Origin of the sequence: Curtobacterium sp. NPDC087082 (assembly GCF_044745045.1) — a bacterium.
GTDB lineage: Bacteria > Actinomycetota > Actinomycetes > Actinomycetales > Microbacteriaceae > Curtobacterium.
Genome location: NZ_JBIUZN010000002.1, coordinates 576631 through 753899, shown reverse-complemented (window position 1 = coordinate 753899; position 177269 = coordinate 576631). Strand labels below are relative to the sequence as shown.

The window sequence follows — 177269 nt, the reverse complement described above, 5'->3', positions numbered from 1 at the left end:
CGAGCCCAGCCCCGCGAGCCCGGTCCGCCCGGGGGGCCCCCCCCCGCGGGCGGGGGCGCCCCCCCCCGCCCCCGCCGCCCGCGGGGGGGGGGGGGGGGGGGGGGCCCCGGGGCCCCCGCGCCTCCCGTCCGTCGTCGGCTCGCGACCACCGCACGGCGCAACCCGCCTGTTCGGCATCCCCCCACGAAATGCCGACCTGACGAACGGGCACGCGCCTGGCAGAGTGGGTGTCGCTGGCCGACGCGCTGGTTCAGTTTTACCATGTCTGAGACAGATGTACAGGGCGGGGAGACATGATCGAGTACACCGACGACGACGCACACCGACGCGAGCTCTCACGCAAGCTCCAGCTCCTGATGGACGTCGTCGAGGCCAATTCCGGGCAGCGCCCCTCCTACAAGGAGATCGTGGCGGAGATCGAGGCGCAGGGTGCCTCGATGAGCCGACCGCGGTGGGGCTACATGCTCGGGGGCAACGGGCCGGCCGTCCGTGACCAGCGCCTGCTCGTCGCGCTTGCCGGCTACTTCGGTGTGCCGTCCGAGTACCTCACCGACGCCGCGGGCAACACGGACGTCCCGGAGCGGGTGCAGGCGCAGCTCGAACTCGTCCTCGAGCTCCGCAAGCGCGAGGTCGTGGCGTTCGCCACCCGGCGACTCGGGGAGTTCGCCTCCGCGGCCGAGATCCGCGACTTCACCGAGCACGTCCGGCGGCTCGACGACTCCGGATCGACGCCGTGAGCGCGTTCGCCGACCGGATCGGCGCCCGCCGCCAGCAGGCCGAGGCCCGGCGCAGCGTGCAGCGACTCGGACTCCCCCGGCGACTGACGCTGCCGGAGCTGCTCGTCCGCGCCGAGTCCGCCCTCGGCAAGCCGATCCGGCTCCGCACGACCGCACTGCCCGGTGACCTCTCCGCCCGGCTCATCCAGCGCGCCGACCACGCCCTGCTCGAGACGCGCCCCGACCTGTCCGAGCGCTCCCGGGTGGCCTGCGTGCTGCACGAGCTCGCGCACGTGTTCCTCGCCGACCCCGGCTGCGACCACGAGGCGTACACGGGGCTGCTCACCGGACGGACGGCGTTCACCCGGTCGCTCGACACCCCGCACGAGCAGGCGGTGGAGCTCGTCGCCGACCAGCTCGCCCTGCGGATCGGGCTGCTCGACCCCGACACCGCGCCGCGCGGGATCTTCCGGTGACGCTGCACGTCTGGGGATCGCTCCCGGTCTGGCTGATCCTGGCCGTCCTCGTCGTCCGGCTCTGGCTCGTCCGGACCCAGTCGGCGAGCGTCACCTGGCTCATGGTCTGCTGCGCGTTCGTCGCCGTCGGGCTGAGCATCAACCAGCCCGACGTCGTGACGTTCCTCGGCGGGCTGACCCGCACGCCGAACGTCGCCGACCTGCTCGGCCGCTGCCTGATGGTGTGCGGCCTGTTCGCCCTCGCGCAGTCGGTCGAGGCGGCCGCCCGGTCCGCGCGACTGCTGCGACCGAGTCGGCTCGTCGGCGTCGCACTGATCCTCGTCGCCCTCGTCGTGCTGTTCGTGCTGATCGACGCCCCCGAGCCCACCTCGCAGTTCATGGTCGAGTACGGTGACCAGCTGCCGACCGCGCTCTACTCCGCGGTGGAGATGACGTACATCGCCGTCGTGATCACCCGGTCCGCACTGGCGGTCCTCCGCGGCTTCCGCGAGGGCGACGGCCTCGGGCGCATGTACTGGCTGTTCGTCGTCGGTGCCGCGGCGATGGTCCTGCTCGCGGCCATCGCGGTCGCGCTCGACGCCGTGCACGTGCTCGGCCTGGACGCTGCGGTCCGGGTGCTCGGCACCGTCTACGCACCGGTCTTCCTCACCTCGATGGCCCTGCTCGCCGTGGGTGCCGCCGGCGGGGTGCTGCCCGACGCCGCCCGCGAGTTCCGCGACTGGCGGGCCGCCCGGGTCCGCTTCCGGACGCTGGAGCCCGAGCTGCGGCGACTCGAGGGCGCGTCCGGCAACCGGGGGCTGTACTTCACGATCGCCTGGCAGCGTCGCCAGTGGCGGAGTCGACTGCACCGGCTGTCCGTCGAGATCGAGGACCGTGCGCGCGAGGCCGGGCAGGACGTCCCGGCCGCCGCGACGCACACCACCGCACGACTGGAGGAGACCACATGACCGGTGGACGCATCGCCGCACTCGGGACCGCAGCGGGTGCCGTCGGGACGCTCGGGCTGGGCGCGTTCGTCGCACGCCGGCTGCTCTTCCCCACGCCGTACTCGGCGACCGCCACCGTGCGCGCCGCCACCCCGACCGAGGCCGAGTTCGTGGCCACCCGCGACACCCGTCTGCCCGGGACGTACAGGATCACCCGCGACGGCCAGGACGTCCGCGTGCAGGACGTGCTCGACATCGACGGGGACACGCTCCGGCGGCACACGGACGGCCCGGCAGCCGTCGGCGAGTGGGGCTGGGACGCGCTGCTGTACGACGACCTCGCGGACGTCCCCGGCAACGAACCGACCGACGTCCTCGGTGACGAGCCGACCGACGTCCCCGGCGACGGGCCCACCCACGTCGTCCACGTGCACGGGCAGTCGCTCGGGCCGCGGCAGGTCCTCCGGGGCATCCCGGTCTGGCGTGCCCTCGGCGCGACGTCCGAGGTCGTCGACACGACCGACCTCCCGCTCCGCTCGCTCGACCCCGGCGCGGTCGACCGCATCGTGACGGCGGTCCGGGCAGCCCGGGGCCGAGGGGCCACCCGGGTCGTGCTGCAGGGCTGGTCGGCGGGGGCGCTCGCGTGCTCGGTCGCCGCCTCCCGGGTCGAGGTCGACGGCCTCGTCGGGATCTCGCCGCTGCTCAGCGTGTCCTCGGCGCTCCGCGGTGCGGTGTCGGGCGCGCACCTCCCCGCGTTCGTCGGCACGGTCGCGGCACGGATCGCGACCACCGGCGTGCTGTCACGGCTGGCCGGCGCCGCTGCTCCCGTCCAGACGACCGCGTGGCAGGCGTCGGCGACCCCGACCCTGCTCGTGCACTCGGCGGCCGACGCCCTCGTCGCCGAGGCCGACGTCGCCGCGCAGACCGCGCGTCCGGGGACCCGGGCGGTCGCGTTCCGGACCGCGCCGCACACGCTCGAGTGGAACGAGGACCCGGAGCGCTGGGAGCGAGCCGTCCGGGACTTCGCGGCCACCCTCTGACGCGCGACGCGAGACGCAAGACGCTGGACGCAAGACGCGCGACGCGCGACGCGGGCCGAGCGCCCCGGCGACGTGCAACGGCCCCGGTCTGCGAACAGACCGGGGCCGGCGCGTCTCGACCTGTTGGGGGGAACCGGTCGAGCGCTGCGTGCGAGGTGTTGGGGGGAACCCCTCGCGCGCAGTCACCACCGTACCCCCGGACGGGGGCCCGTGGTACCGCGACGCGCGAACCGTCCCGGGTCTGGGTCGGGCGACATCGCGCCGCGCGTAGCGTCCGGCGCATGGACGATCAACCCGAACCCGAAGCCCACGAGCGTCACCGCTCCGTGGCAGACCTCAACGACGAGTCACTCGGACGCCCCTTCGACCAGACCAACGGCCTGGCGGACGGACTGAGCGGCGACTCGGACGGCACGGCCGAGAGCGAGCAGCCCGGCGTGCACAAGCGACACGAGAAGCGCGAGAAGCACCGCGGGCGCGACCACCAGGGGTGACCGCACCCACGACGTGACGGGAGGCGCGGTGCCAGCTGGCACCGCGCCTCCCACCATGTCCGTGACCGGGTCCTAGGACTCGATCTCGCCCTGCGGCGTGTCCGTCGCCTCGACGGCGGCCGCGCCGGCGAGGACCTCTTCGCGACCAGGCTGACGCCCGGTCTCGAACTGGAACTCGCCACCGGTGAAGTCGACCTTCACGTGGTCGCCGGCCGTGAGCTCACCCTGCAGGATGTGCTCGGACAGCTGGTCCTCGACCTCGTGCTGCATCGCGCGGCGGAGCGGGCGGGCACCGAGTGCCGGGTCGAACCCGACCTTGATGAGCTGCTCCTTGGCGGCGAGCGTGAGCTCCACCGTCATGTCGCGGTCGAGCAGACGGTCCGCCAGGCGCTTCACGAAGAGGTCCACGATCTGCAGCAGCTCGGGCTGCGAGAGCTGCGGGAACACGATCGTGTCGTCGACGCGGTTGAGGAACTCGGGCTTGAAGTGCTTCTTGAGCTCCTCGTTCACCTTCGAGCGCATGCGGTCGTAGCCGACACCGGAGTCACCCTCGACCTGGAAGCCCACCGGGCCACCGGCGATGCCCTGCGAACCGAGGTTCGTGGTCATGATGATGACGGTGTTCTTGAAGTCGACCACGCGGCCCTGACCATCGGTCAGACGACCCTCTTCGAGGACCTGCAGCAGCGAGTTGAAGATGTCCGGGTGGGCCTTCTCGATCTCGTCGAAGAGGACCACGGAGAACGGCTTGCGGCGCACCTTCTCGGTGAGCTGGCCGCCCTCCTCGAACCCGACGAACCCGGGAGGGGCACCGAAGAGTCGCGAGACGGTGTGCTTCTCGCCGAACTCCGACATGTCGAGGGAGATCAGTGCACCCTCGTCGTCGAAGAGGAACTCGGCGAGGGCCTTGGCGAGCTCGGTCTTCCCGACGCCCGTGGGGCCGGCGAAGATGAACGAGCCGGAGGGACGGTTCGGGTCCTTCAGGCCGGCGCGGGTGCGGCGGATGGTCTTGGAGAGGGCCGAGATGGCCTCTTCCTGACCGATGACGCGCTCGTGCAGTGCCTTCTCCATGAAGACGAGCCGCGAGGTCTCCTCTTCGGTGAGCTTGAACACCGGGATGCCCGTGGCCTGCGCCAGGACCTCGGCGATGATGCCCTCGTCGACGGTGCCGGACGCGGCGACGTCACCCGCACGCCACTGCTTCTCGAGGCGGAGACGCTCGCCGAGGAGCTTCTTCTCCTCGTCACGGAGCGAAGCGGCCTTTTCGAAGTCCTGCTCCTCGATCGCGGCTTCCTTCTGCCCGCGGACCGCCGAGATCTTCTCGTCGAACTCGCGGAGCTCCGGCGGCGCCGACAGGATCGACAGGCGGAGGCGTGCACCGGCCTCGTCGATCAGGTCGATCGCCTTGTCCGGCAGGAAGCGGTCCTGCACGTAGCGGTCCGCGAGGTTCGCCGCGGCGACGATCGCGCCGTCGGTGATGGACACCTTGTGGAACGCCTCGTACTTGTCGCGGAGACCCTTGAGGATGTTGATCGCGTGGGGCAGCGACGGCTCGTTGACCTGCACCGGCTGGAAGCGACGCTCGAGTGCGGCGTCCTTCTCGAAGTGCTTGCGGTACTCGTCGAGCGTGGTGGCACCGATGGTCTGGAGCTCACCGCGCGCGAGCAGCGGCTTGAGGATGGAAGCGGCATCGATCGCGCCCTCGGCAGCACCGGCACCCACGAGGGTGTGGATCTCGTCGATGAAGACGATGATGTCGCCGCGGGTGCGGATCTCCTTCGTGACCTTCTTGAGGCGCTCCTCGAAGTCACCGCGGTAGCGGGACCCGGCGATGAGCGAACCGAGGTCGAGCGAGTAGAGCTGCTTGTCCTTCAGCGTCTCGGGCACGTCGCCCTTGACGATCGCCTGGGCGAGGCCCTCGACGACGGCGGTCTTGCCGACGCCGGGCTCACCGATCAGGACGGGGTTGTTCTTGGAGCGGCGGGAGAGGATCTGCATGACCCGCTCCATCTCCTTCTCGCGGCCGATGACCGGGTCGAGCTTGCCGTCACGCGCCGCCTGGGTGAGGTTCCGACCGAACTGGTCGAGGACCTGCGAACCCTGCTGGGCGTTCTGCTGCTGCTCGCCGCCGACGGCGACCGCTTCCTTGCCCTGGTAGCCGGACAGGAGCTGGATGACCTGCTGACGGACGCGGTTGAGGTCCGCGCCGAGCTTGACGAGCACCTGGGCGGCGACGCCCTCGCCCTCGCGGATGAGGCCGAGGAGGATGTGCTCGGTGCCGATGTAGTTGTGGCCGAGCTGCAGCGCCTCGCGCAGGGACAGCTCGAGCACCTTCTTGGCGCGCGGCGTGAACGGGATGTGCCCGGTCGGCTGCTGCTGGCCCTGCCCGATGATGTCCTGGACCTGCTCGCGGACGGCATCGAGCGAGATGCCGAGCGACTCCAGCGCCTTGGCGGCGACGCCCTCGCCCTCGTGGATGAGGCCGAGGAGGATGTGCTCGGTGCCGATGTAGTTGTGGTTGAGCATCTTCGCTTCTTCTTGAGCGAGGACGACAACACGACGGGCTCGGTCGGTGAATCTCTCGAACATGTGCTCTCCCTTGCCGGGCTCGTGGAAGTCCGGTGACGTACATCGAGAGTAACCAGCGCACCCCGGGTGGTCTGCCCCTGTTCGCCGTGGGCGTGACCTCGTTGCGTCCGGTGAACAGGGGACGGTCGGGAGGCGCGGTGCGGGTCCGCCCCGGAGCCTGCGCCCGGTGGTGCTCACGGGGGTCGCGCGGCGGGTCGCGCCGGGTGTCGGGTCGGCGCGAGCCGCGGGTCGTCGCGGGGCGGGCGCGGAGCGCGGGGCGGGCGCGTCAGGCGCGTCAGGCGCGTCGCGCGGCGCGACGCAGGGCGCGGCGGAAGCGGCGCGGGTCGACACCGAGACCGTCGAGGACGTCGTGCGCGGCCCCCGTGAACGGATCGTCGATGCCGTCGAGCACCGCGAGCAGCACGTGGTGCGGTCGGACGCGTTCCGCCGGGCCGGCGAGCTGTGCGGCACGTGCCAGCACCCGCGCCGCGGCCGGTGTGCACGTGACCCGGTCGGGCGAGACCGGTCCGGGTGCCCCGGCACCGACGAAGGCACTGCTGGCGGTGCGGACGCGGTCGGGCGTGACGCCGTGCGCGTCGAGGACGTCGAGGAAGCGGGGCATCCCGCTGCAGAGCGTGACCGCGGCGACGAGGAGGTGTTCGGCGTCGAGGAAGCCGAACCCGGTCTCCAGTGACTCCTGTTCCGCGAGGAGCACGATCTCGCGTCCGTGCCGGAGTGTGGGCAGGGCGACGGAGAGCGTGGCGATCTGCATACATGCAGAATATCTCATGTGTGAGCAGTCCACCAGAGGAGATCCCGGGCGCGATCGGTACGATCGCGACCATGGAGCAGCCCGTCGTCGGACTCGTCGTCCACCCGACCAAGAACGTGCAGGAGTCCGTCGCGACCCTGCAGCGCTGGAACGCCTCCGGCCGCGGACGCCTCGTCGCCCGCCGCGCCGACGTCCAGCGCATCGGCGGCGGGGTCGACGTGATCGGGGACGAAGACTTCACGGAGGAGGTCGACCTCGTCGTCGCACTCGGCGGGGACGGCACGATGCTCGGGGCCATGCGGCTCGTGGCGAAGCGTCCGGTGCCGGTGCTCGGGGTCAACTACGGCAACGTGGGCTTCCTCGTCGAGATCGAGCCGCCCGAGCTCGAGGTCGCGCTCGAGCGGCTGTCCGCCGGCGACTACCAGCTCGAACCGCACCACGCACTCGAGGCCCGGCTGTTCTGGAGCGGAGCCCGCACCGACTACCTCGCGTTCAACGACCTCACGATCGTGCGACGTCCCGGCGCCGGGCAGGTGTCCGCTGACCTCAGCGTCGGCGGGCTCGGGTACGGGTACTACCGGGCGGACGCCATCGTCGCCGCGACTCCGGCCGGGTCCACCGCGTACAACTACGCCGCCGGTGGCCCCGTCCTCTCCCCCGCACTGTCCGGCTCCGTCGTGACCCCGGTCGCGCCGATGGCCGGGATCGACCGTGCCGTGGTCCTCGCCGCTCGCGAGCGCTACCGGTTCGACATCGCCGAGGGCACCCGCAGCGCAGCGCTCGAGGTCGACGGACTCGTCGTCGGCGAGGTCGCCACCGGTGCGCAGATCGACGTGCGGCTGCGGAAGGACGCCGGCAGCGTGGTCCGCCTCGACGCCGAGCGCCACGGGCGGACCGGACGCGTGAAGCTCAGCCTGCTCGACCTGCCCGTGCGACCGGACCAGCTCATCGAGCTCATCCCGCAGGACCTCCGCCAGAAGCTCGGGCGCGAGGTCGAGGAGTAGCGGACCGCGCCCTGCCCGACCCCGGGAACGTGAATGGCCCGCTCACGCCGAAGCGCGAGCGGGCCGTCCCATCACCCCACCGGATCGTCTTCCCACAGAACGACCCGGTTCCCCGTGCCGGCACTCACGCGCCGGCCGAAGTCCACTGACCTAGTCGGTCAGGTACAGCTGCATGTCCTGCGAGACCGCCTTGGCGAAGAGCCGCAGCTTGGCGCGGGACTCCACACGGCTGACCGCCTGGCGGGTCGTGTGGACGATCTTCGAGATCTCGTCGAGCGTCATCGGCTTGTCGTCGTCGAGGCCGTAGCGCATGCGGATCACGTTCGCCTCGTCGCTCGGCAGTTCGGCGACGATCGAGCGGATGTCGCGGTGGAGCAGCGTCGTCTCGGTCAGCTCGTTCGGGGACGCGGCGTCCTCGTCCTCGATGAAGTCGCCGAGCTCGCTGTCGTCCGAGTCGCCGACCACGGTGTGGATCGACACCGGTTCGTGCGAGCGCCCCTTGAGGTCGACGAGCTCGTCGACGCTCATGCTCAGCTCGGCCGCGACCTCGTCCGGCACCGGCGCGCGGCCGAGGTCGACGGTGAGGTCGCGCTCGGTGCGGGAGATCTTGTTGATCAGCTCCACCGTGTGGACCGGGATGCGGATCGTGCGGGCCTTGTCGGCGAGACCGCGGGAGATCGCCTGACGGATCCACCAGGTGGCGTACGTCGAGAACTTGTAGCCCTGCGTGAAGTCGAACTTCTCGACCGCGCGGACCAGGCCGAGGTTGCCTTCCTGGATGACGTCCATGAAGGGCAGGCCGCGCTGCGAGTAGCGCTTGGCGATGCTCACGACGAGGCGGAGGTTCGAGGTGATCATGCGCTCCTTGGCGCGCTCACCGTCACGGACGAGCCAGCGCAGTTCACGCTGCAGGGTCTTCGCGAGGCCCTTCTCGGTGGCGAGCTTCTCCCCGGCGAAGAGGCCGACCTCGATGCGGCGGGCGATCTCGGCTTCTTCCTCGGCGGTGAGGAGCGAGAGCCGGCCGATGTGGCGGAGGTAGTCGCCCACCTGGTCGACCGAGGCGCCGCGGACACCCGCGAGCTGCTCGTCGGCCTCGACCTCGGTGTCGAGCGTGGTGGTCTCGACCGCGGTGACCGGAGCCTTCGCTGCGGTGGTCTTCTTGGTGCGACGTGCGGTCGTGCCGGTGGTCGTCGTCTTGGGTGCTGCGGTTGCGATCGTCATGATGACTCCCTGCGTTCGACGGGTGATGACCTCGTTGGGGGTGTCACGAGTAAAGCGTTCCGGAGGTGTACCCCACAAACCGATCGGATCGATTCTCAGGCTTCTCCGTGCTTCACCATGGATACCGCCCCCCGAGGGGTACAGCCTGTCGTCAGTCTGGTCCCCCGCATGGTCGAGAATCAAGGGGATGTCGCCGTGTTTCCGGCTTTGCATCGGTGTTTCTTGCTCGTTTCCGATCCTGTACCCCGGGCCGCCGCGTCCAGTGGACACGAAAAAGGGGTACGGCGGTCCGGATCGTGGCGATCCGGTCGTCGTACCCCGAAAACCGAACGGGCGGGGGTCACCAGGAGGGCTCGAGCCACCCCCCGCGACGCTTCGAGACCTCGAGGTCGGCGTCTCGGTCGAACTCGTCGTACTCGCTCTCGATGTCGCCGACGAGGCTGCGGCCGGTGAAGACGCCACCGCGGTTCGCGAGGACACCACCGGAGATGATCTGCGTGATGGACATGCGGACGATGCTCACCCCGGCAGACGACGTCGGGGTGAACGGCTGGTGACGGTGTCCGGACGCTCAGACGTCGATGTCGTCGTCGCCCTCACCGTCGGGCCACACGCTGTCGTCGCGAGCGGGATCCGCGACCGCCGGGTGCCCGAAGGCGTCATCGGGATCGAGGTCGGCGAGGTCGGGGTCGGGCTCGGGCTTCGTGCCGTCCGGGGTCGCGCGCATGCACGCCAGGGTCGCACCGCGCGGTGAACACCGGGTGACGTCGACCGCGGGCGGCCGCGGATCGGGAGTGGGCTACTCCGCGGAGGCGGGCGCCGGTGCCGGCACGCCGTGCTCCCGCTCGAAGCGGGCACGCTCCTCGGCCTCGACCTTGGCGTACGCGGCACGCTCGGTACGGTCGGCCCGCATGATGGCGCGCATCACGAACCAGAAGATGAGGCCGACCACGACGGTCGGCGTCAGGGCGAAGATGATCCCGGTCACGACTCCATGCGGCACCCGAGCATCCTAACCCCCGGAACGGAGCCGTCAGCTGGGTTCTACTTCACCAACGGGAACAGGATCGTCTCGCGGATGCCCAGGCCCGTGATGGCCATGAGGAGCCGGTCGATGCCCATGCCCATGCCGCCCGACGGCGGCATCGCGTGCTCGAGTGCCCGCAGGAACTCCTCGTCGACGCGCATGGCCTCGAGGTCGCCGCCCGCAGCGAGCTTCGCCTGCTCGACGAATCGCTCCCGCTGCACGACCGGGTCGACGAGCTCGGAGTACGCCGTCGCCAGCTCGAAGCCACGGACGTAGAGGTCCCACTTCTCGACGATGCCCGGGCGGCTGCGGTGCTCGCGGGTCAGCGGCGAGGTGTCGACCGGGAAGTTCATCACGAACGTCGGACGGTCGAGCGAGTCGATGACGAAGTGCTCCCAGAGCTCCTCGACGTACTTGCCGTGCGTGGCGTGCGCGACCTCGACCCCCTCGGCATCGGCGAGCGCCCGCAGCTCGGACAGCGGCGTCTCCGGGGTGATCTCGCGACCGGCGGCCTCGGACAGCGACCCGTACATGTCGATGCGCGGCCACTCGCCGCCGAGGTCGTACGTCGTGCCGTCCGCCCAGGTGACCTCGAGCGAGCCGCCCGTCACCGCACGCGCGGCGTTCTGCACGAGCTCCTGCGTCAGGTCGGCCATCTGCTCGTAGTCGCCGTACGCCTGGTAGGCCTCGAGCATCGCGAACTCGGGCGAGTGCGTCGAGTCGGCGCCCTCGTTGCGGAAGTTCCGGTTCACCTCGAACACCCGGTCGATGCCGCCGACGACGGCGCGCTTGAGGAAGAGCTCCGGCGCGATGCGGAGGTACAGCTCGGTGTCGAACGCGTTCGAGTGCGTGACGAAGGGCCGCGCCGAGGCACCGCCGTGCTGGGTCTGCAGCATCGGGGTCTCGACCTCGAGGTAGTCGTGACCGGCGAAGGTCTGCCGGAGCGACGACATCACGGCGGCACGCGCGCGGACGGTGGCCCGGGCCTCCTCGCGCACGATGAGGTCGAGGTAGCGCTGGCGGACCCGCGTCTCCTCGTTGAGTTCGTTGTGCAGGTTCGGCAGCGGCAGGATCGCCTTGGCCGCGATCTGCCAGTCGTCGACCATGATCGACAGCTCGCCCCGCCGCGAGGAGATCACCCGGCCGTGCACGAACACGTGGTCGCCGAGGTCGACGAACTCCTTCCAGCGCGCGAGCGACTCCTCGCCCACCTCGGCGAGGGACACCATCGCCTGGATGCGGGAGCCGTCACCGGACTGCAGGGACGCGAAGCAGAGCTTGCCGGTGTTGCGCGAGAACACGATGCGGCCGGCGATGCCGACGACGTCCTGGGTCTCCTCGCCGGTCTCGAGGTGCGCGTACTGTGCACGGACCGCGGGGATGGTGGTGGTGACCGGCAGGCCGGCCGGGTACGCCTCGATCCCCGACTCGAGGAGCTTCGCCCGCTTGTCGAGCCGGACCTGTCGCTGCTCGCTGGTCTCCGCCGCGGCGATCTCGGCGGCGGAGGGCTCGGTGGCGGGTGCGGTCTCGTCGGTCATGCTGGTGCGGCTCCGATGGTCGTGGGGGTCCCCGAAATCGTACAGCGCGGCCGGACTAGAGCGTCGCCTGCCCGTCGGCCGCCGCGAGCGCGTTGTCGACGGCCGTGCGGACCAGCGCTCCGAGGACCCGGCCCGGGTACTCGACCCCGATGCCGGACAGCGTGCCGGCGGACTGGTCGACGATCGCGGTCGAGAAGCTCACCGCGGCGCGGACGGCGTCGGCGTAGGCGGGCCGGTCCTGCTCGGTGACGACGAACGGCTCCGCACCCATCTCGACGACGAGCGCCTGCGCGATGGGGAGCACGGGCGACGGTGCGGTCACGGCGCAGTACGCGTCGCGGAGCCGGACGAGGTCGACGCTGGTTCCGGTGAACGCCATCGCGGGGTGGATCGCGAGCGGGATCGCCCCCGCGGCCATCGCCGGTGCGAGGATGCCCACGCCGTGGTCCGGGCTGGTGTGCACGACGAGCTGCCCCGGCTGCCAGATCCCGGCGTCCGCGAGTCCCTGCACGAGGTCGGCCAGCTGGTCGTCCGGCACGGCGAGGAGCACGAGTTCGCTGCGCTCGACGAGGTCGGGGGTCTCGAGGACGGGTGCGCCGGGGAGCATCGCCTCGGCGCGGTCGCGTCCGGCCTCGGACACGGCCGTCACGCCGACGACGGCGTGCTCGGCGTTCGCGAGCGCTGCTCCGAGGACCGGTCCGACCCGTCCGGCACCGAGGACGCCGACTCCCAGCCGCCCCGCCCTCACCGCGCGGCTCCCGGCGGCGGGGTGTCGCCCCAGGGCGATCCAGGAGGCACGGTGCCGGTCGGCCGCACCGGCTCGGCGCCGCCGGGTGCACGCTCTGGCGACGGTGACCACTCCGGGGCCGCGGCCGGCGCGACGGGGGCGAGCCGCGCCTCCCGTTCGCGCCACCGGTGGGAGGTGTCGGCCGCAGCCGCCTCGACCGCGCGGGCCGAGGTGTCCGACCATAGCTGCTGCGCGTCCCGCGCGTCCAGCGCACCGATGCTCGCGGAGACCGGGCCCTGCACGGTCTGCACGTGCACCGACGCGAGCCGCAGCGCACGCTCGAGCGGACCCTGCGAGACCTTGACGCTCTGCACGCGCGGCAGCGGCACGATGACCAGCGAGCGCCAGACGGCACCGAGCCGGAGCAGGACGGCACCCGGGACGAAGCGGTAGCCGTTGCGGCGGAACGCGAACGGGCGGAGCCAGGCGCCCCGGCGCGGGGAGTGCACGAACCCGCCGCGGTCGCCCGTGGTGGTGAGGCTGTCGTCGACGACGTCCACGGCCTCGGCCGAGCCCTCGCGGAGCTGCTCCTGCGAGGCGGCGGGACCGGCGACGGCGGTGCCGACGAGGCCGGGGAGGATGATGTCGAGGACCTCGCGGACGTCGCGCGCGGTGCCGACCGGCAGGACGATCGACGAGACCTGCTGGTTGTTCGAGGCCCCGTTGCCGGCGTTCGTCGCACGGTTGATCCGGACGTCCCACCAGCCGAACGGCCGCCAGAGCAGCGGCTGCGCGACGCTCACGGCGTGGATGCGGCCGGGCGGCAGGGTCTCGTTCGAGGTGGACACGAGCCCGAAGCCGATCCGGATGCCGTCGCGGGTCTCGGCGATCGTGTATTGGAGCGAGCGGGAGAACTTCCGGACGTAGTACCCGCCGGCGCCGATCACCGCGGGGAACAGGCCGAAGAGGATCCCGTACTCGCCGGTGAGCGCCACGCTGACGATCATCGCGGCGACCGCGGCGAGGATGAACACCGTCGTGCCGGAGAGCAGCATCGACGCGATGAGCCGGCCGGGGTGCACCTTCACGATGCGCGTCGCGCGGACCGCGGCGGGGTCGAGTTCCGGCGAGAAGATCTCGTCGACACGGTCCTGCAGCACACCGTTCGACGCCCGGGCCGGGTCGTGCTGCCGCTCGTCGTCCTTCGCCCCGGAGGCGAGCACGAGGATGCGCTGCCGCAGGTCGTCCGCAGCCTTGACCCCGAGGTAGGCGAGCTGCACGTTCGCGTCGTTGCCGGCCTGGGCGATCTCGAGCTTGGCGGTGCCGAAGATCCGCGGGATGAGCGGCCGCGAGATGTTGATGCCCTGGATGCGGTCCAGCCGGGCCTTGCGGTTCGTCCGGAAGAGCACGCCCGAGCGGACCTCGACGATCTCGCCGGTCACCCGGAACTCGTGCATGCGCCAGGAGAGGTAGAACAGCCCGATCAGCACGACGAGCACCACCACGATGCCGAGCAGCACCCAGCCGACGACGCCGTGCTCGTAGACGTACCGCACGGGGTCGCCGTCGTCCTGCGGGCCACCGCCGGGGATGAAGAACTCGACGAGCTGGTCCCGCAGGCTGTTCAGCACGTAGCCGAGGATCACGATGAGGAAGATGCCGCCCTTGAGCAGCGGCGTCAGCGGGTGCATGCGGTGCCACTCGCCGTCGGTCAGCGGCGCGGCAGCGGCGGCGTTGCCCCGGTGCGGCGGAGCGGGCGGAGGCGGGCCGGGTCGGAAGGTCATGCGGCCCTCCTAGAGTCCGGCGCGGCGGGACTCGGCGAGCTCGACGAGTCGGTCGCGCAGCTCGTCGGCATCGGCGAAGGGGATGCCGGGGATCCGGACGTTGGTCGACGCGGCCGCCGTGACGAACTTCAGCTCGCTCATGCCGAGCACCCGGTCGAGCGGTCCGCGGTTGACGTCGACGAGCTGCATGCGGCCGTACGGGACGGCGGTGAACCGCTGCCACATCAGGCCGCGCCGGAGGACGAGGTCGTCGTCACGGAGGGCGTACCCGATCGCCCGCACGCGTCGCGGCGTCAGGATGGCCGTCACGAGGGTGACGATCGCGACCGCGATGCCGATCAGCGTCCAGACGGTGCCGGCCGTGCCGGAGAACCCGCCGCTGACGACGCCGATGATGACGCAGCCGGCGGTCACCACGAGCCCGATCACGATCGTCGTGACGAGCTCGGTCCAGACGAGCTTGGGCGACACCCGGGTCCAGGTGGTGCCGGTCAGTCCCAGACCGGGCTCGTCGAGTCGTTCACGCGGCATCGCGGGCCTCCTGCGGTCGGGTCGTGCTGGGCGGTGCGCCGGGTCGTGCCGCCCGGTGTCAGTGCGCCTGCGTCGTGCCGCCCCGGGGGAGGTCGTCGTCGTCATCGTCCCCAGGAGGAGCGATGCACATGCGTTCGGCGACGAGTGCGCACACCGTCAACACGAGTCCACCCCCGACCGCCACGGCGTTCGGCAGGACCGAGCCTAGCGAAGGGAAGGCCGAGCGGGTCAGGAGGTACACGAGCAGGCCCGCGCCGAACCCGCCGAACAGCGAGCCCGCGATGCTCGACGCCTTCGCGAGCACCACGACGCGGATCGCGTAGAGCGGGTCGACGGGGTGGGACCGGGACGCGCCGTCGCGAGCGTGCCGGCGGACCGGCCGGGCCATCAGGACCACGGCGATGCCGATGAACGCGAGGGTGACGCCGAGGGGTGTCGCGAGGAACAGCGTCGGCGCCTGCCGCGATGCCAGGACGGCGTCGAGGGCGAAGCCGGCGACCGCCGCGACGACGGCGACGCTGAGCAGGGTGGAGGCGCGGGTGGGCTTCACGAATCGCCCGTCTCTGGCCTGGAGGCGCGGGTCGGCTCGTCGAAGAGGCGCGGCTCGTCGACGCGCTCCGTGTCGTCCCCCACCCGCTCGAGCAGGTCGGCGACCGGCCCGACACCCGGCAGGACGGCGTCCGGGTCGGCGTCGTGCCACGGCGCGAGCACGAACGCCCGCTCGCCGGCGCGCGGGTGCGGCACGGTCAGGGTCACGGTGTCGAGGGACAGGTCGTCGTACGCCACGAGGTCGAGGTCGAGCGTCCGGTCGCCCCAGCGGACCTCGCGCGTGCGGCCGTGGGTGTCCTCGATGCTGTGCAGGGCGTCGAGGAGCTCCTGCGGCTCGAGGTCGGTGTCGACGACCACGACGGCGTTCCGGTACCGGGGCTTCGTCGTGTCCGGGCCGTCGAGCGTGACGGCGACCGACTCGACCTCGCGGCTGGAGGCCACCGGACGCACCCCGGGGAGGGCGACGATCGCGGCGGCGGCGGCGCGCAGGGTGCTCCCCCGGTCGCCGAGGTTGGCGCCGAGGGCGACGACCGCCCGGCTCACTCTTCTTCCTCGACGTCGGACCCGGCGGCACGGACGCCGCCACGGGTCCGGCGGATCGTGATCGACACGTCGGTGAACGGCACCGTGATGGGCGCCTGCGGCTTGTGCACCGTGACCTCGGTCGCCAGGGCCGCACGGTGCGTCAGCACGGCGGCGGCGATGCGCTCGGCGAGGGTCTCGATGAGGTCGACCGGGTCGCGCTCGATCTCGGCGACGACCTGCTCGGCGAGCACGCCGTAGTGCACGGTCTCGTCGAGGTCGTCGGAGCCGGACGCGGCGCGGGCATCGACCTCGACGGCGACGTCGACCACGAAGTCCTGGCCGTCGGTGCGCTCGTGGTCGAAGACCCCGTGGTGCCCGCGCGCGCGGACCCCGGTCAGTCGGATGGTGTCCCTCACGATCGAGCTGCCCTCCAGGCGTCCCAGACGTCGAGCACGGCACGGGTCGGTGCCGGGTCGTGCACGCGCACACCCCACGCCCCGCGTTCGGCGGAGAGCAGGCTGATGGCGGCGGTGGCGAGGTCGCGCTCCTTCGGGGCGGCACCGGCAGCGCTGCCGACCCCGTCGAGGAAGCGCTTGCGCGAGGCCGCGACGAGCACCGGCAGGCCGATCGACGCGAACCGCTCGTAGCCCGCCAGGATCTCCCAGTTCTGCACGCCCTGCTTGGCGAAGCCGAGGCCCGGGTCGATGACGACCTGTTCCTGGCGCACCCCGAGGACGATGAGCTCGGCGACGCGGAGTTCGACCTCGCGCCGGACCTCGTCGACGGCGTGCACGTACTCGGCGTTGCGGTACATCCGGTCGCTGTGCCCGCGCCAGTGCATGACGACGAACCCGGCACCCGTGTCACGGACGACTCGCGCCATGTCGTCGTCGGCCAGCCCACCGGAGACGTCGTTCACGATGGCGGCGCCGAGGTCCACCGAACGCTCGGCGGTCGAGGCGTTCATCGTGTCGACGCTCACCGTGATCCCCTCGGCCACGAGCTGCTGCACGACCGGGAGCACCCGCTGCTGCTCGACCTCGACGGGGACGCGCTCCGACCCCGGCCGGGTCGATTCCCCGCCGACGTCGACGATGTCGGCCCCGGCGGCGACGAGTTCACGGGCGTGCTGCACCGCGGCGTCGTACGCCTGGTGCAGCCCGCCGTCGCTGAAGGAGTCCGGCGTGACGTTGAGGATCCCCATCACTCGGGTCCGGTCGTCGGTCGGCGCACCGCGGTCGCGGTCGCGCCGCCCACCGGTCACGATCTCCGGCACCGGTGCTGGTGCCCGGAGGTCGATCGCGACCGTCGGCGGCTCGGCTGCTGCGGCCCGCGCCTGGCTCACCTCGGCGAGCCGACGCGAGCGCCTCGTCGGCAGGTCCGTCATGCCGGCCTACGCGGGGGCGATACCCGGGTTGCCGAAGGGACGGCGACGGGGCTTCGACGACTCGTGGTCGGACTGCTCGGACGCGGTCGAGGCGGCCTTGCCCGGCACCTCGATGGCGGGCAGGTTGCTCACCGGACGCTTGTCGCTGGACAGCCACTGCGGGCGCTCCGGCAGCTTGCGGACGTCCTTGAAGATCTCCACCAGCTCCGGGGCGTCGAGGGTCTCCTTCTCGAGGAGCTCGCCGGCCAGACGGTCGAGGATGTCGCGGTTGTCGTTGAGCACCTGGTAGGCCTCGTCGTGCGCGGCCTCGAGCAGGGCACGGGTCTCGGCGTCGACCGTCTCGGCGATGTTCTCCGAGTAGTCGCGGCTGGTCCCGCCGCTCATGTCGCGGCCGACGAACGGCTCGCTCGACCCGGAGCCGAGCTTGACGGACCCGACGGCACGGCTCATGCCGTACTCGGTGACCATCTTGCGCGCGGTACCGGTGGCCTTCTCGATGTCGTTCGACGCACCCGTGGTCGGGTCGTGGAAGACGATCTCCTCGGCGACGCGACCACCCATGGCGTAGGTGAGCTGGTCGAGCAGTTCGTTGCGGGTGACGGAGTACTTGTCCTCGAGCGGGAGCACCATCGTGTAGCCGAGGGCACGGCCGCGCGGGAGGATCGTGATCTTCGTCACCGGGTCGGTGTGGCGCATGGCAGCGGCCGCGAGGGCGTGACCGCCCTCGTGGTAGGCCGTGATGAGGCGTTCCTGGTCGGACATGATGCGCGTGCGGCGCTGCGGTCCGGCCATGACGCGGTCGACGGCTTCGTCGAGGGCGCGGTTGTCGATGAGCTGCGCGTTCGAGCGGGCCGTCAGGAGCGCGGCCTCGTTCAGGACGTTCGCCAGGTCGGCGCCGGTGAAGCCCGGCGTCTTGCGGGCGAGCAGCTCGAGGTCGACGCTCGCGGCGAGCGGCTTGCCCTTCGCGTGCACCTCGAGGATCTGCTGGCGGCCGGCGAGGCCCGGGGCGTCGACGCCGATCTGGCGGTCGAAGCGACCGGGGCGGAGGAGCGCCGGGTCGAGGACGTCGGGACGGTTCGTCGCCGCGATGAGGATCACGTTGGTCTTGCCGTCGAAGCCGTCCATCTCGACGAGGAGCTGGTTCAGCGTCTGCTCGCGCTCGTCGTTGCCGCCGCCGATGCCGGCGCCACGGTGACGACCCACGGCGTCGATCTCGTCGATGAAGACGATGGCGGGCGAGTTCTGCTTCGCCTGCTCGAAGAGGTCGCGGACACGGCTCGCACCGACACCGACGAACATCTCGACGAAGTCCGAACCGGAGATCGAGTAGAACGGCACGCCCGCCTCACCGGCGACGGCTCGGGCGAGCAGCGTCTTGCCGGTACCGGGAGGGCCGTACAGCAGCACGCCCTTCGGGATCTTGGCGCCGACGGCCTGGAACTTCGCCGGCTCCTTGAGGAACTCCTTGATCTCCTGGAGCTCCTCGATCGCCTCGTCGGCGCCCGCGACGTCGGCGAAGCTGACCTGCGGGTTCTCCTTGTTGTTCATCTTCGCCCGGGACTTGCCGAACTGCATGACCTTCGAGCCGCCGCCCTGGGCGTTGGCGAGGAGGAACCAGAACAGGGCACCGATGATGAGGAACGGCAGGAGGATGCCGAGCAGCGAGAGGAACCAGTTCGACTGCTGGACGGTGTCGTTGTAGCCCTTCGGCAGGTTCGCGTCGTTGACGGCCTGGATGACCTCTTCACCGCGCGGCGTCGAGTAGTAGAACTGCTCGTGCGCGTTGCCGTCCTTCAGGGTGAGGTCGACGCGCTGCTCGGTGGAGTTCACCACCACGGAGGAGACCTTGCCGTCGGAGAGCTGCTGGAGGCCCTTCTGCGTGTCGATCTGCTGCGTGCCGGACTGGCTGATGACAGCCCATCCGATCCAGATCCCCACGATCGCGATCAGCACGTAGATGTACGGCCCGCGAAGGATGCGCTTGAAGTCCATGTGATCCGGGCAGAGCGCCCGACACCTTTCTCTGCCGAAGTTGCGTGCTGATCAGCATACGGCTGCGATTCTGTGGCGAGAATGGGTGTCCTCTGCGGGCGAACTCCACCCGCCGCCAGGATCAGCTGTAGACGTGCGGTGCGAGCACCCCGACCCCGCGCAGGTTGCGGTAGCGCTCGTCGTAGTCCAGCCCGTAGCCGACCACGAACGCGTCCGGGATGTCGAAGCCGACGTACTTCACGTCGACCTCGACCTTGGCCGCCTCGGGCTTGCGCAGCAGTGCGACGATCTCGACGCTCGCCGCACCGCGGGACTCGAGGTTCTGCTTGAGCCACGACAGCGTCAGACCGGAGTCGATGATGTCCTCGACGATGAGGACGTCCCGCCCGTGCAGGTCGGTGTCGAGGTCCTTGAGGATGCGGACCACGCCGGAGGACTTCGTGCCGGAGCCGTACGACGACACCGCCATCCAGTCCATGCGCGCCTGCATCTTGAGGTGGCGCGAGAAGTCCGCCATCACCATGACGGCACCCTTGAGGACACCGACGAGCAGTGGGTCGCGCCCCGCGTAGTCGGCGTCGACCACCGCGGCGAGCTCGGCGAGCTTGTCGTCGATCTGCTCGGGGGTGAAGAGGACTTCGGACAGGTCTGCCTGGACGTCGGAGAGTTCCACCACCCCAGCCTAACCGGCGGTGAAGGCCAGACGGTCGCCCGATCGCGACGCCTGCACGCCCGGCAGGTCGATCGGCCCCTGCCCGCTCCAGTCGGTGACGAGTCGGCACACCTCGAGCGTCTGCACGCGGGACAGCGTCACGCCGAACTCGCTCTCCACCGCCAGCCGCACGAGCCGCTGCCGGAGGGCCGGCGGGTTGGCCGCGAGCTCCCGCACAGACAGCGAGATGCCGGCCTCGGAGTGCTCGGCGAGGTCCTCGGCCATCTCCTCGGCGAAGTGGTCGAGCGCGGCCGAGTCCTCGCGGAGCTGGTCGGCGGTGCGGGCGAGGGCCTCGGGCACGCCGGCACCGAGCTCGCGTTCGAGCGTGGGCAGGAGCACGTTCCGGACGCGGACGCGCGCGAAGGCGGGGTCCGCGTTCTGCGGGTCGTCCCACGGGGCGAGTCCGGCGGCGGCGCACGCCTGCCGCGTCGTGTGTCGACGGACGCCGAGGAGCGGCCGCCCGTAGGCCGGCCCCGCCTGGCGCCGCGTCAACGGCGCCATGCCGGACAGCGAGTCCGGCCCGCTCCCGCGGGCGAGGCCGAGCAGCACGGACTCGGCCTGGTCGTCCAGCGTGTGTCCGAACAGCACGAGGGGTGACCCGACGTCGGACGCGACGAGCGCGATCGACGCGTGCCGCGCCTCCCGAGCCGCCGCTTCGGGACCGCCCGTGGAACCGACGGCGACACGACGGACGGTCACCGGTGCGAGTCCCAGCTCGGACGCCTGCCTGGAGGCGCGGCTCGCCACCGCCTCGGACCCCGCCTGGAGTGCGTGGTCGACGACCACCGCCCCTGCTCGCAGGTCCTGCTTGGGCGCCTCGAACGCGGTGGCCGCGGCGAGCGCGAGCGAGTCCGGTCCGCCGCTCAGCGCGACGAGCACGAGGTCTCCGGGGCGCACCGTGCCCTCGTCGAGCGCCTGCGCGAGCAAGGAGCGCACCGCGCGACGGGTGTCGGCGACCGCAGGGTCGAGCCGGGGACGCGGAGTGTTCACCCGGTAACGTTAGCCGCGCTTTCTTCCCGCAAAGAGACCAGGAGCGCAACATGGCCGCGTACGACGTCGTCGTCGAGATCCCCAAGGGCAGCCGCAACAAGTACGAGGTGGACCACGAGACCGGTCGCGTGTACCTCGACCGCGTGCTGTTCACCTCGTTCGTGTACCCGACCGACTACGGGTTCTTCGAGAAGACCCTTGCCGACGACGGTGACCCCGTGGACGCGCTGCTGCTCCTCGAGTACCCGACGTTCCCCGGTGTGGGCGTCAAGGTCCGCCCGGTCGGCGTCTTCAAGATGAGCGACGAGGCCGGCAACGACGCGAAGGTCCTCGTGGTCCCCGCGAAGGACCCGCGCTGGGCGCACATCCAGGACATCTCGGACGTCGACGAGCAGACGAAGGCCGAGATCGCGCACTTCTTCGAGCGCTACAAGGACCTCGAGCCGAACAAGTGGGTCAAGGCCGAGGGCTGGGGCGACGCCGCCGAGGCCGAGGCGATCGTCACGGCCGGCCAGGCCGCGTACGTGCCCGCCGGTCACTGACGCTCCCGGTCCCGTTCCGGCTCGACCGGGACTGCACCGCCTGACGACGAGTGCGCACGATCCCTCGTGCGCACTCGTCGTCTCTGCGTGCGGCTAGAGCGAACCGCTCGGCCGTGCGACGTAGGGCAGCAGCTGGCCCGGGGTCCAGATCGCCCGCTCGAGCACGCCGCGCTGCGGGTTCGCCGCCTCGACCATCATGCCGTTGCCGGTGTAGATCGAGTCGTGGTACGCCTCGTTGACGGTGCCGTTGTACGAGTAGAAGAGGATGTCGCCGGGCTGCCGCTGCGACATCGGCACGAGGCGCCCGATCGACTTGAAGTAGTTGTACTGCCAGACGACGTTGTGGCCACCGGTGGCGATACCTTGCGAGCTGTAGGCCATCATCACGAGGCCGGAGCAGTCCCACGTGTTCGGGCCCGCACCGCCGAACTGGTACGCGTCGCCGATCTGTGCTCGGGCGTAGGCGATCGCGCCGGCTGCCTTCGAGGGGGTGCTCGGTGCGGTCGGGGTCGTCGGGGTGGTGGGCGTGCTCGGCTTCGACGGGGTGGTCGGAGTGGTCGGGGTGCTCGGCTTCGACGGTGTGGTCGGGGTGCTGGGCTTCGACGGTGTGGTCGGGGTGCTGGGCTTGGTGCCGCCGGTGGTGCCGCCGCCGGTGCTCGGCTGGGTGCTCGTGCCGCCGCCCGTGCTCGGCGTACTGCTCGCGGCACCCCCACCCGAGCCGGTGCCGGTGCCTGCGGCCGCGGTCGCCCCGGAGCCACCGGTGGTCGACGCGAGCTGCGCCTCCGCCCGCTTCGCCTGCTGCGCGGTCCAGTAGGCGGCCTCGGTGGCGACGCTCGTGCCCTTGAGGTACGCGAGCTGCTGCAGCACCTCGTCCTGCTGGTCCTGCTCCCGCTGCACGCGTGCCTGCGCCGACGCCGCGGTGTCGTTCGCCTCGGCGAGGGCGGCCTTCGTCGTGTCCGTCGCCTTCGCGAGGGCCTTCGTCGCGGCGGACTGCTGCGCGGCGATCGCGTCGACGGTGTTCTGGTCCGCCTGGGCCTGGGCGAGGACGGTCGCGGACCGCTCGGACAGGTGCGACATCGTGCCGACCCGGTAGAGCAGGTCCTTCGAGTCCCGCGAGTCGATGAGCATCGCCGCGGACAGGTCCCCGCCGCCGGTGCGCGACAGCTCGACCACGAGGCCGGCGACCTGCTGCGCGGAGGCGTCCGCCGTCCGCTCCGCCCGCTTCGACTGCGCGGTGAGGTCGTCCAGGGTGGCCTGCGCGTCCTGCTGCTGCGACGACGCGAGGGCGTACGTCTGACCGGCCTGGAGCTCGGCGACCTGTGCGCTGTCGGCAGCGTCCTGCAGGGTCTGCAGCCGGGCGCTCAGCTCGTCGACGGTGGACTGGGCCTCGGCGGTGTCCGCCTTCGCCGCTCGCACGTCGTCCCAGCTCGGGGCGGACGGTGCCGCCTGGGCCGGGCCGGCGACCACGACGGAGAGACCGATCCCGAGGACGGCCACCACCGCGATCCCACAGGACAGGGTGCGAGCGGAGTGCTTCACGGCGTTCAGGGCCTTTCGGGCGCGCACACGGTCATACCGAGATCCCCCGCGCTGCCATGAAGGGGACCGGGTCGACGGCGGAACCGTTCACCCGGGTCTCGAAGTGGAGGTGGCAACCCGTCGACCACCCGGTCGAACCGACCTTGGCGATCTGCTGCCCGGCGGTGACGTGCTGGCCGACCGACACGAGCGTGCCGCCGTCGACGATGTGCCCGTACGCGGTCGAGATGCCGCCGCCGTTGTCGAGCACGACCTCGTTGCCGTAGCCGCCGCCGTTCGCCGCGAAGGTCACCGTGCCGGACGCCGCCGCGTAGATCGGGGCGTAGCAGGCGGGAGCGAGGTCGACGCCGGCGTGCAGGGCGTAGTTCTTCGTGTACGGGTCGAGTCGGTAGCCGAACGGGCTCGTCTGGTACCCGCCGGTCGGGCGGACCCAGCCGGACGAGTTCGGCGAACCGCCGCCGGTCCCGCCCTGGCTCGTCGCCGCGGCCTTCGCTGCCGCTGCCGCGATGCGGGCCAGCCGGGCCTTCTCCACCTGGACGCCCTTGTTGTAGCGCGCCTCGACGTTCTGCTCGCTCGTGGTGAGCAGGGTGAGCTGCGCCTCGAGTCGCTCCTTGTTGTCCGCCTGGGCGTCCACGGAGGACTGCGCCTGGTCGGCGGCGGTCTGTGCGGCCTGCATCTTCTGCTGTGCCTGGTCGGCGAGGTCGCCGAGGGCCTCCTTGGCGCGGTCCGCCTTGTCGGCGAGGCCCTGGGCCACGCCGCGGTCCTGCGACGCCTGCGCGTAGATGCCGTCGGCCTGCTCGCTGAGCTTGGACATCGCACCGAGCTCGTACAGCAGGTCACCCGACTTCGTGGGGTGCGTGAGGATGTCGGTCGTCACGTCGTTCGCGCTCGCCCGCCCGAGCTGCGCCGCGAGCTGACCGGCCTGCGCCTCGGACGCGGTCGCGGTCTTCTCGGCGTCGTCCGCCTGGGACTGCAGCTTCTTCTGGGTCAGCGTCGCGTCGTCGTACTTCGTCTGCGCGGTCTGGTAGGCCGTGCCGGCGGCCTCGGCGGACTTCTGCGCCGCGGAGGCCTTCGCCGTGAGGTCGGCGATGAGCCCCTTGATCTGGGTCACCTTCGCCTGCTGGGCCGACTTCGACGCCTTGGCCTTCTCGACGTCCGACCAGCTCGGGTACGACGCCGCACTGGCCGAGGTCACCGGGGCGAGGGCCGCGAGGGTGCCGGCGGTGAGCGCGACGGCGACCGCGGCGGCGAGGAAGCGGCGGCGGGGACGGGGGCGGAGTGAGAGCGATGGTGAGGTCGACATACATCTCGATTTCGTAACAGCGCGGCAAGGCTCACGCACGTAACACTGTTAACAAGCGCAACAGTAACAACAGGTGTCGCACCCGCACACCCCCTCGCACGAGGGGCACGGGACCGACGACGATGGTCGCATCGGAACATCGACAGCACGAATCGGGGCCTGGTGCCCCAGGGTGAGTGAAGCCCTGCGCCCGGGCGGCGACACCGCGACACGCCGGGGATTCCGCGGTGGAGCGGCTCGATTTGTGAATCCCGGGAGGCATCCGTATGCTTGTCCATCGGTAGCGCGAAGCACCGCTTGCGGCCCTATCGTTTAGTGGCCTAGGACACCGCCCTTTCACGGCGGCAGCACGGGTTCGAATCCCGTTGGGGTCACTCCTCGCAGAGTGAGCAAGCAAGCAGAGCGAAACCAAAGCAAGACAGTAATTCAACATGGCCCTGTAGCGCAGTTGGTTAGCGTGCCGCCCTGTCACGGCGGAGGTCGCGGGTTCAAGTCCCGTCAGGGTCGCCACGGCTGGATAGCTCAGTTGGTAGAGCGTTCGACTGAAAATCGAAAGGTCCACGGATCGATGCCGTGTCCAGCCACGGTGAAAGGCCCCCTACTCCGGTAGGGGGCCTTTTTGCGTTGGTCGTGACGCGACCACGTCCAGGAGGCGGGGGGGGGGGGGGGGGCCCCCCCCCCCCCCCCCGGGGGGGCCCCCCCCGGGGGGGGGCCCCCCCCCCGGGCCCCCCCCCCCGCGGCCCCCCGGGGGGCCCCCCCCCCCCCCCCCGCCGCCCCCCCCCCCCCCCCCCCCCCCCCGCCCCGCCGGGGGGGGGGGGCGCGCGCCCCCCCCCCCCCCCGGCGGGGCGGGCGCCCCCCCCCCCCCCCCCCCGCCTCCTGGGCCCGAGACGGTCGCGTCGACAGCCGACGGCCGGTCCGCGCGGATCAGCCCGTGTTCTGCAGGCCGGCCGCGATGCCGTTCACGGTCAGGAGGAGCAGCCGGTGGTCACCGTCCGTCGGGTCCGTGCTGCCCGAGGTGCGGATCGCGCGGAGCGCCCGGAGCTGCAGGTGCGAGAGCGCGTCGACGTACGGGCTGCGGAGCCGGACGGCGCGTGCGAGGACGGGACGGTCCTCGAGGACGTCGCTCCCGCCCGAGACGCGCAGCACCCACTCGCGCGTGCGGAGCATCTCGTCGAGGACCTTCGCGGCGAGGTCGTCGCGGTCCGCGAGCTCGAGGTACCGGCGGGCGATGTGCTCGTCGGTCTTCGCGAGCGACATCTCGACGTTCTTGATCATCGCGCCGAAGAGGGGCCACTCGGCGTACGCGGTGCGGAGGAGCTCCACGTCGCCGACGGCCTCGAGCGCGGAACCGAGGCCGTACCACCCGGCGAGGTTGATGCGCGCCTGCGTCCACGAGAACACCCACGGGATCGCCCGGAGGTCCTCGAGCGACTCGACGCTCAGACCACGGCGGGCCGGACGGGAGCCGAGCGGGAGCAGACCGATCTCCTCCATCGGGGTCACGCGCGCGAACCACGGCGCGAAGCCGTCCGCCTTCACGAGGCCGTAGAACGCCTCGCGCGAGACGTCGTCGAGCTGCTGCGCGAGGTCGGCGAAGCGCGTGGCGGCGACGGCCGTGCGGTCCTCGTTCGACGGCGAGGACGCGAACAGCGTGGCCGAGGCCATCTGCTCGAGGTGCCGCGCGGCGATGTCCTTGTCGCCGTACTGGGCGAAGATGACCTCGCCCTGCTCGGTGAGCTTGAGGCGTCCGTCGATGGAACCGCGGGGCTGCGCCAGGACGGCCTCGTTCGCCGGGCCACCACCGCGGCCGAGCGAGCCGCCGCGGCCGTGGAACAGCGTGAGCTCGACGTCGTGCTGCTTCGCCCAGTCGGCGATCCGGGCCTGTGCGTCGTAGAGCGCGAGGTTCGCCGACACCGGACCGACGTCCTTGGAGGAGTCGGAATAGCCGAGCATGACCTCGAGGCGACGACCGGTCGCTGCGAGGCGACGCTGGAACGGCTCGGTACGGACGGCCTCGTCGAGGATGTCGACACTGGCGTGCAGGTCCGCGAAGGTCTCGAACAGCGGGATGACGTCGAGCACCGGGGCGGCCTCGGGCGACCCGAGTGCGGCGACCGCGAGCTCGTGGACGTTCGCGAGGTCGGCTGCCGACTGCGTGAACGACACGATGTAGCGGCTGGCGGCGCGGACGCCGTAGCGGGCCTGCAGCGCGGCGATCGTGCGGAACACGGCGAGGACCTCTTCCGTGGTCTCGCTCAGCTCCCCACCGGCGCGGATCTCGGCGAGGGCGTTCCGGTGCACCTGCGAGTGCTGCCGGACCTCGAGCTCGGCGAGGTGGAACCCGAAGGTCTCGACCTGCCAGACGAGGTTCTGCAGCTCGCCGTTCGCGGGACGGGTGGCCCCGGCGGCGACGAGCGACGTCTGGATGGTGCGGAGGTCGGCCAGGAGCGCGTCCGGCCCGGGGTAGGCGAGCTCGGCCTCGCCCCGGCGCGTGGCGTCGATGCGGGCGGCGACGAACAGGAGCGCCCGACGGTGCGTCTCGTTCGGTGCACGGACCCCGATGCGCTCGGCGATCCCGGCATCGAGGGACTCCTGCGCGGCGACGAGCGCGGTGAGACCGGCGTCCGCCGGGGTCTCGCTCGCGTCGAGCGTCAGGGTGCTGCCGATGCGGGTGGCGGCACGGGAGAGCCCGAGCAGGATGTGCTCGGCCGCGATCTCCGCCGCCTGGCGGGTGACGTCCGCCGTGACGTGCGGGTTGCCGTCGCGGTCGCCGCCGATCCAGGTGCCGAAGCGCACGAACGCCGGTGCGGTGACCGGCACGCGGCCGGCGTCGTCACCGAGCAGCCGGTCGTCGAGCAGGCGGTAGACCTGCGGGACGATCTCGAACAGCGTCTGGTCGAACACGCTCATCGCCGTGCGGACCTCGTCGAGCGGGGTCGGGCGGGTCGTGCGGAGCGGCGAGGTGCGCAGGAGGGTCGTGATCTCCTCGAGCAGCCGGCGCTCGTTCTCGGCGAGGGCCGTGGCGTTCGTCGTCCGGTCGCGCTCGTCGATGAGGTCGGTGATGCGCCGCACGGCCGTGGTCACCGCGCGTCGGCGGGCCTCGGTCGGGTGCGCCGTGAGGACCGGGTGGAACCGGAGTTCGCGCAGCCGGGCCGCAGCGGCCTCGTCGCCGACCTGCTCGACGAGCGAGGCGTACGTCGCCGGGAAGGAGTCCCCCGCGAGTCCGCCGTCGTCACCGCGGTGCCGGAGCACGCGGACGCGGTGGTGCTCCTCGGCGAGGTTCGTGAGGTGGAAGTACGTGGTGAACGCCTGGGCCACGGCTTCGGCCCGCTCGGCGGACAGATCCGCGACGATGGACTCGGCACGCGCGGCGCCCTCGGCCTCGCCGCCCTCGTACGCGTCGATGACCGCGGCACGGAGGCTCTCCACGTCGTGCAGGAGGTCCTCGCCGCCGGTCTCCCGCAGGACGCGTCCGAGCAGCTTGCCGAGGTACCGCACGTCGGAGCGCAGGTCGCTGTCGACCGCGCCACTGACGTCGTCCCGCGCGCGTCCGTGGCGCGTCTGACCGTCGATCGTCATGTGGTCCTCTCCGGGTCTCGGCCGGGAAGGTCGTCCCGGTATCCCAGCAGCGTATCGGCCCGTCGGGACCGGTGACGACAACCGTCCGGACGGACCGCGGCGGGCGGGTACGCGGCCTCGCCCGTTCCCATCGCACCCGGACGGACCACGGCGAGCGTTCGTAGAATACGGCCAGGGATGCTCAGCATCCGTGGGTGGAGGGACGCCATGGACGAGACGGCCGAGCCGGCAGACCGCGAACCCGCCACGGGGCGGACGCAGGACGACGTGGGGACGGGATCCGCGCCTCCTGGCCCGCCGGCCGACACTGCGGTCCGGAAGCCGCCCGTCGAGCGCTGGGTCTTCTGGCCGGCCGCGGGGATCGTGCTCGCGTTCGTCGCCGTCGCCCTCGCCGCGCCGCGTGCCACCGAGGACGTCTTCTCGGCCGTCCAGGGGTGGATCGTGCGGGACTTCGGCTGGTACTACGTGATCGCCGCGGCCGCGTTCGTCGTCTTCGCGATCTGGATCGGGTTCAGCCGGTTCGGCGACATCGTGCTCGGCCAGGACGACGAGGCGCCCGAGTTCTCGACGCTCTCGTGGCTCTCGCTGCTGTTCGCCGCGGGCATGGGCATCGGGCTCGTGTTCTACGGCGTCGCCGAGCCGCTCAGTCACTTCGCCTCACCACGGCCCGGGGTGACGGGCGACGACGACGCCCTCGCACAGCAGGCACTCACGCAGACGTTCCTGCACTGGGGCCTGCACGCGTGGGCGATCTACGTCGTGGTCGGGCTCGCCCTGGCGTACGCGATCCACCGGCGGTCGCGACCGGTGTCGATCCGCTGGGCGCTCGAGCCGCTGCTGGGCAAGCGCGTGGTGGGCGGGTGGGGCAACCTCATCGACGTCCTCGCGCTGATCGGCACGCTGTTCGGCGTCGCGACGTCGCTCGGGCTCGGCGTGCTGCAGATCGGGTCGGGGCTCGAGTACACCGGGGTGGCGGAGAACACCCGGGGCCTGCAGATCGGGTTGATCGTCGTCGTCACGCTGATCGCCGTCGGGTCGCTGCTGAGCGGTGTGGGCAAGGGCATGAAGATCCTGTCGAACATCAACCTCGTGCTGGCGGCCGTGCTGCTCGTCTTCGTCCTGTTCGTCGGGCAGACGCAGTTCCTGCTCGGCGAGTTCGTGCAGTCGATCGGGCAGTACGTGCAGGGCTTCGTCGGTCTGGCGTTCGACACGAGCGCCTTCGCGGGTCAGGCAGGGCAGGAGTGGCAGGGCGCGTGGACGACGTTCTACTGGGGCTGGTGGATGTCGTGGGCGCCGTTCGTCGGCATCTTCATCGCGCGGATCTCCCGCGGACGGACCGTCCGGCAGTTCGTGCTCGGCGTGCTGTTCGTCCCGACGCTGCTGACCTTCCTCTGGTTCGCGATCATGGGCGGCACCGCGCTGTACGACCAGCTGCACGGCACCGGCGACCTCGTCGGGGCGGACGGCAGCGTGTCCGTCGAGCAGGTCCTGTTCCAGCTGCTCGGCGGGATGCCCGCCGGATCGGTGCTCGTGATCGGGGCGATCATCCTGATCGGGGTGTTCTTCGTGACCTCGGCGGACTCGGGTGCGCTCGTGATGGGCATGATCGCGACCGGCGGGCAGATCGAGCCGAAGAACTGGATCCGGGTGTTCTTCGCCGGGGTCACGGCCCTCGTCGCGGTGGCGCTCCTGCTCGCGGGCGGGCTGGACGCGCTGAAGACCGCGGCGATCACGACGGCGCTCCCGTTCAGCGTCGTGATGGTGCTGATGTGCTGGTCGACGGTGATCGCCTTCACGCGGGAGCGTCGGGCGTACGCGCGGGCGGAGCGTCGGGCGTTGATGGCGGACCTCGCGGACTTCTACCAGCAGGAGGTCGTCGAACCCGCGGAGCGCGCGCCGAAGACGGGCCCGATCCAGAAGCTCGCGCGCCGCATGCGGCACTGAGGCGGGGGCGGGGGCGCGGGGGCGGGCGGCGGGCGCGCTTCGTGAACAGAAATGGTCGCCTGGGCTGCCCGCACCCGACAGTTTCTGCTCACCAAGCGCCCGCGGCACGCGCGGCGCCGGCGAGGGAGCGCCGGGATCGCGGCGCGTGGCGGAAGCACCCCTGCGAAGCGACGCGCTCCGCGATCCCGGCGGGTCTGGTGGGCGGCGCGTGGCCGCTCGGGTCAACTCGGCTCGGTCACGCGATCACGGCCACGTCGTCGCCCGCGCCGTGCGGCCCGTCGTCGTCGGACCACGCCCCGGGGCGTCCGAGCACCGGCCCCCGTGTCGCGTCGAGCCCCGCGAGCAGCCCGCTGTCGAGCCGGTGCGCCAGCTCGACCTCGGCGATCACCCGTTCGCGTTCCTCGGCCGACCACGGAGCCGCGTCGAGCTGCGCCCGGTAGGTCTGCTCGAACGCGCTCGGGTCGGCGACCTGGTCGAAGATGTAGAACAGGACGCCGTTCGTCTCGAAGCCGAACTGCTCCGCGAGCAGCCGCCCGATGAGCCGCCCCCCGGACAGGTCGCCGAGGGACCGCGTGTAGTGGTGGGCGACGAACCCGCCCGGCCACGTCGCCGCGACCTCGTTCAGTCGTCGGACGTACGCGGTGGTCTCGGGCAGCGGGCACACGAGCTCGGACCAGTCCGGACCGATGAGGTACTCGAGGTCCGCCCGGATCGCCGGCATCCGCGTCAACTGCGACGTGACAAAGGGGGCAGCCACGGGGTGGTCCGCCATCCGCTCGGCCGCGCGCTCGAGGGCGTCGTACACGAACGCGTACTGTCCGAGCAGGGCCGCGTACTCGCCGACGTCGCACCGCCCGGCGAGCAGGTCCTGCATGAACCCGTCGCCACCCGACGACCCCTGCGAGCGACGCGTGCGCCGGCGCAGCAGCTCGGAGAACGGGATGACGGTGTCCATGGAGGTAAGGCTAACCTTACTGAGCGGTACGTCAAGCACAGCGCACCCAGAAGTCGAGAGAGGAAGCTCGCACCGATGAGCTCGAAACCCAAACGCCCCCAGCACGTCTTCGTCGTCGACCGCACGGAGCGTCTCTCGCCGCACATGGTCCGCGTCCACCTCGGCGGTCCCGCCTTCGACGAGTTCGTCGCGGCAGCGGACCCGGAGCGGCTCGCCACCACGGACAAGTACGTCAAGCTCCTGCTCGCGAAGCCGTCGCTCGGGCTCACGCCGCCGTACGACCTCGAGTCGCTGCGCGAGTCGCTCCCGAAGCACGACCGGCCGGCGCGCCGTACCTACACCGTGCGCGCCGTCGACCACGAGGCGAAGACCATCGCCGTCGACTTCGTCGTGCACGGCGATGACGGCCTCGCGGGTCCCTGGGCCGCCTCGGCGCAGCCCGGCGACCTCCTCGCGCTCTCCGGTCCCGGCGGCGGGTTCACCCCGTCCACCGACCCCGCCGTCACCCACGTGCTGCTCGGCGACGACAGTGCGCTCCCCGCGATCTCCGCCGCCCTCGAGGGCATGGCCGACACCGCCACGGGCGTCGCCCTCGTCGAGGTGGCGGGTCCGGCCGACGAGCAGGACGTCGCGCACCCGGCCGGGGTCGACCTGCGGTGGCTGCACCGCGACGCCACCGGCGCCGAGCCGGGCACGCTGCTGCTGGAGGCGGCTCGCTCGCTGGAGCGCGCCTCCAGGCCGGTGCAGGTGTTCGCGCACGGCGAGCGGACCGCGATGAAGGCGATCCGCCGACTGCTGCAGGACGACTGGGGACTCGAGAAGTCCGAGATGTCGCTGTCCGCGTACTGGGCGCTCGGGCGCGCCGAGGACCGGTTCCAGGAGGAGAAGCGCGAACCGATCGGCGTCATCTTCACCGAGTAGCGCTCGGGCCTGGAGGCGCGGCTGGCGTCGGTGGGTCGGGCTAGCGTTCCCGGCATGGTCGCCCACTCGTGCTGCGCGCCCGGTTGCGACGCCGGTGCGGTCGCGGGGTCGGCGGTGCCCGCGGTGCCGCTGTGCGCCGGACACGTCGCCCTCGTGGTCGACGCCGCCGCCGAGCACGTCGGCGTCGAGGACGTGCTGCCCGGCCCGTGCCCGGTGTGCGGGTCGCGGGTCGGGGTGCGCTTCCCGTCGGGTGCGGTGTGTGCGGCGTGCGAGTGGCGCTGGGGCGACGTGCCGGACGGGGACCTCGCTCCCCCGCGCGTCGACGTCGTGTACTACCTGCGGATGCGGGACGACTTCGGCGACCGGGTCAAGATCGGGACGACGGCGAACCCGCGGCAGCGGCTCGCGGCGATCCCGCACCAGGACCTCCTCGGGTTCGAGCGCGGCGACCGGGCCCTCGAGCGGCGGCGGCACGCGCAGTTCGCCGGGTCGCGGTACCCCGGCACGGAGTGGTTCCGGGTGACGCCGGAGTTGCTCGAGCACGTCGCGGTCGTCGTCGCGGGCGTGAGCGACCCGTGGGAGCTGCACGCCCGGTGGCGGAGCGAGGCGCTGGCGCTGCGCGGGTGAGGCGCGGCGGGGGTGAGGCGCGGCGGTGGCGCGGTGCGGCCGGCGGGAGCTGCGCACAACGCAAGGCACGCCGAACCGCGGGGAACCGCGGTTCCGGCGCACTGTGGTTGCGCGGCGGGTGAGCGCACGCCGCCAGCGGGCGCCCGCGCGCGTCGAACCACGAAAACGACGTCGCACCAGCCGTCGCACGCGGTTCGACGTCGTTTCCGTGGTTCGACGCGGCGCCGCCGGCGGCCAGCGGCCGCTGCGCACAACGCAAGGCACGTCGAGCCGCGGGGAACCGCGGTTCCGGCGCACTCCGGTTGCGCGGCGGGCGAGCGCACGCCGTCAGCGGGCGCCCGCGCGCGTCGAACCACGAAAGCGACGTCGCACCAGCCGTCGCACGCGGTTCCATGTCGCTTCCGTGGTTCGACGCGCCGCCGCCGGCGGGCGGTGGGTGCTGCGCACAACGCAAGGCACGCCGAACCGCGGGAAACCGCGGTTCCGGCGCACTGTGGTTGTGCGGCGGGCGAGCGCACGCCGTCAGCGGGCGCCCGCGCGCGTCGAAGCACGAAAGCGACGTCGCACCAGCCGTCGCACGCGGTTCGACGTCGTTTCCGTGGTTCGACGCGGCGCGGCCGGCGGGCGGTGGGTGCTGCGCACAACGCAAGGCACGCCGAGCCGCGGGGAACCGCGGTTCGGGCGCACTGTGGTTGTGCGGCGGGTGAGCGCACGCCGCCAGCGGGCGCCCGCGCGCGTCGAACCACGAAAGCGACGTCGCACCAGCCATCGCGGCCGGTTCCATGTCGCTTCCATGGTTCGACACGGCGCCGCCGGCGGCCGGCGGGTGCTGCGCACAACGCAAAGCACGTCGAACCGCGGGGAACCGCGGTTCCGGCGCACTGTGGTTGTGCGGCGTCGACGCCCGGCCGCCAGCGCGTCAGCGCTCGTAGGCGTCGACGAAGAGGGCGCCGCGGACCTCGCGCAGCGTGTCGGCCAGGCGCGCGATCGTCCGGCCGGAGATCCCGGAGACCTCGAGGTCGTACGGCCCCAGCGCCTGCAGCCGCCCGGTCCGGATGCGGACGACCTCCCACCCGACACCGCGCACGGCACGGTCCTTCCGGCGGTCCGTCTCCTGCCGGGGTCCGACGTGCTCGAGGCCGTGGCGTCCGGTGGAGTCGTACTCGATCGCGACGCGGAGCTCCGGCAGGATGATGTCCGGCCAGACCTCGACGTGGTCGAAGAACGGTCGATCGAGGCGGATCGCGGAGTGGTCGAACGTGAAGGCGAACCGCTCGGCGAGGGCGGCACGGAGCTCGGCCTCGACCGCGGAGGCCGTCGCCGGGGCGCACACGCTCGTGAACGACTCACCCGAGGGCAGCCGCGGCGTCTTCGGGCAGATCGACCGCGGGACGGCCGGGGGCCGGGGCCGGCTGGGTGCACCGGGTTCCGGGCGACGAGGGCGGGACCGCGTCGACGCCACAGCACCGGCCGGTGTTCCTCGAGCCGGAGCCGCGGGCAGGGTCTGCCGACCGGTGACCCGCACGACCCGCTGCGGCACCGGCACCGCGGTCGGCCAGTCGGAGGGCAGCACGGGCCAGCGCTGCGGCTGGGCCTGGACGGCGCACTCGGGGCACCAGACCGACCGGCGTCGTTCACGACCCGGACGGGAGCGCTGCTCACCCGGGGTCGCGACGAACACGTGCCCGACGTCGCACTCCCACGTCAGCAGGACCTCGGCAGCTGGTGGCACCTGGCTGAGGACGACGCCGTGGTTCCACTCCGGGTGGTACTGCCGGACGAGCACCGGGTACGAGGACCACTCGGCACGGAACTCCCCCACGGCGTACGGCACCGCCACGCCGCGCGACCACTGTCGGCGGCGCCACCACGCGTCGACGGGTCCGGCCACACTGCCACGCTAGGCAGCACCACCGACAACCGCCACGGCGACGGGGATCAGTCGGCGAGGGCGTTCCGCACGTAGCCGACGAGGGCGTTCGCGTGCCCGTGTCCCATGCCGTGCTCGGTCTTGAGCCAGGCGACGACCTCCATGTGCTTCTGGCCGTCCAGCCGGTCCGCGACGAGGTCGAGCCACTCCTGCACCGGGCGCCCGTAGGTCTTCTCGATGCTCGGGAAGTACGACGCCGGCCCCTTCGGCTTGCTGCCGTCGGCCGGGGGCTCCGGTGCGGTCACGCGGTGTGCGGTCATGGGGGTCACGATAGCCGCCGTCCCGCGTCACAGAGCGTCATCCGATCCCCGCGTGTGACGCCGGGTTCCCTCCCGTGCCGATGTGTTTCGCGCGGCGTTGTCGCGCCTCGGCGCACCTCCTACGGTCGCGACATGACCCAGACCACCGACACGGAGCGGGATGCCGTGACCCGCCCCGACGGCGCGAGGAGCGTGGCGGACGCACACCGCGCCTCCAGTCCGACCGGAAGCCCCGCCGGAAGCACGACCGACGCGACCATCGACGCCGCCGGCCGCGCCGCGCTCGACCGCCCCGTCGTCCCGCTGCGCCACCCGCTGCGGTGGATCGCCGCGGCGGTCGTCCTCGTGGTCCTCCTGAACTTCGTCGAGACGCTCTTCACCAACGAGCAGTGGGGCTGGCCGGCGGTCGGCAAGTGGCTGTTCAGCCCGGCGATCCTGACCGGCCTGCAGCTCACCCTCGTCGCGACGGCACTGAGCGCGGTGATCAGCTTCGCCGGCGGCATCGTCGTGGCGATCGGCCGGCTCTCGCGCAACCCGGTGCTGTCCGGGCTCGCCTGGGGCTACGTGTGGCTGTTCCGTTCGGTGCCGCTCATCCTGGTGCTCGTCTTCCTCTACAACCTCGGGTCGCTGTACCCGACCATCGGCATCGGCGTCCCGTTCGGACCGCAGTTCGAGGTCCCGACCGCGAACGTCCTCGGCGACCTGGCGATCGGCGTCATCGGGCTGAGCCTCAGCGAGATCGCCTACGCGTCGGAGATCGTCCGCGCCGGTGTGCTCGCCGTCGACCACGGCCAGCACGAGGCCGCGCAGGCCCTCGGGCTCCCCCGCCGCCGCCAGTTCGTGCGGGTCATCCTGCCGCAGGCGCTCCGCTCGATCGTGCCGGCCTTCGTGAACCAGATCGTCGGCCTGCTCAAGGCGTCCTCGCTGCTGTTCTACGTGTCGCTCCTCGACCTGTTCGGCGTGGTGCAGAACCTGTCGAGCACCTACCCGACGGACATCATCCCGCTGCTCGTCGTGGCGACGATCTGGTACCTCGCGCTCACGAGTGCGGTGTCGATCGTCCAGTACTACGTCGAGCGATGGACGGCGCGCGGCTCGGTCCGCGCGCTCCCGCCGACGCCGTTCCAGCGGCTCCGGTCGGCGGTGCGCCGCGGTTCCGGGCGCGGCCGGGGAGGCCCAGGAGGCGCGGATCGCCCCTCCTCGTCGGCACGCGCTGCACAGGTGGTCGCCGCCGACCGCGTGGTCGCGTCCGGCAAGAACGACGGGAAGGCCATCTGATGAGCGCCACCATCGGCATCCACGGCGCCGTGAAGGCCTTCGGCGACAACGTCGTCATCGACGGCGTCGACCTGTCGCTGCCGTCCGGGAGCGTCACCGTGATCCTCGGCCCGTCCGGGTCCGGCAAGTCCACGCTGCTGCGGGCGATCAACCACCTCGAACCCCTCGACCGCGGTGTCGTCACCGTCGGTGGCGAGACCATCGGCGTCCGGGTGCGGACCGGCCGCGACGGGGTCCCGCGCTACAAGGAGCTGCCCGAGCGCCTGATCCTGCGGCAGCGCTCCCGGATCGGGTTCGTGTTCCAGCACTTCAACCTGTTCCCGCACCTCACCGCGCTCGAGAACGTGGCCGAGGGACCGATCGCCTCCGGGGTCCCCGCCGCCACCGCGAGGGCCCGAGCCCAGACGCTGCTCGAACGCGTCGGCCTCGGCGACCGCGGTGCAACGCGCCCGCGCCAGCTCTCCGGCGGGCAGCAGCAGCGCGTGGCGATCGCCCGGGCGCTGGCGCTCGAGCCCTCGGTGGTCCTGCTGGACGAACCGACCTCGGCCCTCGACCCGGAACTGGTCGGCGAGGTGCTCGGCGTGATCGCGGACCTCGCCGAGTCCGGCACGACGCTCGTCATCGTCACGCACGAGGTCGCCTTCGCTCGCGAGGTCGCCGACCACGTCGTCTTCCTCGACCACGGCCGCATCGTCGAGCAGGGCCCGCCCGCGCAGCTCATCGACGACCCGCAGCACCCCCGCACGCGCGACTTCCTGTCCCGCGTCCGCTGAACTCCCCACCCGATCCGACCCGACCCGACCCGACCCCTGGAGAACCATGTCCCCGATCACCCCCTCCCGCTGGCGGCACCGCGCCGGCGCCCTCGTCCTCGCCGCCGGCGTCGTCGTCGCCCTCGCCGGCTGCGCCGCGAACGCCAGCGCCGGCACCGGCTCGGACGACGGCACCGTCACGATCGGCGCCGCCTCGAACGGCGCCGCGACCGAGACGAAGGTCTCCGTGCAGGAGGACTCGAAGCTCCACGACGAGCTCCCCGCCGACGTCAAGCAGTCCGGCAAGCTCGTCATCGGCATCGGGGCCCTGCCGTCCGGGTACCCGCCCCTCGCCTTCACCGGCTACGACCAGAAGACGCTGACCGGTTCCGAGCCCGACCTCGGCCGTCTCGTCGCGGCGAAGCTCGGCCTCGAGCCCCAGGTGAAGAACGCCACGTGGGACAACCTGTTCGTCGGCATCGACGGCGGATCGGTCGACGTCGGCCTGTCGAACATCACCGTGACGGAGCAGCGCAAGGAGAAGTACGACTTCGCCTCGTACCGCCAGGACAACCTCGCGCTGCAGGTGAAGGAGGGCAGCTCCCTGCGGTTCGACGGAGACCCGTCCGTGCTCGCCGGCAAGACGATCGCCACCGACTCCGGCACGAACCAGGAGAAGATCCTGCTCGGGTGGAAGGCCGACCTCGCGAAGCAGGGCAAGACCATCACGGTGAAGTACTACCCGGACGCGAACGCGAAGCTCCTCGCCGTGCAGTCCGGCAAGGTCGACGGCTACCTCGGCCCGAACCCGACGATCGCCTACCAGAACAAGCAGAACGCGGGGACGGCGAAGGCGACGACGACCGCGGGCACGTACTCGGGTGCCGGCGCCGACCTGCAGGGGCTCATCGCGGCGACGACGAAGAAGGGCGACGGGCTCGCGAAGCCGGTCCAGGAGGCCATCGACGAGCTCATCGACGACGGCACGTACGCCAAGTGGCTCACGGCCTACAACCTGTCGAACGAGGCCGTGAAGCAGTCCGAGCTCAACCCGGAGGGCCTGCCGCTCGACGCCAGCTGACGCGCACGCGCTGTCCGACACCCCCGTGGCCGATCTGGCCGCGGGGGTGTCGTCGCGCGTGCCCTCGGGGCGCGGTGCGGTGCGGTGCCGTGCCGTGCGACAAGGTCGACGTCCTACGACAGCAGTCACGTCGCTCGTTGCGCACGCGGGCATCCGCGGACGCACGACAGCGACACGGTCGACGTCGTACGACAACGACGATGTCGCGTCGAGTCGGCAACCGACCAGCCGTGCGCGGGACGCGCGCGCACGACGGACGGGAGGCGCGGTGCCAGCTGGCACCGCGCCTCCCGTCCGTCGGCCGGCCACGTCTCAGACCGCGGCCGGCACCGCCTGCTCGGCACGCCGCGCCCACTCGGCCGCGAGCAGCTCGTAGGAGCGCACCCGCGCGTCGTGGTCGTGCGTGATCGTCGTGACGAGGAGCTCGTCCGCCCCGGTGGCGCGGCGCAGCGTCTCGAGCCGGTCCGCGACCGTGCCGGCATCGCCGACGAACCGCGTGGCGATGCGGTCCGCGACCGATGCCGCCGCAGCGTCGTCCAACGGGTGCTCCCGGGCCCACTCGGGTGTCGGGTACTCGATCGCCCCGACGCCGGAGCGGATGGAGTGCACCCACTGGCCGTAGCCGAGGGCGAGTCCGGACGCCTCGTGGGTGTCCCGGCCGACGACGACGTCCGCCGACACGATGACGTGCGGCGTGTCGAGCACGCCGGGGCGGAACGCGTCGCGGTACGCCTCGACCGACGCCAGGACCGTGCCCGGCGACGTGTGGTAGTTCGCGCCGTAGGGCAGGCCGAGCGCGCCGGCCGCCCGTGCGCTCGCACCCCCGGTGGAGCCGTGGATCCAGAGTTCGACGGGGGTGCCGGCGGCGGGCGGCGCCTCGACGACCGCGCCGTCGTGCGACCAGGTCCCGTCGAACAGCGCCCGGATCAGGTCGAGTTCGCCCTCGAACCGGTCGACGTCGCCCGGCACGCGACCGAGCAGCTCGCCCTGCAGCGCGAACCGGCTGCGCGGGGCGATCCGGAAGTCGAACGGTGCCGGGATGAGCAGCCCGTCGACGACCTCGTCCTCGCGCGGGGCGAGCGACGGCGGCTTCGGGGCACCGGGTGCGGGGGCACCGGACCGGCCGAGACCGAGGTCGATCCGCGGCCCGTACACCGCGGCGAGCGTGCCGAAGGCCTCGGCGATCTGCAGTCCGCGGACGTTGCCGACCAGCGTCGCCGCGCTGCCGACGCGGATCGTCGAGGTCGCGGCGGCCACGGCCCCGATCACGATGTTCGGTGCGCTGCCGGCGACACCCGGGTTGAGGTGGTGCTCGGCGAGCCAGTACCGGGCGTACCCGGCACGCTCGGCGTGCTGCGCGAGGTCGATCGTGCGGTGCAGCGCCTGCGCGGCGGTGGACCCGGCGCTGACCGGGACGAGGTCGAGGACGGACAGGGGGACGGCGGTCATGCTGCGTCCGTCCAGGCGCCGGTGAGCTGGTCGAGGCGGGTGTCCGCGCCGAACGCGATGCCGTGCACGTCCTTCGTGGTGGCGATGATGCTGGTGAGTTCGTGCACGGGGACGAAGTCCACCTGCGACGCGATCCGTTCCTGGATCGCCGCGAACGTGGCCGCACGCTCGGTGGCGGACGACTGCGAGAGCTCCTTCGTGAACAGGGCGTCGAGCGTGCCGTCGGCGGCGCCGATCGACTGGGCGCCGTCGCTCGAGAACTTCGAGCGGAGGACGTCACCGTCGGCGCGGGAGCTGTTGTCCCACGCGAGGTCCCAGTCCCCGCTCGTGGTGTTGGCGAGGTACTGCGGGACGGTGCCGCTCTCGAGGGTCAGGCCGACGCCGACCTTCCGCAGCTCCTGCTGGATGAGTTCGAGCGAGGTCTGGTTCGGTCCGAAGTTCGTGATCCAGATGAGCTTGAGCTGCAGCTTCCGGCCGTCCTTCGCGCGGATGCCGTCGGAGCCGGTCTTCCACCCGGCCTCGTCGAGCGCCTGCTCGGCCGCGGCTGGGTCGTACGAGATCGCCGAGGAGGTGTCGGTGTACCCGGGGGTGGTCGAGCCGAGCACCGACGTCGCGACCTCGAACAGGTCGTTCAGGGAGGTGTCCCGGACGGTCTTCGGGTCGACGGCCTGCGCGATCGCCCTGCGGACGACGAGGTCGGACACGAGCGGGCGCTTCTGGTTGAACGTGAGCCCGAACACCTGCCCGGGGTTGGCGCGGGTCACGAGCTCGTACTGCGACTTGAGCGTGTCGACGTCGCTCGGCTGCACGCTGCTGATCGCGTCGAGCTGGCCGGACTGCAGGCTGCCGGTGCGGACGCTCGCCTCCGGGACGACCTGGAACGTCACCTTCGACAGGTGCGCCGCGCCGGTGTTCGACCGCGCGGCCGGGCCCCAGTCGTAGTCCTTGCGCTTCGTCAGGACGGTGGAGGTGTTCTTCGTGTACGACGACAGCGTGAACGGGCCCGTCCCGATGACGGCCGTGCCGTCGGCCCGGTCGTCGAACGGCGTCTCGGTGGTCTTCGGCGCGACGATGCCGAGCGCGACCGACGCGGTGGCGTTCGGGAACGCGGCGTTCGGCGTCGTGAAGTCGACCTCGACGGTGTCGTCGTCGATGACCTTCGTCTCCTGGTACCCCGAGAAGTACGCGGCGGCGGTGCTGGACGCCCCGGCCTTCGCGATGTCGTCGAAGGTGTCCTTCACGGCGGTGGCGTCGAAGGCCGACCCGTCGGAGAACGTCACACCGGAGCGCAGGTCGAACGTGAACGCGGTCGCGTCGGCGTTCGCCGAGTACTTCGTCGCCAGCCAGGGCTTCAGCGAACCGTCCGACGGGTCCTGCCAGAGCAGCGAGTCGACGAGCTGCCGGGTGATGGCGAGGGTGTCGTTGCCGGCGCCGGTCCCGGTCGGGTTGAGCGTGATCGGGTCGTTGGCGATCGCGTAGGTCAGCGAGCCGCCGTCGACGGGCTTCGACGAGGACGACGACGCGGTGCCGCCCGACGAGCAGCCGGCCATCACCAGGGCCGCCGCGGTGCCGGCCGCGATCGCGACCACCAGACGGATCGGGGTGCGGTGGATGGTCATGAGACTCCTTCGGAGGGGGTGAGGGGTGCGACACGCCGGGATCGACCGGGGATCGCGTCGAGCAGGGCACGGGTGTACTCGTGCTGCGGGTGGTGGAGGACCTCGGCGACAGCGCCGTGCTCGACCACGCGCCCGCCCCGGAGGACGGACACCTCGTGGGCGATGCGGCGGACGACGGCGAGGTCGTGCGAGATGAACAGGTACGAGACGCCGAGCGTCTCCTGCAGCGACGCGAGCAGGTCGAGGATCTGCGCCTGGACGGACACGTCGAGCGCCGAGACCGGTTCGTCCAGGACGACGAACGACGGGTCGAGCGCGAGCGCCCGGGCGATGGCGACGCGCTGCCGCTGACCGCCCGACAGCTCCGACGGTCGCCGACCCGCCGTCGATGCCGGCAGGGCCACGAGGTCGAGCAGCTCCGCCGCACGGGCCGCACGCGACCGCCGGGTGCCGATCCCGAACGCCGCGAGCGGGTCGGCGATGATCGACCCGACCGACAGCCGCGGGTGCAGGGCCGCGTACGGGTTCTGCTGCACGATCTGCGCGCGGCGCCGGTACGCCCGCAGCGCCGCACCGCGGGCAGCGGTCACGTCGTCGCCGTCGAACCGGACGGTGCCCGCGTCGGCGCGCTCGAGACCGAGCACGAGGCGCGCCGTGGTCGACTTCCCGGACCCGGACTCCCCCACCAGCGCGAGGGTGCGGCCGCGCGGGACGGTCACGTCGACGCCGTCGACGGCGGCCACGCGGGCGAAGGACTTCCGCAGGCCCGTCGCGACGACGAGCGGGTCGTCACTGCCGGACGGGAGGCGCGGGTCGGCCCCCACGGACACGGTCACGTCGTCGAGACTGGGCGCCGCGGCGATGAGCGAGCGGGTGTACGCCTCGCGGGGAGCGCCGAGCACCTCGGCGGGGGTGCCCTGCTCGACGATCCGTCCCTCGGACATCACGACGATCCGGTCCGCCCGGTCCGCGGCGACCCCGAGGTCGTGCGTGATGAAGAGGACGCTCGTCCCCCGCTCGGCGACGAGTCGGTCGAGGTGGTCGAGGATCGTCCGCTGCACGGTGACGTCGAGGGCGCTCGTGGGCTCGTCGGCGACGAGGAGCTCCGGGTCGCCGATCAGTGCGATGGCGATGAGCACCCGCTGCCGCATGCCGCCGGAGAGTTCGTGCGGGTACTGCTGGGCGCGCAGTTCCGGACGGTCGATCCCGGCGCGACGGAGCTCCTCCACGGCGCGCTGGCGGGCGTCGGCCCCGGTCGCGATCCCGTGAACCTCGAGCACCTCGGCGACCTGCCGACCGATGCGCGTGACGGGGTTGAGCGAGACGGTCGGGTCCTGCGGCACGAATCCGATCCGGACGCCGCGGACACGACGGACCTCGGCGTCGGACGCGGTGACCAGGTCGAGGTCCGCGGAACCGGCGGCGGTCCCGGAGAGCCGCACCGTGCCTCCCGTCAGCTCGGCCGCTGCGGGCAGGAGCCGCAGGACCGCGTGCGCCGTCGTCGACTTGCCCGAACCGGACTCGCCGACGATCGCGACGCGCTCGCCGCGACCGACGTCGAGGGAGACGCCGTGCAGCGCCGTCCGCGCGTGCCGGCCGTGGCCGTACGCGACCGTGAGGTCGCGGATGCTGAGGAGGCTCATCGGACGGCCCGCCGTTCGGTGTCGAGTGCCCGGGCGACGCGGTTGCCGGCGAGGACCGTGACCGCGATGACGAGACCGGGGATGGTCGTCAGCCACCACGAGGTGGCGATGAAGTCGCGGCCGGTCGAGACGAGCGAGCCCCACTCCGGTGCCGGCGGCTGGGCGCCGTAGCCGAGGAAGCTCAGGCTGGAGACGGCGAGGATCGCGGTGCCGAACTCGAGCGCGGCGAGGACGAGCACCGGTCCGGCCGCGTTCGGCAGCACGTGCACGAGCAGCACCCGCCACCAGCGGTTCCCGTTCGCCGTGGCCGCCTCGACGTACTGGGCGGTGCGGACCCGGACGACCTCGGAGCGCATGATCCGGGCGATGGTGGCGATGCTCGCGACGCCGACCGCCACCGCGACGTTCACGGTGCCGAAGCCCAGGACGGTGACGATCGTCAGCGACAGCAGCAGGCTCGGGATGGCGAGCAGGACGTCCGCGACGCGCATGAGCACGGTGTCGACCACCCCGCCGACGAACCCGGCGAGGAGCCCGACCACCGAGCCGCCGACGAGCCCGATGAGGATCGCGAGGATCGCCGCCTGCAGGGTGAGCGCCGTGCCGTGCACGACGCGGGCGTACAGGTCGCGGCCGAGCTGGTCGGTGCCGAACCAGTGTGCGGCGTCGGGCGCGGTGAGCTTCACGGCGGGTTCCGCGGCGAGCGGGTCGAGGTGGGTCAGGGCGCCGGGGAGCAGCGCGGCGAGGACGACCAGGGCGAGCCAGAGCACGGCGAGCGTGAGGGTCGGGCGGGCGACGACGCCCCGGAGTGCGGTCGCGCCGCCGGGGACGCGGTCGGAGACGAGCGACGCGGGACGGCCGATCGCGAGCTGCGTGGTCTCGGTCATGCGGGGACTCCCTGGGGTGTCGGGGCGGTGGTGCCCGTGGTGGCACCCGCGGCGTCGCCCGTGCCGCCGCCCGGTGTCGGGCCGTCCTGCTCCCGGAGCTTCCGGCGGCTCCCGGCCAGGACGACACGCGGGTCGAGGAGCGGGTACACGAGGTCGACGACGAGGTTCGCGACGACGAAGATCGCCGCGGCGACGAGCACGATGCCCTGGACCACGGGGATGTCCTGCCCCTGCACGGCGGTCGCGGTGACACGGCCGAGGCCCGGGCGGGAGAACACCGTCTCGGTCACGACGGTGCCGGAGAACAACTGTCCGACGATGAGGCCGGTCACGGTGAGGGCCGGCAGCGCGGCGTTCTTCAGCGCGTGCCGGAGCTGCACCCGCCAGCGTCCGGCGCCCTTGGCGTACGCGGTGTCGACGTACGGCTCACGGAGCGTCGCGACCAGGGACTTCGACAGCAGCTGGGCGATCGTCGCGCCGGTCGGCAGCGCCAGGGTGATCGCGGGGAGGACGACCGACGACGGTCCCTCGCCGCCGAACGCCGGGAACACGTGCAGGCCGAACGAGAACCACTGCACGAGCAGCAGGGCGAACCAGAAGCCCGGGACGGCGACACCGACCGGCGGCAGCTGCAGCAGGAACTGCCCGAGGGCGCGGTTCCGGGTCCACGTGGCGAGGACCGCGAGCCCGCCGCCGAACACGATCGCGAGCAGCAGGCCGACGACGGCGATCTGCGCGGTGGGACCGACGGCCTCGCCGATGACCTCGGTGACGGGTCGTCCGACACCGATCGAGCGGCCGAGGTCGCCTGTAAGCAGCGAACCGAGGTGCTGGAAGTACTGCACGAGCACGGGCTGGTCGAGTCCGTACTGGTGGCGGAGCGCGTCGAGCTGCGCCTGCGTCACGTCGGTGGCGTCCGGACCGAGCATGATCCGGGCGGGGTCGCTCGGCAGGACGTAGAGGACGAAGAAGGAGATCGTCCACGCCGCCCAGAGCACGAGCACCGCTTGCCCGATGCGCGAGAGCACGTACCGGGTCACGCCGCCACCACCGTCCGCGCTGGTGCCCACCCGAGGGCCGGCGCGACCCTCGACACGACGTCCGAGACGATCTGCTCGTACTCGTCGCCGGCGAACTCGTACGGCAGCTCGATGCGGAACTCGTCGACCTCGGCGAGCGTGGCGTCCCGGACGAGCTGCTCGACGATCTGCTCGGCCGGTCCCACGAGGTCCGCCGAGAACAGGGTGCGCCGGGGACCCTGCGGTGCCCTCTGCCGGTCGAGACGCGACTCGTACCAGGTCCGGTAGCGCTCACGCGAGACGCGGTCGGCCGAGTCCGTCGGGACGACGCATCGTCCCCAGGCGACGCGGGGTGTCCGGCCGGACGGCAGCGCGGCGCGGTAGGCGGCGAGCTGGTTCCGCTGGGCGGTGCCGTAGTCGTCCGTGTCCTCGCCCGAGGTGAGGTTGCCGATGAGCAGGTTGAGCCCGGCGCTGCCCGCGAAGGCGGCCGACCGGAGCGATCCCCCGCCGTACCAGACCCGGTCGACGAGCCCCGGTGCGTACGGCTGCAGCCGCGGGCGCTGGACGTTGCCCGGGCTCTGGATGACGGTGTCGTCGCCGCCGAGGAAGTCCCCGCGCAGGTTGTCGACGAAGCGGGTGACCCGCTCGTAGCCGCGGTCGAAGGAGCGCCAGTCGCCGTCGAACACCAGGTCGCCGAGGATGTCCTCGTGCGGGGCGCTCGTCGACAGCCCGACCTGGACCCGCCCGTGCGACAGGACGTCGGCGAGCGAGAAGTCCTCTGCGAGGCGGAACGGGCTCTCCCACCCGATCGGCACGACGGCGACCCCGAGCTCGATCGCGCTCGTGCGCTGCGAGGCCGCGGCGAGGAACACCGCCGCCGACCCGATGCCGTGCTCGAGGTGACGGTGCCGGACCCAGGCGCCGTCGACGCCGAGCCGCTCCGCCGTGGCGAAGAGGTCGAGCGTGGCCTCGAGGCCGTCGACGGGTGCGTCGTCCGCGAAGTTCCCCGGCACGAGGATCGACAGGCTGCGCACCGTCACGCGAGCACCCCCCGGCGGTCCCGGATGGTCCCGGGCAGACCGAGCGTCTCGCGGAGCGTCGCGCCCTCGGTGTAGGACTCCCGGTAGACGCCGCGCTCCTGCAGCAGCGGGACGACCGTGTCGACGAACTCGTCGAGGCCGTACGGGTTGGTGTGCGGGACCACGACGAAGCCGTCCGTCGCACGTTCCTGGACGTACCGGTCGATCTCGGCGGCGATGTGCGAGGGCGTCCCGACGAACCCGCCGCGCGTCGACACCGCGATGACGAGCTCGCGGATGGACAGGTGCTCGGCCTCGGCGCGGTCGCGCCACGACCGCACGAGCGCCGGCACGTCGCGGGTGTGCCGTGCGCGGCCGCGGGTGATCGCGGCGCCCTCGAGGTCCGGCTCGACGTCGGGCAGCGGGCCGTCCACGTCGTACCCGGACAGGTCGCGGTTCCACACCTGCTCGAGGAACGCGATCGCCGTGGCCGGGCTGACCTGGGCACGCTGGATCGCCCGGGCCCGCTCGGCGGCGTCCGCGGCGGTGTCTCCGAGGACGAAGGTCGACGCGGGCAGGATGTGCAGCTCGTCCTTCGAGCGGCCGACGCGCTCGAGGCGCGCCGTGACGTCGTCGTAGTAGGACTTCGCGTCGTCGAACTCGGTGTGCAGCGAGAAGATCACCTCGGCGTGCGCCGCGGCGAGGTCGCGCCCCTCGTCGGAGTCGCCGGCCTGCACGACCACCGGGTGCCCCTGCGGGCTCCGGGGCACCGGGAACGTCCCGGTCACGTCGAACTGCGGCCCGTGGTGGTCGACGTCGCGGATCCGGGAGCGGTCGGCGAACACGCCCGAGGCCACGACGGCGTCGGACTCCCACGAGTCCCAGAGCTCGCGGGACAGCTCGATGAACTCCGCCGCCCGCGTGTACCGGTCGGCGTGGTCCAGGAACCCGCCACGACGGAAGTTCGCGCCGTGGAACGCGTCCGAGCTGGTCACGACGTTCCAGCCGGCGCGTCCGTCGGTGAGGTGGTCGAGCGTCGCGAGCTGCTTCGCGAGTTCGAGCGGCTCGTTGAACGTGGTCTGCAGCGTGCCGACGAGCCCGATGTGCTCGGTGACCCCGGCGAGGGCGGCGAGGACCGCGAGCGTGTTCGGGCGCCCGACGACGTCGAGGTCGTGGATGCGCCCCTTCTGCTCGCGGAGCCGCAGGCCCTCGGCGAGGAACAGGTAGTCGAACAGCCCGCGCTCGGCGTTCCGGGCGAAGTGCTCGAACGACGAGAACGCGATCTGGCTCTCGGCCCGGTCGTCGCTCCAGATCGTGGTGTTGTTGACGCCCGGGAAGTGGGCGGCGAGGTGGACCTGACGCTTGGCGCTCATGCTGAGACCTCCACGGGGGCGGATGCGGACGCGTACCGGCTGACCGCCGGGGCGATGCCGAGCCGCGTGCGCAGGTCGGCGGTGGGACGCGAGGCCACGTCGGCACGGAGGCCGGCCGTGACGAGCGCGGGGACGAGCTCGCGGGCGATCGCCGTGGAGTCGAGCGGGATGCGCAGCGGGCGGAGTCGGACACCGGCGAACCCGAGGTCCCGCAGGTCCCCGATGAGCGTCACGAGCTCGGGCACGGTCGTCGCCAGCACGGACGTGTCGGACGTCGACGCGTACGGGGCACCGGCAGCCGTGTCGAGCGAGGCCAGCGCGTCGGCGGCGGCGGCCGACGACGACCCGATGAGCACCGCGAGGTCGGCGAGGACCGGACGACGGACGTCCGAGCCGGCCACCTGCTCGAGGTGACGGATCTCCGACAGCAGGTCCCGCGCCTCCCGTCCGTCGTACCCGGGCGTGACCAGCACGACGTCCGCAGCGTCCACCGCGAACGCGGCCGCGTCGGCGCGGTGCGCCAGCGAGAAGACCGGCGGACGGCCCTGCGGCGACCGCGGCACGATCGACGCGCCGTGGACCGAGACGAAGGACCCCGCGAACTCGGCGTTGTGGATGCGGTCGCGGTCGATGAACCGGCCGGTGGTCACGTCGCGGATGATCGCGTCGTCGTCCCAGCTGTCCCAGAGTCGCGACACGACCTCGGCGACCTCTCGCGCCTCGTCGAAGAGGACGGACGCCTCGTCGCCGCCGGGACGGCGCCCGAAGAGCGCTGCTTCGCGGGGCGTCGGGCTCACCTGGATCCGCCACCCGGCTCGCCCCTGCGAGACGTGGTCGAGGGTCTGGAGGCCCGTGGCGACGTGGAACGGTTCGGTGTGCGTCACCGAGACGGTCGGGACCAGACCGAGCGCGCGCGTCGCGGGGGCGACCGCGTTCGCGACGAGGAGGGCGTCGAGGCGGCCGACGACCGTGCTCGTGTCGAGGTCGCCCGCCGCGTCCACCGGACCGGCGGTGAAGGAGTCCTCGATCGTGACGGCGTCGACGCCGAGGCGGTCCTGCTCCACGACGACGTCGCGCCAGTGCCGGAGGCTGGTGAGGCGCTGCGCCGCGGGGCCGGCGGTGCGCCAGGCGGCGGGGTGCCAGCCGGCGCCCTGCAGGGCGGTGACGAGGGTGATGCGGTCGGGCATGGGGTGCGCTTCCGTCGGGTGTGGTCGGTGGTCAGAGCTGGTGCGACGCGGAGGTCGCGGAGTCGGAGGGAGCCGCGGCGTCGGCGCCGAACTTGAAGCCGAGGCGGCCGTGGGCGAACCCGCCGCCGGCGCGGATGGCGGTGGCGACCCAGGCGGCCTCGGCGAGCTCGGCCTCGTTCGCGCCGGCCGTGACCGCGCGCTGGCTGTGGCCGTCGATGCAGTAGACGCACTGCGTGGTGATGCCGACCGCCAGTGCGATGAGCTCCCGGTACTTCAGCGGGATCTCGCGACCCTCGGCCCGGAACACCGACTCGTCGAACTGCACGAAGGCCGAGAGGATGTCCGGGGTCTGCTGCTTGTAGACCTTCGTGAAGGTCTTGTCGTGCTCGCGGTCGAGGTAGTCGGTCATGGTGGCGACGCTATGACCGACCGGGCCCGGGCACGACGGGTGTTGCGGAGCGTGACCGGGCGTTGCCCCGTGTGACGCGGCGGGCCTGGTCGCCACGTCACACGGCGTCACGCGGCGGGCGCCCTACAGCCCGCGCGCCCGCGCCCCGAGCCGCCCGCGCAACGTGACGTCCTCGTACTCGCGGTGGAACACACCGCGCCGCTGCAGGATCGGGACGAGCTCGTCGACCACGGTCTCGAGGCCGCGCGGGAACTCGTCGATCATGAGGTTGAAGCCGTCGGCGGCCCCGGTCCGGTACCACTCCTCGATGGTGTCGGCGGCCTGCTCCGGGGTGCCGACGACGATCCGGGCGCCGTACCCGCCGAAGCCGCGCAGGACCTCCCGGAGGGACGTGTTGTGCGCACGGACCCAGCGCACGACGGTCTCGTGGTACCCGAGCGAGGGGCCGTAGGTGACGGGGTCCACCTCGCGGTCGAGGATCGCCGCGGGGACCGGCGCGTCCGGGTCGAGGTCGGTGAGGTCGGCGTCGAGGTGCGTCCCGAGCGCCCGCAGTGAGTAGCCGTCCGGGGCGAGGGCCTCGAGCTCGTCGAACCGCTGCTGCGCCTCGGCCTCGGTGCTGCCGAGCACGAGCGACAGCCCCGGGACGATCGCCACGTCCGCCGCCCGCCGGCCGTACGTCCGGGCCGCCTGCTTGACGGTGCGGTAGTGCTCCCGGGCGGGCTCGGGCGTCAGCTCGACGGCGAACACGCCCTCGGCGACGCGCGCGGCGAGGTCCCGTCCGTGCGGCGATCCCCCGGCCTGGAACACCACCGGGTGTCCCTGCGCCGACGGCGGGACGGTGATCGTCCCCGCGAACTCGGTGAACTCGCCGTGGTGGTCGACGGGCACCCCGGTGGCGGCGGACCGCCAGAGCGCCTGCACGAGGTCGACGACCTCGCCGGCACGGGCGTACCGCTCGGGTCGCTCCGGGTTCGTCGCGACGCCGAAGTTCGCCGACACCGACCGGTCGTAGGTCGTCACGGCGTTCCACGCCACGCGGCCGCCGGAGACCGTGTCGAGGGACAGGAGCCGCTCGGCGAGGTCGACCGGGTCGTTGTAGGTCGTCGACGCCGTCCCGACGAGTCCGAGGTGCGTGGTCGCGTCGGCGATCGCCCCGAGCGCCACGAACGGCTCGAGCAGCCCGTAGGCGCGGACGTTGGGGTCGCCGAGCGCGGGGTGGTCCGCGAAGAACACCATGTCCAGCAGCCCGCGTTCGGCGGTCCGGCCGAGGTCCTCCCAGAACCCGGCGGTGAGCAGGTCGGTCGGCTCGACGTCCTGGGTCCGCCAGGCCGCCGGTCGCTGGCCGAAGCCCTGCAGGTTGACGCCGAGGACGAGCCCGGCGTCGGCGTCGGCGCTCATGCGCCGACCGGCGCGGGGACCGGCAGACCGAGCAGGTCACGCAGCGTCCGCCGGTGGGCACCGGGGCCGGTCGGGGTCCGGCAGGCACCGCTCGGCTCGGACGCACCGGCCCCGCCCGCCAACGGGACGAGCGGGCGCGCGGCTCCGCCGAGCACCAGGTCGGCACCCTCGTGTGCGACGTCGTGCCAGACCGCGAGGACGGGTTCGCTCTGCCGGCTCGACGGCGTCGTCAACGGCCCCCGGACCCGGTACCCGTCCGGCCCGCCGTCGTGGTCGAGCGGGAGGATCCGGGTCGTGTCGGCGAACCGGCCGGCCGCGCGGTCGCCGACGATGCTGTCGAGCGGCCACGTCCGCCAGAGGCCGCGCACCACCTCGGCGAACTCGGCCGGGTCGTGCTGCTCCCCCGTCGCCGGCAGGCCGTGGTCCCGCGCTCCGACGACGAGTCCGACCCGGGCGTCCAGGACGTGGTCGAGGGACAGCACCCGGCGGGCGACGTTGTACGGGTGCTCCCGGGTCGGGGCCGCGGCGACGAGCAGCCCGTGCGTGGGCAGGGCACGGCCGAGGGCGAGCGCCGCGGTGGTCGGGTCGAGCCGGTGGCCACGACCGCGTTCGGCGTCGAAGCGGTCGGTGCCGATCGCGACGACCGCGGCGCCCGAGGCCCGGATCCGGTCGGCGAGCCGGGCGATCCCACCGGGTCGGGCGACGGCGGCGGCGAGGTCGCCGTCCGGCACGGCGACGATGGTCGGTGCGGGTGTCTCGGTCACGGTGGTCCCTCCGTACGCGTGCAGAGCGGCCCGCCACCGTCGCCTCCCCAGCGTCCGTGGCGGGCCGTTGCCGACGACCGTACGGGGCAGCGCGGTCCCGGCGGGTGCAGGTGTCGTCCGGTTGCGCCTCGTGACGGCGGGTTACACGCGGTCGAGCGGGCTGGCGCCGTTCACGAGCAGGTCCCCGACGATGCGCCGCTTGTGCACGCGCGGGTTGTGCGACGCCAGGGTCCGGGCGTTCCGCCAGTGCCGGTCGAGCCCCAGGGAGCGGAACGTGCCGCTCGACCCGAGGGCGTCGAACACGAGCGTCGTCGCGTCGAGCACGGCGTCGCTGACCACCGTCTGCGCCTGGGCGACCGCGATCCAGCTCCGCTCGAGCGCGGCGCGCAGCACCGGGTCCGTCGAGGGGTCCGCGCCGGCCGCCCGGAGTCCGGCGTGGCGGTCGACGGCGGCGTCCACCGGTCCGAGGCTCGCGGTGAACGCGGCGTCGGCGGCGTACACCCGGGCCGCGACGGTGCCGATCGTGCTGAGCAGCTCGGGGTCGGCGGTCGGGTCCGTGGTCGTGCCGTTGTGGTGCCCGCGCTGCCGGGAGCGCAGCGCCTCGATCCCCTCGCGGAGCGCCGCACGCCCGATGCCGACGAGGATCGCGTGCATCACCGTCTGGTAGTACTGCTCCTGGTACGGGTAGCGCGTCGCGTACGGCAGGACCCGCTCGTCGGGCACGTGCACGTCGGTGTACGTCACGCTCCCGCTGCCGGTGATCCGCTGGCCGAACCCGTCCCAGTCGTCGCCGATCCGCACGCCCGGGTCGCGGGCGTCCACGAGGGCGACGAACCGTGCTCCGGCGTCGTCGAGCGCCAGCACCGTGATCCACCGGGCGTAGATGCTCCCCGTCGAGTAGAACTTCCGGCCGGTGACGCGCCAGCCGCCGTCCGGGTCCGGGGTGAGCCGCGTGCTGATGTCCGCTCCGGCCGGGTTCGGCGTCTCGCTCCACCCACCGCCGACGAACTCCCCACCACCGAGGCGTTCGACGATCGTCCGGTCGGAGGCACTCCCCTCGGCGTGCACCCGGTCCTCGATGAACGAGAAGTGGTTCCGCCACACGTGCGCGAGGTTCGGGTCGACCTCGGCGATCTCGGCGACCGCCCGGAACACGTCCGACAGCCGGGCCCCGACCCCGCCCCACGCGACCGGGGTGCGCCAGCGCGCGAACCCGGCGTCGACGAGCCACCCGAGCTGGTCGGTGGCGAGCCGTTCCTCGCGTTCCCGCTGCCGGGCGTCGAGGGCGATCCGCTCGATCACCGGTCGCAGCGGCGCGATCAGTTCCTCGTAGCGGGCGTCGGCAGGGATCTCACTCGGGCACATGGCGGCACGCTACCGGCGGTCGGGCGTCGTACCCGTGCCCGCTGCAACCCGGCGTCACACCCGCACGGGGACGGCCCTGGATCACCACGTGATGCGGGCGAACTCCTCGTGCAGGCGCCGTGCGCGTCCGGGGTGGACCTGCTCGACCCACCCGATCCGCCCGAGCAGGTGCGCCCGGAAGTCGGGGTGCCCAGCACGGTTCTGCGACGCCGGACCGTGCTCGGCGGCGTTGTGCAGGATCGCGTGCAGCCGGTCGACCTCGCGCCGACCGGGCGACGTCCGGTCGTTGACGACGACCCCGGTGACCGACTGCCGTGTGCCCCGTCGCCGCACCCGGGTCTTCGACGGGTTCAGCCGGAGTCCCTGCTCCGTGACGATCCGGTCGACCCCGCGGAGGAACGCGTCCGGTCGTGCCGCGAGCCGCTCGTCGCCGCTGAACGTCAGGTCGTCGGCGTACCGGGTGTAGACCGCGCCGACCGAGGCCGCCCACCCCGCGAGCCGCGCGTCCAGGTGCCGGAGTGCGGTGTTCGCCAGCGCCGGTGAGGTCGGCGCGCCCTGCGGCAGGTGGGCTTCGCGGAGCATCGCGCGCAGCGCCTGCCGTTCCTCGGGGCTGCCGCCGTCCGGCATCGCGCTGAGGACGTGCACCGGCACCCGGTGCGTGCACACGCCGGTGAGGACGTGTGCGAGCGGCTCCGCGAAGCCCGCCGCGCGGAAGACCCCGTACACGGTGGGCGCGGTGACGCTCGCGAAGAAGGACGTCAGGTCTGCCGTGACGACGATCTGCCGCCCGGTGTGCGCCGCGGCTCCGGTCACGACGCTCCGACCGCCGACGAAGCCGTGCGCCGCGTCGTGCACCGGCAGCGCGGTGAGGAGCTCGTCGAGGATGGTCCGCTGCGTCCGGCGGAGCATGTCCATCGGCTTCTCGAGCAGCCGCGGCGTGCGTCCGGGTCGACGGATCCACTCGCAGCGGTGGTGGTGGAGTGGGCTCGACGGCCCCGGTCGCCGGTTCCACGAACGGGTGTCGGCGAGCCAGAGCAGCCGCCCGACGGTGAGGTCGAGCTCGCGCGCGAGCTCGGGCAGCGTGTCGACCAGCAGTCGGCTCGCGGTCTCCGGACGCGCCCGGACCGCGGTCGCCCGGCGCGCGACGACCCGGACCGGTCGGCGCGCCTCGCGTGCGCGGTGCAGCTCGGCGAGGCGCGGCGACGCCTCGAGCACCGCCGCGAGCTGTCGCGGTGCGTCGACCGGTGGTCGCGGGTGTGCCGCGAGGGCCGCCGCGACCGCGAGCCCGACGTAGGCGCGCTCGACGCCGACCACCGCCCAGCCGGCGGCGGTCAGGTCGTCCGGACCCCAGTGCTCCGCGGTCAGGAACGCGTCGGCGAGGGCACCGGCGACGACGGTCAGTGGCGTGGGGTTCCCGGGGGACCCGTCGGTGCCTCCGTGCGGCGTCGCGCGCGGAGCGCGCCGTCCCGCTCGGGGCGTGTCGTCCTGCTGGTCCTGCGTGCCCCGGGGTGACCCCGGAGAGGTCGACGCGTCACGCGCGTCGGCCGCCTCCCCCGGGAACTCCACGCGCTCACCCTACGGCGACCCGCTGACGGACGGGAGGCGCGGGTCGGGCCCGCACCGCGCCTCCCGTCCGCCGAGTGCCGGCGTATCGTCGGTCGGCGTGACGATCCAACAGCTCACGGAGCCCCTCGCCGGACAGGGGTGGGTCCAGATCGGCGAGGTCCTGCTCGCGTTCGCCCTCGCGTCGCTCATCGGCCTCGAGCGGCAGCTCCGGTCGAAGAGCGCCGGCATCCGCACGCAGGCGATCGTCGGGACCGCGTCGGCCCTCATGCTGCTCGTGAGCAAGTACGGGTTCAGCGACGTCCTCGTGCCGGACCACGTCGTGCTCGACCCCTCGCGCGTCGCGGCGCAGATCGTCTCCGGGGTCGGGTTCCTCGGCGCCGGGCTGATCCTCACCCGGCGCGGAGCCGTCCGGGGCCTCACCACGGCCGCCGCGGTGTGGGAGACCGCGGCGATCGGCATGGCCGCGGGCGCCGGCCTCTGGCTGCTCGCGCTCGTCGTCACCGCCCTGCACTTCGTCGTCGTGTTCGGCTACACCGCGATCGTCCGCGCGCTGTCCCGCTCCGCCGAGCAGTCGATGACGCTCGACGTGGTCTACGACGCCGGCCGCGGGGTGCTGCCGGACGTGCTCGCCCTCGCGACCGCCGGCGGGTGGCGGGTCGCCCGGCTCGTGCGGCAGGACACCGACCGGGTCGACGCCACCGCGGTCCGGATCGACGTCGCCGGCCGTGCCGAGGGGTCCCTGCTCATCGCCCGGATCGGCGAGGTCGACGGTGTGCGCGTCGTCGACCCGTCGGCCGCCGACGACCTGGAGTGACGCCGTGCCCTCGTTCTTCCTGACCCACGCCGAGGTGGTCGTCGACCCCACGCGGCCGATCGAGTCGTGGGGGCTCTCCCCCGACGGGCGTGCCCGCGCTGCCGGAGCCGCGGCCGTCGCCTGGGGCCCCGGGGTCCAGCGGATCGTGTCGAGCACCGAGCAGAAGGCGGTCGACACGGCGGCGATCCTCGCGGAGGCCGTGGGGCTCGTGCCCTCGACGGACCCCGCGCTCGGCGAGATCGACCGGAGCGCGACGGGCTACCTGCCGCCCGCGGAGTTCGACGGGGTCGTCGACGCGTTCTTCGCCGCGCCGGAGGACTCGGTGCGCGGGTGGGAGCGCGCCGTCGACGCCCAGGACCGCATCGCCCGTGCCGTGCGGGCGTTGACCGACGCCGGCGACGTCACGATCGTGTCGCACGGTGCGGTCGGGGCGCTGCTGCTCGCCGATCTGCGGGGCGTGCCGGTCACCCGGGCGCTCGACCAGCCGGGGATGGGCAGCGTGTTCTCGTTCGACCCGGGCGCGTGGCGGGCGACGAGTGGTTGGGCCCGCGTCGAGGTGCCCTGAGCCGGGCGTCGCCCGCGGGTGCGTGTGCATGCTGCGACATCGCACCCGTCGATCACCTGGTGGAGTGTCGGACGATGCCCGCGCATCCGATGCACGTGCATGGTGCGACGTTCCGCGCGTCGATCCGGTGGTGCGGTGTCGAACACCGCGCGCCTTGCACCCCGCGCCGCGCCGCCGCGCCGCCCGCGCGCCTCACGCCGGCAGCTGCTCCCCCGCCTCCACCGCGACGTCGAGCCGGTTCTCCGCCGGCGGCAACGGGCACGTCGCGTGCGGCGTGTACGCGCACGGCAGGTTCGTCGCCCGGTTGAAGTCGATCGTCGTCGCGCCCGACGCGTCCGGCGCCGGGACGTCCAGGCTCCGGTTGGCCGCGTACGTCGTCACGCCGCTCGTCCGGTCGGTGAACAGCACCAGCAACCCGTCGCCGTACCCGTTGAACGCCAGGAGCGACCGCGGCCCGTCGAGGTCGAACGTCAGCACGCCGGGCGCCTCGTACACGTGCTGCAGCCCGTCGACGACCGACCCGACGGTCACCGAGCGGGGCGTGTCGAACGGCTCGAAGTGCGCCGCGACCGCGAACGACGGGTCCGGCGAGTACGACGGCGTCTCGGTGTACCCGGTCCGCGTCGGGTTCGAGGGGTGCCGCGGTCGGAGGACGTCACTGCCGCCACGCCGGGCGACCTCGATGAGGACCCGCTCGTCGCCGTCCTGCCACGCGATGGTCGTGCTCGACCGCTCGGGCAGCGAACCGAACCGGTGCGTGCCCGTCACCGCGATGCCGTCGACCTCGATCGACTCGCCGTCGTCGAGGGTGACGACCGGTCCCGCCTCCGAGGTCGACCACGCCCCGGGCGCGTCCTCGAAGCGCTCCGGCGTGCCCGTCAGCCACCGGATGCTCGTGATCGCGAGGAAGCCGTGCGCACTCGCCCGGGCCGCCTCGTGGGCGTCGTGCCACGCGGCCCACTCGGAGCGGAAGTCGGCTGCGGTCGGCGTCGTCGTGGTCATGCCACGACGGTACGTCGTGTCACGGCCGGGTGGCGACGCACGTCGTCTCCGGACGTCACGCGGTGTGCGCCACCGGTTCGGGAGGCGGGGGGGGGGGGGGGCCCCGCCCCCCCCCCCCCCCCCCCCGGGGGGGGGGGCCCCCCCCCCGCGGGCCCCCCGCCGCCCCCCCCCGCCGGGCCCCCCCCCCCCGCCGGCGCCCCCCCCCCCCCCCCCCCGCCCCCCCCCCCCCCGGGGGGGGGGGGGTGTTTTGGGGGGGGGGCCCCCCCCCCCCGCCCCGGGCGGGGGGGGGGGCGGCCCCCCCCCCCCCCCGCCTCCTGGGACGGGCACCTACGCCTCGCGCGTCTTCGGGCTGCTCTCCTCGGTCTTCGCCGGGTCGCGTTCGACCACCGAGCCGAGGGCATCATCGATGCGGGACAGCAGCTCCGCGGGGATCGTCACCCCGGCAGCGCCGGCGTTGTCGTGCACCTGCTCCGGACGCGAGGCGCCGATGATCGCGGACGCCACGTTCTGGTTCTGCAGCACCCAGGCGACCGCGAGCTGCGCCATCGACAGGTCCAGCTCGTCGGCGATCGGCTTGAGCTCCTGCACGGCGGACAGCACCTCGTCGCGCATGAACCGCTCGATCATCTTCGCGCCGCCCTTGTCGTCGGTGGCGCGGGAGCCCTCGGGGAGCGGCTGACCGGGCTGGTACTTCCCCGTCAGCACACCCTGCGCGATCGGGGACCAGACGATCTGCGAGATGCCGAGTTCCTCGGACGTCGGGACGACCTCGCCCTCGATGACCCGCCAGAGCGCCGAGTACTGCGGCTGGTTCGAGATGAGCTGGACGCCGAGGTCGTCGGCGATCTCGTGTCCCGCGCGGAGCTGCTCCGCCGTCCACTCGCTCACGCCGATGTAGAGCGCCTTGCCCTGCCGGACGACGTCGGCGAACGCCATCATCGTCTCCTCGAGCGGCGTCTCGTAGTCGAACCGGTGTGCCTGGTAGAGGTCGACGTAGTCGGTCTGCAGCCGCTCGAGCGAGCCGTTGATCGACTCGAGGATGTGCTTGCGGCTCAGGCCGGTGTCGTTGTGCCCCTTGGGTCCGGTCGGCCCGAACACCTTCGTGGCGATCTCGAGCGACTGGCGTCGCTCCCCCTTCAGTGCCTCGCCGAGGACGGTCTCGGCACCGGTGTTGGCGTAGACGTCGGCGGTGTCGAACGTCGAGATGCCGACGTCGAGCGCTGCCCGGACGCAGGCGATCGCCGCGTCGTTCTCGACCTGGGAGGCGTGGGTGAGCCAGTTGCCGTAGGTGATCTCGGAGACCTTGAGGCCCGAGTTGCCGAGGTAGCGGTACTCCATGTGCGTGTCACTCCTGTCGTGGCCGCGTCGGTGCGGCTCCGTCGGCGACGGTAGTCCTCGGGACCTCCGTACGAGCAGGTGACTGTACGCTGATGTTTCAGGAGTGGCGGGGAAAGACGAAACCCCGGCGATGTGGCCTGGGCCAGGGATCGTTCCGGGGTCTTCGTGGACAACGGTAGCAGACAGGGGTGTGATGCAGGAAGACGAGCTCGAGCGCTTGATCACGCCCGATCGGCTCCGTTCGTACACCGAGCGGACGGGGTCCTCGACCGGCGCGTTGCGGCTGTACGAGTGGAACATGCGCGCCGCGGCGTCGGTCATGGAAATCACGGGCGTCGTCGAGGTGGTCGCGCGCAACGCACTCGACCGCGAACTCAGCGATTGGGCGGCGGGTCGCACCGGGGGCCCGTGGTTCGACGTCGCTCCGCTCGACGGCCGCGGCAGTGCAGACCTGGCGAAGGCTCGAGCACGTGCGAGTCGGAACGGACGTCTCGACGAAGTCCACGGCCGGGTCATCGCCGAGCTCACCTTCGGGTTCTGGCGGTACCTCGTCGAATCGCGGTACCACACGTCGCTCTGGGTGCCGGATCTGCACAGGGCCTTCCCGCACGGGCCGGACAACCTCCGCGTGCGGCGGAGCGAGGTGACGCGGCGACTGCAGCAGCTGCACTTCGTGCGGAACCGGGCGGCGCACCACGAACCGATCCACGCACGTGACCTGCAGCGGGACCACGACTACGCGCTCGAGCTGCTCGGCTGGATCAGCCCGCACGCGGCGCTGTGGGCGGCGGACACCACCTCGCTCCGAGCCGTGCTCCGCGCCCGTCCCGACGGGTAGGTGCAGGATCGGAAGAGTTGCGGTGCAGTGGTGCACCGCCGGGAGCGAAGGAGCGTCCATGTCGGGAACCAGCGTGCTGTTCATCGGCGGCAGCGGGGTGATCAGCGCCTCCTGTGTCCGCGAAGCCGTCGAGCAGGGGTTCGACGTCACTGTGCTCAACCGGGGGACCACCGGGGGCAGGCCGATCCCGGAGGGTGTGACGCGCCTCCAGGCCGACGTGTCGGACCGGAGCGCCCTGGCGGAGGTGGTCGGCGACCGCCACTGGGACGTCGTCGTGAACTGGATCGCCTTCACGCCGGACCAGGTGCAGGCCGACGTCGACTTCTTCGCCGGGCGGACCAGGCAGTACGTGTTCATCAGCTCGGCCTCGGCGTACCAGACCCCGGCGACGCACCTGCCGATCACGGAGTCGACGCCACTGAAGAACCCGTACTGGCAGTACTCCCGGGACAAGATCGCGTGCGAGGAGTTGCTGATGGCGGCGTACCGGGAGCAGGACTTCCCGGTGACGATCATCCGGCCGTCGCACACCTACGACGAGACGAAGCTCCCGCTGACGGGCGGCTGGACCGCGGTCGCGCGGATGCGGGCCGGCAAGCCGATCATCATCACGGGCGACGGCAGCTCGCTGTGGACGATCACGCACAGCCGGGACTTCGCGGTCGGGTTCACGGGGCTGCTCGACCGGGCCGAGGCGATCGGCGAGGCCTTCACGATCACGAGCGACGAGGCGCCGACCTGGAACCAGATCGCGCACGAGATCGCAGCGGCAGCAGGCGTCGAAGACCTGCGGATCGTGCACGTGCCAGCGGATGCGATCAACGCCGTGGACCCGGAGTGGGGTGCGGCGCTCCTCGGCGACAAGGCGAACAGTTCGGTGTTCGACAACAGCAAGGTGCGGTCGCTCGTGCCGTGGTACCGGCCGCGGACGCTGTACCGGCAGGGCGTGCGCGAGGTCATCGCCTGGTACGAGGCGAACCCCGACGCGCAGGTCGTCGACGAGCGGCTCGACGCCCTGATGGACGAGCTGGCGGCGCGCTGGGCGGTGTGACGCGCGGGGCGTTGCGGCATTTGGTGAGCAGAAATGGTCGGGTCGCCCGAGGGCACCCGACCAATTCTGCTCACGAAGCGAGCGCGGAGCTCAGGCTCGCGCGCGCAACACCTCGGCGAGGGCGCCGATCGCCAGGCGCACCTCGTCGTCGGTGACGACGAGCGGCGGCGCGAAGCGGATCGTCGACCCGTGCGTGTCCTTCACGAGCACCCCGCGGTCGGCGAGGTCCTGCGCGATCTGCTTGCCCGTGCCGAGCGCGGGGTCGATGTCGATGCCCGCCCAGAGTCCGGCGACCCGGTGCGAGACGACCCCGGAGCCGACCAGGTCGTCGAGCAGCCCGCGCAGCAGCGGTTCGCCCTCGAGCGCCCGCTGCTGGAACGTGCCCTCGTCGAGCATCGCCACGACCTCGGAGCCGACGGCGGCCGCGAGCGGGTTCCCGCCGAAGGTCGACCCGTGCTCGCCCGGACGCAGGACGCCCAGCACGTCACGCCGACCGACCACGGCGGACACGGGGACGATCCCGCCGCCGAGCGCCTTGCCGAGCGTGATGAGGTCCGGGCGGACCCCGACGCGCTGCACGGCGAGGGTGTGGCCGGTGCGACCGAGCCCGGACTGGATCTCGTCGGCGACGAACAGCGCGCCGAACTCGTCGCAGATCGCCCGGACGTCCGGCAGGTAGGACGGCGGCGGGATGACGACCCCGCCCTCGCCCTGGATCGGCTCGAGCAGCACGGCGACGACGGTCTCGTCCATCGCCTCGCGCAGGGCAGCGGCATCGCCGTACGGCACGGTGCGGAAACCGGGCGTGAACGGCCCGAAGTCGTCGTGCGCCGACGGGTCGTCCGAGAACGAGATGATCGTCGTGGTGCGACCGTGGAAGTTCCCCGAGGCGACGATGATCGTGGCGCGCTCGGCGGGGACGCCCTTGACGCGGTAGCCCCAGGCGCGGGAGACCTTGATCGCGGACTCCACCGCCTCGGCACCGGTGTTCATCGGCAGGACCATGTCGGTCTCGGTCAACGCGGCGAGCGCCGAGGCGAACGGCCCGAGCTGGTCGTTCACGAACGCGCGCGAGGTCAGCGTGACCCGGTCGAGCTGCGCCCGCGCGGCGTCGAGCAGCCGGGGGTTGCCGTGACCGAAGTTCACGGCGGAGTAGGCGGCGAGGCCGTCCAGGTAGCGCTTGCCGTCGACGTCCGTGACCCACGCGCCGTCGCCCGACGCGATGACGACGGGCAGCGGGCTGTAGTTGTGGGCGAGGGAGCGTTCCTCGACGGCGAGCGCCGCAGCGGTCCGCGAACCGAGCGACGAGGCCGTCATCGCGCGACCGAGGTGCCGGTGCCGACGGGGTGCAGGTCGAGCGTGCAGCACTTCACGCCGCCGCCGCCGAGCAGCAGCTCGGACAGGTCGACGCCGATCGGGTTGTAGCCCTTCTCGCGGAGCTGCGACGCGAACGTGGTCGCGCGCGAGGCGATCACGACGTTGTACCCGTCGGAGTAGGAGTTCAGGCCGAGGATGGCGGCGTCCTCCTCCGTTGCGATGATCGCGTCGGGGAAGCGCTCGCGCAGGATCGCCAGCGACGGCTCGTCGAAGGCGCTCTCGAGGTAGGCGATGTTCGACGTGCCGTCCGCGGCGGGCTCCGGGTCGAGGACCGCGATCGCCGTGTCGAGGTGGTAGAAGTTCGGGTTGATGAGCTTCAGGGTGACGACCTCGCGGCCGTAGATCCGAGCAAGCTCCTCGTGCGAGGTACTGTCCGAGCGGAAGCCGGTGCCGGCGAAGATGGTGTTCCCGATGAGCAGGAAGTCGCCCTCGCCCTCGTTCGTCTCCTCGGGCTCGGCCACCGTCAGGCCCGCGCTGCGGAACCAGTCCATGTACGCCGGACCCTCGGGCTGACGCTCGGGGTACTGGAACTTCGCGCCGTACGCGACGCCGTCGAGCACGAACCCGCCGTTGGCCGCGTAGACCATGTCCGGCAGGCCCTCGATCGGCTCGATGTACGAGATGTCGAAGCCGAGCTGCTCGTAGACGTCCACGAGGGACTGCCACTGCTCGACGGCCTTCGACGTGTCGGTCGGGTCCTCGGGGTGCATCCACGGGTTGATCCGGTAGCTGACCGTGTAGTGCGTCGGCTTGCACATCAGGATCGTCCGCTTGGTGGCGGTACGGGCCGGTGCATCGGTGGTCGAGGGTGCGGTGTTCGACATCAGTCCTCCTGAGAAGGGACCGGGGCCCGAGCCTGCCAGGAACCGAAACGGAACGAAGGAGATGTGCTCCGGCGAGATGCAGGCTCACTCGCCGTAGCGGACCAGGTCGACGCCACGTCGATCCTGACACAGACCGTCCGGCAAGTGCAGTACCGGGAGCGAAGCGCCGTGGCACCCGTTCGGGTGACGCACGTTTCGTGCGCCGAACCCACCGGGTGTGCAAGAAGTCCGCGTACCATGGGTGCAATGGATTCGCTCGACCACCGCATCCTGGATCAACTCCGGGAGAACGCCCGCGCCGGCTACGGCGACATCGGGTCGGTGGTCGGACTCTCGGCCTCCGCCGTGAAACGTCGCGTCGACCGGCTGGTGGGCGACGGCGTGATCCAGGGCTTCACGATCAAGGTCGACCCCGCCGTCGAGGACCGCGGCACCGAGGCCTGGGTGGAGCTCTACTGCCGCGGCACGGTCTCCCCCGACGAGCTCCGCACCCTGCTCGACAGCGTGCCGGAGGTCATCGACGCCGGCACCGTCACGGGCAGCGCCGACGCCGTCGTGCACATGCGCTCGAAGGACCTCTCCGCGCTCGAGGAAGCCCTCGACAAGGTCCGCCTCGCACCCCAGGTGGACCACACGCGGTCCGCGATCGTGCTCTCCAAGCTGGTCAGTCGCGAGACCGCGTAACGTCCCGCACATGCGACGGATGTGGGCCGGGAGGCACGGATCGCCTCCCACGGGTTCGCGCACGGCCCGCCGGCTGGTCACCGCTGCGAGCGTCGCCTACGTCGCGAACTGCGCCTGGGGCACCGCCGTCGCCGTGCGGCTCATCCGGACGAGGAAGCTGCGCGTCGTCCACCACGGCCTGTTCGTCGTGACCGCCACGCTGACCGGGGTCGCGGCGACCACTCCGGTCTGGACGCGAGGCCGATCGGCGCTCTTCCTGCTCCCGGCGCTCGTGCCGCTCGCGGTCGCACCACGCACGAACCCGCGCTCCGGAGCACACTGGCAAGTCGCGGTCGCCGCGGCGCCGTCCTACCTGGGGGCGTTGCTCGCGGGCCGCCGAGCAGAGAGGTGAGCAGTGGAGCTCTTCGAGGCGATCAGACGCCGGCGGACCACCAACGGACCGTTCCTCCCCGACCCCGTGTCGCCCGAGCACCAGCGGGTGCTCATGGAGCTGGCCGGCCGGGCTCCGTCGCAGCTCAACAGCCAGCCGTGGCGGTTCGTCCTCGTCGAGGAGCGCGACACGATCGACCGCGTCGCCGAGATCAGCGGCTCGTCGATGACCCGGACCATGGCCGAGGGGACGTTCTTCGAGCGGTACAAGCCGTACTTCCGGTTCTCCCAGGCCGAGATGGATGAGCGGCGCGACGGCATGCTGTTCGACAAGCTCCCCGGACCGCTCAAGCCCTTCACGAAGCAGGTGTTCACGAAGCGTGGGCAGCTGCTCATGAACACACTGCGGGTGCCGCACACCCTCGGTGAGGAGAACCGGAAGCTCGTCGCCGGGTCGCCGCTGCTGCTCGGCGTGCTGCTCGACCGGTACGAGTACCGGAAGGAGGAGCTCTCGGGCTTCTACTCGGTGTTCAGCATGGGTGCGGCGATGGAGAACATCTGGCTCGCCACCACCGAGCTCGGCCTCGGCATCCAGTTCGTGTCCTTCCCGATGGAGACCCCCGGGGCGTGGGAGGAGATCGAGGGACTGCTCCACGTCCCCGAGTCGCTCGAGCTGATGGCCGTCTACCGGATCGGGTACCTGCCGCCCGAGCGCCGGCGTCCCGCGATCGACTGGACGTCGAGCGAGCGGAAGCGGCCATCGCAGTACGTCTTCCGGGGGACCTGCGACACCCCGCAGCTGGGGTGGGACGACGCGCCCGTGGCGGGGCACATCGCCCCTGAGGCGACCACCTCGTGACCGCGGCCGTGCCCGCCGGGGGCGAACCGCGCCTCCAGGCCGTCGCACCCGGACTGACCGGACGCCCCTGGATCTCGCAGGACTGGCTCGACGTCGTCTTCGTGCACTGGCGCGTCGACGTCTCGGCGGTGGCGCCGCTGCTCCCCGCCGGCACCCGGCCGGACACCCTCACTGCGGACGGCACCGACGACGGGGAGACCACGTGGGTCGGCCTCATCGCGTTCCGGTTCGAGGACACCCGGTTCCCGCCGATCTCGACGGGGCGGATCGGGGACTTCGTCGAGGTGAACGTCCGCGTCTACACGATCGACGACGAAGGGCGGCACGGTGTGGTGTTCCTGTCGCTCGACGCCGGCAAGCTCCTGCCGACGATCGGCGCGCGCGTCGCGACCGGTCTGCCGTACTGGTGGGCCGATGCCGAGACGCGGAACGACGACGGCCGCGTCGGGTACGCGATGCGACGACACGGGACGCACCTGCGGTCCCTCGTCGAAGTGCGGGTCGGTGCGGAGGTGACCGAGCCGACGGCCCTCGAGACCTTCCTGACCGCGCGGTGGGGCATGCACGTGCACCGAGCCGGCCGGACCCGGTTCTGGCCGAACGAGCACGAGCCGTGGCCGCTCCACCGGGCCTCGGTCGTGTCGCTCCGGGACGACCTGATCGGTGCGGCCGGACTCCCGTTCGGCCTGGCCTCGCTCGAACCGGACTCGGTGCTCTACTCGCCGGGGGTCACGACGCGGTTCGGTCTGGGGCGCTGACGCCGGACCACGGCGGGTCCGGCGTCGCCCGGGCCGCGGCGCGGAACTGGTGGACGGCCAGTGCCGACCAGACGAGGACGAAGACGCCGCTCGCGATCCAGGACGCGCTCTGGGCCCTCGACAGGCCGTCGACCGTGAGGGCGACCGCGGCGAGGACCGCGCCGCACGTCCCCACGACGACGAAGGCCCACGCAACGGCGAGGTGGTCGACGCGGGGTACGGCGCGCGCCGTGGCGTACCGCATCGGGAGTCCCACCGCTGCGAGGAAGAGGCCGAACGGGATCCCGACGAGCACGGTCGCGATCGTGACGACGGCGGCGACCGTCACCGCGACGACGACCCGCGTGACGTGGCAGCGCCAGGAGGCCTCGACGGTCTGCTCGTCGTACGCACGCCGGTTCGCCACGAACAATGCCACGGCACCGACCGTCGTGACGACCGCGGCCGACACCCCGACGACGAGGGCGAACAGCCCGCCGAACGCGATGCCGAAGAAGACGTGCGCGCCGGCGAGGACCAGCGTCAGGGCCGGGAAGGTCCAGACCTCGCTCGGCCGGACGGGCGTGCTGAGGACCCAGCCGGGCGGTGCGTCCTCCGCTGGGGCGTCTCCGGTGTCCACACCGCCATCATGGCCGGTCGGTGCGGCCCTCGTCGCTCCGGGGGACAGCGGCTGAGTGGTGCACGGTCGACCGCAGGTACAAGGGAGCCATGACTCGAGTGGCAGTGGTGACCGGTGGTTCCGCAGGACTGGGACGGGCGACGGTGCGGGAGCTCGCCGCGCGGGGGTGGGACGTCGCCGTGCTCGCGCGGGGGCGGGACGGGGTCGAGGCCGCGGTCGCCGAGGTCGAGGCGGCCGGACGACGAGGGCTGGCACTGGTCGCGGACGTGTCCGACCGGGAGGCCGTCGAGGCAGCCGCGGACCGTGTCGAACAGGAGCTCGGGCCGATCGACCTCTGGGTCAACGGCGTGATGGTCGGCGTGTTCGGGCGTTTCATGGACACCGCACCCGAGGACTTCGAGCGCGCACTGCACGTGACTTACCTCGGCTTCGTGAACGGCACCCGGGCAGCGCTGTCCCGGATGGTCCCCCGCGACCGCGGGCAGGTCGTCCAGGTCGGTTCGGCCCTCGGTTTCCGGGGCATCCCGCTGCAGGCCGCGTACTGCGGGGCGAAGCACGCGATCGTCGGGTTCACCGAGTCGGTCGTCTCCGAGCTCCTCGAGCAGGGCAGCAAGGTGCAGGTCTCCCGCGTCGACATGCCCGCGCTCAACACCATCCAGTTCCAGTGGGTGAAGTCGAAGCTGCCACACCAGCCCCAGCCGGTCGCACCGATCTACCAGCCGGAGGTCGGCGCACGGGCGATCGCCGCCGTGGCCGAGCGGCCCCGTCGCCGCACCTGGGTCGGTGAGTCGACGGTCTACACGATCCTCGGCAACCGCATCAGCGGGCGGTTCGCGGACTGGTACGCCGCGAAGACGCTGGTGTCCGGGCAGCAGGACCCCGAGAAGGACGGCTCGGCGATCGGCGTGAACCTCTACGAACCGGTTCCAGGGGACCACGGGGCGCACGGGGTGTTCGACGACACCGCGCACGCCTGGTCGCCGCAGACCTGGTGGGTGGAACACCGCCGGCTCGGGAACGGGATCGTCGGCGCGGTGCTGGCCGGTGCGGCGGGAGCCGTGGCGCTGGCGGCGGGACGACGACGATGACGTCGGGCTCCGGTGTCGAGGCCTTCCGGGCCGCCGTGGGGATCGGGCACGCGGTCCGGGCCGCACGGGGCGGTGGGCAGCCGGTGCTGGACGTCGTGCTCGCGGCGCGGCAGCTCGCCCAGGCGGGGCTGGTCGGTCGCGCCGGGACTCCCGACGCACACACGCTCAGCGCGGTCGTGGACACCCTCCACGGCCTGACGATGGTGCCGCTGGCCGTCGCGGACCGGCGGCGGCGCCAGTTCGCCCTCGGCCAGCTCGGGATCTCCCTCGTGCTGGTGATCGCCGAGTGCGCGGCCGTCGGCAGCGGACGACGTGCTGTCGGAGGTGCTCGGTAGCGTCCCGGGCATGAGCACGACCTACTCCGTCGCGTCCTCGCTGGACGGGTTCGTCGCCGCGCCCGGCGACGACCTTGACTGGCTGCTGCAGTTCGGCTTCGAGCCGTTCCAGGAACACCACGACCGCTTCTTCGCGGGCGTCGGCGCCCTCGTGATGGGGTCGACCACGTACGAGTGGCTGCTCGCCCACGACGACACCTGGGCGTACCCGGACCTGCCGACCTGGGTGTTCACCACGCGCGAGCTGCCCGTACCGGACGGCGCCGAGGTGCACTTCGTCTCGGGATCGGTCGCGGACCACCAGTCGGTCCTCGAGCGAGCGGCGGGCGAACGCGACGTGTGGGTCGTGGGCGGTGGCCTGCTCGCGGCGCAGTACCAGCAGGCCGGGCTGCTCGACGAGCTCCGGGTCACGGTGATGCCGATCGCGCTCGGCGCCGGTGCGCCCCTGCTGCCGGTGGCCGCCCCCACGCCGGTGTTCGAACTGGTCGGCACGACGCCGTTCGTGGGCGGCGCGGTCGAACTGCACTACCGGTCGACACCGGCGGCCGGTGACACGGACCCGCACTCCGTCGGCCAGGATGCGCGCACCGACGCCTGACGCCCACCAGCCGCGGCGTAGCGTCCGTGCCATGAGCGACAACGAACAGACCGAGCCCGTCATGGACGGCGCCACCGAGGCGACGAACCACGAGAAGCTGCACGGCCTCATCGAGCAGGTCGACCACGACCACGCCGGCGAGGGCGCCGGAGCGATGGCCGATCACCTCCGTGACCGGATGGACGAGACCGGCGTCGTGGACGAGGAAGCCGGCGACACCGAGGACTGAGCCCCGCCGGACGCCACCGCGCGCGTCCGCGGACGGTGCCCGTCGGTCAGGCGACGTCCGCGCGGAAGGTGCGCAGCGCCTCCAGGTCGTCCGCGTCGAGACCGGCACGCTCGACGAACCGGTCCACGTCGAACGCGGCGAGGGCCGCGCGGAACGCCCCCTCGACCGTGGTGCCGTGCTCGGCGCACAGCGCCTCGATCTTCGCCTCGTTCGAGGGGACACCGATCGAGGCGAGCAGAGCCGGGGCGTTGTCGACCGTGACGAGGTGGTCGGCGACGATCGCCTCGGGTTCGACGCCGGCGAGGGACAGCAGGACGAGCGCGATGATCCCGGTGCGGTCGCGTCCGCCCGCGCAGTGGAAGAGGACACCGCCCGGTTCGGCTCGGGCGATCGCACGCAGGACGGAGCCGGTGCGCTCCGGCAGCTCGGCGAGGTGCGGGCCGTAGTACAGCGGTGTACCGACGAGCCCGGTCTCCCAGTACGCCTGCCAGAACGCGGGAGCCGCGTCGAGTCCGTCGTGGTCGATCACGACGGTCGTCACCCAGTCCGGCCGGGTACCGGTGTCCTTCTCGGTCTCCCACGGCGCGCGCAGGTCGACGACCGTGCGGACCCCCGCGTCGCGCAGCGCCTGCCAGCCGTCGGGGCTCACGCGGTCGACGTTCTCGGACCGGAAGACCTGCCCGGACGGGGTCGCCCCGCCGTCCTGCAGCGGGAGCCCGCCCAGGTCGCGGGCGTTGAACAGCCCCTCGGCGTGCAGGGTGCGATCGACGTCAGACATGCAGCTCCGCGAGGTCGGGGTCGGGGTCACCGAAGCGGTGCGCCGTGATCGACACCGTCTGTTCGCGCAGGAAGGGCAGCATCTCGATGATCCCGGACTCGACCACGGGGGCGTCGTGGATGGCCACGTCGACGCTGGCGCCGAGGGCTTCCTCGAGTGCGAGCGGGTCACCGCCCACGAGTCGGATCCGGGCGCCGGGTCCGCCGAACGCCGTGTGCGCCGGGCGGTCCTGCCCCTGGGCGAGCACGGCGTCGAGCGCATCCTGCTCGACCTCGTCGCCGGAGGACCAGTCCGGCCGGAACAGGTCACCGGAGGCGGCACGGCGGAGGAACTCGTCGTCCGACTCGACCAGGTGGTCGACGACGTGCAGCGGCGATCGGCTCGACGCGAGCAGCTGCGTGAGCGGTCCGGGGAGTGGCCGAGCCGTGCTCACGAGCAGGTCGGCCCGGGCGGCGGTCGCGGCGGCGAGCACGCGCACGAGGTCGCCGGACGAGGCGCCCTCGGCCTGCCGGACGATGACGGACTGCGGTCGCCAGCGCAGCACGTTCCGCTCGACGACGAGCCCGGCCGGATCGTGCGCTACACCGAACTCGGACTCACGTGCGCGGACGTCGCTCAGTGCACCGGCGCGCACCTGGTCGAACTCCTCGAACGACAGGCCGCTGCGGGCCGCCTCGATCACGGCGGTGACCCGCGGCGGCAGGCCGTGCAGCTGGATGCTCTTGTGCACGGTCCGGGGCGTGGGCTCCCACCGGCCGAGCGTCGCGACGGACATCGAGCCGCCGGGTTTCGTCCCGGTGCCGACCGACGAGCGCTTCCACCCGCCGAACGGCTGCCGGTGGACGATCGCGCCCGTGGTGCCGCGGTTGACGGACAGGTTGCCCGCGCGGACCCCGGCGATCCAGTCCGCGACCTCGTCGGTGTCGAGGGAGTGGAGGCCGGCGGCGAGCCCGTGGTCGGTGCCGTTCTGGATCGCGATCGCCTGGTCGAGGGTGTCGGCACGCATGATCCCGAGGACCGGCGCGAGGTACTCGGTCTGGTGGAAGTCGCTGCCGGGCCGGACACCGTCGCGGATCCCCGGCGACCACAGCCGGCCGGAGTCGTCGAGCGGGACCGGCTGCACCAGCCAGGACTCCCCCGGGCCGAGCTCGGTCAGCCCGGCGCGTACCGTGCCCTCGGGCTCGGCGATGAGCGGCCCCATCTGCGCCGTCGGATCGTCCGGCCAGGCGACACGCAGGGTGCGGGTGGCGTCGACGAGCTGTCGGCGGAAGCGCTCGCTCTCGCCGACCGCCCCCACGAGGATCACCAGCGAGGCCGCGGAGCACTGCTGCCCGGCGCGACCGAACGCCGACCGGACGATGTCCTGCACGGCGAGGTCGAGATCCGCACTGGGAGTGACGACGATCGCGTTCTTGCCGCTCGTCGCGCCGGTGAGCGGCAGACCTGCCCGCCACCAGCGGAAGGAGCGTGCGGTGTCGGCCGAGCCCGTGAGGACGATCCGGTCGACGGCGGGGTGCGCGATGAGGTCGCGGCCGAGCTGGTCCTCGTCGAGGTCGACGAGCTGGAGCAGGGAGTGCGGGACCCCGGCGTCCCAGAGCACGTCGGCGAGCACCGCCCCGGAGCGCTTCGCCTGGGGCGCGGGCTTCAGGACGACCCCGCTGCCCGCGGCGAGTGCGGCGAACACTCCCTCGGCCGGGTTCGCGACAGGCGACGTCCACGTCGGCGCCACGACCGTGAGGCGCGGCGGCACGTACCGGGTACCGTCGCCGTCGAGCACGGCCAGCCGCCGGGCGCTGTCGGCGGCATGGTGGGCGGAGTCGATCGCGGCACTCACGTCGGAGTCGGCCTCGCTGAAGGTCGCGCCCGTCTCCGCCGCCGACACCTCGATGAGGTCGGCACGCCGCGTCTCGAGCTCGTGCGCGATGAGGTCGAGGAGCTCGGCACGGTCGGACGGGTCCTGCCGTCCCCAGTTCACCCCGGCCTGCGCCGTCCGGGCGACGATGCGCTCGAGCTTCGACCGGTCGGCGACCTTCGACCCGCGGATCGTCTGCGCACCGAGCTGCGAGCGCGGCACCCGCCGGAGCACGTCGATCGCCCACTCGCGGTTCGCGGCGGTCGACGGGTCGGTGTCGGGTGCGTTCGTGAAGGCGTCGCGGTGCACGGGGTCGCCGATCGGGGCACGGCGGTCCTGCGTCCGGTTCGTGGCCGGCACCGGACCGGGAGCGTCGAGGGCCGCGACCGCCGCGAGCCACCGGCCGCGTTCACGCTCGAAGACGCTCTCGTCCTGACCGATGTCGCCCGCCGCGGCGACGAAGCCGTCCGGACTGGCGCTCTCCTGCAGCCGCCGGGCGAGGTACGGGATCGCGGCGTCGAACTGGTCGGGGTGCACGACCGGGGTGGAGACGACCACCCGTCCGACGTCGGCACGGACGGCGTCGGCGGACGCGGACGCCATCCCGAGCAGCACCGCGACGTGCACGCCGTCGGTGACGCCGCGGCGCTGGGCGAGGGTCCACGCCGTCGCGAGGGTGAAGAGGTTGTGGCTCGCGACCCCGATCCGGACCGCGTCGATGCGCTCCGGCGTCAGGGCGGCCTCGAGCAGCCGGAGGTGGGCGGTGTCGGTCTCCTGCTTCGACCCCCACGTGGCGAGGGGCCACCCGTGCAGGATCGCGTCGACCCGTTCCGTCGCGAGCGAGGCGCCCTTGACGAGTCGGACGGTGATCGGCGCACCGCCGCGGGCGCGCCGCTGCTGCGCCCAGGCGGTCAGGGAATCGAGTGCGCCGGCGGCGTCGGGCAGGTACGCCTGCAGCACCACGCCGGCGTCCAGCCCGAGGAACTCGTCGCGGTCGAGGAGCGTCCGGAACGCAGCGAGCGTGACGTCGAGGTCGCGGTGGTCCCCGGCGTCGAGCGTGACGGACTTCGCGGTCGGGGACGACGCGGCGAGCCGGTACAGGGGGACGAGCCGGTCCACCACCCGTTCGACGGTCTGGTCGAACGCCCACGCGGACATCTGCGGCACGACCGAACGCACACCGATCGACACGTGGTCGACGTCGTCACGCGCCAGCAGGTCCATCGTCGCCTGCAACCGTCGGTCGCTCTCCGCGCTGCCGAGCACGGCTTCGCCGAGCAGGTTCACGTCGACGACCACACCCGGGCCGCCGACCTTCGCGAGGGCGGGCCCGAGCTTCGCGTCGGTGGCGTCGACCACCAGGTGCCCGGTCATCCGCCGCAGGATCTTCCGCGCCGTGGGCACCACGGCCCACGGCGCCATGGTCGCGAACCCGCCGCCGAGCGTCACCGCGCCGCGCAGGGACCAGGACAGGAAGTCCGGGACGTCGCGGCTGACCTGCTCGAGGTTGCGGGCCACGACGCGCGGGTCCTCGGGGCGGATCACCTTGTCGACGAGACCGCGCGTGAAGTCCAGCCCCCGGTCGTCCCGCAGGGCCTCGGCCAGACGGACCGCCCCCGCGTCGGGCTTCGTCCCCGCGGACGCCGCCAGCCACCGCCGCACGAGGGCGACGGCGTCGTCGGTGCAGTCCTGCAGTCGGGCGCTCGGCATGCACCGATCGTATGCTGCGCCACCGACCGCACCTCGGAGCGAGCCGTGCGCCACCGGCGAGTCATCCGAGCGGATGATCATGCCGTCGAAGCGTCCGGAGGTCGATACGCTGACGCCATGTCGAACGAGGGCGCCGAGGGCCACGACTGGGCGACGTGGGACGCCTACCACGACGTCTGGCGACGTCTCGACCGAGCGCTCGACCAGGCCGTGCAACACGGCGCAGGCATCTCGATCCCCGAGTTCGAGATCCTCATCGGACTGCACCGCGAGCCGGACCACCGGTTGCGGGTCCGCGACATCGCGGCCGGGATCGGCTGGGAGAAGTCACGCGTCAGCCACCAGGTCACGCGCATGGTGGCGCGGGGCCTCGTCGAGCGCGCGGACTGCCCCACCGACGGACGGGGCAGCTGGGTGGAGATGACCCCGGACGGTCGCCGCGCGGTGCTCGCCGGCATCCGTGCGCACACCGGTGCGCTCGAGGACCTGTTCTGGAGGCCCGTGGGGACCGACGCGGACACGCTGCGGTCCGTCAGTGCTCGCGTCGACGCCGCGATCGGCCCCGACGAATCGGATCCGGACAGCGCCGACTGAGACGACGAGCACTGAGACGACGAGCACTGAGACGACGACACCCCCGCCCCGGGACGGCCGGGACGGGGGTGCGACGTGCGGGGGGTGTTACTTGATCTTGGCGGTGATGGTGGCGGTGCCGACGAGGAGGCCGGACTTCACGGCGTCGGTCTTGAAGGTGCTGTTGAGCAGCTTCGCGGCGTCACCCGAGACGTGCACCGTGGTGCCGGTCAGGATCGCGTTGTCACCCTCGAGCTGCAGCGGCTTGAGCGTGCCACCGTGCAGCGAGAACAGGTACGCGTTGTTCACCGCGACCTTGCCGTTGACCAGCACGTCACCGTAGAGCTTGGACGAGCCCGGGTTCACGACGAAGTTCTCCAGCGTGACCGTCGTCTCACCGGCGGTGAGGGTCAGACCCGAGTCGTCGTGGTTCAGCAGACCCTGCACGTACGGACGGTAGTCACCGTCCGGCGACCAGTACGTGACCGAACCGGACGTGATCGGGAACGACACGGACCCGTCGGCGAGCTTGGCGTCACCGGAGACACCCGGGGTCAGCTTCAGCGCGGTCAGGGCGTCGGTGAAGCCGGAGTCGAGCTTCACTGCGGTGTCGCCACCGAGGACCTCGGGCACCGACGCGACGGGGCCGGGGATCTTCGACGAGGACGACGACACGGTGTGCACCGACGGGGTCGAGGCCTGCGCCGAGGTGATGCCGAACGCGGCACCACCCAGCACGAGCGCACCCGTCGTGGCGAGCGTGATGGAGGTCTTGAGGCTCTTGCGCATGGTGATCAGTCCTTTGCTGTTGTCGCGCTCGGCGCGGCTGCTGTGTGCGCGCCGAACACACCCTGGTGCAGGGTGGAGAACCAGCGATGTGCGGCTGGTGAGCGCTTCCGGGGTGTTCCCCGGTCGATGTCAGTGATTCGGCACCCTCGCCCAGCCGGATTGGTCCGGATCGGGATCCGTCAGAGATCGACGTCCGCGAGCACCCGGTCGTCGCCGCGGAGCCGTACCTGCACGCTGGCGATGTCGTCGCGCTGCACGTCGGTCGAGGCGGACAGTCCCCGGGCGTCCTCGCCCGCGGCCGACCACGACGCCACGGTCTGCACGGACCCGTCGTCGCGCACGACCACGAGGTCGTACATCACGGACCCGTCGGCGGCCCAGGACTTCCCGCCGTAGGAGCAGCCCCAGTCGAAGCGGGTGCCCCACGGTTCGCCGCTGACGGACAGGTCGACGTCGAGGCCGCGCTCCCCCACGAGCGCGTACCGGTCGGCCGACGCCGTGGCGGGGCCGGCCTGGACGGACGGGTCCACCCGTGCGGTGCCGACCGCGAGTCCGCCGAGGACCGCGGCGACCACCGCGGCGGCGGCCGTGGCCGCGACCCAGATCCGGCGGCGACGGCGACGGTGTCGAACGCGGTGCGCGACGGAGGCGAGGGTGCTCTCGGAGCCGGTGTCGCGCCTCCCGTCCGGGTCTGCGATCTCGACCGCCTGGTCGGCCGGCAGCTTGGACAGCAGGCCCGGGAGACCGACCAGCTCCGCGACGGCGGCCGCACAGCGGTCGCACGTCTCGAGGTGCCGCTCGTACTCGAGCCGCTCGTCCGGCGGCAGGGAACCGAGCACGTAGGCGGCGTCCCACTCGGCGTAGCGGTCGTCGCTCATCGCGTCACTCCTCGTTCCTGCAGTGCGAGCCGGAGGGCCCGCAGCCCGTAGTGCAGCCTCGACTTCGCGGTGCCCTCGGGGATGTCGTGTCGCCGGGCGATCTCGGGGACCGTGTGTCCGAGCCAGTACGCGTCCACCACCACCCGACGGTGGTCGGGGCTGAGCGAGGCGAGGGCGTCCGCGACGACGATGCGGTCGAGGACGGCGTCGGTGCGGTCCGCCTCGACCCGGTCGACGGGGGACTCGGTGCCGTGCTCACGGCGGTTCCGCGCGGACCGGGCATCGTCGACGACGAGGTTCCGGGCGACGGTGAAGAGCCACGCCCGAGCGCTGTCCGGAGCGCGTTCGAGCACGGCCGGGCGCTGCCACGCGCGGACCATCGTCTCCTGCACGACGTCCTCGACCGTGTGGCCGTCCCGCGTCAGGTGCCGGACGTACCGGGTGAGCGCATCGCCGTGCTCCCGGTAGAGCGTCGCGAGCAGCTCGTCGGCGGACCGGCCCGTGGCCATCACTTCGCCAGGTCGAGGGAGAACTCGACGGACCCCTTCGGGTCCACCGTGACGAAGCCGAGGGACGGTGCTTCGACGCCGTAGTCCTCGAAGGTGATCGGGATGCTGCCGGCGACCTGCACGGTGCCGTCCTTCGCGACGGCGACCTGGGCGTCGGCGGTGACGGGCTGCTCGACGCCGTGCAGGTCCATCGTGCCGGTGAGCGTGACGTCCTGCGTCGAGCCGTCGAGCGCGCCGGACACGTCGACGGGCTTCGTCAGCGTGAACGTCGCCGAGGGGTGCTGGTCCGTCTGGAGCGCGGTGTCGCGGAAGTAGGCGTCGCGGGCGGACTCGGGCGTGCTGATCTTCGCGACCTCGACCGTGACCGTCGCCTTCGTGAGGGAGCCGCCGCTGACCTCGGCGCTGCCCTCGACGTCCTTCGTGCGTCCGACCACGTTCACATCCTGCCCCTGGAGCTTCTCGTGCACGCGGTAGCCCGCGAACGAGTCGCCGGTGCTTGTCCAGCTGCCGTCGGCCTCGGCGGCGGTGAGGGTGCCGGAGCCGCCGGACGGCGCGGCGCTGACGGAGGGGGCCGCGGCGGCCTGCCCGTTCACGGTGTTCGCGTAGATGACCGGTCCGGCGATGGCTGCGGCCGCGCCGACGACCACGACGCCGGAGGCGATGCCGATGATGACCTTGGTTCGTGTGCGGAGTCCCATGCCCTGACGACGAGACAGCGGGCCGGATCGTTCACCGGCGTTCGGCATGAGCGGCGGATCGTCCACCGGTTCGGCATGAGCGGCGGATCGTCCACCGGCGTTCGGCATGATGGGGCGGTGGACATCGTCATCGCCGGCTGCGGCGACCTCGGGATCGAGACCGGCCTGCGCTTCGCCGCCGCCGGACACCGCGTGGTCGGACTCCGGCGGCGGGGCGAGCTGGTCCCGGCCCCGCTCACCGGGCGGAGCGTCGACCTGCGCCGGTCGGTCCCGGAGATCCCTGCGAGCACGGCGGTGGTGGTCGTGGCCGTCGCCGCGGGGAGCCGCGACGTGGACGAGTACCGCGCGACGTACGTCGACGGGCTGCGGAACGTCCTGGACGGCATCGACGCGTCCGGAGCGAGCCCGCGCCTGGTCGTCGTGTCCTCGACCGCGGTCTACGACGTCGACGACGGCGGCACGGTCACCGAGGACACCCCCGCGGACGGCGGTTCCCCCACCGCGGACGTCCTGCTGGAGGCCGAGGCCCTCCTCCGCGAACGAGCCCCGGGGGCGGTGCTCGCTCGGCTGTCCGGTGTGTACGGTCCCGGGCGGGAGCGCCTCATCGACCAGGTCCGGCGCGGAGGCGCGCGGTCGGCTCCGGCCGACGGGTCGTCCCCGCACACGAACCGGATCCACCGGGACGACGCGGCCGCGGCCCTGGTGCACCTCGCGACGCTGGACGACCCCGCACCGACGTACCTCGTGACCGACGACGAACCGGCTCGGCTCGACGACGTGTACGCGTTCCTCGCCGCCGAGCTCGGGGTCGCGGTGCCGCCGAGGGCCGAGGCCGGCGCCGGCGCTGCCGGTCGGCAGGGTGCCGGTGACAAGCGTCTGTCGAACGCCCTGCTCCGCTCGATGGGCTGGGCACCGCGGTACCCGACGTTCCGCGAGGGCTACCGCGCCGTGCTCGCCGGCGTCGGCACCCGGCACCCCTGAGCCGCCGCGCTCGGTACGATCCGGACGTGCACGAACTCGCCGTCCGGCCCCACGCCACCCCCACGCTCGTCGTCGCCGTGGCGATCCTGTCCATGTCCGGGACGGCGTTGGCGTTGCTCTGGTCGGTCATGTGGGTGCCGGTGCTCGTCACGGGGACGGGGGCGTCGCTCTTCCTGTGGCCCCTCGTGCTGGCGTTGTCGCTCCTCCCGTGGGGCGGGGTCGTCGTGGCGCTGGTGCTCGGTGTCGTCGCGCGCCGGCGTGCGGAGACCCGCGGGTCGACCGCCGTGGTCGTCGCGAGCGCTGTGCTGTCGGGGCTCGCGCCGATCGCGCTGTGGTTCGGCGGACCGTTCTCGGCGGTGGCCTGACCCGCGGCGAGCGGCCGGGCGCCGGCGCGGCGCGCGCGGCGGCGCGGCGCTCGGCGCTCCGCACAACCAAAGGCACGTTGCGCCACGCGGATGCATGGCTCGGGCGCACTTCGGTTGTGCGAACGCCTCCGGCGCCAGGCGGCGCGCGGCGGAGTGCGGCCGCGGCGGCGGCCGCGGCCGCCCCCGCGGCTCAGTGGTACCGGTGGTCCTGGATCGTCAGGCGCGGCCCGAACGACGGCTTCCGGAAGCCCGACCCGCCGATGAGCCGCACGACCCGCTCCCGGTGCCCCCGCCACGGCTCCAGCAGCTCGAGCATCCCGTCGTCGTCCACCGGTCCCCCGGTCAACGCCCACCCGACGAGCGCCGGCACGTGGAAGTCCCCCACGCTCGGGGAGTCCGGATCGCCGTGGGCGCGCTGCGCGGTCTCCGCCGCCGTCCACTTCCCGATGCCGGGGACCGACTGCAGCCGTGCGGACACGAGGGCCCCGCCGCGGCCGAGCGTCAGCGTCCGTTCGAGCGCCGGAGCCACCCGGACCGCCCGCATCACCGTCGCCGAACGACCGGGCTCGATGCCGGCGCGGTGCCACTCCCAGCTCGGGATCGCACCCCACCCGGCAGCGGTCGGCGGGACGAACATGTCCGCCGGGGCCGGTCCGGGCGCCGGCGTCCCGTACCGCCGCAGCAGGTACCGCCAGGCACGCCAGGCCTGTCGCGAGGTGACCTTCTGCTCCATGATCGCCGGCACCAGGGCCGCCATCACGGTGTTGGTGCGGAGCAGGCGGAGGCCCGGTTGCCGGTGCCGGGCGTCGACGAGGAACGGGTGCCGGGACACGTCGAGGTCCGACCAGTCGTCACCCCGGCCGAGCAGTTCGGGAGCGTGCGACACCGCCCACTCGGCACCGTCGCCCCACGCCGAGACCGCGATGGCGTCGGGACCGGCACGGCGCACGAGCACCGAGGCCGGGCCGTCCGGTGTGCGGAGCGCGAGCCACGTGTCGGAGCCGACCACGCGGAAGGCGGGGTCGCCGGAGCCGCGCTGCAGGGGCCGGAGCGTCGCGCGGACGTCCACCGCGCCTCCTGGCCGGTAGACGGTGTCGGCACGCGACACGGCCTCGCCGACCCGCGCCGCAGCCTCGCCGACCCGCGCCGCAGCCTTGCCGACCCGCGCGGCCTCGCCGACGCGCGCCGCAGACCCACCGACCCGCGCCGCGGCGCCCTCGACGCCACCGGCGGAGGAGGACGGAACGGCGAGGGACACACGCAGGATGGTAATGCGGAACCACCGTCAGTCATGATGGGCGTGTCCCACTGCACCCCGACGACGGAGTTCCCCATGCGCATCGGCATCCTCACCTCCGGAGGCGACTGCCCCGGCCTGAACGCGGTCATCCGCGCCATCGTGCTGAAGGGCATCGCGATCTACGGACACGACTTCGTCGGCTTCCGCGACGGGTGGCGCGGCGTGGTCGACGGCGACATCGTCCCGCTCGGCCGCAAGGACATCCAGGGCATCGCCAAGCAGGGCGGCACGATCCTCGGCACGAGCCGGACGAACCCCTTCGAGGGCCCGAACGGCGGCGTCGAGAACATCGAGCGCACCCTCGAGCGGCACGGCATCGACGCCATCGTCGCGATCGGTGGCGAGGGCACGCTGGCCGCCGCGAAGCGCCTCACGGACGCCGGGCTGAAGATCGTCGGTGTCCCGAAGACCGTCGACAACGACCTCGGCGCGACCGACTACACGTTCGGCTTCGACACCGCCGTCGCGATCGCGACCGAGGCCATGGACCGCCTCCGCACCACGGGCGAGTCGCACTCGCGCTGCATGGTCGCCGAGGTCATGGGCCGGCACGTCGGCTGGATCGCCCTGCACTCCGGCATGGCCGCGGGTGCCCACGCGATCCTCATCCCGGAGCAGAAGACGAGCATGGAGCAGATCGCCGCGTGGGTCCGGGCGGCCTACGACCGTGGTCGGGCGCCGCTGGTCGTCGTCGCCGAGGGCTTCGTCCCCGACCACGAGGACAACGCGCACACCGAGCGCGGCCTCGACGCGTTCGGGCGTCCGCGGCTCGGCGGCATCGGCGAGCGCCTCGCGCCGCTCATCGAGGAGATGACGGGCATCGAGACGCGTGCCACCACGCTCGGCCACATCCAGCGCGGCGGCACGCCGACGGCGTACGACCGGGTCCTCTCGACGCGGCTCGGCCTGGCGGCCATCGACTCGGTGGTCGAGGAGCGCTGGGGCCGCATGGTGGCGCTCCGGGGCACCGACATCGAGCACGTCTCCTTCGAGGAGGCGCTCGGCGAGCTGAAGACCGTGCCGCAGGCCCGGTACGACGAGGCCGCCATCATGTTCGGCTGACACGCGTCCGCAGGTCCGCCGGTCGTGGTCCTGGAGGCGCGGGTAGCGTCCGACGCGTGACCCGCGCAGTCCTCGTCTCCAGTTCCGCCCCGCCCACCGTCACCGAGGTCGACGTCGCCGACCCGACCGAGGGCGAGGTGCTCGTCGACGTCACGTACTCGAGCGTCAACTACAAGGACGGCCTGGCGCTCGCCCGGAACCCCGGCGTCGCGCGGGTCGACCCGCTCGTGCCCGGCATCGACGTCGTCGGCACCGTCTCGGCCCTCGGACCGGGCGTGCACGACGTCGCGATCGGCGACCGGGTCGTCGTGAACGGCGCCGGGCTCGGCGAGACCCGGCACGGCGGCTGGGCGGAGCACGCGGTGGTGCCGTCGGGGTCGCTCGTCGTGCTGCCCGGTTCGATCGACGACTCCTTCGCGGCCGCGATCGGGACCGCGGGGTTCACCGCGATGCTCAGCGTGCTCGCTCTCGAACGGTTCGTCGAACCGGGAAGCGGTCCCGTCCTCGTGACGGGTGCGTCCGGCGGCGTCGGCACGGTCGCGATCGCCCTGCTCGCCGCCCGTGGGTACGAGGTCACTGCCTCGACCGGACGCGCCGCGAACGAGGCCTCGCTCCGGGCACTCGGCGCGACCGACGTCATCGACCGCGCGACCCTGTCCGAGCTCGGCCGGCCGATGCAGCGGGCGCACTGGGCGGGCGCGGTGGACAGCGTCGGGGGCGCGACCCTGGCGAACGTCCTCGCGGCGACCCGGTGGGGCGGGGCCGTGACGGCGTGCGGCCTGGCGCAGGACTCCGCGCTCCCGACCTCGGTGATGCCCTTCATCCTGCGGGCGGTGTCGCTGCTCGGCATCAACTCCGTCGACGCCCCGCTGGCCCTCCGGCAGCAGGCGTGGCAGCGGCTCGCGACTGATCTCGACCCGGCGCTCCTGGCGGGCGTGACGCGGGTCGCCGGGCTCGAGGAAGCCATCGCCGTCGGACCAGAGGTCGTCGCCGGCAAAGTGCACGGGCGCACGGTCGTCGCGGTCGATCGCTGAATACTAAGATTTCACAAGCGTTTGCATATTGACACGTTAGGATTTGAGTACAGAACACCTGAGCCTGTGAGGAGTCCGGCATGCCGGTACCCAAGTCCACCGTCGAGAACTCACCGCGGAAGCTCCTGCGCGACGTCGTGCTCGAGAAGATGCTCGCCGCGATCCAAGACGGCACGCTCCAGGCGGGCGAGCGCCTCAACGACGACGAGCTCGTGCAGTGGCTCGGGGTCAGTCGCACCCCCATCCGTGAGGCGATCGCCAAGCTCGTCGACTACGGCCTGGTCGAGATGGAGGCGAACCGGTACACCCGCGTCGCCACCCCGACCGGCAAGCAGGCCGCGGACACCACCCAGGTCCTCGGCGGGTTCGTCGAACTCGCTGCGCGCTGGGGCGTGCCGAAGCTCGACGCCTCCGCCGCCAAGGCGCTGACCGAGCACCTCGAAGCCGTGCGCTCGTACTCCGAGCAGCAGGACAAGCGCATGGACGCCGAGCTCGAGACGGTCATCTCGCTGCTCGTCGACGCCGCCGACAACGAGCTGCTCGACAAGTTCGCCGAGTCGCTCCTGCCCCGCGCACGGTTCCTCTCGCTCGCCCAGGGTGCGTGGCAGTTCTGGGACTACAAGCACTCGGTCGACCCGCTGCGTGCGGCCATCGCGAAGCGTGACGGCGACGCCGCCGCGGCCGCGATCCGTGCGCTGACCACGACCGCCGAGCAGCAGGCGGACGAGCTCCGCGCTGCCGGGACCGCCGCCGCCGGCTGACCCGTCCAGCGATCCCCGGCCGCCTGGGCCACGATGGACGCGTGAGCAGCAACGACGACGTCCTCATCCGAGCGGCCGGGGTCCGGGTGACCCGGTCCGGCCGGGACCTCCTGCACGACATCGACCTGACCGTCCGGCGCGGGGAGCACTGGGCGCTCCTCGGGCCGAACGGTGCGGGGAAGTCGACGCTGCTCGCGGTCCTCGGCGCCACCGGGCACCCGACGGCCGGCACCGTCGAACTGCTCGGCCGGCGACTCGGACGCGTCGACGTCCGGGAGCTCCGCGAGCACATCGGGCACGTCGACCCCCGCCACCGGATGCTCTCGCCGTTGACCGTCCTCGAGACCGTGCTCACCGGGCTCACCGGCACGACCGACCTCATGATGCGGTGGGAGCCGACGCCCGCGCAGGTGGCCACCGCCGAGCAGCACATCGCCGACGTCGGTCTGACCGCGCGTCGGGACGCCCGCTGGCCGGTCCTGTCGCAGGGCGAGCGCGGACGGACGCTCATCGCCCGGGCGCTCATGTCCGAGCCGCAGCTGCTCCTGCTCGACGAACCGGCGACCGGACTCGACGTCGCCGCGCGCGAACACCTGCTCGAGACCGTCGACGCCCTGCGCCACCGGCACCCCGAGCTCGGGAGCGTGATGGTGACGCACCACCTCGAGGACCTGCCCGCGTCGACCTCGCACGCGATGCTGCTGCGCGACGGCGTCGCGGTCGCCCAGGGCACCTCGGACGAGGTCATCACGTCGTCGGCGGTCTCGCACGCCTTCGACTTCCCGCTCGCTATCCTCCGGGCCGAGGGACGCTGGGCCGCCCGCCGCGCGTCCTGAGCCGCGGCGCGCGGTGCGCCGCCCGCACGCCGGAGCCGACCCGCGCCTCCCGACCCGCGCCCGCGCCTCCCAGCCCGCGACTGCGCGCCCTGACGACGACTGCGCACGGTGGACCACGAGCACTCGTCGTCACGCTGCGCACCACACCCGACCCGCCGCGCGTCCTGAGTCGCGGCACAACGGACTCCGGGGCGGTGCTGTCCCCTGTCCCACCCTCGGCGATCCGGTCGGTACGCGGTGATGCGTGGTGCCTCGTGCCCCGTCGCCGGTGCGCGGTGCTGGGCTGCGTTGTGCCGGCTCGCGCCACGGCGCTGCCCACTGCGCCACATGAGGACCGGTTTGCCCGCCGGTCCGTCGGGTCCGTACCCGCCCCGGTCCGCCTACCGACGCACCGCCCGTCCGATCAGTCCGTCGTCTCCAGGAGCGCCACCTCCCAGTTGCTGCGCTGGATGGTCGCGTCGAGCTCGCGGAGCTCCTTGGCGAGGTCGTCCGCCCGGGACCGCAGCGTCGCGGTCGGCAGGGCGGCGAACGTGCGGAGCTCGCTGCGGAGCTGTCGGTACCCGCCGCCTCCGCCCGCGGTCGCGTCCGCGGCGCCGGTCACGAGCGCGTGCCGGAGGCGCAGGGCGTCCCGGCGTGCGAGGAGCGTCGTGACGGTCTCGCCCGAGGCCAGCCGGGTGGACGCGTTCGTCGCGTTGATCCGGGCGAGCAGCACCTCGAGGTCGTCGACGGCCCGCTCGGCCTCGGCGAGCAGGGACGCCGCGTCCTCGTCGGGCTCCTCGCCCTCCTGGTAGCGGGCGTTGGCGGCGATCCGCGAGCGCAGCTGCTCGATGCGCTTCTGCAGGTCGGCGCGCTCGATGAGGGCCTCGGCGAGTTGCATGTCGCCATCCAACCAGCGCACGCGGCACACCGCCGGGTGCGGCGGACGGGAGGCGCGGGTCCGGCCCGACCCGCGCCTGACGTCAGGTAGGTGGTGGCGTCACGCCGTGGCGCGCGCGGCCGCCTTCGCCGCGGCGGGGAGTGCGTCGAGCACCCGTCCGACGGCCCGCTCGTCGTGCGCCGCCGTGACGAACCACGCCTCGAAGACGCTCGGCGGCAGGGTCACCCCCGAGTCGAGCATGGCGTGGAAGAACGGCGCGTACCGGAACGCCTCCTGCGCTCGGACGTCGTCGTAGTTCCGCGGGGCGGTCTCGGTGAACGCGAACGAGAAGAGGTTCCCGGCGTGCTGGACGGTGTGGGCGACGCCCTCGGCGGACAGGGCGTCGCTCGTCGCCGTCGCGATGGTCGCCGCGGTCCGGTCGAGGTGCGCGTAGACCTCGGGCGTCGCGGCCCGCAGCGTGGCGATGCCCGCGGCGACGGCGAGCGGGTTCCCCGAGAGCGTGCCCGCCTGGTAGACGGGGCCGAGCGGGGCGAGGTAGTCCATGACCTCGCGCCGACCACCGAGTGCGGCGAGGGGCATGCCGCCGCCGATGACCTTGCCGAACGTGACGAGGTCGGGCTTCCACCCGGCGCCGTCCGGCACGACCTTCGACGCCTCGAGGCCCCACCACCCGGCGGAGCCCACCCGGAAGCCGGTCAGGACCTCGTCGACGATGAGCAGCGCGCCGTGCGCCTGCACGATCTGCGCCAGGGCGCGGTTGAACCCACGCTCGGGGGCGAGGACCCCCATGTTCGCGGCCGCTGCCTCGACGATCACGCCCGCGATGCGCTCGGAGTGCTCGTCGAACGCGCGACGGACGGCATCGAGGTCGTTGTAGGGCAGCACCAGGGTCTGCGCGGCGGTCTCGGCGGTGATGCCGGCACTGCCGGGGAGCGCGAGCGTGGCAACACCCGAACCGGCCTCGGCCAGCAGGGAGTCCGAATGGCCGTGGTAGTGCCCGGCGAACTTCACGAGCAGGTCGCGGCCGGTGTACCCGCGGGCGAGCCGGATCGCGGTCATCGTCGCCTCGGTGCCCGTGGACACCATGCGGAGCTTCTCGATCGGGCCGTCGCCGTCCACCGACACCCGCTGCTTCACGAGCTCGGCGAGTTCGGTCTCCCCCGGGGTCGACGCCCCGAAGCTCAGCCCGCGCGCCGCCGCCTGCTGCACGGCCTCGACCGTCGCGGGGTGGGCGTGCCCGAGGATCGCGGGCCCCCACGAGGCGACGAGGTCGACGTACTCCCGCCCCTCGGCGTCGGTGACGTAGGCACCCTTCGCGCTCGTCAGGAAGCGGGGCGTCCCGCCGACGGAGCCGTACGCCCGGACCGGCGAGTTGACCCCGCCGGGGATGCTGTTCTTCGCGCGGCCGAAGAGCTGGTCGTTCGTGGTCATTCTGGGGCCTTCCCGGTCGAGGCGATGCCGTCCACGGCACTGGTGCTGCCGGAGGTGCGGAGTCCCGCCTCCTCGTTGAGCTTGCGAGCGATGTCGACCGCGAAGTAGGTGAGGATCGCGTCGGCGCCGGCGCGCTTGATGCCGACGAGCGCCTCCATCGCCGCGGCGTCGCGGTCGATCCAGCCGTTCTGCGCGGCTGCGGTGATCATCGCGTACTCCCCGGAGATCTGGTACGCCCAGACCGGCACCGGCGAGGTGCGTGCGGTCTCGGCCAGCACGTCGAGGTAGCTCATCGCCGGCTTCACCATGACGATGTCGGCACCCTCGGCGATGTCCTGCTCGACCTCGCGGAGGCCCTGCCGACCGTTCGCGGCGTCGATCTGGTACGTGCGGCGGTCGCCCACGAGCGAGGAGTCGACGGCCTCGCGGAAGGGACCGTAGAACGCGCTCGCGTACTTGGCCGCGTACGCCAGCAGCGCCGTGCCGCTGTGCCCGGCCGCGTCCAGCGCGTCCCGTGCGGCGGCGATCTGGCCGTCCATCATGCCGCTCATGCAGACGAGCTCGGCGCCGGCCTCGGCCTGCACGACCGCCATGTCGCGGTACCGCTCGAGTGTGGCGTCGTTGTCGACCGAGCCGTCCGCGGCCAGGACGCCGCAGTGCCCGTGGTCGGTGAACTCGTCGAGGCACAGGTCGGACTGCACGACGAGGGCGTCGCCGACCTCCTCGCGCGCGACGCGGATCGCGACGTTGAGGATGCCGTCCGGGTCGGTCGCGCCGGATCCCAGCGCGTCCTTCGACGTCGGCACGCCGAACAGGTTCACGCCGCCGATCCCGACCGACGCCGCCTCGTGCAGGGCACGGCGGAACGAGTCGAGCGAGTGCTGCTGGACCCCGGGCATGCTCGTGATGTCGATCGCCTCGGTCGCCCCCTCGCGGATGAACATCGGCAGCACGAGCTCGGCGGGGTGGAGCCGGGTCTCGGCGACGAGTCGACGCATCGCGCCGGTCGCGCGGAGTCGTCGGGGGCGGACCTGGGGGAAACGGCCGGTCACTTCGGTGCCTTCCTGTTCGGGGCGGTGGGGTTCAGGGACTCGACGACGGCGTCGAGCAGGGCTTCTGCGGATCGGGTCCGGGCGACCACGTGCACGGGCAGGCCGGCGGCGCGGGCTTCGGCAGCGGTCCCGGGTCCGATGCACGCGACCACGGTGCGGGGGTCGAGCGGGGTCATCCGCCGGGCGATCTCGCGAGCGACGCTGCCGCTCGTCACGAGCACGGCGGCGGGCGGGGAGTCGAGGACGACCGGCTCGTCGCCGGTCCCCACGGTACGGTACGCGACCACGTCGTCCACGTCGATCCCGCGGGCGCGCAGGGTGTCGACGACGGTCGGGGCAGCGAGGTCCGAGCGTGGGAAGAGGACAGTGCCGGAGGTGTCCGGCAGCGCGTGGGCGAGCGCGGCGCCCGAGGACTCGGACGGCACCAGGTCGACGACCCAGCCCGCAGCACGCGCGGCACGGGCGGTCGGCTCGCCGACCGCCGCCACCCGCAGGTCGGACGGGAGGCGCGCCACCCGTTCCGCGACCACGCGCACGGCCGTCGCACTGGTCACCACCATCCACGCGTACCCGGCCACGTCGGTGCCGCCGGTGCCGTCGGTGCCGCCGGTGCCGTCGGTGCCGCCGGTGCCGTCGGTGCCGCCGGTGCCGTCGGTGCCGCCGGTGCCGTCGGTGCGGGCGGTGCCGTCTGCCGCCGCTCCCGAATGGGCACGATCCGGCTCGGTCGACGCGGCCGGGCGGCCGGTTCCGCCCGCTCGCCGACCGGCCGACGGCGTGTCCTGCCCGCTCGCCGACGGCGCGTCCTGCCCACTCGCCGACTGCGGACCGGACCCGGCCGGCGGTGGTGCGTCGTGCCTCCTGGACCCGCCGGACGCGATCAACCGGTCGACCGCAGCCTCGAGGGCGGACCGATCCGTGGGTGCCGCGTCCGCGATCAGCGGGACGACGAGCGGGTCGAGCCCGCGCTCGCGGGCGGCCGCGGCGACCCGGTCACCCCACGCCCCGCCGCGCGGGACCAGGACGACCGGCTGTCGTGCCGCGTCCGCGGTGCTGACGTCGGGGTGCGTGGCGACCGCCTACTCCGCCGAGGTCGCGAGGTCCGCCAGGTCGGCCGCACCGTTCTCGAGCAGTTCGGCGGCGACCCGGCCACCGAGCTCGAGCGCCTCGGTCAGGCGGTCCTGTGCGGAGCCGTCGAGCACGGCGGCGTGTGATGCGGTGCGGTACTCGGAGCCGTCGGGCCGGTAGACCGTCGCGGAGACGAGGAGCATCTCGGCGTCGACGATCGCGGTGGCACCGATCGGGGCGGAGCACCCGGCCTCGAGCTTCGCGAGCACCTCGCGCTCGGCGGACACGGTCAGTCGGGTCGGCGCGTGCTCGATCTTCCGCAGGGCCGCGAGGAGGTTCCGGTCCGTCTCGTCCGCGCGGGTCTCGATCGCGAGCGCTCCCTGCCCGGGGGCACTCGGCCAGAAGCCGAGGTCGAGCAGCTCGGTCGCCGCGTCGAGCCGGTCGATGCGCGTCAGGCCGGCGGCGGCGAGGACCACCGCGTCGAGGTCGTCGTCCACGCGTCCGAGGCGGGTGTCGATGTTCCCACGGATGTCCACCACGTCGAGGTCGGGCCGCTTGGCCTTGAGCTGCGCGACGCGGCGGGGCGAACCCGTGCCGACCTTCGCGCCCTCGGGCAGGGTCTCGATGGTCGCGGCGTTCCGGGCGACGAGGACGTCTCGGGCGTCGGCACGCTTCGGCACCGCGGCGATCGTCAGCCCCGGGTACGGCGCGGTCGGGAGGTCCTTGAGGGAGTGCACGAGGACGTCGACCTCGCCCGCGACGAGTGCTTCGCGGAGCGCGCTGGCGAACACGCCCGTGCCGCCGAGGCTCGCGAGCGAGGCGCGGTTCGTGTCGCCCTCGCTCGTGACCGTGACGAGCTCGACCGGTCGACCGGACGCCGTCGCCAAGCGGTCGGCGACGTCCTGCGACTGGGCGACCGCGAGCCGGCTGGCACGGGTGCCGAGCCGGATCGGGGCCGGGCCGTCGGAGCTGCCGGTCGGCGCGGACGCGTCGGTCACGGGGCGAGTCCGGCCGCGGCGGGCTTGAACCCGGCGCGCACGTTCTCGCAGCACCCCGGACGGCAGACGTCGTACCAGGGACCGAGGTCGGTCAGGTGCGGGCGCTCGCTCGTCGGGGTGCCGTTGACACGCTCGAGGACGAGGTCCACCAGACCGGAGACGTAGGCCGGGTCGACACCCGGGGTCTGCGTGCGCACCGACCAGAAGCCGAGCTCCTGAGCGGTCTCGGTGGCCTCTTCGTCGAGGTCCCACATGACCTCCATGTGGTCGCTCACGAAGCCGAGCGGGACGATGAGCACGGCGCGGGTCGGGCCGCCCTTGAGCTCCTCGTTCATGTAGTCGTTGATGTCGGGCTCGAGCCACGGCTGCGTCGGGGGGCCCGACCGCGACTGGTACACGAGCTTCCACGGCGGCGTGCTCGTGCCGCGGAGCGACGCGTGCTCGGGCTGCTCGAGCAGCTCCGCCCACGCCTGGTCGAGGACGACCTGCGCGACGGCGAGGTGCTGGGCCTCGTACGCGCCGTGCTCGTCGAAGCCCCGGTAGTCCGGGCCGGACTTGGCGGCGTCGGTCGACGGGATCGAGTGCGTCGAGAACAGCACGTGCAGCTCGGTCGCGACGTCGAGGCCGTCGTTCTCGGCGATCGCACGCGCCATGCCGTCACGGACGCCGTCCACGAACGGGCGGACGAAGCCCGGGTGGTCGAAGAACTGCCGGACCTTGTCGATCTGGATGGTGTCGATCAGACCGGTCTCGGACAGCACGCGGGCGTAGTCCTCGCGGTACTGGCGGCAGCTCGAGAACGACGAGTAGGCGCTCGTGGCGATCGCGATGAGCTTGTTGTAGCCCTTGTCGGCCGCCTCGGTGAAGGCCTCTTCGAGGTAGGGCTCCCAGTTGCGGTTGCCCCAGAGGACCGGCATGTCGATGCCGCGCGAGGCCAGCTCGGCCTCGAGCGCGGCCTTGAGCGCACGGTTCTGCGCGTTGATCGGGCTGACGCCGCCGAAGTGCCGGTAGTGGTGGGCGACCTCTTCGAGGCGCTCGTCCGGGATGCCACGGCCCCGGGTGACGTTGCGCAGGAACGGGATGACGTCGTCCTGGCCCTCGGGTCCGCCGAAGCCGGCGAGCAGGATCGCGTCGTACGCGACCGGGACCTCGACGTGCTCGGGACCGTCGGCGGCCGCGGGGGTCGCGGCGAGGACGGCCTGACCGTTCGTGATCATGCTGGTGTCGGTCACGAGAGCACCTCCGGCAGCTCGGTGGTCGTCACGCGACGACCGGTGAAGAAGGGCACCTCTTCCCGCACGTGCATGCGGGCTTCGGTGTAGCGCAGGTCGCGCATGAGGTCGACGAGGTCGACGAGGTCCGGGCTCTCGAGCGGGAGGATCCACTCGTAGTCGCTCAGCGCGAAGGTGGCGATCGTGTTCGTCAGCACGCGGCGGTACTTCGCACCGGCGATGCCGTGGTCGCGGAGCATCTTCGAGCGCTCCTCTTCCGGCAGGAGGTACCACTCGTAGGACCGGACGAACGGGTAGACCGTGATCCAGGCCTCTGGCTCCTTGCCGCGCAGGAAGGCGGGGGTGTGGCGCTTGTTGAACTCGGCTTCGCGGTGCATTGCCATGACGTGCCACACCGGCTCGGCGTCCTGGAAGAGCGCCGTGCGGCGGATCTCGCGGAGCACCGCCTGGATCGCCTGCGCGTCGTCGCCGTGCAGCCAGACCATCACGTCGGCGTCGGCGCGGAAGCCGGACACGTCGTAGAAGCCGCGGATCGTCACGCCGCGCTCGGCAGCGGCGGCGATGACGGCGTCGAGCTCGGCCACCGCGTCGTCGCCGACCGTGTGGATCGGCCCGAGCGGACGGCGGAAGACGGCCCACAGGGCGTAGGCCGTCAGCATGTTGGGGTCGATGCCGTCGGGGGAGGTCTCGTGTGCGTCGTGCGTGGGCACGGTGGAACTCATGTGTCCATTGTCCTATCGGTCACAAAGGTGACGCCGCTCCCCTTTCGACGGCGAGCGCTACCGCCGTCGGAGCACCGCTACGACGATACCCCCGACCACTGCCACGCCCGCTGCGAGCCCGGCCAGGTACGGCACCGGCTTCTCGTCGATCCCGCGCTTGACCTTCGACGCGGCGATGCCGATCTGCTTCGGGACGTTGAGCTTGTCCTCGATCGCGTCGAGGGTGTCGAACAGCTGGGCGCGGGTCGACGCGACGCGGTCGGCCAGGTCGTCGTGCTGATCGGTCACGTGGGTCCTCCGGGGTGTGGGGTGGTGGACGGGGCGGTCGTCGCTAGAAGCGGCCGCCGACGTCGGGCTTGCGGGTGCCGTACTGGGTCGGCGGGGTCGGCTTCTTGCCGAGGCCCTTCACCGCGTTGACGTCGTTCTTCACGCTGTCGATGGTGCGCTTCGGCGTGATCGGGAGCCCCTTCTTCAGGCGCTTCCAGCCGAGCAGGCCGAGGATGCCGGCGACGATGAGCATCACGACGGCGATCACGAGCGCTGCGAGCCACGCGGGCATCACGGTCGCGAGCCCCATGACGGCGGCGGTCAGCAGCACGCCGATCGCGTAGAGGACGATGACGAGCGCGCCCACGAGCAGACCCGCGGCGAGGCCGAAGATCTTCGCCTTCGTCAGCATCTCGGCCTTGAGCAGGTTCAGCTCACCCGTCACCAGCTCCTTGACGAGCTTGGGGACGTCGCCGACCAGGCCGAACAGCGAACGCGGCTTGCGGTCGCGGGTGTCTGTCATGAGGCCTGGCTGTCCTTCTTCTGCCCGACCTTGCGGACGACCTTCTTCGTCTGCTCACCGACGAACTCGGCGACGTCGGGGGTCTTGTCGGCGATGAATTCCTCGGCGACGTGGACGCCCTTCTGGACGCCGTTGCTGTTCCAGATCTTGCCGCTGACGGTCTTGATCTGCTCGTACCGCGCCCGTCCGGCTCGCGATCCCAGGACGTACCCGAGAGCGGCGCCGGCGACGAACAGGAGCTTGCCTCGCATGTGCGATTCCTCCGTTGGGTCAGTGTGCGTGGTCATGCGCCGAACGGAATACGTCCGGCGTTCCTGCAACAGTAGCCCTCTCCCAGTGTGCGGTCCGCTCAGGAATCCAGGATCTGCTCAGCGGCGCTCCGTGCCGCCGCGACGATGCCGGCCAGCCCCCGGCCCGTCGACGCCTCGCCGATCCCGACGACCCCGTCGGCGAGCCCCGCGGCGGTCGTGTCCGGACCGTGCCACCGGACACGTGCGGCACCGACGACGGCGGACGGCGCGATCGGCACGCCGAGCAGGGCAGAGGCGTCCTGGGCGGCGCGAGTCCCGATCGCGTCGTACGGGTCGACCGGGAGGCTCCTCCCGGTCTCGACCGCGTCGGCCACGGCTCCCGGGGTGGTCGCCGCGACCCCCGCGTCCGTCGTCGCGTAGCTCAGCCGCAGGACGTGCCGGCCCCCGGCCGCCTCGGCCAGCCACGGCCACTTCACCGTCGCGTGCGTGATCGCCTTCGCCCGGACCCCGGGTGCGTCCGGGTGCACGAGCATCCCGGTACCGCGCGGCGCCGCGTCGAGTTCGTGCTGGTCGACCACGAGCGTCACGAGCTCGATGCCCGTGCGCACGGGTCCGGCCGTGCGGGCGGGGTCCGCCGTCGAGGCGAGGACGTGCTCGGCCACCAGTCGCTCGGTCTCGCCGTCGTCGGTGCGGACCTCGACGGCGTGCTCCTCGATCGCGGTGGCCCGGGTGTGCAGGCGGACGTCGACCCGGTAGGTCTCCATGTCGGCCACGAGCTCGTCGACGAGCCGCACGGTGCCGCCGCGGATGCCCTGCACGGCGGACCCGGCCGTCGCACGGGCCCGGAGGGCGAGGACCGCGCGGGCGAGGGAGCCCTCGCGCAGCAGCGCCGCCCGGAGCCCGGGAGCCACCCGGTCCGGGTCGAGGTCGTCCGGGTGCGTCGAGTGCACGCCGGCGACGATCGGTACCACCAGGTCGTCGAGGACCTGCTCGCCCATGCGCTTCCGGACCAGCTCGCCGAGCGACGGCGCCTTCGACCCGACGAGGGACGGCAGCAGGGAGTCCATCTGCGCCCGGAGCGCCGCCTTCTGGCCGACCACCGCGAGCACGTCGGCCGCCATCGGGCTCCCCGGGATCCCGAGCAGTCCGGTCTGCGGGATCGGGGACGTCCGGCCGTCGCGGGTCATCAGCCACGCACCGCGCGGGTCCGGCGTGGTGACCTCGTTGCCGAGGCCGAGTTCGATCGCCAGCCGGCCGACGGCGTCGTTGCGGGTCGCGAACGAGTCCGCCGCCATGTCGAGGTCGAGTCCCGCGACGGTGTGCCGACGGACCATGCCGCCGAGCACGCCGGAGCCCTCGACGAGGACGACGTGCGCGCCGCCCTTCGCCAGGTCCCGCGCCGCGACGAGTCCGGCGACCCCGCCGCCGACCACGACGACGTCGGTCACGCGTGCGCTCCGGTCGCCGCGGCCGTCCCGTCCCCGAGCTCGTGGACGAGGGACACGATGCGGGTGAGCACGGTCGGGTCGGTCTCCGGCGGCACACCGTGCCCGAGGTTGACGACGTGCGCCCGGGCCGCACCACCGCGGCGGACGACGTCGCGCACGTGGGCTTCGAGCACCTCCCACGGGGCGGAGAGCATCGCCGGGTCGATGTTGCCCTGCACGGTGACCCCGGTGCCGACCCGGCGCACGGCCTCGTCGAGCGGCAGCCGCCAGTCGACGCCGACCGCGTCGACGCCGACCCGGTCCGTGCCGAAGGTCGTCATGTCGTGCAGGACCTCGCCGCTGCCGACGCCGAAGTGGATGCGCGGGACGCCGAGGTCGGCGACGTGGGCGAGGGCGTCGGCCGAGTGCGGTGCGACGCGGGTGACGTAGTCCTCGCGGGAGAGCGAGCCCACCCACGAGTCGAACAGCTGTGCGGCGGAGGCCCCGGCGAGCACCTGGGCCCGGAGGAACGCCCCCGACACCCCGGCGGCCCAGGCGAGCAGGCGCGACCAGGTCTCCGGGTCCGAGTGCATGAGCGTCCGGGCGCGGATGTGGTCCTTCGACGGTCCGCCCTCGACCAGGTAGGCCGCGAGCGTGAAGGGCGCCCCGGCGAACCCGATGAGCGGGGTGTCGCCGAGCTGCTCGACCGTGCGCGCCACGGCGTCCGTGATCGGGGCGAGGGCAGTCGCGTCGAGCTGGCCCAGCGCGTCGACGTCGGCCGGGGTGCGGATCGGGGACGCCAGCACCGGCCCGCGTCCGGGGACGATCTCGACGTCGACGCCCGCGAGCTTGATCGGCACGACGATGTCGCTGAAGAAGATGCCGGCGTCGACCCCGTGCCGGCGGACCGGCTGCAGCGTGATCTCCGACGCCATCGCCGGGTCGAGGCAGGCGTCGAGCATGGCCGTGCCGACGCGCAGTTCGCGGTACTCCGGCAGGGACCGGCCGGCCTGACGCATGAACCACACCGGCAGGGTCTCCGGCCGGTCGCCGCGGAGCGCCCGGACGAGGGGCGAGCCCGACGTCCGCCCGGAGACGAGCGGGTGCGAGGCGGGGAGGGCGGTCGTGGATGCGTCGGTCACCGCACGATTCTCCCATCGGCGAACGGAACGTATCCCGAGCACGCACGATGGGAACGGGAGCCGGGCGCAACGCGAGTTACCATGGAAGACGTGCTCATCTGTCTCACGGCGTCGCATCGCAACGCCAGCTTCGATCTCCTGGAGCGACTGAGCATCGGCGCACCGACCGCCGCGAGCCGTCTCGTGACGGACTCCGACGTGCTGGACGGGGCCGTCGTCCTCGCCACGTGCAACCGCTTCGAGGCCTACCTCGACATCGCCGGCGACGACCGCGACTCCGCCGTCTCGGCCACCGTCGACGCCGTCGCCACCGCGAGCGACCTCGACCCCGCCGAGGTCCTGCGGTCCGTCAACGTGCTCGGCGGCAAGGACGTCGTGCAGCACCTCTTCGCCGTCTCGAGCGGCCTCGAGTCCGTCGTCGTCGGCGAGACCGAGATCTCCGGGCAGGTCCGCCGCTCGCTCGAGGACGCCCGCTCGAACGGCACCACCACCTCGGACCTCGAGCGGCTCTTCCAGGAAGCCGCGCACACCTCCCGCGGCGTCAAGACCCGCACCCGCATCGGCGCTGCCGGCCGGTCGCTCGTGCGGCTCGGCCTCGAGCTCGCGTCCTCCCGCGTGACCGACTGGGGCCGGACCCGGGTGCTCCTGATCGGCACCGGCAGCTACGCCGCGACGACCATCGCCGCCCTGCGCGACCGCGGCGCCGACACCATCCAGGTCTTCTCCCCCTCCGGCCGGGCGCCGTGGTTCGCCGCGAAGCACGACCTCGTCGCCGCGCACGACCTCCGCCAGGCCATCGGTTCGAGCGACGTCGTGATCACCTGCACCTCGAGCGAGGTCCCGGTCGTCGAACCGGCCGACCTCGACGACGGCGTCCGGCGCATCGTCATCGACCTCGGACTCCCCCGCAACGTGGACCCCGACGCGGCCGCCGTCGACGGCGTCGAACTGCTCGACCTCGAGACCATCAGCATCCACGCCCCGATCGCCGAGCTGAACGCCGAGTCCGAGGCCCGCGCGATGGTCGAGGACGCCGTGTCCCGCTTCCGCGCCCAGGCCCTCGAGCAGTCGACGACGCCCGCACTCGTGGCCTTCCGCAAGCACGTCTTCGACATCCTCGACGACGAGATCGACCGCGCGAAGCGTCGTGCGGACGGCGACGACGCCTCGGCCGAGCAGACCGAGCGCGCCCTGCGGCACCTCGTCGGCGTCCTGCTCCACCGTCCCTCGGTGCGCGCTCGCGAACTCGGTCGCGCCGGTCGCGGCGAGGAGTTCGTCGGGGCGCTCGACGCCCTCTTCGGTGTCCGTCCCGAGCCCGAGGCGGAACTGCCGTCGCCGGTCGTGCCGCTCGCGGAGCGCACCGCGCCCGAGCGGATCGACCGCGACCGCACCGACGAGGCGGACGCGAGCTGAGCCTCCAGGGCCACCCCGCGACCCTGCGTGTCAGTGCGCTGCTGCTGGTGCGCGACCGCCGCGTGCTCATGGTGCGCGCGCGGATGCGCGACGTCCTGTACCTGCCCGGGGGCAAGGCGGAGCCGCACGAGAGCGACGTCGAGGCCGCCGTCCGCGAAGCCTTCGAGGAGACCGGCCTGCGGCTGACCGCCGACGACGTCGAGCCGTTCGGCACCGTCACCGAACCGGCGCACGGGCAGGCCCCGGGCACGATGGTCGCGATGGCGCTGTTCCTGGTCCGTCCAGGAGGCGCGCTCGACTCCGCCACGCCGGTCGCCTCGGCAGAGGTGGACGAGGTCGAGTGGGTCACCTCCGCGGATGCGGACCGGTGCCCGCCGGCGGGCGTGGAGACGCTCCGCCGCCTCGTGGCGGCGGAGCTGATCGACTAGGTCAGACCTGGTCGCGGTCGGTGTAGTGCCCGACCTCGCCGTCCGGGGTGGGTTCGGCCTCGCCGGGGATGTCCGACTCGACGTACTCGCCCTCGCCGTCGCCGCCCTCGGGACGGGTCTCGCCGGGGATGTCGCTCGAGACGAACTCGCCCGCGGGCTCGTTCGACGCCACGGGGGGCTCGCCCGGGATCTCGCTGTCCGTGAAGGACCCGGCACGGGGCTCGACGCCGTCCGACCGACCCTCGTCGCCGCGTGCCTGTTCGTGCTTGCCTGCCATGTCGACCTCCGTTGCTCGTGCGCTGGCGCGTGCCCTGGAGTGTCCTCGGGGCGGCTGGGCGCCACCCGAGTCGTGTACCCCGGGGCGGTGGTTGCGTTGGCTCATGCAACGTCGCGCTGGTTCCCTACTGCTCATCGCCGTCGGCATCGTCGCCGTCGGTCTGCTCGCCGGCTGCTCGTCGGGCGGCACCACGACCCCGTCGGCCACGACGACGGAGACCGTCACGGCGACACCGACGTCGGCACCGACGCCTTCGTCCGCGTCGTCCGGCTCGGCGTCGTCGCCGAGCGCGTCGGGCGGATCGTCCGGCGGCTCCTCGGGTGGTTCCTCGGGTGGTTCCTCGGGCGCTGGGTCCTCGGCGTGCGCGACGTCCTCGCTCGCCGGGAGCATCGAGGCCGGCAGCGGTGGCGCTGCCGGGAGCACGTACGTCCACCTCGTCCTGCGGAACACCGGGTCGTCGACCTGCACGCTGCAGGGGTGGCCGGGGGTGTCCTTCGTCGGCGACACGAACGGCACGCAGATCGGCAACGCGGCGACGCTCGACCGTGCGGCGCCCCACCCGACCGTCACGCTGGCGTCCGGGCAGGAGGCCGTGGCACCGCTCAAGGTCACGAACTCGGAGAACTACCCGGAGTCGACGTGCGACCCCACCTCGCCCGACGGCTTCCGGGTGTACCCGCCCGGGTCGAAGGCGTCCCTGTTCGTCCCGTACACCGCGTTCGCCGCGTGCCGGTCGGAGGACGTGACGGAGCTCGACGTGCAGGCCTTCGTCCCCGCGGGGCAGGCCGCCGACTGACGTCTGCCACGATGGGACCGTGGTGGTGATCGCGGAGGAACGACCGGGCGGGGACGAACTCCTGGCGCTGTACCGCGACGTCGGGTGGACGGCGTACACGCGGGACCCGGAGACCCTCGTCGCCGCGGTCCTCGGATCGCACCTCGTGCTGACCGCCCGGGACACGGCGGGCTCGCTCGTCGGGCTGGTCCGGACCGTGTCCGACGGCGTGACGATCGTGTACGTGCAGGACGTCCTCGTCGCACCCGAGCACCACCGGGCCGGTATCGGCGGGGCCCTGCTCGACCGCGTCCTCGAGCGGTACGCACACGTGCGCCAGACCGTGCTGACGACCGATGCCGAACCGGGGCAGCGGGCGTTCTACGAGTCGCGGGGCTTCGTCGAGGTGCACGACGTCGTGCCGACTCCGCTCCGCTCGTTCGTCCTGCTCCGCTGACCGGAGTCGGCCACGGGGAACACCATCGTGCCCTCGTCGAAGGAGATCAGGTACTCGGTCACGAGCGTGAGGGTACGCTCAGCGGGCCGCGGGCTCGTGCACGGTCTCGAGCACCTCGGTGCCCATCGTCCGCAGGGCGTCGATGACCGCCAGCCGCCGCTGCAGCGAGTCGTCGTCGAACGTCACCGTGACGGCGTAGCTCACCGACGACCCTGGCCCGCGCAGGATCCCGGCCTCCGCCCGCACGCCCGTGCTCGACCCGGTCGCCGAGACGACCTGCAACCCGTGGTCCAGTGCCCGGTGCGCGAGCGGGTCCAGCCCGAACGACCCCGCGACGAGGCTGAGGTCGGACGCGAGGGACAGCCATCCGAGCACCCGGTTCGACACCGCCTCGTCGACGACCTCACCGAGTGCCAGGCCTCGCATGAGCCAAGCGAGCTCGCCCGTCGGCGCGACCGAGGCGTCCGGAGCGTCGTCCGGCCCGCGACGGTCCCGCACCCGGTCGATGAGGGCGGTCCGTTCGATCCCGAGCGACTCGGCGCGCTCGCGGACGGCGTCGATCCCGACGGTCGAGAGCAGCGCGTTCATCGCCCAGGCGTCCGCACCGGCACCGACGAGGGTCGCCAGGTCGGACACCTGCATGGTCGGCTCCTGCAGGAACTGCCAGAGCCCGGCACCGGTCGCCGTGTCGCGCGCCATGCGCTGCAGCCGGTCGCCGTGCAGCCCGCCGTCCTCGAGCCGCGCCGCGACCTCGACGAGGAGCAGCACGCGGCCGAGGCTCGCCACCGGTTGGACGAGCGTGTCGTCCACGGCCAGCAGGGCCTTGCCCGTCGAGGTGTCGATCACCGAGGCGCTGACGGACGCGCCGTCCCGGGCGATGGCGCCGAGCGCCTGCAGCGTCGCCGCGAACCGGTCGTCGGCACCACCGCGGTGCCGACCGCGCGCACGCCCGTCGGCCCCGCCGGCGTGCTGCCGTCGCCGCGACCGGCGAGCCGCTCCCGGCTCCGACGACGGAGCCGCGTCCGGCTCGGCCATCACCAGATCGAGACGCGCTCGGCCGGGTCGAGGTACATCGCGTCCCGCTCGGTCACGCCGAAGGTGTCGTAGTAGACGTCGATGTTGCGGACCACCTGGTTGCAGCGGAACTCGGTCGGCGAGTGCGGGTCGATGCTCAGCAGACGGGCGGCTTCCTCCGGACGGATCGCCATCCGCCAGGCCTGCGCCCAGCTGAGGAAGAAGCGCTCGGCACCGGTGAGGCCGTCGACCACCGGCGGCTCCTGCCCGTCGAGGGACAGCAGGTACGCCTTCCACGCGATCGACAGCCCGCCGAGGTCGCCGATGTTCTCGCCGATCGTCAGGGCGCCGTTGACGTGGCCGTCCGGGACCTCGGTCGGGACGAGCGCGTCGTACTGCGCGATGAGCGCCTTGGTGCGCTCCTCGAACGCGGTGCGGTCCGCCTCGGTCCACCAGTTCTCGAGCCGGCCGTCGCCGTCGTACTGGGAGCCCTGGTCGTCGAAGCCGTGCCCGATCTCGTGCCCGATGACGGCACCGATCGCGCCGTAGTTCGCGGCGGCGTCACGCCCGGCCTCGAAGAACGGGAACTGCAGGATCGCCGCCGGGAACACGATCTCGTTGAACCCGGGGTTGTAGTACGCGTTGATCGTCTGCGGGGTCATGAACCACTCGTCGCGGTCGATCGGCTTGCCGATCTTGCCGAGCTCGCGGTCGACCTGGAAGCTCGCGACGGCGCGGACGTTGCCGATGAGGTCGTCGGCGGACACCGGCAGCGCGGAGTAGTCCCGCCACTTGACCGGGTACCCGATCTTCGGCGTGAACTTGTCGAGCTTGTCGAGGGCCCGAGCACGCGTCTCGTCGGTCATCCAGTCGAGGGCGGTGATGCTCTGCCGGTAGGCCTCGACCAGGTTCGCGACGAGGTCGTCCATCGTCGCCTTCGAGGTCTCGTCGAAGTGCTCCTGCACGTAGATGCGGCCGACGGCCTCGCCCATGGCCCCCTCGACCAGCGAGACCCCGCGCTTCCAGCGCTCGCGCTGCTTGGGCGCACCGGTGAGCGCGGTGCCGTAGAACGAGAAGTTCGTCGCCGAGAAGGCGCTCGTCAGGTAGGCCGCGGAGGCGCGGATCACCTGCCAGCGCAGCCAGTCCTTCCAGACGTCCAACGGCTGGTCGCGGAGCAGCTCCGCCAGACCGGTCACGAACGACGGTTCGCGGACGACGACGGTCTCGAAGGCGCCGGCCGGTGCGTCGATCGCTTCCCACCAGAGGCGGAGGTCGATGCCGTCGGCGAGCGCCGCGACCTCGGCCCACGGCAGCTTGTTGTAGGTCTTCTGGCTGTCGCGGGTGGTGACGTTGTCCCAGTGCTTCGACGCCAGTGCGGTCTCGAGGGCGATGACGTGCTCGGTGCGGTCGCCGCCGTCCTCGAAGCCGGCGAGCGGGAACATCGCGGCGACGAACTCGCGGTACTTCGTGCGGATGTCGGCGAAGCGGTCCTCGCGGTAGTACGACTCGTCGGGCAGCCCGAGGCCGGACTGCTCGAGGAAGACCACGTAGGACTCCGGGTCGCCCGGGTCGTTGTCGACGAAGAGCTGCAGGAAGCTCGGCAGGCCGAGGCGCTCGAAGCGTCCGACCATGCGGATGACGTCGTCGACCGAGTCCACGGCGGCGATCTCGGCGAGCAGGGGCTCGATCGGCGCGGTGCCCAGGGCCTCGAGCCGGTCCTCGTCGGTGAAGGAGGTGAAGAGGTCGCCGACCTTGCGGTCCTCGGTGCCGGGCGCGGCCTGCTGGGAGCGCTCGATGATGTCCCGCACGGCGATCTCGGCGGCCTCGGCCAACACCGTGAACGAGCCGTACCGTGCCTTGTCGTCGGGGATCGGCGTCGATGCGATCCACGAGCCGTTCACGTGGCGGTACAGGTCGTCCTGCGGGCGGACCGTGGCGTCCAGCTCGTCGGTGTGGATCCCGGAGGTGCTTGCGACGTCGGTCATGCGGTCAACGATAGCCACCGTCGCCCTGATCGAGCGGTGTCAGCCACGGTGGGCACCCCGGCGCCCGAGTGCCCGCGCTCCCGCGAGCCCGCCGAGCCCCGCTGCGAGGAGCACCCCGGCGACGCCGAGCGGCACCGAGGGGTCGCCACCCGTGTACGCGAGCCGCCCGCTGGGCACGGCGGTGATCCGGCCCGCGGTGGCCTGCGGTGCGGCCCGGTGGTTGCCGGTGGAGACGCCGGGACCCGCGCCGGGACCGTGCTCGGGTGCGGGGCGGACCGGGAGCCTCGGCAACACGAGTCGGAGCGCACCCTGCTCGACCCCCTGCACCCGCTGCCGGGCGACCACGACGTCCCCGGGCAGCGTCGCGCGCGGGACGACGAGTTCCCAGCCGCGACCGATCGCGGCGGTGATCGGTCGGCCGTCAACCCCGTCCACCGGCGTCCCGCTCGCGGTCTCGAGCGCCACCACACCGCCGGGCTCGCCGGTGCCGGAGAGTCGCACGGAGCCGTCGGTGAGCTCCTCGACCGAGCCGGTGATCGCGATCGGCACGGTGACGAGGGCGCTCGTCGTCCCGAACGGTGTCCCGTCGTCGAACGTCGTGACCGTGATCCGGTGGAACCTGACGGTCTCGGGGAAGGGCAGCTCCGCGCGCCAGGTGGTGTCGGTCGAGGTGGTGGCGACGACCGGCGCGCCGTCGGCACCGAGGACCGGCCCGGAAGCGTCCGCGAACCGGAGCGTCGTGCCGACGGGCGCCCGTCCGGCGAGGGTCGTGCGCCGGGTCTCGCGGGAGGCCGAGGCGGTGCCGACTTCGGCCGCTCCGGAGAGCTCGTACGAGTCTCGGCCGATGCCGTTGACCGTGCCGTCGAACACGCGCTCCACCACGATGTCGTGCCGGCCGGGTGCACGGTCGCGCAGGACCGCACGCCAGGGTGCACCGGCTTCGGCGGTGACGTCCGCGACGGGTTCGCCGTCGTCGGTGACGACGTAGCGTGCCGGACGGCTCACCCCGCTGCCCTCGAGCGTGATGGTGCGGGCGAACGGATCGATCGTCGGGACCCACGTCGGCGGGAGCAGCCCGAGCACCTCGACGGGCAGGTCGACCGTCTCGCCGGTCACTTGCGACGTCACGTGCAGCACGCGGGGCCCGGGGCCGACCCGGAGTCCGGCGCTCCACACGCCGTCGCGGACCTCGGTCCAGAGGGTCTCTGCGCCATCGACCGCGATCGCGACGCTGCCGCCCGTGGGTCCGGTCCCGGTCAGCTCGACGCGTCCGGTGGCGTGCTCGATCGAGCGGACCTGCGCGGTGAAGTCCGCCGCGGGGGCCGTCCGCTCGTGGGCCGGTGCGGCAACGGCACCGGTCAGGCCGACGACGGGCGAGAACGCCACGGCGAGCGCGGCGCACCAGGCGGCGATCCGCCGGTGCGGTGTGGATCGGACGGACTTCGACATGGGCAGCGCTCCTCGTGTGGTACTTCACACACCATATACGGAGCGACGGACATCCTCGGCGGGATCGTCACGAGCGGTGGACTGCCGCTAGCGTCGACCCCATGGGACTTCCGTGGAAGCTGCACGGGGACGGCGCGACCGTCTCCGCGACGACGATCGTCGCGCCGGACGAGCGCCTCACCTGGGGCCGGACGATCGGCCTCGGCGTGCAGCACGTCGTGGCGATGTTCGGCGCGACCTTCCTCGTGCCGCTGCTCACCGGCTTCCCGCCGGCGACGACGCTGCTCTTCAGCGGTATCGGCACGATCCTGTTCCTGCTCATCACCGGCAACCGGCTGCCGAGCTACCTCGGGTCGTCCTTCGCCTTCATCGCCCCGATCGCCGCCGCGACGAAGATCGGCGGCATCCCGCTGGCGCTGTCGGGGATCATCGTCGTCGGGGTGCTCCTCGCGGCCGTCGGCGCCGTGGTGCACCTGGCCGGCGCCGGGTGGATCGACCGCCTCATGCCGCCGGTGGTCTCCGGCGCGATCGTGGCCCTCATCGGCTTCAACCTCGCCCCGGCCGCCCGCGACAACTTCACGAAGGCCCCGGTCGTCGCGGTGATCACCCTCGCCGCGATCATCCTCGTGACCGTGCTCTTCAAGGGGCTCATCGGACGCCTGTCGATCGTCATCGGCGTCGTCGTCGGGTACGTGGCGGCACTGATCGCCGGCGAGGTCTCGTTCGACGCCGTCGGCAAGGCCGCCTGGATCGGTCTGCCCGAGTTCACCGCGCCCGCGTTCGACCCGTCGCAGCTCGCGATCTACCTGGCGTTCGTGCCGGTCGTCCTCGCGCTCATCGCCGAGAACGTCGGCCACGTGAAGGGCGTCGGACAGCTCACCGGTCGTGACCTCACCCCGCTCACCGGGCGAGCACTCTTCGCCGACGGCATCTCCACCGTCCTCGCGGGCGTCGGCGGCGGCTCGGCGACGACCACCTACGGCGAGAACATCGGCGTGATGGCCGCCACCCGGGTCTTCTCGACCGCGGCGTACTGGGTGGCCGCGATCGTGGCCGTCCTGCTCGGCCTCTCCCCCAAGGTGGGCGCCGTCATCTCGTCCGTCCCGCCGGGGGTCCTCGGCGGAGCGACCACCGCGCTCTACGGGCTCATCGGCGTCATCGGCATCCGGATCTGGGTCGAGAACCGCGTCGACTTCGCGAAGCCGAAGAACCAGCTGACCGCGGGGATCGCGCTCATCATCGGCATCGCCGACTTCACGTTCTCGTTCGGTCAGGCGAGCTTCGGCGGGATCATCCTCGGCACGGTCGCGGCGATCGTGGTCTACCACGTGATGGACCTCGTGGGTCGTGCCCGCGGGACCGACGAGGCGACGCCCGAGGTTCCGGACGCGGCCCACGCCGCCACCGGCGGGGTCCCCGCCGAACCGCGCGCCGACTGACGCGAGCACCCGCCGGACGGGAGGCGCGGGTCGGCGCCGACCCGCGCCTCCCGTCCGACCCGTCACCGGTCCGGGCGTGCGCGCACCACGCGTGGTCCGCTTCGCCGCCAGAATGGGTCAGTGCCCGGACCGACGCGACCCGCAGTGACCACCGAGCGGCGCGCGGTCGACCGCGACATCGTCCGCCTCGCGGTGCCGGCGCTCGGTGCGCTCGTCGTCGAGCCGCTGTTCCTGCTGACCGACACCGCGCTCGTCGGGCACCTCGGTGCGACTCCCCTCGCTGCCGTCGGCCTCGCCGGCGCCGTCCTGCAGACCGTCACGGGGCTGCTCGTGTTCCTCGCGTACTCGACGACCCCGGCCGTGGCCCGCGCGCTCGGCGGCGGGGACCGACGCGGAGCCGTGCACGCCGGCATCGACGGGATGTGGCTCGCGCTCGTGCTGGGCGTGGTCCTCGCGCTCGTGGGCTGGCCGCTCGCCGGACCGCTGGTCGACCTGTTCGGTGCGTCGGCCGACGTGTCGGCGGCGGCGACCGCCTACCTGACGGTGTCGCTCGTCGGGCTGCCCGGGATCCTGGTCGTCACCGCCTCGACCGGGCTGCTCCGAGGGCTGCAGGACACGAGGACGCCGCTCGTCGTCGCCACCGTCGGGTTCGTCGCGAACGGGCTGCTCAACGCCGTCCTCATCTACGGCGCGGGCTGGGGCGTCGAGGGGTCGGCCGCCGGCACCGTCATCGTGCAGTGGGCGATGGCGGTCGTCTACGTCCGGATCGCGGTCCGCGCGGCGCGTGCGTCGGGGGCTCCACTGCGCCCGGGCGCCTCGGGCGTCGCGCGGGCGCTGCGGTCCGGTGCCTGGCTGTTCCTGCGGACGGCCTCGCTGCGCGTGGCGATGCTCGCGACGGTCGGCGCCGCCGCGGGGCTCGGGACGACCGGACTCGCGACCACCCAGGTCGGGTTGACCGTGTTCTCCACCCTGGCGTTCGCGCTCGACGCCCTGGCGATCGCCGGGCAGGCGCTCGTCGGACACGGGCTCGGGGCGCGGGACCCGGCGCGGGTGCGGCTGGTGACGCGGCGGCTCGTCCTGCTCGGGATCGCCGGCGGTGTGCTGCTCGGGGTGCTGACCCTCGCCGTGAGCGGGGTGCTCGGGCCGGTCTTCTCCGACTCGTCCGCAGTGCGTGGCGCGCTGCCCGTCGTCCTCGTCCTCATCGCCGTGGGGATGCCGGTCGCGGGCTACGTGTTCGTGCTCGACGGCGTGCTGATCGGCGCAGGGGACGCGCGGTACCTGGCGATCGCGGGTGGGGTGAACCTCGTCGTGTACCTGCCCCTGCTCTGGTGGGCGGGTGGGACCCTCGCGGGGCTGTGGGCCGCGTTCGCGCTCGGGTACATCGGGGTGCGGGCGGTGACGCTCGGGGTGCGGGCACACCGGCGCGGGTGGGTCGAACAGGCGTTGGCGCGGTGAGCGTGCGACCGGCTCCCGCTCCGGCCGCGGCCTCGTCCGTCGCGTCGTCGGCCGCGCTCGCCACCGTCGGCATCGGGGTGCAGGGCGTCGCGAAGCTGCTCGTGACCGTCGTCGTCGGTCGGGTGTTCGGTACCGAGACCCTCGGGCAGACCACCGCGCTCCTGTCGCTCTCGGTCTTCGTCGCGCTGCTCTGGCCGAACGCCGCGGGCAACACGGCATCGCGGTACCTGGCGATCGCGCTGCGCGGACGGCACTCCGACGCCGCGGTGAACCGGCTGCTCGGGCTGTCCATGCTCGTCTCGACCCTGGTGCTCGCCGCCGTCACCGTGCCGATCGCCCTCGCGTGGGGCAGCGGCCCGGGCACGGTGCTCGGTGGTGTCGCGGTCGTCGTCGGGTACGGGCTGTACTGCTACGCCCGCGGAGCGCAGCTCGGCTACGGCCGTGCTCCGAAGGTCGCGCTGTGGGACGGCGTGACGAGCGTGCTCGCGCTCGGGCTGCTCGTGCTCGCCTGCGTCGCCCGGCTCGAGCCGTTCGTGCTGCTGCCGCTCGCGATCGGGTACACCGTCTTCGCCGTCGCCTGCTGGCCGCGGGGGAACGGGTTCGGGCCTGCTGCTCGCGAGCCCGTCGGCGGGGTGCTCGGATTCGCGGCGTGGAACGTGCTCGCAGTGGTGACCTCGAACGGGCTGCTCCAGCTGACGATGATCTCGGCGCAGGTCACCGTCTCCGCCCACGACGCCGGCGTCTACGCGGCCGCGTTCACCCTGGCGACCCCGGCCTCCATGCTCGGGCAGGCGCTGGGGCAGGTGCTCGTGCCGGCGTTCGCCCACCGGACGGACGGCGGGTCGCTCCGGTCCCGCGGGGCCGTCCTGTTGGTGGTCGGCTTCGCTGCCGGCACCGCCGTGGTGTTCGGCCTCGTGGCGCTGCTCGCCGGGTGGTTCCTGCCGATCGTCTACCCGGCCGAGGGCGCTGCGGCCGTGGCCGACCTGCGGTACCTGATGGTCGGGGTGTGGGTGTTCACCGTCGGGCTCGTGCCGGCGGCGCTGTTGCTCGCGGCGGGGCGGTCGCGGCAGGTGGCGCTGGCGTCGGTGGCCGGGTTCGTCGTCGGGGCGGTGCTCATGGCCGCGCTCGGGCCGGTCGCGGGGGTGGCCGGGGGGACGACGGGGTTCCTCGTGGGGAGCGCGGTGAACCTCGTGGCGGTGGTGGGGCTCGGGGTGCGTCGAGGGAGCCCGTAACCTGCCGTCGGCGACTCGTACCGTGGGACGATGGACCTCGAGCGAATCTGGCCGCTGTTCGGATTGCGGCTCACCACTCCACGGCTGGAGCTCCGGCCGCTGCGCGATGACGACCTCCCGGGCCTCGTCGACGCAGCGCTCTCCGGCGTGCACGATCCCGCTCGCATGCCGTTCGGTGTCCCGTGGACGGACGCTGAACCGGATGCCCTGGCTCGTTCACTGGCGCAGTACCACTGGAAGCTCCGGTCCGGGGTGACCAGCACTGCGTGGGGCGTGAGCTTCACGGTGCTCCACGACGGCACACCCATCGGCGTGCAAGAGCTCCACGGCCGACGCTTCGCGGCGCGGAAGACCGTCGAGAGCGGTTCTTGGCTCGCGCGGGCTCATCAGGGCCTCGGATTCGGCACCGAGATGCGGGCGGCGCTCCTGCTGTTCGCGTTCGACCATCTCGGTGCCGAATGGGCGGAGTCGAGCGCGGCGGCGTGGAACCACGCGTCGCTGCAGGTCTCGGAGAAGCTCGGCTACCTGACGAACGGTGTGACTCGTGCGCAGACCCGCGACGACGAAGTCGTCGACGAGGTCCGGGTCCGGCTGAACCGGGACGACTTCGTCCGCCCGCACTGGACGCTGCGGACTACGGGGACTGCAGCCGCGATCGAACTGCTGCGGTAGCCGTCCGCTCGGACGACGGAGGCACGGCCACGGCCTTCGAGCCGCAGGTCCACCCACGGACCTACGAGCCGGCGGTCTCGATCATCGCGAGCACGTGTGGGGCGCTCCAGCGCAGGAGCGCGTCGGAGGGCGGTGCTTCGAGGTCCTCGCCCCAGATCGCGACGGCCGCCCCCGACATCGGACCCGCCAGACGTGCGCCTGAGTCCCCGTCCCAGGCCCGGAGCGACCAGTGCTCGCGGAGATCGGCGACGGTGTACTCGCTGTCGGCCGCATCGAGGTCCGTCGGCACCTCGTACAGGTAGTACGAGTTGTAGTTCAGCAGGTCGATCCCGGCGGCGTACAGGTCGTTCGCACCCGCCCGTCGCTCGCGGCGCTCGCGGCGTTCCGTCGCGTCCTCGGTGTCGCCGTCGAAGCTCCAGTAGGTGACGTGGATACGCGGATCCAGTCGCCCGATCGCAGCCCGGTCGATCCCGTCGTTCCACGCCCACACCGCACGGTTGCCGACGGCCGCCGCCATCGTGTTCAACCATCGGACGCGTTCGTCGGCGGTGACGTCGTCGCCCCACTCGTCGCCGCCGATGTGGACGGTGCGGCTCGACGGGAAGGTCCGCGTGACCTCCTGCAGGAGTCGTGCGGCCAGCGCGGAGCTCCCGGGCGCCGATGTGTCGAGTTCGCTCTCGCCCGAACGGATCCGGTCCACCCACTGCTTGCCGTGTCCGGCCTCGAGGAGGTCGAACGCCGCAGCCATGTGACCGGGGGTGTCGATCTCGGGAACGATCGCGATGCCTCGTTGCGCGGCGTACCGGGAGATCTCCCGTGCCTGCGCCGCGCTGAGGAACGGCCGACCGGTGATCCGACTCGTGTAGACGCCGTCCCGGAGATCGGCGTTCGCAAGGGTCTGCCCGAGGACCTCGCTCTCGATGCCGACGTTCTGGTCGTCGGTGAGGTGGAGGTGCAGGAAGCGACCACCGTGATCAGCGAGGAGCGCGATGTACTGCTCGATCAGCGCCACCGGGTAGTACGCACGAGCCACGTCGAGCATCACGCCGGTGTCGGGACGTGCCCGGGTCGCGCGGGCGGTGGTGACGCTCGTGGCCGAGGTGCCGCACTTCGACAGGGAGAACGCTCCCGTGCACGCGAGGACCGCGTACTTCCCGGCCGGCGCACGAGGAGGCGCGGTGTGCGTCGCGTGGATCGTCGCGCTCGCACCGGCAGCGAGTGACTGCACCGAGACGTGTCCGAGCGTGTACCGCTTGCTCCCAGCCGTCAGGGAGAGCCACGCGTCGGCCGCCGGCTTGCGGGCCACCGAGGTGTTCTTGACCGTCAGCGTCGTGCGCACCGTGGTGCGTGTCGACGTGGTGGTGCTGCTCGCGGTGACCTTGGTGACCACCAGCCGCGGAGCTCCGGACGCATCAGCAGTGCCCGCCGACCCGCCGATCGCGTCCGCTCCGATCACGACTGCCGCCGACATCGCGATCACCAGGCCGACGGCGATGCTGCGCTTCACGCGCGACCCCGAGGCTGCCGTCGTCCTCGCATCCGGATCGCGTCTCCCGAGCCCCACAGCACCCCACCCTCGAACCGCTCCGGCGCGGACGGTCCGAGCAGGATCGCACGATCGTACTGGACGCCGTCCCCTGCGACGAGGCTGGCCCGGCACGACGGGTCGCACCCTAGGGTGATCGGGTGTCTTCCCCCGCCGAGGCCCCCGGTCCCACGACCACGACCACGACTGAGACCGAGGCGACGGGCACACGCCGGACCCTGCTCGCCGTCCTCCCGTTGACGACGGCGTGGGCGGGAGCGGCGGCCGTCGTGGTCGTGCCGACCGCGAGCGTGGTGGTGGGTGCCGTCGTCGAGCGCTCCCCCGCCGCGTTGCCGTTCATCCTCATCATGGTGCCGGCGATGATCGGCGGAGCGGCAGCGGTGTTCGTGTTCGGACTCGCAGCGGGCGCACTCGCGGGTCTGCCCGACCGGTGGCTGGGTCGACGCCGTCCGAGCGTCACCGGCGACGTGGCCGCCGTGCTGATCCTGACGCTGCTCGTGGCGGGGACGTCGGGTCTCGCCCAACTGCTCGTGCCGTACCTGTTCCCGTGGCCCGTGACGGCTCAGGTGATCGGTGTGGCAGCCGTGACGGCCGTGTCGACGCTGCTCGTCGTCGCGGCCCACCGCAGACGCGAACGTCGGCGGCACGACCTCCGACCGACTGCTGCAGCACAGCCGACGACCGAGGCGCGACGCTAGCGCGCTCGTCCCCGCCGGAGTGCGACCAGTCCGGCGATGCCCAGGACGAGGCCCACGACGCCGCACAGCATCCCTCCGAGGTACACCGCCGCAGCACCGAAGTTCACGCCCCCGCCGATCGGACTGAGGATCACCCAGACCGACCCGGCGGCCGTCGCGACGAAGCCGATCCCGAGGACGACGACACCCGTCGTCACGAGTCTCCGGCCGTCAGTCACGGTCGGCTTCGCGGTCTGCTTCGCGGGCTGCGCGCTTGGCAGCGCGTCGTGCTCGCGCCTCGGCGTCCTGTTGCTCCTGGAGCGGGCTCTTCTGCATCGATCCCCGCGCTGCGAGCACGATCATCACGACGACCAGCACGAGCACGACCGGGACCAGGAAGGTCAAGAACACGCAGCGCCCCCATCGGTCACGAGGCTCTCGGTCGAGCCTCGTGTGCAGCGTAGCCCGCGGGACACCTCAGCGTCGGCTCCCGTCCGCCGGCCCCTCCGCCCGCGGCGGCCCCGTCGTGTCCCCGATGCGGAGCTCCGATCGGAACGCCGCCGGCTGGGGCTCAGCCCCCTCGAGCATCGCCAGGGCAGCACGGGCCGCCGCCTGCCCCTTCTGCACGAACGGCTGCACGAGCGTGGTCAGCTGCCGGATGCGGGTGCGGTGGAACAGGCTGTCGTCCACGGTGATGCCGTCGAACCCGACGACGCTGACGTCCTCGGGAACACGGAGTCCGGCGTCGAGGGCGGCCGAGATCACCCCGACGGCGAGGACGTCGCTCTGCGCGATGACCGCGGTCGGCCGGGGCCCGTCGGGGGCGAAGAGCGCGGTGCCGGCGATCCGGCCTTCCTCGACCGAGCTGCCGGCAGCCTCGATCGCGACCGAGTCGGGGTAGACCCCACGGACCCCGCGCAGGCGTTCGAGGGACGTGAAGGCGATGCCAGCGGCCTCGCGCTCGGCGTCGATCGGCCCGCGGCGGTGCGCACCGTCGAGCGGCAGCGACACGACGGTGACCGCCTCGTGCCCGAGGTCGCGCAGGAAGGCGGCCGCGCGGCGGGAGGCCTCGCGGTTGTCGAGCTGGATCGGCACCGCACCCTCGATGTCGTCCGCCTCGATCGCGACGACCGGGATCTGCCGGCGCCGGAGCACGGCGACCGCGGGGTCGATCCGCACGTTGCACCCGACGAGGACGACGGCGTCCATGGGGGCGTCGACGAGGGGGACGGCGCCCTGTTCGTCGTCGAGGGGGCTGCGGACGAGCAGCAGCGAGGCACCGGCGGCACCGGCCACCTCGGCGATGCCGTCGAGCGTCAGGACGTTCACCGGGTCGCGGAAGGCATCGCTCAGCCGTTCGTCCATGACGACGCCGATGACGCCGGAGCGACCGCGGCGCAGCGAACGGGCACGCGGGTCCGGGCCGCCGTAACCGAGCTCGGCGGCGGCGGCGAGCACGCGGGCCTTCGCGTCCTCGGAGACCGGGCCGCTGCCGCTGAACGCAAGCGAGGCCGTCGAGGGCGCGACCCCGGCAGCGCGGGCCACCGCGGTGAGGGTGGGACGGCGGGGGCGGACCGGGACGGGACCGGCCGGGACCGCACCGGCGCGCGGGGCATCGGCGGCGTCCTCGCGGTGGTGCTCCGTCCGCGACGCGCCGGGTCCTGTTGCCGGTTCGTCCATCGCCCGTTAGCGTAGCCGGAAACAGCGGTCGAATCGATTCGACCGAGCCGCGACACGCACGGCAGCACAGCAGCGAAGCACGATGGGACCACCATGACGACGACGTCCGCCCGCACCACACCCTCGACACGGGCCTGGATCACCGCGGTGTTCGTCGTGTTCACCCTGTCCGGCCTCGACATCGCGACCTGGCTCGGCCGGATCCCGAGCGTCCGCGACTCCCTCGGAGCGAGCACCTTCGAGATGGGCCTGCTCGTGCTCGGCATGGCGGTCGGCTCGATCGGCGGCCTGACCTTCGCCGGGCACATCGTCGCGAAGCTCGGGGCTCGCCGGGGCGTCCAGGTGGCCGCAGCGTGCCTGGCCCTCGGGATGGTCTTCGCCGGGCTGGCGGTGAGCCTCGGGTGGGGCTTCGCCGCCATCTGGATCGCGCTCATCGCGTTCGGGTTCGGCAACGGCCTGTGCGACGTGTCGATGAACGTGTCCGGCGCCGCGGCGGAGAAGGCCGGCGGCCGCACGATCATGCCGCTGTTCCACGCCGCGTTCAGCCTCGGCACGCTCGCCGGTGCCGGCCTCGGAGCCCTCGCCGAGGCGCTCGAGGTCCCGGTCGCGTGGCACTTCATCGTCCTCGTCGTCGTCACGAGTGCCGCGATGCTCGTCGCCGTCACGCACTTCCAGGACGAGCACCGCTTCGAGGAGCACGTCGCCACCGACACCAGCCCGGTGCCGACGCCGGTCAGCCGCTGGCAGGTCTGGGCCCAGCCGTCGACCCTGCTCATCGGCGTGATCGTGCTCGGCATGGCCCTGGCCGAGGGCTCGGCGAACGACTGGCTGCCGCTGGCCATGATCGACGGGCACGGCCTCGACAACGCCGCGGGCGCCGCCGTCCTCACGGTGTTCCTCGCCGCCATGACCGTCGGCCGGGTGGCCGGCAGTCCGCTCATCGACCGGTTCGGGCGGGTGCCGATCCTCCGCATCAGCGCCGCCGTCGCGGTCGTCGGCCTCGGCATGCTCATCTTCATCGACAACGTGCCGCTCGCCATCGTCGGGGTCGTGCTGTGGGGTCTCGGGGCGAGCCTCGGCTTCCCGATGGGCATGTCCGCCGCGGCCGACGACCCCCGGACCGCCGCCGCCCGGGTCAGCGCCGTGGCGACGATCGGGTACGTGGCGTTCCTCGCGGGACCGCCGCTCATCGGGTTCCTCGGCGAGCAGGTGGGGCTGCTCGGTGCGCTCCTGGTGGTCTTCGTGTTCATCATCGCGGCGGGACTCGCGTCGGGTGCCGCCCGTGAGCGCGGCGCCGCCGCCCGGCCGACCCGCCGGGGCGGCGACGTGGACGGCGGGGACGAGCCGCGCCTCCAGGCCCAGCGCGCCGACGCGGCCAGGAGCGCCGACAGCACCACGGGCGGTCGCGACGCCGGTTAGGCTCTCCGGGTGCGTCTCGTCATCGCCCGCTGCTCCGTCGACTACGCGGGCCGGCTCTCAGCCCACCTGCCGCTCGCGACCCGTCTGCTCATGCTGAAGGCCGACGGTTCGCTGCTCGTCCACTCCGACGGCGGCAGCTACAAGCCGCTCAACTGGATGAGCCCGCCGTGCTCGATCGAGATCACCGAGCCGGACGAGGAGCAGTCGAGTGCCGGCATCACGCAGGTGTGGACGGTCACGCAGAAGAAGACGCAGGACAAGCTCATCGTCTCCCTGTACGAGGTCGTCTCCGACGAGTCCCACGACCTCGGCGTCGACCCGGGCCTCGTGAAGGACGGCGTCGAGGCGCACCTGCAGCAGCTCCTCGCGGAGCAGATCGAGCTGCTCGGCGACGGCCACACGCTGGTCCGCCGCGAGTACATGACCGCGATCGGCCCGGTGGACATCCTCGCCCGCGACGGGGCTGGGGCGAGCGTCGCCGTCGAGATGAAGCGGAACGCCAACATCGACGCGGTCGAGCAGCTCACCAGGTACCTCGAACTCATGAACCGCGATCCGCTGCTGCGGCCGGTGCAGGGTGTGCTCGCCGCGCAGACGGTGGCGCCGCAGGCGCGCACCCTCGCCGAGGACCGCGGGATCCGCGTCCTCGTGCTCGACTACGACGCGATGCGGGGCATCGAGGGCGGCCACACCCGCCTCTTCTGAGCGGTCGGACTGGAGGCGCGGCTCGCGTCCGCCGGTGCCGTCGCGCCCGCCGGGCGGTCGCCACCAGGGCCCCGGCTAGGCTGAGTGGGACATGACCAGCCCGTTCTCCGCCATCCTCTTCGACCTCGACGGCACCATCAGCGATTCCGCGCCGGGCATCCTCGAGAGCCTCACCCACACGTTCCGGAAGGTCGGGGTCCCCGTGCCGGACCACGCGACGCTGCTGTCGTTCGTGGGCCCGCCGATCATGGACACCTTCACGACGGCGATGGGCATGGACGCCGAACAGGCCGAGCACACGCTGTCCGTGTACCGCGAGCACTACTTCTCGCACGGTGCCCTCGACTCGGCGATGTTCCCCGGGATCGACGTCGTCCTGCGCACCCTGCACGACGCCGGGCTGCCGATCTCGACCGCGACGAGCAAGCCCGAGACGCCGGCGACGTACATCCTCGAGCACTACGGCCTCACCGGCGACATCGACATCATCACGGGCGCCAGCGACGACGAGGTCCGCTCGTCGAAGGCCGACGTGGTCGAGGAAGCCCTGCGCCGCCTCGACGCCCGCGGGTTCGACACGAGCCGCCCGGTGCTGATCGGGGACCGCCTGCACGACGTCCAGGGGGCGGCCGTGCACGGGGTCCCGACGATCTTCGCCGAGTGGGGCTACGGCTCCCCCGCCGAGGCCGAGGGCACCATCGCGCAGGCTGCGACCCCGCTCGACCTGCTCCCGATCCTGCTGCCGTCCTCGTGACGACCGGGGCGGGCGGCCGGGCGGCGGCGGGACTGCGCGGTGCCGCCTGGCTGCTGCCGGCAGCCATCGTCCTCATCGCGCTGAACTTCCGCGGGCCGATCGTCGCGACGGCCCCGGTCATCGGCGACGTCCGTGTGGACCTCGGCCTGACCGCGACGGTCGCCGGGCTGCTGACGACGATCCCGGTCCTCTGCTTCGCGCTCGCGACGCCGTTCGCCAGCTGGGTCATCGCGAAGGCCGACCCCGAGCGCGCGGTGTCGCTCTCCCTCGTCATCGTGCTCGTCGGCACCGTCGTCCGCTCGATGCCGTCGTCCGCGGCGCTGCTCGTCGGCACCGCCGTGATCGGCATCGGGATCACGATCGGCAACGTGGTGATCCCCGTCGTGATCCGGCGGGACACCTCGCCCGAGCGGGTCGGCCTGGTCACCGGCGTCTACACGTCCGCGCTCAACGTCGGGTCGATGATCACCTCGCTCGGCACCGCGCCGATCGCCGCGAGCTGGGGCTGGCCGGTCGCGATCGCGGTCTGGGCGGTGTTCGCCGTGGTGGCCGGGCTCGCCTGGACCTACGCGGTCGGTGCCCGGGCCGCGTGGCGCCGTCCGACGGCGTCCGAGCCCGTCGTCGAGACGGGGCCGATCGACCAGGTGCTCGGCACGGGTGCGGTCCGGACGGTCGACGGCGGTGCGGGGTCCGCGCAGGTGCGCCCCGCTCGTCGGCTCATCACCTGGGGGCTGACCCTCGCGTTCGGCGGCCAGGCGTTCTCGTACTACGCCCTCACCGCGTGGATCCCGACGCTGCTGCACGACGAGATCGGCTTCTCGAAGGCGTCGTCCGGGGCGAGCTCGTCGGTGTTCCAGATCCTCGCGGTCGTCGGGGCGCTCGGTGTCCCCGTGCTCGCGGCGAAGTGGCGTCCGCGCGCGATCATCGCCCTCGTCGCGTTCCTCTGGCTCGCGATGCCGCTCGGGCTGCTGTTCGCCCCGCAGCTCTGGCTGCTCTGGTCCGTCCTCGGCGGCGCGGCACAGGGCGGCGGCATCACGGTGATCTTCATCGTGATCGTCCGGATCGTGTCGAGCGACGCCGACGCGCGGCGGATGTCCGCGTTCGTGCAGGGTGGCGGGTACCTGCTCGGTTCCGCGGGGCCGCTCGTCGCCGGTTCGTTGCACGGGATCACCGGCGACTGGACGGCACCGTTGCTCGTCGTGCTCGTCGCCGTGCTGACGCTCGGGATCGTGGGGACGTTCGCGGCCCGACGGGTGGCCTGAGACCACGTTCCGGCTCGACCGGGGATCCGCTGGTGCGGCCCGGTCGCACCCGCACGTCGTCTCAGCGCCGCGCGTGACTTCGGGGCGAGCTGGCGGCGCCGTCCCGGTCCACCGTCATCCCGGGCGGCCAAGGTCCGGAGGGTGGACACTCGACGACTCGCACGGTGGCGGGACCAGCCGCTCGCGGCACGCTGCGCCCTGCTCCTGATCGCGGCGGGCATGACCGTGCTGCTCGGGTGGAACCTGGCCCGCGGCGGTGACTCCGGGTTCTACGAGGCGTCCGCCCGGTCGATGTCCGAGTCGTGGCCGGCGCTCTTCTCCGGCGCGTTCGACCCCTCGGCGACGGTGACCCTCGACAAGCTCAGCGGGTTCGCCGTTCCCCAGGCGCTCAGCATCCGGCTGTTCGGCGACTCCACCGCCGCACTCGCGCTCCCCCAGGTCGTCGAGGGTCTGGTCACGCTGTGGGCTTGCTCGCTCGTCGGACTCCGGTGGGCCGGGGTCGGGACGGGGCTCGTCGCCGCGGGTGCAGCGGCGACGACGCCGATCTTCGTGTCGATGTTCGCCCACCCGATGGAGGACGGGATGGTCACGGCGGCCCTGGCGGTCGCCCTGCTCTGCTGGCAACGGGCGGCGATGACGGGCCGGTGGTGGCCGCTCGTCGCCGCCGGGCTCGCGGTCGGCGTCGGGTTCCAGGCGAAGATGCTGCAGGCGTGGTTCGTGCTGCCCGCACTGGTGCTCGGCACGCTCGTCGCCACGGCCGGCCGGGACGGCACCCGGCTCGGCACCGGCGCCCGCATCGGTCGCGCGGTGGTCCTCGGTGCGGTGTCGGTCGCGGCGTCGCTCGCGTGGGTGGTCGGGCTGGCCCTCACCCCGGCGGGCGCCCGACCGTGGATCGACGGCTCGACCGACGACAGCCCGTTCGCCATGGTGTTCGGCTACAACGGCATCGACCGGTTCCTGCCGGGAGCGGTGCCCGGCTCCGTCAGCACGACCGAGGGTCCCGCCGCCCGGCCGGCACGCCTCGGCGGTCCGGGCGGTGTGACGAAGCTCATCGAGCCGCACCTGGCGTCGCAGGTGGCCTGGCTCCTCCCCGCAGCCCTGTTCGCGGTCACGCTCGCCGTCGTCCTGCTCCTCGTCCGCCGGACCGGCACACGGGTCGGCAGCGTCTTCGGTCGGGCGTTCGACACCCGTGCCGGTTCGGCCACGCTGCTCGTGGTCACCGTCTGGCTCCTGACCGCGGCCGCCGTGCTCTCGGTGGCGAAGGTGCCGCACACCGCGTACGTCGCTGCGGTCGGTGTGCAGCTCGCCGTCCTCGCGGCCCTGGGGTGGCGCGGCGCTGTCGGCCTGGTGCGGGCGCAGTCGGCGTGGCTCCGGGTGGTGCCGGTGGTCCTGGCGACCGCGCAGCTCGCGTGGTGGGCGTTCCTGGCCCGAGGTGCCGCGATGCCGGCGGTGCTCGCGACGCCGGCCCTCGTCGTCGGGGTCGCGGCCGTGCTCGCGACGGTGGTCGCGTTCCTGTGGCGACCACGCTGGGAGGGGACGCGCGGGCCGGGCCGGCACCGCGCCTCCCGGGCCGCGATCGCCCTCGCAGCCGGACTCGCTCTCGTCGCCGGTCCCGCGGCCTTCTCGCTGCAGGCGCTCGACGCCGCGCGCGACGGGAGCGGGAGCGACGCCTCGGTCGGCTCGTGGGTCCCGCGCTGGCGGGTTCCGGACGGTCGGGCCGAGGCCTTCCGGGTCTCCCGGCCGGACTGGTGGGGCGGGTCCTCGGCGCCGTACCCGGTCGTGTTCCGGCACCTCGTCCGGACGGCGCGGCGCCTCGACGGGTACCGCGACAGCGTGCCGCTCTTCCTGACCGACACGTGGCGCATCTCGTCGCCCGTGATCGACGCGACCGGGCTGCCGGTGCTGACCGACGGCGGGTTCTCGGGGACGGTGCCGGTGTTCACGGCGCGGCAGGTGCGGCAGCGGATCGCCGGCGGGCTCCGGGTGCTGGTGGTGCAGGCCGGGGCGCCACGGACCGATCCGGTGCTGCGGGCGGCGCTGGCGGGAGGATGTCGGGCGGTCGCCGACGTCGACCCGGGGGCGCGGGTGCCGGCGCACCCGTGGGCGGTGACGGGCATCGGGTGGACGGTGTGGCGGTGCGGGCTGCCGGGCCGGTCGGTGGACCGGCTGGGCGGGCCGGCGGCGCCGCGGTCGCGGGCGGGGGTGGCGGTGGCGCGCTCGGGGACGCGCTCGGCGGAGTCGCGGGCGGGGTCGAACCACGGTTACGACATCGAACCACGCCGATCACGTGGTTCGGTGTCGGGATCGTGGTTCGACACCCGAGCCGCCGGCGCGGGCACCGTCAGCCGGCGAGCAGCACCTCGCGCAACGACATCGGCCGGCGCCCCGTGACCCGCTCGACGTCGCCCGACACCCGCGCGAGCGCCCCCTCGGCGATCGCCGTGTAGGTGCTCACCCACGCGTCCGCCTGCCACGGCTCCGGGTTCCACCGCGCGCGCGAGGCGTACGCCTCCTCGAGCGTCTCCGGGTGGTAGGTGACCTCGCGCCCACGGACCTCGGACACGGTGGCAGCCGCCTCGTGCAGGGTGATCGCCGCGGGCCCCGTCAGCTCGTACGTCCGGTCGAGGTGCGCCGCCGGGTTCCGCAGGACCTCGGTCGCGACCCGGGCGACGTCGGCTCGCGCGACCGCTGCCATGGCCCCGTCGCCCGCCGGCCCCCGGATGACGCCGTCCTCGCCGACGAGGTCCTCGACGAAGTCCAGGTAGAAGGAGTCCCGGAGGAACGTGTGCGCCATCGAGGTCGCCCGGATCGCCTCCTCGGTCGCCCAGTGGTCGCGGCCGAGCGTGAAGGTCGCGTCCGCCGCCGCGCCCACGAACGACGTGTAGACCACGTGCCGCACGCCGGCCGTCGCGGCAGCGGAGACGAACGAGCGGTGCTGGGCGAGACGGTCCACCGCCTCGGCGCCGGAGACCATGAGCAGCAGGTCGACGCCCTCGAGCGCCGCGCGGCTCGCCTCGGCGTCACCGAACGACGCGATCGCGACCTCGGCTCCGGGGAGTTCCGGCGCCCGGGAGGCGTCCCGCACGATCATCCGGAACGGCACACCGCCGTTCGCCAGGGCGCGCGCCACGGCGCCGCCGATCTTGCCGGTCGCGCCGGTGAGTGCGATGGTCATGGTCGCTCCTGTCGTGGTCGTCGCTGGGATCTCGTGGTCACGTCCGCACGGTCCTGGAGGCGCGGATCACCGTGGGAGCGACCCGCACCGCGTTCACACCGTCGACCTCGACCGCCCAGGTGCGGGCCGCCTCGTGGTCGCGGCCGTGCCGCATGTGCCGGCCCACCAGACGATCGACGCGCACGGTGTCGTCCACAGCGCAGAACCACGTCTCGGTGAAGAGGTCGGCGAGCGCTGCCCAGGGATCGCTGTCGTCGAGCAGGTAGTTCCCCTCGGACACCACGAGCCGGGTCCGCTGCGGGACGGCGATGCTGCCCGCGACGGGTTCGTCGACGCGCCGGTCGAAGTCGGGTGCCCACACCACGGCCTCGTCGCCTGCGACCAGCCGACGGACGAGCGCGACGTAGCCGTCCCCGTCGAAGGTGTCGATCGCGCCCTTGCGGTCGTGGCGGCCGAGGGCGTCCAGCGCCGTGTTCGCCAGGTGGAACCCGTCCATCGGGACCTGCACGGCGGTGCCGGCACCGAGCGCTGCGTCCACCCCTGCGACGATCCGGCGTGCCAGCGTCGACTTGCCGGCACCGGGAGCGCCGGCGATGCCGAGCACGGAGCGCTGCCCGTCCGTGGCGAGCCGGATCGCGCGGTCGACCGCGTCATCGACGGACATCTCGGGCGGGAGCACGGCTTCATCCTGGCAGAGCGCGCCGACACCGGTCCCGGGTGGTTCACTTGCCGCATGGTCGATGCGACGAAGGCGTTCAGCGGGTTCTCGGTGCGTGACGTGCCCGAGGCGAAGGCGTTCTACGAGGACGTCCTGGGGGTCGAGGTCACCGAGGACCACGGCATGCTCTTCCTGCAGCTCGGAGACGGGCACGGTGTGCTCGTCTACCCCAAGGGTCCCGCGCACGAGCCGGCGTCCTTCACGGTGCTGAACTTCCCGGTGCCGTCGGTCGACGACGCGGTGGACGAGCTCACGGCGAAGGGTGTGCCCTTCCTGCACTACGAGGGGATGACCGACGAGAAGGGCGTGAACCGCAAGGGCGGCCCGCTCATCGCTTGGTTCACCGACCCCTCGGGCAACGTGCTGAGCGTCCTCGAGCAGTAGCGGGAGTCGCGCGACATTCTGTATGCAGAAAGCTCGCGCGCGCGTCCAAGGCCGTCCTACGCTCGCTCTCCCGACGAAGGAGAGAGCCGTGGAGATCCGGATCGTCAATCGCGACGAACTGCGTGCTGAGCGCGCGGAGTTGTACCGCAAGTGGAACCTGGACGAACGCGAGTTCGCCCCCGTCGAGGCGTGGCGCGACCTCGACGAAGACGAGTACTGCGCTCGTGAGGCCCTCGCTGACATCTCGTTCGTGTTGGGCGACCGATGATCGCCGAGTTCGTCGACGCCGCGACGCTGCAGATCGATCGCGCTCAGGTACTGCTCGACGCGGTCCTGCCGGACCACGGCGCCGAGCTGAGCGTCATCCACGAGGTACCGAGCAACTCGATCATGCTCGGAACCGGCGATGAACGCGGTGCTGCCGCGATGCTCCACGCGGGGGGCGAGCACGTCGCCCGGCTCCGGATCTTCTTCAGGTACCGCTGGCACCCGCATCATGCCGTGCTGGCAGTGGAGGAGAGCCGGTTCACGCTCTTCCTCACGACCGACCGGCAGCCGCTCGTCCGCTTCGAGTTCCAGGACTCCCTGACCAACACGCCCCCGTCGCACTGGCACCTCCATGCCGAGCGCGGGTCGTTCAGCGCTCTCCTGTCGCGCACCGGCGACCGCGGGGCCGGGCGTCGCGATCCGGCACGGCTCTCGTCGCTGCACTTCCCGCTCGGCGACCCCCACTTCCGGCCGAGCCTCGCGGACGTCGTCGAGTTCGTGGTGACGGAGTGCGGCGTCGATGCTCGTCCGGGCTGGGAGCGCGCCGTGCACGAGTACCGGAAGCACTGGCGGCGAGACGAAGCCGCCACCACCGCCCGGCAGTTCTCGGCCGAGACGGCAGCTGCCCTCCGGGCGCTCGGGTGGCAGGTGCGCCCACCCGTGCCGAACCACGTGCCGGCGCCGTTCGTGAGTCTGCTCGCGAGCTGACGAACGGGCGGGTCAGCGGGGCAGGACGCCGGCCCAGCCGAGAGCGATCGGCACGACGAGCCCGTGCCGACGGTGCGGCAGGTCCGCGATTGGGATCCACGCGGCCTCGTCGGTCGAGCCGTCCTCCTCGGAACGCAGCGCCCCGCCGGTGATCGACGCCCGGAAGACCACCTGCACGGCCTTCATCGCCCGGCCGTTCGCGTGGATGCGACGCTCGGCCGGCACGATGTGGTGCCGCACACCGAGCAGTTCCCCGACGGACGCCTCGTACCCGGTCTCCTCCCGGATCTCGCGGACGACGGCCTGCTCGACGCTCTCGTCGAACTCGACCCCGCCGCCGGGGAGCGTCCACGTCCCCGCCTCGGGGATCCGGAGCTTGGCGAGGAGCACCCGGTCACCGTCGGTGATCACGCCGTAGGCGGCGAGCCGCGTGTCGTAGTCCGTGTACTCCATCAGCCGACCATGCCAGGTGCGTGCGCCGACGTCGGCGAGCCGCGCCGCGCCTCCAGGACCGACGCGTCGGGACCGGACTACCGTGACCGGCACCGACGCTCTCCCGGACGGTGACGATGACGACCTCGACCCCGACGCCCCTCGGCGCGATCACCTGCCTGCCCGCGAACGAGGCGGCGTGGACGGACCTCGAACTGGTCTTCGGCGAGTGCGGCGATCCGGCGCACTGCTGGTGTCGGTGGTTCAAGGCCTCGGCGGCGGAGTTCCGGGCGATGCCGAACGACGAACGCCGCGAGCGCTTCCACCGGGAGACCGGCTGTGACGACCCCGCGGCGCGCACGACGACCGGAGTGGTCGCCTACCGCGACGGCGAACCGGTGGGGTGGGTGGCGGTCGAACCCCGGCCCGGGCTGGTGCGGCTGCGCGGCGCGAAGGTGCCGTGGAGCGGGCGTGACGAGGACCCCGACGACCCGGCGGTCTGGGTGGTCTCGTGCTTCGTCGTCCGGCGGGGCTTCCGCCGGCAGGGCGTCAGCCGTGCGCTGCTCGGCGGGGCGGTGGACCACGCGCGTCGATCGGGTGCGACGGCGGTCGAGGGGTACCCGACGGAACCGGCTCCGGGTGCGACGGACGGCGGCGGCGCGATGTTCGTCGGGCCGCGGTCGGTGTTCGAGGCGGCGGGCTTCACCGAGGTGTCGCACCCGACGCCGCGTCGCTGGGTCTACCGGAAGGACTGCTGACGACCAGGCCCGTGACCGCTCAGACGGTCGCGGCGGCAGACGCCCAGCCGACCCGCATCCGTGCGACCGCGCGGTCGAACCCGGCGAGGGGATCGGCGTCGTCGCGCAGGAGCGACTGCAGCTGCAGCCCCTCGTAGAGGGCGACGAGCTGCTCGGCGGCGTGCCGGGGCGAGGTCCCGCGCGGCTCCCGTCCGGCGACGACGTCCCGCACGAGGGCGAGCGTCACGTCCTCGAACGAGCGGGTGTACTGCCCGCGGAACCAGCCGGCCGCGGGGTGGTCGGGGCTCGAGGCGGCGCTGAGCAACGCGACCCGGAGCCGGACCAGTGCGGGGTCGTCCCGGCCGACCTCGAGTCGCGCGCGGAGGTACGCGACCGCGCCCGAGCGCTCGGCGACGACCCACAGCGCACGACGGCTGCCGTTGTTCCACCGGTCCATGACCGCGACGACGAGGAGCTCCCACAGCGGGTAGACCCGTCGGACCTCGGCTTCGGGGACCTCGGCGTGGGCGGCGACCTCGGCGGGACCGACGGTGTGGAAGTCCGACGCGCGGTACGACTCGATGGCGCCCGTGACGATGCGGGCGCGCAGGTCGGCGTCGGACTCGGGCATGCCGTCGATTCTCCGGGGGACCCGGCGGCCCCGCGAGTCGCCAGTTCAGGGGTGGTACCAGGCGCCCGGCCGCACCGTGCCGGCCCCGCCGGAGGGGCAGGTACCAGGCGCACCACGCCGGCCCCGCCCCGCGGACCTCCGCCACGCCAGCACGAGGCCGCCCGTCAGCCCCGGTCGAACGTCAGCGTCTCGTCGTCCGCCGCGGTGACCCGACCGGTCCGCGCGAAATCCGCCCAGATCGCCCGGAAGGCCCGCCCGCGCCGCTCGACCTCGGGCCAGTCCCGCTGCGGCACGAAGCGCGAGCCGGCCCAGGCCTCGCGACCGCCGAGCAGCAGCGGCAGGTCGCTCATGTGCACGGCCCCGGTCGGCTGCACGGTCACGCCGCGGTGCAGCCGGTACGAGGTCGCCCGACCACCGGCGGCCCGGTGCCGCGCGGCGAACCGACGGACGTCCCGCCCGTAGATGACCTCGGACAGCGGGCGCACGAGCAGCCAGCGCAGCAGCGGTCGCACGGCTCGCACCCGGGCGAGTGATCGCAGCCCGGGGATCAGCGGCACGTACATCGCGGTCTCGTCCGCACCGGAGCCGATCAGGACGTCGACGTCCGGAGCCGCGTCGCGCCAGGCCTGCCCGGTGTCACGCTCGGCGGGGAGCGGCGCGAACCCGTACTGGGTGCCGTAGGGCATGCCTCCGGGCAACCCGAAGGGCGCGGCGGCGCGGCTGCCGAGGGCCTGGCGATCGAGCACCTCGTCGAGCGGGGTGTCCGGGAGCACGGCCCCGACGGCCCGGACCATCGCCCGGTTCATCCGCGCCCGACCCCGCGACAGCCCGAGCGGTGCACTCTGGACGATCACCCGCCGGAAGAGGCCGGCTGCTCCGTCGCTGATCATGAGGTGGGCCGCGGCGTCGCCCCCGGCGGACTGACCAGCCACGGTGACGAGGTCCGGGTCACCACCGAAGGCCGCGATGTTCGCCTGCACCCACCGCAGCGCCTCGACGAGGTCGAGCAGCCCGAGGTTCGCCGGGACGGTCTCCCCGTCGCCGAGGAACCCGAGCACACCGAGCCGGAACGTCACCGAGACGAACACGACCCGCTGCTCCGTGACGAGGTCGCGCGCATCGTAGATCGGCAGGTCACCGCCGCCGATGACGTAGGAGCCGCCGTGGATCCAGACGATGACGGGCAGCCGCTCGTCCGGCCGGGCGTCGGCGGGCAGCGTGATCGACAGCCGCTGGCAGTGCTCGTCGACGACGAGGCCCTCCACCGGGTGGAGCAGCTGGTCGACGAAGGTCGCCTGCGACTGCGGCGCCACGGGCGACGGGGTGGTCGCCGGGAACGGCTCGGCGAACGCGGGGACCGGCTCCGGGACGGCGAAGCGCTCGGCGCGGGCGTAGGGGATGCCGAGGGCCCGGACGACACTCCCGTCCGCGACGCCGGTGATGCGTCCGGCAGGTGGGTCCCAGGTCAGCGATGCGGCGTCGAGCATCCGTCCACGCTAGCCAGCGTGACCAGTGGACGGCCTGGAGGGACGGTGCGGGCCCGCACCGCGCCTCCCGTCCCGCAGTCCCTCCGTCAGTCGCGGCGCACGACGGGCCGCAACGAGCCGGACGCGGCGAACGCCGCGACGAACAGCACCGCCACCAGCCAGAGCGCGCTCAGCGCGCCGACGTGCTCCGCGATCGCACCGATGACGGGCGGCCCCGCGAAGTTCGCGAAGTACCCGATCGAGGCGACCACGCTGACACGGGCCGCCGGGTTCGGGCCGCTCTGCGCCGCAGCCGACATCCCGAGCGGGAAGCCCATGGAGACGCCGACCGCCCAGAGCACGACGCCCACGAGGGTGAGCCACCAGCTCCCGCCGACGATGAAGAGCACGGCGCCGACGATGCCGAGCGCGGTCGTCCACCGCACGGTCCGCACACGTCCGAGCCGGTCAACGACGGGTCCGGCGAAGACGCGGGTGGCCGCCTCGGAGACGGCGAACACCGTGAAGAACAGCGCACCGACGGCGGCGGTCTGCCCGTGCCCGTCGGTGGTGGCGAGGGCGAGCCAGTTGTTCGCCGAGCCCTCACCGAGTTCGACGCCGAGCATGACCACCCCGATGAGGAGCAGTCGGACGTCCGCCCACCCTCGTGCCCACTGCCGGAGTCGCTGCCGGGGTGTGAGCGTCGTGTCGTGTTCCTCGGCACGGGTGCCGTCCGGGATGCCCCGCATCGCGAGCACACCGACCACGAGGATGACGGCGGCCTCACCGAGGAGCTGCGCCGACGGGGTGATGCCGAGCCACGCGCAGAGGGCGGCGATCCCGGCGCCGAGGGCCGCGCCTCCCGACCAGGCCGCGTGCATCAGCGGGAGCAGCGTGCGCCCGGCGAGCGCCTCGATCGCGGTGCCCTCGACGTTCGCCATCACGTCCAGCGAGCCGATGCCCGCGCCGGCGACCACGAACCCGACCGCTGCCAGCGGGACGGAGTGGAGCGCGGCTGCCGTCCCGATGACGGCGATCGCGACCGGGACCAGCACGACCACCGCGGTGAGCGCCCGGCGCCCGCCGAGTCGGCGCAGCAGCGGGGCCGCGCTGAGCAGGCCGCCGATGGACCCGATCGTGACCCCGCCGAGCATGAGCCCGATGGTCCCGACGTCCACACCGAGCTCGAGCCGGAGCTCGGGCAGCCGCGGACCCCACGCAGCGAGGCTCACCCCACCGATCGCGAAGGCGATGACGATGGCGTTCCGCCACCCGGCGAGCTGTCTGCGGTCCTCGTCGACCCCGAGCTGGTGCATCCGGCTATCGAACCCGCTTGATGGGGATCACCACAAGGGCGCCGAGGAGTGCGACGACACCCGCGGCCCAGCACATGAGGACGTAGTTGTCGGCGTGCGAGCTGCCGATGGACAGGAAGAAGAGCGAGATCGCCGGCGCGAGTGACTGGGGCAGCGCGTTCGCGATGTTGATGACGCCGAGGTCCTTGCCGGGACGGTCGGCGTTCGGGAGCACGTCGACGACGAGTGCGGTGTCGATCGCGGAGTAGATCCCGTAGGCGAAGCCCATGATGACCTCGGCGACGTAGAAGCCGTTCACGGTCTCGGCGTGCGCGAGGACGACGAGGCCCACCGCGAAGAGGGCCGTCGAGCCGCCGACGAACACCTTGCGGCGACCCAGCTTGTCGGACGCCCACCCCGAGAGCGCCGCGCTGACCAGGAGCGCGATCGTGTAGAGCAGCACGCCGAACGCGACGGCCTCGGTGGCCTGCTTCGCGTCCTCGATGCCGATGTGCTCCTGCATGTAGAGCAGCCGGTACGTCGTGAACATGAACGTCGCGAGGATGATCAGGAAGCGCGACCACCACGCGAACGCGAAGTCCGGGTTCTTGATCGGGTTCGTCCAGAACGACGAGATGAGGTTGAGGAACGTGAACTTCTTGAGCGTGTACGTCGGCAGCTCGTCCCGGGCGACGACCGCGTAGACGGCGACGAGGATGATCGCCAGGATGCCGGGCGCGATGAACAGCACGGGCAGGTTCGCGACGAAGAACACCGACAGGTAGGTGCCGGCGAGCACGGCGAGGTTCTGCGCGAGCGCGATGATGCTCGACGACCGGCCGCGCTGGAGCTGCGGGACGTTGTCGGCGAAGCTCGCCAGCAGGGTGGCGAGGGTCGCGTTGGCGGCGAGCTGTGCGAGCAGCCACGCGAGCGTCAGGTTGAGCACGTCGGGTGCGTAGGCGATCCAGGCGAGTGCGATCGCGAAGACGACGACACCGCTCATGAGCCACGGACGACGCCGGCCCCAGCGGGTGCGGGTGCGGTCGGACAGCGCGCCGGCCAGGGGGTTCATGATGAGCGCGCCGAACGCACCGATCGGCAGGACGGAGCCGATGACGTTCGCGGCGTCGTCCCCGACCAGGGCCTGCGCCTTGAGCTGCATGCTCACGTAGACCGGTGCCATGAGCGCGACGAAGAGGCCGAACTGTCCGAGGAACAGCGCGATCTGGTAGCCGATGCCCACCCGCATCGTGCTGACCGGCTGCGTGATGCCCTCTTCGGGGTTCAGCAGTGCCGGGCTGCCGGGTTCGGGTGTGCTCATGACGCCTCCTTGAGTCGATGCTTCGCCGTCCAAAACCATCTTGCGCACGGTTTTGACTGGCTGAGCATACATCGACAGGTGTCGTTCATGCAGCGGCGTGCGTCACGGAGCGCAGCAAAAACTACACACCGGGTGGTTTTTGGGGTAGCGTCGTCATCGATCTCGCCGTGGAGCATCGCTCCTCGACGGACTGCGACACCCGGTGCTGCGACACCCGGTGCCGCGACACCCAGTCAGGACCGAAGGAGCCTCACGCAATGCCCACCACCTCTGTGCAGCTGTACTCGCTGCGCGACGCCATCGCGGAAGACCTCGACAAGGCGATCGCCCGTGTCGCCGAGATCGGGTACGAGAACGTCGAGCCCTACGCGTTCGTCGAGCGTGCCGCGGACCTCGAGCGTGCCTTCGCCGCCACCGGCCTGAAGGCCCCGTCCGGCCACGTCGCTGTGATCGACGCCGACGACACCGCCCCGATCTGGGACGCGGCCGAGCGCCTCGGCATCCAGACCGTCATCGACCCGTTCATCCCGACCGACCGCTGGCAGACCGCCGACGACGTCGCGAAGATCGCCGAGCGCGTCAACGTCCTCACCGCCGAGGCAGCCTCGCGCGGCCTCAAGTTCGGCTACCACAACCACCAGTGGGAGTTCACGAACAAGGTCGACGGCCGCACGGTCTACGACCACTTCGTCTCGCAGATCAGCCCGGAGACGGTGCTCGAGCTCGACACCTTCTGGGCGACCGTCGGTGGCGCCGATGCCCCCGCCGTCCTGAAGTCGCTCGGCGACCGCGTCGTCGCGATCCACGTCAAGGACGGCAAGGTCGACGGCGACATCCTCACCGCGCTGCCCTCGTCCGAGAGCGCGCTCGTCGTCCCCGAGGCGCTGCAGCGTGCCTTCGAGAACCAGACCCCCGCCGGTCAGGGTGACGTCGACGTCCCGGCCATCCTCGCCGCGGCGCCGCAGGCCATCCGCGTCGTCGAGTTCGACGCGTACTCCGGCGACGTCTTCGAGGGCATCACCGAGTCCCTCGCCTGGCTGAAGGACAACGACAAGTGACCCGTGTCGGGATCGGCATCATCGGTGCCGGCAACATCTCCACGCAGTACCTGGAGAACCTGACCAAGTTCGCCGACGTCGAGGTCCGGTTCGTCGCCGACGTGCTGCTCGACCGCGCAGCGGCCCAGGCAGCGGAGTACGGGGTCGGCGCGTCCGGCTCGGTCGAGGAGCTCCTCGCCCGCGACGACATCAGCATCGTGATCAACCTGACGATCCCGGCGGCCCACGCCGAGGTCGACCAGCAGATCATCGACGCCGGCAAGCACGTGTGGAGCGAGAAGCCGATCGCGACCGACCACGAGTCGGCCGCCGCGGTGCTCGCCTCCGCTGCGTCGAAGGGACTCCGGGTCGCGACCGCGCCGGACACCGTGCTCGGCGCGGGCATCCAGACGGCGCTCCGTGCCATCGCCCGCGGCGACATCGGCGAGCCGCTGACCGCGACGACGCTGTTCCACGTGCCCGGACCCGAGGCGTGGCACCCGAACCCGGACTTCCTGTTCGCCGAGGGCGCCGGTCCCCTGTTCGACATGGGCCCGTACTACGTGACGACCCTCGTGCACGCGTTCGGTACCGCCAGCCGCGTGCAGGCCGTGTCCTCGAAGTCGCTCGACCGTCGCACGATCGCGTCCGGCCCCCGCGCCGGCGAGACGTTCCCGGTCGAGGTCCCCACGCACCACGCCGCGCTGATCGAGTTCGCCGGCGGGCAGTCCGCCCAGTCGACGTTCTCGTTCCAGCACGCGCTGCCGCGCATGGGCTTCGTCGAGATCAACGGCACGCTCGGCACGATCTCGCTGCCGGACCCGAACACGTTCGAGGGCTCGTCGCAGCTCTGGCGCTACGGCCAGGAGGAGCCCGAGACCCTCGAGGCGATCGGCTCCACCTGGGGCCGTGGCACCGGGGTCGTCGAGCTCGCCCGCGCCATCGCCGAGGACCGTCCCGAGCGTGCCTCGGGTGCGGTCGCGCTGCACGTCCTCGACGTGCTGCTCGGCATCCGCGACGCGGCGGCGTCGGGTTCCGCGGTCGACATCACGTCGACGGTGGACCGTGTCCCGCCGCTGCCGGAGGACTTCGATCCGTCGGCTGCGGTGCTCACCGCGTAGCTTCTGCGCTCCGCAGGACGGCCGGCTCCGACAGGGGCCGGCCGTTCTGCGTGCTGGGGCCGGGAGGCGCGGTGCGGCTCCGGTGCGTCGGCTACGGCCGTGCGGTCGCGAGCCACTCGTGGAAGGTCGGGCCGGAAACCGGCAGAACTCGACTCCCGCGGTCTGTCTAAACGACTCTAGACACCCGCGAACTACATGATCGGTCGCGCCGTCCAATATCCGATCCTTTGTCAACTCACTCAATCGGGGGCCGGTTGCTCGTTCGTCTCTTCAAGTCCACTTAGGAGGACATCGAGGTATCGACGCGTGTCTGTGACTAGCCTATCAAGCGTCGGGATTACGTCATAAATGGTGTCACGGTACTCGAGCTGCATCTTGACAGCGGGCCGAACGATTAATTGGTCAGCCGCCCGGACGGTTGCGCCAGCATCCAGCGTACCAAGTACGGCTCCGTCTTGAAATTTCACATCGGGGCGCATATCTATCGTAGGCACAGCAGCAACCAACGCATCCTCGTACTCGTAGAAGCCACCCAGCTGGACTGTCGGCACGTCGAACGATACCAAAAGCAGATCTCTATGCTTATCCTGCAAGTCCAGCTCGTGACACCATCGACAATATAGATGGGTTTCCCTTCGGCGTGTAGGTGAAGGGTTGCATCGCCCGGAGTCGCTCTTGAAATTCCGGATGAATGTCACCCACCCATCCCTTCAATGCACGCTTCCAATCGGACTCCGAAGAACATATGGGAAAATACACAGACTTGGGGTTGGCGGGCGTTCGTCCCTGGAAATGTGCCATTCCCCATGCGATCGCATCAAAGGAACTACGCAACCCATGAAGGGTATCGCCTAGATCAAGAGACCACTCATGCTTCGGGATGCCCTTCGGTACTCGCGCAACCAAATCGATACTGATCCGGTCCCCCTGAGGATCGTCTCGATTGAAACGGGAGCACTCGCTGTCCACTCGTCAAACTTCGACCGAAGTGTCGATGCGTGAGAGCTGCCACGAGTCCACTTCAGGTCCGGCCAAGTGCTGAAGTTGACTCCTCCAATAAGTTGCAGGGGTTGCCGCACTTCTGCAGCAAGCGTTGGGTGGGAGGCGAGGTCATCGGACATGCTCATAAGCATGCCTCGTTAAGTGATCGGTGCGCAGCCAGTACGGAGGGTTTGGGCCGCACGCGACGTTCGCATCTGCGCCGTCCGTCTGTAACGGAGGTGCCCGGGGCACGGGACGGACACGCGGACTGGACATCACCCGTCATGCGTCAACCGGCGGAGTCCCCCGTGTTGCCCAGACGAAACCGACCCCCGATGATTGGGCCGATCAGATTGACAGCTACTCCCTTTCCTGCGCTAATCTTCATGCCGAGCGCCGGCCGCAACTCAAATGCGTTTAATAATTGGAGAATTCCACCGCAACGGCGAGAGCTATTGTCAACATGGCAAACAGGTGTCGCCAAGCGTGCTTGCTCGTCACCCTTTGAATGCCCCGCAGCCGCGTCCGATAAGAGCCCAACAACTCCGGGCGTGGCCCTCTTCAAGGAAAGATAGAAGCCCGCCAACGCGAGACGGCTGATTACGCGCTTCCTTGCCGCGCTGTCGTCGGCACTCTTCGCTTTTCTCGAGCTACGGCAGACGCCTGAGCCAAAGCACCAGGAAAAATGTCCCACCGCCGCCAAACAGCACGAGCGGGACGGATGTGCCTGCGGCGATCGACCACGCTGCCGCTGGGTTATGCACTGCCGTAAAAACGAGAACGATAAACGCAATGGGGATCATTGCCACTGCAAGCCCAACAATCGCGAGAGTTAGGCACACTGCACTTTGTCTACCCGCCCAGTTGCGCATCTGAATACCTTCCCCTAGGGAGTGGATTTTGGGCCCGTGATGAATTGCGTTGAGGAAAATCCGCAGTCGGCGCCGACTCCACCAGAACCGAACCCGTCACTGTACCCTCCGGAGGAACTAAAGTCGTAGGCGCCTGAGTACGGTCCGAGAGCGCCATTACACGTGAAGCTATTGAGACTATTACCCGCGTCCCCCGGCGCGCCTGTCACCGAGCCACTAGCGCCCGGAGCGCCCGGAACGCCGAACACGCTGGCACCATAGTAGCCAGTGACGGCAACACCGGTGCTGTCTGTCGTGATACCGAAGCTCGCACATATAAAGGCACAGGCCCCAAGGGAGTAAGTAGTATAGCGGCCCGTTGCGTCACTACTGTTGATGGGATCGTCGGCGGCATAGGCGTATCGCGCAGCGTTACTGGGGCTGAGGGGTGCGTCGAGGGTGTCTCGCTGCATCCATCCGCCGGTTTCGGTCGTTTGCCACCGGTATCCGAATTTGGTAAGCCCGACGTCGGTGCTGGACGAGCGGAGGCCGCTCTTGAATCCATACGGGTTTTGCTGCCATTGCGCGCTCGAACCGCCGTTGACTGTTTCGGCGCCGTAGGGGTCATAGCTGACGGTGTAGGCGATGTTGCCGGTGTCGGCGATCGCTGCTGCGGGGTTTCCGATCCCATCGACGACCCACATGCTTGTGACACCGTCAGTCGTTTGCAGGTCTAGTGGCTGTCCGGTGGTCGGGTCGCTGATCACCGATGCGGTTCCGGTACCGGCCACGGTGCGGGATGTGATGCCCTTGCCATACGTGTAGTCGTACTCCGCTCCTCCGTCTGTGGACTGCTTGAGGAGTTTGTTCATGTCGGCGCCGGCGTACTCGTACCGGGTGGTGACGCCGTTCTTCGTCGACGCGGTCAGCTGCTGCGCGTCGTTGTAGATGAACGTCTCACCCGGTGCCGCGGTGAGGTTCCCGACGCCGTCGTACGCGTACCCGGCCGAGGTAATCTGCCCGATCGAGTTGAACGTCAGCGTCTGCGAGCTCGTGGCGTCACCGGTCTGCTTCGCGGTGAGCCGGTTCCCCGCCGCGTCGTACGTGTACGCCCACGTTGTGTTCGTCGCACCGCCGGCCTGAGCGGCCTTGGTGAGGCGGCTGTTGGAGTCGTACGTGTACGAGGTGGTCTTCTGACCGCTGCCGGGGAGGTCGTTGCGGGACCACTGCAGCTTGTCGCGGTCGTTGGCCTTGTCCGCAGCGCAGTCGCCGCTGGTAGCGGCGCCGGCGATGTAGCAGTAGAGGGTGTTCACGACCGGGGTTGCGTCGTTGTCGCCGGCCCAGGCGTGGACGCGGGTGACCTTGCTGGAGGAGTCGTAGTCGATGTGCTGGTGGCCCTGCCACGACGCCGGCTTTACGCCGGGTGTTGCGGCGCTGGAGGCGCCAAGCCAGGTGTCGGTGCGGCGGCCGTGATCGTCGGTGAGGTAGATCTGCTTCGCCGTCCCGGCATCGGTCGGGTACGTGGTCGCGGTGAGCACGTTCGACGGGTCGTAGTTGTGCGTGACGTCACCGTGCTGATCCGTGACCCGGACCGTGTTCCCGGCGAGGTCGTATCCGTAGGAGACGGTGCCGCCGCCGGCGGTGTTGACCGTGGAGATGAGGCGGTTGCGCTGGTCGAACGTGTTCGTCACGGTGCCGGTCGCGGACTGCTGGGTGAGCTGGTTGCCGTTGCCGTCGTACGTGTTCGTCACAGTCAGAGCGCTGTCGGCGAACGTCGTCGTCAGGAGCCGGTCGTCGTTGTCGTACGTGTATGAGGTGACGCCGCCACCACCGTCGGTGTGGGACGAGACGCGGCCGAAGTCGTCGTAGGCGTACTTCTGCTGTCCGACCGTGTTCGCCGGCGCGTCGATGGTGAACAGCTGGTTGTAGTCGTCGTAGTTGTACGTCGTCTTTACCGTGTTACCGGGAGCGGTCGCGGACTTCACCGCACCCCACGCGTACTTGTCCCCGTCCTTCTTGTTGTTGTACTCGAGCTTCGCCTCAGCAGCTTCCGGACCACTGCCGGTGCCCGTCGAGGTCTGGTTCCCGGGGCCGTCGTAGCCGTACTTCGTCTCGTTGCCGGAGCTGTCCGTCGTGGAAGCCGGCAGGTACGCCGTCGGCGCCGCGTTGCCGTACTCCCCGATGCTGGTGCTGCCGGAGGCGGACTGCGACTGCGTCAACGACTGGCCGTTGTTGCCGTCGAACTTGTTGTTCGTCACCGAGGCGTCAGTACCGCTGCCTACCGTCGAGCTCTCCACGCCGTTATTGGTGGACTTGTAGGTGCGCGATCGGTCGCGGCCGGCCGCGTCCTTGACGTTGGTGACGAGGTCGCGAGCGTTGAGCGTGTACGTGGTGTGGTCCGCGGTCGCGACGGGCTGCGACTGGTTCGAGCGGGGGTCGGCGACCTGCGTGGTGTCACCGTCCGTGTACGCGAAGCGGGTCACCGCGGTCCCCGGGGATCCGGCGGTGGTGTTCGCCTGCGACACCTTCGTGACCCGCTTGGTGGAGTCGTACGTGAACGAGGTCACCCCGCCGGTCGGTGCGGTGATCGAGGTGAGGTCCCCGCTCGTGTATCCGAACGTGGTCGTCGCTCCGGTCGCGTCCGTGTACGTCGTGATGTCACCCGCGGCGTTCTTCGTCCACGAAACACTCCGCGACGACGAGCCGGAGGTCTGCGTGAACGTCGTCTTCCCGTTCGCGTACGACACGTTCGCCGTCTTCGCGCCATCAGTGCCGGCAGTGGAGACCAGGGTGCCGAGCGAGAACTTGTCCGCCGCCACGTTGAAGCTGACCTGGTTGCCGTTGCGGTCGTTGACCGACTTGGGCTGGCCGCCGAGGGTGAAGTGGATGACCTGGTTCGTCGTCCACGACGTCAGCGTGTACTCCCGCGTGTCCGCGTTCGCGACCCGCGCCAACGTCATCTGCAGGCCTGGCGGGGACGTGAACCCACCCGCGGTCCCGGTGGGCTTGAACTGCCACGCCGTCCCGACCGCGTCCGTGTAGACCACACCGGCAGCGTTCGCCGACAGGTCCCCGGCACCCGCGAGGGCGTACTGCCACCGGTTCGCTTCCATCGTGTTGCTGTTCGCCGTCGTCGTCGACCGCGAGTTGTACGCAGCACCGATCGTCGTGCTCTGCGTCACACCCGGCAGCGTCAGCGCACTCGTGGTGACGAGCAGGTTACCTGTGCCGACGTCGACGCTCGCGTTGGTCTGGTCCGAGATCGGGAACGGCAGCGTCGTCGCGGACGTCCGCTGCCCGGTGACGTTCGTCGACACGGGTCCGCCCGGCAGCCAGTTGTAGGTGCCCTGCAGGTCGAGGACGAAGTCCGTGGTCCCCGATGAAACGTTCTGGATCCGCACCTTCCCGTTCGACCCCACGGGCAGGATCGCCGTCGTCGTCCGGATCGACGACGTCGGCGCATACCCGATGACCGCGCCGGTGGGCTCGGAGGAACCGTCCGCCCATGCCTTCGCGTACCCGCCGGTCGTGCCCGAGTGGATCGCCGTGACCGTCACCGCGACCGCCGACAGGCCACCCTCGACCGTCCCGATCCCAGCAACTCCCGCGACCTGCACCGCGACCGACGCATTCGCCCCGACGCTCGAGGACGTGCGGGTGTCGACGATGCGGCCCGTTCCCGGAGTGAACCCGCCACCCGGATTGCTGGGGACGAAGTACCCCTGCACGTCGACCTGGATCTGCACCGTGCCACCGTCGGGAGCGTTGTCGATCGTGATCTTCCCATCGGAGCCGACAGCGACCTGCGCGCTCATCGCCGTGGTCAGCTTCGTCGACGGGTAGTTCAACGACCCCGTGCTCTTGGGTCCATCGGACGGCGACGGACGCACCCACCCGGCCCCACCGCCGGTGTTCTGCACCACGACACTGACCGCGACCGCGGCCGCGTTCGTCGGAACGCCACCCTTGCCGGTGACCTGGAACGTGATGCTGTCCCCACCCGACAGGGCACCCTGCCGCACGTTCGTGCCGTCCGCCGTGTTCGCGATCCGGGTCCCGGACAGCGGAACGAACCCGCCAGCGCCGACACCGTTCGCCGTGGACGTGTAGTAGCCGGTCACGTCCAGGATCACCCGCGACTGCGCAGTCGTCGTGTCGATCCGGATGGATCCGTCGTCCCCGACCGCGAGCAACGACGTGTTCGACGTGTTCCCCGCCACTCCGCTGCCGTAGATCATCAGCAGCGTCGGCCCGTCGCTCGACTCCGCTCGACCCTTCAGCTGCCCGGTGCCGTTCGCGTCCGCGACCGTCGCCAGCACACTGATCGCGCCGACACCGTCAGCGGGGATCCCCTTCACCCCGGCTACCGGCACCGTCGTCGACGACCCGGCAGGCGTGGCGCCGTCGAAGATCCTGGCGTTGGTCGGCATCGGCACGAACTGCCCACCCGTACCCGTCGCGACCGCCTGCGCCGGAGCAGGTGGCGAGACCACCGCCAACAACGACCCCAGCAGCGCCACCAGCGTGACGACGGCCAGCACGACCCAAGGAGAACGAACAGACAACGGCGACGTCGCGAACACGCGCAGAACCCCTCAACAGGTCACCACCAGCGAATCCGCCCCCATGACGGCACTGTGCAACCACACAGAACGCTACGGAGCATCCCTCACCACTGCTCCCCCACTACAGGGGGTAGAAAGTTCCGCGTCCGAACCGATAGGGCTCCGGCCCTACCGGATCACGAGGTCGTCGAGCCGAGCTCGAGTGTCGGTGATCCGGACACCGCTCCTCGTGGCGGACCCGTTGAAGCTGTCCGCGCTGGAGTACACGGCGGGACCGTCGACGTAGACCTTGATCTTCGCGCCGTCGGCCCTGACCCGCACGGTCGAGCCGGGCTTGACCTCGCGGCTCAGTGCCTTACCGATCTGGATGAACCGCCCGTTGACCCGCTTGTAGACCTTCGCGTTGCCCTTGCCCGACCCGTGGACGTCGAGCACGAAGTAGTCCTTGGCGCTGCTCAGTCGCCACACCGGCCCCGCACCCTTCGAGGAGATCGCCGTCATGGTGAGGCTGATGTCGACCGCAGCCTTCTTCGTGTCGACGGTAGCCGCGGATTCACGAACGGCCCCGCTGCTGGCTCGGTAGGCACGGCCACCAGAGATGCCGTACTTCACTCCGCCGACCGTGGAGTAGGACCGGCCGTGCAGGTCCTTGCCGAGTCCGGTGATCATGTCGGGCCGGTTGAACGAGTCGTAGCGAACCGCCGGCGCCGGCGTCAGGACGTTCTGCCCCTCACGGAGCCGCACCCCGCTCAGTGCTGAGGTGATCGTCTCCGTGATGTGCGCCTGCCCGACGTCGTTCGGGTGCTGCCCGTCGGGCCCGATCATCGTCGCCTTGTTCCACCCGGTGAAGGCATCGGCGATGATGACCGATCCGTCCTTCGGGTAGGCCGCGACGACGCTGCGGAGGTAGCGGTTGTACCGGACGACGTCAGCGTCGGTCGGGGGTGACGAGTACCACGCGTAGCCCTTCGTCGTCGACGGGGTGTCGAGCACGATGACGATCGTGGGTGGGAACGGCCCGGTTCCCCGCACCCAGTCGATGAAGCCCCGGACGTTCGCCTTGAACGTGGCCTCGGGCACGTGGCGGCCGACGTCGTTCTGGTTCCCGAGGTACGAGACGACCCCGTAGTCGCCGCGGTTCCACGTCGAGCGCGCGCGGTCGAGGATCTGTGCCGTGGAGGCCCCGCTGATGGTCTCGTTCGACCAGAGCGTCGGATCCGCGCCGAGGCTCGTGCGGACCATGGACGGGTACATCCGGCTCGGCACCGAATCGGAACCGAGTTGGACCTGTCCGAACGAGTGACCGTACGCTGCGTACCGCACACCACGCAGCGCGTCGTTGCCGGGCGACGGAGCGGCCTGCACACCGCTCGGTAGGAGCGCACCGATGACCGCGAGGACGGCAGTGGCCGCCGTGATCACGGCAGAGCGGTGTCCACGGGTCGTGCGCATGTTCGTCCCCCTCCGGACGCCCCATGCGCCGCGACAGATACAGGCACATCGATCGCACCCCCGCCTACGCTAGGGCAGAAACAAGCTCACCTTCTGCTCCCCGTTCGCGTGACACGCAGAGGAACGGGGCAACGCCCCGCCTGGAGATGACGACCGGACCGGACCGTTCGGTCGGGCGAGCGCTACCGGTCGCGAGCTGCGAGCCACTCATCGAACGTCGGGCCGACCACCTCGACGTCGTCCGCGGGCAGGAGTGCACCGTCACGGAACGCCCGGCCCGTGCGGCCCGGGATCGGCATCGGGACGGGCACCACGCCGGGATGCGGCAGCGCCGTCGTCATCGCCCACAGCGACGTCGTCTCGGGCCCGGCGACCTCCACGACCGGCGCGGTCCGCTGGCCCGTCGCGACCTCGGCCACCACCGTCGCCACCGCTGCGAGCGACACCGGAGCGATGGTCATCCGCGGCACGAACGCGATCGGCCCGACGCGCAACCGCTCGAGGTTCTGCGCGGCGAACTCGAACCACTGGGCCGAACGGACGATCGTGGCGCCCCGGCCCGCCGCTCCCGCTGCCTGCTCCTGTGCGGTCTTGCCGGCGAAGTACCCGTAGCCCTGCACCTCGGACCTGGTGCAGTTGACGATGGACAGCAGCACGTGTCGCGCCCCGGACCGTTCGGCCGCCGCACCGACCACCGCCGTCGAGCGCGTGAAGAAGTCCGTCGCACGCCGCCGACTCGTCGTGAACCGCCCGGTCGCCTCGACGATGACCTCCGGCCGGACCGACGCCAGCCGATCGACCGCGTCGTCCGCGAGCACGTCGAACCCCGACGACCGGGACAACCTCGTGACCGAGCAGCCGTGCGCCCCCAGCGCTGCCTCGATCGCGACTCCGGAGATCCCGCCCCCGACCACTGCAACCCGCATCGTGCCCCCTTCGGCTCTACATCCGTAGAGAACACTACGATGGTAGAGGCGAGAGGGGAAGAGCATGGGGCGACGCGAGGACCTGGCGGACGCGGGAGTACGGCTCACCGCTCGCGGTGGGGTCCGAGCCCTGACGCACCGGGCTGTCGACACCGAGGCCGGAGTGCCTGCCGGATCGACGTCGTACTACGCGTCGACGCGGCGCGAACTGACCGCGCTCGTCGTCGCGCGCATCACGGAGCAGCTGTCGACGGAGCTGCGCGCGTTGCGTCTCCCCGAGCCACTCGACGACGCGACGGTCGTCGAGGTCGCCGCCACGTTCCTCCAGGGCCTCGCAGAGCGGGCGGAGGCGCAAGCCGCTCGCCTGGCCCTCCTCCTGGAGCTCCGGGACGACGAAGCGCTCCGCGCACCCCTCACCGGCGCGGACCCGGTGCGCGCCGCGCTGCTCGCCACGGCGGAGGACCTGCTCGACCGCATCGGCGTCGACCACCCCCGGCGATCCGCGGTCGACCTCGTCGGACTCGTCGATGCACTGCTGCTCTACCGCGTCGCGGGGGTCGCGCCCGTGGACGACCGAGCGGTGCTCGGCGCGTACGTCGCAGGGCTCCCGCGCAACTGAACGCCCCCTCACCGACTCGCAGCTGCACCGCGCGATCGCCGGGTCCACCCCCTGCCAGGATGAGCGCGTGGGGAGACGTCGACTCGTGCTCCGAGGGGTGGTCGCCGCCGTGCTCGTGGCGGCCGGCACGGTGACCGTGGTGTCGGTGACGCACGCGCAGACCTTGGCGGTGCGGCTCCCGCCCGCGAGCGCGTCCTCCGAACAGGTCCTCCGCGTCTACCTCCGGGCCGCGAAGGCACACGACTGTGCTGTCACCGAGGCCCTCACCGACGAAAGCGGCGGCTCGGACACGGCCTGGTGCGGCGGACGGTCCCCGTCCTCGTGGTTCGACGACCACCCCGACCTGCTCGGCTACCGGCACATCGGGGCGGTCTCGCGACTGAGCGCGAAGGAGACGGGCCGGTCCGCGGAGGAGTGCATCCCGGTCGACGTCACCGAGACGAACATGACGGGCGCCGAACCCGGCGACCTCCCCGGGTGGCAGTTCTGCTTCCTCCACACGCCGGCCGGCTGGCGCCTGACCGACGAGGGCTACGGCTGACCCGATGCCGTCGCCGGTTCCCGAGAGCCTCAGTCGGGGCGGACCGGTCCCGCTGCGAGATCGCCCACCACGGTCGTCCACGGTCGCGCGGTCCACGACGTCACGAGTCCCCCGGTCACGTACGGGTCCGTCGCCGCGAACGCCCGCGCACGCCCGAGCGCGTCGTCGCCGACGAAGACGATCAGCGCGGTGAACGGTCCGCTTCCCTCGCCGACCGCACCGCCGAGGAGCAGCTCGCCGCGCTCCGCCGCAGCCCAGGCCGCCCGGAGGTGCTGCTGGCGGAACGCGTCTCGGCGCTCGAGGTAGTCGTCGACGTAGGTGTACTCGAGTACGGCGTGCATGGTCCTGCTCCGATCCGGTCGTCAGCGGGACCCACGGCCCCGCTGACACGAGTGTGGCAGGACCGGCTGGTCCGGTCAGCCCGCCGGCGGCACGATCTGCTCGAGCAACCGCAGCACCCGCTCGCCGTCGACCGCGTCGGGGTCGAGCAGCCACTGCACCTGCAGTCCGTCCGACGCCGCGATGCTCAGGGACGCCAGGTCGACGGGGTCCAGGTCCGCCCGGATCCGCCCGGACGCCTGGTCCGCCTCGATCAACTCCGCCAGGTCCGCCCGCAGCCGGGTGAACCGTTCCCGCATGAACTCCCGCGTGGCGGGGTGCCCCTCCTGCACGGCATCGGCCGCCAGGGTCGTGTACAGCTGCACCAGCCCCGGGACCGCGCGATTCCGCGAGGCGCTCTCCCGCATGTCCCCGATCGCGGACTTCATCCGGTCCGGTGCCCCCTGCTCGCGGACCTCGTGCTCGCGGTAGACCGCGAGCAGCAGTTCGTCGCGGCTCGGGAAGTAGTGCCGCAGCGCCGCGTGGGTGATCCCGAGGGCGTCGGCGACGGATCGCAGCGAGGACGCGTCGACACCCTGCTCGGCGACCATGCGGATCGTCTCGTCGAGGATCTGCGTCCGTCGTTCGGCACCCTTGCGGTAGCCGCGTCGCGGCAGGGCCGCGTCGTCGTCGGCAGGGTGCGTCATGCGCCCAACTTACCGCTGGAAGGTTTTTTCCGGGAGGCGCGGCTCGGCGCCGTCACGGACCGCCCGCTTCAGGAGTCGTACAGCTCCGCGTCGCCGTCCGGGTCGACCGTGTACTCGTCGACGGGAGCGGGCGCGCCACCGACGAGGGCCTCGGTGATCTGGACGAGGCAGCGGGCGAGGACGTCGTTCTCCTCGGAGGACAGGTGGTCCATCACCTCGACCACGGCTTCGTGGAAGCGTGCGTAGGACGCGTCGATCTTCTTCGCCGCCTGCACCGTGGGCTCGAGCACCTGTGCCCGACGGTCGCTGGGGTGCGGCGCGCGGACGAGGTCGCCCTTCTCGACGAGCCCGTCGACGATCTTCGTCACCGACGCGTTCGAGACGTTGAGCATGACGGCGAGGTCCTTGGGCCCCATCGCCCGGCCGTCCCGGTGCGCCTGGAGCATGTACCGGACGGCGAGGAACTCGTTCTTGGTGAGACCGCTCTCCGACCGCGCCTGTTCGAGCTGCTGTTCCTCGGCGTGCTGCAGGCGGAGGAGCGCGTCCACGGCGCCCTTCGCGGCACGCGACCGGGGTTCCCGGGCGTAGAGGTGCATGTGCTCACGGCGGACGACGGTCAACGGCATCTGGTCGGGTGTGCTCTCTGCCTGGTGCGAATCGGGGGTGCGGGGCCTAGGCCGCCGGGACCGAGAAGAAGTCGGCGTAGGACGGTTCGGAGCGACCGGACAGGAGCGACGGGTCCTGGATGCGGCGCTCGACGTAGGCGTCGATGATCGCGGGGTCGGTCAGACCGACGCGCGTGTGGGTGCCGCCGAGCCGTGCCTGTCGCGGCATCCCGGTGTACGTGCTGTGCATTGCGATACCGCCCCTCGTCGTCGTTGCTGTCCCCATCGGACGCCCGAAGTCTTTCACAACGTGAACGATCAGCAAAACGAACAATTCGTGTTCTGTACGGTTCACGCACTGAACAGTCAGCCCAGCCGAACTACATCACTGTCATTCACCGTCGCCGGGGATCCCCGACTCCGAGCGGATTCCGAGCGTTCTTTTGGCACTCGCCAGGCTTGAGTGCTAAAACATCTCGCAGTTGAGTCGAGGGGACTCAACCAGACACGAAGGAGTTGACACCGATGACGATGAACTTCGATCCGTTCCGCGAGCTGGACCGTCTCGCCGGCTCCCTCCTCGGCACCGCCGGCCCCCGCTCGATGCCGATGGACCTCTACCGCACAGGTGACCACTACGTCCTCGACGTCGACCTGCCCGGCATCGACCCGGGTTCCGTCGACATCGACGTGGACGGCTCGGTCCTGACCATCCGCGCCGAGCGCACCCTCGGCGCTCCCGAGGGCTCCCAGTGGCTCACCCGAGAGCGCCAGCCGGGCACGTACGTCCGTCAGCTGACGCTCGGCGACGGCCTCGACGCCGAGCGCATCACGGCGGGCTACGACAACGGCGTCCTGAGCGTCACGATCCCCGTGAAGGAGTCGGCGAAGCCGCGCAAGATCGCCGTCACGACGGGTGGCGGACGCGAGCAGCTCGCCGTCGGCAGCGGGGAGTAGGAGCGGCAGCCGTGTTCGACCTCGTCAACGCCCTGGTCGCGATCGCCGCCGTGACGGTCGCGCTCGCGCTGTCCAGTCTCGACCGACGGACCGCGGTCCTGCTCGGGGCGACGGGCGGCCTCGCGGGGAACTTCCTGACGTGGCTGGCCGTCCCGTCGCTCTGGGACCGGTGGGCCGTGGTGCCGTGGGTCGCCGCCGTCGCCGGCACCGTCCTGCTCATCGCGGGCTGGAGCGCCGTCCGGGCGTACTCGGGCCTGTTCGAGCCGCCGCGTGCGGACGAGACCGACACCGGCGCCCTCCTGACGGTCGGCGGGAGCGGGCGCCGCAGCTGATCGAACCGACGACGCCTCGGGCTCGGTGCACGACGTGTGCCGAGCCCGAGGCGTTCCGGGCGTAGCGTGACGGCGTGGACCTCGAACTGCAGAACCGTGTCGCGCTCGTCGTCGGAGGGAAGGGGTACATCGGCGCCGCCGTCGCCGATCGACTCCGGGCCGAGGGGGCGACCGTCGTCGTGGCCTCCCGGAGCGCCGGCGACTCCCCCGACAGCGTCGCGATCGACACCGCCGACCAGGCCTCCGTCGACGCCGGAGTCGCGCGGGTGCTCGAGCAGCACGGCCGCATCGACGCGCTCGTCGTGACCGCGGCCCCGAGCGCCGGCACCCTCGACCCGGCGAAGAAGTCCGACCCCGAGCAGGTCCTCACCGCGATCGACGGCAAGGCACTCGGATTCCTCCGCGTCGCCAACGCGGTGCTGCCGGCCCAGCGCGAGGCCGGGTTCGGACGCGTCGTCGTGATCAGCGGACAGAACGCCTACCTGTCGGGCAACATCACCGCGTCGCTCCGCAACACCGCGGTGAGCGTCATCGCGAAGAACCTCGCCGACGAGGCCGCCGGCTCCGGCGTCACGGTGAACGTCGTCAATCCGGGGCTGGTGACGGACACCCCCAGCACCGAGGTCCGCCCCGGCGGCCCCGGCGACTCGAGCCCGCAGCAGATCGCGGACCTCGTCGCGTTCCTCGCGTCGCCGCTGTCGGTGGTGTCCGGTGAGTCGATCTCGATCGCCCACCGCGTGCTGGGCCAGATCACCATCTGACCGACGGGCGGGTCCGGCAGATCGGTGCCACCTGCGGGCCAGGAGGCGCGGTGCGGGCCCGACCCGCGCCTCCAGGCCGCCACCCGGTCGCGTCGCGACGGACCAGACGCCTTCATCCGTGCGGATGAACGCGTTCACCCGTGCGCCCGATGCCCTGCGCGCCCCGCTCGGCGAGGCTCGGAGCATGGAGTCCTCGACGAAGCACACGATCGCCACCCTGCTGGTCTGCGCCGCGATCGTCACGGTCACGGCCACCGCCCTCATCGCGATGTCGCCCGTCCCGTGACCGGCGGACGACGCCCCCGTGCGATGATCGTGCCGTGACGGAACGGCGCACGTTCATCCGGCCGCTCGCCACCCGCTCGATCATCATCGACGTGGCCTGGGCGGTCTTCGCGGCGTTCGTCTTCCTGCTCCCGATCGACCTCGAGCTCGAACACGCGAGCTTCTTCGCGGTCCTCGCCGCGGCCGGGGCGATCGCGCTCCGACGGGTCTCGCCGTCCGCGGCGATGCTCATGGTCGTCGTCCTCGGCATCGTCCAGGTCGGCGGCGGTGAACGGCCGTCGCTCGTGGACGTCGCCATCTTCGTGGTCATCGGCACCGCGGCGGTCGTCGGCAGCCGCACCGAGGTCATCGTGTCGGGCCTGCTGGCGTTCGTGGCCGGCATCAGCGCGACGCTCTACCTCGCACTCACCGGCTTCCGGTTCCTCGTCCTCATCAACGGCCCGCGCGACCAGGCGTTCCTGGCGATGGCCGCACCGGTGACGGCGCTCCTCGGAGTCTGGGCGGGCGGGGTCGCCGTCCGGGCCTTCCGTTCGCGGGACCGCGAGTCCGAACGCCGGGCGGACGCCGAGGCCGCGGCGTCCCGAGCTGAGGCCGTCGCCACCGAGGCCGAGGCCACCGCCACCCGGGCCATCGACGTCGCCGAGTCCGAGCGGATCCGTGCGGACATCGCCCGCGACGTGCACGACGTGGTCGGCCACTCCCTCGCCGTGATCATCGCGCAGGCCGACTCGGTGCCGTTCCTCGCCGACGAGGCCCGCATCCGCGAGGTGAGCGCCACGATCGCGAGCACTGCCCGGAGCTCCCTCGTCGAGGTCCGGCAGGTGCTCGGGCACATCGACGGCTCCGGCGCCTCGACCGACCCGGGGTCGCTCGAGGAGATCGTGCAGGGCATCCGCGAGGCCGGGGTCGACGTCGACCAGGCCGTCCGCGGGGTCCCGGTGGTGCTCGGACCGGAGAGCGGGACCGCCGCCCGCCGGGTGCTGCAGGAGATGCTCACGAACGCGCTCCGACACGGTGCCCCCGGGATGCCGGTCACGGTGCGGGAGACGTGGCGGTCGGCCGACCTGGTGCTCGAGGTCGAGAACCTCGTCCCGACCGCCGGCACCGTCGGGACGGCCGCGCCCGGCGCCGGCACCGTCGGGACCGGCCCGATCGCCGTCGGGACCGGCCCGGTCGCCGTCCCGCCGGTGAGCACCCGCGGGTCCGGCCGTGGCCTCGCCGGCATGCAGTCCCGGCTCACCGCACTCGGCGGGTCCTTCGACGCCGCCGTCCTCGACGACGTGTTCGCCGCACGTGCCCGCATCCCGTTCGACGTCCTTGGGGGGACCAACCGATGACCGATCCGATCCGCATCCTGCTCACCGACGACCAGGCACTGTTCCGAGCCGGCCTCCGCGTCGTGCTCGACGCCCAGGACGACATGGTCGTCGTCGGCGAGGCGTCCGACGGCGCCGAGGCCCTGGCGCGCATCCCCGAGCTGCGACCGGACGTGATGCTCCTCGACATGCGGATGTCCGGCATGGACGGGGTCGAGACCGTCCGGCAGCTGTTCTCCGGTGCGGTCGAGGGGCCGCTCCCCCGCGTGGTCGTGCTGACGACGTTCGGCCTCGACCCCGCTGCCGCCACCGCGATCCGCCTCGGCGCGAGCGGGTTCCTGCTGAAGGACACCACGCCGCCGTTCCTGTTCGCGGCCGTCCGGGCGGTGCACGAGGGGAGCTCGGTGATCGCGCCGAACGACCTCTCCCAGCTGTTCGGCGCCGACGTCGAGCACGCGCCGGCTCCGCAGCCCGAGGCGTTCCAGTCGCTGACGGACCGGGAGCGCATCGTGTTCGGCTGGGCCTCGCGCGGGTTGTCGAACGCGGAGATCGCGGCGAAGGAGTTCGTCACGGAGTCCACGGTGAAGACGCAGATCTCGAGCATCCTCGGGAAGCTCGCGCTGCGGGACCGGGTACAGCTCGTGGTCTACGCGCACGACCACGGGCTGGCGGGCGCTCGCGACGCTTGACGCGCCGGGCGTCGAACTAGCGCTGGCCGGCCACCCGGTCGAGCCACTCGGCGAGCACTGCGCGCTCGGCGACCGACAGCACGTCGAGGTCCGACGCGACCGCCCGCAGCGTGATCGCGGCAGTCGTCACAGCGTCCGCAGTCGGCGAACCCGACGGCTCCGGCGGGCCCGCCACGAGGATCCTCCCCGACACCGCCGCGAACGCCTCGTCCGCCAGGCTCGGATCGCGCTCGTCCGCCGGTGTCGACAGCATCGCCAGCACCGCCCCCGTCCCGGCCGCGTGCACGAGGTCGACCGCCAGACGTTCCGGGACGGCGAGCCGTCCGGCTTCGGCGACGCGCCGGATGCGCTCGGCGAGCAGTGCGGTCCCGGCGCGTGCCGCCGCCGAGCGACGTCCTCGCTCGGGGTCGCTGAGCAGCACGAAGAGGTCGGGGTTCGCGAGACCGAAGCCGATCGTCATCGACCACCCGTGCCGGAGGTCATCGACGGGATCGGTGCGCTCGTCCCGTGCAGCCCGGACCGCCTCGGCCTTGACCGCGGCGAAGGTGGACATCGCGTGTTCCGCGACGGCCTCGAGCAGGCCGTCCTTGTCGCCGAACAGTCGGTAGATCGTCGGTGCCTGCACCCCGGCACCCTCGGCGACGGCGCGCGTGGTCACCGCCGCGGCCCCCCGCTCACGGAGCATCGCACCGGCGACCTCGACGATCCGTGCCCGCGTCTCGTCTCGCTGCGTTGCCTGCTCGATCACGGAACAACGATAACAAAACAGCGATAGCAGTGTGTTACCTTCGATCACACCAATCGGTTACCAACGGTACGGAGCAACCATGATCGTCATCACCGGCGCCACCGGCGCACTCAACGGCGCCACCGCGGACCACCTCCTCGAGCACCTCGACCCGTCGGCACTCGCCGTGGTGACCCGCGACCCGAGCCGGGCGCAGCGCTTCACCGATCGCGGGGTCGCGGTCCGCCGGGGCGACTACGCCGAGCCCGACTCGCTCCCCGCGGCCTTCTCGGGTGCAGACCAGCTGCTGCTCGTCTCCTCGAACGACCCGGGCGCCGACGCCGTCGCGCTGCACCGCGCGGCCATCGACGCCGCCGTGCACGCCGGGGTGGGACGGATCCTGTACACGAGCCACCAGGGCGCAGCCCACGGCTCGCCCTTCGCCCCGGCCGACGGCCACGCCGCGACCGAGGACCTGCTCCGCGCCTCCGGGGTGCCGTGGACGAGCCTGCGCAACGGCTTCTACGCGCACAGCACGGCCTGGTTGATGGGACCGTGGCAGTCGACGGGCACGGTCTCGGTCCCCGTCGACGGTCCGGTGTCGTGGACCGCTCGCGAGGACGCCGCCGAAGCAGCCGCCCGCATCCTGCTCGCCGACGAGCCGTACGACGGCCACGTCACGCTCACCGCGCCGACGGCACCGACGTTCGGCGAGCTCGCGGAGTTCGCGTCCGAGCGCTCCGGCCGCACGATCGGGTTCGAGGTACTGGGCGAGGACGAGTGGCTGGCCCGGTCGACCGCCGCCGGCCAGGACCCACACATGGCCGGCTTCCTGCTCGGCATGTACCGGGCAGCGGGACAGGGCCGCTTCGCCGGGACCGACCCGCTGCTCGGCCAGCTGCTCGGGCGTGCACCGCGACCCGTCCAGGACCAGATCAGCTGACGTCGAGCGCCGCCACCTCGTCGAGGATCGCGGCGATCGCCGCCGGGTCGTGCGCGAACCGCCCCAGGAACAGACCGCCGATCCGCCCCTGCCCGCGGGTGAGCAGCCCCGGCCCGGCACTGCCGCCGTAGATCACGACCGACCCGGCGAGTTCCGGCCGCGTGGCCAGGTGCTCCTCGATCCCCGCGAGCACCCCCACGACGTGCTCGTCGGGCGCCGGTGCCGGGGCGCCGATGGCCCACACCGGCTCGTACGCCACGACGAGCGGCCCCGCCAGTCCGTCCGCGACCGCCGTCGAGACGGCCCGGTCGAGCTGCGCGGTCACCTCGGCGACGGTCTCCGCTCGGGAGGCGCGGCTCGTCTCCCCGACGCAGACCAGCGGCCGCAGGTGGTTGCGGAAGGCGGCGTGCACCTTCCCCGCGACCTCGTCGTCCGTCTCGTGGAACAGGGAGCGCCGTTCAGCGTGGCCGATCTCGACGAGGTCGACGCCGATCTCGCGCAGCTCCGCACCGGTGACCTCGCCGGTGTACGCCCCCGCGTCGGCCCACGACAGGTCCTGGGCGCCGAGCAGCACGGGAGCACCGGCGTCGGTCAGGATGCGGCGGACGGGGACGAGCGCCGGGAACGTCGGCACCACGAAGAGCGACGCGGCACCGGACGTCATCGCGGGGTGCCGCCGGGCGACGTCCGCGACCTCGGCGGCCCACGACAGGGTCCGGGCGTGCGAGAAGTACGTCTTGAGCGACACGCCGATGGTGATCACGGCGCGACGGCCTCCACGATCAGCGCGAAGGACACCGCTCCCGGGTCGACCGTGCCGACGGCGTGCTCGGCGTGGGTCCGTGCCCGGCCCTTCCTCGGCAGCAGCTCGGCGGTACCCTGCGCAGCGTCCTGCGCGGCGGACACCGCCGCACGCCAGGCATCGGGGAGCGCCGCACCGTCGTCGACCCGCGAACGGAGGGCCTCGCGGAACGGGACGAGCGCGTCCACCATCGTCTTGTCCCCGGGCACCGCGCCGAAGGCGAGGACCGCCTCGGTCGCCGCACCGACGGCCTCGACGACGTCCGCACCCGTCGGACGCGAGTCGTCCCCGAGCACGCGACCCAGTGCCTCCAGGGCCGCGCCCCAGATCGCACCGGACGTGCCACCGGCCTTGTCGGACCAGGCGTCACCGGCGATCCGCAGCACGCTGCCCACGCCGGCTCCACGCTCGACGGCGTCGGACGCAGCCTCGGCGGCGGCGTGCGATCCCCGCTGCATGCCGATGCCGTGGTCCCCGTCACCGGCCACCGCGTCGATGCGGCCGAGTTCGTCGGCGTGCTCGTCGATGACCGAGCGGACCGCGGCGAAGCCGGCGGCGACCTGGACGGCGACGGCCCGGGAGTCCTCGCTGGCCGGGCCGACCTCGTCGGGTGCCGCGTCGGCCGCCACCACGGAGGGTGCGACGCGCTCCGCGGGGACGGCACCGCCCTTGCGGTACGCGGGGGTGTCGGCCGGGGCGGCCCAGAGCTCCTCGAGCTCCGTGTCGAGCCAGAACAGCGTCAGTGAGACGCCGGCCATGTCGAAGCTCGTGACGAGCTCCCCGACCTCGGGCTCGACGACGACGACGCCCGCGTCGACGAGCCGACGCTGCACCGAGCGGTAGACGACGAAGAGTTCCTCGTACTTCACGCTCCCGAGCCCGTTGAGGATCGGGACGACGCGGGAGCCGGCGGCGGTGACCCCGGCCGGCAGTTCGTCGAGCAACCGGTCGACGAGCAGCGCGGCGAGTCCGTCGGCGGTCGGGACGTCGGTCTCGTCGATGCCGCGTTCGCCGTGGATGCCCATGCCGATCGCCATGCGGCCCTCGGGGACGGTGAACAGGGGTTCCTCGGCGCCGGGCAGCGAGCAGCCGGAGAACGCGACGCCGAAGCTGCGGGTGCGGTCGTTCGCCCGCTCGGCGATCGTCGTGACGGTGTCGAGGTCGTCGCCACGCTCGGCGGCGGCTCCGGCGACCTTGAACACGCAGAGGTCCCCCGCGATCCCGCGCCGTTCGTGCGCGCGGTCGGCGGGTGCGCTCACCACGTCGTCGGTGACCCGCACCGTGCGGACGCTGATCCCGGAGGCCTCGAGCGCGCGTGCGGCCGCGTCGAAGTTGAGGACGTCGCCGGCGTAGTTGCCGTAGCTCAGCAGCACCCCGCCGCCGTGCTCGGATGCATTCGCGACCGACGTGACCTGCTGGGCGCTCGGGCTGGCGAACAAGTTCCCCATCGCCGCACCGGCCGCGAGCCCGTGCCCGACGAGCCCGCCGAACGCCGGGTAGTGCCCGGACCCGCCGCCGATCACGAGCGCGACCGTGCCGTCCGGCGACGTGGTCGACCGGGCGACCCCGCCGTGGACCTTCCGGACCCACCGCTCGTTCGCGGCGACGAACCCGTCGGTCGACTCATCGGCGAAGTCAGCCGGGTCGTTGAAGAGCCGGGTCATCGCTCATCCCCCTGGGTGCGCACGTGCGTGGTGTCGAGCAGCTCGTCCGCCTTCGCACCACGGAAGTACTTCGTGCAGAAGATCATCACCGCGGCCACGAACGCCAGGACCCCGAGCGACACGATGCCGAACGCTCCGCTGTCCGTGGGCACCACGTCGTTGATCGCCGTGCGCATGATCGGCGCCACGAACCCGCCGAGGTTGCCGAGCGAGTTGATGAGCCCGATGCCCGCGGCCGCTGCGGCCCCGGTCAGGAAGGCCGTCGGGTACGCCCACGTGATCGGTCCCACTGCGAGGAAGCTCGCGACCGCCAGCGTGATGAACAGGATGCCGAGGATCGGCTGCCCGTTCGCGCCGGCCCAGGCGGACCCGAGGATCGACAGGCCGGTGGTGATGTAGAACCAGGTGCCCCAGCGTCGACGACGCCCGACGGTGTCCGCCCGCGAACCGACGAGGTAGCAGGCGACGAGCCCGACGAGCCACGGGATCGCCGCGACCAGCCCGACCTGCCAGCCGACGTCCTGGCCGAGCAGCGACGAGACCTGCTGCGGCAGGTAGAACGTCGTGCCGTACACGGCGACCTGCAGGCAGAAGTAGATGATCGTGAAGTACCAGACGCGACCGCTGGCCAACGCCTTCCAGATGCCCGTCGGGCCGTCCTCGCTGCGGGCGGTGTCCTCGCGGGCCATCGCTGCCGTGAGCGAGTCCTTCTCCCCCGGCTCGAGCCACTTCGCCTGCTGCGGACTGTTCGTCAGGAACACCAGGGCCGCGATGCCGGCCAGGACCGCGAGGAGTCCCTCACCCGCGAACATGACCTGCCAGCCGTGGAACGGGGTGGCCTGGTCGCCGAAGCTGATCAGTCCGCCGGACAGCGGTGCGCCGATCATCTGCGAGAACGGCTGCGCCAGGTAGAAGATCGCGAACATCCGCACGCGGACCTTGTTCGGGAACCACTCGGACAGGTACATGATCACGCCGGGGAAGAGCCCGGCCTCGGTCACGCCGAGGATGAACCGCAGGATGATGAACATCGTGTCGTTCGTCGTGAACGAGAACAGCGCGGCGACGATGCCCCACGTGATCGCGATGCGGGCGAGCCAGAAGCGTGCACCCAGGCGCTTGAGCAGCAGGTTGGACGGGATCTCGAAGATCGCGTAGCCGATGAAGAAGATGCCGGCGCCGAGCGCGAAGGCGGCGTCGGAGATGCCGCGGTCGACGCTGAGCGCCTCCTCGGCGAACCCGACGTTGGTGCGGTCGAGGAACGCGACGAAGTACAGGATGACGAGCATCGGCATGAGGTGCTTCGTCGCCTTGCCGATCGCCGACTTCAGCGCCGGGTCGTGCGTGGACCCGAGCGCGGGGGCAGGGGGAAGTGACACGGGTTCGCTCCTTTGCGAGCACGGTGCGGTGGTTGGGAGGGGACGGTGCGGTGGGTTGGGAGGGGACGGTGGACCCGTCAGTGCATGTACAGGCCGCCGTCGACGTTCAGCGTCTGGCCCGTGACGAACCCGGCGTCCTCGCTGATGAGGTAGGCGATCGCGGCGGCGATGTCCCTCGGGGTGCCGATCCGCGGCAGCACGCCGTCGGAGGCCATCGCGGTCTTGCGCTCCTCGGTCAGGGTGCCGCCCATGATGTCGGTGTCGATCGGCCCGGGGGCGATCGCGTTGACGGTGACGCCCTGCGGCCCGAGCTCGCGGGCGAGGCCGCGGGTCAGACCGATCACGCCGGCCTTCGCGACCGTGTACGGGGTCTTGCTGAAGGTGCCGCCGCCGCGCTGGGCGGAGACCGACGACAGGTTCACGATGCGGCCGTAGCCGTTCCGCACCATCGACTCCGCCGCCCGCAGGCTCGCGAAGTGCACGCCGTCGAGGTTGATCGACAGCACGCGGTGCCACTCCCCCTCCGGGAGGTCGAGGTACGCGTGCGCCGAGGACACCCCGGCGAGGTTGACCAGGGCGACGATCGGGTGGAGCTCGGCCTCGATCGTGTCGAAGGCGGCCCGGACGGCGGTCTCGTCGGCGACGTTCGCGCCCACCCCGACGGCCCGGACGCCGTGCTGCTCGCGGATCTCGGTGGCGACCGCCGCGCTGGCGTCCTGGTCGAGGTCGATGATGCCGATGTCCCACCCGGCCTCGGCGAGGTGGTGGGCGGTGGCGCGGCCGATCCCCCGGGGCGATGCGGCCCCGGTCAGGACGGCGGTGCGGTGCTGCTGTTCGTTGTCCATGGTGTTCCGCCTCAGTGGATCGGGGCCGGGCCGAGCTCGTCGAGGAGCTTCTGCATCGCGACGTAGGCCTTGTTGCGGTAGGCGACGAGTTCCGGCGTGCGGTCGGCGGGCACCTCGAGGTACCCGGCGCCCGACTTCGTGCCGAGCTCGCCCGCGTCGACGTGCTGCTGCAGGGACGGCGGGGTCGCGAAGCGCTCGGGCCAGCGGGTCTGCAGCGACTCGAAGCAGAACGCGTACACGTCGAGTCCGGCCATGTCGGCGATCGCGAACGGGCCGAAGAACGGCAGGCGGAAGCCGAACGTGGTCCGCACGATGGTGTCGATGTCGTCGGGGGTCGCGATGCCCTCGTCGGCGATCTTCGTGGCTTCCTCGAAGAGCGCGTACTGCAGGCGGTTCAGCACGAACCCGGTCGAGTCCTTCACCCGCGCGGACTGCTTGCCCGTGGCCGCGACGACGGCCTCGCCGACCGTGATCGCGTGCTCGTTCGTCGTCGGGTGCGGGATGAGCTCGACGCCGGGGATGAACGGCGCCGGGTTCGAGAAGTGCACGCCGAGGAACCGCTCCGGACCCACGACGGCCTCGGCCAGCGACTCGATGAGGATCGTCGACGTGTTCGAGCCGATGACGGCGTCCGGGCGGGCGGCCTCGCTGATGCGCCGGAGCGTCGCGTGCTTGATCTCGAGCTTCTCGGGGACGGCCTCCTCGATGAAGTCGGCCGAGGCGACCGCTTCCTCGATCGAGGCGGCGGCGCTGAGGTGGGCCTCCACCCGCGACACGGCATCAGCGGGGAACAGCCCGTCCGCGACGAACTGCTCCGTCTCGGTGATGAGCCGGGCGCGGTTGGACGCGGCGATCTCCGCCGAGACGTCGGCGATCCGGACGGTGTGACCGGCGAGGGCGAGGACCTGGGCGATCCCGCCGCCCATGTAGCCGGATCCGACGACGGCGATGTCGAGGGTGCTCATCGGGTGACTCCTTGCTTCGTCGCCCCGACCACCGAGGTGGCGAGGACGGAACGGATGTACTGCTGGTTGGTGGCGCAGACGCCGAGGCTGTCCCCGCCGTACTGCTCGGTCATGACGATCCCGCGGAAGCCGTCGGCGACCGCGTCGCGCAGGACCTGGCGGTAGTTGATGAGTCCGGCCTCCATGGTGCTCGGCGCGCTCGTCGCCCAGCTGCCGTCGCCGGCCTCGTCCCGCGTGTAGTTCTTCACGTGGAGGTAGTTCGTGTACGGCAGGGTCTTCGCGAACAGCTCCTTCCAGTCCTCGACCGGACGGTGCAGGCGGATGAGGTTCGCGACGTCGGCGTTCAGCCCGACGTTGTCGAGGCCGATCTCCTCGACGAGTCGGACGGCGCTGTCCGCGGTCCCGAGGTACGTGTCCTCGTACAGCTCCAGCGCCATCGGGAGTCCGACGCTCGCGGCGTGCTCGCCGAGCTCACGCAGACGGGACACGGCAGCGGCACGGACCTCCGCGTCGTCCGGGTCCTTCGGGCCCTGCGCGGTCCAGAACCAGAGCGCCTTCCGCTGGGCCTCGTTGAACGGCTGGTGGAGCCCCGTCGAGAACACCTGCATGCCCCACTCGGCCGCCGCGTCGATCGTGCGGTGGGCGTAGGCGAGGTTGTCCTCCTCGTGCCCGGGCTGGACGACGCTCTTGCGCTGCAGGTGCACCGACGGGATGCCGACACCGTGAGCCGTCGCGATCGCGAACAGCTCGTCGCGGCGGGACCGTTCGAGGTCGGCGGGCCGGATGTGGCTGTCGGCGAGTTCGGCGAGCGAGAACCCGACGGCCTCGATCTGCGCGAACACGTCGTCCCACACGGCCGGGTCCGCGTCGTGGAAGGCAACGCCGTCCCGCGTCACCTGCGGGAACCCGTGCAGACACGTCGCGATCGGCCAGGTGTCGGCCGTCCAGCTGCTGGAGTCCCAGTCTTGGTCGACCCAGTCCTGCGGTGTGCTCACGGGATGCTCCTTCGCATGTCGGGGTTCGTCGTCGAACCTCTTTCCTATAGGAAAGATACTCCGTCGTCGGAGATTCGCAACCGATCGGACCAAACCCCTCGTCCGGGGGGCTCCGAAGGAGGGCGGGCACGGAGGATCAGGACGCCCGTCCCGTTGACCCGAACCTCGGGACGGGCGTCCGCCCGGGCCGGATCAGGCGGTGTGCGACGCGTCCGCTCGCGACCGGAGCCGCACGGCATCGATGTGGTGCCGCATCGCCGCGACCGCCGATGCGGGGTCCTCTGCCAGTGCGTCGAGGACGGCGCGGTGCTCCTGCACGGCACGGTCGGTGTCGTCGCCACCACCCTCGACGATCTGCCGCATCCGGTGGACGCGGGTCGTGATGATCTCGGACATCTCCTCGAGGAACGGGTTCCGCGTCGCGTCGAAGACGACCTGGTGGAACTGCCAGTCGGCCCGGAAGAACCGCGCCATCAGCTCCTCGGACGCCGCACCCGCACCGATCGCGGCGATCTCCTCGGCCACGGCCGCCTGCTCGGCGAGCGCCGTCGCCAACCGTGACCGCAGGGCGGGGACGTCGCCGCGCGCAGCCAGTTCGACGGCCCCCGACTCCACGATGAGCCGGGCGTCGAAGAGGGCCTCGAGCTGGTCGCCGGCGAGCGGCGGGGACACCCGGTACCCCTTGTTGGCCTCACGCGTGACGAGCCCGGTGCGTTCGAGCTGCACGAGCGCCTCGCGCACCGGAGTCGGCGAGACCCCGAGGGAGCGGGCCAGTCCGTCGATCGACAGGCGCATGCCCGGTTCGACGTCGTGCCCCATCAGGACCTCGAGCACCCGGTCGTAGACGCGGTCGCGCAGCCCGAGCTGGGTGATGCGCTCGGTCCCGAAGCCCGGCATCGTGGTCGACATGCATCGATCCTAGAGAATCCAGGATCACGGGCGCCTCGCCCCGGTCCGGATCAGTAGAGCGCGTCGATGCCGATCAGGTCGCCGAGGCCGAGGGTCCGCTGGCCGGTCTCGCACGTCGTCGACGCGGGCTTCATCACGAGGCCGCTCGTCGCCGCGGTGTGCCCGAGGCCGTACGCGTGCCCCCATTCGTGCGTGGCGACCCCGCGCAGGTCGAAGCGCTTCCCCGAGCAGGTCGACGCGGCGGACCAGTCGACCGACGTCGAGTACCGCTGGTCGGCCTCGACCGCGACGCCCGATCGCGACCAGACGCAGGTCACCGCGAGGGTCCCGGAGCGCAGCGATCCCCACCCGACCATGTTCGAGCCGTCGGACGCGCCGCAGCCACCGGTCGCGGTGACGCCCATCGCCCGCTTCCGGCTGCCGAGGGGCGTGTCGTCCGCCGTCGACTTCACCGTCCGGCCGCACGCCGACGTGGTCCCGGTCCAGGCGTCGGCACCGGCGCCGATGGCTGCTGCGCCGGACACCTTCTGGTTGTTCGGGTTGTAACTCCACTCGACGGTGTTGGCCCAGCGGAAGCCGAGCTTCGTGTACGCCGTCGCGGAGCAGCTGGACGTCCCGCCCGTGGCCGCCGTCGACGATGCCGCTCCGCCCGTGGCCCGGAGTCCGGAACCGCCCGGGAGCGTCCGGTGCGCGAGGGCGGCACGCTCCTGGCGGATGGCTGCCGGCGCCCCGGACCACTGGTCGTGCACGAGGACCGCGACGCCTGAGCGGCCGGTGTTCGTCACCGACACGTCCCCGTCATCGGTGCTGCCCGCTGCGCCGACCGGCATCGCGGAGACCGTCGTCCCGACCGGCGGCACCCGGAACTGCCGACCGTCCGGCAGCACGACCGTGCCGGACGAGACGGCACACCCCGACGACAGCGCGGCGACGGTGATCCGGTCCCCGCGGCAGGACGGTGCGGCATCGGCGTGCGGGACGCCGACCGACGTGGTGACGACCGCGGCGAGCGCGATCCCGAGCACGACCGCCCCTGCGGTCACGGTGGACATCCGCACGTTGTCGACCCTCCTGGTCCCCTGTACCGGCAGCCCCTTGCCGGGCGCAGTCAGTGTGCGGACCCCCGGACGGCGCGGTCAACCCCCCGAACTGGCCGTGCACACGCACCGAGACTGTGCTCAGGGCACCTGCACGAACCGCGGCGCACCCCGCTCCCGCAACCGGAACCCGAGGTGCTGGTACAGCCCGATCGCCCCGGTGTTGCCGGCGGCGGCGTGCATGAGCGGCGTCTCGCCCCGCGCGCGGATGCCGTGCGCGACGTCGAGCACGAGGCGCCGTCCGAGCCCCTGCCCGCGGAAGTCGGCGTCCGTGCACACCGCGCTGATCTCGGTCCAGCCCGGCGGGTGCAGGCGCTCCCCGGCCATGGCGATGAGGCGGCCCTCGCGCCGGACGCCGACGTACCGGCCGAGCTCGATCGTGCGGGGCAGGAACGGCCCGGGCTTCGTGCGGGCGATGAGCTCGACGATCTCGGGGACGTCGTCCGGGGTGAGCTCGACGGCCTCGGGGTCCGGAGCGCCCTCGATGTCCTCGCCGGTGAGCTGCACGCCCCCGGAACCCTCGACGGCGTGCCAGCCCTCGGGGAGGACGGCGGACGCACCGACGCCGAAGACCGCACCGGGTCCGAGCAGCGCGCGCACGTCGTCCCAGTCCGCGGCCGTCGGTCGCTCCGGGATCCCGGTCCAGACCGACACGTCGGGCAGGTACCGCGCGATGTCGCCGCGACGCTCGGCGAACCGGGCGTGCTCGCCGTTCAGGGACGCGAGCGCGGGGTTGTCGAGCAGCCGGGTCGGGGTGCCGTCGTCGGCGATCGTGAGGTCGAGCGTCCGCACCGCCGCGCCGCGGGGGTCGCCGCCGCGGAAGCCGAGGTCCTCGAGGCGGCGCCGGTCCCCGTCCTCCCAGCCGGCCGTGTCCGCGACGACGGCGGCGGCGTAGGTGTTGCGGGCGTGGTCGACGACGCCCTCGACGTCCGTCGCGGTGGTCAGGACGACCGCTCCGGGTCGGGTCAGGTCGGTCGTCGGGGCATCGGTCGTCATGGGTCCATCCTGCGACGCCGCGGACACCGACCGCACATCGTTGCACCGCGTGACACGGCGCCCGGGGGCCAGCGGCCAGCGGCCAGCGAGCAGCGGCAGGCGCTACGCCAGCCGCGCCGCCACGAACGCCACCATCCGCCGCACGAGCTCCGCGCGCGACGTGGCCCGGCGGTACTCGTGCCCCTCGCCCGCGAGCTCGAGGTACTCCACGTCGTGCGACCTCGCCGTGAGCGCCTCGACCACCTGGTGCGCCTCACCGATCGGCACGTTCGTGTCGAGCTCGCCGTGCACGACGAGCAGCGGCGCGGTGACGTCGTCGATCGCCCGCATCGGCGACAGCGAGTCGAGCAGCGCGGCGTCGTCCACGGGGTGGCCGTACTTCGTCGCGGCCGCCGAGGCGATCCACGGCTCGGTGTCCCGGTAGAACGTCGCGAAGTCGCTCATCCCGCAGACGGCGACCCCGGCCGCGAAGACGTCAGGGGTGAAGGCCAGTGACGCGAGGGTGGCGTACCCGCCGTACGAGCGGCCCTCGACGGCGACCCGGGAGCGATCCGCGTACCCGTTCGACACGAGGAACCGCGCGCAGTCCACGACGTCGGCGAGCGCGTTCCAGCGCAGCCCGAGGTCGTCCGCGTGCACGAAGTCGCGTCCGTACCCGCTGGACCCGCGGATGTTCGGCGCGAACACCGTGATGCCGGCGGCGGCGAGCGCCTGGTGCTGCGGGGAGAAGGTGGGTCGCTCCTGCGACTCCGGTCCGCCGTGCAGGTGGACGAGCGCTGCGCGCGGCTCGGGAGGCACGGCACCGACGTCGGGACCACCACCGGTCGACGACGTGGCCGGCTCCACCGCCCGGTACAGCCAGCCGGTGATCTCCAGTCCGTCGCGCGCCGCGAAGCGCTCGAGCGTCGGCTCGACCAGCGGCACCTCCGGCAGCCCGGGGACGCCGGTGACCCGGCTCCACGTCAGCGCGTTCGTGTCGAGGCGCCAGAGCTCCCGCGGCCGCAGGGGTCCCTCGACGGCGAGCAGCACGCTGCGCCCGTCGCGGCTGAGGACCGGGTCGGTGACGACGTACCCGGGCAGGTCCGGCACGGGCGTCCGCGAGGCGTCGTGCGTGTTGATGAGGTCGAGTTCGCTCCGGCCGTCGACGTTCCAGACGAGCAGCAGGGTTCGGCCGGCGTCGTCGGCGTCGAGGTACTCCAGTTCGGCGTCGTCGCGCTCGGTGATCCGCCGGGGTGCGCCGCGCCAGCCGTGCGGGCCGACCGGCTGGGCGACGAGCCCGCGGCGGGGCAGCCCGGCCTCGGTGGCGACGTAGGCGACGAGCGGACTGGTCTCGCTGGCGGGTGCCGGTCGGAGGAAGGCGATCTCCGCCGAGCCGTCCGGCGAGTCGGCGAGCAGCGCGTGGCTCTCGTCGGTGAGCCGGTCGACGACCACGACGAACTCGTGGCCACGCTGCCCGTCCCGGAGCACGACGAGGCGCTCCTCGACGCTGAGGTCGAGGATGTGGATGAGCTCCCCCACCGCGAGGTCGTCGCGGTCGCCGGAGACGGGGTCGACGAGGTAGGAGCGGGCGGGCTGGTCGGCCTCGGTGGACGGCAGGGTGATGACGACCCGGTGGCCGCTGCGGCTCCACGGACCGAGCTCGGCGTGCTGGTACCGCGACCCGGCGATCTGCGCGGCGTCGGTGCCGTCGGGTCGGACCACCCAGACCTGCTGCTTCACGCCGCCGTCGGTCGCGATGGCCACGGCGAGCCACTCCCCGTCGGAGGACCACGTCACCCGGATCACGGGGTCGTCGGACAGCCGGATCCGCACGGGCTCGGGTGCTCCGTCGCCGACGACGACGTCCTGCACGAAGACCTCGGGGGTGCCGTGCCGGTCGCTCACGAACGCGACGCGGCGGGCGTTCCGCGTCATGGTGGGCCCCCACGATCCCCAGGCCGCGACGAGGCGCTCGCCCAGGTCGGCCGCCTGCCGGGCGCGTGCCGACGGCTCGAGGTGGGTCGCGCCTCCTGGCCGCACGGCGGGCCCGCTCACCGCACCCCCTGCTGCTGCAGCCACATCTCGATCAGGCCGAGCTGCCAGAGCGCGTTCGCGCCGATCTCGGTCCGCGTGCTGTTCGGGTCCTGGAGCATCCGCTCGACCGTACCCGGATCGAAGAGCCCGCGCTCCCGCGCCTCCGGGGCGTGCAGCGCCTGCCGGACGCGCTCGAGGTACGGACCCTCGAGCTGCCGGATCGCCGGCACCGGGAAGTACCCCTTCGTCCGGTCGATGACGGCGTCGGGGACGATGCCGCGGGCCGCGCGCTTCATGACGCCCTTGCCGCCGTCCGCGAGCTTGAGCTCGGGTGGGATCGCGCCGGCGAACTCGACGAACTCGTGGTCGAGGAACGGCACGCGGGCCTCGAGTCCCCACGCCATCGTCATGTTGTCGACGCGCTTCACCGGGTCGTCGACGAGCATCGTCATCGTGTCGCTGCGGAGCGCGGCGTCGACGCTGGTCTCGGCGCCCGGCACGGCGAACGCGGCGTCCACGAACGCCGAGGGCGTGTCGTCGTCGCTCCGCCAGCGCTCCCCGAGCAGGGGTTGGAGTGCCGGCCACCGGCGGTCCATGAACACCGAGCGGTAGACCTCCGCGGCCTGGTCCCGCGGGACGGAGGCGAGCGGCGGGTACCAGCTGTAGCCGCCGAGCACCTCGTCCGCACCCTGCCCGGACTGCACGACCTTGACGTGCTGCGACACCTCTTGCGAGAGCAGGTAGAAGGCGACGCAGTCGTGACTGACCATCGGCTCGCTCATCGCGCCGATCGCGCCGTCGATGCCGTCGAGCAGGCGCGACGAGGGGATGCGGATGCGGTGGTGGTCGGTGCCGAAGTGGCGCGCGACCTCGTCGGAGTACTCGAACTCGTCGCCGGACTCGCCACCGGCCGACTCGAAGCCGATGCTGAACGTGGCGAGGTCCTGCTGCCCGGCCTCGGCGAGCAGTGCCACGACCAGCGAGGAGTCGATCCCGCCCGAGAGCAGCACGCCGACCGGGACGTCGGCGACCATGCGGCGCTCGACCGCGGTGCGGAGCTTCGCGGTGAAGGCCTCCTGCCAGTCCTGGTCGTTCCAGTCGGCCTTGTCCGGGTCGCGCTCGAAGCGGGGCTCCCAGTACGTCTCGTCGCGGGAGGTCCCGTCGCGCTCGATGACCCGGACGGTCGCGGGCGGCAGCTTGCCGACGCCGGACAGGATCGTGCGGGGCGCCGGGACGATCGAGTGGAAGGTCATGTACGACGCGAAGGCGACCGGGTCGATGCTCGTGTCGACGCCACCACCGGCCAGGACAGCGGGCAGGGAGCTCGCGAACCGCACCCCGCCGGGGACCTCGGCGACGTAGAGCGGCTTGATGCCGAGCCGATCGCGGGCGAGGACGAGCCGGCCGCTGGCGTGCTCCCAGATGGCGATCGCGAACATCCCGACCAGGTGGTCGACGAACCGGGTGCCCCACTCGGCGTAGGCGGCGAGGATGACCTCGGTGTCCGAGGTCGAGAAGAACTCGTGGCCACGGCCGCGCAGCTCGTCGCGGAGCTGTCGGTAGTTGTAGACCATGCCGTTGTAGGCGATGGTCAGTCCGGCACGGGGGTGCACCATCGGCTGCGCGCCCGCGGTGGACAGGTCGACGATCGACAGCCGTCGGTGCCCGAGCGCGACCGGTCCGCGCGCCCACAGCCCGTCGCCGTCGGGGCCGCGGTGCACGAGGCAGCCCGTCATCCGCGCCACGGCCGCAACGTCCGGTGCCGTCCCGTCGAACCGGAGTTCTCCCGCGAGTCCGCACATCAGCTGTCCCCTGCCGTTCCGGTGATCCAGGTGTCCTTGGCGCCGCCGCCGCGCGAGGAGTTCACGACCATGCTCCCCTCCGGCGCGACCCGCGTGAGCGCGACGTCGGCGAGGTGGGTGTCGTCCGGCCCCGTGCCCGTGACGTAGACGAAGGCACGCAGGTCGACGTGCCGGGGGTCGAGGCCGGCCGGGCCGATGGTCGGGTGCGACGACAGCTGCACGACCTCCTGCCCGACCCAGCGGTCGGGCTCCGCGGCGATCGCCCGGCGCCGCTCGGCGACCTCGGGAGCGCTCGCGCTCGGACCGATCAGGACGTCCCGACCGCCCTCGCCGTCGACGGGCTTCGTCACGAGCTCGCCGACGCGGTCGAGCACGGAGAGCCGTTCGCCCTCGATGCTGGTCCGGTACGTCGGGACCGAGTCGAGCAGCGGCTTCTCGTCGAGGTAGTACCAGATGAGGTCCGGCACGGTGACGTACATCGCCTTGTCGTCGACGAGCGCGTTGCCCGGCGCGTTGGCCAGGTGCACACCGCCGACCTCGGCGACGTCGAGGATGCGCGCACCGAGGTCCGGTGCGTGCTCCGCCGCGAGCGCGCTGACGTCGCGGTCGATGCGCAGGTACAGCCCGTGCAGCACGTCACCCGTCCGCGCCTCGACGACGTGTCCGTCGCGGACGTCCAGGTCCGAGCCGGCCAGGAGGCGCAACCCGGCCCCGTCGGCCAGCCTGCGGTGCTCGAACCACGCGCCGGCGGCGGGGCCGTCGCTGATCAGCGCGATCACCGGGTCCGGTTCGCCGGTCACAGCGGTCGCGTTCGTGCGGAGCGTGTCGCGGAGGCGGTCGACCACACCGTGCGGGTCGAGCAGGTGCTCCGGCCGTGGGGCGTCCGGCACCACCTCGTCCATCAGCTCGCGGAGCGCGATGCCGTACGCGACGCCGGAGGGCGACCGGACGTTGTCCTCGAGCACGCGCCACCCGCCGAACTCGTTCCGGACCAGGTCGAACCCCATCACGGGCGCACGCACGGCGTCCTGCGGCAGCCGGGCGGCCGCCGGGTCCCACCCGTTGGCCCCGACGAACTGGCGCTCGTCCATCGCGCCGTCCGCCACGATCCGCCGGGGACCGTACGCGTCCCGGAGGAACAGCTCGATCGCGCGGGCGCGCTGCCCGAGGCCGGCGGCGAGCTGGCTCCACTCGTAGGCGCTGACGGTCCGCGGGACGAGGTCGCAGCCGAACGCCTGGACGCCGCCGTCGACCACGAAGCCGACCTCGTGCTCGCGGGTCCAGGTGTCGCGGGCGGCGCAGCGTTCGATGGTGGTCTCGGCGTCCCACCCGCGGAAGAACACCGCGAGGTCGCGGAACGCGGGGCGGGGCCGGGCTCCCGGGCCGACGGCCTCGTCACCGGCGCGGACGCGGTACGACGGCAGCGTCACGGTCGGGTGCTCGGTGCGGCCGGAGGGCGTCCCGGCGGTGTCCTCGACGACCGAGGCCACGACGTCGTCGAGCTCGCCGCGCTCGGCGTACGCGGTGCGCTGCCGGTCCGTGGAGTTCCCGCGGGCGAGGGTGTCCTCGACGAGCTCCGCCACCGTGCCCCAGTCGCCGAGCTCCTCGAGCTCCGGACGGAGCCGTGAGACGAGCTGGCGGACGGCGGTCTCGGCGGGCAGCCGCTCCGGGTGCTGCCCGAGCCCGAGCAGTTCGCCGGTCAGGCCACCTCGGGCGGCCTGCCACATCGCCGCCCGGTGCAGGGGCTCGCTGCGCGGTCGCCACTCGGCTCCGGACTCGACCGCCTTCTCGGCCTTGCGGACGGCGGCGCGGAACAACCCGGCGATGAGCACGGCGTCGTCCACGATCGGCGTCGCGTCGCACACCCGGAGCTCGAGCGTCGGGGCGTGCGAGGACGGCCGCACGTCGAAGTACGCCATCTTCTTGTCGGCGATCACCCCGGACGCGATGAGGTCGTCGAGCATCGCGTCGTACTCGGCGGCGTCCTTGACACGCCCGAAGCTGCCCGCCGAGGGCCAGCGCTGCCAGATGATGCTGCGGAACGACGAGTACCCGGTGTCCTGCCCGTTCCAGAACGGACTCGACGCACTGAGCGCCAGCAGCACCGGCAGCACCGGGGCCACCCGCTGGGCGATCTGCACCGCCAGGTCGCGGTCGCTCACACCGACGTGCACCTGCAGGCCGCAGATGAGCTGTTCGTCGACGAGCATCCGGTACTGCTCCTGCATGCGGCCGTACCGCCCACCGGAGGTCAGCTCGAAGTCGGCGTACTCCGACCGCGGCGCGGTGCCGGCAGCGGCGATCGTGACCCCGGCGGGGGCGATGGCGGCGCTCAGCTCGCTGCGCAGGTCGACGATCACCCGTCTCAGGTCGTCGAGGGTGCGCACCACGGGGGTGTTCGTCTCGATGGTCGTGCGCTGGAGTTCAGCGCCGAACCGGTCGGCGGGCAGTTTGGGCAGAAGGCGCGGGGCCTTCGCGGAAAGTCGTCCGGAATCGAGGTCGATGAGGTGCAGTTCTTCCTCGGCGCCGAGCGTCAGCTCTGCACTCATGGGCCGAACCTATCGCCGCACCTTGTGGAAGGCCCCGCCCGACGGCAGATCGTCGCATGCTCGAAACAATGCCGCACGGGGTACACCCCGCTGGGAGCGCCGGCGCCGCGGCACGTAGGAACGAAGGATGCCCACCACCGTGTTCTGCCTGCACGCCCTCGGATCGAGTTCCGAGGAGTTCGTCGGGCTGCGGTCCCGCCTCGCCGGGACGCTCGACCTGGTCGGGATCGACCTGCCCGGGTTCGGTACCAGCACGGCCGCGACCGGCACCACCGTCGAGGAGATGGTCGTGCTCGTCGAACGTGCGATCGGCCGGAGCGGTGCCACCGACTGGGCGCTGATCGGGCACTCGATGGGCGGGAAGGTGGCGTCCGTCGTCGCCTCGCGCACCGTCGACGGCAGCAACGGCCTGTTCGGCCTGCGCGCCGTGGTGCTGCTCGCCGCGTCGCCGCTCTCCCCCGAGCCGATGGACGACGAGCGCCGGCAGACCATGCTCGACTGGGCGTCGGACGGCGAGATCGGCCCCGACGAGGCGGATGCGTTCGTCGACGCCAACACCGCGTCCCGCCTCGACCCGGAGCCGCACGCCATCGCCGTGCACGACGTCGAACGCGCCGTCCCGCAGGCCTGGACCGACTGGCTCGTCCGCGGCAGCCGCGAGGACTGGTCGACCGTCTTCCCGCCGAACCCGGTCCCCGCCCTGGTGCTGGCCGGCGCCGAGGACGGCGACCTCGGCCCCGAGGCCCAGCGGACGCTGAACCTGCCGCACTGGACCGCGGGCGAGTTCGACGCGGTGCCGGACGCCGCGCACCTGCTGCCGTGGGAGCAGCCCGACGCCGTCGCCGACCGCATCCGCGACTTCTGGCACCGTCGGGTCGACCACGGTCCGCTCGTCCCCGCCGAGACCGCCCGCGTCATCGCCTCCCCCCGCGTGAGCGCACGGACCCGCGGCATCCTCGCCGTCCGAGCGCTCCCCGACGCCCCGGATCGCGACCCGCGTGCCCTCACCCGCGAGCAGCTCGACACGTTGCGCGCCGTGGCCCGCGTCGTCGTCCCGCAGCCGGGCGACCGCCACCTCGACCTCGCGCTCCGCGTCGACGACCAGCTCGCCGACGAACTCGGCGACGGCTGGCGACCGGACGGTCTCCCCGCCGACGTCGAGGCCTACCGAGCCGGACTCGACGCACTCGAGGCCGACGCCGCGCAGGGCGACGAGCACCTCGCCGGGGTGCTCGACGCGGTCACCGCGGGCGAGTACACACCGACGACGGGTCCGCTCGACGGTTCGCAGCTGCGAGCCTGGCTCGAGGACGCCAGCGTCGACCTCGCCAAGCAGTGGATGGCGCACCCGGCGACGATGGCCGCGGTGGACTACGACGGCTTCGCCAACGGCGGCGACGGGCTGCGCAAACAGGGCTTCCTGCTCCTCGGAGCCGGCGAGCGCGAAGCATGGGAACCGACGGGAGCCGGACGATGAGACTCGACCACCAGCGCCACCACAGCGAGGACGAGGTCGTCGACGTCGTCGTCGTCGGGACCGGCGCGGGCGGCGCACCGCTGCTCGCGACCCTCGCCCGCCGAGGCCTCAGCGTCGTCGCGCTCGAAGCCGGCCCGAACACCGACCCGGAGCAGTACACCCCCGACGAGGTCGAGGCCCCCGGGGACATCAACTGGATGGACGAGCGGATCAGCGGCGGCAGCGCCCCGACCGCCTTCGGCCCGAACAACAGCGGCACCGGCGTCGGCGGCTCGACCCTGCACTGGGGCGCGTTCACACCGCGGCCGAACCAGCACGACATCCGGCTGCGCACCGACTCCGGGCAGGGCGAGGACTGGCCGATCGACCACGCCGAGCTCACCCGCTGGATCGAGCAGGCCGAGCACGACGTCGGCGTCGCCGGACCCGCGCACTACCCGTGGGACCCGGAGCGCCGCTACCGCATGGGCCCGCCGCCGCGGAACGCCTCGTCGGACATGATGATCCGGGGTGCCGCCGCCGTGGGCATCACCGCCACGGACGCCCCCGTCGGCCTCACCACCGAGGACCGGCACCAGGAGCACCACGGGCTCCGCCAGGCCTGCGTGTCCTGCGGTTCCTGCCACCAGGGCTGCCGGAACGGGGCGAAGGTGTCGATGGACACCACCTACCTGCCCGCCGCCGTCGCGTTCGGTGCGGAGATCCGCGCCGAGGCGTTCGTGCACGGCATCGAGCTCGACGCCAGGGGCCGGGTCGAGGCCGTCGTCTACCGCCAGGACGGCCGCGACCACCGGCAGCGCTGCCGCACGCTCGTCCTCGCCGCGGGTGGCATCGAGACCCCGCGCCTGCTGCTGCACACCGGGATCGCGAACAGCAGCGGCCAGGTCGGCCGGAACTTCACCGCGCACGGGGCCACCCAGGTCTGGGCGACCTTCGACGAGTCGATGCGGTCCTACCGCGGGTACCCGTCGTCGATCATCACCGAGGACTTCGTCCGCCCCACCGACGCGGACTTCGCGGGCGGCTACCTGATCCAGAGCCTCGGTGTGCAGCCGCTGACGCTCGCCACCTCGCTCGTGCGGGGCGGCGGGCTCCGCGGTGCCGCGCTCGTCCGGGCGCTGCAGGACTACCCGCGCATGGCCGGCGTCGGCATCAACGCCGAGTGCCTGCCGTACGACGACAACCGGCTCGTCCTCGCCGACGAGGTCGACGCGAACGGGGTGCCGAAGGCCCGCGTCACGTTCTCGCCCGGGTCGAACGAGGAAGCGATCACCCGCCACGCGGTCCGCACGATGACCGCGATCGTCGAGGCAGCGGGCGGCACGGACGTCCGGGTCCTCGACCGCACGGCGCACACCGTTGGCACGGCGCGGATGGGCACCGACGCGGGGAACTCGGTCGTGGACGCCGCCGGCCGGTCGTGGGACGTGCCGAACCTGTGGGTCGTGGACAACTCGGTGTTCCCGAGCTCCCTCATCGCGAACCCGGCGCTGACGATCATGGCGCTGTCGCTCCGCACCGCCGACCGGCTGCTCCGCGACGACGCCTCCGCCGACCGCGAGCAGGCCGCGACCGCCGTCGCCTGACGCGCGAGCCGAGGGACGGGAGGCGCGGTGCGGGCTCGCACCGCGCCTCCCGTCCGTCATCGGTGACGGTCAGTCGTCGGCGGGTGCCCGATCCCGGGTCGGCACGACGACGGGATCCGCCCGGCGCGCACGCATGCGCGCACGGCGGTCGACGTCGAGGTCGTCCTCCGGTGGGTCGTTCGCGTCGGAGCCCACGAGCCAGGTGAGCCCGCGCAACCCGCGCCGGTCGTCGGAGACGAGTGCGATCGACCAGAGCGCGCCCTCGTGCTCGGCGGCGCGGCGCTGGGCCCAGTCGACGGCCTGCAGGACGTCGGCCTCGAGCAGGTCGGTCGTCTCCGTCGCGAACACGTCGCCGTCGGGGCGCTGGACGTACACGCGGAGGCGCGGGCGCGGGTCCTCCCACGTGCTGTCGCGCTCGTCGACCTCGATGACGTCCATCCCCCGAGCCTACGAGTCCGGGTCAACCGCGGGTGCGCGCCAACCGCCGGTTCAGCGCCCCGTTCAGCAGCGCCACGAGCAGCCCCACCGCGAAGACCAGCGTGCCGAAGCACAGCACCTGCGGCGGCATCCCGGCCTTGGCGGCGCCGTACACGAACAGCGGGAACGTGACCGAGGGCCCGGCGACGAACGAGGTGATCACGTAGTCGTCGATCGACATCGCCAGCGCGAGCAACCCCGCGGCCAGCATGCCCGGCGCGAGCAACGGCAGGGTCACGAGCCGGAACGCCTGCAACGGCGTCGCCCCGAGGTCCCCCGCGGCCTCCTCGAGCGCCCGTGACGTCCCCGCGATCCGCGCCCGGAGGACCACGACGACGTAGGCGACGTCGAACGCCACGTGCGTGAGCAGGATCGTCAGGAACCCGGTGCCGAGCCCGACCGACAGGAAGAACGACAGCGACGCGGACCCGACGACGATCGACGGCGCCGCGATGTCCGCGAACACGACGGCGTTGACGGCACCGCGCCCGGGGAACCGGTAGCGCTCGAGCGCCAGGGCCAGCGGGAGGCCGATCGCGACCGAGATGATCGCGGCGAGGAACGCGATGACGACCGAGGTGACGAACGCCTGTCCGAGGCCGGAGACGTTCACGAGGTTCGCGTACCAGTAGGTCGTGAACCCGTTCCACGCGAACGACAGCCGGTTCGTCGGGGCGTCGTTGAACGAGTACACGATCATGTAGACGATCGGCACGAGGGTGATCGCGATGGTGACCCAGTACACGATCGCGAGCCACGGCCCGCGGCGGTTCACCCCGTGCCGGCCGGGTCGGCGCGCGGCCGTCCCGGTGGCGGGTGCGGCGGGAGCGGTGACGCGGGGCGGTGCGACGGCGGTCATACGAGGTCCTCGAGGTCGTCGGTGCCGGAGACGCGGGCGTAGATGAACAGGATGATGCCGAGCACGACCATGAGCACGGTCGAGAGCGCCGCGGCGACGTTGTACTGCTGGTTGCCGGAGTAGGCGTCCTGGATCGCCTGCCCGATCGTGTACGTGTTCGTGCCGCCCAGGAGCGCCGAGTTCACCGGGTCGCCCACGCTGTCGATGAAGACGAGCAGGACACCGGCGAAGATGCCCGAGCGGGACAGCGGCAGCGTGGTGTGCCAGAACGCCCGGACCTTGCCGGCGTAGAGGTCGTTCGCCGCCTCGCCGAGTCGGGGGTCGATGCGTTCGAGCGCGGCGTAGATCGGCAGCACCATGAACGCCAGGTCGTTGTAGGCGTCGCCGAAGATCACCGCGCCACCGGTCCCGAGGATGTGGAAGTCCTTGCCGGCCAGGCCGATCGCCTGCAGCGCCGTGACGACCGGCCCCTGCGAGGCGAGCACGAACGCCCACATGTCGGTGCGGATGACGAACGACACGAGGAAGCTGACGAACACGAGCATCAGGAGCGGGTTCTTCCACCGCGGCGACACCCGGAACGCGATGAAGTACGCCACCGGGTACCCGACGATGATCGTCACGACGGTCGCGGCCGCGCCGTACCAGAGCGACCGGCCGAGGAACGTCAGGTACGGCACCTGCGGGTCGATGAACAGCGAGCCGTAGATCCCCCAGTTCCACGTGAACGTGTAGCCGTCGTCCGGGTTGCCCGACATGAGCGAGACGATGAGTCCCGACACGAGCGGGATGACGAAGAACACGGCCAGGTACGCGGTGCCGACGACGGCGAGCAGGAACGGCACCCGCAGGCGACGACCGTGCCGCACGGGCGCGGGTCCCGGTCCGGCCCCGAGACCGGCGGTCCCGGCCGTCCCGACGGCGCTCACGACTGCACCACCGCGTTGAAGACGCCGTTCCACTCGGAGTACTCGTCGTAGTTCTCGAACACCCGGAACTCGTGCGACTTGTCGAGCACCTCGGACGACGGGAACACCAGCGGGCTGTCCGCCACGGTGGGGTCGTCCAGCTCGTCCCGGACGTAGTCCTCGGCGGCGGGCACGGGGCAGACGTAGTTGACGTAGTCCTCGACGATGCCGGCGATCTTCGGCGTGTAGTAGAAGTCCATCCACTCCAGGGCCGACACCGGGTTCGCCGCCTGCCGGGGGATCATGAGGTTGTCGTGCCACATCATCTGGCCTTCCTCCGGCGTGACGAACTTCAAGTGCTCGAACCCGGACTGCTGCGCCTGGAACACGTCGCCGGACCACGCCTGGGTGATCCAGGTGTCACCGTTCTCGAGCTTGTTGATGTAGCTCTGGTCGTAGAACCCGGTGACGCTCGGGCGGAGCTTCCGCAGCCAGTCCTGGGCCGTCCGCCAGTCCGCGGGGGTCGAGGTCTCCGGGGCGATGCCGTTCGCGAGCAGCCCGAGGGACCCGAGCTCGGTGTTGTCGCTCATCAGCCCGACGCGGCCCCGGAACGCCGGGTCGAGCAGGTCCTGGAACGACGTGATCTCGCGGTCGATGTACTTCGGGTTGTAGGCGATCCCGGTGAACCCGGTCTGCCACACGACCGAGTGCTTGTTCCCGGGGTCGTAGGTCGGGTCCTTCACGGAGTCACCCGCGTTCGCCGCGAAGTTCGGCAGCCGCGAGTGGTCGAGCTCGCACACGAACCCGTTCTTGATCATCTGCGTCAGCTCGAAGCCGTTCGTCATCACGACGAGGTCGTAGCCGGTGGCCCCCTGCGCGCGGAGGATCGGCGACACCGTCGCGTAGAACGTGGCGTTGTCCTGGATCACGGCCTGGTAGTCGACCGAGATCCCGGTGGCCCGCTCGAACAGCTGGATCGACTCGGACTTGCCGTGGTCGGAGTCGATGTAGAGCGGCCAGTTCGCGAAGTTGAGCTGCTTCGTCGCCTGCTGGTCCTTCCAGAACCGCTCCCAGTCCACCGGGTGCTCGGCGAGCGACGCCGCCGACCCCTTGATGCTGCAGCCGGCGAGCAGGGCGGCGACCGCGGCGGCCCCGCCGCCCGCGAGGAATCCGCGACGGCTGACGCGTGCGGACGTCAGTCCGCGCACCAGGTCCGGCCGCGGACTCACGCGACGACCCCTGCGGTGGCGGGTGCGGACTGGAGGCGCGGGTCGGCTCCGGCGGTGACGGTCGCGTCGGACGCGGGGTGCGCCTCCAGTCCGAAACCGTGGTCGACGCCCCACGTGAGCCACACCTCGGTACCGGTGGCGATGCGCGGTCCGCCCTTGGAGTTCTGCGCGAAGACGGAGACGCGGCCCGCGCCCGGCACGTCCACGAGGTACTGGGTGCTGACGCCGGAGAAGGACACGTCGACCACACGGCCGGGGCCGAGGATGTTGCGACCGGCCTCGGGTGCCGGCTCGGCGGTGCGGATCTTGAGCTTCTCGGGACGGACGCCGACCACCACGTGTCCGGTCGTCGCGACGGCCCGGTCGGTCGGGACGGCGATCGTGCCGGCCGCGGTGGCGACGACGAGGAGTCCGCCGTCGGTGCCGCGGACCTCGCCCTCGAGCAGGTTCGACTGCCCGAGGAAGTTCGCGACGAACGCCGTACGGGGCAGCTCGTACAGGTCCTGCGGGCTGCCCATCTGCTCGATGCGGCCGCCGTTCATGACGGCGACCGTGTCGGCCATCGTCATCGCCTCCTCCTGGTCGTGCGTGACGTGCAGGAAGGTGAGACCGACCTCGGCCTGGATGGTCTTCAGCTCGAGCTGCATCTGGTGCCGCAGCTTGAGGTCGAGGGCGCCGAGGGGCTCGTCGAGCAGGAGCAGGGCCGGGCGGTTCACGATCGCGCGGGCGAGGGCGACGCGCTGCTGCATGCCGCCGGACAGCTGCGCCGGACGCTTCGACGCCGAACCCTCGAGCTCGACGAGCCGCAACGCCTCGGTCGCCTTCGTCATCGGGTCCGGGATGCGCCGGCGCTTCAACCCGAACGCCACGTTCTCGAGCACGCTCATGTGCGGGAACAGCGCGTAGTTCTGGAACACCGTGTTGACCGGCCGCTGGTACGGCTTCGTGTCGGTGACGTCCCGTCCGCCGATCGTGATCGTGCCGCTCGTGGGCTCCTCGAGGCCGGCGACGAGCCGGAGCGTCGTCGTCTTGCCGCAGCCGGACGGCCCGAGCAGCGCGAAGAACGAGCCGGCCGGGACGGTGAGGTCGAGGGCGTCGACCGCGGTGTGGCCGGGGAAGGACTTGGTGATCCGGTCGAGCCGGAGATCGGCTCCCGATTCGGCGAAGGTGCCGGTCATTGCCATGGTGCCTCCTGCTGCTCGTGCTGCTCGGGGTCGGGTTCGGGCTCAGCCGATGTAGGACATGACGTGCTTGATGCGGGTGTAGTCGTCGAACCCGTACTGGGACAGGTCCTTGCCGTAGCCGGAGTGCTTGAAGCCGCCGTGCGGCATCTCGGCGACGATCGGGATGTGGGTGTTGATCCACACGCACCCGAAGTCGAGGTCGCGGGCGAAGCGCATCGCCCGCGCGTGGTCCGTCGTCCACACCGAGCTCGCCAGGCCGTACTCGACGCCGTTCGCCCACGCGAGGGCCTGCTGCTCGGTCGAGAAACGCTGGACGGTCTGCACCGGGCCGAAGATCTCCTGCTGCACGGCGCGGTCGTCCTGCCGGAGCCCGGAGACGATCGTCGCCTCGTGGTGGAAGCCGCGGTCGCCCAGGCGGTGGCCGCCGAGCTCGATGGACGCGTGGTCGGGGAGGGTGTCGATGAACGACCGGACCTGGGCGAGCTGGGCCGCGTTGTTCACCGGGCCGAAGTACGGGGTCGGCGCGTCCGGGCCGGTCTGCGCGTCGGTCCGTGCCGCCTCGGCGAGCGCCGCCACGAACTCGTCGTGGATGCCGTCCTGCACGAGCAGGCGGGTGGCGGCGGTGCAGTCCTGCCCGGCGTTGAAGAAGCCGGCGGCGACGATGCCGGCCACGGCAGCGGGGACGTCGGCGTCGTCGAACACGATCACCGGGGCCTTGCCGCCGAGTTCGAGGTGGGTCCGCTTGAGGTCACCGGCGGCGGCGCGGGCGACCTCGATGCCGGCGCGGACGGAGCCGGTGATCGACACGAGCTGCGGCGTGGGGTGGTCGATCATCGCGGCGCCGGTCGTCCGGTCCCCCACGACGACGTTGAGGACACCGGGCGGCAGGAACTCGGCAGCGACCTCGGCCAGCAGCAGGGTCGACAGCGGGGTGGTGTCGCTCGGCTTGAGCACGGTCGTGTTCCCCGCGGCGAGCGCCGGCGCGAACTTCCACACCGCCATGTTGAGCGGGTAGTTCCACGGGGTGACCTGGGCGACGACACCGATCGGCTCGCGCCGGACGAACGACGTGTGGTCGGTCATGTACTCGCCGGCGCTCCGCCCCTCGAGGTTCCGGGCGGCGCCGGCGAAGAAGCGGATCTGGTCGACGGAGAGCAGGATCTCGTCCTCGACGAGGGTGGCGCGGGGCTTCCCGGTGTCGAGCGACTCGAGGTCGGCGAACTCCTCCGCCCGCTGCTCCATCGCGTCGGCGATCCGGAAGAGCGCGAGCTGTCGTTCCGCCGGTGTGGTGCGGCCCCACGTCCCGAACGCGCTGCTCGCCGCACGGAAGGCCGCGTCGACGTCGGCGGCGCTGGACACCGGCGACGTGCCGTAGACGTGCTCGTCGGTCGGGTCGATCAGGTCGAAGGCCGCGTCGGCACGGACCTCGACGGACGCGCCCCCGATGAAGTTCCGGACCTCGCTCGTCTTCGTGGTCTCCCGCATGGCGGCGATACTGGCACGGAAAAAGCCGGTTCGGAAGACTTGTAACAACGGAAATCGTCGTGAAACACGGTGTTCACAACGGATTCCCTTGCTTTCTGGGCGATGGCGCTGCAATGCTGTCCGGCATGGCGGCAGCACCACGACGTCCGGGACCGATCGACGACACCTCGAAGCGGATCATCGAACAACTCCAGGCGGACGGGCGCCGTCCGTACGGCGAGATCGGCAAGGCGGTCGGTCTCAGCGAAGCGGCGGTCCGGCAGCGCGTCCAGAAGCTGACCGAGACCGGCGTCATGCAGATCGTCGCGGTGACGGACCCCCTGCAACTCGGGTTCCACCGCCAGGCGATGATCGGCATCCGGGTCAGCGGCGACACCCGAACCGTCGCCGACGAACTCGAACGGCTCCCGGCGGTCGACTACCTCGTCATGACCGCCGGGAGCTTCGACCTCATGGTCGAGGTCGTCTGCGAGGACGACGACGACCTGATCGAACTCCTGAACGGCACCATCCGGGCGATCCCGGGCGTCGCCGGCACCGAGACCTTCGTCTACCTGCAACTCCGCAAACAGCTCTACGACTGGGGAACGCGATGACCATCTCCGAACGACCCACCACCCGTCTCGGCTCGTACGACCCGTTCGCACCGGTGGACGACGCCGCGCTGCAGCAGAAGTCGCGCGACCACCTGTGGATGCACTTCGCCCGGCACGGTGCGAACCAGGCCGGTGCCGACGTGCCGATCATGGTGCGCGGCGAGGGGCACCACGTCTACGACAGCCACGGCAAGGAGTACATCGACGGGCTCTCCGGCCTGTTCGTCGTCGCCGCGGGCCACGGCCGGAAGCGCCTGGCCGAGATGGCCGCCAAGCAGGCCGAGACGCTGTCGTTCTTCCCGATCTGGTCGTACGCGCACCCCGCGGCGATCGAGCTCGCGGACCGGTTGGCCGACCACGCCCCCGGCGACCTCAACAAGGTGTTCTTCTCGACCGGCGGCGGCGAGGCCGTCGAGACCGCGTTCAAGCTCGCGAAGTACTACTGGAAGCTCCGCGGCAAGCCGATGAAGCACAAGGTGATCTCCCGCGCGGTCGCGTACCACGGCACCCCGCAGGGAGCACTCGCGATCACGGGCATCCCGGCGATGAAGCAGATGTTCGAGCCGCTCGCGCCGGGTGGCTTCCGCGTTCCGAACACCAACTACTACCGCGCCGCCGAGATGGGCTTCGCCGGCGAGAGCGAGGAGGAGTTCGGCTTCTGGGCGGCCGAGCGCATCCGCGAGATGATCGAGTTCGAGGGTCCGGACACCGTCGCCGCGGTCTTCCTCGAGCCGGTGCAGAACTCCGGCGGCTGCTTCACCCCGCCGCCCGGGTACTTCCAGCGGGTCCGCGAGATCTGCGACGAGTACGACGTGCTGCTGGTCTCCGACGAGGTGATCTGCGCGTTCGGTCGGATCGGCACCATGTTCGCGTGCGACACCTACGGCTTCGTGCCGGACATGATCACGTGCGCGAAGGCGATGACCTCGGGCTACTCCCCCATCGGCGCGACGATCATCAGCGACAAGCTCTTCGAGCCGTTCTCCACGGGCGACACGACCTTCTACCACGGGTACACGTTCGGCGGGCACCCGGTCTCCGCCGCCGTCGCGATGGAGAACCTCGACATCTTCGAGGAAGAGGGGCTCCTGCAGAACGTCCAGCAGAACGCCCCGCTCTTCAAGGCCGAGCTCGACACGCTGCGCGACCTGCCCATCGTCGGGGACGTCCGTGGTGACGGGTACTTCTACGGCATCGAGCTCGTGAAGGACAAGGCCACCAAGACGACCTTCGACGACGCCGAGTCGGAGCGCCTGCTCCGCGGGTTCCTCTCGAAGGCGCTGTTCGACGCCGGGCTGTACTGCCGTGCCGACGACCGCGGCGACCCCGTCGTGCAGCTCGCGCCGCCGCTCACCATCGGGCAGCCGGAGTTCCGCGAGATGACCTCGATCCTGCGGAGCGTCCTGTCCGAGGCCTGGACGAAGATCTGACCGTGACCGGCTACCGGGGCGTCTCGTTCTGGCTCGACGCGCTCGTCACGAGTGGCCGCGACGACCTGACGCCCCGGCCGCCGCTCGACGGCGACACCACCGCGGACGTCTGCATCGTCGGCGGTGGACTGACCGGTCTCTGGACCGCGTGGTACCTGCACCAGGCCGACCCGCGCCTCCAGGTCGTCGTCGTGGAACGCGAGATCGCGGGCTTCGGCGCGTCCGGACGCAACGGCGGCTGGTGCTCCGCACTGTTCCCGCGGTCCGCCGAGGCGATCGCCCGCGAGCACGGCCGCGACGCGGCCCTCGCCCTGCGTCGGGCGATGCGCGACACCGTCGTCGAGGTCGGGCGCGCAGCGTCCGAGGCCGGAGTCGACTGCGACTACGTCAAGGGCGGCACCGTCCTCTACGCCCGCTCCGCCGTGCAGGAACGCGCGGCCCGCGACGAGGTCTCCGCCTCGGCCGCGTGGGGCGACGACATGACGTACCGCGATGCACGCCCCGGCGATGCGGCCGGATCGGCCGGTGTCGCGTGGACGCCGGACTGCGCGCGGGTCCAGCCCGCAGCGCTGGTGCGCGGCCTGGCGGCGGCCCTGGAGGCGCGGGGCGTCTGGATCGCGGAGCACACGCCCGCCGTGTCGTGGGGTCCAGGGCACGTGGTCACGTCGCGCGGGACCGTCACGGCCGGTGCCGTGGTCATCGCGGTCGAGGGCTACGGCGCGCAGCTCGAGCAGACGAAGCGGCGCATCCTGCCGCTGTACTCGCTCATGATCGCGACGGCACCGTTGCCCGCGGCGGTGTGGGACCGCGTCGGGCTCGAGCACGGGCAGACGTTCTCGGACTACCGGCACCTGCTCGTGTACGGGCAGCGCACGGCGGACGACCGACTGGCGTTCGGCGGACGCGGAGCCCGCTACCACTGGGGGTCCGCGATCACCCCCGGCTACGACCGGGTACCGCGCGTGTTCGAGCACCTGCGGCGGTCCTTGGTCGAGCTGTTCCCCGCCGTCGCCGACGCCCCGGTCACCCACACGTGGGGCGGACCACTCGGGGTGCCCCGTGACTGGTGCGCCTCGGTCACGTGGGACGGCCACGTCGGGACCGCCGGCGGCTACGTCGGCGACGGCCTGTCCACGACGAACCTCGCCGGACGGACGCTCGCCGACCTCGTGCGGGGTGTGTCCTCGCCGCTGACCGCGCTGCCGTGGGTGAACCACCGGTCGCCGGACTGGGAGCCGGAGCCGCTGCGGTTCCTCGGGGCGAACGCCGGGCTCGTGGCCACCGACCTGGCCGACCGCGAGGAAGCACTGACCGGGCGGCCGAGCCTCGCCGCCCGCCTGATGGCACCGCTGACCGGAGGACACTGATGGCTGCACTCGATGCCGACGTCGTCGTCGTGGGGGCCGGGGTCGCCGGGCTCGCCGCTGCTCGAGCGCTCGTGCAGGGCGGGCAGCGAGTCGTCGTGCTCGAAGCCCGCGACCGCATCGGAGGCCGCACCTGGACCGACGACGAGATCGGGGTGCCGGTCGACCTCGGAGCCTCCTGGATCCACGGCATCGAGGGGAACCCGCTCTGGTCGCTGGCGTCCGCGTTCGGGATCGAGACCGTCGAGTTCACCGTCGGCAGCTTCCAGTTCGACGGGCGGCCGATCGGCTGGCACGCCCCGTCCGGACGGCGGTTGACCGCGCCCGAGGCCGCGTCGTTCGTCGCGGACCTGCACACCGTCGACGCGGCCCTCGCCGCGGTGGTCGCCGACGCCCCGCCGCCGGCGACCTACGCGTCCGCCGTCGACACCGCGCTGCGGTCCCTGCAGTGGCAGGGCGACCGGGCCGCGCGGATCCGCGAGTACACGGCGCACCGCTCCGAGGACCTCTGCGGCGCCCCGGTCACCGTGCTCGACGCGCACGGGCTCGACGAGGAGCACGTCGCCGGCGACGAGGTGGTGTTCCCCGGCGGCTACGCCCAGTACGCGCACGCCCTGGCGGGCGGGCTCGACGTGCGGCTGTCCTCCGTCGTCGCCGCCGTGCGCTCGTCGTCCTCGGGCGTGGTCGTCGGGCTCGCCGACGGGACGACCGTGTCCGCTGCGGAGGTCGTCGTCACGGCACCCCTCGGCGTGCTGCAGGCCGGCGCGATCACGTTCGAGCCACCGCTCGGGCCCGCGGTGCTCGACGCGATGGGCCGACTCGGGATGGGCGTCTACGACAAGGTGTTCCTGCGGTTCCCGTCCCGGTTCTGGGGCGAGTCGTGGGTGGTCCGCCAGCAGGGGCCGGCCGGAGTCGACTGGCACTCCTGGTACGACATGTCCCGCGTGACCGGTGAACCGGTGCTCGCGGCGCTCGTGGGCGGTGCCGGCGCGCGGCGGATCGAGTCGCTGCCCGATGCCCTGGTCGTCGACGAGGCGGTCGAGGCGCTGCGCCGGATGTTCGGGCCCTCGGTCCCGCAGCCGGACGGCGTGCGGATCACCCGGTGGGCGGCGGACCCCTTCGCGCGCGGGTCGTACTCGTACCTGCACGTGGGGGCGTCACCGGACGACCACGACCTGCTCGGCAACCCGTCGGGGCGGGTGCAGCTCGCCGGTGAGGCCACGTGGGGCGACGACCCCGCGACCGTGCACGGGGCGCTGCTCTCCGGGCTGCGGGCGGCGGGGCGGTTGCTCGGGCACGAGGTGTCGGCCGGGTCGTTGGCGGGGCCGCTGCCCGGCTGACGGGCGGGCCGGTGTCGGCCGGTTCCGGCCGACACCCGCCGGCCGGTTCCGGCCGGCACCCGCCGGCCGGTCGGGCGTGACGCTCCGTCAGTCGAAGGCCGGGGTGTCCGCCGAGCACCGCACCGCGTCGCCCGGCCGCGCCGACGTCTCGCTCGCGATCTCGCGCTTCCCGTCGAGCAGGATCCGGCACGTCGCCGTGGCTCCGGCGCCCGGCGTCGCCCGCACCGACGCCCGCTGCTCGGCGAGGACGATCGCGTCGTGCTCCCAGCGCGACCCCTCGCCGTCCGAAGACCCGATCTCCTGCGCGTCGAGCCGGTGCACCTCGGGTGCTTCGCCGCGCCGCTCGGCACCCTCGACCCGCACGTCGGTGAGCGCGGCCCCGCTCGGCTGGTCGACGCGGACCTCGTAGGTCACGGACCAGGCATCGCCCGTCTGCTGCTGGACGAAGCTGCACCCGGTCGCGAGCACCGCGACGGAGCCGGCGACCACGGCGGCGGCGAGGAGACGGACGGTGGGACGGTTGCGTTCGGACATGCCACCAGCCTGCGCACCGACCGCCCGCGGATCGTCCTCCGGGCGACGCGACCCCGTGCGACGACGGATCGATCCCGGGTCCTCCGAGCGGTTGACATCGGCTCCGTCCGCCCGCGCGGTCAGTACCGTCGACCGCATGGGAACCGTGCTGCCAGGCGTGATCGCGTTCGTCGTCGGGGTCGTCCTCGCCGTCGGGGCGCTCGTGCCGTGGACGGCGTGGGAGTACCGCCGTCACGGGCAGCTCGGCTTCCGACGCTCGCTCGTCGCGTTCGGCACGCTCGGACGGGTGCCCCGCGCCGGCAAGAGCGCGGGACACCCTGGGCTCAACCCTTGCGCCACACGTCGTGCAGGAGCCGGGCCAGGGTCACGAGCAACGTCGCAATCCCCAACCACGGCACCTGACGGCGTCGACGCGGTTCGTCGTCGGAGGACATCCGAACCACCTTCCGTGTCAGCGCCGGCGGACACGAAGAGCAGGGGCCGAGGGACGTGCGACCCGACGGTGATCGGGTTACACTGGTTCCGAGTTCAAGCTCGGGACGCATCGTGTCCCTCGTTCTCCACTCGGAGAGCAAATCGAAGCCCATCGCTGTTTCCCGAGCGGTGGGCTTCATCCTTGCTCGGGCCACGATCCGGCGGTGACGCGGCCCGCCACCAGCCTACTGATGTTCCATGTTCCGGTGAGAGCGACACGGGGGTCGCGCTGACCGGACCCTCACGGGTCGCACGGGCCCGGAACGGTGTTCGAGTGCCACACTCGGAGCCGTGACGACGACGCGGACCACACCCCGGCACGAGCACCGCGGGCCGGTCGCCGTCGCCGTGCTGGTGAACCTCGCGCTGAGCCTGTTCCTGCCCGACGAGGTCCTGTTCTTCCCGTCCTGGGTGGTCCCGCTCCTCGGGGTGCTGCTCCTCACCCCGCTCATCGTGTTCAACCCTCGGCGGCTGACCCGTGAGACCACCTGGTCGCGGTGGCTGTCCACGGGCCTCGCGGTCCTGCTGACGGTCGCGAACCAGCTGACCGTCGTCCGCACGATCGACGAGCTGCTGCACGGGCACCCCGACGGCGGCGCGGTGCTCCTGACCGCCCTGCAGGTCTGGGTGAGCAGCATCATCGCGTTCGGGCTCGTGTACTGGGAGCTCGACCGGGGCGGCCCCGTCGCCCGACGGCAGCCGGGGCTGTGGGTGACCGACCGCGCCGACTTCCAGTTCCCGCAGGAGACCGACCCGAAGACGGCGGCCTGGCGGCCGGTGTACCTCGACTACCTCTACGTCGCGCTGACGAACATGATGGCGTTCAGCCCGACGGACACGATGCCGATGACCATCCGGGCGAAGATGATCATGGCCTACCAGTCGATCGGCGGGTTCATCCTGCTGGCGCTCGTGATCTCTCGCGCGGTGAACATCATCAGCTGACCGAACTCCCGACGAGCGACTCCGACACGTCCCAGAGCCGAGCGGCGTCCTCGTCACGGAGCAACGGCGCCCACGGCTTCCGACGGCCGGCCGGTCCGCCGAGCTGCCCGGGTCCGGTCGGACCGACGAAGCCTCCGTCGAGGTCCGCGTCGGTCGCCGCGAGCAGGGCCGGCTCCGCCGCCGAGGCCGGTGTCCCGACGAGGAGCCCGCGCGCCGACAGCCAGCGGATCAGCCGGACGGCCACGGTGTCGCCCGAGCGTCCGATCTCCGGTCGTGCGGCGAGCAGGCTCGTGGGTGCGACGCCGGGGTGGCTGACCGCACTCGTGATCCCCCACCCGCCGGCCCGGCTCCTCCGACCGAGCTCGAGGGCGAACAGCGCGCACGCGAGCTTCGACTGCCCGTACGCCCGCGCGACGTCGTAGTCCCGCTCGGACTGCAGGTCGTCCCACCGGATCGAGGCATGCTGCGCCGCCACGCTCGACTGCATCACGACCCGACCGTCGGCGGCACGGAGCAGGGGGAGCAGGGCGCCGACGAGTGCGACGTGCCCGAGGTGGTTCGTGCCGAACTGCAGCTCGAAGCCGTCCCGGGTCGTCTGCCGCTCCGGCGGGTTCATCACGCCGGCGTTCCCCACGAACACGTCGATCGGCGTGCCCTCGGACCGCATCCGCTCCCCGAGCGTCGACACGGACTCCAGCGAGGACAGGTCCAGGTCCTCGAGCAGCACGGATGCATCCGGGTGCTGCGCGGTGATCCGGGCGACGGCCGCCGCTCCCTTGTCGCGGTTGCGCACCGGCACGACCACCTCCGCCCCGGCGCCGGCGAAGCGCGCGGCGATCTCCAGTCCGATGCCGTCGCTCGCTCCGGTCACCAGGACCCGGCGCCCGCCGAGGTCCGGCAGGGTGAGTCGTTCGTTCCGTGCCATGGTCCGCCTCTTCCGTCGTGGTGAGCACCCGATCTGGCACCCGAGACGATCGTCGCCGCGTCGTGCACACGCAACCACGGCCTGACGATCCGTGGCTGCGGTCGACGCCCCGGGAGAGGATGGGCGCATGATCGACCGAGCGTCCCTCGCGGACTTCCTCCGCAGCCGTCGGACGGCCCTGCAGCCCGAGGACGTCGGCCTGCCCCGGGGCCAGCGCCGTCGCACGAGCGGGCTGCGGCGCGAGGAGGCGGCGCTGCTGAGCAACATGTCCGTCGACTACTACGCGCGGCTGGAACGGGAGCGCGGACCGCAGCCGTCCGACCAGATGCTCGCGTCGATCGCGCAGGGCCTGCGCCTCACGATCGCGGAGCGCGACCACCTCTTCCGCCTCGCCGGACACGAGCCCCCGACCGCGGCGTCCGGCGGCGACCACGTCAGCCCCGGCATGATGCGCATCTTCGACCGGCTCGCCGACAGCCCGGCCGAGATCGTCACCGAGCTGGGCGAGACGTTGCAGCAGACGTCCCTCGCCGCCGAGCTCACCGGTGACGCCAGCGGCCGACGGGGCGACGACCGGAGCATCGGGTACCGGTGGTTCGCCGACCCGGCGTCCCGGGACGTCCACCCGGTCGAGGACCACCCCTTCCTGTCCCGGATGTACGCCTCGGGTCTCCGCACCGTCATCGCTCGCCGCGGACCCGACTCCCGGGCCGCACACCTGGCCGAACGGCTGCTCGCGACGAGCGAGGAGTTCCGCGAGGTCTGGGCGCGCCACGAGGTCGGCATCCGCCCGCGTGACGTGAAGACCTACCGCCACCCGGAGGTCGGGCTGCTCACCCTGCAGTGCCAGGTGCTGCAGGACCCCGACAGCTCGCAGAACCTGCTCGTGTACACCGCCGAACCCGGCAGCGAGACCGCCGAGCGACTCCGGCTGCTCGCCGTGGTCGGCTCGGCGGTCGGTCGCGCCTGACCTCGGAGGTCGTCAGGCGCCGTGCGCCTCCTCGGCCACCGGCTGCCACTCGCGCCAGGTCGCCAACCGCGACTCGTAGTCACGCTCCGCGATGCCGAGCGGCGCCTTGCCGAAG

Annotated in this window: 174 protein-coding genes and 3 tRNA genes (1 of these 177 running past the window's edge); 72 read left to right on the top strand and 105 right to left on the bottom strand. The window is 72.2% G+C overall.

The features are described 5' to 3' along the window. The first annotated feature begins 293 nt into the window (after positions 1-293). The 5 genes from ACIPEP_RS09060 (at position 294) to ACIPEP_RS09040 (ending at position 3652) form a co-directional block, all read left to right on the top strand. On the top strand, positions 294-737 hold the full coding sequence (locus ACIPEP_RS09060; RefSeq protein ID WP_070417311.1) for a hypothetical protein: 444 nt from the start codon (positions 294-296) through the stop codon (positions 735-737). Then, entirely contained in the window at positions 734-1192 is a 459-nt protein-coding gene (locus tag ACIPEP_RS09055) for a hypothetical protein (protein ID WP_070417312.1), read from the top strand. Before ACIPEP_RS09060 ends, ACIPEP_RS09055 begins: the two co-directional genes overlap by 4 nt. Further along, positions 1189-2139 carry a hypothetical protein gene (locus ACIPEP_RS09050; protein WP_402717065.1) on the top strand — a complete coding sequence of 317 codons (951 nt, stop codon included), beginning with the start codon at positions 1189-1191 and terminating at the stop codon, positions 2137-2139. The genes ACIPEP_RS09055 and ACIPEP_RS09050 overlap by 4 nt, the downstream gene beginning before the upstream one ends. After that, positions 2136-3158 (top strand): hypothetical protein, encoded by a 1023-nt coding sequence (locus tag ACIPEP_RS09045; RefSeq protein WP_402717064.1) that lies wholly within the window; start codon positions 2136-2138, stop codon positions 3156-3158. The genes ACIPEP_RS09050 and ACIPEP_RS09045 overlap by 4 nt, the downstream gene beginning before the upstream one ends. 281 nt (positions 3159-3439) lie before the next feature. Beyond that, positions 3440-3652 carry a hypothetical protein gene (locus ACIPEP_RS09040; RefSeq protein WP_139199319.1) on the top strand — a complete coding sequence of 71 codons (213 nt, stop codon included), beginning with the start codon at positions 3440-3442 and terminating at the stop codon, positions 3650-3652. 72 nt (positions 3653-3724) lie between these two features. Here the strand turns inward: ACIPEP_RS09040 and ACIPEP_RS09035 are convergent, their stop codons facing one another. After that, positions 3725-6241, bottom strand: a complete 2517-nt coding sequence (locus ACIPEP_RS09035; protein ID WP_070417315.1) for an ATP-dependent Clp protease ATP-binding subunit — start codon at positions 6239-6241, stop codon at positions 3725-3727. Between the two features lie 274 nt (positions 6242-6515). Beyond that, on the bottom strand, positions 6516-6992 hold the full coding sequence (locus ACIPEP_RS09030) for a Clp protease N-terminal domain-containing protein (RefSeq protein WP_070417316.1): 477 nt from the start codon (positions 6990-6992) through the stop codon (positions 6516-6518). Positions 6993-7012: 20 nt separating this feature from the next. Between ACIPEP_RS09030 and ACIPEP_RS09025 the strand changes: the two genes are divergently transcribed. Next, positions 7013-7996 (top strand): NAD(+)/NADH kinase, encoded by a 984-nt coding sequence (locus tag ACIPEP_RS09025; RefSeq protein ID WP_254803976.1) that lies wholly within the window; start codon positions 7013-7015, stop codon positions 7994-7996. A gap of 150 nt (positions 7997-8146) precedes the next feature. Here the strand turns inward: ACIPEP_RS09025 and ACIPEP_RS09020 are convergent, their stop codons facing one another. From ACIPEP_RS09020 to tilS, 15 genes are all read right to left on the bottom strand, one after another. After that, the gene (locus ACIPEP_RS09020) at positions 8147-9217 is read right to left on the bottom strand and encodes a sigma-70 family RNA polymerase sigma factor (RefSeq protein WP_402717063.1); all 1071 of its coding nucleotides are present in this window, start codon (positions 9215-9217) and stop codon (positions 8147-8149) included. A 340-nt stretch (positions 9218-9557) separates the two neighbouring features. Next, positions 9558-9725 carry a hypothetical protein gene (locus ACIPEP_RS09015; RefSeq protein ID WP_402717062.1) on the bottom strand — a complete coding sequence of 56 codons (168 nt, stop codon included), beginning with the start codon at positions 9723-9725 and terminating at the stop codon, positions 9558-9560. 63 nt (positions 9726-9788) lie between these two features. Next, positions 9789-9944, bottom strand: a complete 156-nt coding sequence (locus ACIPEP_RS09010; RefSeq protein ID WP_402717061.1) for a hypothetical protein — start codon at positions 9942-9944, stop codon at positions 9789-9791. Between the two features lie 72 nt (positions 9945-10016). Then, on the bottom strand, positions 10017-10220 hold the full coding sequence (locus ACIPEP_RS09005) for a hypothetical protein (protein ID WP_031262806.1): 204 nt from the start codon (positions 10218-10220) through the stop codon (positions 10017-10019). Between the two features lie 41 nt (positions 10221-10261). Then, entirely contained in the window at positions 10262-11782 is a 1521-nt protein-coding gene (lysS, locus tag ACIPEP_RS09000; RefSeq protein ID WP_070417320.1) for a lysine--tRNA ligase, read from the bottom strand. A gap of 55 nt (positions 11783-11837) precedes the next feature. Continuing rightward, entirely contained in the window at positions 11838-12530 is a 693-nt protein-coding gene (locus tag ACIPEP_RS08995; protein WP_258027730.1) for a Rossmann-like and DUF2520 domain-containing protein, read from the bottom strand. Beyond that, positions 12527-14293 (bottom strand): PH domain-containing protein, encoded by a 1767-nt coding sequence (locus ACIPEP_RS08990; protein ID WP_402717060.1) that lies wholly within the window; start codon positions 14291-14293, stop codon positions 12527-12529. The genes ACIPEP_RS08995 and ACIPEP_RS08990 overlap by 4 nt, the downstream gene beginning before the upstream one ends. A 9-nt stretch (positions 14294-14302) precedes the next feature. After that, the gene (locus tag ACIPEP_RS08985) at positions 14303-14824 is read right to left on the bottom strand and encodes a PH domain-containing protein (RefSeq protein WP_070417322.1); all 522 of its coding nucleotides are present in this window, start codon (positions 14822-14824) and stop codon (positions 14303-14305) included. A gap of 58 nt (positions 14825-14882) precedes the next feature. Continuing rightward, positions 14883-15374 carry a DUF3180 domain-containing protein gene (locus tag ACIPEP_RS08980; protein WP_070417323.1) on the bottom strand — a complete coding sequence of 164 codons (492 nt, stop codon included), beginning with the start codon at positions 15372-15374 and terminating at the stop codon, positions 14883-14885. Then, positions 15371-15916 carry a 2-amino-4-hydroxy-6-hydroxymethyldihydropteridine diphosphokinase gene (gene folK / locus ACIPEP_RS08975; protein WP_402717059.1) on the bottom strand — a complete coding sequence of 182 codons (546 nt, stop codon included), beginning with the start codon at positions 15914-15916 and terminating at the stop codon, positions 15371-15373. The genes ACIPEP_RS08980 and folK overlap by 4 nt, the downstream gene beginning before the upstream one ends. Next, positions 15913-16314, bottom strand: a complete 402-nt coding sequence (gene folB / locus ACIPEP_RS08970) for a dihydroneopterin aldolase (RefSeq protein ID WP_071296491.1) — start codon at positions 16312-16314, stop codon at positions 15913-15915. The genes folK and folB overlap by 4 nt, the downstream gene beginning before the upstream one ends. Continuing rightward, on the bottom strand, positions 16311-17285 hold the full coding sequence (gene folP / locus ACIPEP_RS08965; protein WP_402717058.1) for a dihydropteroate synthase: 975 nt from the start codon (positions 17283-17285) through the stop codon (positions 16311-16313). The genes folB and folP overlap by 4 nt, the downstream gene beginning before the upstream one ends. Positions 17286-17291: 6 nt before the next feature. Then, positions 17292-19277, bottom strand: a complete 1986-nt coding sequence (gene ftsH / locus ACIPEP_RS08960; RefSeq protein ID WP_070417326.1) for an ATP-dependent zinc metalloprotease FtsH — start codon at positions 19275-19277, stop codon at positions 17292-17294. 121 nt (positions 19278-19398) lie between these two features. Further along, positions 19399-19950 (bottom strand): hypoxanthine phosphoribosyltransferase, encoded by a 552-nt coding sequence (gene hpt / locus ACIPEP_RS08955; protein WP_070417327.1) that lies wholly within the window; start codon positions 19948-19950, stop codon positions 19399-19401. 9 nt (positions 19951-19959) lie between these two features. Further along, the gene (gene tilS, locus ACIPEP_RS08950) at positions 19960-20979 is read right to left on the bottom strand and encodes a tRNA lysidine(34) synthetase TilS (RefSeq protein ID WP_402717057.1); all 1020 of its coding nucleotides are present in this window, start codon (positions 20977-20979) and stop codon (positions 19960-19962) included. A 50-nt stretch (positions 20980-21029) separates the two neighbouring features. Here tilS and ACIPEP_RS08945 point away from each other — a divergent pair, with 50 nt between their 5' ends. Continuing rightward, positions 21030-21521, top strand: coding sequence for an inorganic diphosphatase (locus ACIPEP_RS08945; RefSeq protein WP_070417329.1), 492 nt, complete (start codon positions 21030-21032; stop codon positions 21519-21521). Positions 21522-21614: 93 nt separating this feature from the next. Here the strand turns inward: ACIPEP_RS08945 and ACIPEP_RS08940 are convergent, their stop codons facing one another. After that, a complete protein-coding gene (locus tag ACIPEP_RS08940; protein WP_402717056.1) occupies positions 21615-23018 on the bottom strand; it encodes an NlpC/P60 family protein in 1404 nt (467 codons plus the stop codon). Positions 23019-23091: 73 nt separating this feature from the next. Then, the gene (locus ACIPEP_RS08935) at positions 23092-24363 is read right to left on the bottom strand and encodes a M23 family metallopeptidase (RefSeq protein WP_402717055.1); all 1272 of its coding nucleotides are present in this window, start codon (positions 24361-24363) and stop codon (positions 23092-23094) included. Positions 24364-24664: 301 nt separating this feature from the next. Here ACIPEP_RS08935 and ACIPEP_RS08930 point away from each other — a divergent pair. The 3 genes from ACIPEP_RS08930 to ACIPEP_RS08920 all read left to right on the top strand — a co-directional run bounded on the left by ACIPEP_RS08930 (position 24665) and on the right by ACIPEP_RS08920 (position 24947). After that, a tRNA-Glu gene (locus ACIPEP_RS08930) sits at positions 24665-24737 on the top strand. Between the two features lie 59 nt (positions 24738-24796). Beyond that, positions 24797-24873 (top strand) — tRNA-Asp (locus tag ACIPEP_RS08925). Position 24874: 1 nt separating this feature from the next. Further along, positions 24875-24947, top strand: a tRNA-Phe gene (locus ACIPEP_RS08920). Between the two features lie 340 nt (positions 24948-25287). Here the strand turns inward: ACIPEP_RS08920 and ACIPEP_RS08915 are convergent. Then, positions 25288-27942, bottom strand: coding sequence for a phosphoenolpyruvate carboxylase (locus ACIPEP_RS08915; protein ID WP_402717054.1), 2655 nt, complete (start codon positions 27940-27942; stop codon positions 25288-25290). A gap of 177 nt (positions 27943-28119) precedes the next feature. Between ACIPEP_RS08915 and ACIPEP_RS08910 the strand changes: the two genes are divergently transcribed. Beyond that, positions 28120-29886, top strand: coding sequence for a BCCT family transporter (locus ACIPEP_RS08910; protein ID WP_402717053.1), 1767 nt, complete (start codon positions 28120-28122; stop codon positions 29884-29886). A gap of 235 nt (positions 29887-30121) precedes the next feature. On the opposite strand, the gene ACIPEP_RS08905 is transcribed toward ACIPEP_RS08910, so the two are convergent. Continuing rightward, positions 30122-30841 carry a heme oxygenase (biliverdin-producing) gene (locus tag ACIPEP_RS08905; protein WP_083413739.1) on the bottom strand — a complete coding sequence of 240 codons (720 nt, stop codon included), beginning with the start codon at positions 30839-30841 and terminating at the stop codon, positions 30122-30124. 75 nt (positions 30842-30916) lie between these two features. Here ACIPEP_RS08905 and ACIPEP_RS08900 point away from each other — a divergent pair, with 75 nt between their 5' ends. Together ACIPEP_RS08900 and ACIPEP_RS08895 are read left to right on the top strand one after the other, a co-directional pair. Beyond that, positions 30917-31762 carry a siderophore-interacting protein gene (locus ACIPEP_RS08900; RefSeq protein WP_402717052.1) on the top strand — a complete coding sequence of 282 codons (846 nt, stop codon included), beginning with the start codon at positions 30917-30919 and terminating at the stop codon, positions 31760-31762. Between the two features lie 54 nt (positions 31763-31816). Continuing rightward, positions 31817-32389, top strand: a complete 573-nt coding sequence (locus ACIPEP_RS08895; RefSeq protein WP_402717051.1) for a GIY-YIG nuclease family protein — start codon at positions 31817-31819, stop codon at positions 32387-32389. A 919-nt stretch (positions 32390-33308) separates the two neighbouring features. Here ACIPEP_RS08895 and ACIPEP_RS08890 read toward each other — a convergent pair. Further along, positions 33309-34280 (bottom strand): hypothetical protein, encoded by a 972-nt coding sequence (locus ACIPEP_RS08890; RefSeq protein WP_402717050.1) that lies wholly within the window; start codon positions 34278-34280, stop codon positions 33309-33311. Positions 34281-34327: 47 nt separating this feature from the next. Further along, positions 34328-34579 carry a DUF4287 domain-containing protein gene (locus ACIPEP_RS08885; protein ID WP_071295979.1) on the bottom strand — a complete coding sequence of 84 codons (252 nt, stop codon included), beginning with the start codon at positions 34577-34579 and terminating at the stop codon, positions 34328-34330. A gap of 132 nt (positions 34580-34711) precedes the next feature. Between ACIPEP_RS08885 and ACIPEP_RS08880 the strand changes: the two genes are divergently transcribed. Genes ACIPEP_RS08880 through ACIPEP_RS08870 form a run of 3 tightly spaced genes read left to right on the top strand, consistent with a single transcriptional unit; the run spans position 34712 to position 37690 of the window. After that, positions 34712-35857, top strand: a complete 1146-nt coding sequence (locus tag ACIPEP_RS08880; protein WP_402717049.1) for an amino acid ABC transporter permease — start codon at positions 34712-34714, stop codon at positions 35855-35857. After that, positions 35857-36630 (top strand): amino acid ABC transporter ATP-binding protein, encoded by a 774-nt coding sequence (locus ACIPEP_RS08875; protein WP_402717048.1) that lies wholly within the window; start codon positions 35857-35859, stop codon positions 36628-36630. Before ACIPEP_RS08880 ends, ACIPEP_RS08875 begins: the two co-directional genes overlap by 1 nt. A gap of 46 nt (positions 36631-36676) precedes the next feature. After that, the gene (locus ACIPEP_RS08870) at positions 36677-37690 is read left to right on the top strand and encodes a transporter substrate-binding domain-containing protein (RefSeq protein ID WP_402717047.1); all 1014 of its coding nucleotides are present in this window, start codon (positions 36677-36679) and stop codon (positions 37688-37690) included. Positions 37691-38002: 312 nt separating this feature from the next. On the opposite strand, the gene ACIPEP_RS08865 is transcribed toward ACIPEP_RS08870, so the two are convergent. The 13 genes from ACIPEP_RS08865 to ACIPEP_RS08805 form a co-directional block, all read right to left on the bottom strand. Then, positions 38003-39139: an LLM class flavin-dependent oxidoreductase gene (locus tag ACIPEP_RS08865; protein ID WP_402717046.1), complete on the bottom strand. Its 1137-nt coding sequence runs from the start codon at positions 39137-39139 to the stop codon at positions 38003-38005. After that, on the bottom strand, positions 39136-40758 hold the full coding sequence (locus ACIPEP_RS08860) for an ABC transporter substrate-binding protein (RefSeq protein WP_402717045.1): 1623 nt from the start codon (positions 40756-40758) through the stop codon (positions 39136-39138). Before ACIPEP_RS08860 ends, ACIPEP_RS08865 begins: the two co-directional genes overlap by 4 nt. Next, the gene (locus ACIPEP_RS08855; protein WP_402717044.1) at positions 40755-42401 is read right to left on the bottom strand and encodes a dipeptide ABC transporter ATP-binding protein; all 1647 of its coding nucleotides are present in this window, start codon (positions 42399-42401) and stop codon (positions 40755-40757) included. The genes ACIPEP_RS08860 and ACIPEP_RS08855 overlap by 4 nt, the downstream gene beginning before the upstream one ends. Next, entirely contained in the window at positions 42398-43288 is an 891-nt protein-coding gene (locus ACIPEP_RS08850; RefSeq protein ID WP_402717043.1) for an ABC transporter permease, read from the bottom strand. The genes ACIPEP_RS08855 and ACIPEP_RS08850 overlap by 4 nt, the downstream gene beginning before the upstream one ends. After that, entirely contained in the window at positions 43285-44328 is a 1044-nt protein-coding gene (locus ACIPEP_RS08845) for an ABC transporter permease (protein ID WP_083413745.1), read from the bottom strand. Before ACIPEP_RS08845 ends, ACIPEP_RS08850 begins: the two co-directional genes overlap by 4 nt. Beyond that, positions 44325-45347, bottom strand: a complete 1023-nt coding sequence (locus ACIPEP_RS08840) for an LLM class flavin-dependent oxidoreductase (protein ID WP_402717042.1) — start codon at positions 45345-45347, stop codon at positions 44325-44327. The genes ACIPEP_RS08845 and ACIPEP_RS08840 overlap by 4 nt, the downstream gene beginning before the upstream one ends. Continuing rightward, complete coding sequence (locus ACIPEP_RS08835) at positions 45344-46699, bottom strand: NtaA/DmoA family FMN-dependent monooxygenase (RefSeq protein WP_309886892.1); 1356 nt, start codon at positions 46697-46699, stop codon at positions 45344-45346. Before ACIPEP_RS08835 ends, ACIPEP_RS08840 begins: the two co-directional genes overlap by 4 nt. Continuing rightward, on the bottom strand, positions 46696-47886 hold the full coding sequence (locus ACIPEP_RS08830) for an LLM class flavin-dependent oxidoreductase (protein ID WP_402717041.1): 1191 nt from the start codon (positions 47884-47886) through the stop codon (positions 46696-46698). The genes ACIPEP_RS08835 and ACIPEP_RS08830 overlap by 4 nt, the downstream gene beginning before the upstream one ends. 31 nt (positions 47887-47917) lie before the next feature. Then, complete coding sequence (locus ACIPEP_RS08825; RefSeq protein WP_402717040.1) at positions 47918-48295, bottom strand: carboxymuconolactone decarboxylase family protein; 378 nt, start codon at positions 48293-48295, stop codon at positions 47918-47920. A gap of 123 nt (positions 48296-48418) precedes the next feature. Then, positions 48419-49693, bottom strand: a complete 1275-nt coding sequence (locus ACIPEP_RS08820) for an LLM class flavin-dependent oxidoreductase (RefSeq protein ID WP_402717039.1) — start codon at positions 49691-49693, stop codon at positions 48419-48421. Next, the gene (locus ACIPEP_RS08815; protein ID WP_402717038.1) at positions 49690-50457 is read right to left on the bottom strand and encodes a hypothetical protein; all 768 of its coding nucleotides are present in this window, start codon (positions 50455-50457) and stop codon (positions 49690-49692) included. Before ACIPEP_RS08815 ends, ACIPEP_RS08820 begins: the two co-directional genes overlap by 4 nt. Positions 50458-50598: 141 nt before the next feature. After that, positions 50599-51822 carry an acyl-CoA dehydrogenase family protein gene (locus ACIPEP_RS08810; protein WP_402717037.1) on the bottom strand — a complete coding sequence of 408 codons (1224 nt, stop codon included), beginning with the start codon at positions 51820-51822 and terminating at the stop codon, positions 50599-50601. 81 nt (positions 51823-51903) lie between these two features. Continuing rightward, positions 51904-53388: a reverse transcriptase family protein gene (locus tag ACIPEP_RS08805; protein WP_229085346.1), complete on the bottom strand. Its 1485-nt coding sequence runs from the start codon at positions 53386-53388 to the stop codon at positions 51904-51906. 97 nt (positions 53389-53485) lie between these two features. On the opposite strand from ACIPEP_RS08805, the gene ACIPEP_RS08800 reads away from it, so the two are divergent. Beyond that, positions 53486-54202 carry an MgtC/SapB family protein gene (locus ACIPEP_RS08800; RefSeq protein WP_083295328.1) on the top strand — a complete coding sequence of 239 codons (717 nt, stop codon included), beginning with the start codon at positions 53486-53488 and terminating at the stop codon, positions 54200-54202. A gap of 4 nt (positions 54203-54206) precedes the next feature. After that, positions 54207-54767, top strand: a complete 561-nt coding sequence (locus tag ACIPEP_RS08795; RefSeq protein ID WP_402717036.1) for a histidine phosphatase family protein — start codon at positions 54207-54209, stop codon at positions 54765-54767. Between the two features lie 192 nt (positions 54768-54959). Here the strand turns inward: ACIPEP_RS08795 and ACIPEP_RS08790 are convergent, their stop codons facing one another. Next, a complete protein-coding gene (locus ACIPEP_RS08790) occupies positions 54960-55769 on the bottom strand; it encodes a DUF1684 domain-containing protein (RefSeq protein WP_402717035.1) in 810 nt (269 codons plus the stop codon). 327 nt (positions 55770-56096) lie between these two features. Then, on the bottom strand, positions 56097-57107 hold the full coding sequence (locus ACIPEP_RS08785) for an aldo/keto reductase family protein (protein WP_071296510.1): 1011 nt from the start codon (positions 57105-57107) through the stop codon (positions 56097-56099). Between the two features lie 190 nt (positions 57108-57297). Here ACIPEP_RS08785 and ACIPEP_RS08780 point away from each other — a divergent pair, with 190 nt between their 5' ends. Further along, on the top strand, positions 57298-57945 hold the full coding sequence (locus ACIPEP_RS08780) for a hypothetical protein (protein ID WP_402717034.1): 648 nt from the start codon (positions 57298-57300) through the stop codon (positions 57943-57945). Positions 57946-58003: 58 nt separating this feature from the next. Beyond that, the gene (locus ACIPEP_RS08775) at positions 58004-58996 is read left to right on the top strand and encodes an SDR family oxidoreductase (protein ID WP_402717033.1); all 993 of its coding nucleotides are present in this window, start codon (positions 58004-58006) and stop codon (positions 58994-58996) included. A gap of 90 nt (positions 58997-59086) precedes the next feature. Here the strand turns inward: ACIPEP_RS08775 and rocD are convergent, their stop codons facing one another. After that, positions 59087-60313, bottom strand: coding sequence for an ornithine--oxo-acid transaminase (gene rocD, locus ACIPEP_RS08770; RefSeq protein WP_402717032.1), 1227 nt, complete (start codon positions 60311-60313; stop codon positions 59087-59089). Further along, a complete protein-coding gene (ddaH, locus tag ACIPEP_RS08765; protein ID WP_261646093.1) occupies positions 60310-61197 on the bottom strand; it encodes a dimethylargininase in 888 nt (295 codons plus the stop codon). Before ddaH ends, rocD begins: the two co-directional genes overlap by 4 nt. Before the next feature lie 246 nt (positions 61198-61443). Between ddaH and ACIPEP_RS08760 the strand changes: the two genes are divergently transcribed. The 4 genes from ACIPEP_RS08760 to ACIPEP_RS08745 are packed head-to-tail and all read left to right on the top strand — an operon-like array spanning position 61444 to position 63867. Then, positions 61444-61881: an Lrp/AsnC family transcriptional regulator gene (locus ACIPEP_RS08760; RefSeq protein ID WP_070417337.1), complete on the top strand. Its 438-nt coding sequence runs from the start codon at positions 61444-61446 to the stop codon at positions 61879-61881. A 10-nt stretch (positions 61882-61891) separates the two neighbouring features. Continuing rightward, a complete protein-coding gene (locus tag ACIPEP_RS08755; protein WP_402717031.1) occupies positions 61892-62272 on the top strand; it encodes a hypothetical protein in 381 nt (126 codons plus the stop codon). A gap of 3 nt (positions 62273-62275) precedes the next feature. Further along, the gene (locus ACIPEP_RS08750; RefSeq protein WP_402717030.1) at positions 62276-63109 is read left to right on the top strand and encodes a nitroreductase family protein; all 834 of its coding nucleotides are present in this window, start codon (positions 62276-62278) and stop codon (positions 63107-63109) included. After that, entirely contained in the window at positions 63106-63867 is a 762-nt protein-coding gene (locus tag ACIPEP_RS08745) for a YqjF family protein (protein WP_402717029.1), read from the top strand. The genes ACIPEP_RS08750 and ACIPEP_RS08745 overlap by 4 nt, the downstream gene beginning before the upstream one ends. On the opposite strand, the gene ACIPEP_RS08740 is transcribed toward ACIPEP_RS08745, so the two are convergent. After that, positions 63839-64486: a hypothetical protein gene (locus ACIPEP_RS08740; RefSeq protein ID WP_402717028.1), complete on the bottom strand. Its 648-nt coding sequence runs from the start codon at positions 64484-64486 to the stop codon at positions 63839-63841. The genes ACIPEP_RS08745 and ACIPEP_RS08740 overlap by 29 nt on opposite strands. Positions 64487-64575: 89 nt before the next feature. On the opposite strand from ACIPEP_RS08740, the gene ACIPEP_RS08735 reads away from it, so the two are divergent. The 4 genes from ACIPEP_RS08735 to ACIPEP_RS08720 are packed head-to-tail and all read left to right on the top strand — an operon-like array spanning position 64576 to position 66736. After that, positions 64576-65574, top strand: coding sequence for an SDR family oxidoreductase (locus tag ACIPEP_RS08735; protein WP_070417341.1), 999 nt, complete (start codon positions 64576-64578; stop codon positions 65572-65574). Beyond that, positions 65571-65909 carry a hypothetical protein gene (locus ACIPEP_RS08730; RefSeq protein ID WP_402717027.1) on the top strand — a complete coding sequence of 113 codons (339 nt, stop codon included), beginning with the start codon at positions 65571-65573 and terminating at the stop codon, positions 65907-65909. Before ACIPEP_RS08735 ends, ACIPEP_RS08730 begins: the two co-directional genes overlap by 4 nt. Before the next feature lie 10 nt (positions 65910-65919). Beyond that, positions 65920-66507, top strand: a complete 588-nt coding sequence (locus tag ACIPEP_RS08725) for a dihydrofolate reductase family protein (RefSeq protein ID WP_336696843.1) — start codon at positions 65920-65922, stop codon at positions 66505-66507. 31 nt (positions 66508-66538) lie between these two features. Beyond that, entirely contained in the window at positions 66539-66736 is a 198-nt protein-coding gene (locus ACIPEP_RS08720; protein WP_070417343.1) for a hypothetical protein, read from the top strand. Between the two features lie 46 nt (positions 66737-66782). Here ACIPEP_RS08720 and ACIPEP_RS08715 read toward each other — a convergent pair whose 3' ends face one another. Beyond that, positions 66783-67514: a tyrosine-protein phosphatase gene (locus ACIPEP_RS08715; protein ID WP_402717026.1), complete on the bottom strand. Its 732-nt coding sequence runs from the start codon at positions 67512-67514 to the stop codon at positions 66783-66785. Beyond that, positions 67507-71076 (bottom strand): proline dehydrogenase family protein, encoded by a 3570-nt coding sequence (locus tag ACIPEP_RS08710; RefSeq protein WP_402717025.1) that lies wholly within the window; start codon positions 71074-71076, stop codon positions 67507-67509. Before ACIPEP_RS08710 ends, ACIPEP_RS08715 begins: the two co-directional genes overlap by 8 nt. A 117-nt stretch (positions 71077-71193) precedes the next feature. Here ACIPEP_RS08710 and ACIPEP_RS08705 point away from each other — a divergent pair, with 117 nt between their 5' ends. Continuing rightward, positions 71194-71670, top strand: a complete 477-nt coding sequence (locus tag ACIPEP_RS08705; RefSeq protein ID WP_070417344.1) for a MarR family winged helix-turn-helix transcriptional regulator — start codon at positions 71194-71196, stop codon at positions 71668-71670. A gap of 87 nt (positions 71671-71757) precedes the next feature. Here the strand turns inward: ACIPEP_RS08705 and ACIPEP_RS08700 are convergent, their stop codons facing one another. The 4 genes from ACIPEP_RS08700 to ACIPEP_RS08685 form a co-directional block, all read right to left on the bottom strand. Then, positions 71758-72438 carry a hypothetical protein gene (locus ACIPEP_RS08700; protein ID WP_070417182.1) on the bottom strand — a complete coding sequence of 227 codons (681 nt, stop codon included), beginning with the start codon at positions 72436-72438 and terminating at the stop codon, positions 71758-71760. A 179-nt stretch (positions 72439-72617) separates the two neighbouring features. Then, on the bottom strand, positions 72618-73316 hold the full coding sequence (locus ACIPEP_RS08695; protein ID WP_070417345.1) for an anti-sigma factor: 699 nt from the start codon (positions 73314-73316) through the stop codon (positions 72618-72620). Then, a complete protein-coding gene (locus tag ACIPEP_RS08690; RefSeq protein WP_071294337.1) occupies positions 73313-73825 on the bottom strand; it encodes a sigma-70 family RNA polymerase sigma factor in 513 nt (170 codons plus the stop codon). The genes ACIPEP_RS08695 and ACIPEP_RS08690 overlap by 4 nt, the downstream gene beginning before the upstream one ends. After that, on the bottom strand, positions 73825-74571 hold the full coding sequence (locus tag ACIPEP_RS08685) for a YceI family protein (protein ID WP_402717024.1): 747 nt from the start codon (positions 74569-74571) through the stop codon (positions 73825-73827). The genes ACIPEP_RS08690 and ACIPEP_RS08685 overlap by 1 nt, the downstream gene beginning before the upstream one ends. A gap of 69 nt (positions 74572-74640) precedes the next feature. Between ACIPEP_RS08685 and ACIPEP_RS08680 the strand changes: the two genes are divergently transcribed. Both ACIPEP_RS08680 and ACIPEP_RS08675 read left to right on the top strand, forming a co-directional pair. After that, the gene (locus ACIPEP_RS08680) at positions 74641-75504 is read left to right on the top strand and encodes an NAD-dependent epimerase/dehydratase family protein (RefSeq protein ID WP_402717023.1); all 864 of its coding nucleotides are present in this window, start codon (positions 74641-74643) and stop codon (positions 75502-75504) included. A gap of 26 nt (positions 75505-75530) precedes the next feature. Continuing rightward, positions 75531-75869: a hypothetical protein gene (locus ACIPEP_RS08675; protein WP_402717022.1), complete on the top strand. Its 339-nt coding sequence runs from the start codon at positions 75531-75533 to the stop codon at positions 75867-75869. Positions 75870-76059: 190 nt separating this feature from the next. Here the strand turns inward: ACIPEP_RS08675 and ACIPEP_RS08670 are convergent, their stop codons facing one another. Then, on the bottom strand, positions 76060-76977 hold the full coding sequence (locus tag ACIPEP_RS08670) for a DNA-3-methyladenine glycosylase family protein (RefSeq protein ID WP_402717074.1): 918 nt from the start codon (positions 76975-76977) through the stop codon (positions 76060-76062). Between the two features lie 225 nt (positions 76978-77202). Here ACIPEP_RS08670 and ACIPEP_RS08665 point away from each other — a divergent pair, with 225 nt between their 5' ends. The 4 genes from ACIPEP_RS08665 to ACIPEP_RS08650 all read left to right on the top strand — a co-directional run bounded on the left by ACIPEP_RS08665 (position 77203) and on the right by ACIPEP_RS08650 (position 80862). Further along, on the top strand, positions 77203-78231 hold the full coding sequence (locus ACIPEP_RS08665; RefSeq protein ID WP_070419301.1) for a 6-phosphofructokinase: 1029 nt from the start codon (positions 77203-77205) through the stop codon (positions 78229-78231). A gap of 56 nt (positions 78232-78287) precedes the next feature. Next, complete coding sequence (locus tag ACIPEP_RS08660) at positions 78288-79265, top strand: MDR family oxidoreductase (protein WP_402717021.1); 978 nt, start codon at positions 78288-78290, stop codon at positions 79263-79265. An 80-nt stretch (positions 79266-79345) separates the two neighbouring features. Then, positions 79346-80026 carry a GntR family transcriptional regulator gene (locus ACIPEP_RS08655; protein ID WP_402717020.1) on the top strand — a complete coding sequence of 227 codons (681 nt, stop codon included), beginning with the start codon at positions 79346-79348 and terminating at the stop codon, positions 80024-80026. Between the two features lie 41 nt (positions 80027-80067). Further along, positions 80068-80862 carry an ABC transporter ATP-binding protein gene (locus ACIPEP_RS08650; RefSeq protein WP_261645791.1) on the top strand — a complete coding sequence of 265 codons (795 nt, stop codon included), beginning with the start codon at positions 80068-80070 and terminating at the stop codon, positions 80860-80862. Positions 80863-81265: 403 nt separating this feature from the next. On the opposite strand, the gene ACIPEP_RS08645 is transcribed toward ACIPEP_RS08650, so the two are convergent. The 12 genes from ACIPEP_RS08645 to hemE form a co-directional block, all read right to left on the bottom strand. Then, entirely contained in the window at positions 81266-81739 is a 474-nt protein-coding gene (locus ACIPEP_RS08645; RefSeq protein ID WP_092385751.1) for a DIP1984 family protein, read from the bottom strand. A 99-nt stretch (positions 81740-81838) separates the two neighbouring features. After that, the gene (gene hemL, locus ACIPEP_RS08640; protein WP_402717019.1) at positions 81839-83170 is read right to left on the bottom strand and encodes a glutamate-1-semialdehyde 2,1-aminomutase; all 1332 of its coding nucleotides are present in this window, start codon (positions 83168-83170) and stop codon (positions 81839-81841) included. Further along, positions 83167-84168, bottom strand: a complete 1002-nt coding sequence (gene hemB / locus ACIPEP_RS08635; protein WP_402717073.1) for a porphobilinogen synthase — start codon at positions 84166-84168, stop codon at positions 83167-83169. Before hemB ends, hemL begins: the two co-directional genes overlap by 4 nt. A 50-nt stretch (positions 84169-84218) precedes the next feature. Continuing rightward, positions 84219-85103 carry a uroporphyrinogen-III synthase gene (locus ACIPEP_RS08630; RefSeq protein WP_402717018.1) on the bottom strand — a complete coding sequence of 295 codons (885 nt, stop codon included), beginning with the start codon at positions 85101-85103 and terminating at the stop codon, positions 84219-84221. 195 nt (positions 85104-85298) lie between these two features. Continuing rightward, positions 85299-86285 carry a hydroxymethylbilane synthase gene (hemC, locus tag ACIPEP_RS08625; protein WP_402717017.1) on the bottom strand — a complete coding sequence of 329 codons (987 nt, stop codon included), beginning with the start codon at positions 86283-86285 and terminating at the stop codon, positions 85299-85301. Beyond that, positions 86282-87517, bottom strand: coding sequence for a ferrochelatase (locus ACIPEP_RS08620; RefSeq protein ID WP_374930692.1), 1236 nt, complete (start codon positions 87515-87517; stop codon positions 86282-86284). Before ACIPEP_RS08620 ends, hemC begins: the two co-directional genes overlap by 4 nt. After that, positions 87514-88239, bottom strand: coding sequence for a hydrogen peroxide-dependent heme synthase (hemQ, locus tag ACIPEP_RS08615; protein WP_402717016.1), 726 nt, complete (start codon positions 88237-88239; stop codon positions 87514-87516). The genes ACIPEP_RS08620 and hemQ overlap by 4 nt, the downstream gene beginning before the upstream one ends. Before the next feature lie 57 nt (positions 88240-88296). Next, positions 88297-88527, bottom strand: a complete 231-nt coding sequence (locus tag ACIPEP_RS08610) for a DUF3618 domain-containing protein (RefSeq protein WP_070417357.1) — start codon at positions 88525-88527, stop codon at positions 88297-88299. A 43-nt stretch (positions 88528-88570) separates the two neighbouring features. Next, on the bottom strand, positions 88571-89029 hold the full coding sequence (locus tag ACIPEP_RS08605; RefSeq protein ID WP_071294325.1) for a phage holin family protein: 459 nt from the start codon (positions 89027-89029) through the stop codon (positions 88571-88573). Beyond that, positions 89026-89280: a hypothetical protein gene (locus tag ACIPEP_RS08600; RefSeq protein ID WP_070417359.1), complete on the bottom strand. Its 255-nt coding sequence runs from the start codon at positions 89278-89280 to the stop codon at positions 89026-89028. The genes ACIPEP_RS08605 and ACIPEP_RS08600 overlap by 4 nt, the downstream gene beginning before the upstream one ends. A 98-nt stretch (positions 89281-89378) precedes the next feature. Further along, positions 89379-90728: a protoporphyrinogen/coproporphyrinogen oxidase gene (locus ACIPEP_RS08595; protein WP_402717015.1), complete on the bottom strand. Its 1350-nt coding sequence runs from the start codon at positions 90726-90728 to the stop codon at positions 89379-89381. Continuing rightward, on the bottom strand, positions 90725-91849 hold the full coding sequence (gene hemE / locus ACIPEP_RS08590) for a uroporphyrinogen decarboxylase (RefSeq protein WP_402717014.1): 1125 nt from the start codon (positions 91847-91849) through the stop codon (positions 90725-90727). Before hemE ends, ACIPEP_RS08595 begins: the two co-directional genes overlap by 4 nt. A gap of 90 nt (positions 91850-91939) precedes the next feature. On the opposite strand from hemE, the gene ACIPEP_RS08585 reads away from it, so the two are divergent. Both ACIPEP_RS08585 and ACIPEP_RS08580 read left to right on the top strand, forming a co-directional pair. After that, the gene (locus ACIPEP_RS08585; protein ID WP_402717013.1) at positions 91940-93262 is read left to right on the top strand and encodes a glutamyl-tRNA reductase; all 1323 of its coding nucleotides are present in this window, start codon (positions 91940-91942) and stop codon (positions 93260-93262) included. Continuing rightward, positions 93259-93690, top strand: a complete 432-nt coding sequence (locus ACIPEP_RS08580; RefSeq protein WP_402717072.1) for an NUDIX domain-containing protein — start codon at positions 93259-93261, stop codon at positions 93688-93690. The genes ACIPEP_RS08585 and ACIPEP_RS08580 overlap by 4 nt, the downstream gene beginning before the upstream one ends. 1 nt (position 93691) lies before the next feature. On the opposite strand, the gene ACIPEP_RS08575 is transcribed toward ACIPEP_RS08580, so the two are convergent. Further along, complete coding sequence (locus tag ACIPEP_RS08575; protein WP_071294322.1) at positions 93692-93967, bottom strand: hypothetical protein; 276 nt, start codon at positions 93965-93967, stop codon at positions 93692-93694. A 103-nt stretch (positions 93968-94070) separates the two neighbouring features. Here ACIPEP_RS08575 and ACIPEP_RS08570 point away from each other — a divergent pair, with 103 nt between their 5' ends. Both ACIPEP_RS08570 and ACIPEP_RS08565 read left to right on the top strand, forming a co-directional pair. Then, positions 94071-94763 carry a DUF4232 domain-containing protein gene (locus ACIPEP_RS08570; protein WP_402717012.1) on the top strand — a complete coding sequence of 231 codons (693 nt, stop codon included), beginning with the start codon at positions 94071-94073 and terminating at the stop codon, positions 94761-94763. Positions 94764-94782: 19 nt separating this feature from the next. Further along, positions 94783-95199 (top strand): GNAT family N-acetyltransferase, encoded by a 417-nt coding sequence (locus tag ACIPEP_RS08565; RefSeq protein WP_402717011.1) that lies wholly within the window; start codon positions 94783-94785, stop codon positions 95197-95199. A 78-nt stretch (positions 95200-95277) separates the two neighbouring features. On the opposite strand, the gene ACIPEP_RS08560 is transcribed toward ACIPEP_RS08565, so the two are convergent. The 3 genes from ACIPEP_RS08560 to ACIPEP_RS08550 are packed head-to-tail and all read right to left on the bottom strand — an operon-like array spanning position 95278 to position 99647. Then, on the bottom strand, positions 95278-96234 hold the full coding sequence (locus ACIPEP_RS08560) for a serine hydrolase (protein ID WP_071294319.1): 957 nt from the start codon (positions 96232-96234) through the stop codon (positions 95278-95280). Beyond that, complete coding sequence (locus tag ACIPEP_RS08555; RefSeq protein WP_092385735.1) at positions 96234-98198, bottom strand: M13 family metallopeptidase; 1965 nt, start codon at positions 98196-98198, stop codon at positions 96234-96236. The genes ACIPEP_RS08560 and ACIPEP_RS08555 overlap by 1 nt, the downstream gene beginning before the upstream one ends. A 39-nt stretch (positions 98199-98237) precedes the next feature. Beyond that, positions 98238-99647 carry a hypothetical protein gene (locus ACIPEP_RS08550; protein WP_402717010.1) on the bottom strand — a complete coding sequence of 470 codons (1410 nt, stop codon included), beginning with the start codon at positions 99645-99647 and terminating at the stop codon, positions 98238-98240. Positions 99648-99748: 101 nt separating this feature from the next. Between ACIPEP_RS08550 and ACIPEP_RS08545 the strand changes: the two genes are divergently transcribed. The 4 genes from ACIPEP_RS08545 (at position 99749) to ACIPEP_RS08530 (ending at position 104445) form a co-directional block, all read left to right on the top strand. Further along, positions 99749-101086 (top strand): uracil-xanthine permease family protein, encoded by a 1338-nt coding sequence (locus ACIPEP_RS08545; protein ID WP_070417368.1) that lies wholly within the window; start codon positions 99749-99751, stop codon positions 101084-101086. Positions 101087-101230: 144 nt separating this feature from the next. Continuing rightward, the gene (locus ACIPEP_RS08540) at positions 101231-102541 is read left to right on the top strand and encodes an MATE family efflux transporter (RefSeq protein ID WP_402717009.1); all 1311 of its coding nucleotides are present in this window, start codon (positions 101231-101233) and stop codon (positions 102539-102541) included. Further along, the gene (locus ACIPEP_RS08535) at positions 102538-103773 is read left to right on the top strand and encodes a lipopolysaccharide biosynthesis protein (protein ID WP_402717008.1); all 1236 of its coding nucleotides are present in this window, start codon (positions 102538-102540) and stop codon (positions 103771-103773) included. Before ACIPEP_RS08540 ends, ACIPEP_RS08535 begins: the two co-directional genes overlap by 4 nt. Positions 103774-103803: 30 nt before the next feature. Continuing rightward, positions 103804-104445 carry a GNAT family N-acetyltransferase gene (locus tag ACIPEP_RS08530; protein WP_402717007.1) on the top strand — a complete coding sequence of 214 codons (642 nt, stop codon included), beginning with the start codon at positions 103804-103806 and terminating at the stop codon, positions 104443-104445. 61 nt (positions 104446-104506) lie between these two features. Here ACIPEP_RS08530 and ACIPEP_RS08525 read toward each other — a convergent pair whose 3' ends face one another. After that, on the bottom strand, positions 104507-105952 hold the full coding sequence (locus ACIPEP_RS08525; protein WP_402717006.1) for a family 20 glycosylhydrolase: 1446 nt from the start codon (positions 105950-105952) through the stop codon (positions 104507-104509). 179 nt (positions 105953-106131) lie between these two features. Between ACIPEP_RS08525 and ACIPEP_RS08520 the strand changes: the two genes are divergently transcribed. Next, on the top strand, positions 106132-106689 hold the full coding sequence (locus tag ACIPEP_RS08520; protein WP_402717005.1) for a hypothetical protein: 558 nt from the start codon (positions 106132-106134) through the stop codon (positions 106687-106689). On the opposite strand, the gene ACIPEP_RS08515 is transcribed toward ACIPEP_RS08520, so the two are convergent. From ACIPEP_RS08515 to ACIPEP_RS08505, 3 genes are all read right to left on the bottom strand, one after another. Then, positions 106686-106907 (bottom strand): hypothetical protein, encoded by a 222-nt coding sequence (locus ACIPEP_RS08515; protein WP_139219778.1) that lies wholly within the window; start codon positions 106905-106907, stop codon positions 106686-106688. The two genes, ACIPEP_RS08520 and ACIPEP_RS08515, sit on opposite strands and share 4 nt — an antisense overlap. Next, the gene (locus ACIPEP_RS08510; protein ID WP_156794799.1) at positions 106900-107079 is read right to left on the bottom strand and encodes a hypothetical protein; all 180 of its coding nucleotides are present in this window, start codon (positions 107077-107079) and stop codon (positions 106900-106902) included. The genes ACIPEP_RS08515 and ACIPEP_RS08510 overlap by 8 nt, the downstream gene beginning before the upstream one ends. Positions 107080-107145: 66 nt before the next feature. Further along, on the bottom strand, positions 107146-108348 hold the full coding sequence (locus tag ACIPEP_RS08505) for a LacI family DNA-binding transcriptional regulator (RefSeq protein ID WP_402717004.1): 1203 nt from the start codon (positions 108346-108348) through the stop codon (positions 107146-107148). A 93-nt stretch (positions 108349-108441) separates the two neighbouring features. Between ACIPEP_RS08505 and ACIPEP_RS08500 the strand changes: the two genes are divergently transcribed. The 5 genes from ACIPEP_RS08500 (at position 108442) to ACIPEP_RS08480 (ending at position 114879) form a co-directional block, all read left to right on the top strand. Further along, positions 108442-109767 carry an MFS transporter gene (locus ACIPEP_RS08500; protein ID WP_402717003.1) on the top strand — a complete coding sequence of 442 codons (1326 nt, stop codon included), beginning with the start codon at positions 108442-108444 and terminating at the stop codon, positions 109765-109767. Between the two features lie 9 nt (positions 109768-109776). After that, complete coding sequence (gene nucS / locus ACIPEP_RS08495) at positions 109777-110472, top strand: endonuclease NucS (protein WP_402717002.1); 696 nt, start codon at positions 109777-109779, stop codon at positions 110470-110472. A gap of 91 nt (positions 110473-110563) precedes the next feature. After that, entirely contained in the window at positions 110564-111226 is a 663-nt protein-coding gene (locus ACIPEP_RS08490) for an HAD hydrolase-like protein (RefSeq protein WP_070417382.1), read from the top strand. Continuing rightward, positions 111223-112488: a CynX/NimT family MFS transporter gene (locus tag ACIPEP_RS08485; RefSeq protein WP_402717001.1), complete on the top strand. Its 1266-nt coding sequence runs from the start codon at positions 111223-111225 to the stop codon at positions 112486-112488. Before ACIPEP_RS08490 ends, ACIPEP_RS08485 begins: the two co-directional genes overlap by 4 nt. A 141-nt stretch (positions 112489-112629) precedes the next feature. Continuing rightward, positions 112630-114879, top strand: coding sequence for an ArnT family glycosyltransferase (locus tag ACIPEP_RS08480; protein ID WP_402717000.1), 2250 nt, complete (start codon positions 112630-112632; stop codon positions 114877-114879). On the opposite strand, the gene ACIPEP_RS08475 is transcribed toward ACIPEP_RS08480, so the two are convergent. After that, positions 114830-115663, bottom strand: coding sequence for an SDR family oxidoreductase (locus ACIPEP_RS08475; protein WP_402716999.1), 834 nt, complete (start codon positions 115661-115663; stop codon positions 114830-114832). The genes ACIPEP_RS08480 and ACIPEP_RS08475 overlap by 50 nt on opposite strands. 37 nt (positions 115664-115700) lie before the next feature. Next, positions 115701-116327, bottom strand: coding sequence for a nucleoside/nucleotide kinase family protein (locus ACIPEP_RS08470; RefSeq protein ID WP_402717071.1), 627 nt, complete (start codon positions 116325-116327; stop codon positions 115701-115703). A gap of 69 nt (positions 116328-116396) precedes the next feature. Between ACIPEP_RS08470 and ACIPEP_RS08465 the strand changes: the two genes are divergently transcribed. From ACIPEP_RS08465 to ACIPEP_RS08455, 3 genes are all read left to right on the top strand, one after another. Then, a complete protein-coding gene (locus ACIPEP_RS08465; protein ID WP_402716998.1) occupies positions 116397-116765 on the top strand; it encodes a VOC family protein in 369 nt (122 codons plus the stop codon). Between the two features lie 88 nt (positions 116766-116853). Then, positions 116854-117033 carry a hypothetical protein gene (locus tag ACIPEP_RS08460; RefSeq protein WP_070417386.1) on the top strand — a complete coding sequence of 60 codons (180 nt, stop codon included), beginning with the start codon at positions 116854-116856 and terminating at the stop codon, positions 117031-117033. Beyond that, complete coding sequence (locus ACIPEP_RS08455; RefSeq protein WP_402716997.1) at positions 117030-117740, top strand: hypothetical protein; 711 nt, start codon at positions 117030-117032, stop codon at positions 117738-117740. Before ACIPEP_RS08460 ends, ACIPEP_RS08455 begins: the two co-directional genes overlap by 4 nt. Positions 117741-117752: 12 nt before the next feature. Here the strand turns inward: ACIPEP_RS08455 and ACIPEP_RS08450 are convergent, their stop codons facing one another. Continuing rightward, positions 117753-118193, bottom strand: a complete 441-nt coding sequence (locus ACIPEP_RS08450; protein WP_070417388.1) for an NUDIX hydrolase — start codon at positions 118191-118193, stop codon at positions 117753-117755. 116 nt (positions 118194-118309) lie between these two features. Here ACIPEP_RS08450 and ACIPEP_RS08445 point away from each other — a divergent pair, with 116 nt between their 5' ends. Then, positions 118310-118930 carry a GNAT family N-acetyltransferase gene (locus tag ACIPEP_RS08445; RefSeq protein ID WP_402716996.1) on the top strand — a complete coding sequence of 207 codons (621 nt, stop codon included), beginning with the start codon at positions 118310-118312 and terminating at the stop codon, positions 118928-118930. Positions 118931-118949: 19 nt separating this feature from the next. On the opposite strand, the gene ACIPEP_RS08440 is transcribed toward ACIPEP_RS08445, so the two are convergent. The 4 genes from ACIPEP_RS08440 to ACIPEP_RS08425 form a co-directional block, all read right to left on the bottom strand. After that, positions 118950-119540 carry a TetR/AcrR family transcriptional regulator gene (locus ACIPEP_RS08440; RefSeq protein WP_402716995.1) on the bottom strand — a complete coding sequence of 197 codons (591 nt, stop codon included), beginning with the start codon at positions 119538-119540 and terminating at the stop codon, positions 118950-118952. 164 nt (positions 119541-119704) lie between these two features. Further along, positions 119705-121027, bottom strand: coding sequence for a carboxylesterase family protein (locus ACIPEP_RS08435; protein ID WP_402716994.1), 1323 nt, complete (start codon positions 121025-121027; stop codon positions 119705-119707). Positions 121028-121113: 86 nt separating this feature from the next. After that, positions 121114-122322, bottom strand: a complete 1209-nt coding sequence (locus ACIPEP_RS08430) for an MFS transporter (protein ID WP_071302233.1) — start codon at positions 122320-122322, stop codon at positions 121114-121116. A gap of 4 nt (positions 122323-122326) precedes the next feature. Further along, a complete protein-coding gene (locus tag ACIPEP_RS08425; protein WP_071294300.1) occupies positions 122327-123622 on the bottom strand; it encodes an MFS transporter in 1296 nt (431 codons plus the stop codon). A gap of 257 nt (positions 123623-123879) precedes the next feature. Here ACIPEP_RS08425 and ACIPEP_RS08420 point away from each other — a divergent pair, with 257 nt between their 5' ends. Further along, a complete protein-coding gene (locus ACIPEP_RS08420) occupies positions 123880-124680 on the top strand; it encodes a sugar phosphate isomerase/epimerase family protein (RefSeq protein WP_402716993.1) in 801 nt (266 codons plus the stop codon). After that, positions 124677-125780: a Gfo/Idh/MocA family protein gene (locus tag ACIPEP_RS08415; RefSeq protein ID WP_071302235.1), complete on the top strand. Its 1104-nt coding sequence runs from the start codon at positions 124677-124679 to the stop codon at positions 125778-125780. The genes ACIPEP_RS08420 and ACIPEP_RS08415 overlap by 4 nt, the downstream gene beginning before the upstream one ends. A gap of 239 nt (positions 125781-126019) precedes the next feature. Here ACIPEP_RS08415 and ACIPEP_RS08410 read toward each other — a convergent pair whose 3' ends face one another. The 4 genes from ACIPEP_RS08410 to ACIPEP_RS08395 form a co-directional block, all read right to left on the bottom strand. Continuing rightward, a complete protein-coding gene (locus tag ACIPEP_RS08410; protein WP_402716992.1) occupies positions 126020-126373 on the bottom strand; it encodes a hypothetical protein in 354 nt (117 codons plus the stop codon). Between the two features lie 1274 nt (positions 126374-127647). Next, positions 127648-132153 (bottom strand): beta strand repeat-containing protein, encoded by a 4506-nt coding sequence (locus ACIPEP_RS08405; RefSeq protein WP_402716991.1) that lies wholly within the window; start codon positions 132151-132153, stop codon positions 127648-127650. 192 nt (positions 132154-132345) lie between these two features. After that, complete coding sequence (locus ACIPEP_RS08400) at positions 132346-133629, bottom strand: SGNH/GDSL hydrolase family protein (protein ID WP_402716990.1); 1284 nt, start codon at positions 133627-133629, stop codon at positions 132346-132348. Positions 133630-133811: 182 nt separating this feature from the next. After that, the gene (locus ACIPEP_RS08395) at positions 133812-134555 is read right to left on the bottom strand and encodes a hypothetical protein (RefSeq protein ID WP_402716989.1); all 744 of its coding nucleotides are present in this window, start codon (positions 134553-134555) and stop codon (positions 133812-133814) included. 64 nt (positions 134556-134619) lie between these two features. Between ACIPEP_RS08395 and ACIPEP_RS08390 the strand changes: the two genes are divergently transcribed. Together ACIPEP_RS08390 and ACIPEP_RS08385 are read left to right on the top strand one after the other, a co-directional pair. Next, positions 134620-135174 carry a TetR/AcrR family transcriptional regulator gene (locus ACIPEP_RS08390; protein ID WP_402716988.1) on the top strand — a complete coding sequence of 185 codons (555 nt, stop codon included), beginning with the start codon at positions 134620-134622 and terminating at the stop codon, positions 135172-135174. A gap of 67 nt (positions 135175-135241) precedes the next feature. After that, positions 135242-135715 (top strand): hypothetical protein, encoded by a 474-nt coding sequence (locus ACIPEP_RS08385; RefSeq protein WP_402716987.1) that lies wholly within the window; start codon positions 135242-135244, stop codon positions 135713-135715. A 29-nt stretch (positions 135716-135744) separates the two neighbouring features. Here the strand turns inward: ACIPEP_RS08385 and ACIPEP_RS08380 are convergent, their stop codons facing one another. The 4 genes from ACIPEP_RS08380 to ACIPEP_RS08365 form a co-directional block, all read right to left on the bottom strand. Continuing rightward, complete coding sequence (locus ACIPEP_RS08380; protein ID WP_336696796.1) at positions 135745-136056, bottom strand: YciI-like protein; 312 nt, start codon at positions 136054-136056, stop codon at positions 135745-135747. Between the two features lie 75 nt (positions 136057-136131). After that, positions 136132-136740 carry a TetR/AcrR family transcriptional regulator gene (locus ACIPEP_RS08375; RefSeq protein WP_071294276.1) on the bottom strand — a complete coding sequence of 203 codons (609 nt, stop codon included), beginning with the start codon at positions 136738-136740 and terminating at the stop codon, positions 136132-136134. A 68-nt stretch (positions 136741-136808) separates the two neighbouring features. Continuing rightward, entirely contained in the window at positions 136809-137366 is a 558-nt protein-coding gene (locus ACIPEP_RS08370) for a MarR family winged helix-turn-helix transcriptional regulator (protein ID WP_402716986.1), read from the bottom strand. Between the two features lie 46 nt (positions 137367-137412). After that, on the bottom strand, positions 137413-137595 hold the full coding sequence (locus tag ACIPEP_RS08365; RefSeq protein WP_070417401.1) for a hypothetical protein: 183 nt from the start codon (positions 137593-137595) through the stop codon (positions 137413-137415). A 275-nt stretch (positions 137596-137870) separates the two neighbouring features. Here ACIPEP_RS08365 and ACIPEP_RS08360 point away from each other — a divergent pair, with 275 nt between their 5' ends. From ACIPEP_RS08360 to ACIPEP_RS08335, 6 genes are all read left to right on the top strand, one after another. Next, a complete protein-coding gene (locus ACIPEP_RS08360) occupies positions 137871-138302 on the top strand; it encodes an Hsp20/alpha crystallin family protein (protein WP_071294275.1) in 432 nt (143 codons plus the stop codon). Positions 138303-138313: 11 nt separating this feature from the next. Next, positions 138314-138634 carry a hypothetical protein gene (locus tag ACIPEP_RS08355; protein WP_071302246.1) on the top strand — a complete coding sequence of 107 codons (321 nt, stop codon included), beginning with the start codon at positions 138314-138316 and terminating at the stop codon, positions 138632-138634. Between the two features lie 74 nt (positions 138635-138708). Further along, positions 138709-139395 carry an SDR family NAD(P)-dependent oxidoreductase gene (locus ACIPEP_RS08350; RefSeq protein ID WP_071302247.1) on the top strand — a complete coding sequence of 229 codons (687 nt, stop codon included), beginning with the start codon at positions 138709-138711 and terminating at the stop codon, positions 139393-139395. A gap of 124 nt (positions 139396-139519) precedes the next feature. Next, entirely contained in the window at positions 139520-139681 is a 162-nt protein-coding gene (locus tag ACIPEP_RS08345; RefSeq protein WP_175475656.1) for a hypothetical protein, read from the top strand. Between the two features lie 34 nt (positions 139682-139715). Then, positions 139716-141017: a sensor histidine kinase gene (locus ACIPEP_RS08340; RefSeq protein WP_402716985.1), complete on the top strand. Its 1302-nt coding sequence runs from the start codon at positions 139716-139718 to the stop codon at positions 141015-141017. After that, positions 141014-141685 carry a response regulator transcription factor gene (locus tag ACIPEP_RS08335; RefSeq protein ID WP_071302248.1) on the top strand — a complete coding sequence of 224 codons (672 nt, stop codon included), beginning with the start codon at positions 141014-141016 and terminating at the stop codon, positions 141683-141685. Before ACIPEP_RS08340 ends, ACIPEP_RS08335 begins: the two co-directional genes overlap by 4 nt. 16 nt (positions 141686-141701) lie before the next feature. On the opposite strand, the gene ACIPEP_RS08330 is transcribed toward ACIPEP_RS08335, so the two are convergent. Further along, on the bottom strand, positions 141702-142433 hold the full coding sequence (locus ACIPEP_RS08330; RefSeq protein ID WP_402716984.1) for a TetR/AcrR family transcriptional regulator: 732 nt from the start codon (positions 142431-142433) through the stop codon (positions 141702-141704). Between the two features lie 79 nt (positions 142434-142512). On the opposite strand from ACIPEP_RS08330, the gene ACIPEP_RS08325 reads away from it, so the two are divergent. Next, positions 142513-143355, top strand: a complete 843-nt coding sequence (locus tag ACIPEP_RS08325) for an NmrA family NAD(P)-binding protein (RefSeq protein WP_402716983.1) — start codon at positions 142513-142515, stop codon at positions 143353-143355. Here ACIPEP_RS08325 and ACIPEP_RS08320 read toward each other — a convergent pair. The 12 genes from ACIPEP_RS08320 to ACIPEP_RS08265 form a co-directional block, all read right to left on the bottom strand. Next, positions 143348-144118: a triose-phosphate isomerase family protein gene (locus ACIPEP_RS08320; RefSeq protein WP_402716982.1), complete on the bottom strand. Its 771-nt coding sequence runs from the start codon at positions 144116-144118 to the stop codon at positions 143348-143350. The two genes, ACIPEP_RS08325 and ACIPEP_RS08320, sit on opposite strands and share 8 nt — an antisense overlap. Next, positions 144115-145821: a dihydroxyacetone kinase family protein gene (locus ACIPEP_RS08315; protein ID WP_402716981.1), complete on the bottom strand. Its 1707-nt coding sequence runs from the start codon at positions 145819-145821 to the stop codon at positions 144115-144117. Before ACIPEP_RS08315 ends, ACIPEP_RS08320 begins: the two co-directional genes overlap by 4 nt. Next, positions 145818-147200: an MFS transporter gene (locus tag ACIPEP_RS08310; RefSeq protein WP_071294269.1), complete on the bottom strand. Its 1383-nt coding sequence runs from the start codon at positions 147198-147200 to the stop codon at positions 145818-145820. Before ACIPEP_RS08310 ends, ACIPEP_RS08315 begins: the two co-directional genes overlap by 4 nt. A gap of 77 nt (positions 147201-147277) precedes the next feature. Continuing rightward, on the bottom strand, positions 147278-148045 hold the full coding sequence (locus tag ACIPEP_RS08305) for an SDR family NAD(P)-dependent oxidoreductase (RefSeq protein ID WP_402716980.1): 768 nt from the start codon (positions 148043-148045) through the stop codon (positions 147278-147280). 11 nt (positions 148046-148056) lie between these two features. Then, positions 148057-149010: a 3-hydroxyacyl-CoA dehydrogenase family protein gene (locus tag ACIPEP_RS08300; protein ID WP_071294267.1), complete on the bottom strand. Its 954-nt coding sequence runs from the start codon at positions 149008-149010 to the stop codon at positions 148057-148059. Then, positions 149007-150005 carry a sugar phosphate isomerase/epimerase family protein gene (locus ACIPEP_RS08295; protein ID WP_402716979.1) on the bottom strand — a complete coding sequence of 333 codons (999 nt, stop codon included), beginning with the start codon at positions 150003-150005 and terminating at the stop codon, positions 149007-149009. The genes ACIPEP_RS08300 and ACIPEP_RS08295 overlap by 4 nt, the downstream gene beginning before the upstream one ends. Before the next feature lie 192 nt (positions 150006-150197). Beyond that, complete coding sequence (locus tag ACIPEP_RS08290) at positions 150198-150914, bottom strand: GntR family transcriptional regulator (protein WP_070417415.1); 717 nt, start codon at positions 150912-150914, stop codon at positions 150198-150200. A gap of 50 nt (positions 150915-150964) precedes the next feature. After that, the gene (locus ACIPEP_RS08285) at positions 150965-151966 is read right to left on the bottom strand and encodes a matrixin family metalloprotease (RefSeq protein ID WP_402716978.1); all 1002 of its coding nucleotides are present in this window, start codon (positions 151964-151966) and stop codon (positions 150965-150967) included. 126 nt (positions 151967-152092) lie between these two features. Next, on the bottom strand, positions 152093-153007 hold the full coding sequence (locus ACIPEP_RS08280; protein WP_402716977.1) for a GNAT family N-acetyltransferase: 915 nt from the start codon (positions 153005-153007) through the stop codon (positions 152093-152095). Between the two features lie 102 nt (positions 153008-153109). Continuing rightward, the gene (locus ACIPEP_RS08275) at positions 153110-155041 is read right to left on the bottom strand and encodes a S9 family peptidase (protein WP_402716976.1); all 1932 of its coding nucleotides are present in this window, start codon (positions 155039-155041) and stop codon (positions 153110-153112) included. Continuing rightward, the gene (locus tag ACIPEP_RS08270; protein WP_402716975.1) at positions 155038-156822 is read right to left on the bottom strand and encodes an N-acetylglutaminylglutamine amidotransferase; all 1785 of its coding nucleotides are present in this window, start codon (positions 156820-156822) and stop codon (positions 155038-155040) included. The genes ACIPEP_RS08275 and ACIPEP_RS08270 overlap by 4 nt, the downstream gene beginning before the upstream one ends. Beyond that, positions 156822-159371, bottom strand: coding sequence for a glutamate--cysteine ligase (locus tag ACIPEP_RS08265; RefSeq protein WP_402716974.1), 2550 nt, complete (start codon positions 159369-159371; stop codon positions 156822-156824). Before ACIPEP_RS08265 ends, ACIPEP_RS08270 begins: the two co-directional genes overlap by 1 nt. Positions 159372-159498: 127 nt before the next feature. On the opposite strand from ACIPEP_RS08265, the gene ACIPEP_RS08260 reads away from it, so the two are divergent. Both ACIPEP_RS08260 and ACIPEP_RS08255 read left to right on the top strand, forming a co-directional pair. Continuing rightward, positions 159499-160848: an alpha/beta fold hydrolase gene (locus tag ACIPEP_RS08260; RefSeq protein ID WP_402716973.1), complete on the top strand. Its 1350-nt coding sequence runs from the start codon at positions 159499-159501 to the stop codon at positions 160846-160848. Then, positions 160845-162434: a GMC family oxidoreductase gene (locus ACIPEP_RS08255; protein WP_402716972.1), complete on the top strand. Its 1590-nt coding sequence runs from the start codon at positions 160845-160847 to the stop codon at positions 162432-162434. Before ACIPEP_RS08260 ends, ACIPEP_RS08255 begins: the two co-directional genes overlap by 4 nt. Before the next feature lie 69 nt (positions 162435-162503). On the opposite strand, the gene ACIPEP_RS08250 is transcribed toward ACIPEP_RS08255, so the two are convergent. Genes ACIPEP_RS08250 through ACIPEP_RS08225 form a run of 6 tightly spaced genes read right to left on the bottom strand, consistent with a single transcriptional unit; the run spans position 162504 to position 168576 of the window. Continuing rightward, positions 162504-162872 carry a hypothetical protein gene (locus ACIPEP_RS08250; protein ID WP_402716971.1) on the bottom strand — a complete coding sequence of 123 codons (369 nt, stop codon included), beginning with the start codon at positions 162870-162872 and terminating at the stop codon, positions 162504-162506. A gap of 22 nt (positions 162873-162894) precedes the next feature. Continuing rightward, positions 162895-163770, bottom strand: coding sequence for an ABC transporter permease (locus tag ACIPEP_RS08245; protein WP_402716970.1), 876 nt, complete (start codon positions 163768-163770; stop codon positions 162895-162897). After that, the gene (locus ACIPEP_RS08240) at positions 163767-164699 is read right to left on the bottom strand and encodes an ABC transporter permease (RefSeq protein ID WP_217637333.1); all 933 of its coding nucleotides are present in this window, start codon (positions 164697-164699) and stop codon (positions 163767-163769) included. The genes ACIPEP_RS08245 and ACIPEP_RS08240 overlap by 4 nt, the downstream gene beginning before the upstream one ends. Then, entirely contained in the window at positions 164696-165907 is a 1212-nt protein-coding gene (locus ACIPEP_RS08235) for a PotD/PotF family extracellular solute-binding protein (protein WP_402716969.1), read from the bottom strand. Before ACIPEP_RS08235 ends, ACIPEP_RS08240 begins: the two co-directional genes overlap by 4 nt. Beyond that, positions 165904-167091, bottom strand: coding sequence for an ABC transporter ATP-binding protein (locus ACIPEP_RS08230; RefSeq protein ID WP_309777710.1), 1188 nt, complete (start codon positions 167089-167091; stop codon positions 165904-165906). Before ACIPEP_RS08230 ends, ACIPEP_RS08235 begins: the two co-directional genes overlap by 4 nt. 42 nt (positions 167092-167133) lie before the next feature. Then, positions 167134-168576 carry an aminobutyraldehyde dehydrogenase gene (locus tag ACIPEP_RS08225; protein WP_402716968.1) on the bottom strand — a complete coding sequence of 481 codons (1443 nt, stop codon included), beginning with the start codon at positions 168574-168576 and terminating at the stop codon, positions 167134-167136. A gap of 113 nt (positions 168577-168689) precedes the next feature. Between ACIPEP_RS08225 and ACIPEP_RS08220 the strand changes: the two genes are divergently transcribed. Genes ACIPEP_RS08220 through ACIPEP_RS08205 form a run of 4 tightly spaced genes read left to right on the top strand, consistent with a single transcriptional unit; the run spans position 168690 to position 173306 of the window. Continuing rightward, a complete protein-coding gene (locus tag ACIPEP_RS08220) occupies positions 168690-169172 on the top strand; it encodes an Lrp/AsnC family transcriptional regulator (protein ID WP_070417426.1) in 483 nt (160 codons plus the stop codon). After that, a complete protein-coding gene (locus ACIPEP_RS08215; RefSeq protein WP_070417427.1) occupies positions 169169-170602 on the top strand; it encodes an aspartate aminotransferase family protein in 1434 nt (477 codons plus the stop codon). The genes ACIPEP_RS08220 and ACIPEP_RS08215 overlap by 4 nt, the downstream gene beginning before the upstream one ends. A gap of 2 nt (positions 170603-170604) precedes the next feature. Then, the gene (locus tag ACIPEP_RS08210; protein WP_402716967.1) at positions 170605-171969 is read left to right on the top strand and encodes an NAD(P)/FAD-dependent oxidoreductase; all 1365 of its coding nucleotides are present in this window, start codon (positions 170605-170607) and stop codon (positions 171967-171969) included. After that, complete coding sequence (locus tag ACIPEP_RS08205) at positions 171969-173306, top strand: flavin monoamine oxidase family protein (protein WP_402716966.1); 1338 nt, start codon at positions 171969-171971, stop codon at positions 173304-173306. Before ACIPEP_RS08210 ends, ACIPEP_RS08205 begins: the two co-directional genes overlap by 1 nt. 87 nt (positions 173307-173393) lie before the next feature. Here the strand turns inward: ACIPEP_RS08205 and ACIPEP_RS08200 are convergent, their stop codons facing one another. Then, positions 173394-173840, bottom strand: coding sequence for a hypothetical protein (locus ACIPEP_RS08200; protein WP_402716965.1), 447 nt, complete (start codon positions 173838-173840; stop codon positions 173394-173396). Positions 173841-174605: 765 nt separating this feature from the next. Between ACIPEP_RS08200 and ACIPEP_RS08195 the strand changes: the two genes are divergently transcribed. Then, a complete protein-coding gene (locus ACIPEP_RS08195) occupies positions 174606-175259 on the top strand; it encodes a DUF1345 domain-containing protein (RefSeq protein ID WP_070417431.1) in 654 nt (217 codons plus the stop codon). Here ACIPEP_RS08195 and ACIPEP_RS08190 read toward each other — a convergent pair. Next, positions 175252-176184, bottom strand: coding sequence for an SDR family oxidoreductase (locus tag ACIPEP_RS08190; RefSeq protein WP_402716964.1), 933 nt, complete (start codon positions 176182-176184; stop codon positions 175252-175254). The two genes, ACIPEP_RS08195 and ACIPEP_RS08190, sit on opposite strands and share 8 nt — an antisense overlap. 127 nt (positions 176185-176311) lie before the next feature. On the opposite strand from ACIPEP_RS08190, the gene ACIPEP_RS08185 reads away from it, so the two are divergent. Beyond that, a complete protein-coding gene (locus ACIPEP_RS08185) occupies positions 176312-177154 on the top strand; it encodes a helix-turn-helix transcriptional regulator (protein WP_071302268.1) in 843 nt (280 codons plus the stop codon). 12 nt (positions 177155-177166) lie between these two features. On the opposite strand, the gene ACIPEP_RS08180 is transcribed toward ACIPEP_RS08185, so the two are convergent. Next, a protein-coding gene (locus tag ACIPEP_RS08180) for an SDR family oxidoreductase (RefSeq protein WP_402716963.1) crosses the window boundary here: on the bottom strand, positions 177167-177269 show its 3' portion. 716 nt of this gene lie beyond the right edge of the window; 103 of the gene's 819 nt are visible here — the last part of the coding sequence; its start codon lies beyond the right edge, outside the window — the gene reads right to left on this strand; it ends in the stop codon at positions 177167-177169.

What these genes read in the sequence shown, in the direction of transcription:
- ACIPEP_RS08865 (WP_402717046.1), bottom strand. Translation starts at nt 39,139, where the DNA reads ATGACCGCCGTCCCCCTGTCCGTCCTCGACCTCGTCCCGGTCAGCGCC.
- ACIPEP_RS09060 (WP_070417311.1), top strand. Translation starts at nt 294, where the DNA reads ATGATCGAGTACACCGACGACGACGCACACCGACGCGAGCTCTCACGC.
- ACIPEP_RS08190 (WP_402716964.1), bottom strand. Translation starts at nt 176,184, where the DNA reads ATGGCACGGAACGAACGACTCACCCTGCCGGACCTCGGCGGGCGCCGG.
- ACIPEP_RS08945 (WP_070417329.1), top strand. Translation starts at nt 21,030, where the DNA reads ATGGCCGCGTACGACGTCGTCGTCGAGATCCCCAAGGGCAGCCGCAAC.
- ACIPEP_RS08700 (WP_070417182.1), bottom strand. Translation starts at nt 72,438, where the DNA reads ATGCGCAAGAGCCTCAAGACCTCCATCACGCTCGCCACGACGGGTGCG.
- ACIPEP_RS08395 (WP_402716989.1), bottom strand. Translation starts at nt 134,555, where the DNA reads ATGCGGGTTGCAGTGGTCGGGGGCGGGATCTCCGGAGTCGCGATCGAG.
- ACIPEP_RS08760 (WP_070417337.1), top strand. Translation starts at nt 61,444, where the DNA reads ATGGATTCGCTCGACCACCGCATCCTGGATCAACTCCGGGAGAACGCC.
- ACIPEP_RS08245 (WP_402716970.1), bottom strand. Translation starts at nt 163,770, where the DNA reads ATGACCGCCGTCGCACCGCCCCGCGTCACCGCTCCCGCCGCACCCGCC.
- ACIPEP_RS08575 (WP_071294322.1), bottom strand. Translation starts at nt 93,967, where the DNA reads ATGGCAGGCAAGCACGAACAGGCACGCGGCGACGAGGGTCGGTCGGAC.
- ACIPEP_RS08885 (WP_071295979.1), bottom strand. Translation starts at nt 34,579, where the DNA reads ATGACCGCACACCGCGTGACCGCACCGGAGCCCCCGGCCGACGGCAGC.
- ACIPEP_RS08265 (WP_402716974.1), bottom strand. Translation starts at nt 159,371, where the DNA reads ATGAGTGCAGAGCTGACGCTCGGCGCCGAGGAAGAACTGCACCTCATC.
- ACIPEP_RS08910 (WP_402717053.1), top strand. Translation starts at nt 28,120, where the DNA reads ATGCTCAGCATCCGTGGGTGGAGGGACGCCATGGACGAGACGGCCGAG.
- ACIPEP_RS08600 (WP_070417359.1), bottom strand. Translation starts at nt 89,280, where the DNA reads ATGCGAGGCAAGCTCCTGTTCGTCGCCGGCGCCGCTCTCGGGTACGTC.
- ACIPEP_RS08875 (WP_402717048.1), top strand. Translation starts at nt 35,857, where the DNA reads ATGAGCGCCACCATCGGCATCCACGGCGCCGTGAAGGCCTTCGGCGAC.
- ACIPEP_RS08935 (WP_402717055.1), bottom strand. Translation starts at nt 24,363, where the DNA reads ATGTCGACCTCACCATCGCTCTCACTCCGCCCCCGTCCCCGCCGCCGC.
- ACIPEP_RS08755 (WP_402717031.1), top strand. Translation starts at nt 61,892, where the DNA reads ATGCGACGGATGTGGGCCGGGAGGCACGGATCGCCTCCCACGGGTTCG.
- ACIPEP_RS08250 (WP_402716971.1), bottom strand. Translation starts at nt 162,872, where the DNA reads ATGGACGTCATCGAGGTCGACGAGCGCGACAGCACGTGGGAGGACCCG.
- ACIPEP_RS08820 (WP_402717039.1), bottom strand. Translation starts at nt 49,693, where the DNA reads ATGAGCGCCGACGCCGACGCCGGGCTCGTCCTCGGCGTCAACCTGCAG.
- ACIPEP_RS09020 (WP_402717063.1), bottom strand. Translation starts at nt 9,217, where the DNA reads ATGACGATCGCAACCGCAGCACCCAAGACGACGACCACCGGCACGACC.
- ACIPEP_RS08185 (WP_071302268.1), top strand. Translation starts at nt 176,312, where the DNA reads ATGATCGACCGAGCGTCCCTCGCGGACTTCCTCCGCAGCCGTCGGACG.
- ACIPEP_RS08475 (WP_402716999.1), bottom strand. Translation starts at nt 115,663, where the DNA reads ATGACCATCGCACTCACCGGCGCGACCGGCAAGATCGGCGGCGCCGTG.
- ACIPEP_RS08790 (WP_402717035.1), bottom strand. Translation starts at nt 55,769, where the DNA reads ATGACCACGACGACGCCGACCGCAGCCGACTTCCGCTCCGAGTGGGCC.
- ACIPEP_RS08570 (WP_402717012.1), top strand. Translation starts at nt 94,071, where the DNA reads ATGCAACGTCGCGCTGGTTCCCTACTGCTCATCGCCGTCGGCATCGTC.
- ACIPEP_RS08720 (WP_070417343.1), top strand. Translation starts at nt 66,539, where the DNA reads ATGAGCGACAACGAACAGACCGAGCCCGTCATGGACGGCGCCACCGAG.
- ACIPEP_RS08605 (WP_071294325.1), bottom strand. Translation starts at nt 89,029, where the DNA reads ATGACAGACACCCGCGACCGCAAGCCGCGTTCGCTGTTCGGCCTGGTC.
- ACIPEP_RS08465 (WP_402716998.1), top strand. Translation starts at nt 116,397, where the DNA reads ATGGTCGATGCGACGAAGGCGTTCAGCGGGTTCTCGGTGCGTGACGTG.
- ACIPEP_RS08380 (WP_336696796.1), bottom strand. Translation starts at nt 136,056, where the DNA reads ATGCACGCCGTACTCGAGTACACCTACGTCGACGACTACCTCGAGCGC.
- ACIPEP_RS08215 (WP_070417427.1), top strand. Translation starts at nt 169,169, where the DNA reads ATGACCATCTCCGAACGACCCACCACCCGTCTCGGCTCGTACGACCCG.
- ACIPEP_RS08370 (WP_402716986.1), bottom strand. Translation starts at nt 137,366, where the DNA reads ATGCCGTTGACCGTCGTCCGCCGTGAGCACATGCACCTCTACGCCCGG.
- ACIPEP_RS09015 (WP_402717062.1), bottom strand. Translation starts at nt 9,725, where the DNA reads ATGTCCATCACGCAGATCATCTCCGGTGGTGTCCTCGCGAACCGCGGT.
- ACIPEP_RS08280 (WP_402716977.1), bottom strand. Translation starts at nt 153,007, where the DNA reads ATGACGACCGATGCCCCGACGACCGACCTGACCCGACCCGGAGCGGTC.
- ACIPEP_RS08905 (WP_083413739.1), bottom strand. Translation starts at nt 30,841, where the DNA reads ATGGACACCGTCATCCCGTTCTCCGAGCTGCTGCGCCGGCGCACGCGT.
- ACIPEP_RS08375 (WP_071294276.1), bottom strand. Translation starts at nt 136,740, where the DNA reads ATGACGCACCCTGCCGACGACGACGCGGCCCTGCCGCGACGCGGCTAC.
- ACIPEP_RS08325 (WP_402716983.1), top strand. Translation starts at nt 142,513, where the DNA reads ATGATCGTCATCACCGGCGCCACCGGCGCACTCAACGGCGCCACCGCG.
- ACIPEP_RS08715 (WP_402717026.1), bottom strand. Translation starts at nt 67,514, where the DNA reads ATGTCTGACGTCGATCGCACCCTGCACGCCGAGGGGCTGTTCAACGCC.
- ACIPEP_RS08455 (WP_402716997.1), top strand. Translation starts at nt 117,030, where the DNA reads ATGATCGCCGAGTTCGTCGACGCCGCGACGCTGCAGATCGATCGCGCT.
- ACIPEP_RS08990 (WP_402717060.1), bottom strand. Translation starts at nt 14,293, where the DNA reads ATGACCTTCCGACCCGGCCCGCCTCCGCCCGCTCCGCCGCACCGGGGC.
- folP (WP_402717058.1), bottom strand. Translation starts at nt 17,285, where the DNA reads ATGACGGACCTGCCGACGAGGCGCTCGCGTCGGCTCGCCGAGGTGAGC.
- ACIPEP_RS08695 (WP_070417345.1), bottom strand. Translation starts at nt 73,316, where the DNA reads ATGAGCGACGACCGCTACGCCGAGTGGGACGCCGCCTACGTGCTCGGT.
- ACIPEP_RS08430 (WP_071302233.1), bottom strand. Translation starts at nt 122,322, where the DNA reads ATGCACCAGCTCGGGGTCGACGAGGACCGCAGACAGCTCGCCGGGTGG.
- ACIPEP_RS08335 (WP_071302248.1), top strand. Translation starts at nt 141,014, where the DNA reads ATGACCGATCCGATCCGCATCCTGCTCACCGACGACCAGGCACTGTTC.
- ACIPEP_RS08895 (WP_402717051.1), top strand. Translation starts at nt 31,817, where the DNA reads ATGGTCGCCCACTCGTGCTGCGCGCCCGGTTGCGACGCCGGTGCGGTC.
- ACIPEP_RS08830 (WP_402717041.1), bottom strand. Translation starts at nt 47,886, where the DNA reads ATGCCCGACCGCATCACCCTCGTCACCGCCCTGCAGGGCGCCGGCTGG.
- ACIPEP_RS08855 (WP_402717044.1), bottom strand. Translation starts at nt 42,401, where the DNA reads ATGAGCCTCCTCAGCATCCGCGACCTCACGGTCGCGTACGGCCACGGC.
- ACIPEP_RS08735 (WP_070417341.1), top strand. Translation starts at nt 64,576, where the DNA reads ATGACTCGAGTGGCAGTGGTGACCGGTGGTTCCGCAGGACTGGGACGG.
- ACIPEP_RS08560 (WP_071294319.1), bottom strand. Translation starts at nt 96,234, where the DNA reads ATGGCCGAGCCGGACGCGGCTCCGTCGTCGGAGCCGGGAGCGGCTCGC.
- ACIPEP_RS08685 (WP_402717024.1), bottom strand. Translation starts at nt 74,571, where the DNA reads ATGCCGAACGCCGGTGAACGATCCGGCCCGCTGTCTCGTCGTCAGGGC.
- ACIPEP_RS08225 (WP_402716968.1), bottom strand. Translation starts at nt 168,576, where the DNA reads ATGCGGGAGACCACGAAGACGAGCGAGGTCCGGAACTTCATCGGGGGC.
- ACIPEP_RS08505 (WP_402717004.1), bottom strand. Translation starts at nt 108,348, where the DNA reads ATGGACGAACCGGCAACAGGACCCGGCGCGTCGCGGACGGAGCACCAC.
- ACIPEP_RS09040 (WP_139199319.1), top strand. Translation starts at nt 3,440, where the DNA reads ATGGACGATCAACCCGAACCCGAAGCCCACGAGCGTCACCGCTCCGTG.
- ACIPEP_RS08645 (WP_092385751.1), bottom strand. Translation starts at nt 81,739, where the DNA reads ATGCAACTCGCCGAGGCCCTCATCGAGCGCGCCGACCTGCAGAAGCGC.
- ACIPEP_RS08360 (WP_071294275.1), top strand. Translation starts at nt 137,871, where the DNA reads ATGACGATGAACTTCGATCCGTTCCGCGAGCTGGACCGTCTCGCCGGC.
- ACIPEP_RS08400 (WP_402716990.1), bottom strand. Translation starts at nt 133,629, where the DNA reads ATGCGCACGACCCGTGGACACCGCTCTGCCGTGATCACGGCGGCCACT.
- ACIPEP_RS08365 (WP_070417401.1), bottom strand. Translation starts at nt 137,595, where the DNA reads ATGCACAGCACGTACACCGGGATGCCGCGACAGGCACGGCTCGGCGGC.
- ACIPEP_RS09035 (WP_070417315.1), bottom strand. Translation starts at nt 6,241, where the DNA reads ATGTTCGAGAGATTCACCGACCGAGCCCGTCGTGTTGTCGTCCTCGCT.
- ACIPEP_RS08900 (WP_402717052.1), top strand. Translation starts at nt 30,917, where the DNA reads ATGAGCTCGAAACCCAAACGCCCCCAGCACGTCTTCGTCGTCGACCGC.
- ACIPEP_RS09045 (WP_402717064.1), top strand. Translation starts at nt 2,136, where the DNA reads ATGACCGGTGGACGCATCGCCGCACTCGGGACCGCAGCGGGTGCCGTC.
- ACIPEP_RS08315 (WP_402716981.1), bottom strand. Translation starts at nt 145,821, where the DNA reads ATGACCCGGCTCTTCAACGACCCGGCTGACTTCGCCGATGAGTCGACC.
- ACIPEP_RS08985 (WP_070417322.1), bottom strand. Translation starts at nt 14,824, where the DNA reads ATGCCGCGTGAACGACTCGACGAGCCCGGTCTGGGACTGACCGGCACC.
- ACIPEP_RS08730 (WP_402717027.1), top strand. Translation starts at nt 65,571, where the DNA reads ATGACGTCGGGCTCCGGTGTCGAGGCCTTCCGGGCCGCCGTGGGGATC.
- ACIPEP_RS08470 (WP_402717071.1), bottom strand. Translation starts at nt 116,327, where the DNA reads ATGTCCGTCGATGACGCGGTCGACCGCGCGATCCGGCTCGCCACGGAC.
- ACIPEP_RS08260 (WP_402716973.1), top strand. Translation starts at nt 159,499, where the DNA reads ATGCCCACCACCGTGTTCTGCCTGCACGCCCTCGGATCGAGTTCCGAG.
- ACIPEP_RS08835 (WP_309886892.1), bottom strand. Translation starts at nt 46,699, where the DNA reads ATGAGCGCCAAGCGTCAGGTCCACCTCGCCGCCCACTTCCCGGGCGTC.
- ACIPEP_RS08435 (WP_402716994.1), bottom strand. Translation starts at nt 121,027, where the DNA reads ATGCTCGACGCCGCATCGCTGACCTGGGACCCACCTGCCGGACGCATC.
- ACIPEP_RS08230 (WP_309777710.1), bottom strand. Translation starts at nt 167,091, where the DNA reads ATGGCAATGACCGGCACCTTCGCCGAATCGGGAGCCGATCTCCGGCTC.
- ACIPEP_RS08500 (WP_402717003.1), top strand. Translation starts at nt 108,442, where the DNA reads ATGACGACGACGTCCGCCCGCACCACACCCTCGACACGGGCCTGGATC.
- lysS (WP_070417320.1), bottom strand. Translation starts at nt 11,782, where the DNA reads ATGACCGACGAGACCGCACCCGCCACCGAGCCCTCCGCCGCCGAGATC.
- ACIPEP_RS08285 (WP_402716978.1), bottom strand. Translation starts at nt 151,966, where the DNA reads ATGTCCACCGTGACCGCAGGGGCGGTCGTGCTCGGGATCGCGCTCGCC.
- ACIPEP_RS08665 (WP_070419301.1), top strand. Translation starts at nt 77,203, where the DNA reads ATGCGCATCGGCATCCTCACCTCCGGAGGCGACTGCCCCGGCCTGAAC.
- hemL (WP_402717019.1), bottom strand. Translation starts at nt 83,170, where the DNA reads ATGACCACGAACGACCAGCTCTTCGGCCGCGCGAAGAACAGCATCCCC.
- ACIPEP_RS08255 (WP_402716972.1), top strand. Translation starts at nt 160,845, where the DNA reads ATGAGACTCGACCACCAGCGCCACCACAGCGAGGACGAGGTCGTCGAC.
- ACIPEP_RS09010 (WP_402717061.1), bottom strand. Translation starts at nt 9,944, where the DNA reads ATGCGCGCGACCCCGGACGGCACGAAGCCCGAGCCCGACCCCGACCTC.
- ACIPEP_RS08490 (WP_070417382.1), top strand. Translation starts at nt 110,564, where the DNA reads ATGACCAGCCCGTTCTCCGCCATCCTCTTCGACCTCGACGGCACCATC.
- ACIPEP_RS08440 (WP_402716995.1), bottom strand. Translation starts at nt 119,540, where the DNA reads ATGCCCGAGTCCGACGCCGACCTGCGCGCCCGCATCGTCACGGGCGCC.
- ACIPEP_RS08305 (WP_402716980.1), bottom strand. Translation starts at nt 148,045, where the DNA reads ATGGACAACGAACAGCAGCACCGCACCGCCGTCCTGACCGGGGCCGCA.
- ACIPEP_RS08530 (WP_402717007.1), top strand. Translation starts at nt 103,804, where the DNA reads ATGGACCTCGAGCGAATCTGGCCGCTGTTCGGATTGCGGCTCACCACT.
- ACIPEP_RS08200 (WP_402716965.1), bottom strand. Translation starts at nt 173,840, where the DNA reads ATGTCCGAACGCAACCGTCCCACCGTCCGTCTCCTCGCCGCCGCCGTG.
- ACIPEP_RS08205 (WP_402716966.1), top strand. Translation starts at nt 171,969, where the DNA reads ATGGCTGCACTCGATGCCGACGTCGTCGTCGTGGGGGCCGGGGTCGCC.
- rocD (WP_402717032.1), bottom strand. Translation starts at nt 60,313, where the DNA reads ATGACGGCCTCGTCGCTCGGTTCGCGGACCGCTGCGGCGCTCGCCGTC.
- ACIPEP_RS08785 (WP_071296510.1), bottom strand. Translation starts at nt 57,107, where the DNA reads ATGGAGTACCGCTACCTCGGCAACTCGGGCCTCAAGGTCTCCGAGATC.
- ACIPEP_RS08705 (WP_070417344.1), top strand. Translation starts at nt 71,194, where the DNA reads ATGTCGAACGAGGGCGCCGAGGGCCACGACTGGGCGACGTGGGACGCC.
- ACIPEP_RS08870 (WP_402717047.1), top strand. Translation starts at nt 36,677, where the DNA reads ATGTCCCCGATCACCCCCTCCCGCTGGCGGCACCGCGCCGGCGCCCTC.
- ACIPEP_RS08300 (WP_071294267.1), bottom strand. Translation starts at nt 149,010, where the DNA reads ATGAGCACCCTCGACATCGCCGTCGTCGGATCCGGCTACATGGGCGGC.
- ACIPEP_RS08825 (WP_402717040.1), bottom strand. Translation starts at nt 48,295, where the DNA reads ATGACCGACTACCTCGACCGCGAGCACGACAAGACCTTCACGAAGGTC.
- ACIPEP_RS08420 (WP_402716993.1), top strand. Translation starts at nt 123,880, where the DNA reads ATGCCCACCACCTCTGTGCAGCTGTACTCGCTGCGCGACGCCATCGCG.
- ACIPEP_RS08850 (WP_402717043.1), bottom strand. Translation starts at nt 43,288, where the DNA reads ATGACCGAGACCACGCAGCTCGCGATCGGCCGTCCCGCGTCGCTCGTC.
- ACIPEP_RS08390 (WP_402716988.1), top strand. Translation starts at nt 134,620, where the DNA reads ATGGGGCGACGCGAGGACCTGGCGGACGCGGGAGTACGGCTCACCGCT.
- ACIPEP_RS08555 (WP_092385735.1), bottom strand. Translation starts at nt 98,198, where the DNA reads ATGACCGACGTCGCAAGCACCTCCGGGATCCACACCGACGAGCTGGAC.
- ACIPEP_RS08710 (WP_402717025.1), bottom strand. Translation starts at nt 71,076, where the DNA reads ATGCCGAGCGCCCGACTGCAGGACTGCACCGACGACGCCGTCGCCCTC.
- ACIPEP_RS08915 (WP_402717054.1), bottom strand. Translation starts at nt 27,942, where the DNA reads ATGACGATCGACGGTCAGACGCGCCACGGACGCGCGCGGGACGACGTC.
- ACIPEP_RS08220 (WP_070417426.1), top strand. Translation starts at nt 168,690, where the DNA reads ATGCTGTCCGGCATGGCGGCAGCACCACGACGTCCGGGACCGATCGAC.
- ddaH (WP_261646093.1), bottom strand. Translation starts at nt 61,197, where the DNA reads ATGTCGAACACCGCACCCTCGACCACCGATGCACCGGCCCGTACCGCC.
- ACIPEP_RS08860 (WP_402717045.1), bottom strand. Translation starts at nt 40,758, where the DNA reads ATGACCATCCACCGCACCCCGATCCGTCTGGTGGTCGCGATCGCGGCC.
- ACIPEP_RS08290 (WP_070417415.1), bottom strand. Translation starts at nt 150,914, where the DNA reads ATGTCGACCACGATGCCGGGCTTCGGGACCGAGCGCATCACCCAGCTC.
- hemB (WP_402717073.1), bottom strand. Translation starts at nt 84,168, where the DNA reads ATGCGTCGACTCGTCGCCGAGACCCGGCTCCACCCCGCCGAGCTCGTG.
- ACIPEP_RS08655 (WP_402717020.1), top strand. Translation starts at nt 79,346, where the DNA reads ATGCCGGTACCCAAGTCCACCGTCGAGAACTCACCGCGGAAGCTCCTG.
- ACIPEP_RS08345 (WP_175475656.1), top strand. Translation starts at nt 139,520, where the DNA reads ATGAACGCGTTCACCCGTGCGCCCGATGCCCTGCGCGCCCCGCTCGGC.
- ACIPEP_RS08810 (WP_402717037.1), bottom strand. Translation starts at nt 51,822, where the DNA reads ATGTGCCCGAGTGAGATCCCTGCCGACGCCCGCTACGAGGAACTGATC.
- ACIPEP_RS08450 (WP_070417388.1), bottom strand. Translation starts at nt 118,193, where the DNA reads ATGGAGTACACGGACTACGACACGCGGCTCGCCGCCTACGGCGTGATC.
- ACIPEP_RS08545 (WP_070417368.1), top strand. Translation starts at nt 99,749, where the DNA reads ATGGGACTTCCGTGGAAGCTGCACGGGGACGGCGCGACCGTCTCCGCG.
- ACIPEP_RS09030 (WP_070417316.1), bottom strand. Translation starts at nt 6,992, where the DNA reads ATGCAGATCGCCACGCTCTCCGTCGCCCTGCCCACACTCCGGCACGGA.
- hemQ (WP_402717016.1), bottom strand. Translation starts at nt 88,239, where the DNA reads ATGAGTTCCACCGTGCCCACGCACGACGCACACGAGACCTCCCCCGAC.
- ACIPEP_RS08690 (WP_071294337.1), bottom strand. Translation starts at nt 73,825, where the DNA reads ATGGCCACGGGCCGGTCCGCCGACGAGCTGCTCGCGACGCTCTACCGG.
- ACIPEP_RS08880 (WP_402717049.1), top strand. Translation starts at nt 34,712, where the DNA reads ATGACCCAGACCACCGACACGGAGCGGGATGCCGTGACCCGCCCCGAC.
- ftsH (WP_070417326.1), bottom strand. Translation starts at nt 19,277, where the DNA reads ATGGACTTCAAGCGCATCCTTCGCGGGCCGTACATCTACGTGCTGATC.
- ACIPEP_RS08270 (WP_402716975.1), bottom strand. Translation starts at nt 156,822, where the DNA reads ATGTGCGGACTCGCGGGAGAACTCCGGTTCGACGGGACGGCACCGGAC.
- ACIPEP_RS08775 (WP_402717033.1), top strand. Translation starts at nt 58,004, where the DNA reads ATGTCGGGAACCAGCGTGCTGTTCATCGGCGGCAGCGGGGTGATCAGC.
- ACIPEP_RS08725 (WP_336696843.1), top strand. Translation starts at nt 65,920, where the DNA reads ATGAGCACGACCTACTCCGTCGCGTCCTCGCTGGACGGGTTCGTCGCC.
- ACIPEP_RS08425 (WP_071294300.1), bottom strand. Translation starts at nt 123,622, where the DNA reads ATGAGCACACCCGAACCCGGCAGCCCGGCACTGCTGAACCCCGAAGAG.
- ACIPEP_RS08550 (WP_402717010.1), bottom strand. Translation starts at nt 99,647, where the DNA reads ATGTCGAAGTCCGTCCGATCCACACCGCACCGGCGGATCGCCGCCTGG.
- ACIPEP_RS08445 (WP_402716996.1), top strand. Translation starts at nt 118,310, where the DNA reads ATGACGACCTCGACCCCGACGCCCCTCGGCGCGATCACCTGCCTGCCC.